This window comes from Pseudomonas sp. HLT2-19-2, from assembly GCF_054898005.1.
In genome coordinates this window covers 4,639,691-4,860,352 of sequence record NZ_CM142712.1, presented here as the reverse complement: position 1 = coordinate 4,860,352, position 220,662 = coordinate 4,639,691, and the positions used below count along the sequence as shown (strand labels likewise).

The window sequence follows — 220,662 nt, the reverse complement described above, 5'->3', positions numbered from 1 at the left end:
CGCCGAGACCCTTAATCAACTGACTCTCGCCGCTGCCACCCAGCAACAGGCCGAGCAGGACAAACACCTGGCCCTGGAGCAGCGTCTTTCGACCAGCGAACAAGGCTGCTCAGTGCCAGCCACCTCCAGCACCGGCGGCATGGTTCATGGAGCCGCGCGCGCCCGACTTGACCCGGCGCATGCTCAACGAATTATCGCCATCACCGACGCCGGCGACCGCGGATTGATTGCCTTGCAGGCCTGTCAGGCTTATATCAGAGCCTTCGCTCGCTAACATTTTGATCGATCCTGCGCCTTGCAAGCGCGTGACGCTCGTGTACGGTAGTTCTCATTCCGCTTGCTCAGGAGATGACCGTGAAAGAAATCACCCAACTGGCCGCTGAACTTGGCAGGCGTTTGCAGGTTCTCAATGCTCACGTCACTGCCGCCGAGTCCTGTACCGGCGGCGGGATCAGCGAGGCGATCACCCGGATTCCGGGGAGTTCGGCATGGTTTGAGGCCGGTTATGTCACTTACTCCAACCCCCAGAAAACCGAGCAATTGAATGTCCCGGTCGAGTTGTTTGCGACGGTGGGGGCGGTCAGTCGCGAGGTGGTCGAGGCCATGGTCCGAGGCGCGCAGGAAAAATGCCAGGCGCGTTTTGCCGTGGCGGTCAGCGGTGTGGCGGGGCCGGATGGCGGTTCGCCGAGCAAGCCGGTGGGCACCGTGTGGCTGGCCTGGGGCGTTGGCGAGCAGGTGTTCAGCGAGGTGCAGCACTTTCCCGGTAGTCGTGACGACGTCCGCCGACAAACGGTGAAGGCCGCGCTAGAGGGGCTGCTGCGCCATGCCGCTGGAGAAATCTCAAATCAGGGGTAGGCGATCCTGAAACGCTGTGGAATAATACTGGCTACTTATACAGGTGTTGGCCGTCAGGCCTTATTGATTACGTGAGGACTTTAATGGACGACAACAAGAAGAAAGCCTTGGCTGCGGCCCTGGGTCAGATCGAACGTCAATTCGGCAAGGGTGCCGTAATGCGTATGGGCGATCAGGACCGTCAGGCGATCCCGGCTATCTCCACTGGCTCTCTGGGTCTGGACATCGCGCTCGGCATTGGCGGTCTGCCAAAAGGCCGTATCGTTGAAATCTACGGTCCTGAATCCTCTGGTAAAACCACGCTGACACTGTCGGTGATCGCCCAGGCTCAAAAAGCTGGCGCGACCTGCGCATTCGTCGACGCCGAACACGCCCTCGACCCTGAATATGCCGGCAAACTGGGCGTCAATGTCGACGACCTGCTGGTTTCGCAGCCGGACACCGGCGAGCAAGCCCTGGAAATCACCGACATGCTGGTGCGTTCCAACGCGGTTGACGTGATCATTGTCGACTCCGTGGCCGCTCTGGTTCCAAAAGCTGAAATCGAAGGCGAAATGGGTGACATGCACGTGGGCCTGCAAGCCCGTCTGATGTCCCAGGCGCTGCGTAAAATCACCGGTAACATCAAGAACGCCAACTGCCTGGTTATCTTCATCAACCAGATCCGTATGAAAATCGGCGTGATGTTCGGCAGTCCGGAAACTACCACCGGTGGTAACGCGCTGAAGTTCTACGCTTCGGTTCGTCTGGACATCCGCCGTACTGGCGCGGTGAAAGAAGGTGATGAAGTCGTTGGTAGCGAAACCCGCGTCAAGGTTGTGAAGAACAAGGTGGCTTCGCCGTTCCGTCAGGCCGAGTTCCAGATTCTTTACGGCAAGGGTATCTACCTCAACGGCGAGATGATCGACCTCGGCGTGCTGCACGGTTTCGTTGAGAAGTCCGGTGCCTGGTATGCCTACGAAGGCACCAAGATCGGTCAGGGCAAGGCCAACTCGGCCAAGTTCCTGGCGGACAACCCGGAAATCGCCAAGAAACTTGAGAAGCAACTGCGCGACAAGTTGCTGACTCCAGCACCGGACGTCAAAGCATCGCCAGTCAAAGAGACTGCTGATGACCTGGCTGACGCTGATATCTGATTGATCCGATGACCGCCGTACTCGATACACCTGTCGCTGTGCGGCGAACCGCAATGGACCTGCTCGCGCGACGCGAGCACGGTCGAGTCGAGTTGACGCGTAAACTGCGTCAACGCGGCGCCCTCCCTGAAATGATCGACACGGCACTCGACCGTTTGACGGAAGAAGGTCTGCTGTCCGAGTCCCGTTATCTCGAAAGCTTTGTTTCTTACCGTGCCCGTTCCGGCTATGGCCCTTTGCGTATTCGTGAAGAGTTGAGTCAGCGCGGCCTGCAACGTACCGACATAGAACTCGCTTTGCGCGAGAGCGGTATCAACTGGCAGGAACAACTGGAAGACACCTGGCGGCGAAAGTTTTCCGGGCATTTACCGATAGACGTCCGGGAGCGTGCCAAACAGGGCAGGTTCCTGAGTTATCGGGGATATTCCATGGAAATGATCAGCCGCTTGTTCAGCGGCCGAGGGATGGACGATTGACTGAAACGGCTCGCTATTTCGATAGCGGGCCGTTTTTTTACCTACGTAACCTTGGACGGTTCCCGCGTGCGCTGTTGCTCCTGGGTTTTGGACTGCGCCCAGTTTTCCGACAGGTTGATGTAATCCACCAGTTCCCGCAGACGACCATGATCACGCGCATTGAAGGTGAAGGCTAGTCGCGCCAGGTGGCTGAACTGCGGTTCGTCGTGTTCCTCACCGCTGTAGGCATGCTGATGGAAATGATCGCTCAGACACAGGTCGGCAAATGCCTCCTGCATGTGTTCGAGTGCCTGGTCGCTTAGTTTGTGATTCATGCGAATCACGAACTGATGCTTGAGCCAGCGGCTGGAGTGGAAGTTGCTGTAAAACTGGTTGATCTGCTCCACAGCCTCTTCCGCGCTATAGACCAGACTCACGAGCTTCATATCGGTCGGCAGGATGTAGCGATTTTCCTCCAGTTGATGGTGAATGAAGTCCAATGCACCTTGCCAGAACTTGCCGCCAGGAGCGTCCAGCAGTATCACGGGCACCAGCGGGCTTTTACCCGTCTGGATCAGAGTCAGCACTTCCAGCGCTTCATCCAGGGTGCCGAAACCGCCAGGGCAGAGGACCAGCGCATCGGCTTCCTTGACGAAGAACAGCTTGCGGGTAAAGAAGAAGTGAAAAGGCAGCAGGTTGGTGGTGCCATTCACGGTGGGATTGGCATGCTGCTCGAAGGGCAGGGTGATATTGAATCCCAGGCTGTGTGCCAGGCCGGCACCTTCGTGAGCCGCCGCCATGATGCCGCCACCGGCACCGGTGATAACCATCAGGTCTGAGCGCGCCAGTGCGGCGCCAAGCTCCCGGGCCAGACCGTATAAAGGATGTTCTATCGGTGTTCGGGCCGAGCCAAAAACGGTGACCTTTCGGCGCCCCCTGAACTGTTCCAGCGCACGGAAGGCATGTTCCAGTTCGCGTAGGGCTTGCAAGGTGATCTTGGCATTCCAGCGGTTGTGATCTTCCTGGGCCATGCGTAGCACGGTCAGGATCATGTCGCGGTAGATCGGGATGTTCGGGCTGTTGGGTGAAACCAGGTTGAGTTGCTCTTCGACCTTGCTGATGAGGTCGTGGCCGCTTTCTTCAAAATGACGGCTCAGGAGGTCATTCGGTTGGTAAGGCATCAACTTCTCCTTCCGTACAGGCTCTGTTTTTCCCTTGGATGAAGGAAACATTCGCACAACAAGACGTGTAATGGGCGGCCCCCTTCCTGCCCTGAAAAGTGAACGTGAACACTATGAATCTAGACCCTCGCAGAGATTTTCGCTGACTTGATCATTGCGCGGTAAAGCCTTTCCTGGCAACCGCTTATTGGCGATTTGCAAGGTGCTTTCACCGCTCGTCTGAACGCAGTCCGCGTGTGCGATAGTCTGATTTACTAAATGACAGGCATGACACGATAACTTTGCGTCAAAGGCAGGGCGCACGGTACAAGCGGTTCAAGGATTTTATCGCTCAAGCAAGGGCGAGGTGCAAGGAGGCGAGAGCTATGGCCAGAGTCATTCTGGAGATCGATACGCAACTGTATCGATTACTGAAGTCATCGGCCGAGACCAATCATGTGAGTCTCGAAGAGGAGTGCTGCCGGCGTCTGGAGGGGGCCGACCGGCGTTCACGTTACTTGCAGGCGCTGGTGGCAGAACTGCGCGCCGAGGATGAACAGCGGCGCGCCAATTCCCATTGATTACTTCTTCTTGGCTGGAGCCGCTTTTGGGCAATCCGATTCCTGATAGCTGGCGGAGCCAACTGAGCGGTTGGTCTTCACCTCAGTGAAGTCGTAACGCATGACCGCGCCCTTGGCCATCAGCTTGCGGAACGATGGGTTGTTGCACACAGAGGCGCCCAGCTGGAAATACACGGCTTTCGGGTCGGCACGCATCTTGTTGGCGTGGCTGCTTTGTACACTCAGATGATTGATCAGCGTGTTGCCTTCGACGGTGTATCCCTGATCAAGAATGTCTTCGTTGATCGCCCGTGGAGTGCCAGCACTGCTTTGTGTGGCGACGTTTCGCAGCTCTCTGGTGAGATTCTGCTCACTCAAGGACGCAGCTTGAGCGCTGAAGGACGACGCCAGCAAAATGGCAGCGGTGGGAACGATAAGGCGCAGCATGAAACTCTCCTGGTTCAGTGACTGGTGGTTCGACCCATCACATGACTGTGCGTTCAGTGGCGGCGAATTATAGGGGACGAGACCTGGACGGTACAGGCTTGCGCCGACTGCTCTGATAAACTGCCGCCACTTTCTGCCCTGCCGAGTGTTTTTCGTGTCGATTTTCTTCCCCTGCCGGCGTCGCCTGCGATGAACCCTGCAACCCCACGCTTTGCTGCAAACGCAGTAGCCCGCTTGCGCGATGAGCGGGAGGAAGAAGGCGTCAAGCCGATTCAGGCCCGAGGCTGGAGGGCGCCGCGTTGCCGAGCCTGCCGCGTGATCGAGAGCCATTGCCTGTGCGCCTGGCGCCCGCAGGTCGATGCCCGCTCTGGCGTGTGCCTGATCATGACCAACAAGGAAGTGTTCAAGCCGAGCAACACCGGTTGGCTGATCGCCGATGTGGTGCGCGACAACCATGCATTTATCTGGTCACGCACGGAAACTGATCCGCAGTTGCTGGCGTTGCTGGCCGACCCGCAATGGCAACCGTATCTGGTGTTTCCGGGTGAGTACGTCGAACCCGAGCGTGTAACAAACAGCGTCGATGCCGATAGTTCGAAGCGTCCGCTGTTTATCCTGCTGGATGCCACCTGGACAGAAGCGCGGAAGATTTTCCGTAAAAGCCCGTATTTTGATGCGTTGCCGATCCTGAGTCTGTTGCCCGAGAAGCTGTCGCGGTACCGGTTGCGCAGGTCGACCCGCAGCGAGCATTTGTGCACGGCCGAGGTGGCGGCGCTGTGTCTCGATCTTGCGGGCGATACCGAGGCGGCATCGGCGCTGGACGCTTATTTCGACGTGTTCAGTCAACATTATCTCGACGCCAAACATCAGCTGGACATGAACGTTGCAACGCCAGCCCACGCCGAACTGATGCCTTTTGTGCAGAGCACGGCCCCGGTCATCTCCTGATTGTCGCCCATACTGCAAAGAACTGTACCGGCCATGCACCTTGACCACCCCGGTTTCGCTGGGCATGCTTGGCGCCGATTAGGGCGCGGCCGAAGTTTGATACGCCGTATTCTTTACGTGAATAGCCACGTTATTGGCGTTGAACGTGCCCTGTTGGTGCAGCTCCGTGGCTGCACCTCGAGTTGTTTGAAAAACAGGATCATTTGAAAAATGGCCACATACGAAATCCTGATTGCCGATGACCATCCTCTTTTTCGTAGCGCCCTGCATCAAGCGTTGACTCTGGGACTGGGCCCCGAAGTCCGTCTGGTGGAAGTAGCGAGCATTGCCGAGTTGGAAACCCGTCTGGACGAGAAGTCCGACTGGGATTTAGTACTGCTGGACCTGAACATGCCGGGGGCCTACGGTTTTTCTGGGTTGGTGCTGCTGCGCGGTCAGTATCCGCAGATTCCGGTGGTCATGGTATCGGCCCAGGAAGAGGCTTCAATCATGGTGAAGTCCCGTGAATTCGGCGCCAGTGGTTTCATTCCCAAGTCCAGCGACCTGAGCGTCATCCAGAAAGCCGTACGCGCGGTGCTCGATGGTGATGTGTTCTGGCCGCCCCAGGCGTTCGAGGCGGTCAGCGTTTCCGCCGAAGCCAAGGCCGCCAGCGAAGGCCTTGCGAGCCTCACGCCCCAGCAATTTCGTGTCCTGACCATGGTCTGTGAGGGTTTGCTGAATAAGCAGATTGCTTACGAGCTGAGTGTTTCCGAAGCGACGATCAAGGCCCACGTGACAGCGATTTTTCGCAAGCTGAATGTGCGGACACGGACTCAGGCGGCGTTGCTCCTGCAACAACTTGAGTCAATTTCGAGCCACTAAGGCGCTGCATGTTCACGCTTTTTTGACTTTGCTTGAATTAGCTTACCCACTTCCTTTTTAGGTCAGTTGCCTACTTTATGTCACCTTTCAAAGGCCAGACCGGCCTCAAACGCATCCTCAACGCCTCCGGTTATTCCCTGGACGGCCTGCGCGCAGCCTTCACCGGCGAAGCGGCTTTTCGGCAACTGGTGTTGCTCAACGTTATATTGATCCCGCTGTCGTTCTTCCTGAATGTCAGCCGCGTCGAACAGGCGTTGCTGATTGCAGTCTGCCTGTTGGCGTTGATCGTCGAATTGCTCAATTCGGCAGTGGAAGCGGCCATCGACCGCATTTCCCTCGAATTGCACCCGCTGTCCAAGAACGCCAAGGACATGGGCAGCGCCGCTCAGTTCGTGGCGTTGAGCATGATCGCGCTGGTGTGGGCGGTGATTCTGCTTTAAGCGATGGTGGGCAGCACAATCTCGTCGCTGCGCTGAACCCCGGCGGTGAAAGCGCGGCACAGGTCGAGGAATTCACGCATCGCTGATGTCTGATATTTCTGTTTGTGCCAGATGAAATAGAATTGCCGCGCCAGATCCAGATCCGGTGTCTCCACGGGCACCAGGCTGCCACGGCGGAATGCATCGCGCAGTGCCAGGCGAGAAATGCAACCAATCCCCAACCCGGACTCCACAGCACGCTTGATCGCTTCGGTGTGTTCGAGCTCCAGTCGAATATTCAACGAGCTGCGATGGTGACGCATGGCCTGGTCAAAGGTCAGTCGCGTGCCAGAACCCTGTTCACGCAGAATCCAGGCTTCGTGGGTCAGTTCTTCCATGGTCGCCGTGCCGCGCTTGGCTAGTGGATGCTGTGGCGCGCAGAACACCACCAGCTCATCCTCGACCCAGCTCTGTACTTCGATGTCCGGATGGCTGCAGTCGCCTTCGATTAGACCCAGATCAATTTCATAGTGGGCAACCTGCTGCACAATGTTGGCAGTGTTCTGCACGTGCAGCTTCACCTGGCTTTCTGGATGGCGCTGCATAAAGCTGCCGATCAGCAAGGTGGCCAGGTAATTGCCGATGGTCAGGGTTGCGCCGACCGCCAGAGAGCCAAATCCCGACTTGCCATTGAGCAAGTCTTCGATTTCTTTGGACTGATCGAGCAGCGCCACCGCTTGCGGTAGCAGCTGTTTGCCGAGGGCGTTGAGGCTCAGCCGTTTGCCGGCGCGGTCGAACAGCTGACAGCTGGACTGACGCTCTAGCTCGGTGATTGAGGTGCTCGCCGCCGACTGCGAGAGGTTGAGCAGACCCGCAGCACGGGACACGCTTTCCTGCTGGGCGACGGCGACGAATACTTGAAGTTGACGGAGAGTAAATCGCATATCTATATAACCGATAACCCTTATCTTAATAATCCAGTTAACAGATATTGTGGCTGCCATTAGAATGCGATGCAATTGTGCACAGCAGCTCATTTTTCGCAGAGCAGGCGCAGAGCAAGCGCAGACAAAATCCCCAGGAGTCCCACGTACATGAGCAACATGAACCACGAGCGTGTCCTCAGTGTTCATCACTGGAACGACACTCTGTTCAGCTTCAAGTGCACCCGCGATCCGGGCCTGCGCTTCGAGAACGGTCAGTTCGTGATGATCGGCCTGCAACAGCCCAGCGGCCGGCCGCTCATGCGCGCTTACTCGATTGCCAGCCCGAACTGGGAAGAGCATCTCGAATTCTTCAGCATCAAGGTGCCTGATGGTCCGTTGACTTCCCAGCTGCAGCATTTGAAGGAAGGCGACGAGATCATCATCAGCAAAAAGCCTACGGGCACGCTGGTGCTGGATGACTTGAAGCCTGGCAAACATTTGTACCTGCTCAGCACCGGTACCGGTCTGGCGCCATTCATGAGCGTCATCCAGGACCCGGAAACCTACGAGCGTTTCGAAAAAGTGATCCTGTGCCACGGCGTGCGTTACGTCAACGAAGTCGCTTACCGCGAATTCATCACCGAGCACCTGCCGCAGAATGAGTTCTTCGGCGAGGCCCTGCGTGACAAGTTGATCTACTACCCGACCGTGACCCGCGAGCCGTTCGAGAACGAAGGTCGCCTGACCGACCTGATGCGCAGCGGCAAGCTGTTCAGCGACATCGGTCTGCCACCGATCAACCCGCAGGACGACCGCGCCATGCTGTGCGGCAGCCCGAGCATGCTCGACGAGACCAGCGAAGTGTTGAACAGCTTCGGCCTGAAAGTTTCGCCGCGGATGCGCGAGCCGGGTGATTACCTGATCGAGCGTGCGTTTGTCGAGAAGTAAGCAAACCGTATCACCAAAAAGCCCCCATTACCTGTGCAGGCATGGGGGCTTTTTTTATGCCTGACGCAAACCTTGTAGGAGCTGTCGAGTGAAACGAGGCTGCGATCTTTTGATCTTGTTTTTAAAAGCAACATCAAAAGATCGCAGCCTCGTTTCACTCGACAGCTCCTACGGGTTGGAAGCGGGGATGACTTCAAGAACGCGGATCACCCCCGCCTCGGGGTAATGCCAACGCACATCCAGATCCCAGAACTGTGCGCCGTATTCCCGTTCGGGTGTAGGAATCTGATACGCCGGACGTGGGTCTTGTGCCAGGCATTGCTCGATCAACGCCACCAGCGGTTCTTCAAGGCGCTGAGCATGGCTGTGAGCCTGTTGCAGCGCTGAATCTGTCCACTGCACGGGAATCAGCTGCGGCGCAGCGCTGGCGATGCTGTTGGAGGCCGTGTCGATGATGTCGGCGTAAGGCACGTACGGTTTGATGTCGAGAATCGGCGTGCCGTCCAGCAGGTCGATACCGGATATCCACAGCCGATTGGCTTCAACCTTGTCCAGCTTGACCACTGACTGGCCGATGCCATTGGGTCGATGCGTCGCGCGGGTGGCGAACACGCCCATGGATTTGTTACCGCCGAGGCGAGGAGGGCGGACTTTCAGGCGTGGCTTTTCTTCCAGGGCCTGGTGAAACAGGAACAGCAGCCAGACATGGCTGACCTGCTCCAGACCTTGCACAGCGTCACCCTGATCGAACGGCGCCACCAGTTCCAGCACGCCGCGAGCGGCCGGGGCCAGTTGTGGCTGGCGCGGGATGGCAAACTTCTCCTTGAAGCAGGAGCGCACGAAGCCGATGGGGGAAACGCTGTAGGTCATGGTTTAGGGTCGAAGCGGGGTTAGGGCGGGCATGATAACCCACCCAAAGATCGTTCCCACGCTCTGCGCTCATCGTTCTACACAACTCTCGATGAGCGCGTGCTGGGCTTCCAGTGTGATAACAAATTCCCGTATTCGCTGCAGCCCGATCTATACAGCCTGGCCTTGAGCTACAGGTTTGCAGCTCAAGGCTGGCGGACGCTTACTGCGGGCGCACGCGCAGGGTCAGGCCCTTGAGGAAGTTGCGCAGCAACTGATCGCCGCACGGACGGTAGTTGGTGTGGCCGAATTTGCGGAACAGCGCGCTCAGCTCAGGCTTGGACACCGGGAACTCGGACGCCTTGAGAATCGTGTGCATGTCGTCTTCTTTCAGTTCGAAGGCCACGCGCAGCTTTTTCAGGATGATGTTGTTGGTCACCGGCACTTCGATCGGCTGTGGTGGACGGCTTTCGTCCTTGCCGCGCTTGAAGGTCACCAGGCCATCGAGGAAATGCGCCATGACTTCGTCCGGGCAGCGTACGAAGCCTTCCTCGTCTTCCTCTTTCTTGTCGAGGTACGTCACCAGGTCTTCCAGGGTCACGTCCATGCCGCCGAGCTTGATGATCTCGATGACTTTCTTGTCGCTGATGTCGAGCATGTAGCGCACGCTGCGCAGTACGTCGTTATGAATCATGGTGTGCAATCCTGATATTCAGCAGTGGGCGCCGCATACACAGCGGCGCCGAAAAGTGTGGCGGCGTGAAAAGTATTAGAACTTCTCTTTGCCGGACAGGTAGCGCCATTGCCCCAACGGCACTTTACCGATGGACACGCCGCCAATGCGGATGCGGCGGATGGCGACGACCTTCAGGCCTACGGCCTGGCAGAACAGGGCGATCACACCCGGTTGCGGGTTCTTCATCGCAAAGCGCAGACGGTTTTCGTTCTGCCAGCTGGCCTTGACCGGCGGCAGTTCCTTGCCCTTGTAAGTCAGTCCGTGGTTCAGGCGGTTAAGGCCGTGTGCCACCATGTCGCCCTCAACTTCGACCACATACTCTTGTTCGATCTTGGCGGAGTCGGCGGTGAGTTTGCGCAGAATCTTCCAATCCTGGGTGAACACCAGCAGACCGCTGGCATTGGCCTGCAAGTCGGTGCTGGCGGTCAGGCGCAGGAAGTGGCCCTTGAGCGGACGTTTGCTGAAGCGATGTTCTTCGCTCAAGGTCTCGGCGCTGATCGTCGCCATGGCCGTTTCCGCATCCATGCCCACGGGCACGTTCAGCAGGATGGTCACCGGCTCCGGCGCAGTGGCCTTGGCTTCTGGATCAAGCTCGACTTTTTGCGTGTCGACCTTGAACTGCGGCTCGTCGATGACTTCGCCGTCCACGGTGACCCAGCCGCCCTCGATGAACAGCTCAGCCTCCCGACGGGAACAGCCGACGAGTTCGATGAGGCGTTTGGAGAGACGAATCGGGTCAGTCATGACAGGGCCGTAACAAAAAAGGGGTGGGCATTGTACCTGCCTGGCGCCGGTTAATCGCGGGTCCATTTGCGCAGTAAAGCTTTTAGCCACGTTGAGCGCGCTGATTCGCCTGTTTCATGCGCATGTGCAGTAGCGGATAAGGCTGGCCCATGCCGTCATGCTCGGAGCGACCGATCACCTCGAAACCTTGTTTGAAGTAGAAACCCAGCGCTTGCGGGTTCTGTTCGTTGACGTCCAGTTCATCGGCATTCAGGTGTTCCATGGCATAGCGCAGCAACTGCTTGCCCAGGCCCTGGCCACGGTGAGCCGGGTCGATGAAGAGCATTTCGATCTTGCCCGCCGCCACCCCGGCAAACCCGGTGATGCGCTGGCGCGAGTCTTTGGTGCAGATCAGCATCACCGCGTCGAGGTAGCGGGTCAGCACCAGGTTCTTCAGCAGTTCGATATAACTGTCCGGCAGAAAGTCATGGGTGGCGCGTACGGAGGCTTCCCAGACCTGAGTGAGTTCTACGTAGTCGCTGTGTTTCGGCGTGTGGATGACCGAATGTTGGCGCATGGCCGGCTACTCCTTCTTTTTTCTCGCTGTTTCTGTGAATGTTGAGAATCCTTTCCTCACAAAACGATAGCCGTAAAAAAGCCCCGCATCTCGTCAAGAGAGCGGGGCTTTTCGTATTTTTTGCGTTTAGATCTGTTCAGCCCACAGGTCGTATTCGTCGGCGTCGGTCACTTTGCACCAGACTTTATCGCCTGGTTTCAGGTTGCTGCCGTTGTCGATGAACACGTTGCCGTCGATTTCCGGGGCATCGAAGAAACAGCGACCGACGGCGCCTTGCTCGTCGACTTCGTCCACCAGCACTTCGATTTCACGGCCCACGCGCAGTTGCAGGCGCGCCGAGCTGATGGCTTGTTGGTGCGCCATGAAGCGGTCCCAACGGTCTTGTTTGACGTCGTCCGGCACGATGGCCGCGTCCAGCAGGTTGGCTGGTGCGCCTTCGACCGGCGAGTACTGGAAGCAGCCGACGCGGTCGAGCTGCGCTTCAGTCAGCCAGTTCAACAGGTACTGGAAGTCTTCTTCGGTTTCGCCGGGGAAGCCGACGATGAAGGTCGAACGGATGATCAGGTCAGGGCAGATCTCGCGCCAGTTCTTGATGCGGGCCAGGGTCTTGTCTTCGAAGGCCGGGCGTTTCATGGCTTTCAGGACTTTCGGGCTGGCGTGCTGGAACGGGATGTCCAGGTACGGCAGGATTTTCCCGGCGGCCATCAGCGGGATCAGCTCGTCGACGTGTGGGTACGGGTAAACATAGTGCAGACGCACCCAGACACCGAGGGTGCTCAGGGCTTCGCAGAGTTCGGTCATGCGGGTTTTCACCGGCGCGCCGTTCCAGAAGCCAGTGCGGTATTTCACGTCGACGCCGTAGGCGCTGGTGTCCTGGGAGATCACCAACAGCTCTTTGACGCCGGCCTTGACCAGGCGCTGAGCTTCGTCGAGCACGTCACCGACCGGGCGGCTGACCAGTTTGCCGCGCATCGACGGGATGATGCAGAAGCTGCAGCTGTGGTTGCAGCCTTCGGAAATCTTCAGGTAGGCGTAGTGGCGCGGGGTCAGTTTGATCCCTTGCGGCGGCACCAGGTCGATCAGCGGGTTGTGATCCTGACGCGGCGGCACGGCGTCGTGCACGGCGTTGACCACTTGCTCGTACTGCTGCGGACCGGTCACGGCCAGCACGCTTGGGTGAATCTTGCGAATGTTGCCTTCTTCGACGCCCATGCAGCCGGTCACGATGACCTTGCCGTTTTCCTTGATGGCTTCTCCGATCACTTCCAGAGACTCAGCCTTGGCCGAGTCGATGAAACCGCAGGTGTTGACCACCACGACGTCGGCGTCCTGATAGGTGGACACAACGTCATAGCCTTCCATGCGCAGCTGGGTAAGGATGCGCTCGGAGTCGACCAGTGCTTTGGGGCAACCCAGGGATACGAAGCCAACCTTTGGATTGGCCGGCGCAGGAGTGGTGGACATGTCTAACCTCGGTGTTTTGTGACGCCTCCAGCCATGAACGGCAAGGCGACAGACGGGCACTCGGTGTGCCTCTGATCAAAAAGTGCGCAATTCTAGCGATGGGGAGCTCACTTGACCAGCTTTATGCAGGGAAATACGACGAGTGCTGCGCTATGCTTCGCGCCGTTACGCTTTACCGATTTTTTACAGTCAACAAAACGTCTGTAACGTGAAGTAAAACAGCGCATGCTGCACGGCAAAGCATAGTGCTTCTTCCAAAGAAGTCCGGTCTGAGTAGTAGGAGTAGTGGATGGGTCAGGCAAGTAGTCAGGCGGCGGGCGCCGAGCATTCGGCCGCGAAGCCGATCGGCATGCTGGTCGCGGCGGTCGGGGTGGTTTATGGCGATATTGGCACAAGCCCGCTGTACACCCTCAAAGAAGTGTTTTCCGGTCATTATGGTGTACCGGTCGACCATGACGGCGTGTTCGGGATTCTGGCGCTGATTTTCTGGTCGCTGATATGGGTTGTCTCAATCAAATATGTGCTGTTCGTGCTGCGTGCCGACAACCAGGGCGAAGGCGGGATCATGGCCTTGACCGCCCTGGCTCGGCGGGCTGCGGCCGGGCATCCGAAGTTGCGCACTTTGCTGGTGGTCTGCGGGCTGATTGGTGCGGCGTTGTTTTATGGTGACAGCATGATCACGCCGGCTATCTCTGTGCTCTCGGCGATTGAAGGCCTTAAGCTGGCTTTCGAGGGTATAGACCATTGGGTGGTGCCACTGTCGTTGGTTGTGCTGGTGGCGCTGTTCCTGATTCAGCGCCACGGCACTGCGCGGATCGGCATTCTGTTCGGTCCGATCATGGTCACCTGGTTTGTGGTGCTAGGTGCGCTCGGTGTCCACGGCATCCTGCAGCAACCGGAAGTGTTGCAAGCGATGAACCCGATCTGGGGCGTGCGCTTCTTCATCGTGCACCCGGGCATGGGCGTGGCGATCCTCGGCGCGGTGGTGCTGGCATTGACCGGCGCCGAAGCGTTGTACGCCGACATGGGCCACTTCGGTCGCAAGCCGATTGCCCGTGCGTGGTTCATCCTCGTGCTGCCGGCGCTGGTGTTGAACTACTTCGGTCAGGGCGCCTTGCTGCTCGGTGACCCGGAAGCCGCTCGCAACCCGTTCTACTTGCTAGCGCCAAGCTGGGCACTGATTCCGTTGGTGGGGTTGTCGACCATGGCCACGGTGATCGCTTCTCAGGCGGTGATTTCCGGTGCGTTCTCCTTGACCCGTCAGGCGATCCAGCTCGGCTATATTCCGCGCATGCACATTCAGCACACCTCCAGTGCCGAACAAGGCCAGATCTATATTGGCGCGGTGAACTGGGCGCTGATGGTCGGCGTAATCCTGTTGGTGCTGGGCTTCGAGTCCTCCGGTGCCCTGGCCTCGGCCTACGGCGTGGCCGTGACCGGGACCATGATGATGACCAGCATTCTGGTGTCGGCGGTGATATTGCTGCTGTGGAAATGGCCTCCGATCCTCGCGGTTCCGCTGTTGCTCGGTTTCCTGTTGGTGGACGGTCTGTACTTCGCTGCCAACGTGCCGAAAATCATTCAGGGCGGGGCGTTCCCGGTGATCGCCGGTATCGTGTTGTTCGTGCTGATGACCACCTGGAAGCGCGGCAAGCAACTGCTGGTCGACCGTCTGGACGAAGGTGGATTGCCGCTGCCGATCTTCATCGGCAGTATTCGCGTGCAACCGCCGCATCGCGTCCAGGGCACAGCCGTTTTCCTGACCGCGCGACCCGATGCCGTGCCTCATGCGCTGTTGCACAACCTGCTGCATAATCAGGTGCTGCACGAGCAAGTGGTGTTGCTGACGGTGGTGTACGAAGACATCCCGCGGGTGCCGCCGACCCGGCGCTTTGAGGTCGATTCCTACGGCGAAGGTTTCTTCCGGGTGATCCTGCACTTTGGCTTCGTCGACGAGCCGGATGTGCCGCAAGCGCTGAAGCTGTGTCATCTCGATGATCTAGACTTCAGCCCGATGCGCACCACCTACTTCCTCAGCCGCGAGACGGTCATCGCCTCCAAGCTCGAAGGCATGGCGCGCTGGCGTGAGACGCTGTTCGCCTTCATGTTGCAGAACGCCAATGGCAACCTGCGCTTCTTCAATCTGCCGCTGAACCGGGTGATTGAGTTGGGTACACAGGTCGAGATGTAACCCCATCGAAGAGCCCCCGTTGCCATTGCGGTAGCGGGGGCTTTTTTGTATCTGGTGTCTCGGTGCCTTTAATCGCGCTTAGGCAGCTATTTTTTAGATTCAGCCTTTGTCCGAGCAGGTGGCGGCGTCAGCACCTTCACTACATCATCAATCACTGCCTTACTCATTGCCGTCAGGTAATGCGCGGCCCAGATGTGCCGGTCGGTATCACGGTTGAAGGCAGCATCTCTGGTCAGCTCCTTGGCAAGGAACAGAAAATCAGAGGCCATGGCTAACGCATCACCGAGGGGAACGTCTCGACTGACACGGAACAGCGCCTGGTTTGAGCAGTAGATGAAGGGGGTGAGGCCGATGGTTTTCAGCTCTGAGGGTTCGGACGGATTTGTTTTTGTCATGGTTTTGCTCCAGGGTTCGAGGAGCTGCCACGTTCGTTTCCAAGCGAATGGGTGGCAGCTGTACGCAGGTTGGAAAACCGGGAACCAAGGAACCGGCACGCCCGAAGGCGTCCCACGCACAGCCGCCATTACTCAAGATCGCTGCCATGAAATCGGCTGCATTCGTGAAGGGTGCTGTAGCGTTGCGGTTCGACGGGTTTCCAAGCCCGATCGCTGAATGGTCAGCGAAGTCCGGAGAGTATCCCGTCGAAGAAAAGTGCAACAAGGCATCAAAGTGCCCAAAAAGCACGATTCGGAGTTTGCCTACAAGGTCTGCGGGCGTCATCCGATATTTCGACACCTTAAGTAAACGAATTTAAACGGGCATCAACTATACGAGTCGCTGGAGTTTTTGCGTTGTTGCAGCAGACGAATGAAACCGGTGTTGTCACTATCCCGCCTGTTGGCGAATTGGCGGACATTGACAGGTTTCCCAGTGAAACCTGATAAATATCGAAAGATCTTGACGGTTCGATATTTTCGATGAGACGAGTGTCCACGTTTTATGGAATGTGGACACTTGGAGTTTTTAGCTTCATGAAGAGTCAAGACATTTTGCTTTTGTTCAAGATGGCCAGCCTGCACGCCCAAGAAGAAAATCTTTATGGGAAGATGGAATCTGAGTCGAATTCGAACGCGGTTGAGGAATTGTTGAAGCCTCAGCAGATAAATCGAATGACGGCAGGGGGGCGAGTGGGGCAGCCGCGAGTCACCTACTCCGCTGATGGTGAAGAAACTGTATTCCACCGTCAGGAGTTCGACTCACCCTTGGGCGACGAGGATGGGTGGGAAGGGTGGTCGGAGCCAGTACCTTCTCCGCCGCTGGCTAGCTGGAGTGAAGGTTATTCGTTGCGTGCGCTGTCCGCGTCTCTTGGGCTAAGCAAAAGTGAGATTTCAAACTCCATAGCCAGATGTCGCGAGTCTGGAATACTTACCAGCGATTACGACACCGGGCTGCCGAAAGTTAATCGGCGAGAGCTGCTGAAAATCACCGAGCACGCTTTGAAATACTTCTTCCCCGTGAAACCGGGTGCAATGGTTCGCGGTATTCCAACGGGCTTTGCAGCGCCAGCACTGTCCCAAAGCATCAAGAGCGCTGGCGGGCTGATTCCGGTTTGGCCTGACGCCCTGGGAACTGAACGTGGTCAGGCAATAGAGCCGCTCTACAAGACCGTGCCGGAAGCGGTGAAGAAGGACAGAACCCTTTATCATTATCTTGCGCTTGCTGATGCGTCCCTCTTGGTGGCCCTAGAGAGTGTGGTGTGGCGGTTAACATTCTAAAGGCAGGGATGGGGCTGAAATAACATGTCATCAAACGCTGATGCGCATGTGGATGATTCGGCCTCTACCCGGATTAGCCTGCACCGAGCCCGAGCTTCCAATCACGTAGTCGATACTGAAGGACCAGGGCAACGCATGAGATACGACACCAGATCAGTAATGGGACGGACCAGGAAAGCCAATCATGACTGTGCTGGAGCTCTCTGCGACGACGACAGAGGGCTGTTCGTCATCACGGACGGTACGTCGAAGCCCGGCAGTGGCCAACTGGCTGAATGCTTCGTAAAAGGTGTTTTAGCGGCCTACCCGAAACATATAGATCAGGGGGGCGATATCACTGAGCACGGAGCAGTTGAGCAGGTACTTAGTTCAGTGCTGGCCGAGCTTCACCCCACTTTGTTTGCGGACTTTGTTTTTCACCCATTGTCTGTCGGTGCGCGACTGGTGTTCGTAACCGATGGCTTCTGGGCAGAATTGACGGAGTCGCAGCAAAGCAGCTTGCTGGCAGCACCGGATAGCGACTTTATCGCTGTTGAAGATGACGTAACGTGGATAGACGTTCATCTTTAGCCTTGGACGCACAGAACATCGACATAAAGTCCGGCTAGTGGGTAGCGCTTCATGTTTGTACATGTAAAAAAGCCCTCGCAACCCTAAGGCTGCGGGGGCTTTTCGTTTGGCGGGGCTCAGATCACTCTTGAGCCGCCGTCTCCTTCGCTTGACGCTTCTCGATCACATCCACCAACCGTTGCGCCAGTTTCGGGTAGTTTTCGTCGAAGTGGTGACCGCCAGGCAGTTTCATCGCTTCGCCCACCGCTGTCTTGTCGGTGCAGCCGCTCTCGTCGACTTCTTCTTCACCGTAGATGCACACCACTTTCTCCGGCGGCAGCTTGGCCATTTCCGGGCCGGTGGCGGCTTCTTTGCCGGCGTTGCCGAGCCAGCCTTCGACTTCGATTTCGAAGCTGCCGGTACGGGCGAAGGCCAGCAGGATGATCGCATCGACCCGTTGCTGTTCCGATGGCTCCAGACGGTTGTAGATCGCTGGCAGAACGTCGGCGCCGAACGAGTAGCCGGTCAGGATGAAGCGTTTGGTGCCCCATTTCTGACGGTAGTGCTGCATCAGTTCGGTCAGGTCCAGAGCGCTTTGCTCGGGGCTCTTGTGCTGCCAGTAGTAACGCAAGGTGTCGATGCCGACCACTGGATAGCCGATCTTCGCCATTTCGCCCGCGACGTCACGGTCCAGGTCGCGCCAGCCGCCATCACCGGAAAGGAACAGGGTGACAGTGTCCTTGGCCTGGCCGGCCGGTACTTCGATCACCGGGATCTGCAGACCGCCGGCGGCTTTATCGCCACCAACGAGGATCTTGCGCAGTTCGTTGTTCAGCACTTGCGGCAGGTTGATGTCGTAGTCGCTGATGCTGGTTTCGGCGTTGGGTTGATCTCGCACGAAGCCGGCGCTGGTGTCGTCAGGGTTGTCGTTCCACGCCACCAGCCAGTGACCGTGAGCGGCGCTTTTCGGCAGCAGGTGCGTGCAGCCGGGTTTTTCCAGGGCCAAATCCACCGAGACGGCTTGAGCCTTGACGTCCTTCTGCTCGGACAACCAGCGCCACGCCAGCACGGCGCCAGGGCCGATGCCGCTGACTAGGGTCGCCGGGCCTTTGAGCTCTCTGAGGGCCGATTGCAGGGCGCGACTTTGCAGCAGGCAGTCTTTGGGCAGGATCACCTGAACAATCTGCGCCGAACCGGTGCGGCTCAGGGTCATCAACTGTTTGTCGCTGAGCTTCTGGTCTTCATTGACCGCCACCAGCACCTGGGCGCGTGGCGTGTTACCGGGGATGACACGGGTCATCACGGTGCCATCGGCCGGCGTCAGCAGTTCGAGGGTCGGTTCGGGTGCCGGGCGTTTCAGGTACCAGTAACCGCCACCGAGAACCAGGGCCAGCACTACCAGTGTGGCCAATACGTACCGCAAGGAGCGTTGAATCATCAGCGTTTCACCAATCCAGTCAAGCCGCCCGCAATCAGGGCGGCAGTGTCAGCCAGGGCAACCAGCGGATCGAGTCCGGCGGGCACGGCCATATAACGGGGTTCCCAGTCAGGCTGGAATTTGTCTTTGAAGCGGCGCAAACCTTGGAAGTTGTAGAGCTGCTCACCACGGCGGAAAACCATAGAGCCCAGACGCTGGGTCAGTGGTGCACCACGACGGGGTTGCAACCCCGACAATGGCACCATGCCCAGGCTGAAGCGCGCGTATCCATGATTTTTATAATGTTGAATCAGGCCGACCATCATGAACTCCATGGTCAGCTTGGGGGCGTCCGGGTGTGCGCGCATCAGGTCGAGGCTGGCCAGGTCATGGCCGTAGGTCTCGAGCAGGTTGGCGAACGCCACCGGGCGCCCTTCGAAACGAATCACCGCGACGCGGAAATGCTTGAGGTAGTCATTGCTGAAGCGGCCGAGCGAGAAGCCTTTCTCGCGTACGTTTTTGCCGGTCAGCCAGGCATCGGAAATCACCTTGAGCTCATCCATCGGCGCTTGCCCCGGATCAAAGATCTCCAGCGACAGGCCGTCGCGAGTGCCACGGTTCCAGGTGTAGCGCAGGTCTTTCATCTCTTTGCCTTTGGCTTCGAGATCAAAGCGAAGCAGGTCGACGCGGGCTTCTTCGCCGAGCTTGATCGCGGTCAGGCCGATGTCCATGTAGTACGGCAGGTTCTCGGCGCGCACTTGGTAGAACACAGGACGGGCGTGGTGGATGTCGCAGAGGTCGCGGAACTGCCAGATCATTTCCGCCCGCTGCTGGGTCGGGCCGATCGGGTCATACAAGGCCACCAGGCTGCGACCACGGCGGGCGTACATCAGGAACGCCTCGTCGTTGGGGTGAAACAGCAGCGCCTTGTCACCGGTCAGGGCCAGGCCGCCATCCGGTTGTGCGGAGGCCATGAGGATCTTTATCGCGCGGTCCAGCTCATCGGGCGTCGGCTGATGGATCACCGGGCGCGCGGTGCGCAGCAGCCAGGTCAGGGACACCACCACCAGCAGGACTGCGGCACCGAGCAGCGAGCGTAAGCCGCGCGGGGCATCGGCGTCGAGGGTGAACTGCCACCAGAGTTGATGGCTGTACGGGACGTCCTGATAGGCGAACAGCAACAGCCAAATCGACGCACCGAGTACGCACAGGCTGGCCACCAGATACAGCGGCGAGAACGGAAGTTCGGTCAGACGACTGGGGCGATAGAACGAGCTGCGGAAAACCCCCAGCAGGCTCGCAGTCAGGGTCAGCAGGCAGGCTTCTTCCCAGTCGAAGCCTTTGAGCAGCGAGAGCAGGGCGCCGACCAGCAACAATATGGTGGTCAGCATCCAGGCGGCCGACAGTCGGCGGCGCAGCCCTTGAGCCAGCAGCAAGCACAGTACGCCAACCAGGCTGGCACCGAAGTGCGAGGCGTCGACCAGTCGATGCGGGATCAGAAAGCCGATGTGTTCCAGGCGTGTGTCGATTTCCGGGGTGACGCCGGAGAACAGCAGCACCACGCCGGACAGAAATACCAGCACCGCCAGAATCGGCGCGGCCAGGCCGGACGCCACCCTTAAAGACTGGCGCGATTGAAACAGGCGCTGACCTTCGTTGATCAGCAGGAATAAGCAGGCCACCAGCAACGGCAGCACCACATAGATCAGGCGATAGAGCAGCAGGGCGGCAGCGAGTGGCGCGGCGCCGAGTTTGTCGGAGAAGGCGGCCAGCAGAATTGCTTCGAACACCCCGACCCCGCCGGGAACGTGGCTGAGCACACCGGCGGCCAGGGCGAGCAGGTACACCAGGAGGAACGCGCCAAAGGGCGGCGCTTCAGGCAGCAGCAAATAGAGCACGGTTGCCGCGGCGGCGACGTCCAGTGCGGTGATGATCAATTGCAGGAACGTCAGGCGACGGCCCGGAAGGCGCAAGGTGCGGCGTCCAGCCTTGACCAGCAGGTTGTCGGGATAAGGCTGTTCTGGCAGGCGGCGGCGGTAGATGCCGATGGCCAGTATCGTGAACAGCAACAGCACGGCCACCGCAATCGCGCCGAGCAACGTCTCGGACAAACCCAGTGCGGCAGAGGCGGCAGGCAGGTTGCTGAGGGTGGCGAGGGCGGCCAGTGGCGGCAGGGCGCAGCCGAGCGAGAGGCTGGCGAACAGCGTCATGTGGGCGACTTCAGAAGCTCCCAGACCATGACGCGCATATAAACGGTAACGAACCGAGCCACCCGAGAGCATCGAAAGGCCGATGGCATTGCCGATGGCGAAGGCGGTGAACCCGCCCAGGGCCAGGATTCGCGGCGCCAGTGTCACGCCCGCGTAGCGGCTGGCCGACCATTCGTAGCCCAGCAGAATGATAAAGCCGACCACGGTTGCGCCCAGCGCGCCCAATAATGCCGGTTTCGGAACGTCGAGAATCGAGTCATGCAGAGCGTACAGATCGAGTTCGCTCAGCAGGTGGCGACAGGCAATCAGCGCGATAGCGAACAACAGCAAAGTAACTGCCAGGCCGATGGGCTGGCGGTATTTGCTGATTCGATCAAGCAAGCGCAGACGCTCGTTCTTGATCGGTTGTGTCGCTGTGACGGTGTCTTGTGAATCAGACAAGTTGGCGCGCATCAATCACCTCTTGGATTGTGCGCGACAGGATGGGGGTATCCAGCCAAGTTACCAATCCCTGTAGAAAAAAATAATCACAAATATTAACGATCACACCGGGTATCGGTGATGGTGCGTCATCAGGCATAGAGGTTTTGTCTGCGGTTCAGCTAAGTCTGGGCTCGCAGTATGGGTGATCCCGAACGGCTGACTACACAGTGGCAGGTCATTGTTGCGAAAGGACTTTTTCAACAGATACAAAAAAGGCCACTCTTTCGAGTAGCCTTTTTTGATGTTTGGTTGCGGGAGCCGGATTTGAACCGACGACCTTCGGGTTATGAGCCCGACGAGCTACCAGACTGCTCCATCCCGCGTCTGTGTGGCGGCATTCTATAGAGATACGCCTAGGTGTCAACCGTTAATCCTGAATAAGGTCAAATAAGCGTAAATGAGCGGCGAACGGTCGTGGGGGAGACTTAAGTTTCGGAATCAGAACAATTTCTCATTTCTGCGCCGTGTAGGCGTAGCCTTCATTTTTACAAAACAAGCACGCACAAAAAAGGCCACTCTTTCGAGTAGCCTTTTTTGATGTTTGGTTGCGGGAGCCGGATTTGAACCGACGACCTTCGGGTTATGAGCCCGACGAGCTACCAGACTGCTCCATCCCGCGTCTGTGTGTCGGCATTCTACAGAGGATCGGCGGGCTGTCAACCTTCAATCCAGAGAAAACCTCTTCCTGTTCAATCGCTTAGCTTGAAAAGAGAGGCGGGTGATTGGCTGTAAGGCTGGTATGGCAAGGCTTTCAGCTCTATCGGGTGGCGCTTTTCGATTGAAAAAATAAATTCATCAGACACTTTTCCTACGAGTGGAAAAGAACATTCTGAGTACTGGTGCTATATACAGGTGTCAGTGAGATACTGCCGATCTGACTCGCCAAGACTCCATTTCTTCACCATGAACACTGCTTTTATATGACGCAGCGAAAAATCATCCACGTCGATTGTGACTGCTTCTACGCCGCCATCGAGATGCGTGACGACCCGCGCCTGGCCGGTAAACCTCTGGCGGTGGGCGGTTCGGCGGATCGACGTGGTGTGATCGCCACCTGCAATTATGAAGCGCGGGCATATGGGGTGCGCTCGGCCATGTCTTCCGGCCATGCCTTGAAACTGTGCCCGAACCTGACCATCGTCAAGCCGCGCATGGATGCCTATAGAGAAGCCTCGAAGGAAATTCACACGATATTTCGCGATTACACCGACTTGATCGAGCCGCTTTCGCTGGATGAGGCCTACCTCGACGTGTCGGAGTGCGCGCATTTCGGCGGCAGCGCCACGCGGATCGCCCAAGACATTCGCCGTCGTGTCTCTAATCAGCTGCACATCACCGTTTCGGCTGGCGTAGCGCCGAACAAGTTTCTGGCCAAGATCGCCAGCGACTGGAAGAAGCCCAACGGCTTGTTCGTCATCACGCCGGATCAGGTCGAGGATTTTGTCAGTGGCTTGCCGGTGAGCAAGCTGCACGGCGTTGGCAAGGTGACCGCAGACAAACTGGGCAAGCTGGGCATCGTTGATTGCTCACATCTGCGCGAATGGGACAAATTGGCGCTTGTGCGGGAATTCGGCAGCTTTGGCGAGCGACTCTGGAGCCTGGCTCGAGGGATCGATGACCGAGTGGTGCACAACGACAGTCGCCGGCAGTCGATCAGTGTCGAAAACACCTACGACGTGGATCTGCCGGATCTGGTGAGCTGCCTTGATAAATTACCTGAGTTGCTGGAAACCCTCGCCGGCCGCATGGCGCGGATCGACAGCAGCTATCGGCCGGGCAAGCCGTTCGTCAAAGTGAAATTCCATGACTTCACCCAGACCACTCTGGAGCAAGCCGGGGCAGGGCGGGATTTGGGGAGCTATCAGTTGTTGCTGACCCAGGCGTTCAATCGCGGCGGCAAACCGGTGCGGTTGCTGGGGATTGGTGTGCGGCTGGAGGATTTGCGGGGCGGGTTTGAACAGCTGGAGTTGTTTGAGCGTTAATTCAGCGGTGGTTGTCAGGGTCGCATCGCGAGCAAGCTCGCGATGCTTTTAGGCTTTAATTCGGTCCCGGATCCGCTACCAGTCGCCCGGCATCCTTGGTCAACGACTTGAGGAATTCGGTCTGCAACTCAGGATCGTTGCGCGTCAGTTCGATCAGGCTCTGTTCCAGCTCGGTGGCTTCTTCTTCCAGACCCAGTTCCGACAGGCGTTTGACCCGGTGTACCCACTGGCTCACTTCGTCGTCTTCGAGGTCGTCGTAAATCAGCCCGTGAGCTTCGAGCAGCTTGCCACGCAAAGAGCTACTGACCGCCAGGGACGAGTCGGTGTGCACATCGTCCTGGGCATCTTCGACACTGATCAGCAGTCGGCTCAGATGATTGATGTCATGTTCAGCGAATGGGCTGTCCAGCAGGTTCACGCGCAAAACGCCGTTTTTGTCGGTATTCAGGTTGAACGTTTCCTTACCGGCCTTGACCTCAACCGGACGCTCGCTCCATGGCAGGCTTGAGTATTCGGTGCGCTTGTCGAGCTGGACCTCGTCGATTCCCGCCAGGTTCTGTTGCGCGCGACCATGAGACTGCGTGTTCATGAACGGGTTGAGCCCGGCGAAACCGTAGCTCAACCAATCTTTCGTCACGCTGTCCGGCAAGTTGCCGAGAGCGAACACGTTGGCTACGTTCGCACCGAGACCAGCCACCACGGCTACCGCACCCAGCGGGATCTCGTAAGCCTCCCGCCAGGGTTGGTAAGGCGTGTAGCGGTCGTAGTGGCGGGTGACTTCGAATTCGGTGACTTCGAAAGTCTTCTGCTCGTGGATCTTCACCCGACGTTGCGGCAGCTCAAGCACCTTTGGCTCGCCGACATCGATCTGCAGGCTGTGATCAAGCAATTTGCGCTCGACACGTTCCTCGTGCTCGCTGCGTTGCGACATGTGATTGGCACAGCCGCTGACCAGCAGGGTGCCGCACAGGGCGGCGCCACCGAGGCCTAAGGTGTTTCGCTTGAACATGACTTCTCTATCTGGTTTCAGCGGCGGATACGGGCCTGGAGGAAGGACAGCACGTCAGCGACCGGCAGCGCTTGCGCTTCGGGTTCGGTGCGGCTCTTGTATTCCAGATTGCCTTCGGCGAGGCCGCGGTCACTGACCACGATCCGGTGAGGAATGCCGATCAGCTCCATGTCCGCGAACTTGATGCCCGGGCTGGTTTTTTTGTCGCGGTCGTCCAGCAATACTTCGAAGCCGGCTGCAGTCAGTTCTGCATACAGCTTGTCGGTGGCTTCGCGAACCTGTTCGGTTTCGTAGCGCAGCGGCACCAGAGCGATCTGGAACGGGGCCAGCGTGTCGCTCCAGATGATCCCGTTGGCGTCGTTGCCCTGCTCGATGGCAGCCGCCACCACGCGGGAAACGCCGATGCCGTAGCAACCCATTTGCAGGGTGACTGGCTTGCCGTTGTCGCCTAGCACTTCGCACTTCATCGCTTTGCTGTACTTGTCGCCCAGCTGGAAGATGTGTCCGACTTCGATGCCGCGCTTGATTTCCAGGGTGCCCTTGCCATCTGGGCTCGGGTCGCCGGCGACGACGTTGCGCAGGTCAGCAACGGTCGGAACCGGCAGATCGCGCTCCCAGTTCACGCCGAAGTAGTGCTTGTCGTCGATGTTGGCACCGATGCCGAAGTCGCTCATCAACTCGACGGAACGGTCGATGATGATTGGCAGCGTCAGGTTCAACGGGCCGAGGGAGCCGGCACCGGCGCCAATGGCGTCGCGCAGTTCGGCTTCGGATGCCATGACCAGAGGGCTGGCAACGCCCGGCTGGTTGCCGGCCTTGATTTCGTTCAGCTCGTGGTCGCCACGGATGATCAGGGCAATCAGCTTGCCTTGCTCTTCAGCGTGAACCACCAGGGTCTTGATGGTTTTTTCGATCGGCAGATTGAAGCCTTCGACCAGTTGCGCAATGGTCTTGGCGTTCGGCGTGTCGACCAGGCGCAGCTCTTCGCTCGGTGCGGCGCGGGAAGTTTCGCGCGGCACGGCTTCGGCTTTTTCGATGTTAGCGGCGTAGTCGGAGCCGTTGCTGAAGGCGATATCGTCTTCGCCGGACTCGGCCAGCACGTGGAACTCGTGGGAGCCGGCACCGCCGATGGAGCCGTTGTCGGCTTCAACCGGACGGAACTTCAGGCCCAGACGGGTGAACACGTTGCAATACGCCTGGTGCATGCGGTCGTAGGTGACCTGCAGCGATGGCTGGTCAGCGTGGAAGGAGTAGGCGTCCTTCATGATGAATTCGCGACCGCGCATCAAACCGAAGCGTGGACGGATTTCGTCACGGAATTTGGTCTGGATCTGGTACAGGTTGATCGGCAGCTGTTTGTAGCTGCTCAACTCGTTGCGCATCAGGTCAGTGATCACTTCTTCGTGAGTCGGACCGGCGCAGAAGTCGCGACCGTGGCGATCCTTGAAGCGCAACAATTCAGGGCCGTATTCTTCCCAGCGACCGGATTCCTGCCACAGCTCAGCCGGTTGGGTGCTCGGCATCAACACTTCGAGAGAGCCAGCGGCGTTCATTTCTTCACGAACGACGGCTTCAACCTTGCGCATCACTCGCAAGCCCATCGGCAGCCAGGTGTACAGGCCCGAGGCGAGTTTGCGGATCATGCCGGCGCGCAGCATCAGCTGATGGCTGATTACGACCGCGTCGGAAGGCGTTTCTTTCTGTGTGGCGAGCAAAAATTGACTGGTGCGCATGGTTGGCCGTTGTCGGTTGCTGATGACGAGAAATGACGGAGCATTGTACGGGCGAGATCTGCTGGCGTACAGGCGTGCGGTCGGCGGTGTGGCAGGAGGGCGGGAATCGCCGCGCCCTCTGCGATGCTTCCTTTATTACGAGTCTACGATTCTTCCGCGACCTGGGTCGGAACCGGTTCTGGCGTTGGTGTCGGACCTGCACGACGGCTCTCCTGGAACCAGTGCAAGGCGATCAACAGCAAGGTCGGCACGCCCAACAGGGCGGTGATCAGAAAGAAGTTGTGATAGCCGAACTTCTCCACCATGACACCTGAGTAACCGCCGATCAGGCGTGGCAGCAAGAGCATGATCGAGCTGAGCAGGGCGTACTGGGTCGCGGAGAATTTGAGGTTGGTCAGGCTCGACAGGTAGGCGACGAACGCCGAAGTCGCCAGGCCCGAGCTGAAGTTGTCCAGGGAGATGGTGCCAATTAGCATATTCAGGTTGGCGCCCATGTCGGCAAGCATCAGGAACAGCAGGTTGGTGCTGGCCGACGTGATGCCGCCGATGAATAGAATCGGAAGGATGCCAAAGCGCACGATCAGCAGGCCGCCCATGCCGGCGCCCACCAAAGTCATAATCAGGCCAAAGATCTTGCTGACGCTGGCAATCTGATCCTTGGTGAAGCCCTGATCGATGTAGAACACGTTGGCCATCACGCCCATGACCGTATCGGACATCCGATAGGTGGCGATCAGGCCAAGCAGCAGCAAAGCCTGCCAGCGGTAACGCAGAATGAAATCGTTGACCGGCGTCAGCACTGGCGCCAGGCCGCGGCGGCCGATGGCCGACAGGCATATAGCCGTGAGCGTGGTATAGAGGATTGCTCGCAGTAACGCGCGGTCTTCAAGCAGCAGGTCGAGCACACTCGCGCCGTCGAACAGCACGCTGGCAAAATCGGTGTTGTAGAGCTGGGTGAACATGGCCGGTACGGAAACCAGCAGTACGATCAGTACGAACACCGACGCCAGTTGATGCACAAAGCTGTAGCGCCCGGCCTGCAGTTGCGTGCGCAGGGGCACCGGCGGTTCGCGCATGAAGAGGGAGGTCAGCAGCGCCGGAACCATCAAGGCGCCGAACAGGATGTAGGTGCCGGCCCATGCCGAATGTTTATAGTTGAAACCGGTGGAACCGAAGCCTTCCGCGAAGAACAGGGCGCCGGCGGTGGCCAGCAACGCTGCAATCCGATACCCGGCCATATAACTGGCGGCAAGGGCGGCCTGACGACTGTCGTCGGCGATTTCCAGGCGATAGGCGTCGACCGCGATGTCTTGCGTCGCCGAAGCGAAGGCGACAACCACGGCAATGGCGATCAGCCAGGACAAATGCTTTTGTGGGTCGCAGAAACCCATCCCGATCAGGCCGAGGATGACCAGCGCTTGGGAAAGCACCAGCCAGGAACGTCGTCGACCGAGCTTGCCGAGGAATGGCAGGCGCCATTGGTCGAGCAGCGGTGACCAGACCCACTTAAAGGCATAGGCCAGGCCGATCAGGCTTGCATAGCCGATGGTTTCGCGAGCCACGCCGGCTTCGCGCAGCCAGACCGAAAGTGTCGAAAACACCAGCATGTAGGGCAGGCCGGCGGCGAAACCAAGCAGCAACAGTACGAGCGTCGAGGGGCTGGCATAGGCGGCGAGCGCGGCGCGCCAGGTTTTACGGGGCATGGGCTGAAGTCTGCCTCAAGAAATACGGAAACAAAGCGCGCACTTTAACCGCTGTGCTCTACCGGGCGCCAGCCATGGCGCTGAATATCAACACGATTGTTCAGGATACTGATGCCCTCCATGCGCAAACGCGCGCGTTGTTCATCCCCCGAAGGGCTGCCCGCAGGCAGGCTGAGGCGCCCGCCGGCACCGAGTACGCGGTGCCAGGGTAATTTGCTGTCACTCGGCAGTTGGCTCAGTGTCCGCCCGACAAAGCGGGCGGCGCGACCCAATCCCGCCAGCTCGGCAAGTTGGCCGTAACTCACGACTTTGCCCTCGGGGACTTGGGCCAGCGTCAGGTAGAGCGCCGTGCGTCGGATTTGCGCCGGACTATCGGTTTCAGTGGTTGAGTCGGTCACGTCCGCAGTTCCTGGAAAAAAGTTTGCATTACCGTCTGTAGAGTAATTCCTGGATCACCCATTGAGAAATGAACTCAATAGAAATAGTCGGGTCAGTCCTTGCTAGGGTTTTATTCGTACGGATAATGCCGACTTTTTTTCGCAAACTTGAGCCTGTATTGCTTATGTTGTCCAGAACTCTGCTGTGCCTCGCTGTCGCCAGTGCTTCCACGCCCTTGCTCGCCGATACCGTCTGGTTGAAGAACGGTGACAAGCTGAGCGGCAAGATCACCGTTTTCGATGGCGGCAAGCTGTTGATCCAGACCGAATACGCCGGTGCCGTCCCTATCGACTGGAAGCAGGTTAAAACCCTGGAAAGTGATCAGCAGTTGCTGGTCAAGCAGGATACCTACACGGGCGAAAAGGCCAAGGCGCTGCATGCGGCAGATGACGGCAAGGTCACCTTGGCCAATGGCGACGGTCCCAAGACCGTCGAGCTGGCCAGTATCCAGCAGATCCTCAAGCCCAAACCGGTGGTTGAGGATTTGGTGTGGAAGGGGAATGTCGACATGGCGCTGGATTACCAGCGGGCGGAAAAAGACACTGATGACTATGACATCGGCTTCAAGACCAGCGCGCGCCATGGCAGATGGCGGCATACCGCGGAAGGCGAGTACAACCGCGAATTCCAGGATGACGTGGTCACCACGGACAACTGGCGGGGCGAGTACTCCCTCGACCGTTTCCTGACCGACAAATGGTTTTGGCAAGGTCGGGCGGTCTATAAACGCGACAAAGTTGAAGACCTTTCCCGCCAGCGCACGGTCGGTACAGGCCCTGGTTACCAGTTCTGGGACGACGAGTTGGGCGCATTCTCCCTGGGCTCGCTGGTCAACCGCACGGACTATGAGTTCGCCGACGGCGGCAAAGAAAACTTCTATTCCCTAGCGATGAAATGGGATTACAACCGCTACCTGATCGGCAAGAAGGTGGAGTTTTTCACGAATGGCGAAGTGGGTAAGCCGTTGTCGGGCGTTGCGGATTACGCGCTCGATGCCGAAATGGGCTTGCGCTACAAGGTGACCGAATGGGCGTCGCTTAACCTGAAGGCCGAGCGAGACATTATCAGCGGTACCGACGATGCCGATCTGGACAAGACTCGCTACACCGCAGGGTTTGGCGTGGCCTGGTAAGACGCAAAAAATCGCAGCCATGGGCTGCGATTTTTTTTGCCTGCAAAACAGACAGGCACAAAAAAGCCCCGCTTTTGAGGGCGGGGCTTTTTACTAAAGCAAGTACAAGTTAGATAACTTGAACTTCTTCAGCTTGCATGCCTTTCTGACCGCGGGTAGCGATGAAAGAAACCTGTTGGCCTTCTTTCAGGCTTTTGAAGCCGTCGGATTGGATAGCTTTGAAGTGAACGAACAGGTCGTCACCGGATTGTGGAGTGATGAAGCCGAAGCCTTTTTCATCGTTGAACCACTTAACGGTACCAGTTTGGCGATTAGACATGGTGTAACTCCTTGAACAAAGATAACTGCGACGCAGGAAGAACCCTGGCCGAGACTGAGTGCAAAGAGCAGGAAAAATTCTTGTAGATGGTTGGATCGAAATTCAACATATCGTGTAGAGATTCTCAGTGACACAAGCAGCACAGTGGCGCCACCTTAACCCTTTTTCCGGAACGTGCCAATGCTTCCTGCGAAGGTTTCTCTATTTTCATGACTGACGGTGCACCCGATTGCGGCGATGGGCCAGATTTCACGGGGGATTGGCGAGAATTGTGTGCCTCGGACTTTGAACCCGAAGCGCGCGCCCGGTAAGATGCCGGACAGATTTTCTCCACCTCGCTATTCAGGACACCCGCCATGAGCATCAAATCGGACAAGTGGATTCGCCGCATGGCGCAAGAGCACGGCATGATCGAGCCCTTCGTAGAGCGCCAGGTACGCGGCGAAGGCGCCGACCGAGTGATTTCCTACGGCGTGTCGAGCTATGGCTACGACGTACGTTGCGCCGATGAATTCAAAGTGTTCACCAACATCAACTCGGCGACCGTTGATCCGAAGAACTTCGACGAGAAGAGCTTCGTCGACGTCAAGAGCGATGTCTGCATCATCCCGCCGAACTCCTTTGCCTTGGCGCGCACCGTGGAATTCTTCCGTATTCCGCGCAATGTGCTGACTATCTGCCTGGGTAAAAGCACCTACGCTCGTTGCGGCATTATCGTCAACGTGACGCCGCTCGAGCCTGAGTGGGAAGGCCACGTGACCCTTGAATTCTCTAATACCACCACGTTGCCGGCAAAAATCTACGCCAACGAAGGTGTGGCTCAGATGCTGTTTTTCGAATCCGACGAAGAGTGCGAAGTGTCCTACAAGGACCGTGGCGGCAAGTATCAGGGGCAGCGCGGCGTCACCCTGCCACGCACCTGATCGGTTTGTCTGGCAAGTCGTGGGAATTCTTGAGCGGGTAGACACTCTATTGGGTGTACTGCCCGGTTCGCGCAATGCGCACGGGGCCATCGCTCAGGAGTGCTGTATGAAGATTGATCCGCGAATAAGTGCCGAACTGGCAAAGCTTGAGCCCAATCAGGTTGGCGTTTTGGCCTGGTCCTTGTTGGCACATCCACCCATCAGCATGGCAGGGGGCATCCCCGGTCAGCCTGATCCCGATACCCCCAACGAACAACCTACCGAGCCCGGTGAGCCCACCCTGCCGGATGAGCCGCCTCCCGCGCCTGTAGTCTGATCTGTTGCTGAAATGAATGGCCAGTCAGCTGATGTCCTTAAAGACTTCAGCTGACTGGCCATATTTCATTGGCGCCGATGACAAAAATCCTACAGCTATCGTCCCGTTCGACTTGATATCCGCCGGTGAATGCGCCGAAGGCCGGTAGCAGGCTAATTTCCATACCGAGCCTGAAACACGCCAGCCGCAGACTCTGCCGTCCCCGGCCGTTCAGCCGAAAAACCGGGTGCACATGGCCTGCGATTACGTGCCGGCCTGGGTGCGGGTCGGGTTCATGCTGCAAGGCAAACGGCCCCAGCAGCAACGGCTCGGGCACCACACGAATGTTTAACGAGGCCGGCGGATCGCCCGCCCGCCTGTCGTGGTTGCCGCGGATCAGTGTCATAGGCAAATCGCGGTGTCGGGCGCGCCATTCAGCCAGGGCGTTTAGTGTGGCCGTTGCGTGGGAACCGGGGCCGTGAAGAAAATCCCCTAGGAAAATCAGCTGATGGCAGGGCAGGGCGGCCAGTATCCCGTCCAGCACGGCAATGTTGCTGGCGGTGGTGCCATGAGGCACGGGTTGGCCGAGGCTTCGATAGGCCGCAGCCTTGCCGAAATGCACGTCGGCAATCAGCAGCGCTTGTTGGGCGGGCCAATAGATGGCTTTTTCTGGCAGCAGCCACAGTTCTTCGCCAGCCAATTGCACGGGATAGGGCGTGTTCATCTGGCTTTCCCGGTTCCGGCAGTTTTTTCAAGGTCTGTGACCATGCGCCTGATGCGATCCGCGAGTTTTTCCGAGCTCATGCTTTCCCGCATGCGCTCCACCAGCAGCGGAAACCCGAGCGGCGTAGGACGTTTAATGTGATGCAGGTCCAGTTTCAGTCGGTTGATCCGCTCCAGCGTCTGTTTCAGTCGATGAATATCCAATTCCTCCCGTAGGACTTCTTCCCCTGCCTGGGCCAGTAGCAGATTCCCGGCGTCGTATTGCTTGAACACTTCGAAGAATAACCCGCTCGAGGCCTGAACCTGGCGGGTGCTTTTCGGTGCGCCGGGGTAGCCGGCAAACACCAGCCCGGCAATTCGTGCGACTTCCCGAAAACGGCGAAGCGCGAGTTCACCGGCATTCAGACTGGCGAGCACGTCCCTGAGCAGATGCTCTGGACTTAATAGTCCGGTGGGCAGAGGGTCGGACCAATCCACGCAGGTAGCGCTGAGTAACTCCAGCCCGTAATCATTCACCGCAATAGAAAACGTCACCGCCTGCTGCTGACTGACCCGCCATGCCAACAAACTCGCCAACCCCAGATGGACCTGACGCCCGGCGAACGGGTAGAGAAAAAGGTGCCAGCCTTCGCGTGATTTTAGTGTTTCGGCCAGCAAAGTGTCCGAGGTCGGTAGCCCGGACCAGCGTTGTTGCACCGCTAGAAGTGGGCGCAGCGCCTGCATTTCCGGCCCAGCGAACTCGCCCTGCGCCGCCGCACTAAAGCGCGCGACCACCGCATTGGCCAACTCGCTGGACAATGGCATGCGCCCGCCATTCCAGCGCGGCACCGCAGCTTTTTTCGCGATACTGCGTTTTACATAGGCGGTCATGTTTTCCACCCGCACCAACTCCAGCAAGCGCCCCGCGAACAGAAAACCGTCACCGGGCTTGAGCCGTGCGATAAAACCTTCCTCGACGCTGCCCAATTGCTTGCCGCCGCCACTTTTGCTCCAGAATTTCAGCTGGATGCTTGCATCGCTGACGATCGTGCCGATGCTCATACGATGCCTTCGGGCCAATCGCGCATCGGGTACGCGCCAGACACCGAGTTCATCCGGTTCGACCCGGCGATAATTCGGATAAGCCGTCAGGGAAAGTCCGCCGTGGCGTACGAAAGCCAACGCCCACGTCCAGTCCGCCGGCGTAAGGTCGCGATAAGCCCAGGCGCCGCGGACTTCCTCGTACAACTCATCGGGCAGAAAACCACCCCCCAGCGCCATGCTGACCAGATGCTGAACGAGCACATCCAGCGGTTTATGGGGAGACTCGCGTGGTTCAATTCGCCGTTGTTCTACGGCGTCCCGTGCCGCAGCGGCCTCGATCAGTTCGAGGCTATGCGTCGGCACCAGCGTCACCCGCGAAACCCGCCCGGGTGCATGACCGGAACGACCCGCACGCTGCATCAGTCGCGCCACGCCTTTGGCCGAACCGATTTGCAGCACTCGCTCCACTGGCAGGAAGTCCACCCCCAAATCCAGACTGGACGTGCAGACAACGGCTTTGAGCTGACCTTCCTTGAGTGCCCGTTCGACCCAGTCGCGGGTGTCGCGTGACAGTGAACTGTGATGCAGGGCAATCAATCCAGCCCAATCGGGGCGCGCTTCCAATAGGGCTTGATACCAGATCTCCGATTGCGCACGGGTGTTGGTGAACACCAGGCTGCCGGGGCTGGAATCGATCTCGGCGATGACCTGTGGCAACATCTTCAGCCCGATGTGCCCGGCCCATGGAAATCGCTCGATGGCGGGCGGTAGCAGCGTGTCGACGCGTAGTTCTTTGTTGGTTTGGCCCTGGACGCTGATGCCAGCGCCCTGTGGGATTAATACCTGTTCGGCGTGGGCCTGATTACCCAGAGTCGCGGAAACGCCCCAGACAATCAGCTCAGGATGCCAGCGGCGCAAACGGGCAAGGGCCAGCTGCAGTTGCACGCCGCGCTTGTTGCCCAACAGTTCGTGCCATTCGTCGACCACCACCATACGCAGTGTCGACAGCGCCGTTTGTGCGTCCGCACGGGCGAGCATCAGGGTGAGACTTTCCGGGGTAGTGATTAGCGTGGTGGGCAATCGTCGACTCTGACGCGCACGTTCGCTGCTGCTGGTATCGCCGGTCCGCAGGCCGACGCTCCACGGAATCTGCAAGTCGTGTAGCGGGGTTTCCAGTGCGCGAGCGGTGTCGGCGGCCAAGGCGCGCATGGGCGTTATCCACAGCACCGTCAGCGGTTCGGCAACCGGTTTTCGTTTGCGAGGTTGTTCAACACAAGAGGCGTAGCGATTAAGCGCGCCAAACCAGACGGCATAGGTTTTACCGGCGCCGGTGCTGGCATGCAGCAACCCGGACTCACCGCGTTTAACTGCCGCCCACACGTGTTTCTGAAAGACGAAAGGCTTCCAGCCGCGAGCGGTGAACCATTGTTTTGCGAAGTCGGGGGAGGTTCCCATGCCGGCGGTGTGCGCTCTGAAAGTCCTCTTTCAGTGACCACGGCGGCACGGGATTAGTTTTACTTGAGATTACCGCTCAGGAACTGCTTTAGCCGCTCACTTTTCGGACTGCCCAACACGTCTTCCGGTGCGCCTTCTTCCTCCACCAACCCTTGGTGCAGGAACAACACCTGACTCGATACTTTGCGGGCGAAGCTCATTTCGTGGGTCACCATGATCATGGTCCGGCCTTCTTCGGCCAGGCCCTGGATCACTTTGAGCACTTCGCCCACCAGTTCCGGGTCGAGCGCCGAGGTCGGTTCGTCGAACAGCATGACTTCCGGTTCCATGGCCAATGCGCGGGCAATGGCGACCCGTTGCTGCTGACCGCCGGAGAGGAACGCCGGATACTGATCGGCCACCCGCGCTGCCAGCCCGACCTTGTCGAGGTAACGTCGGGCACGGTCTTCGGCCTCTTTCTTACTGCAACCCAGCACCCTTCGCGGGGCCATAGTGATGTTTTCCAGCACCGTCATGTGGCTCCACAAGTTGAAGTGCTGGAACACCATGGCCAGGCGGGTGCGGATCCGTTGCAGTTCATCGGCGTCAGCCACGTGCATGCCGTGGCGATCCTTGATCATGCGGATGTTCTGGCCGTCCAGGCTCATGGCGCCATCGTTGGGCTGTTCGAGAAAGTTGATGCAACGCAGGAAGGTACTTTTGCCCGAGCCGCTGGCGCCGATCAGGCTGATGACGTCGCCGGTGTTGGCCTTGAGTGAAACGCCTTTGAGCACATGATGATCGCCATAGCTTTTATGCAGGCCTTCGATGGTCAGTTTGTACATGGGGCATGCATCCTCAAGGCGAAAGTAGGTAGCCGCTGCGATAGGCCTCGGTGCCCGCGACGTGCGCGATCACCATGCCGGCAGTGGCCATGCGCCGTAGCGAGCGGGCGTACATCAGGCCGGCGGCGGTGCAATGAACGGGGGTGACGCGATCAGTGATCGGGTCGATGATTTCGGCGATCAGTTGCCCGGCTTCGAGGTATTCCCCTGGAAGCGCGGTGAACACCAGCAACCCGCCGACCGGTGTTGCCACCGGTTCAACGCCGGCCAGCGGTGTCGCCGGGTAGGGCAGCTCAGGCAGCGACGCGGGTTCGCCAGCAATGGCGCCGAAGTGCATCAGGTAATCGATCAGCGCCTGGCAATCGAGGCTGGCCATCGGGTGATTGACGTCGCCCTGACCGCGCAATTCAACGGTGACCGAAAAACTGCCCAACGGAATGTCGAAGTGTTCGCCGAAGCGCTCCTTCAACTGCCACCAGAGCAGGGTGAAGCATTCATCGAACGACCGACCGCCGGAATCGGTGGCCAGCAGACTGGCTTCAGCCCCGATGTACCGCGCCAGCGGCTCGACCTGCGGCCAGGCCTCGGGCGTGGTGTAAAGGTGGGCGACCGCTTCGAAATCGCAATGCAGGTCCAGCACCATGTCGGCATCGCAGGCCAGCCGTTGCAGGGCCAGGCGCAGGGATTGCAGTTGCGTGCTGGCAGTCTGCTGAGCGAGGGCATTGCGCAGGCAGCTTCGAATCAGTTGGAGGTTGAGCTGCGGATCGTCGCCGAGTTGGCCTTCGAGCTCGTTGCCGACGGCTTCGCTCAAATCGACGAACCAGCGATTGAAGTTCTGCCCGCTTTCGAACTCGTAACGGCCCAGCGGTACATCCATCAGCACTTGTTCGAGGCCGACCGGGTTGGCTATCGGCACCAGCACGATTTCGCTGCGCAGACGGCCGGCGGCTTCCAGCTCCGCCAGGCGTTGCTTGAGGTGCCAGGCCACCAGCATGCCGGGCATTTCATCGGCATGCAGTGACGACTGGATGTAGATCTTGCTTTTGGCCGACTCGGGGCCGAAGTGGAAACTGTGAATCTGTCGTGCGGTCCCCGGCAGTGGGGCCAGCAGGTCATGAATCTGGTGGCGCATGTTCGTCTCTTTATTCCTGAAAGCGGGTCCTAGTGGGTCGGCCCGAGGAAGGCCAGCCATCGGCGTTCGGCGAGGCGGAACAGGCCGACCAGCGCAAAGGTAACGGTCAGGTAGATCAGCGCGGCGGTGCCGAACGACTGGAAGGTCAGGAAGGTCGCCGAGTTGGCATCCCGCGCGACTTTCAATATGTCCGGGATGGTCGCGGTGAACGCCACGGTGGTCGAGTGCAGCATCAGAATCACTTCGTTGCTGTAATAAGGCAACGAACGACGCAGGGCCGAAGGCATGATCACGTAGGCATAAAGCTTCCAGCCTGTCAGACCGTAAGCCTTGGCCGCTTCGACTTCACCATGAGCCATGCTGCGAATTGCCCCGGCGAAAATCTCCGTGGTGTAGGCGCCGGTGTTCAGGGCGAAGGCCAGGATGGTGCAATTCATCGCATCGCGAAAGAACGCATCGAGTACTGGCTGGGCGCGCACGGCGGCCAGGCTGTAGATACCGGTGTAGCAAATCAGTAGCTGGATATAGAGCGGCGTACCCCGGAACAGGTAGGTGTAGAACTGAACTGGCCAGCGGATGTAGAAGTGCGGCGAAACCCGGGCGATGGAGAGCGGAATCGACACCAGAAAACCGATGAAGATCGACGCACTGAGCAGCCACAGGGTCATGGCCAGGCCGGTGATGTTATAGCCGTCGGTATAAAGGAAGGGTTTCCAGTATTCCTGCAAGAGTTCGATCATCGTACGGCCTCCCGGGAACCGGCGGCGTAACGGCGTTCGAGCCAGCGCAGGACAACGTTGGACGCGCTGGTGATCAGCAGGTAAATCAGCGCGGCAAGCACCAGGAAGTAAAACAGTTGATAGGTGCTTTTACCGGCATCCTGCGCAGCTTTGACCAAGTCGGCAAGGCCGATAATCGAAACCAGTGCGGTGGCCTTGAGCATCACCATCCAGTTGTTACCGATGCCCGGCAGGGCGAAACGCATCATCTGCGGGAACACCACGATACGAAAACGCTGGCCGCGTTTGAGGCCATAAGCGGTGGCGGCTTCGACCTGACCCCGAGGCACGGCGAGGATCGCCCCGCGGAAGGTTTCGGTGAAATACGCGCCATAAATGAAGCCCAGGGTGATGACCCCGGCGCTGAACGGGTTGATCTCGATGTATTCCCATTCCATGAAATCGGTAAACGACGTCAACCAGGTTTGCAGGCTGTAGAAAATCAACAGCATCAGTACCAGATCCGGTACACCGCGAATCAGCGTGGTGTAGAGCTGCGCCGGAACACGTACCAGTTTAACTTTTGACAGTTTGGCTGTGGCGCCAAGCAGGCCGAGCAATACGGCCACCAGCAGTGACAATGCCGATAATTTGATGGTCATCCAGGTGCCTTCCATCAGCAACGGACCGAAGCCCTTGAGGCTGAAGGCTGAGAGCCCCAGATTTTGTAAGAGGTTTTCGAACATAAATCAGCAACCTGATCGGATAAAAAAAGCGCCCATCGTGAGATGGGCGCCGCGCATTATTTGCCGCTGTACAGATTCAGATCGCCAAAGTGTTTCTTTTGAATGGTGGCGTAGGTGCCATCGTCGTGTAACGCTTTGATACCTTTATCCAAAAGTGCATTGAGGTCTTTGTTACCTTTAGAGATACCGATCGCTGTTTTGGCCGGCAGCAATTCGCTGTCAACCGGCTTGCTGACTTCGTAGCCCTCGCCCTTTGGCGACTTCAAAAACCCCAGTTCAGCTTGCAGCATGTCCTGGATCGCCGCGTCGAGACGGCCGGACATCAGGTCGGAATACACCTGATCCTGGTTCTGATAGGCCTGGGTTTTCACGCCTGCCTTGTCCAGAACAGCTTTGGCGTACGCTTCCTGAATGGTGCCTTGCTCGTAGCCGACGGTTTTGCCCTTCAGCGAAGCGACGTCTTCGGTCAGGCCAGATCCTTTCTTGAACACGTAGGCGGTTGGGCCTGAGAACAGCTCGCTGGAGAAGTCGATGACTTTTTCGCGGGCCGGGGTGACGGTCATCGAAGAGATCACACCGTCGAATTTATTGGCCTTCAGGCCCGGAATCATGCCGTCGAAATCGCTTTCGACCCATTTGCACTTGACCTTCAGCTCGGCGCAGATCGCGTTACCCAGATCGATGTCGAAGCCCACCAGGCTACCGTCAGCCGCTTTCGATTCAAACGGAGCGTAGGAAGGGTCAACGCCAAAACGCAATTCCTTGTATTCCTTCGCCAGCGCGGAGCCGGCAGCCATGCACAACGCCAGTGCAGAAAGGGTCAGCAATGCTTTTTTCATTATTCAATCCCTAAGAACCAATATGAGCGCTTGTGGCGCAGAATTATTGTTACTGGAAAGCGTAAGACCTACTGAAAGTAGCAATTTCCGAACCAGAGTCCCGAACAAGTGTTTTAAAAGGTGATTCAAGAAATGGCAAGAAGGGTTTTTTGCACGAAAACGGGTATTTAAAATTTGATGCGCTGGCGTGGGGCATATCCTGGTCAGCTGAGTAAATCCTGCAACGTCCCAAGATTGTCAGCCTCTTCAACCGACTTATCCCGCCGCCAGCGCAACATCCTCGGAAACCGCACCGCAATCCCGCTCTTGTGTCGTTTGGACAGGGCGATGCCCTCAAATCCCAGTTCAAACACCAGACTCGGCGTCACACTGCTTACCGGCCCGAATTTCTCTAAGGTGGTCTTGCGCACGATGCTGTCGACCTGACGCATTTCTTCGTCGGTCAGTCCTGAATAGGCCTTGGCGAACGGCACCAGTGTGCGTTCGCTCGCCTCAGGCGGCCCGTCCCACACCGCGAAGGTGTAATCGCTGTAGAGACTGGCCCGGCGACCATGGCCGCGTTGCGCGTAGATCAGCACCGCGTCAACGATGAATGGGTCGACTTTCCATTTCCACCACACCCCCATGTCCTTGGTCCGCCCGACGCCATACAGCGCATCCCGAGCTTTGAGCATCATGCCTTCGACACCGAGACTGCGGGAGGCTTCCCGTTGTCGGGCGAGGTCGAACCAGTCTTCGCCAGTGAGCACAGGCGAGGGCAGCAGCACCGGGTTAGCACAGGTTTTCACCACCTGTTCCAGCTGAGTGCGACGCGTGGCCTGAGGCTGGTTGCGCCAGTCTTCGCCCTGCCATTCCAGCAGGTCGTAGGCGAGGACTACCACCGGCACAGCTTCGAGAATTTTTTTGTCCAGGGTTTTACGGCCGATCCGCTGTTGCAGCAGAGCGAAAGGTTTTACCGCGGGTATGGCTGGGGAGGGTGGGTCGAAGGCGTCCTCGGTGGTGGGTTGTGCGGCTTTCCAAGCAACGATTTCACCGTCGATCACGGTGCCATCGGGCAAGCAGTGAACCAAACTATCGAGTTCGGGGAAGCGCTCGGTGACCAGCTCTTCACCTCGCGACCAGATCCACAGTCGCCCGTCGCGTTTGACGACCTGCGCGCGGATGCCGTCCCACTTCCATTCCACTTGCCAGTGGCTGGCGGGGCCAAGCAGGGCTTCGAATTGTTCAACGGGTTGTGATAGCGCGTGGGCGAGAAAAAACGGGTAGGGCTGTCCACCGCGTTGCGCATGTTCGTCAGATGATTCAGCGGCGATCAGCTTCAAATAACCGGGTGCGTTCGGGCGGTTGGACAGGTCGGTGTAACCCACCAGTCGCTGGGCCACTCGTTTGCTGTCGATCCCGGCCATGGCCGCCAAGGCACGGGTTACCAGCAACTTGGATACGCCGACGCGAAAACTCCCGGTGATCAGTTTGATGCAGAGCATCAGGCTCTGGCGGTCCAGTTGCGACCACAGGGCTGGCAGTCGCTCGGCGAGGATTTGCGGGGTTTCACCGCGCAGTGGCAGCAGTTTGTCTTCAATCCAAACCGCTAATCCATCGTTGGAGCGGTGAAGTGCTTCGGGCAATACCAGTGAGATGGTTTCCGCCAGATCGCCGACCGCTTGATAACTCTCTTCAAACAGCCACGGCGAGAGGCCGGAGGACGCCACCGCCAGCTCTCGCAGGATGCGCACCGGCACCAGTTGTCGAGGTCGCCCGCCGGACAAAAAGTAAACAGCCCATGCGGCATCTTCCGGCGCGGCTTTGGCGAAGTAGTTTTGCATCGCCGCGAGTTTGGCGTTGCTCGATGTTGTGGCGTCGAGTTCGGCGTATAACTCGGCGAAGGCCTTCATGGCAGCACCTCGACGTTCTCGGGTTCGACGGCGGCGTTTTCTTCCTCATCGTCGCCGTACTCGGTGCTGAAACTTTGAGCATCAAGACCCTGTTCGCGCAGATGGCGCACCAGTACACCCACCGAGCCATGGGTCACCATGACCCGTTCCGCCCCGGTCTGTTCGATGGCCCAGAGCAAGCCCGGCCAGTCGGCGTGGTCAGACAGTACGAAGCCACGATCCACGCCGCGCCGCCGCCGGGTGCCACGCAAGCGCATCCAGCCGCTGGCGAAGCCGTCGCTGTAGTCGCCGAATCGGCGCATCCAGGTACTGCCGCCAGCCGAAGGTGGGGCGATGACCAAGGCTTTGCGCATCATCGGATCGCTCTTTTTGACCTCGCCGGCATAGATCGTTGGCGGTAAGTAAATACCGCTCTCGCGATAAACCCGGTTCAGCGGCTCCACAGCGCCATGCACCAGAATGGGGCCGAGGCTGGCGTCGATGCCGTGGAGAATGCGCTGGGCCTTGCCGAAGGAATAGCAGAACAGGACGCTGGTTTTGTCGGCGGCGGCATTGGCCAGCCACCACTGATTGATCTCGGCAAAGACCTGCGACTGGGGTTGCCAGCGATAAATCGGCAGGCCGAAGGTCGATTCCGTGATGAAGGTATCGCAACGCACGGGTTCAAACGGTGCACAGGTACCGTCGGGCTCGATCTTGTAGTCGCCCGAGGCGACCCAGACTTCGCCGCCGTATTCCAGCCGCACTTGGGCTGAGCCAAGCACATGGCCTGCCGGGTGAAAACTCAGTTTTACGCCGTGATGAGTCAGAGGTTGACCGTAAGGCAGGGTCTGCAGGTTGATGTCTGCGCCCAGACGAGCGCGCAGGATGCCTTCGCCGGGCGCGGCTGCCAGATAATGCTGATGGCCGCCTCTGGCATGGTCGCCGTGGGCGTGAGTGATGACCGAACGCTCGACTGGCCGCCACGGGTCGATATAGAAATCCCCGGGTGGACAGTACAAACCTTCAGGACGCGCGATAACAAGGTCCATGTTGTTACCAAAAATGGAGGGACTTGTTAGCTATGAGGTTTGCGCGAGGCGAGAAGTTCTATTGGTTTCAGAACCGCTAACCGATCGTTCCCACGCGGAGTGGGAACGATCAGTCACATCAGTCGCGAAAGGGACTACTTGCCAGGTGTCAGCGTCAACCGCGTCTTCCCATACACCTTGTCAAAGTTCTGCGGCTGCATCGGCAAGCTCATGTATTGCCCCTTGAGCCAAGGATCGATGCTGTTGAGGTAGTTCGGGCTGGCCGGGTTACCGGACTGGCCGGTGCCGTTCTGGCCCATCAGCGGTTCGGCCTGGCCGAAGTCGACGATAAAGCGCATGGCCGGCGCCAAGGTGATGTTGAAGTCCTGACCCCAGGCGAACGCCGAGGTATTGAGCGTGGTGTGATCACCACCCGCCGCGAATGGACCGCGCACGGTCTGGCCACTGGCATTCTTCCATTCATAGCGGTGCAGTTTGCCCCACTGCCAGGCTTTGTGATCGCCGCCCAACTGACTGTCGCCAGCGCTGATCGCCGCCGCCAGACTGCGGGCGAGGATCACCGGTTTGTCTTCTTTGTGCGGTGTGCGAGTGTCATCCCAGAACGGACTGTCCTCACGCCCCAGCAGGTGGTCGGCCTGCGCCGTGTAGGACAACTTACCGTTGGCGATAAAGGCTTTCCACGCCGGGCTGCTTTCCGGACCCAGTTCATCGAGGAAAATCTGTTGGGTACTTTGCTGCAGGAACAGCTCATAAATCGCCGCATCGGCGGAGGTTGGGCTGAGTTTGCCGTCGAAGGCCATCAGGCGGGTATACGCCTCGCGAGCCTTGCCGCGATCCGCCTCAGGCAACGCTTCGATGGCCTGCTTGAGCGGCTGGGACATGCCCGGTGCTGCAAACATTTTCTTCAGTTTGGCGGCGAAGGTGGTGGTCTGATCGTATTGCATGGCGATCACGCTGCGCGTGTCGTGTTTGCCCACACTTGCCAGTTCGGCCAGGCGTTCGCCACGTTCCGGCGCTGACCAGGAGTTGGACAGTTGCATGCCGTAACCATGGGGAATGACCCGCTGGTTGGCGGTGCCGAGCCAGCCTTGGGCCGGATCCTGGTCATAGGGATGGAGCATCGGGTCGGCGTAACCGTCCCAATCGTAGCGACCTTCCCAGCCCGGCGACGGCATCAGGCCTTCACCTTCGCGTCGGTTGGGGTAGCGACCGGTGACTTGCCAGCCGATGTTGCTGGCGTCGGCAAATACCAGGTTCAGCGCAATGGCGCGGATTTCACGGCTGGCGTCCGAGGCTTTCTCGACGGTCTGGGCACGGGACAGGTCGAAAAACGCGTCCAGTGTCTTGTCGTCGGTGAAGTTTGGCGTCTGCAAGGCCAGGCCGAAACCGTTAGCCAGCGTCGTGCCTTGGGCACTGTTGAGCAGCGGGCCGTGACGGGTTTCGTACACCACTTCGCGAATCGGCCGCTGGCCTTTGACGAAGTAGGTTTCGTTACGCACGATCGCCGGCTGCCATTTGCCGCCCACCTCGTAGGAAAGTCCGTTGCCCTGGCGTTTGATTTTTTCCAGGAACAGGTCCTGGTTGTCGCCCATGACGGTGGTCATGCTCCACGCCACTTTGCCGTTGAAACCGCCGAGCACCATTGGCAAACCGGCAATTGTCACACCAGAAGCCTGGTACTTCGGCGCGCGAATCTGTACGTAACTGAACAACGACGGCACGCCCAGTGGTCCATGGCTGTCGCTGGCCAGCAAGCTTTTGCCGCTGCGGCTGCGTTGCGGGCCGATCGCCCAGTTGTTCGACGAGGTGGCGCCCAGCAGATTCAGATCGGACAGTTGGCTGGTGGCTTTGCTGATGTCGGCCAGGCCCGGGATTTGCCCGTTGAGCTTGATGCCCTGAAGTTTTTCAGCGTCGGCCAGCGGCAGTTTTTCATCGGGGGCAGACGGCGTCAGCCACGCGAGTTTGTCGGTGCTGATGGTCTGAGCCAGCAACAGTGAGGAAATTTCCTCGGGCAGGTTGGCTGATTGGCTGAAGTTCAGCAGGCAGAAAATCAGCGCTGAATCTTCCGGCTTCCAGTATTCAGGCTTGTAACCAGTGGCCGCGAGGTCTGCTGGCAACTTGTCGCGGTAGCGGAACAGGTAGGCGTTGACCCCGCGCGCATAGACTTCGAAGAAGCGTTTGAGGCGCGGCGATGACGCCTTGTACAGCTCGCCGGCGCTTTTCTTCAGGTTGACAGCGCGCATGTAGCGGTCAGCGTCCAGCAGGTCCGAACCGGACATCTCCGACAAACGGCCCTGAGCCAATAGGCGCAGGGTGACCATTTGCGTGATGCGGTCGCTGGCGTGGACGTAACCAAGGGCGAACAGCGCGTCGTGGAAGGTGTTGCTTTCGATCAACGGCATGCCCATGGCATTGCGGCGTACCGAAACGTTCTGCGCCAGGCCCTTGAGCGGCTGCACGCCGGTGGTCGACGGGAGGGTGTCCTGGGTGTTCCAGGTCTGACAACCGGTCAGGCTTAAAACACTGGCCACTGCTGCGGCAACGCCGAACCGGGGAAGGAAATGTGTAGGGGCTGGCGAGGCCATGGCAAAGCTCCTGCGGGGGTAGTGGTGCCCGGCCTCGAAAGTCGCTGTTTACTTTTGACGGCGTCTAATGTCGCCAGACTGCGTTGCCGCTCCTCGCCATAGCGGGCTATGACTCGTCGCGGCGCCTTGTCTGACAACATTAGCCACTCGTCAAAAGATGAACGGACTTCCGAGGCCGGGCACATTAAAGGCGCTACGTTAGTGAGCAGGAGGTAGCCGCGCAAGCGGCGGCGGGGTTATTTCTTCACCTGTGGCGAGGGGATTGCGTCGTTTTTCAGGATTCGTCCTGTTTGCGACGATCGCTTGCCTGTAAAAGCAGGTGATGCTGAAGTGCGTGAAAATCAATGACCCAGCATGAGACAAACCGGCATGGAGCTCAAAACGAACGCGGCGCTGATCATCATCGATCAACAAAAAGGCATCCTGCATCCCAAACTGGGTCGCCGAAATAACCCTCAGGCCGAGGAGCGAATCCTCGATTTGCTAACGCATTGGCGGCGAACCGGGCGACCGGTGATTCACGTGCAGCACCTGTCCCGGTCGCCGGAATCGGTGTTCTGGCCGGAGCAGTCCGGGGTGGAGTTTCAGGTGCGGTTCCAGCCACGAACCGGTGAGCAGCTCATACAAAAGCAGGTCCCGGATGCGTTTTGTTCGACCCGTTTGGAGGCGAGTTTGCGCAAGGCTGGGATTGATCAACTGGTGATTGTTGGCGTGGCGACTAACAACTCGGTGGAGTCCACGGCGCGAACGGCCGGGAATCTGGGGTTTGATGCGTGGGTGGCGGAGGATGCGTGCTTTACCTTCGACAAGGCTGACTTCTTTGGTAAAGCCCATACAGCCGAGGAAGTGCATGCGATGTCGCTGGGTAATTTGCAGTGCGAATACGCGACGGTCGTGAGCACCGTGCAGATCCTGAATTGAGGGTGCTCCCACATTAGACGTGTGAACGACACGAACCCTGTGGGAGCGAGCTTGCTCGCGATAGCAATTCAACAGGCGAAGAAGATCTCCACCCGAAGCATCAAGCGCCGTGGCACTTCTTGAATTTCTTGCCGTTGCCGCAGGGGCAAGGGTCGTTGCGACCGACGTCTTTCAGGGCGTTGCGCACCGGTTCCTGGTGGGCGTGGCCGCAGTTCGGACCGTGAACATGGCCGTGGTCGTGGTCGTGATCATGGTGGTCGTGATGGTCATGATCGTGGTTGCAGTCAGGGCCATGGACATGGGGTTGCTGGGTCATCGGTTTTGCTCCGGAATTAAATCGGCGGGGATTATCACGCCATTACGCGCCAGGTGCACGTAGTGGGCGATGAATAAACCGGTTTCCAATTCACCTTCCAGGCGATAGGGGATGGGCTGGTCGGGTTTTTTCAGCAGTTTCACCAGATCCCGGACCTTGGGCCACAGATTGGTGCGGATCGGCACCTTAAAGTAGGCACTGCGCTTGGGACCGACCGTGAACCAATGCTCGTGCTCGCCTTCGGTCAGCAGCATGTCGCCCAAGTGAATGCGGTACTCGATGCCTCGAACCGTCAGGTCACTGTCGTTGGGGTTGTCGATGCGAAAGTACAGGAGGAATCGTTGCTGCATCAGTTTGGCCTGGACCACTTCGACCTTGACCAGATGCACCTGCGGCTCCGGCAGATCGTCGCCGAACCAGGACGCGCAGCCGCCGAGCCCCAGAAACAGGAGCAAGGTGATGGTTTGAAAGACGCGCCGCTGACTAAGCATGGAGTGACTCCCTTTGATGCCCAGTCTAGTCTCTTGCGATTACCTCAACTGCTGAAATAACCCGCACAACACTTCTTGAATTTCTGTCCGCTGGCGCAAGGGCACGCGTCATTGCGTCCGGCCTTGAGTTGTACGGTGGGGTCGATGAAATACCAGTGGCCGGCGTTCTGCACGAACGACGAGCGCTCGCGGTGGCTGTGTTCACCGCTGCCATCGTGCCAGCGCGCGGTGAAGGTCACGAAGGCGTGTTCCGGCTGACCGCCGAAGACCTCCGAGCTTTCCACTTCAAGGCCCAGCCAGGTGCTTTGGGCGCTCCAGTCGCTGATGGATTGTCGATCGAGGCCGGCCTGTTGCGCGGGCAGGGTGGTTGTTACCAGGTAATCGATCAGCCCCAATACATAGGCGCTGTAGCGCGAACGCATCAAGGCTTCGGCACAAGGCGCCGGATGGCCGGCATGGTAATGACCGCAGCAGGCATCCAGCAGGGTGCCGCTGCCGCAGGGGCAAATGGACGTACTCATTGCGTTACCACCAGTATTTCCCGAAGTTTTCCGGATTGGCCCAGAACCGTGAGTTTAGCCAGTCAGGTACTTGTTTGTAGTCAAGCAGATCATAGGTGAACAGGGTCAGCACCTGATCGTCGCGCTGGAAGCGTTCGCTGGCCTGCAGGGCCAGGGAGAAAAAGTCGGTCTCCTGCCAGCCGCTGGCCGGCAAGTCTGCGAGCACCGCGATGCGACTGGCGTTGAGGTTACGGATCCCGCCAAGCAGGTTCAGGCCATCGCGCTTGGGCAAATGTTCGAGGCAATCGACCACCAGCGCCAGGTCAAACCGGCGCGCGGCCAATTCGTCAGGCAACGCCCCGGGTGCCGCGTGTGCAACACAGGTGTCCGGGTGCGCCAGCTTGAAGGCCTCAAGCGCGGGGAATTCGCTGGCGCCAATCAGCAACAGGCGCGCGGGGGCGTAACGATCAAGCAAAGCGGCCAACGCCTGCTGGGGCGTGCGCGAAGAAATACTTGCAATCATCGAAGTTCCTCAATCAGAGCTGCCAAGACTAGCCTGCTCAAGGGGCCGGGCCTAGAGGTGGATTCTCCAAAAAGCGTCGATCTCCCGTGAACACGGGACGAAACCGCAATGGCCTATTGCTGGCGGAGATTAAAACTCGGGTCTTTACTACCTGAATCGGTCCTAAGCCGATCCCCTCAGGAGAAAACTAGATGAGCATAGTACGCACAGCATTACCCTTGGTTCTGCTAACCAGTGTGTTGACTGGTTGCGCAGGTTTGCAGAAAACCGACTGGCCATCCTGTGCGGCGGTCGGTGGTGTCGTGGGTGCCGGTCTCGGCGCGACCGAGAGCTCGGCATGGGCGGGGTATGGCGCGCTGATCGTCGGCGGCACGGCTGCGGCCTATTGCTGGGTTCACGGTGATGGCGACGAAGACGGCGATGGCGTGCCGGATAGCCGCGACAAATGCCCGGGAACACCTAAAGGCGTGCAGGTCGATGCCGACGGCTGCCCTCCACCGGTGCCTGCGCCAGTGGTCGAAGAAGCGGCCGTGGTTAAAGAAGAAGTCATCGTCATTCGCGATGTTCACTTCCAGTTCGACAAAGCCACGCTTACCCCTTCCGATAAAGATGTACTCAACACCATCGCCACTCGCCTGAAGCAGGAATCGAGCACCGCGCAGTTGACCGTAACCGGGCACACCGACAGCGTGGGCAGTGACGCCTACAACCAGAAACTGTCGGATCGTCGTGCGCACTCGGTGGTCGAATACCTGATTTCCCAAGGGGTACCACGCAGCAGCTTCGTATCTGTCACCGGTGCCGGTGAAAGCCAACCGGTCGCCGATAACAAAACCGATGACGGCCGCTCGTCGAACCGTCGCACGGAAATCAAAATCAACCGCTAAACCCCTCGTAATCCGTGGCTTGTGCAGTCGCGGATGCGAGTCTTTACTCCTGTGTAACCGGCATTGGCCGGTAACACAGGAGCTTTCACCATGAGTGTTCTTACACGGACCGCGCCAGTAGCGTGGCGGCCTACCTGTTGAGTCAGGGCTTGGCGCCAAACAAAGTCACCAGCGAGGGCAAGGGCGAAACTCAGCCGGTGGCCGATAACGAAACGGATGAAGGACGGGAGAAAAACCGTCGGGTGGAGTTGCACATCAATCGCTGAGCCCCGTGATAGAGCCGTCGGATGACAATTGAGGTCGGTCCGGCGGCCATTCGGCGGCCTTCATGAAGAATTTTCCGTTGGCCTCTGGCTTCTCCCGCGTGGAAGCCGGTACTGTGCGCGCAAAGGATAATTCTCAACGGGGGAGCGTATGAACGTGTTTTGGGGGCTGGGGAAGTTGTTGACCCTGCTGTTCTGGCTGGTGGTGCTGGTCAATCTGCTCACGCCGCTTATCAATCCTCTGCATCTTTTGATCGATCTGGTTGGCAGCCTGTTGGCGCTGCTTCATTTTCTGGAGGCGGTGTTCTGCTACCGCAGTCTCAGAGGTCGCGCTCACCCTTGGCGTGATCGCCTGAAGATCCTCTTTTTCGGCGTTTTCCACCTGCAAACCATCCCGGCTCCCACCGTACCGAAGGCTTCCCATGCGTAAACTCTGTCTGCTCGCCGTACTCATCAGCCCATTGGCTTGCGCTCAGGTGGTGAGCGTCGAAAGCAACTCCTTGATGCGCTTGCCCAACACCGCCAGCACCTTGCAGCTGGAACGCCTGGAAGTGGCCGATTACGGCACGTTGTTGATTCCCTCGAATGTGACCGAGGTCACCGTCGGTGAGTTGCGTCTGGGTCGTGAAGCGCGGATCGCCATCGTACCCAGCGAACAGCCGCTTGAGCTGAAGGTCAGTCGTGCGCAGTTGTCCGAAGGTAGCCAGATCACTGCTCGCGGTGCGCCGGGTACTTACCTCAAGGCGGCCCGCTCCGGGCGTAACCTGAATGTGCAGATCAAGGCACTGAATGCGCCGCTATTGTGGGTGGACGCTCGCGGTGGCGCGGGCGCACCAGGTTTCGTCGGTCTCGATGGGGCCAACGGTCAGGCCCCGGGTTGTACCTGGGGTCAGGCCGGTCGCGGTGCTGATGGCAGTAATGGCAGCGACGGTCAGCCTGGAGCGCCGGGGGCGCTGGTAAGGTTGGAAGTGCCGCGCGATTACCCAGCAGAACAGATCAAGGTTCAGGTGGCCGGTGGTGCCGGTGGTGTGGCCGGGCCTGGCGGCAAGCCGGGAGCAGGTGGCAAGGCCAAGGGTTGCTTCGTCTACAAGGCCGATGGCGGAAAAATTGGTCGTCCTGGGGTTGATGGCCAGCCTGGGTCAGCGGGTGCGACGGGTTCGGTAACCGTGCAGCGGTTGTAACCTTTTAACTGATTGTTCCCACGCAGAGCGTGGGAACGATCACGGCCGCGCCGCAGCAATCGCCACCAGCCCCAACCCGACAATCAGATTAATCCCCACCAACTTGCGAATCCTCCCCAGCACCGAGGCCCCCGTCGGCCAATCCTGCGCCGCCACCGCCGTGCGCAACTCCGGCAACAACAACGCCTGAATCCGGATAAAAAGCGCCGTCATCACCACGTACAACCCCATCATCACCTGCACATACCGCGGCGCCGCTTCAAAACCGCTGTACTGCAAATGAATCATGCCCACACCGCTGATCGGCAAAAGCACCACCGCGACCCAGACCCAGCGGAAAAAACCTTGAAACACTTCTACCCACAGCTTTAAACGGGCAGGGCCTTCCAAAGCCTTCATCGCCGCCGGGCGCAGGACCATCCAGGCGAAAAACATGCCGCCGACCCACACCAGGGCGGACAGAACATGCAAGGTGTAAACGAGGCTAAAAGCGGTCATTAAGGTACTCCGTTCTGCGCGGGATTAATTAGCGCGGTATGATAGCCGCCGATCCGAACCACTGAAAATTTATCCAGCGTTTTTTGCGCCCGACAATCCATGATCAGCACCGAACTCAAAACCACGATCCAGGGCGCCTACTCGCGTTTTCTCGAAGCCAAGAGCCTCAAACCGCGCTACGGGCAACGCCTGATGATCGCCGAAATTGCCAAGGTCCTCGGTGACATCGACACCGACGACGAAGGGCGGCGCAGTGGCGACCCCGCGATTGTCGCGGTGGAAGCCGGCACCGGTACCGGTAAAACCGTGGCCTACAGCATGGCCGCAATCCCCACGGCGAAGGCCGCCGGCAAGCGTCTGGTGATTGCCACGGCCACCGTGGCCCTGCAAGAGCAGATCGTCTACAAGGATTTGCCTGACCTGATGCGCAACAGCGGGCTGAATTTCAGCTTTGCCCTGGCCAAGGGGCGCGGGCGCTACATGTGCCTGTCCAAGCTCGACATGTTGCTTCAGGAAGGTCACGCGCAAACTGCCACGGCTCAGCTGTTCGAAGAAGAAGGCTTCAAGATCGAGGTCGATGAGGCCAGCCAGAAGCTGTTCACCAGCATGATCGAGAAACTCGCCGGCAATAAGTGGGACGGCGACCGCGACAGTTGGTCGACCGCACTGGAAGATGCCGATTGGGCACGCCTGACCACCGATCACAGCCAGTGCACCAACCGTCATTGCCCGAACTTCGGCCAGTGCGCCTTCTACAAGGCCCGCGAAGGCATGGGCAAGGTCGACGTGATTGTCACCAACCACGACATGGTCCTGGCCGACCTGGCGCTGGGCGGCGGGGCGGTGCTGCCGGACCCGCGCGACACGATCTACGTGTTCGACGAAGGCCACCACCTGCCGGATAAAGCCATCGGCCATTTTGCCCATTACACACGTCTGCGTTCCACCGCCGACTGGCTCGAAACCACCGCCAAGAACCTCACCAAATTGCTGGCCCAGCATCCGCTGCCGGGCGACTTGGGCAAGTTGATCGAGCAGGTGCCGGAACTGGCGCGGGAGATCAAGACCCAGCAGCAATTCATGTTCACCGCCTGCGAGCAGGTCGCCGATTTCAAGCCCGGCGAAGACGTCGAAGGTCGCGAGCGGCCACGTCATCGCTTCGTCGGCGGGGTCGTACCCGAGCACATGCGCGAAATGGGCATCGAGCTGAAAAAGGGCTTTGCCCGTCTGACTGATGTCTTTACCCGACTGACCGAACTGCTCAAGGAAGGCATGGACGGCGAGGTCAACATCGGCATCGCCAGTAACCAGGCTGAAGAGTGGTATCCGCTGTTCGGTAGCCTGTTGTCGCGCTCTTCGGGCAACTGGGAATTGTGGGGCGCGTTCACCGCTGAAGACCCGGAAGACACCCCGCCCATGGCTCGCTGGCTGACCCTGGCCGAAAGTGGTTCGCTGTTCGACATCGAGGTGAATGCCAGCCCGATTCTCGCGGCGGAAATGCTCCGTCGCAATTTGTGGAACGTGGCCTACGGCGCTCTGGTGACCTCGGCGACCCTGACGGCACTCGGCACCTTCGACCGGTTCCGCATGCGTGCCGGGCTGCCGAAAAAAGCCGTAACCGCTGTAGTCCCGAGCCCGTTCCATCATGCCGACGCTGGCGTGCTGCGGGTGCCGGACCTGAAGGCCGATCCGCGTGATGCGCCGGCCCACACCGCGGCGATCATCCGCGACTTGCCAGCCTTGGTGGAAGGTTCGCGCGGCACCTTGGTGCTGTTCTCCTCGCGCAAACAGATGCAGGACGTGTTCGACGGCCTCGATCGCGACTGGCGAAAGCAAGTGTTCATTCAAGGCAACCTGTCGAAACAGGAAACCCTGAACAAGCACAAGGCACGGGTCGATGGCGGTGATTCCAGTGTGTTGTTCGGCTTGGCGAGTTTTGCCGAAGGGGTCGACTTGCCCGGTGCGTACTGCGAGCACGTGGTCATCGCGAAGATTCCGTTCTCGGTGCCCGACGATCCGGTCGAAGCGGCCCTGGCCGAGTGGATCGAGGCTCGGGGCGGCAATCCGTTCATGGAAATCTCCGTGCCGGATGCATCGTTAAAGCTGGTCCAGGCCTGCGGTCGCTTGCTGCGTACCGAAGAAGACCGCGGCACCATCACCTTGCTCGATCGACGTCTGGTCACCCAGCGTTACGGCAAGGCAATCCTCAATGCGTTGCCACCTTTTCGTCGTGAAATTTCCTGATACAGGGCTGGGTAATTTTGCCCAACCCGTTGTCTATCTCTCAGCCATCGCTTTTCCACTGGCCATTGTTGGTCGTTAGGGAGAACTTCGTTCTTATGATCCGCCGTTCGTTGCCCGTTGTTTTCGCTCTGATGTTCGCAGCCCCTTTGTTGGCAGCCCCTGCCGGCCAACAGACGCTGTTCAACTTCGTGCGCCCCGCCGACGTAGTCCAAGTGGCGACTCAGGACGCCAGCCTGCCGCAATCCAACGCCGAGCAAACGGCCGAGGGCGAAGTGCTGCGTCGGGTGACGTTCAACCCGGTGGCACAACCGACCTTGCGTCTGACCCCGCAGGCCGGCGCCTGGGACTGGTCGCAGTCGGGCTTCATGAGTTTGCGGATTCAGAGCGCAATGGACTGGGCCGTGACCCTGTACGTGAAAATCCAGAGCAACGACGGCAAGACGCTGATAAGCCGAGTCGACTTGCCGGCCGGCCCTGCGCAAACGTTATTGGTGCCGCTGCAGCCCTTTTCGCCATTGAGCCTTGGCCTGAAAGCCGGCCCGCCGATGCCGATGATGTTTGAGGGGCAACGCGTATTGCTGGCCAGCAGCGTCGGTGAGCTGGAGCGCAGCCAAGTGGTATCGGTGACCTTGTCGATGGATCAGCCGAAAGTCGCCCAGAGTATTCTGCTTGAGCGCTTTGGTGTGCAGGACGGCGATGCGCTCACCCAAGCGGCTTTTGGCGGCCTTGTAGACGCTTACGGCCAGTCAACCCGGGCCAAATGGCCGGAGAAAGTCGGTAGCGACGAGCAACTGAAAAGCGCCGCCGCCAAAGAACAGCAGCAACTGAAAACCTGGCTGGCCGAGCGCGAGAAGTCATCCCTGGACAAGTTCGGTGGCTGGACCAAAGGCCCGGCATTCAAGGCTAGCGGGTTTTTCCGCACTGAGAAGCGCGACGGTCGCTGGTATTTGGTGACCCCGGAAGGGCATCCGTTTTATTCGCTTGGGGTCAACACCGTCACCCCGGACGTCAACCAGACTTACATCGCCGGTCGCGAATGGATGTTCGAATCCCTGCCAAAACCCGACGAGCCGCTGGCCAGCCACTATGGCGAAGGCGACAACCGCGGTGGCAACGGTGTCGATCAGGGCCGTGGATATAACGCCGGTCGCTGGTACGACTTCTATGGGGCCAACCTGCAGCGCTTGTATGGTGAACCTTGCGCATTGGGCAGCGACACCAAGGCCGGTGTCGCCGAAGCCGCCAAGGCTGACGTCGCTGAGGCAACGGCCGATAAGGCCGCTGAGCAATCTGTCGTTCCTTCTACTACCGAATCCGGTGTCGCCGAAGCAGCCAGGACCGGCGCCGTCGACGCGACAGCCGAAAAAACGGCTGAGCAAACACCTGCCGAACCCTGCAAAGCGGTTGTTGATGAACAACGCTGGGCCAGCCACACCCTTGATCGCCTGCGAGCCTGGGGCTTCAACACCCTCGGCAACTGGAGCGACCCGGCGCTGGCCAACGCTGACCGCATGCCGTACACCTTACCGCTGTCGATCGTCGGCGATTACGCCAGTATCAGCACCGGCAGCGATTGGTGGGGCGGCATGCCCGACCCGTTTGACCCGCGTTTCGCCATGGCCACCGAACGTGCTGTGGCCATTGCCGCCCGCGACCATCGCGACGATCCATGGCTGATCGGTTACTTCGCCGACAACGAACTGGCTTGGGCCGGCCCCGGCGACGACCCGAAAGCCCGCTACGCCTTGGCGTACGGCACGTTGAAGATGACCACCGACGTCCCGGCCAAACGTGCGTTCCTCAAGCAACTGCGGGATAAATACCGCAATCAGGCGGGCCTTTCCAAAGCCTGGGGCATTGATTTGCCGGCCTGGGAACTGATGGAAGACCCGGGCTTCGTGCCGCCGCTGCCAAGCGCCGAACACCCGGAAATTGAAGCCGACTTCAAATACTTCCAGAAGGTCTTCGCCGACACGTACTTCAAGACTATTTCCGACTCGCTCAAGTGGCACGCGCCGAACCAGCTGTTGCTGGGCGGCCGATTTGCCATCAGCACCCCGGAAGCGGTTGAGTCCTGTGCCCAGTATTGCGACGTGCTGAGCTTCAACATGTACACCCTGCAACCGCAGGACGGTTACGACTTCGCCAAGCTGCGCAGCCTGGACAAACCGGTGCTGATCACCGAGTTCAACTTCGGCTCGGCGGATCGCGGCCCGTTCTGGGGCGGCGTGACGCAATTGGCAAAGGAAGAGGACCGTGGGCCGGCGTACGCCAATTTCCTCAAACAGGCGATGAGCGAACCGTCGATCGTCGGGGTGCACTGGTTCCAATACCTCGATCAACCGGTGACCGGTCGTCTGCTGGATGGCGAGAACGGGCACTTTGGTCTGGTGGGCATCACCGATCTGCCGTTCCAGGGGTTCGTCGACAGCGTACGCAAGAGCAACTTGCAGACCGTCGATCAGCTCGGTAAAGACGCCGAGAAGGCCAAGGCTGAGGCGGACAAAACCGGTCACGAAGCTGAGGGCGGCAGAAAAGGCGATGCTGGCAAAGGCGCAGGGCAGGGCGCTGGCCATGAGGGTGGGCATTCCGACAAAGGCCTCTGATTGCTGATAAGTACGTAAAATTTTCTGAGTGTTTCACCGGGCGGGAGGGCGACCGCCCGGCCCGGCCCTGTTCCCAAAACCTTCAATGGCTGGAACAATGTGGCACTTTGTAGAGCGTCTATCCAGGGGAGTTGCGGGTGCAGATTCAGGGTTTTTACGAGCTGAAGTTCGAAGCGGTACGTGAAGCGTTCGCGGCGTTGTTCGACGATCCTCAGGAACGTGGCGCAGCGCTGTGCATCCAGATCGGCGGTGAAACCGTGGTCGACCTTTGGGCCGGTAGTGCCGATAAGGACGGCGCTGAAGCCTGGCACAGCGACACCATCGCCAACCTGTTTTCCTGCACCAAGACCTTTACCGCTGTGACCGCCCTGCAACTGGTGGCCGAGGGCAAACTGCAGCTGGATGCCCCAGTTGCTCGCTACTGGCCGGAGTTCGCCGCCGCTGGCAAAGAGTCGATCACCTTGCGTCAACTGCTCTGCCATCAGGCCGGTCTTCCGGCGGTGCGTGAGCTGCTGGCCCCGGAAGCCCTTTACGACTGGCAAACCATGGTTGACGCCCTGGCGGCTGAAACGCCTTGGTGGACGCCCGGTCAAGGCCACGGTTATGCGGCGATCACCTACGGCTGGCTGGTCGGTGAGTTATTGCGTCGTGCCGACGGTCGTGGTCCGGGTGAGTCCATCGTGGCGCGGGTCGCGAAGCCTTTGGGGCTGGATTTCCACGTCGGCCTGGCGGATGAAGAGTTCCATCGCGTGGCGCACATCGCCCGTGGCAAGGGCAATGTCGGCGACGCCGCCGCACAGCGCTTGCTGCAAGTGACTATGCGCGAGCCGGCGGCCATGACCACGAGGGCGTTCACTAATCCGCCGTCGATCATGACCAGCACCAACAAACCCGAGTGGCGACGCATGCAGCAGCCGGCCGCCAATGGCCACGGCAATGCCCGCAGCCTGGCCGGGTTCTATGCCGGTCTGCTCGATGGCAGCTTGCTGGAAAGCGAAATGCTTGACGAACTGACGCGCGAACACAGCCTCGGCGAGGACAAGACTTTACTGACCCGGACCCGTTTCGGCCTGGGTTGCATGCTCGATCAACCGGACGTCCCCAACGCCACTTACGGCCTCGGCCCTCGTGCGTTCGGCCATCCGGGTGCCGGCGGTTCCATCGGCTTTGCTGACCCGGAACACGATGTGGCTTTCGGCTTTGTGACAAATACCTTAGGGCCTTACGTCTTGATGGATCCGCGCGCGCAAAAGCTTGTACGGGCACTGGCCACTTGTCTGTAAATCGCGCTCAGGGGTTCCAGGGCCGGAACCCCGAGGCCTTTATGGTTTCCAAGCGTCTGTTTATCCGGGTCAATCCGGCCTGATTTTTCATTACCTTCATTTTGTGGATGTCCAATGTCTTCCAATAAAACTTTCGCTTTGGCCCTGTGCTTCGCTATTACCGGTTGCGCACAAACTCCACAAAATGACTCGGATGGCAGCAGCTGGTGGCCGTTCGGTTCCTCCGACAAAGTCGCCGCTAAAGATCCGGCTCCGGCTAAGGCTCCCGCACCCCTGAAGCCCGCCGCGACTGCTCCGGTAGCCAAAACTGAAAGCTCCAGCCATTGGTACTGGCCGTTCGGCTCCGATGATGCCGCCGACAAGACCCCGGCCAAGCCAGAAGTAAAACCAGAGGTAAAACCTGAAGCTAAACCTGCCGCTGTGACCAAGGCTGAGGCCGATGCAGGTGGCAAATGGTGGTGGCCGTTCGGCGGTAAAGAGCAAAGCACTGCCAAAGTCGTGCCGATGCCTGATCCGAAAGTCACCCAGGCCTGGCTCGATGACTACGAACCGCGCCTGCGCGAAGCGATCAAGGGCAGCAATCTGCAACTCGAGCGCCGTGAAAACGTCTTGGTGGTGACCGCGCCGGTAGAAGGCTCGTTCAACCCTGACCGTCCGGCCATGCTGCTGCCGGTGACTCTCGGTCCGTTCACTCGCGTCGCGAAAATCCTTGAAGTCGACCCAAAGACTGCCGTGCTGGTGCTCGGCCACAGTGATACGTCGGGCGCTGCACCGGCCAACGTGAAGCTGAGCCAGGAGCGTGCCCAGGCCGTGGCGGCGATTTTCCGCCTCAGCGGTCTGCAGCGTGATCGCCTGATGCTGCGCGGTATGGGTGGCGAAGCCCCGCGTGCTGCCAACGACAGCAATGAAGGCCGTGCCTTGAACCGTCGAGTGGAACTGCTGGTGACCCCGCAAAACACCATGGTCGCGTTGCTGAGCAAGTACAACATGCCGGCCCCGGCGCCAGTGAAGATGGTTGCTGCCCCGGACATCAAGCCAGTGGTCAAGCCTGTTACTCCTGCACCGGCCGCCAAGAAAGCAGCTGTACCTGCCGCGAAAAAGGCCCCGGCCAAGAAAGCCGCCGCCAAGAAGACGCCTGCTAAAACCGCGACTCCGGCGAAAAAGACCGCGCCGGCCAAAGCTGCTGCCGACTCGAAAAAAGCCACCGCCGCTGCTGCAGACGGCGACGCCACAAAGAAGTGATTCGTTAACCAAAAGGAATGCGCCATGACCCAGGGCTTGGCTGATATGCGTCGCGACTACACCCGTGATGGCCTGACCGAAGCACAAGCCCCGGCCGAGCCATTCGGGCTGTTCCATCAGTGGTTCGCCGACGCGGTGAAAACCGAGCAACCGCCGGTGGAGGCCAATGCCATGACCTTGGCCACCGTCGATCAGGACGGTCGGCCGCATTGCCGCATTCTGCTGCTCAAGGGGCTGGACGCGCAGGGCTTCACTTTCTTCACCAACTACGACAGCGCCAAGGGCCAGCATCTGGCCGCGAACCCGTTCGCGGCCATGACCTTTTTCTGGCCGGCCCTTGAGCGCCAAGTGCGCATCGAAGGGCGAGTGGTGAAAGTCACGCCTGAAGAGTCCGATGCCTATTTTCAGGTTCGCCCACTGGGTAGCCGTCTCGGTGCCTGGGCTTCGCCGCAAAGCTGCGTGATCGCTGACCGAGGCGAGCTGGAAGCATTGCTCAAGAACACCGAGCAACGTTTCAGCGACACGCAACCTCATTGCCCTGAGCACTGGGGTGGTTACCGTTTGTTACCGGAGCGCATCGAGTTCTGGCAAGGCCGTCCGAGCCGCCTGCACGATCGCCTCAACTACCGATTGCAGGGCGCCAATTGGATTCTTGAACGTCTGGCACCCTAAGCAGTCTACCGATCAAGATAGCCTGCCGCAGCGGCTTCCAGCCACTGTGGCAGGTCTCGGCGCTTGATCTTCTGCGCTTGAGCGCTCGCCAGTTGCTGGAGCATGAAAGCCTTTTTATGCTCGTCTTTCCCAGCCAGTGCCAGCGCCAGATCGCGGTCCATCCAGCGTTTGATCCGCACGTACAACCACCAGTGGAAGTACAGACCGGCGACGGTGGTGACGACAATGATGAAGTAATCCATGAAAATCCTTGGTTCAGTGGCGCAGATTGCGGAATTTGCCGCTACTGTGTGTCATGTTCGTGGTAGCGCCCTGTACCGGGCCTGAATCAAACCAATTTTATCCGGGCAAGGCCGTGACAGGCGTCAAGCTGCGGAGTTTAATGAATACCTGTCCTTTGGAGTTGATGCTATGCGTAAGTCTGTTCTGCTGGTTGCTTCCTTTTCCACGATGGCGATGTTGCTCACTGGCTGCCAATCGAGCCTGACCGGTGACTCCTACTCCCGTGACGAAGCGCGTCGCGTGCAGACGGTTCGCATGGGCACCATCGAATCGCTGCGTCCGGTGAAAATCGAAGGCACCAAAACGCCTATCGGCGGCGCAGCTGGCGCAGTTGTCGGCGGTGTTGGCGGTAGCGCCATCGGCGGCGGTCGTGGCAGCATTGTTGCTGCCGTTATCGGTGCCGTCGCTGGCGGCCTGCTCGGTTCGGCCACCGAAGAAGGCCTGACCCGCGCCCAAGGCGTGGAAATCACTGTTCGCGAAGACGACGGCAGCATGCGCGCCTACGTGCAACAGGTTCAGGAGAATGAAGTGTTCCGTGTGGGTGAGCGGGTGCGGATTGCTACGGTTGATGGGACTAGCCGCGTTTCGCATTAAGCGGGAACGGGTAAAAGAAAACCCCGATCAGGTGACTGGTCGGGGTTTTTTGTTTGAAGTGAGAATTATACGGCGCTATTTCTAGACGTTGCAGGTGAGTTGAAAAAGAAATGCTGGATTATAAATTTTCTTTCCGAGTATTTCTTCCAAGGCATCGAGCTGCTCGGTCGTGAGGTTGTATCCCTCCCAGCCTTGTTGATCCGCTGTCCATCCCATAATTGCTTTCAGTTCTTTATCGTGGCCGTTCGGCAGCTCTTCTTCGAATGCGAGGAGTTCCGTTTTTTTATCAAATGCCTCTATGACGTAAATCATGGTTCTACTTTCCTAGTGTTATCCGCTGGTTTGGTCTGCTCGCCAGTAGTCGGATCATATTCCCCGAGATGACGGCCACGTTTGTCGTACATCTCGACAGCCCCATGCTGTGAGTCCCATTCAAAAATTTTTCCGTTTGGAGTTTTCCAGCGTTTTCTAAGGCCGCCGCCACCTTTGACCGGGGTCTTACGAGTTGCTCTCGTAGCATCGGGAAAAGCGGCCAGTCCATTTGGCGCCGGATAATATTTGTGGTTAGAAACACCGACCACAATATAAACCGGCGGCACCCCCGAACTCGCAGGGAATACCAGAATGAGATCCTTGTACGCTGGCGGGTAAACCGGATTCACGATGATACTGTCAGCCGCTTTCGTCGGCGGATAAACCCAAATGTGCGGCGCTTGCGGCGCTGCTTCCAGCGCGGGAATCCTGAGGATGTCGGAACCATCCACAGCCGGTGTCCAGATCAGCTCAACGCCATCCCCGAGATCCGCCACCTCCTGGCTGCCGCGCACACTGAACTGCACGACATCGACCATTTCCCAATCGCGGTTCTTGCCGGTGTAAAACCCATAGCCTTTGAGACTGCCGTCAGCTTGTTGCTCTACCTGTAGACGAACGCGGGTTCTTGCCCGTTTCAGGGCGCGCAACTGGTCTTCGGTATAGAGCGCGCTGTCGCCCAGGCTTGGCGTCCAGAACAGTGCGACCACCGTGGCCAATGCGGCGGTTCCAGCAGCACCGACTGCTGCGGCCGGAACGGCGAGAGCCGGCGCGCTGAGTGCAAGGCGGCCAATGCCGAGCGAGAGGGTGCTGCCGCTAATCGTTTCCAGGTTCAGCAGACCTGCATCGTCTACCTCGCGAGCGCCGAGCCAGGCGACTTCTCCGTAGGCCTTAAGGCTGTCGGTGGGCACCATTCCCGAAGGATTCGAGTAATCGATGATGGCGTCGGGAAGCTTGCAGGACTTGGCAAAGACGCATCCGGCGCGGTGAGTGACGTGATGACCGTCGCCTGACAGTGGGTTTTTAACCCTGGGGACTTCCTTGTTGCCAGCCACTGATCTTCCTTGCGTTCGTACGTCGACAGCCCTCAAAAAAGGGGCTGTGCGACGTTAACGAACGAGGCTAATCGTGGCTATAGGACGAATCCTGAATGTCGCTAAGAGTGTTCTCTATCTCTCAGGATTGCAGCGCAGTGCGCTTGCGACTCGCTGCCGCCGTCACCGCATAACCAATCAATGCCGCCAGAATCGATCCGGTCAAAATCCCCATCCGGTCCATCCCGGCGTATTCACTGGCGCCGGGGACGAAGGCCAGGGAGCCGACAAACAGGCTCATGGTGAAGCCGATGCCGCAGAGGATCGCAACGCCCAATACCTGGCCCCAATTGGCGCCTTGGGGCAGGGCGGCGATGCCGATTTTTACCGCCAGCCACGTCAGGCCGAAGACACCGAGGGTTTTGCCCAGCAGCAGGCCAACCGCGATGCCCATGGGCACGTGGTGGGTGAAGCTTTCCATCGTCACGCCACTCAGGGACAGGCCGGCGTTGGCGAAGGCGAACAGCGGCAGGATGCCGTAGGCCACCCACGGATGCAGCGCGTGTTCGAGGGTCAGCAGTGGCGAAGGTTCGGCGTTTTTCGTGCGCAACGGAATGCAGAACGCCAGGGTCACACCGGCCAGTGTCGCGTGGACACCACTCTTGAGCACGCAAACCCAGAGGATCAAACCGATGATCATGTACGGTCCGAGCTTGACCACGCCGAGCCGGTTCATCGCGATTAGCGCCACAATGCACGCCGCGGCAAGCGCCAGCGAGAGTGTCGACAGCGTGCCCGAATAGAAGATCGCGATGACAATGATGGCGCCGAGGTCGTCGATGATCGCCAGGGTCATCAGGAACAGTTTCAGCGAAACCGGCACGCGTTTACCGAGCAAGGCGAGTACGCCAAGGGCGAAGGCTATGTCGGTGGCCATCGGGATGGCCCAGCCACCCATGGCGGCCGGGTTGTCGCGGTTCAAAAACCAGTAGAACAGCGCCGGTACCACCATGCCGCCAATCGCCGCCGCGCCGGGCAGGACGATTTGCGACGGTTTCGACAGTTGACCGTCAAGGACTTCGCGCTTCACTTCCAGGCCGATCAGCAGGAAGAACATGGCCATCAGACCGTCGTTGATCCACAGCAACAAAGGTTTGGCGATCTTCAGCGCGCCGATCTGGGCGACCACGGGGGTGTCCAGCAGGCCGTTATAAAGCCACGACAGCGGGGAGTTGTTGATGATCAACGCCAGGGCTGCGGCTGCGATCAATAACAGACCGCTGGCAGCTTCCAACTGAAAGAAACGCGTGAACGTGCTACGCAGAGGCAAGGTCGCTCTCCATCGATAATTCAAAAGGTGGCATACCCTAACCCGTACCGTTAGTTGTTAAAACAAAAGTTATATTCTTTTTTGTTATATGCCGTTACAACGCGAACAGCCGTGAAGGACCTGAGCCTAGCAGTTGCCGAACGTATTGGACCTCAGCTGTACCTGTGCGTGATGTAGGTTTTTTCCTAAGCTTGAAGACTGAGCCTTGCGACAAGGCCGACTTTTGCCCGATTCGACGAGAAAACCACCATGAGCGACAACCGACAGTGGGCCCGCGAAGCCATCCGGATCATCGAAGCCGACTTCCAGCGCAGCGCCGACACCCACCTGATCCCCTTGCCGCTGCCGGGTTTCCCGGGCATCGAGTTGTATTTCAAGGATGAGTCCAGCCATCCCACCGGCAGCCTGAAACACCGCTTGGCCCGCTCGTTGTTCCTCTACGCCTTGTGTAACGGCTGGCTCAAACCCGGTGCGCCGGTGATTGAAGCGTCCAGTGGTTCAACGGCCATTTCCGAGGCGTATTTCGCCCGTATGCTAGGTTTGCCGTTCATTGCGGTGATGCCGGCGAGTACCTCCAAAGAGAAGATCGCGCAGATCGCCTTCTACGGCGGCAAAAGCCATCTGGTTAACGATCCGACACAGATTTACGCTGAATCCGAACGTCTGGCTCGTGAACACGACGGGCATTTCATCGACCAGTTCACCTACGCCGAACGCGCTACCGACTGGCGGGCGAACAACAACATCGCCGAGTCGATCTTCCAGCAAATGCGCTTCGAGCTGCACCCCGAGCCGAGCTGGCTGATTTCCAGCCCCGGCACGGGCGGCACCACCGCGACGCTGGGTCGTTACGTGCGTTATCGCCAGCATTGCACCCGCGTGCTGTGTGCCGACGCCGAGCGTTCGGTGTTCTTCGATTACTACCAGACTGGCGACGCTAGCCTGTGCCTGGACCATGGGTCGCGGATTGAAGGCATTGGCCGGCCGCGGGTGGAGGCGTCATTCCTGCCCAAGGTGATCGATGCGATGATCAAAGTGCCGGACGCCCTGTCACTGGCGGCCATGCATTACCTGGCGCAGCGTTTGGGTCGTCATGTTGGCGGGTCGAGCGGGACCAACCTGATCGGCGCCTTGATGGCGGCCCAGCAGATGGCGGCGGCGGGAGAGTCGGGGTCGATCGTGGCGATTCTGTGTGATGGCGGCGAACGCTATGCCACCACCTATTACGATCAGGATTGGCTCAAGGCCCAGGGGTATAAGTTGAGTGGTTTGATGGATGCGGTGGCGGCGAGTGTCGAGCGCGGTGAGCCGCTGCCGGCCACCGTGCTCCGTGCAAACATTTAAGTTGCTGACCTTGTAGGAGCGAGGCTTGCCCGCGAAGAACGATAATGCGGTCTTTCAGGAGAGACGGCGTCAACTTCTTCGCGGGCAAGCCTCGCTCTACAGGTTTTGTGTTGTCTGTGGGATTTGGATCAGGCCTCGAGGCCGAGGATGTCGCGAGCCACGGCTTCGGCAATCCGAATCCCATCGACACCCGCCGACAGAATCCCGCCCGCATAACCCGCGCCTTCACCCGCCGGGAACAGACCCTTCACGTTCAAACTTTGCATCGACTCGTTACGGGTAACCCGCAACGGCGACGACGTACGCGTCTCGATCCCGGTCAACACGGCGTCGTGCAGCGAGTAACCACGAATCTGCTTCTCGAACGCGGACAACGCTTCACGAATGGCTTCGATGGCGAACGGGGGCAATGCCAACGCCAAATCACCCAAGGCAACGCCCGGTTTGTAGGACGGTTCTACGCTGCCCAATGCGGTGGACGGCTTGCCGGCAATGAAGTCGCCGACCAGTTGCGCCGGCGCTTCATAGTTGCTGCCACCCAGCACAAAAGCGTGGGATTCCAGGCGTTCCTGCAACTCGATACCCGCCAGCGGGCCGCCCGGGTAATCGACTTCCGGGGTAATCCCGACGACGATCCCGGAGTTGGCGTTGCGCTCGTTACGCGAGTACTGGCTCATGCCGTTGGTGACCACACGGCCCGGCTCGGACGTCGCCGCCACTACGGTGCCCCCCGGGCACATGCAGAAGCTGTAGACCGAACGTCCGTTGCTGGCGTGGTGCACCAGTTTGTAGTCGGCAGCCCCGAGTTTCGGGTGGCCGGCGTACTTGCCCAGACGCGCGCGGTCGATCAGCGACTGCGGGTGTTCGATGCGGAAACCCACGGAAAACGGCTTGGCTTCCATGAAAACGCCACGGCCATGCAGCATGCGGAAGGTGTCCCGGGCGCTGTGACCGAGGGCCAGAATTACGTGTTTCGAATGAATCTGCTCGCCGCCATTGAGTTCTACGCCGACCATTTGACCGTCCTCGATCAACACGTCGGTGACCCGCTGCTGGAAGCGCACTTCGCCACCCAACGCGCGAATCTGCTCACGCATGTTCTCCACAACGCCGGTCAGACGGAACGTACCGATGTGCGGTTTGCTGACGTAGAGAATTTCTTCCGGCGCACCGGCCTTGACGAACTCATGCAGGACTTTGCGTCCGATGAACTTCGGATCCTTGATCTGGCTGTACAGCTTGCCGTCGGAGAATGTCCCCGCGCCGCCCTCGCCAAATTGCACGTTGGATTCCGGATTAAGCACGCTTTTACGCCACAGGCCCCAGGTGTCCTTGGTGCGCTGACGCACTTCGGTGCCGCGCTCGAGGATGATTGGCTTGAAGCCCATTTGCGCCAGCAGCAGCCCGGCGAAAATCCCGCACGGACCGAAACCCACGACGACAGGACGTTGCTCAAGATCAGTTGGCGCCTGGCCGACCACTTTGTAGCTGACATCCGGCGCCACGTTGACGTTACGGTCATCGGCGAACGTGTGCAGCACCGCCGCCTCATCGCGAACGTTAAGGTCGATGGTGTAAATGAAACACAGTTCGGAGGACTTTTTGCGCGCATCGTAGCTGCGCTTGAACAAGGTGAAATCGAGCAGGTCATCACTGGTGATGCCCAGGCGCTGCACGATGGCAGGGCGCAGGTCTTCATCGGGATGGTCGATCGGCAGCTTGAGTTCGGTGATTCGTAACATGGCAGGATCCGTTTCGCGGGGCGCACAACTGCGCCAAGGCGTTTGAAGCTCGCGATTATAAGCCTCAAAGAATGATTCCCGTGAGGCTAAAACGATCAGTCGTTACGCGATCCGCCGAAATACCCGCAGCCGCGCTGAACCTGGCCGTCGACGCGCAGTTCGGCGCTCATGTGCTGGACGCTGCCGGTGGTGCTGTCGACGCAACGTTGTGGCGCAACCCACAATTCGATGTGCTGGTTATTGGCTTCAGTGCTGAGATTGAAGCGGCCATCGCCCAGTTGCTCTTCAACGTAAGGTACGGCCAATGGCGGCTGACCGGCGCGGTCGATGACCATGCCTTTGCCGCTGACTTTCACGTTCCATTCCGGCCCATGGCCGGTGGCGCGCAGAATCAGCAGTTTGAAATTCGGATCGTTGCACACGGTGCCCGAGCGCTCGACGCGGTACAACTGCTCCAGATCGAGGCGGCTATCGGCGCCGTGTGCAACGATCTGGCCGCGTACGTCAGCAAACAACTTCCCTTGGGCATCGGCCAGGGTCGCGGCCTCTTGCAGGACACTGGTTCCGCCGGTGTCGTTGACCACGTAACTACGTTGCTCATTGCACGGCTGGAACAACAGCTTGCCATCGGCCGCCGTCAACTGGCCTTGCATGCGGGTCTGGCCCACGTGGGACGCACTTTCACGCGGGCCATCGAGCAACTGGCAAGCGGCGAATAGCGGAAGCAGGGCAACGAGGACTAAGTAACGGGCAACACGCATCTTTGAGTCTCCTGACAAGTGCCGCCACGTTACGCAGCCTGACCGTTCATCACAAGGGCTTAGCCCACGTGAAAGGTCTGACCTGTTTGCAAGCCTTCTACGCTTTTGGCGTAGGCCAATGCCACATCGACTGCCGGAACCGGTTTATAGCCGCGAAAGTACGGCGCGTATTTGCCCATGGCTTCGACCAGAACGTTCGGACTCACCGAATTGATGCGCAGACCACGAGGCAGTTCAATGGCGGCTGCGCGGACGAAGCTGTCCAGGGCGCCATTGACCAGCGCTGCCGAGGCGCCGCTGCGAATCGGGTCGTGGCTGAGGACGCCAGTGGTGAAGGTGAACGAGGCGCCGTCGTTGGCGTACTCGCGGCCGACCAGCAGCAGATTGACCTGGCCCATCAGCTTGTCTTTCAGGCCCAGCGCGAAGCTTTCTTCGGTCATTTCGCCCAAGGGCGCGAAGGTCACGTTGCCGGCGGCGCAGACCAGCGCATCGAACTTGCCGGTCTGTTCGAACAGTTTGCGAATCGAGGCGCTGTCGCTGATATCCACATGGAAATCACCGCTGTTGCGGCCGATGCGGATGATCTCGTGACGCTCGGACAGCTCCTTATCGACCGCCGAACCGATGGTGCCGCCTGCGCCTATCAAAAGAATTTTCATCATGCTGATCCTTGAGTGGTTTGAATGAGGTCTCAGTCTAGAGTGGTTTTTTCCATTGATAAGCGCGCTAATAGGCAACCTTTGGTTTTCAAATGGAAACAATCCATGAGCGAAATGGATGATCTGGCAGCGTTCGCCGTGTTGATCGAAGCCGGGAGTTTTACCTTGGCGGCCCAGCAATTGGGTTGCAGCAAGGGCCAGCTCTCCAAGCGTATCAGCTTGTTGGAGACGCGTTTCTCCGTGGTCTTACTGCAACGCACCACCCGCCGCTTGAGCTTGACGGCAGCGGGCGCGGCGCTGTTGCCGCAAGCGCAGGCGCTTGTAGTCCAGGTCGAGAGGGCGCGTCAGGCATTGGCGCGGTTGAAGGATGATATGGCTGGCCCGGTGCGTATGACGGTTCCGGTGTCGCTGGGGGAAACCTTCTTCGATGGGCTATTGCTGGAGTTTTCCGGCAAGTACCCCGAGGTGCAGATCGAGCTGGACCTGAGTAACAGCTATCGTGATTTGTCCCGCGACGGCTTTGACCTCGCGGTTCGCTCCGAGGTGGGCAATGACGAGCGCCTGGTCGCCCGACCGCTGCTGGCCTGGCATGAAATGACCTGCGCCAGTCCGGCCTACCTTAAGCAATATGGTGAACCGCTGACGCCGCAGGCACTCGCTGAACATCGCTGCCTGCTCAATAGCCATTACAGCGGTCGCGAAGAGTGGCTTTATCACCAGCAACACGAGTTGTCGCGGGTACGGGTTTCGGGGCCGTTCGCCAGCAATCATTACAGCCTGCTGAAGAAAGCGGCACTGGCCGGCGCCGGCATTGCGCGGTTGCCGTCGTACTTACTGCAAGCGGATTTGGCTGACGGCGGTTTGCGCTGGCTCCTGCGTGATTACCAGACTCGTCGCATGCCGATGTACCTGGTGCATCCGTATCAGGGTGGATTGCCGAAACGTACGCAAGTACTGGCAGATTATCTGATCGGCTGGTTCAAGCGCAGTGGCGAGGCACTGGATCGGCTGCGCTAGAAAATGATCGTTCCCATGCTCCCGCGTGAGAACGATCGGTTGCCTCAGGAACCCTGTTGGTCGATGGTGTCCAGCGCCCTATTCACCGCCAGTTCGCCAAGCATGATGCTTTGCTGAATGCCGAGCATCATGTTGCGATTCGAGCCTTCCAGGAATGCGGCGAAATTGCTGGCCATCACACTCGCCGAGGCCAGTGATTCACAGGCATGGCCCAGCAGGGTTTGCACATCGATACCGGGAGCGACGACAAACATCGGGCTAGGGTTGTGTGGGGGGGTGGGTGAGTTCTTGAACATTTACGGGTTCTCTCTCTATGAGGCTGCAACCCGCTCGCGACTAAACGAAAAGGTGGCGGCTGTGCACAGGTTAGTCGACCGATCGAGAACCCCGGATATCGGCGCGCCCGAGGGCGCCCTGCACACAGCCACCGTCAAGTGCAGGGATGGAAGACCTGACTTTTTGGCGCTTATGCGAACCGGGGGAACTACCGAGCGACTAAACCCGACCACTGATGGGCAGTGGCGGAGAAACGATAGAGGCTGGGCCAGAGGCGCACAAGTCGGCGGATTCTGGCGTAGCTGTAGGCAACGACGCAAGGCGTTGTAGCTTGCAGGAAGTAACACTGACACGGATTAAACACACTCTCCAAAACACAAAAAATTTCCGGTAGGAGCTGCCGAAGGCTGCGATCTTTTGATCTTGATCTTCGGTGGTCCTGGTGAAAATCAAGATCAAAAGATCGCAGCCTTCGGCAACTCCTACACGGGGTTTTCATCGTAGCTGAGTATGTGTAAGGCATAAAAAACGGCCCGAAGGCCGTTTTTTGTTTACCGCAAAGACTCAACCACCCAGGTACGCTTCACGCACTTTCGGATCAGTCAGCAGCGCTTCACCAGTCCCTGTCATCACCACCCGGCCGTTCTCCAGAACGTACGCGCGGTCAGCAATTTTCAGCGCCTGGTTGGCGTTTTGCTCAACCAAAAACACCGTCACGCCATCCTTGCGCAGCTGTTCGATGATGTCGAAGATCTGCTGGATGATGATCGGTGCCAGGCCCAACGAAGGTTCGTCGAGCAACAGCAGCTTAGGTTTGCTCATCAGTGCACGACCGATGGCGAGCATTTGCTGTTCGCCACCGGACATGGTGCCGCCGCGCTGGGCGAAGCGTTCTTTCAGGCGTGGGAAAAGTCCCAATACCTTGTCCATCTGTTCTTGATAATCGCCCTTGTTGGTGAAAAAACCACCCATGGAGAGGTTTTCTTCCACGGTCAGGCGGGCAAACACCCGACGACCTTCCGGGACCACGGCGATGCTCTTGCGCATGATCTGCGATGAGCTCTGACCGACCAGTTCCTCACCCATGTAGCGGATGCTGCCGCTGTGGGCCTGCGGCGAACCGCAGAGGGTCATCAGCAGGGTCGACTTGCCAGCACCGTTGGCGCCGATCAGGGTCACGATTTCGCCCTGACGGACTTCGACGTTGACGCTGTGCAGGGCCTGGATCTTGCCGTAGAAGGTGGAAACGTTTTCGAATTGCAGCATTTACGCTTCCCCCAGGTAGGCTTTGATCACTTCGGGATTGTCGCGGATCTGTTCCGGAGTGCCGTTGGCCAAGGGCGTGCCCTGGTTGATCACGACGATGTGGTCGGAAATGCTCATGACCAGTTTCATGTCGTGTTCGATCAGCAGCACGGTGACGTTGTGCTCTTCACGCAACATGCTGATCAGCGCCTTGAGGTCTTCGGTTTCCTTGGGGTTCAGACCGGCGGCCGGTTCGTCGAGCATGAGGATCCGCGGTCGGGTCATCATGCAACGGGCGATTTCCAGACGACGTTGCTGACCGTAGGCCAGGGTGCCGGCCGGACGGTTGGCAAACGCCGTGAGGTTGACCTTGTCCAGCCAGAACTCGGCGAATTCCATCGCCTCGCGCTCGCTCTTGCGAAACCCCGGGGTCTTGAACAGGCCCGCCAGGAAATTGGTGTTCAGGTGACGGTGCTGGGCGATCAAGAGGTTCTCGACCGCGGTCATGTCCTTGAACAACCGCACGTTCTGGAAGGTGCGCACCACGCCTTTGAGGGCGATCTTGTGGCCGGGCAGGCCTTCGATCGGCTCGCCGTCCAGCAGGATGCTGCCGCCGCTCGGCTTGTAGAAGCCGGTCAGGCAGTTGAACACGGTGGTCTTGCCGGCACCGTTGGGGCCGATCAGCGCCACGACCTGTTTTTCGTGCACGGTCAGGGCCACGCCGTTGACCGCCAGCAAGCCGCCGAAGCGCATGCTCAGATTTTCGACTTTAAGGATCTCGCGGCTCATTTGTGCAGCTCCATGTGAGGGCGTTGCATGGGCAGCAGACCTTGAGGACGCCAGATCATCATGAGCACCATCAAGGCGCCGAACATCAACATGCGGTATTCACTGAACTCACGCATCATTTCCGGCAACAGGATCATCACCACGGCGGCCAGGATCACGCCCAGTTGCGAGCCCATGCCACCCAACACCACGATGGCGAGAATGATCGCCGACTCGATGAAGGTGAAGGACTCCGGCGTCACCAGGCCCTGACGCGCAGCGAAGAAGCTGCCGGCAAAACCGGCGAAGCTGGCGCCCAGGGTGAAGGCCGAAAGCTTGATGACCGTAGGATTGAGACCCAGTGCACGGCAGGCGATTTCGTCTTCACGCAGCGCTTCCCACGCGCGGCCCAGAGGCATGCGCAGCAGGCGGTTGATGACGAACAGCGCAGCCAGTGCCAGGAACAACGCCACCAGGTAAAGGAAAATCACCTTGTTGATCGAGTTGTATGCCAGGCCGAAGTACTCGTGGAAGGTCTGCATGCCTTCGGCGGCTTTACGTTCGAAGGTCAGGCCGAAGAACGTTGGTTTTTCGATGTTGCTGATACCGTTCGGGCCACCGGTGAGGCCAGTCAGGTTACGCAGGAACAGACGGATGATTTCACCGAAACCCAGGGTTACGATCGCCAGGTAGTCACCGCGTAGACGCAGTACCGGGAAACCGAGCAGGAAGCCGAAGGTGGCCGCCATCAGACCGGCGATCGGCAGGCAGATCCAGAAGCTCAGGCCGTAGTAATGCGACAGCAGCGCGTAGCTGTAGGCGCCGACGGCATAGAAGCCGACGTAACCGAGGTCGAGCAGGCCAGCCAGACCGACCACGATGTTCAGGCCGAGGCCGAGCATCACGTAGATCAACACCAGTGTGGCGATATCCACCGCCCCGCGAGAGCCGAAGAACGGCCAGACCAGCGCGCCGGCGATCAACGCAATGATGATCCAGCGCTGGGTGGTCGGCAGGGTCAGGAAGTTACTGGCCTTGGCCGGAATCAGCGGCATGTTTGGCGAGGAGCGCCAGGCCGAGCTGATCTGCTGATCGAAGAGCACCCGCAGGAACATCAATACCGAGCACACGGCGATGGTGATCAGGGTGGCGTCGCTGGTGCCATGGACTTCGAGGTTGATGCCGACGATGGTCAATTTCAGACCGAGTACCGGGTAGGCTACGGCCCACACCAGCAAGGCGCTGAACAACGCCTGTTTAAGATTCCTAGTCATACTTTCTCAACCTCCGGACGGCCCAACAGGCCGGTTGGCCGGAACAACAACACCAGAACCAATAGACCGAACGCCACGACGTCCTTGTACTGGTCACCGAAGATATCGGCACCAAAGGCTTCCGCCACCCCAAGTACGATCCCGCCGAGCATGGCTCCAGGGATGCTGCCGATGCCGCCCAGTACCGCTGCGGTGAAGGCCTTGAGGCCGACGAGGAAACCGGCGTTCGGGTTGATCACGCCGTATTGCATGCTCAGCAGCACGGCCGCGATGGCCGCCAGTGCGGCACCGATGACAAAGGTCAGGGCGATGATGTTGTTGGTGTTGATACCCAAGAGGTTGGCCATCTTGATGTCTTCGGCACAGGCACGGCAGGCGCGACCCAGACGAGAGCGGGAGATGAACAGCGTCAGGCCGAGCATGGCGACCAGGGTCACCACGAACACCACGATTTGCATGTAGGAAATCAGCACTTCATGTGCGCCACCTGGCCCGAAGGTAAAGTTGCCCGGAATCAGGTTGGGGATGGATTTATCCTTGGAGTCTTGCGCCAGCAGAACCGTGTTCTGCAGGAAGATCGACATGCCGATGGCGGAAATCAGCGGGATCAGACGGTTGCTGCCGCGCAAGGGGCGGTAGGCGATCCGTTCGATGCTGTAACCGTAGGCACTGGTCACGACAATGGTCGCGAGAAAAGCGGCGGTCATCAACAGTGGAACACTGTCGAGTCCCATCATGGTCAGCCCGGCGATGGCGATGAACGCCACGTAAGAGCCAATCATGTACACCTCGCCGTGGGCGAAGTTGATCATTCCAATGATGCCGTAAACCATCGTATAGCCGATGGCGATCAGGGCATATGTGCTGCCAATGGTCAGACCATTAACCAGCTGTTGGAAGAAGTGATAGATGTCAGGCATTACAGCGCTCCTAAAAACCTGATACGCATTTCACTGGTGGAGTCATTTTCCCGCTCGAGCCCCGTGGATCTGCATCCACTTCGAACGCGAGGTTTGCCAGCGAACCGCTGATGACGGTTTTGAGATTTTCAGGTGGGGAGACTGGCGGATCACGCCAGCGCGGCCCTATACGTTCGTAAAACAAAGCCCACGGCACGCCGTGGGCTTTATTGGCAGTCAGTTTGGCCGCGCCTTACTGAGGTTTTGCTTCAGTTTTAGGTTTGCCGAAGTGCCACTCGTAAACCACAAATTTGAAGTCTTTCAGGTCGCCCTTGTCATCGAAGCTCAGGTCGCCGGTAGGCGTCTTGAAGGTGCCTGCGTGGATGGCAGCAGCCACTTTGGCAGTGTCTTCGGACTTGGCAGCCTTGATGCCGTCGGCAATCACGGTCACAGCCGAGTAGGCCGGGAACACGAATGGACCGCTCGGGTCTTCTTTCTTGGCTTTGAACGCATCAGCCAGGGCGATGTTGGCCGGATCCTGGTCGAAGGATTTCGGCAGGGTCACCAACAGACCTTCGGAAGCGTCTTTGGCGATCTGCGAAATCGAGTCGTTACCCACGCCTTCCGGCCCCATGAACTTGGCTTTCAGGCCTTTTTCCTGGGCTTGGCGCAGGATCAGACCCAGCTCCGGGTGGTAGCCGCCGTAGTAGACGAAGTCAACGTTGGCTTGCTTGAGCTTGGCGATCATCGAAGAGAAGTCTTTATCGCCGGCGTTGATGCCTTCGAACACGGCAACCTTGACGTTTTTGCCTTCCAGGGTTTTCTTCACGGCGGTGGCGATGCCTTCACCGTATTGCTGTTTGTCGTGCAGAACAGCAACGATCTTCGGTTTTACGAAGTCGGCAATGTAGTTGCCAGCGGCAGGGCCCTGGGCGCTGTCGAGACCGATGGTGCGGAACACCATTTTGTAACCACGAGCTGTGATGTCCGGGCTGGTGGCAGCCGGGGTGATCATGATCACGCCTTCGTCTTCGTAGATGTCCGAAGCCGGTTGAGTGGAGCTGGAGCACAGGTGACCGACCACGAATTTGACGCCGTCGTTGACGACTTTGTTCGCGACCGCTACCGCTTGTTTTGGATCACAGGCGTCATCGTATTCAACGGCTTCGAGTTTCTTGCCGTCTACGCCGCCTTTGGCGTTGATCTGTTCGATGGCCATTTTGGCGCCACTGAACTGCATGTCGCCGTATTGGGCTACAGGACCGGTTTTAGGGCCGGCGATGCCGATCTTGATGGTGTCAGCTGCGAACGAATGGCTGGCAACCCCGGCCAGAACCATAGCGGCAAACAGTTTGGAAATCTGCTTAGTAGCCTTAGTCATAGTGCTCCACTCTTACTGTTGTAGTTTTTATAGTCCTGGCGCCGTAGCAGCAGAACCGGGTCAGATATCTTCGATATCCTCCGGAAAATGCCCCCGGCAACTGTACCGGTACAGTGTAGAGCGCCAATTGTTAGCCTGGGAAGCTGGCGCCAGGGGGCAAAACCAGAAGGTGTCGCTTTATTGAAAGAAAAAGACAGAATCGCGGCGGGGGTTCAGGCTGAATGAACAGCAATCCTTGGCTTTCCTGCACTTTTCCATCGGTAACTCAATTGCATCCGGGTTTTTCTGCCAGACCACCGACGTTATGATTACGTCAATTTATTTTCTGGACAGGACCCATGACTCAAGAACCTAGCACCCTCTATGCCAAGCTGCTTGGTGAAACCGCATCTATTACCTGGAAGGAGTTGGAGCCGTTCTTTGCCAAGGGTGCCCTATTGTGGGTCGACCCCGGTCTGGATTTGATTGCCGCAGCGGAGGCGGTGGCAACGGATGACGGCGAGAAAGTCGCTGCCTGGCTGGCCGCCGACAACGTCGCCAAGCTGTCTGAAACGCGGGCGCTGGATCTGTTTGAGCGCGATCCGGCGCTCTGGGCAGTGGTTGTTTCTCCATGGATTCTAATCCAGGAAAGAGCGACGAAGTGAAGGCTTGCACAGTATTGGTGCGTCGATTTGGCGGCTAAAAGTGTGTAGGTGAGTAGCGTGATGGCATGTTGCCGTAGAGAAAGGCCACAGAAGGGTCTTGGCGAGGGTGACGTAAACGTAACGGGAACAGTTTTGTTAGCAGCCTGATGGCTGGTTAATTGTTTCTGAATGTGATCGTTCCCACGCGGAGCATGGGAACGATCGTGACCGAGTCTTAGAAGGTCTTGCCGGTGTGGTTGTTGAGGGAAATAACCTTGGTCTTGCCAATCCGGTGACGGTAGATCTCGCGCAGATACTTGATCGCCTTCTTCACGCAATCCCGGGACAAACGAATGTCGTTGATCGAGACGAACTTATCCTTGTCATTGATCAGCTCACGGTACTTTTTCTCGTACATCGGCTTGATCGCGTACCAGTTGGTGTCGAGGATCTTCGCCGGGTTCTCGAATTCATTAAGTAGTTCGTCGATCCGGTCCTCGTCGAAATCTTCATTAATGATGAAGTCCAGGATCGAGTTATCCAGGGTCTCGTCAAAGCGGTACGGGTTTTTCGCAAAACAACGCTTGATGAAGGCCACGATCAGCGTCAGGAAGTCGTCCGACAGGCACGGGCTCTTGGCGATCAGGGTGGTCAGCGACAGGTTGGCCGAGGCGCCGATCACCAGCGCATAACGCTTGAGCGTGGTGTTCGGAAACAGGCTGTTGAGGTGGGTCTTCAACCGGTTCAGGTCCATGTAGGACAGCTTGTAGTCCTTCGGCAGCGAAACAATCGAGACTACCGACGAGCAGTTCTTGAAGAAGTGCAGGTCGTGCAATGCGGCCGCGTCATAGCCCGAATTCTTGTACTGCTCCAGCGAGGCGCGATAGCGCTTGGACTCGATCGGCAACAGGCTGATGCCTTCGATCGCCTGGGTCACTTTGTTGAAGTGCGGCAAGTCGATGGAGCGGAAGAACAAGTCATCGATGTTCAGGCGCTGCGGCTCTTTCTCGAACACCTTGAATTTGTCGCTGCTCGGCGGCGGGGTTTCCGGCACCACGGACTCGGCGTAGGCAATCGCTACGGGGCCGGCCAGACTCATGAACAGGTCGTTGGCGTCGAGGCGAATGGTTTCGCCAATGTCGATGCCGGCCCGACGGAAATAGTTCTGGTCGTAGTCGGTGGTGACTGCCTGCGCCGTCAGAATGTTGAAGATCTGCTGTGAGATGTATTGGTTGGCGTGCTTTTCCATCGCGTTGACGTCGATGTTCTGAATGTTGCCGTCATCGCTTTCTTCGGCGTAACGCATGATGTCGTTGGAGATCAGCATCATCGCGTTCCATGGTCGGATCCGGCCCATGACACTGGCTTCGCTGCTGTCTTCATTGTCGAAGTTGTACGAGAAATCCCATTCTTCCGACAGGTATTTGCACAGCAGGCGACCGGCGTTGATGTGCAGCGCCTCGGACATTTCGCTGCGGTGATCGGAAATGTTGGGCAGCACGCAGATACCGCTGGTGAAGATCGGCTCGAAGACGAAAGCATGGCCGCTTTTGCTGTCGTGTTCGTCCATTGGTTTGGTATCGAACGTCTTGTTCATGTACGAGTGCTGCTGGGCCAGGCCGAATTCCGAGGCCATGCCCGAACCGGTACCGCCGCCGGCACTGAAGATCGAGAAATACAGGCGCGACTGGTTGGCCTTGATGCCGCAGCTGTCGATCAGGTACGAGTGAATCATCTTCCAGTCAGGGCTGGAGAAACGCTGGGTGTCCTTGTTCAGGATGATCTTGGCCAGGTATTGGCCGAGGATCGGCGCGTTACCGGCGCCACCGGCGTGGACTTCCGACAAGTCCATGATCTTCATTTTGCTGTAGTCGCGCAGGAAACCGCTTTTTTCGCCCTTGCGCGAGAAACGGATGCGACCGGCGATGTCTTTGTCCAGGTCGCCGAGCATGACCAGCGGTTCAACCAGGAACACCGGTTTTGGGGCCTTGTTCGGACCCAGACGCAGATTGTTGCGAATCCACTGTGCCGGGCTGTAGCCCTTTTCGGCGTAGCGCTTGTCCGGCGAAAGACGGTCTTCGTTATTGAATTCGTTGAGGTAGAACTTGCGGGCGTTGTATACCAGTTCGGCGACGTCCAGTGCGATGTTCGAACCGCAGCGGCCCAGGCCTATCAGGCATACCGACGGGAATTCCTGATCGCTGTGCTGTTCACTGTCGCCTTCCAGGTGCGGTGGGCGCGGGAACACCATGTCGCGCAGGCCGTCGAGGTTGTCGAGGATACGGTCGGTGTTGGTTTCGGTGAAGTACAGGTATTGCTGAGTCGCCAGCGAGCGCGATGGGGTCAATGGCTTCGAGGGGGCGGGGCTGTTCGCCGCAGGGCTCAGGGGCAGATCGGATATTGCAGTAGCCGGATTGTTTTTAGAAGTCATTGTGCGCCATGTACCTGGACTGGTTGGTTGGGCGACAGGCTGTCGTCAAACCATCACGGAATGGGAGCTCGCGTCTTTTTTCAGCGCGTATATTGGCCAAGCGTCAGGGTGTTGGCCTGAGCATCACTCGGGGGAATCCTTTCCTTAGTCACGATGAATCGGCCAATATTCGGTGATCTTTAATCAAAAGGAGGCTAAATGATGGCAACGTTACCTTCACTTGGGTTTGCCGGGATCGGCCTGATGGGTTTGCCGATGTGCCGGCACCTGCTAGCAGCGGGTTATCCACTGACCGTGTGGAACCGCAATCCGGCAAAGTGCGCGCCGCTGGTCGAGGCTGGTGCCCGGCAAGTCGCCACGCCTGCGCAACTGTGTCAGCACGCCGACGTGGTGATGTTGTGTCTGGCGGATACTTCGGTGGTTCGAGAGGTGATTTTTGGCTCGGCTGGCATTGCCGAGGGGGCGAAAAGGGGTCAAGTGCTGGTGGACTTTTCCAGTCTGGAACCTACGGCGACCCGGGAAATGGCCGAGGCGCTGATCAACACTACCGGCATGAGTTGGATGGATACGCCCGTGTCTGGCGGTGTGGCTGGTGCCGAGGCTGGCAGCCTGGCGATCATGGTGGGTGGCACAACGGCAGATCTTGAGCGTGTGCGCCCGGTGTTGTTGACCCTTGGCCAGCGCGTGACGCACATGGGGGCTGTCGGAGCAGGGCAGGTGACCAAGGTTTGCAATCAGATGATTGTCGCCTGCAATGCGCTGGTGATCGCCGAAGTGATGGCTTTGGCTGAACGTTCCCAGGTCAATGCCGGCATGATTGCCGAGGCACTGGCCGGCGGTTTCGCCGATTCAAAACCCTTGCAGATTCTCGCCCCGCAAATGGCCGACAGCCGTTTCGAGCCCGTGAAGTGGCACGTACGCACGCTGCTCAAGGATCTGGATGCTGCGGTGAAATTTTCCCGCGAACAGGGTTCGGCCACACCGATCAGTGGATTGGCCGCACAACTGATGCGACTGCATGGGGCCCAAGGTTTTTTGGAGAAAGATCCGTCAACGTTAGTGCAGTTATACCGCGAGCCAGGCTCAGGGAACTGACTGTGTGCGGGTGCTTGCGCTGGTTGATTTCGTTCAGTACCGGGCGTAATTCTTCCAGCGGTACCGGGCGGCTGAGCAGGTAACCCTGGACGAAATCGCTGCCCTGGCGTTCGAGAAAGTCATATTGCTCGAAGGTCTCGACGCCCTCGGTGACCACCTGCAAATGCAGGGTGTGCGCCATGACGATGATCGCCTGGACGATTTCCATGTCCTGAGTGGCCTTGGGAATGTCCTGAATGAATGAGCGATCGATCTTCAGTGTGTTCAGCGGCAGGCGCTTGAGGTAGGCCAAGGATGAGTAGCCAGTGCCAAAGTCGTCGATCGACAATGAAACCCCGAGGGCGCGGATCTGCCGCAGCAGCATCAGGGTGTTGGCGATGTTGCCCATCAGCGCGTTCTCCGTGACCTCCAGCTCCAGGCGCTCGGGCGCAACCCCGGCCACGCGCAGGGCGTATTCGATTTCGTCGGCCAGTTCCTCGCGCGCCAGGTTCAGCGGCGAGCAGTTCACCGCAATCTTCAGTTCTTCACAGCCGTGGCGGGACAACTCGCCCAGGTCTTCACAGGCCTTGCGCAGTACCCAGTTGTCCAGTTCGGCGATCAACCCGTTGGCCTCAGCGATGCCGATAAAGCGCTCCGGCGTGAGTAAGCCGTGAATCGGGTGTTGCCAGCGAATCAGCGCTTCCAGTTTGGTGACCTGGCCGCTTTTCAGGTCGTAGATCGGTTGGTAATGGATCATCAGCCCCGTGTCTTCGCGCAGGGCATGGCGCAGTTCTTCTTCCAGTTGCAGTTCCATCGTAGCCCGGGTTCTGAGGCTCGAACTGAAGAAATGCAGGCTGTTGCGGCCGCTGCCTTTGGACTGATACAGCGCCAGGTCGGCGTTTTTCAGCAGTTCTTCGCATGTCTTGCCGTCTTCGGGGAACAGGCTGATGCCGATGCTGGTGGTCATGACCATGCGCCGGCCGGACAGCTCGATGGGCTCCTTCATTTTCAGCATGATGCGCTGGGCCATGTGCCGGGCTTCTTCACGGTCGTGCAGGCCGATGAGAATGCAGAACTCGTCGCCACCGAAGCGCGCCACCACGTCGTCGTGGCTGCGTACCGAGCTTTTGATATGGCTGGCCAGGACCTTGAGCAATTCGTCGCCGGCGTCATGGCCGAGGCTGTCGTTGATGCGCTTGAAATGGTCGATGTCGAGGAACAGCACCGCCAGCATGCCTCCCTCGTTGGTTTTCTCGATCAGTTTCTCGGCAAAGATCTGATTGAAGCCGCGGCGGTTAATCAGGTTGGTCAGGGCGTCATAGTGCGCCACCTGTTGCAGCGACATGCGCGCCTGATCCAGTTGACTAAGCAGAGCATTGACCCGTCGCAGGTCGTGTTCCTTGTTTTGTAGTTTCTTGTCGGCCAGTGCCGCGCTGATGCAGCTACCGATGATCAACAGGGCCATGATCGCCACCGTCAGCCCCAGTTGCAGGTGGTTGTTTTCAGCGGGCAGCATCGGCAGGTTGCCGGTGGGCACCACCAAGGTCAGCGCGGCCATGCCAGTGAAATGCATGCTGACGATACCGGCCCCGAGCACGAGGCTGGCGGTTAATTTGACCAGTGGGTGATACAAACCGGTATCCCGCAGGTGACTGGAAATCAACAGGGCGGCGAGGCTGGCGCCAATCGCGATCACGATGGAGAGGACGAACAGGGCGGGGTTGTAATAGGCCGTTGCAACCGAACGCATGGCAGCCATGCCCACATAGTGCATGGTCGCGATGCCCATACCGATCCAGACCGCGGCCCGCAGGTACTGCCAGAAATTGAGGTCAGGATGACTGAGCGTGTGCATCGCCAGCCACGAAGCGGTCAACGCGAATAACAGCGAGAGCAGAGTGATGGGCAGTTGGTAATGAATTTCGACCGGCGCCTGGAAGGCCAGCATGCTGATGAAATGCATGGCCCAGATCCCGCCCGCCAGGCAACCGGCGCCGACCCAGCGCCAGAGCCGTTGCGAAGCGATTTTTTCGGCGTGACCCACCCGTTCGGCCATGTCCAGTGTGGCAAAGCTGCCGACACAGGCGACCAAATAAGCCAGTAACACCAGAAAAGGGTCATGTGCGCAATTGAGTATTACCTGCCCGCTTTTAGGAAGCTCGGTAATGAAAAGCAAACCAAGCCACTCCATAGCATGCCCCGTCTTTGTCATCCTGGCTGCGCCATGAACGCTGGCGAATGCTTTGGAGTATAGAGGGCGTATAAATAGTGCAAGCGATGGTGGCACATTGGCGGCAACCATTTTGGAATGAGCGATAGAGTGTTTGGAAATAAACTGTTGCACAGGCTGCGACATCTTCCATGGTCGGATATCAGCTTTACAAATAATGACAGACAGCTTTGGCGGGCCTGACTAAATTGCAGGTTCCGGGCTCGGATGCGCTGGCAGTGAAGCCCCAATAACAATAAAAGAGACGGACCCATGCAGAACTCGACCCAAGCGGCGAATGCCTGGCGCATTCTGTTCCTGCTGTTCCTCGCCAACCTGTTCAACTTCTTCGACCGCACCATTCCGGCCATCATCATCGAGCCGATCCGCATGGAATGGCACCTTAGCGACTTTCAGCTGGGGATCATCGGTACCGCCTTCACGATCGTCTATGCGATCGCCGGCCTGCCCTTGGGGCGGATGGCCGATACCGGTTCGCGCAGCAAATTGATGGGCTGGGGCCTGGCGGCCTGGAGCGGGCTGACAGCGGTCAACGGACTGGTGGGGAGTTTCTGGAGTTTCCTGGTCGTACGCATGGGCATCGGCATCGGTGAGGCCAGTTACGCACCGGCCGCCAACTCTCTGATCGGCGACCTGTTCCCGGCCCACCGCCGGGCGCGGGCCATGGGTATCTTCATGCTGGGGCTGCCGTTGGGCCTGCTGCTGGCGTTCTTCACCATCGGCTGGATGGTCAAGGTGTTCGACAGCTGGCGCGCACCATTTTTCATCGCGGCGGTGCCGGGGCTGATCCTGGCGATCTTCATGTTCTTCATCAAGGAACCGAAACGCGGCGCTGCGGAAAGCGTTCAAGTTTCGCAGGAACGCGTAGACCGGCCGATCCGTCGGGTGCTAGCGGTGCCGACTTTCTTGTGGTTGGTGATGGCGGGGCTGTGCTTCAACTTCGCCACGTATGCCTGCAACTCGTTTCTGGTGCCGATGTTGCAGCGGTACTTCCTGATGCCGTTACAGGAAGCGGCGGTAGCGACCGGGGTGATCGTCGGCGTGACCGGGTTGTTCGGCCTGACACTGGGCGGTTGGGTCGCTGACAAGATTCACCAGCGGGTGGCCAGTGGTCGTCTGTTGTTTGCGGCATTCAGCTTGATCATCTCGACGGTGTGTACCGCTTGGGCACTGCATTCCGGGCGGATCGAGATCGGGGTGTTTGTGGCGGTGTTCAGTGTGGGCTGGTTGTTTGCCTACAACTTCTACACCTGTGTTTACACCGCCATTCAGGACGTAGTCGAGCCGCGCTTGCGGGCCACGGCCATGGCGCTATTCTTTGCCGGGTTATATTTGCTGGGTGGCGGTTTGGGCCCAGTAGTGGTGGGCGGCTTGTCCGACCACTTCGCGCATACGGCGATGCTCTCGGCGGGTGCTGAACAGATGACTGAGGCGTTCAAGGCTGTCGGCTTGCATGACGCGATGTACCTGATCCCGGTGGCGCTGTTTTTCACCATGGTGTTTCTATTCCTGGCTTCTCGGTGTTTTGTGCGCGATGCCAAGCGGATGAAGGAAGGGTTGGTGGCGGTGGTTGAGCCAGGGGTTTCTGTAGCGACTGCGTGATCGCGAAGGGGCCATCAGCAACACCTCAACATTCCAGCAGACAAAAAAAGGCCCGCATCGCTGCGGGCCTTCTTTGTTTTAGCGGTGTAGAGGAGGGGTTATCCCGCCACCAGCACCCGAATCGCTTCCAGTCGCAACGCAGCCTTATCGAGCATGGCCAGGCCTTGCTCGCGTTGCTTGCGCAGGGCAACCAGTTCGCTGTCGCGCACCGTCGGATTGACCGCTTGCAAGGCGGTCAGGCGCGCCAGTTCTTCGTCGGTGTCGGCGGCCAGACGACGTTGCGCCTCAGCCACGCGCTCGGCGTGACGCGGGAAGATCTTCTCTTCGCCGGCGTTGATCCGTGGCGTCAGCTGATCGCGCTGAGCCTGGATGAACTTGTTGGCGCTGGCGCGCGGTACGCTTTCCAGTTGATCGTTCAGGGTTTCGAACGACACGCGACCCGACAGGTCGTTGCCATTAGCATCGAGCAGGCAGCGCAGGGCGGCCGGCGGCAGGTAACGGCCCAGTTGCAGCGAGCGCGGGGCAACCACTTCGCTGACGTAAAGCAGTTCCAGCAACACGGTGCCAGGTTTCAGCGCCTTGTTCTTGATCAGCGCCACGGCGGTGTTGCCCATGGAACCGGACAAGACCAGGTCCATGCCGCCCTGAACCATCGGGTGCTCCCAGGTGATGAACTGCATGTCTTCGCGAGACAGCGCCTGGTTGCGGTCGTAAGTGATGGTCACGCCTTCGTCGTCGCCCAGCGGGAAGCTGGCGTCGAGCATTTTTTCGCTCGGCTTGAGGATCAGTGCGTTTTCCGAGTGATCTTCGCTGTCGATGCCGAACGCGTCGAACAGGGTTTCCATGTAGATCGGCAGGGCGAACTGGTCGTCTTGCTCGAGGATGTCCTCGACCAGCGCGTCACCTTCGCCAGCGCCGCCGGAGTTGAGTTCCAGCAAGCGGTCTCGGCCGCTGTGCAACTCGCCTTCCAGTCGCTCGCGCTCGGCGCGGGCTTCGTCGATCAGCGCTTGCCACTCGCCGTCGTCGGCGTTTTCCAGCAACGGCAGCAGGCGCGGGCCGAACTGGTGCTGCAAGGCATTGCCGGTCGGGCAGGTGTTGAGGAATGCGTTCAATGCTTCGTGGTACCACTGGAACAGCCGCTCTTGCGGGCTGGTTTCCAGGTACGGCACGTGCACTTCGATGATGTGCTTCTGGCCGATCCGGTCCAGACGACCGATACGCTGCTCCAGCAGGTCCGGGTGCGACGGCAGATCGAACAGCACCAGGTGGTGCGAGAACTGGAAGTTGCGACCTTCACTGCCGATTTCCGAGCAGATCAGCACTTGCGCGCCAAACTCTTCGTCGGCGAAGTAGGCGGCGGCGCGGTCACGCTCGAGGATGTTCATGCCTTCGTGGAACACCGTGGCCGGGATGCCGGAACGCACGCGCAGGGCGTCTTCCAGGTCCATGGCGGTTTCGGCGTGGGCACAGATCACCAGCACTTTGGTGCGCTTGAGCATCTTCAGGGTGTCGATCAGCCACTCGACGCGGGGGTCGAATTTCCACCAGCGCTCTTCTTCATTGGCGTCCGGCTGGGCCTGGAAGCTGACTTCCGGGTACAGCTCGGCGTGATCGCCCAATGGCAGTTCGAGGTATTCGTCGGGGCACGGCAGCGGGTACGGGTGCAGTTTGCGCTCCGGGAAACCCTGCACGGCGGCGCGGGTGTTGCGGAACAGCACGCGGCCGGTGCCGTGGCGGTCGAGCAGTTCGCGGACCAGACGGGCGCTGGCTTCGATGTCGCCATCGTTGACGGCGGCCAGCAGGGCTTCGCCTTCGTTGCCGAGGAAACCGTGAATGGTCTTGTGCGCTTCAGGCGACAGACGCCCCTTGTCCAGCAGCTCCTGAACGGCTTCGGCCACCGGGCGATAGTTTTCACTCTCGGCGCGGAAGGCGTGCAGGTCATGGAAACGGTTCGGGTCGAGCAGGCGCAGCCGCGCGAAGTGGCTATCCTGGCCAAGTTGTTCCGGGGTCGCGGTCAGCAGCAGAACGCTCGGGATCGTTTCAGCAAGCTGCTCGACGAGGGTGTATTCGGGGCTGGCCTTTTCTTCGTGCCACACCAAGTGGTGCGCTTCGTCGACGACCATCATGTCCCAACCCGCCGCGAACAGCGCGTCTTGGGCCTTCTCGTCGTCCACCAGCCACTCGAGTGCAACCAGCGCGAGCTGGGTGTCTTCAAACGGGTTGGCAGCATCGCTTTCGATGAAGCGTTCTTCGTCGAACAGCGCGACTTGCAGGTTGAAGCGGCGGCGCATCTCGACCAGCCACTGGTGCTGAAGGTTCTCCGGAACCAGGATCAGCACACGGCTGGCGCGGCCCGAGAGCAGTTGGCGATGAATGATCAGGCCGGCTTCGATGGTTTTACCCAGGCCCACTTCGTCCGCCAGCAGAACCCGCGGCGCGATGCGGTCGGCGACCTCACGGGCGATGTGCAACTGGTGCGCGATCGGTTGCGCACGCACGCCACCCAGACCCCAAAGGGAGGACTGCAATTGGCGGCTGGTGTGTTCCAGGGTGTGGTAACGCAGGGAGAACCAGGCCAGCGGGTCAATTTGACCGGCGAACAAACGATCGCTGGCCAGACGGAACTGAATGAAGTTCGACAGTTGGGTTTCCGGCAGGGTGACCACTTCGTTCTGCCCGTTGAGGCCGTGGTAGACCAGCAGGCCGTCGACGTCGTCGACTTCTTGTACGGTCAGTTTCCAGCCTTCGAAGTGAGTGATCGAGTCACCCGGCGAAAACCGCACGCGGGTGAGGGGCGCATTCCGTAGCGCGTACTGGCGAGTTTCGCCAGTGGCCGGATAGAGCACGGTCAACAAGCGGCCGTCCTGTGCCAGAACGGTGCCTAAACCCAGCTCGGCTTCGCTGTCACTGATCCAGCGTTGCCCCGGTTGATACTGCTGCGCCATGCTGCCTGACTCCCACCTTGAAAAAGCGGGCTATCTTAACGGAATCGGGCCTGCAGACCAAAGGTTTACGTGCATAGGCGCTGCCGATGTCGGACGATCTTTCGATCTTCGGGAACGCTTGAGTTCTGCGTTGTCCGATGAAAGATCGCAGCGGGCGGCAGCACCTACAGTGCCAACCGGGTCACAATTTGCGACCGATGGCTCAAGTCACCATCCCCGCAGCCGACAGCTTGCTGACAGGAGACCAATAATTATGCTGCCACCGATGCTCCCCTTGAGTGCCGTGCCGATCACCTCACAGCAGGATCCGGTTCGCCAGCGGCCGGACATTCCACCCGTGGTGCCGGTGCAGGAAAGCTCCAGCGAAAGCACTATCGACCTGCAAAAACGCGACCCCGAAGAAGCCGCCTTGCAGCTACGCGAGGAGCAGCGCCGGCAGCAGGAGCGTGACCGACGTCGCCGTGAAGCCGATGAAGATCCCGAAGAGCACCTAGCGATTCCCGGGGACGAGCTCAATGCCGACAATACCGTGCCGGTGGCGCCATTGATGGACGATCAGCCTCGGCAAGGTTTGTGGGTCGATATCCAGATTTGAGGTGGTGGCTGGTCAGCGATGCGATCAGACCGCATTATTGACACATCCTTGCCTGCCGATACGGCAGCTGAATTTCACCACAAGCGATGCACTGAGCACCATGAGCCAAGACGACAAGCTGATCGACCTCAATTCTGAACGCGCCAAGCGGATTCATGACCTTAACGAAAAGCGCCTGAACGAAGTACGCCAGGCGTTCGAGCAAGCCCTGCCGTTGGGTAAAGCGAAGAAGAAGCCGAAGAACAAACCGAAAAAGCGTTGAAACACGCTGCATTGGTTGATGCAGGTCAGTTAATCCCCCTCCTTTACGCCCAGTCTCGGGCGACATTGATCCCGGTCAATTTTTTCTCCTGCCTGATTAGTTAATTTAGCCCTATCGCAACAAGGCAACCGCAGGAGGCCAGTCATGTTTTTCGACAACGTGGTGATCGCCGGAGTGCTGACTGTCGGCCTCATGGTTATGTTTTTTGCAGGGTTTGGATTTTTTATCTGGAAGGATTCGCATAAGCGCAAGCCGTAGGTCTTTCTGGAAGCAATGAGCACGCAAGGCATTTTGGGCAACTTCGGTTGCCCTTTTTTTTTGCGTGCGATTTGCCTGAAGCGTGGGAACGATCAACTTTCCAGCAGCCATAAAAAAGGCGCGAACCTTACGGAACGCGCCTTTTTTGTGCAGCTTGTATCAGTTGCTCAGTGCTTTCGATGCCAGCCAGAACAGGCCGGCTGACAAGGCCACTGTGGCTGGCAGGGTCAGGACCCAGGCCAGCAGGATGGTTCTGACGGTGCCGCCTTGCAGGCCGCTTTTGTTGGCAACCATGGTGCCAGCCACGCCTGATGACAGAACGTGGGTGGTGGACACCGGCAGGCTGAAGATGTTGGCCATGCCGATCAGGGTCGCGGTAGTGATCTGTGCCGACATGCCTTGGGAGTAAGTCATGCCCTGCTTGCCGATCTTCTCGCCGATGGTCAGAACCACGCGTTTCCAACCGACCATGGTGCCCAGGCCGAGTGCCAGTGCGACCGCCAGAATCACCCAGAACGGAGCGTATTCGGTGGTGGTGGTCAGGTCTTTGCGCAGCTTGTTCAGGTCAGCCTTTTCACGGGCCTCGAGGCCTGGCAGCTTGCCGACTTTCTTCGCCGTGTCGTCCAGGCAGAGCAGATAACGACGCACTTCGATGCGGCTTTCCGACGGTAGCGAGTGGTAGTCTGCTACACCTTTAAGGGTGCCGAGCAGGGCGGTGATGGTCGGTTCGGTCTGTTGCGGGTTGCAACGGAATTTCTCCGGCAGATCGCCTTCCACGCTTTTGCCCAGGGCCAGGTAGTCACCCAGTGTTGCGGCGTTGCGCTTATAGAACTGGCTCAGGTGCAAGGTCGCATCGCGTGTCCGCTCGATCTGGTAGGTGGTGCTGCCCAGGTCGAGTACGAACTGCGCCGGGACAATACCGATCAGCACCAGCATGATCAGGCCGATACCTTTCTGGCCATCGTTGGAGCCGTGCACAAAGCTCACGGCCATCGCCGAAATCACCAGCACCAGGCGGTTCCAGAACGGCGGGTGTTTCTTGTCATCGATCTTGCGGCGCTGTTCCGGCGTCTTGTGCATCTTCGACAGCGGACGCCACCATTTAAGGCCGATCAATATCAGGGCTGCGACCAGGAAGCCGGCCATCGGCGAGAACACCAGGGAGGCACCGATATCGATCGCTTTCTGCCAGTTCACACCATCGGCCAACGGAATATCGTTGATCAAGGCGTTGGCAAGGCCGACACCGAGGATCGACCCGATCAGCGTATGGGAGCTGGAAGCCGGGATACCGAAGTACCAGGTGCCCAGGTTCCAGGTGATGGCGGCGGCGAGCAGCGAGAACACCATGGCCAGCCCGTGACCGGTGTTCACATTGATCAGCAACTCTACCGGCAGCAGGTGGACGATGGCATACGCCACGCCGACACCGCCCAGCAGCACGCCAAGAAAGTTGAACACACCGGAAAAGAACACTGCCAGATGAGGCGGCATGGCTTTGGTGTAGATAACAGTGGCCACCGCGTTAGCGGTGTCATGAAAGCCGTTGATGAACTCGAAGGCAAGGACAAAGGCCAGGGCGAGCAAGAGGCTCACAAGCACCCAAGCATCCAGTCCGCTGAATAAATCGATCATGAAGGTTTTCTGACCCGGTCGTAAGGGGGCGCGATTATGCCAGAAAAGACTGCTAATCGATGCACTAGGTGCTCATCGGTAACATTCTTCAATGAATTAGTTTGTGACGACAGCCTAAGCCCCAGGTTTTTACGGGGTTTTGCAAGTCTTTGAATTCTTTGAAAAGGCCGCAGCCACAAGGGTTCCTCTCGTAGGGAGAAGAGGCTTGAAAGCTTGTGCGAAATATCTGAAAAGAGGGCCAGACACGAGCCATTTGCCTCATCCGACAGGTGAGGTGGCCGCTGCCCGCTCATAGCGGGCGCGAAAGGCATCATCGATACATCCCGCTTTTAGCGGGTGCAGACGCAGACCCTTGAAAGAATTCAGGCCAAGGCCGTTATGGCTCTTCGGCTTTGAGTTCCTTTTCCATTTTCTGCAATTCCTGAGTGAAAGCCTGATCCTGAACGGTGGCGCGTTTACGCCAGGGTTTGCGCTCTGGTTCGGGCTGAGCGGCGTAGGTGGTGACTTCCCCGCCGTAAACTTCCTTGTAACGTTGTTCCTGGCGCTCAAGTTCCGCGCGCAGTTCGTCTTTTGTCACAGTGCTACCTGATTGAGTTGAGATTAATTCTGGTGAAACGCGCTACATCAAACGTATTGACCACGCTCGCCGAAAGGACAAGGCCGGTGAAGGCATCGTTTTTACGGCATTGTGATCAATACTTCCATGTTGCAGGCGGCCACGGCACCAGAGATAAACAGCTGACGTAGCATCAGTTTCCTGTTTCAGCGAACGCTTTGGCGAAGCCTATAAATGAGCGTCAGGCGCTTGCTGCAAGCAGCGCCAGTGGAACATCGCGCTACCAGGTGGCGAATCGGCAATTAAAAACCGGTCGCCACTGATTTGCATTATAGCGGTCGATTCGAAGAACACTATCGCCAAAGAGTTAAAAGTGGGTCTTGATGTGTGATTGTTTGGGTACCCGCAACTTTTACGGCTAACTAGGTCGTTCCGCGTCGCCGACTTTACAGTGATGTCTTTCTGACGCCATTAAGTCGAATAAGTTACGGTAATTACATCGACCCTTTTAGTCTGCGTCCAAGCCAGTGTAAAGATAGGTAATAGGGGGTGCAAACCCGTTCAATAGTCGGTTGGACGCTTTCACAGTGCGCAGTCAGCAACGGATGGCTGGCCAAACTCAAACCGGTCAACGGTCCCGACAAAACAGTCACCGCCGGCAATGCTTGCGGTGTGAACGACGGTGCGGCGGCATTGATTCTGGCCTCTTGCCTCTGGCGATGCGGTGAAGAAACACGGTCTGACCGCCCGCGCAAAAGTGCTGGGCATGTCCAGCGCCGGTGTTGCACCACGGGTCATGGGCATCGGTCCGGTGCCTGCAGTGCGCAAATTGATCGAGCGCCTTGGTTTAAATGAAGTGCCCGCCGGACGGCGGCGTCACCGCGTCTTCGGTGCCGGCGACGACCAGTCCGGGGCTGCCGCGTCACACCCGCAGTCTGATCACCATCGCTATGCTGATCGGCATGAACCGCAATGAGGAACTCAAACTGCATCTGCGCGCCGCCGCCAACAACGGCGTGACCCGCGGCGAGATCAAGGAAGTGATCATGCAAAGCGCGATCTACTGCGGCATTCCGGCAGCGAATGCGACGTTTCATATCGCGGAGTCGGTGTGGGATGAGCTTGGGGTTGAGTCGCGAGAGTAGAGTAACGGCTTCAAAAAAAGCCGCCCGAACGCGGCCCGAACCTGCGGCAGCTCCAGGGGAATGCGTTCACTTGGAGCTGGCGAAGGCTGCGATCTTTTGATCTTTAAACCGTGGCGACAATGAATATCCGCTTGAATGGAAACAACGTGTGTCCGTCGCTCTCCGGCGGGTAATGCGCATGCACGCGCATCAGGTAGTGGTAGATGAACCTTGCCTGTTCATCGTCCTTCAGACCCTGCATCACCGGTCGCAGCGCCGAGACTTTGACCCAGTCATAGATCGGCGACTTGCCGTCGACAACCTGTAGCTGCTCAGTCTCCCAGATATCCAGTGTCTGGGTGATCGGTGAGAGCAACCGGTAGTAACTTGCCAAAGACAACAGCGGCCGTGCAGCCATGGCCTCGCGCAACTGCGGGGTACCGAGTGGTTTGCCACCGGGGCCAGCCTCTTCAAGGGTGTCGAGCATCAGTTGGTACCACAGCGCATCCCGCCAGTCGGGCATGTGCGCCGCCAGGCAACCACCCGGATTGAGCTGGCCGAGCAGTCGCGGCAATAACTGTTCGTGACCACTGACGAAGTGCAGTACGGCGGCGGCGAACAGCAGGTCCGCCGGTTGTTCGGGTTGCCAGTCGAGTAGATCGCACTGTTTCCACAACGCCTTGATCGGCAGACAACGGGCCTCGTCCAGCATTTGCTCGGAACTGTCGATGCCCTGCAACTGCGCTCGAGGCCAACGCTTGGCCAATAGTTGCGTGGCGATGCCGGTCCCGCATCCCAGGTCATAGATGCGCTTGGGCTGTTTGAGTTCGACACGGTCGAGCAATTCATTGACCGGTCGTTGCCTGAGGCGGGAAAACTGCTGGTACGCCTTGGCGTCCCAGTGGGTGCAGGCTTTCCCTGCCGATTCAAGTTTGACGCTCATGAGGTGATCCTCTCTGGCGGTTACAGTTGTCTTCCGATGACGTTCAGTGATTTCAGGACAACCGCCACGCCTTTGCGCGTGTCCGGGTCGTTCAGCAGTTTGATCAACGCATAGGCTCCCGGCGGCACGGGGGCAGCTGCGACCTCGGCCTTGGCCAGGCGCACGGCGTTACTGACTGTCCAGGTGGCCGCCGTAGCGGTTTCGAACAGACGCGCCAGTTTTTCCACCATCGCTGCGTCCAGCAGGTCGGTCATGTCCGAGACCAGCGATAGCACATCGACAATGTTGTCCAGCCGACCGCCTTCGATCAGCGGCTGAATTTTCGCCATTACAGCGGCGAGTCCTGGCGTCGCTGGCATGCCGGCAGCACTGGTCGCCAGCGTTTCATCTGATAGGTTCGTCACGATTTACTCCTCCCTGAGCAGATCAAAGCATTCCACGGGCAACCGCCCAGTACAGGCCACGATTGAAGCCATTTCTCAGCAGACCGCCGAGTCTGGTCGGCGGTGTCGGCAGGACGTCATGGACGTAGTCGTACCACAGCGGCATTCCGGCGTTGAGACCCATCTGTGCCACGGCCTGAACCCTTCCGTCGTAGACGCTGTTGGGCGCGCCAAGGCGAATCTCGGCGGCAATGTTGTTGGCGATGACCGGCGCCTGGTTATGGCAGGCACCACCGGCCTTACTCACCGGCAGATCGACTGTGTCGCCAATCACGTAGACGTGTTCCAGGCCATAGACCTGCAGGGTTTCGTGGTGGGTCGGCAGCCAACCTTCGTTGTTGGGCGCTTGTGACGCACCGGACTCCAGCACGGCATCGACGGCGCGGATCGGCGGTGTCGCCATCAGGATGTCGAAGGGTTGCTCTTCGCCTTCTTCGGAGTAGGCGATTTTTCGCTCGGGATCGACACGGCTGAGGGTGAAGCCGCGTTGGAAGCGGATATTCTTCTGCTCGAAAATGCCGGGCAGGATTTCCCCGGTGGGGCGTTGCAGAAACAGGCAGTTACGCAGTAACTGAGCCGTGGTCGGGTAGGTGTAGACGATTTCCACCTGGTCCCGCACGCCCCGACGACGCAGCAAGTCGTCGAGCATCAACGTCGTTTCTACCGGTGCAATGCCGCATTGGTGCGGCACGTTGGGTGTTTGCGGGAAAGACACCGTGATGAAGATCCGGCCTTTTTTGATCGTACTCAGCCGTTCTGCCAACTGCCGGGCGGGCTGATATTGGTAGAAGTGGTCGCCGGCTTCTTTCAAGCCCTCGATGCGCTCCGGCGCGGGCACGCAACCGGTGGCGATGACCAGAAAGTCGTAGCCATAGCGCTTGCCGCTACGGGTTTTAAGGCATTGTCCGGGGAAATCGAAACACGTGACCTCTTCGACATAAAAGCTGATTTCCGGGCGCAACAGTGAACGTTCCGGGCGCTTGAGTTCTTCTTCAAAGAACTGATTGAACGCCACGTACATGAACGCAGGTTTATAGAAGTGATCGGGGGAGTTGGACAGCAGTGCAATCGAGACTTCGCCGCGCAGGATTTCTGGATACAGCTTGCTGGCCAGTTGATTGGCCAACATGGTTCCACCTACGCCGCCACCGACGATAACTATTCGCTTGCTCATACCTGACCTCCGTGGTCATGGCAGCTTCGCGTACAGCATCCGGAGATAACGGAAGTAAAAGGGGGCTCCTACATCAGACTGGAGAATTAAACACGCTTCTTGACTGTATCTGCCCCTGTGCAAAGCGCCAGTTTGTACCGACAGGCGGTGAGAGGCAGGCGACCGTTTTCATCCTGTGGTCGCTGCCTGAGTTCCGCTATAGCAATCTGATTGGATAGATGATGATCAACCGGTTCTCATCGAACTCGTTGTTGCTGTAGTCGCGGCGGATTGTCGAGTTGCGCCATTTGACGGTCAGGTCTTTGAGCGCTCCGCTCTGCACGGTGTAGCCCACCAATCGGTGGGCTTCTTGTTTTACAGCGCTATCAGAACAACTTCAGCTTCGGCGCTTCTTCTTTCAACGGCTCGTTCTTCGCTGTCTGCTCGTTCCAGCCACCGCCCAGTGCCTTGTACAGATTTACCGCGCTGACCAGTTGCGCCAGACGGTCGGTGATCAGTACTTGTTGGGCACTGAACAGCTGGCGCTGGGCATCGAGGAAGGTCAGGTTGCTGTCGACACCAATGCGATAACGACGCTCGGCCAGGCGGTAGTAGTCCTGGTTGGCGGTGACGAAATCACGCTGGGCCTGTAACTGATCGGTGTAGGTCTGGCGGGCAGCCAGGCCGTCGGCGACTTCCTGGAAGGCCGTTTGAATGGACTTCTCGTAGTTCGCCACGCCGATGTCTTTCTGGATTTTTGAATAATCCAGGCTGGCGCGCAGGCTGCCGGCATTGAAGATCGGCAGGTTGATCTGCGGCTGGAACAGCCAGGTGCCCGAACCGCCCTTGAACAGGCCGGACAGGTCTGGGCTCAGGCTCCCGGCATTGGCGGTCAGGCTGATGCTCGGGAAGAAGGCAGCACGTGCAGCGCCGATGTTGGCGTTGGCGGCTTTCAGGTTGTATTCGGCCTGGAGAATGTCCGGACGACGTTGCAGCAAGTCTGACGGCAGGCCGGGCGGCACGTCGCTCAGCAGGTCGTCAGCCAACGGCTTGGGCGCTTGCAGATTGGCCGGGATTCCCGAGCCGAGCAGCAGCACCAGGCTGTTTTCATCCTGAGCGACTTGACGTGTGTATTTGGCGTGTTGCGCGCGGGCGTTTTCCACCGAGGTACGCGACTGTGCCAGGTCCAGGGCCGAGGCTACACCCACTTCGTTGCTGCGGGCGGTGAGCTTGTAGCTCTCGTCGAATGCACCCAGGGTGTCCTGGGTCAGTTTCAGCAGCTCCTTGTCGGCTTGCCAGGTCAGGTAGGCATTGGCCACGCTGGCCACCAGGCTGATCTGAGTGCTGCGGCGTGCTTCTTCAGTGGCGAAGTATTTCTGCAACGCTTCTTCACTCAGGCTGCGAACCCGACCGAACAGGTCGAGTTCATAGGCGCTGATGCCGACCGTGGCCGAGTAGGAACTGGTGATACCCGCTTCGCCGGTCTGCGAGGCGCGTGCCGGGACGCGCTGACGGCTACCAGTGCCGTTGGCCGACACCGCCGGGAACAAATCGGCACGCTGGATGCGGTATTGAGCCGCGAAGGCGTCGATATTCAGCGCCGCGACACGCAGATCACGGTTGTTTTCCAGGGCGACCTGGATCAGCTGTTGCAGTGCCGGGTCGTGGAAAAACTGCTTCCAGCCCTGTTCGGCGGCAGCTTGGGCAGGCGCCTGGGCCGACGAATACGCCGGACCTTGCGGGTACTGGCCCGCCACCGGTGCTTCAGGCTGCTGATAATCGGGTATCAGCGAGCAGCCGCTGAGCACGAAGGCGGCAACAGCCAGGGAGAGTAGCGACTTGCTCATTAGCCAGCCTCTTTAGAAGGTTCAATAGCGTCGTCCTGGTCAGCGGTTTTGCGCTGCCCCATGGCCGACACGGTGACGAAAAACAGTGGGACCCAGAAGATCGCCAGGATCGTGGCCGTGAGCATACCGCCAATTACCCCGGTACCGATCGCATGTTGGCTGCCTGAACCGGCGCCCGTGGAAATTGCCAATGGCACCACACCGAGGACGAAGGCGAGCGAGGTCATGATGATCGGTCGCAAACGCATCCGGCAGGCTTCAATCGCGGCATCGCGCAGGCTACGCCCTTGTTCATGCAGTTCCTTGGCAAATTCGACAATCAAAATGGCGTTTTTCGCCGCCAGACCGATGGTCGTCAACAAGCCCACCTGGAAGTACACGTCGTTGGACAGGCCGCGCAGGCTGGTCGCCATCAGCGCACCGATGATCCCCAGCGGCACCACCAACATCACCGCAATCGGGATCGACCAACTTTCGTACAGCGCTGCCAGACACAGGAACACCATCAGCAGCGACAGGGCGTACAGCGCTGGCGCTTGCGAACCGGACAGACGTTCTTCGTACGACAGGCCGGTCCAGGAAATACCGACACCGGCCGGCAGTTTCTTGGCCAGGGCTTCGACTTCGGCCATGGCTTCACCGGTGGAATAACCGGGCGCCGGGGCACCGAGGATTTCCATCGCTTCGACGCCGTTGTAACGCGACAGCTTCGGCGCACCGTAGATCCACTCTCCCTTGGCGAACGCCGAGAACGGAACCATGGTGCCGGCGCTGTTGCGCACGTACCATTTCTTGACGTCTTCAGGACTCATGCGCGCGCCCGGCTCACCTTGCACGTAAACCTTCTTCACCCGACCGCGGTCGATGAAGTCGTTGACGTAGCTACTGCCCAAGGCAATCGACAGGGTGTTGTTAATGTCGGTGAGCGTCACGCCGAGGGCGCTGGCCTTTTCGTCATCGATTTCCAGTTGGTATTGCGGTTCGTCGTTCAGGCCGTTGGGACGGACTTGCGACAGAATCTTGCTTTGCGCCGCCATGCCGAGGAACTGGTTGCGCGCTTCCATCAGCTTGTCGTGACCGATACCGGCGCGGTCCTGAAGGAACACGTCAAAACCGGTGGCGTTACCCAGTTCCAGGACCGCTGGCGGTGCGAAGGCAAACACCATGGCGTCACGGAAGGTGAAGAAGTGCTGTTGGGCACGGTCCGCCAGCTTGAACACGCTGTTATCGGCGTTACGTTCGCCCCACGGTTTGAGCATGATGAACGCCATACCCGAGCTCTGACCACGGCCGGCGAAATTGAAGCCGGTCACGGTAAACACTGAGGCTACCGCGTCGCCTTCACCGCCGTCCTTGGTCGGACGCAGCAGGAATTCACGCATTTCATCCACGACTACTTGGGTGCGCTGGGCACTGGAACCGGCCGGGGTTTGCACCTGGGCAAACAATACACCCTGGTCTTCTTCCGGCAGGAACGCCGTTGGAATGCGGGTGAACAGCCAGATCATGCCGACCAGGATAATGAGGTAGGCCAGCAGGTAGGGAGCCTTGTTCGAGAGCATGTTGCCCACGCCACGCTCGTAGCTTTTGACGCCACGGTCGAAATTGCGGTTGAACCAGCCGAAAAAGCCGCGTTTGGGCGTGCCGTGTTCGCCTTTCGGGATCGGCTTGAGCATGGTGGCGCAGAGTGCCGGGGTGAAGATCAGCGCAACCAGTACCGACAGGGCCATGGCCGAGACGATGGTGATCGAGAACTGCTTGTAGATCACACCGGTGGAACCGCCGAAGAATGCCATCGGCAGCAGTACCGCCGACAGCACCAGGGCGATACCGACCAGTGCACCCTGGATCTGCCCCATGGATTTCTTGGTGGCCTCCTTGGGTGACAGGCCTTCTTCGCTCATGACCCGTTCGACGTTTTCCACCACGACGATGGCGTCATCCACCAGCAAGCCGATGGCCAGCACCATACCGAACATGGTCAGGGTGTTGATGCTGAAACCGAACGCCGAGAGGATCCCGAAGGTACCCAGCAATACCACTGGTACGGTCATCGTGGTGATGACGGTGGCGCGGAAGTTTTGCAGGAACAGGAACATCACCAGGAACACCAATACGATCGCTTCGACCAGGGTTTCAACCACACCCTTGATCGACTCGGTCACCACCGGAGTCGTGTCGTACGGGAACACCACTTCCATCCCTTGCGGGAAGAACGGTTTGAGGCTCTCGATGGTCTTGCGCAGGGCTTTCGCGGTGTCGAGGGCGTTGGCGCCGTTGGCCAGTTTCACCGCCAGACCGGAGGCCGGGCTGCCGTTGAACTGGGCGCTGATCGAGTAGTTTTCACCGCCCAGACCGACATCCGCAACGTCGCCGACACGCACTTGCGAACCGTCTTTGTTAACCTTGAGCAGGATCGCCTTGAACTGCTCGGCAGTCTGCAGGCGGGTCTTGCCGATGATCGTCGCGTTCAGCTGTTGGCCTGCCACGGCAGGCAAACCGCCAAGTTGACCGGACGACACCTGAACGTTCTGAGCGGCGATGGCGGTTTTCACGTCCACCGGGGTCAGGTTGTAGTTGTTCAGCTTGGCCGGATCGAGCCAGATCCGCATCGCGTACTGGGCACCGAAGACCTGGAAGTCACCGACACCGGCGGTCCGCGAGACCGGATCCTGCATGTTCGACACGATGTAGTTGGCCAAGTCGTCCTTGGTCATGCTGCCGTCGCGCGAGACCACGCCGATCACCATCAGGAAGTTCTTCACTGCCTTGGTCACGCGGATCCCCTGTTGCTGCACTTCTTGCGGCAGCAGCGGGGTGGCCAGGTTCAGTTTGTTCTGGACCTGAACCTGCGCGGTATCGGAGTTGGTGCCCTGCTCGAAGGTTGCGGTAATGGTCATGCTGCCGTCGGAGTTACTTTCCGAGGAAACATAACGCAGGTTGTCGATACCGTTAAGTTGCTGCTCGATGACCTGCACCACGGTGTCCTGCACGGTTTGTGCGGACGCGCCCGGGTAGGTCACCTGGATCGCAATGGCCGGAGGCGCAATACTTGGGTATTGGTTGATCGGGAGTTTGAGGATCGATAGTGCCCCGACCAGCATGATCACCAGGGCAATTACCCAGGCGAAAATCGGACGGTCGATAAAAAATCTGGACATGGTTTACTCCCCTTTGCCGCTGGAAGCCTTGCTAGCTGCCTGTGCGGGGGCCGGGTTCTTTGCGCTAACGTTGGTCGCTTCACTGGCTTTTACTTCAATGCCAGGTTTGACGTATTGCAGCCCTTCGGTGATCAGGCGATCGCCTGCCTTCAGACCGTCTTCAATCAGCCATTGACTGCCGACAGTACGGCTGGCCTTGAGCTGACGCAGCTCGACCTTGTTGTCCGCACCGACGACCAGCGCGGTCGGGGTGCCTTTGAGGTCGCGGGTCACGCCTTGTTGCGGCGCGAGGATCGCCGCGCTGTTTACACCGGCCTGCAATTGGGCGTGTACAAACATGCCTGGCAGCAGGGTGTGATTAGGGTTGGGGAATACCGCACGCAAGGTCACGGAACCGGTGGTCTGGTCCACCGAGACTTCGGAGAACTCGAGCTTGCCGTCGAGCTTGTATTGGCTACCGTCTTCGAGGGTCAGTTTGACCGCTGCCGCCGTGTCGCCGGCCTTTTGCAGGCGACCGCTTTCCAGTTCGCGGCGCAATTCAAGCAGCTCCACAGAAGACTGGGTCACGTCGACGTAGATCGGGTCCAGTTGCTGGATCACCGCCATGGCGTCGGCTTGGCCGCTGGTAACCAGCGCGCCCTCGGTCACGTTCGAGCGGCCGATGCGACCGGAGATCGGTGCGTAGACCTTGGTGTAACGCACATTGATCTGCGCGGTCTGCAGGGTAGCTTCCGATTGCAACCGGTTGGCCAGGGCCGTGTCGTATTCCTGACGGCTCACAGCCTGTTCGCTGACCAGTTGCTTGTAGCGATCCGAAATCGATTTGGTCTGCTGCAAGTTGGCTTGGGCGCTTTTCAGCGTGGCTTCATAAACCGCCGGATCAATCTGATACAGCTGTTGGCCGGCCTTGACGTCGCCGCCTTCCTTGAACAGGCGCTTGAGAATGATGCCGTTCACCTGAGGGCGAACTTCGGCAATGCGGTACGCGCTGGTACGGCCTGGAAGCTCAGAGGTCAGGGTGAAGGCTTGAGGTTGCAGAGTAACGACGCCGACCTGAGGGGGTGGTGCGGCAGGTGCTGCCTCTTCCTTTTTGCATCCGCTGAGCAGCGATGCCAAGGCGAGGGCAGTGACCAGAGCGGTAACAGCTGGCTTGAATTGCATGAAAATCCTCGGGTCAGGCGCGCAAGTTGCGCACTCGAAAGGTGGAAAGGTAAAAATGTGCGCTGAGTGGATAAGTAGCTTGCTAAGCAATATACTTACGTTCATGGTTGTTTGTAAACACCCCGTCCGCGTATCCACACCGTTACAAAAGCCGTTCAAAGATCCGAATAGTAGGCCGGGGACGACGCCTAAGAGCGCTTGCCCCACTTTTGTTCAGCGAATAGTCAGAAATCGCTGAAGCATCCTGATTGAGGTTGTACTGCCATGGTTCGTCGTACCAAAGAGGAAGCTCAAGAAACCCGTAGCCAGATACTCGAAGCGGCAGAAAAAGCCTTTTTTGAGCGGGGCGTAGCGCGCACGACACTGGCGGATATCGCTACCCTGGCCGGGGTCACTCGCGGCGCCATCTACTGGCATTTCAGCAACAAAGCGGATCTGGTGCAGGCCATGCTTGATACCTTGCAAGAGCCGCTGGACGAAATGGCCAAGGCCAGTGAAAGCGAAGATGAACTCGACCCCTTGGGCTGCATGCGCAAGCTGCTGATTCATTTGTTTCATCAAGTTGCCCTGGACCCGAAAACCCGACGCATCAATGAGATTCTGTTTCATAAGTGTGAATTCACCGATGAAATGTGCGACCTGCGCCAGCAGCGTCGAGCGGTCAGTCTTGATTGCAACGTGCGAATCGCCCTGGCCCTGAGTAATGCGGTCAATCGGGGACAATTACCGGAAAGCCTCGATACGGCCCGCGCGGCCATCAGCCTGCATGCGTACATCGACGGCATCCTGTATCAGTGGCTGTTGGCGCCCGACAGCTTTGAACTGCACATCGATGCCGAGCGCTGGGTCGATACAGGGTTGGACATGCTGCGCTTGAGCCCCAGCCTGCGCAAATGAAACAATATACATAAATCGGTTGGTGTCACTAATCAAGTGAGCGTAGCAATGCTATCGCTCACACTCTGTGGCGCGACGGCCTTTATAAACCGATGCGGTCTGTGTTGATAGGCAAACAATTGTGAATTTTGTAGGGATTTTGTTGAGCGTTTGTGAAGGTATGTAAATGCCCGTCAAAACAACCACGGGGCAGCATTCTCAATCCAGTGTGATCTCTAGGCTAAAGCTGTAGGGGGCGTCATCTTCCGCACGAGTAATTCGGCTCGTGCATTGGATCGGGGTGGCGCCAATGGAGACAACCTTATTTGTACGAACAGGTGTCAGTGTCGGACTAAAAACACCAAAAGTAGTATTGACGCGCAACCCGAAGTCAAAGCGGAAGCCGAGACGCTGGTCGCCGAATAAAATAGAGTGCTTGAACATGTCCTTGCTGGGTGTTCCTAATTGCCTGGAGTAATCGAAGTCGCAATGGAATGCTTTAATTTCGCGGGGGAGTATTTTTATATAGTCTCGCTCATCAGCGGTCAGCGAAAGATTGTTTTCGCCAACGTCAAAAGCATGGGAGGTATTGTTTTTTAGTTTGACGATGAGGCGTGTCTGATTTGCCTTGATCCTCTGCCTCTCCCAAGCTTTAACTTCCTGGTTGACCTTTTCGTCAAGTTTCGAATGTTCTAGAAGAGTATCGAGAAGCTCCATGTTTTTAATGTCCAAAGCGTCATTGTCCATCGTGAATTCCTTTTCAATCATATTTGTTTATAAGGCGTTTATTGGCAGGTTGTTAAGCCTGCTGCCAAATATGAAGAGTTTGAAGGGTTCTTGAAAGCCTGGAAGTTGTACTGAATATTTAATGCTGACAATAAAAGCCCCGACTTTTTAAGTCAGAGCTTTATTGTTTTAGTTGTTACTTAGAGCGTGGGGTAATCGATGTAGCCAACCGGACCTTTGGCGTAGAACAATTCCGGACGCGCTTCATTCAACGGCGCATCGGCCTTCAGGCGTGCCGGCAAGTCCGGGTTGGCAATGAACGGCACACCGAAGGCGACCGCATCGGCCTTGCCACTCGCCAGCCAGGCGTTGGCGCTGTCTTTGGTGAAGCTTTCGTTGACGATGTACGGTCCGCCGAACGCTTCTTTCAATTGTGGACCGAGGCTGTCGCCGGCTTCTTTCTCGCGGGAGCAGATGAACGCGATGCCACGTTTGCCCAGTTCGCGAGCGACGTAGGTGAAGGTCTCGGACAGGTTGTCGTCGCCCATGTCATGGGAATCGGCGCGCGGTGACAGGTGCACACCGACGCGGCCGGCGCCCCAGATTTCGATCGCGGCATCGGTCACTTCCAGCAACAGGCGCGCACGGTTTTCCAGGGAGCCGCCGTAGTTGTCGGTGCGTTGGTTGGTGCTGCTTTGCAGGAACTGGTCGAGCAGGTAACCGTTGGCGCCATGGATTTCCACGCCGTCGAAACCGGCCGCCTTGGCGTTCTCGGCGCCGATGCGATAAGCGTCGACGATGTCGGCGATTTCAGCAGTTTCCAGAGCACGCGGTGTTGGGTAGTCGGCCAGTGGGCGAACCAGGCTGACGTGGCCTTTTGGCTGAATGGCGCTCGGTGCGACCGGTGCTTCACCGCCCAGGTACGACTCGTGGGAAACCCGGCCAACGTGCCACAGTTGCAGGAAAATCTTGCCGCCCGCGCCGTGGATCGCTTTGGTCACATTAGCCCAGCCACGCACCTGATCGTTGGACCAGATGCCCGGCGTGTCCGGGTAGCCGACGCCCATCGGCGTGACCGAAGTGGCCTCGCTGAGGATCAGGCCGGCCGAGGCGCGTTGTACGTAGTACTCGGCCATCAGCGCGTTTGGCACGCGGCCCTCGTCGGCGCGGCAGCGGGTCAGCGGCGCCATGATGATGCGGTTGGACAATTCGAGGTCGCCCAGTGTGATCGGATCGAAAATAGTCGTCATGAAATAGCTCTCTTGTAGAGATCAGTGGGTAGCAGGAGCCAGCTCGGGATCACCGCTCTGACGGAAAGTAATCAGGGTCACCAGCAGGGCGAGTACCGCCAGGGCTGCTGCCGCGAGAGGTACGCTGGTCAAGCCGAAGCCGTGAGCGATAACGCTGCCGCCGACCCAGGCACCCAGTGCGTTGCCGATGTTGAAGGCGCCGATATTCAGGGTCGACACCAGGTTCGGTGCCGCCTTGCCGTAGGTCACGACATTCACTTGCAGGGCGGGTACGGCGGCGAAGCACGCGGTGGCCCAGAGGAACAGGGTGATTTCGGTCGGAATCAGCGCGACGCTGGTCCAGGTCAGCACGGTAGAGATCACGGCCATCGAGATGAAGACGCCGATCAGCGTCGCGGCCATGCCTTTGTCAGCCAGCTTGCCGCCGATGATGTTGCCGACGGTCAGGCCCAGGCCGATGAGCATCAGGGTCCAGGTCACGCCTTTTGGCGAGACGCCGGTGACGTCGCCGAGCAGCGGGGCGACATAGGTGAACAGGGTGAATACGGAAGCCGCGAACAACGCAGTCATGCTCAGCGACAGCCAAATCCCGGCGCCTTTGAGGGCGCGCAGTTCGGCGCGCATGTCGAGTTTCTCTTCATCGCGCTTGGCCGGCAGGAAGCGGATCAGGCCGATCAATGCGATCACACCCATCACGGTCACCGCCCAGAAGGTCGAACGCCAGCCGGCTTGCTGACCGAGGGCGGTGCCCAGCGGGACGCCGAGCACGTTGGCCAGGGTCAGGCCGGTGAACATCAAAGCTACCGCCGAAGCGCGTTTGTTCGCCGGAACGAGACCTGCCGCCACCACCGAACCGATACCGAAGAACGCACCGTGGCAGAGAGCGGTGACCACACGCGCAAACATCAGCACGTTGTAGTCGGTCGCCATTGCACAGAGCAGGTTGCCAATGATGAAGATGCCCATCAACGCTACCAGTGCAGCCTTGCGCGGTAATTTGGCAGTGGCCAGTGCCATGAACGGCGCACCGATGGCCACGCCCAGGGCGTAACCGGTCACCAGCCAGCCGGCGCCAGGGATCGACACGCCGAGGTCAGCTGCCACGTCGGGCAACAAGCCCATGATGACGAACTCGGTGGTGCCGATGGCGAAGGCGCTCAAGGCCAGAATAAGTAGCGAGAGGGGCATTGTTTAATTCCTGGTCGGAGCGCTGAGCTCCTTGACGATGGCGTCGAGGAACGCCTGAATCACGTCCTCGTTGCGTTTGAAGAAGTGCCATTGACCGGCTTTCTGGCTGCTGATCAGCCCCGCACGTTGCAAGTTCGCCAAATGGGCGGACACGGTCGACTGCGACAGGCCGCAGCGTTGATCGATCTGTCCAGCGCAAATGCCGTACTCGTGGTTGTGGATCTGTTCCGGGAACTGGGCTTTGGGGTCTTTCAGCCAGGTGAGGATGTCTCGGCGTACTGGGTGTGCCAGGGCTTTTATTATTTCGTCGAGGTCGATGGTCATGGTTTGGGCTCGTGATGAGTAAAACGCTATATCGCGATGAGGCGAACTTTAAATCGGTACTTCACGATATACCAATATGATTTTGGTCTGACGACCGCCTAAATCGGTATATCGGGTTATAACGATATTTGATGCGCAGTGCTAAGCTGCGCGGCATGAACTATCTCGCACATCTGCACCTCGGTGGCCAGCGCCCCGGTCAATTGCTCGGCAGTCTGTATGGCGATTTCGTCAAAGGACGGCTGCGAGGGCAGTTCGATCCGGAGATCGAAGCGGCCATCCAGCTGCATCGAAGCATCGATGTCTTTACCGACCGCCATCCGTTGGTGGACGTTTCGTTGTCGCGGTTTTCCCTGACCCGCAGGCGCTACGCCGGGATCGTGCTCGATGTTTTTTTCGACCATTGCCTGGCGCGTGACTGGACGCTGTACGCAGACCGGCCGCTGGAGCAATTCACTTCGGACGTGTACCGGGTTTTGTCCGCCGAACCGCAATTGCCGGAACGTCTGGCGCAGATCGCGCCGCACATGATAGCCAATAACTGGTTGGGTTCTTACCGGGAGTTCGCGGTGCTGGAGCAGGTGCTGCAGGGGATTTCGCGGCGGTTGACGCGACCGGAGGAACTGGCCGCAGCGATGCAGGAATTGCGGGTTTTGTATGAGCCGTTGAGTGATGACTTTCGGTTGTTCTATCCGCAGCTCCTGGACTTCGCGCAGAACCATTCAACGACATAAAACCAATGTGGGAGCGAGCTTGCTCGCTCCCACAGGGTTCTTTGTTGCATCAGAGATCGTGTCAGGCCGCGATAGCGGGGCGCATTGGGACTTGCTGTGTTTCCGGAATCGCTCCAAACAACGCCTTCTGCACTGCCTGCTGTGCCTCGAACGCCAGCGCCGCACGCTCGCGACCTTCGCAAGCGATCGGCTTGAGCAGATGAATCTCCACCTCACCCCGATCATTGGCAAACAAGCGCATCAGGTGCGAGAGCAAATCGTCATCGCCAATGAACGGCGCCAGCGAATCGAGCTCACCGTCGCGCAGATAACGAATCGCCACTGGCTGCAACTTCACTTCGGAATCGATCGCCGCAGACAGCAAGCGGCCATGAAACGTACGCAATGTGCGGCCATCGGTGGTCGTGCCTTCCGGGAACATCAGCAGCGGATGATCCTGCTCCAGATGACGAGTCATCTGTTTGCGGATCAACTGACTGTCACCTGAACCGCGACGGATAAACAGGCTGCCGGCCTTGGCCGCCAACCAGCCCGCCACCGGCCAGGTGCGCACTTCGGCCTTGGACAGGAACGACAGTGGCGTGAGCATGCCCAGCAGTGGAATGTCGGTCCAGGACACGTGGTTGCTGACCCACAACATCGGTGCTTTCGGCAATTGACCGTGCACGGTTACGCGAAAGGGCAGGGCGTTGCTCAAGCGCGCCATGAAGAACCGCGACCAGCGTTGGCGGCGGACCATCGAATGAGCGATCCCCAAACGTTCGAACAGCCCGAATACACCGGCCATGCTCAACCCCAATGTCACCACCACCAACACTCGCGCAATCCGCGCGTACACTCGCAGACGGCTCATTACATGGCCGCCTTGAAGTGCTTGGCGTAACGCGGGCAGAGTTCGTCGCGCTTGAGCAGGATGAACACGTCGGCAACCTGGAAGTCTTCGTCCCAGCACGGCTCGCCGCAGATCTTCGCGCCAAGGCGCATGTAGGCCTTGAGCAGCGGTGGCATTTCGGCGATGACGTTGGATGGGATATCGAGACTCGGCAGCGGTTTTTTCGGTTCGGCCCGCAGGTGTTCTGTGCACAGGTAACGTTCGCGCAGGCGCTGCATGATCGCGTGGGCCTGAATGCCGCCGTCCTGCATCGGGATGCTCGCGCAACCCATCAAATAGCTGTAGCCACCCTGGTTCAGCACTTCGGCCAGTTCGCCCCACAGTACGGCAATGGTACCGCCGTTGCGGTAGGCGGGGTCGACGCAGGTACGGCCGATTTCCAGGATTGGGCCTTTCAAGTGGACCAGGCCGTGCAGGCTGAATTCTTCTTCGCTGTAGAACTTGCCCAGGCTGCTGGCGGCCGTGTGGTCGAGCAAACGGGTGGTCGCCACCAGACGCCCGGTATTCAAGTCACGCACGCCGATGTGGGCGCAGTGAACATCATAGTCATCCATGTCCAGACCCTGCTCGGCGCCTTTCAGCTTGGCGTTGAATTCGCCGCTGAACACGTTGAAGCGCAGGGCCTGGGCTTCCTGCAAGGCCTCGGCGCCCACCAGGCGTTCGGCTTGCAGGCGGCGTTCATTGCCGGTGTCGCTGATGCGGGCGATCTGAGTCATTGCGAATCTCCGTACGGGGCGGTCACCCGTCTTGGGTTGCAGCCGATCGACTTTCTTTATGCAGCCGTGTTGTGCAAAGTCAGGCTATGTAGCCCCGGTGTCATCGCCATGAAGCTTTGGTGATGCTTATATGACAGCCCACGAGGAGCCCCTTATGCCCTGGCAAAACCTGTTGAGCCGCCGCGATCGTCTGCCCGCCAACCCGGGCCTGGGCGAGGGGTTCGCGACCTTGTTGCACCCGTTGGGCAATGTCACACCGATCGAACTGGTATGGCGGCGGGTGCGCGGGGCAAGCGGTTGGCCAAGGCACTCGCTGGATCTTCGTTGAATTGACTGGCCTCATGGGGAACACAAATCCCGGAACTGTCATCAACCGCGACTAGGCTCAGCAGGTCCATCCCCCCGAGCGCCCACCATGTTCAAAGGCTTGTCCCTGATTTTCGGGCTGTTGTTCAGCCTCACGGCCCACGCCGAAAACTGGCCTGCCGAGCAATGGTCGACCGCCCCGACAGTCACCGGGCCGGCGCTTCAAGCCCTGGAGACTTACGCCTTCCCACCCCGTGATGAGGCCACCCGAAAAGGCATCCGCACCGACGCCTTGCTGGTGATCCGCGACGGTCAGTTAATCTACGAACGCTACGCCGCCCCAACCACCGCCGACACCCCGCACCTGACCTGGTCCATCAGCAAAAGCCTGATGGCTACGATCCTCGGCGTGGCTTATGGCGAGGGCCTGTTCAAGCTCTCGGACCCGGTGCTGAAGTTTTATCCACCGCTGGACAAGCACCCGACGATGACCATGGCCGATCTGCTGCACTGGGCCTCGGGCCTGGACTGGCAGGAAGACTATGAATACGCGCCGTTGAAATCCTCGGTGGTCGCGATGCTCTACACCCGTGGCCACCAGGACATGGCCGCGTTTACCGCTGATCACGCTGAATACGCCAAACCCGGTCAGGCATTCCGTTACTCCAGCGGCGACAGCAATCTGTTGTCCGCCGCGCTGAAAAACATCGTCGGCCCGAACCGCTATCCGGACTATCCATGGACTGCTCTGTTCGAGCCCTTGGGGATTCGTCACGCCGTCTGGGAAACCGATGCCACGGGGACGTTCGTCGCGTCATCCTATGCCTATCTCACCGCCAGGGATCTGGCCCGAGTCGGTCTGCTGATGGCGCGCGACGGCCGTTGGGGCGAGCGCCAATTGCTGCCCAAGGACTGGACCACTTTCAACCGCGAACCATTCGCCCGCTATCAAGCCAATCAGGAAGACGCCGTGCCTGGCGGCCATTGGTGGCTTAACCGCGTGGTGGATGGCGCGGTAAAGCCCTGGCTCGATGCCCCCGACGACACCTTCGCCGCGCTGGGCCATTGGGGCCAGGCGATGTACGTGATTCCCAGCGAAAACTTGGTGATCGTGCGCTACGGCGATGACCGCGACGGCAGCTACCGGCACAACGATTTTCTCAAACTCGCGCTCAAGGCATTTGCGGCGAAGGTGCAGCCATGAACCGCCGCAGCTTTGTTCGTCGCCGACCGTTCAGCACGCTGATGTTGATCCTGCTGATCGCCTTGCTCGGCTGGGTCCGGCAAGAACGCGTCGCGCTGTGGGCGTTCCCGGACATCATCAGCGCCTACACTGCCAAGGAATATTGCTCGTGCCGTTACGTGATGAACAACCCGGCCGAGTACTGCCACAGCTATGTGAATCAGTGGTTGCCGACCAGCGGCTTTACCGATGACGCCGCCAGTAGGCGCGTGACAGTCAGCGGCATGGGTCGCAGCAACAGCGCCGAGTGGGTCGGCGAGCGCCAAGGCTGCCGCCTGAATCCCTGAATGCTGCTACAAGTTTGCAATTGGCTCCCGGGCGGTTAAGGTTCGTGCAGGTTTATCTGCCCCACGAGTCTCTATGTTCAACCGCTCTGTCTCCAACACCCTCGCCTTCCTGCTGCTGGCCGGTACTGTCCTGTCGGCCCATGCCGATTGGTATCTGGACGGCGAGTCCTCGCGGCTGTCGTTCATCAGCACCAAAAACACCAACATCTCCGAAGTGCAGCGCTTTCTGGTGCTGCACGGCAAGGTTAGCCCCAAGGGCCTGGCCGAGGTCGAAGTCGAGCTGGACTCGGTCAACAGCGGCATTCCGCTGCGCGATGAACGCATGCGCAAGGACCTGTTTGAAATCCAGGCCTTCCCTGAAGCACTGATCACCGCGCAAATCGATCTGCGGCCGATCAACGATCTGGCGCCCGGTGCGCAACTTGAATTGCGCCTGCCGCTGACCGTCAACCTCCATGGCAAACAACACGAATACACCGCCGAACTGTTGGCAACCCGTCTCGATGACCGACGCTTCCAGGTGGTGACCCTCGAACCGCTGATCATCAACGCTGCGGATTTCGACTTGGCACCCGGCCTGGAAAACTTGCGCAAGGTTGCCGGTCTGTCGGCCATCAGTCTGTCGGTACCGGTGAGCGCGGTACTGATTTTTACGGCGCGCTGACATGGCCGGTGCAATATTTCCCTGGCGTGAAGGCAACAGTTTTGAACTGCTGATCGACGGTCCGCAGTTTTTCCCTCGGATGTTAGTCGCGATTGCCCGTGCCGAAGAACAGGTCGAGCTGGAGCTTTACCTGGTGGAGGCGGGTGCCTGTGCCGAGGCAATGGTTCAGGCATTGGTCCAGGCTGCCGAACGTGGCGTGCGCGTGCGCTGCCTGTTCGATGATTACGGCAGCCTCGCGTTCACCCTGACCTTGCGTAAGCGTTTGGCGGCGGCGGGTGTGGAGCTGCGTTTCTACAATCGCCTGAGCTGGCGGCGCTGGGTCGGCAACTTCTACCGCGATCACCGCAAGCTGTTGCTGGTGGATCAGAGCATGGCGGTGGTGGGCGGCACCGGGGTGACTGATGAGTTCTGGACGCCGGGTGAAGACACCAGCGAATGGCACGAAGTGATGGTGGAGATCACCGGCGCCTTGGTCATCGACTGGCAGTTGCTGTTCGACCGCCAATGGATCGCTAACCGGCATCGGCGTGCCTGGAAACCCGCTGCGCATTTTGGCTTGCCGCGTCTGCCGCGCGTGCCGTCCATGGGCGAGGGCATGGGCCGGGTCGCCTATGCCGACGCACGCCAGCACCGGGACATCCTGCAATCGCTGATTCGCGCGCTGAACAGCGGCCAGCGGCGGATCTGGCTGGCGACCCCGTATTTCCTGCCGACCTGGAAAGTCCGTCGTTCATTGCGCCGGGCGGCTGCGCGCGGTGTTGACGTGCGACTGCTGCTGACCGGGCCGCGCACCGATCACCCGTCGGTGCGTTATGCAGGGCATCGCTACTACCCGCGATTGCTCAGGGCCGGGGTGAAGATTTTCGAATACCAGCCGTGTTTCCTGCATCTGAAAATGGTCCTGATCGACGACTGGGTAAGCATCGGCTCGTGCAATTTCGATCACTGGAATTTGCGTTTCAACCTGGAAGCCAACCTTGAGGCGCTGGACCCTGGGCTGACGAAGGCGGTGGCGGCGAGTTTTGAGAAGGACTTTGCGCAGAGCCAGGAAGTCAGCCTGGAGGTATGGAAACGCCGACCGCTGTGGCGGCGGGTGAAGCAACGGGTGTGGGGATGGGTGGATCGGCTGGTGGTGAATCTGCTGGATCGACGGGGATAGTCGTCACACCAATTACCACTGTGGGAGCGAGCTCGCTCCCACAGGTTTTTGCAGTGTTTGTACGGTTACAGCAATTCAAAGCTCTGCTGCGTCACGTCCTGGGAATCCAGGCCGATCTGCACGTTGAACATGCCCGGTTCCGCAGCGTACTTGAGCTGGGCATTGAAGAACTTCAGGTCGTCCTCGGTGATGGTGAAGTGCACGACTTTCTGTTCGCCGGCCTTGAGCATGATTTTCTGGAAGTTCTTCAGTTCCTTGATCGGCCGGATCATCGAGCCGGTCACGTCCTGGATGTACAACTGCACCACGGTTTCGCCGTCGCGCTTGCCGGTGTTTTTCAGCATGACGCTGGCGTCAAGCTTGCCGGTTTTGTTCAGCGTGGTGGATGACAGGGCCATGTCGCTCAGACTGAAATCGGTATAGCTCAGACCGAAGCCGAACGAGAACAAGGGGCCGGTGGTGTCATCGAAATACTGTGAGGTGTAGTTGCCCGGTTTGCCTGGGGTGAACGGCCGGCCAATGCTCAGGTGGTTGTAGTAGGTCGGAATCTGACCCACCGAGCGCGGGAAGGTGATCGGCAATTTGCCCGACGGGTTGTAGTCGCCAAACAGCACGTCGGCGATGGCGTTGCCGCCTTCGGTACCGCTGAACCAGGTTTCCAGAATCGCGTCAGCCTGTTCTTTCTCTTCGAGAATCGACAGCGGACGGCCATTCATCAACACCAGCACCAACGGTTTGCCGGTGGCCTTCAGGGCCTTGATCAAATCGCGCTGGTTGGCCGGGATGTTCAGGTCGGTGCGGCTCGAGGATTCGTGGGACATGCCACGGGACTCGCCCACCGCCGCGACCACTACATCAGCGTCCTTGGCGGCCTTCACGGCTTCGTCGATCAGCTCTTGGGCCGAGCGCGGATCGTCCACCACTTCCGGTGCGTCGAAGTTGAGGAAGTTCAGGTAATCCAGCACCTTCTTGTCGCTGGTGATGTTGGCGCCACGGGCGTAGATCAGCGTCGATTGCGCGCCCAGTGCGTTGGTCATGCCATCAAACAGAGTTACCGATTGCTCGGGTTTACCGGCGGCGGCCCAGCTGCCCATCATGTCGATCGGTGCCTTGGCCAATGGACCGACCAGGACGATTTTCGCAGTTTTCTTCAGCGGCAAGGTTTCGCCCTGATTCTTCAGCAACACCATGCTGCGGCGCGCAACGTCGCGAGCCTCGGCACGGTGCAGGCGGCTGTCGGCGTTAGTGTCGGCCGGATCATCTTCAGCCTTGCCGATGCGCAGGTACGGGTCCTTGAACAGGCCCATGTCGTACTTGGCGTCGAGCACCGCACGCACGGCGTTGTCGATGTCGCTCTGCTGGATCTCGCCGGCCTTCAGCAGCCCTGGCAGTTCTTTGCCGTAGAGCGTGTCGTTCATGCTCATGTGGATGCCGGCCTTGATCGCCAGCTTCGCGGCTTCGCGTCCATCGCGAGCAACGCCGTGTTTGATCAGCTCGAAAATCGCCCCGTGGTCGCTGACGGCCAGGCCTTTGAAGCCCCATTGCTTGCGCAACAGGTCGTTCATCAGCCAGGTATTGGCGGTGGCTGGCACGCCGTTGATCGAGTTCAGAGCGACCATCACCCCGCCAGCACCGGCGTCGATTGCCGCACGGTACGGAGGCAGGTAGTCCTGAAACATCTTGACCGGGCTCATGTCGACTACGTTGTAGTCGCGACCGCCCTCGACCGCGCCGTACAGGGCAAAGTGCTTGACGCTGGCCATGATGCTGTCGGCCGCGTTCGCGCCTGTGCCCTGGAAAGCTTTGACCATGACGCCGGCGATGCGCGAAACCAGATACGTGTCTTCGCCGAAGCCTTCGGACGTCCGGCCCCAACGCGGGTCGCGGGAGACGTCGACCATTGGCGCGAAGGTGATGTCCAGGCTGTCAGCCGCGGCTTCCTTGGCGGCGATGCGCCCGGACAGGCCGATGGCGTCCATGTCCCAGCTCGAGGCCAGGGCTATCGGGATCGGGAAAATGGTCCGATGACCATGGATCACGTCATAGGCGAAGAACATCGGGATCTTCAACCGGCTGCGCATGGCCGCGTCCTGCATCGGACGGTTTTCCGGGCGGGTGATCGAGTTGAATGTGCCACCGATGTTGCCGGCAGCGATTTCCTTGCGGATCATCTCCCGAGGCATTTCCGGGCCGATGCTGATCAGGCGCAACTGGCCGATCTTTTCATCGAGGGTCATTTGCTTCATCAGGTTGCTGATGAACGCGTCCTTGTTTTCCAGAGGTGCGGGCGTCGTGGCGGCCAATACGGTATGACTGGCCAGACAGACGAACAGGCCCAGCAAACACAGCTTCTTCATGAATAGTTTTCTCAAAGGCTCAAACGGCAGTGAATACGCGCCGGTCAGCCAAAAATTGGGGAGCGACTATTGTTGTTCAGGTAAATGCATGCACACTTGCGCAGTGTTTTAGCGCTGGGGCATCTTTTAGCCCATTGGCTCAATGCAATCCAGTGGCGGTGCAGATTATGCCCGAAGAGCCGGGTTCAAAGTTCGAAGGTCGTTTTTCAACGGAATGTGCAAGGGAGCGTCAACCAGATGAATGTACGACACCACTATCGCTCGAGCCTGCAGGTTGCAGCCTTGATATTGCTGACCACACTGCTGGCAGGCTGCGGCATCAACACGATCCCGACCCTCGACGAACAGGCCAAGGCCGCCTGGGGCCAGGTGCAGAACCAGTACCAGCGCCGCGCCGACCTGATCCCCAATTTGGTGGAAACCGTCAAGGGCTACGCGCAGCATGAGCAGGAAACCTTGACTGCGGTGATCGAAGCCCGGGCCAAGGCCACTTCGATTCAGGTGGACGCCAGCACGCTCGACAATCCAGAAAAGCTCAAGCAGTTTCAGCAGGCCCAGGATCAACTGACCGGTGCCTTGAGCCGTTTGATGGTGGTGTCCGAGCGTTACCCGGACCTCAAGGCCAACCAGAATTTCCTGACCCTGCAATCGCAACTTGAAGGCACCGAGAACCGCATCGCCGTGGCGCGTCGCGACTTCATCCTCGCGGTGCAGAAGTACAACACGGAACTCCGTACCTTCCCCGGTCGCCTGTGGCACACGGTGATGTACAGCGAATTGCCGATCCGCGAAACCTTCGAGGCCACCAGCCCCGATGCGCAAAAAGCGCCAGAAGTGAAATTCAAGTAAATACCGGATGGGTTTGAAGCGTCACCACGGATGAGGTTGCCAATGCGCGTGTTGAAAGTTGGCCTGGTGCTGTTGCTGTGGGTGTTTGCCCTGACGGCCCAGGCCGAGTTGAAGTTCCCGGAACTGACCGGACGGGTGGTCGATAACGCCCAGATGATCGAGCCGTCGGTGCGCGAGCAGCTGACGCAACAGCTCCAGGCCCATGAAAAAGCCACCGGCGAGCAGCTGGTGGTGGTCACGTTGCCGGATTTGCAGGGCACCGACATTGCGGACTTCGGCTATCAGTTGGGGCGTTATTGGGGCATCGGCCAGAAGGACAAAAACACCGGCGCGCTGCTGATCGTTGCGCGTGACGATCGCAAGCTGCGGATTGAAGTCGGTTATGGCCTGGAAGATCGTCTGACCGATGCGCAGAGTTCTGTGATCATCAATCAGGTGATCACCCCGGCGTTCAAAACCGGCAACTTCAGCAAGGGCATCAGCGACGGGGTCGCGGCGATGCTCGTGGTGCTGGGCGGCAATCCGCTGGATGAGCCGTCCACTGTGTATGACTCCGGAGGCAATCAGGAAAGCGACTTCGTGTCGCGGCATCCGGGGGTATTCGTGTTTCTGGTGATGCTGTTCATCCTGACGATGTTTGTCGGCCAGATGTTCGGGATCCTGCCCAGCGGTGGTGGTGGCCGAGGCGGTTCCAGCGGCGGTTTCGGCGGTGGAGGTTTTGGTGGCGGCGGAGGCGGGGGCTTCAGCGGCGGCGGGGGCAGTTTCGGGGGCGGCGGTTCGTCAGGCGGCTGGTGATCACACTGCAGGTAACAACAATAGCGAGTGGGCATTCTTAAACATGGCATTACTGACTGAACACGAACAACGCAAAGTTGCCGAGGCAATTGCCCGGGTCGAGCGCGACACCGACGCCGAGCTGGTGACCGTGCTCGCGGCCCGCGCCGACGACTACGCGTACATCCCGCTGCTCTGGGCCAGCCTGGTGGCGCTAGTGGTACCGGGTATCGTGCATTACCTGACCGGCTGGCTGACCATGCACAGCTTGCTGCTGGTGCAATGGATCACGTTCATCGTGCTGTGCCTGGTGTTCCGGATTCCGAAAATCACCACGCACCTGATCCCGCGCTCGGTGCGTCACTGGCGCGCCTCGAACCTGGCGCGGCGGCAGTTTCTGGAGCAAAACCTGCACCACACGGTGGGCAGCACGGGCATGCTGATTTTCGTCTCCGAGGCTGAGCGCTATGTGGAGATTCTGGTGGATGAGGGGATCTCCACGCGCCTGGATAACAAGAATTGGGACGTGATAGTTGCCGCGTTTACTCAACAGGTGAAACAGGGGCAGACGTTGCAGGGATTTGTGTCCTGCGTAGAGGCGTGCGGCGAGTTGCTTAAGGTGCATGTGCCGGTGACGCATGTGAGGAATGAGTTGCCGAATCGGTTGGTGGTGTTGGGGTGAGGGGTGGTTTTCGAGACTGTCAGAAATTTTGTGTTCGGGCATAACATGTTGAAAAGGAGCATGTATGCCGACCAAAAAGAAACCGGCCTCGGAGGCCAAACCCCAGTTTCCTTCGATCCCGAAAGAGCTGATTGATCAGTTCGTTAAAGGCCCAATGAGCGCCGAGGCGATTCAGGATGCGTCGATGGCGTTCAAAAAGGCGCTTATCGAGCGAGCCCTTGGCGCGGAGCTGGGTCAACACCTTGGCTACCCTCAGGGCGCGGAGCGCCCTGAGGGGGCGAGTAATCAGCGCAACGGCTCGAGTGGCAAGACCATACTGACCGACGATGGCCCGCTTCGTCTGGACATTCCCAGGGATCGCGATGGCAGTTTCTCTCCAATCCTGATCCCCAAGCATGAGCGTCGTTTTACCGGCTTCGACGACAAGATCATTGCCATGTACGCCCGTGGCATGACCGTCCGCGAGATTCGGGCGTTCCTCTCGGAGCAGTACGGGACTGACGTTTCCCATGATTTCATCAGCTCGGTCACCGACGCGGTGCTGGAGGAAGTTGCTGCGTGGCAGCAACGCCCACTTGAGCCGATGTATCCGGTGATTTTCTTCGATGCTCTGCGGGTCAAAATCCGTGAGGAAGGACTGGTTCGCAACAAGGCAATCTACCTGGCTTTAGGTGTATTACCGGACGGCACCCGAGATATCTTAGGGATCTGGATCGAAAACACTGAGGGAGCCAAGTTCTGGATGAAGGTCTTCAACGACCTTAAAACCCGTGGCGTCGAGGATGTATTGATCGCTGTAACTGATGGCCTTAAAGGCATGCCAGAAGCCTTGAGCGCGGTGTTTCCGACGACGACCTTGCAAACCTGCATCGTGCCCCTGATCCGTAACAGCCTTGATTACGCCGCCTGGGACAAGCGTCGCGAGTTGGCCAAAGCCCTGAAACCGGTTTATCAGGCACTGAATGTCGAAGCGGCCGAGCAAGCTCTTAACGCATTTGAAGCTGGGCCTTGGGGCAAACAATACCCCACCGTCGTAGCCGCTTGGAGACGCGCCTGGGATCGAGTCATCCCGTTTTTCGTCTTCCCGCCAGCCATCCGAAAAGTGATCTACACCACCAATGCCATCGAGAGCATCAATTCTCAGTTGCGCAAGATCATCAAGACAAGAGGCCACTTCCCGACTGACGATGCAGCGACGAAGCTGATCTGGCTGGCACTGCAAAATATCACTGCCAATTGGGGCAGCGCGGCGCACGACTGGAAGACAGCAATGAATCAGTTTGCGATTCTTTATGGAGATCGATTTACCAGGTTGAACTGGTGAAAGAAGGGCTTGCCTTACGGCAGGCCGTTACCGGCCCGCACACAAAAAATCTGACACTCCCTGGTTTTCAAACCGTTCGGTAAATAACCGCGTGTCCCAAACCCCCATCCCCCCTAAAATACCCGCCATTCCCCGCCCGAGGCCGTTTTTCCCATGTCAGTTACCGCCACCCCCGCCAGCCTCGCGCCGGATCACCACGCCCAGTTTATCGACCTGCTGCAATCCAGCCTCGACGACAATGCCTTCATCAAACTGGTGCTGGCCAAGTACGTCGGCACTGAGGCGGACCTGCAGCGGCTGATCATCAAACAGCTGACGGTCAAGGATCAGCCCTGCCTGTCCTTCGTCTACCGTTACAAGACCCGCGACATCACCAAGAATCTGCCGATTGCCGAGGGCGTAGCGACTATCGCTGCGCTGCTGCCGGCGTCGTTCAAAAATGCGCATTTACTGTCGCTGACTGATGAAGCCCAGCTCGAATACAGCAAAAAGGGCAAGTCTTCGCTGTTCAAGAGTAAACCTCAGCAATTGCGCGAGGTGCCGTCCGCCGAGCATAACCGCGAGAAAAACCGCTTCCTCGACCTGAGCCGACCGTTTCTCGCCGACCTCGGCGTCACCAACAAGCAACATGAGCTGATCCCGGCGATGTCGCGCAAGTGGAAGCAGATCAACAAATTCATCGAGGTCTTCAGCCATGCACTGACCACCTCGCCCTTGGCGCTGGACAAGCCGGTGCAGGTGGCGGACTTCGGTTCGGGCAAGGGTTACCTGACGTTCGCGATCCACGACTATCTGCGCAACACCTTGAAGGCCGAAGGCGTGGTGACGGGTGTCGAGCTGCGCGAAGAAATGGTCAACCTGTGTAACGCCGCAGCCGCAAAACTCGAGCATCCAGGGCTGGTGTTCAAGTGCGGTGATGTGCGCAGCGTGGCGCCGAGCGAGCTGGACGTGATGATCGCGCTGCATGCCTGCGACATCGCCACCGACTATGCAATTCACACCGGTATCCGTTCCGGCGCATCGATCATCATGTGCTCGCCGTGCTGCCACAAGCAGATCCGCCTGCAAATCCAGAGCCCGGCGCTGCTCAAGCCGATGCTGCAATACGGTCTGCATTTGGGGCAGCAGGCGGAAATGGTCACCGACAGTTTGCGTGCGTTGTTCCTGGAAGCCTGCGGTTACGAGACCAAGGTGTTCGAGTTCATTTCACTGGACCACACCAACAAGAACAAGATGATCCTGGCGGTCAAACGCGCCGAGCCGGTAGACCCGACTCAGCTATTGGTGAAGATTCAGGAGCTGAAGGATTTCTACCACATCAGCGAACACTGCCTCGAAACCCTGCTCCGAGCCGACGGCTACCTCTGATCCTGTGGGAGCGGCGGTGCGGCGATCCGACTTGCTCGCGATATAGGTAGTCCGTTCCTTTCTCTTCCATACTGATATCGCTGGAAGTTGGTTGTCGGCGAGGAAGGAACATGCACCTGGTGGGCGTTTGGTTACGTCTCGATAAACCGGGGGCAATGCTCTGTTACAGCTAGGTGCAGAGTGATCCGTACAGTTGAAGGATGAGCGTAGTAGCTGGTTATTACCCGACCCTGCGGATAAGGACTACCTTGAAGACTCCTGCATGACCCCATATTTCCCAGAGGAGTCCTCCCCATGGCGGCTAAAAAAATTCTGATGCTGGTCGGCGATTACGTCGAAGACTACGAAGTGATGGTGCCGTTTCAGGCGCTGCTGATGGTCGGCCATACGGTGCATGCCGTTTGCCCGGACAAAACCGCCGGTCAGACCGTACGCACGGCAATCCACGACTTTGAAGGCGACCAGACCTACAGCGAAAAGCCCGGCCACCTGTTTGCCCTGAACTTCGATTTTGCCAAGGTCGATGCCGCGGACTACGACGCGCTGCTGGTACCGGGTGGTCGTGCGCCGGAGTACCTGCGCCTGAACGAAAAAGTCTTGGAACTGGTGCGAGCGTTCGACAAGGCCGGCAAACCGATTGCCGCCGTGTGTCACGGTGCACAATTGCTGGCGGCAGCGGGGATTCTCGAAGGTCGCGAGTGCAGCGCTTACCCGGCGTGTGCTCCGGAAGTGCGCCTGGCCGGTGGTACGTTCATCGATATCCCGGTGACGGAAGGTCACGTTCAAGGCAATCTGGCCACTGCTCCGGCCTGGCCGGCGCACCCGAGCTGGCTCGCCGGTTTCCTCGGGTTGCTGGGCACCAAAATCACGCTGTAACGAGGGACCTGTCCATGTGCGAGCTCTACGTCAAAGCCGATCCGATTCTCTACGAATCGCGCTCCCGCTCGCTGCGCATCTGTGGGGTGGTCACCACCCTGCGGCTGGAGAATCAGTTCTGGGACATCCTCAGTGAAATCGCCGAGGTCGACGGCATGACCACCAACCAGTTGATCGCCAAGCTGTATGAAGAGGTGATGGACTACCGCGGCGAGGTGGTGAATTTCGCCTCGTTTTTGCGGGTCAGCTGTACGCGGTACCTGAGTCAGCGGCGGGTGCAGGCGCCGGAATTATCGGTGGTTCGGGCGGTGGTGAAGTAGGGCAGGTTGGTCTTTACTCTGAAGCGCGAAACCTCTCAATTGCCAAGGAGAAAGAGCATGTCTGGATGGTATGAAGTGAGCAAAAGCAGCAATGGTCAGTTCAAGTTCCTACTGAAGGCCGCCAATGCGGAAACCATTCTGACCAGCGAGCTGTACACCACCCGCGCTGCCGCCGAAAAAGGCATCGTGTCGGTTCAGAGCAACAGCTTGCTGGATGAACGCTACGAGAAGAAAACCACCAAGGATGGCCACCCTTACTTCAATCTCAAGGCTGGTAACCACGAGATCATCGGCAGCAGCGAGGCTTATGCCTCCGCTGCCGCGATGGATAAAGGCATCGCCGGCGTGAAGGCCAACGGGCCGACCACGGTGATCAAGGACAAGACCTTGCCGGTGCTCTGACTGTTCGAGATCGTTCCCACGCTCCGCGTGGGATTGATTTTCAGGCTTCGACTGGAACTGTGAGCTTGGGGCTACCCAGCGCATGGGTCTTCGAATCAAAAAACCGCAGTTCCACACCCGTGCCCTCAAATACCTTCGCGTAATGCCGCTTCTGGTGCTGAATGAACGCCTTGCTGCGCGGATTAATCGAGATCGCCACCCCCTGCGGTTTCGCCTGGCGCAAGGCGTGGATGATGTGGCTGTCCTGCTCACCCAGGGCGTGACCGAAGAGGCACAACCCGTCGCCATGACCGAGTAGCTGGTCGTAACAGAACGACAGATAGTCCGAGCTGCGAATGGTTTTGAGCTTGTCCTGCGCCGGACCTTCATTGACGAATAGCGGCACATCGTCGAGGGTCTTGATCGTGTTGTTGATCGCGAAGCTGCCGAGCAACGTGCCCTCGGTCGACATCAGTTTGCGCGCCGTGCCGTCCTGATTGCGCACCAGATGCAGGCCGCCGTGCAGGTACAGCAGGCGGGTTTTATCGGTCGCCGTGGCGCTCAGATCGAAGCTCGGCTCTGCACCCTGGAACAGGTCGCTGATCGCGTCAGGCTGGTGCTGGATCGCCCAGTAGTTGAGCAGGTCGTAGTTGGTGGTGAACACCGTCCGGTAGCGGCCCAGTTCCTGATTGATCGCCGCCAGCGTCGAGGGCACCACCAGCCGCCACGGGATGTGCACCGCGTGCACGCTGTTGATCAGCGCTTCCTTGATCGCGTAGTAACGATTGCGCGGTGCGGCGGAACTCACGGCCAAGGCCTTGTTGACCCGGCTGGTGGTTTTCAGCGCGCTGAGCACCTGCTCGAAGCTGCGCGTCTGCAGGGCGTCGAACACGCTCAGCTCGGACTGGCTCAGGGGCTTTTCTTCGACGGTGCGGGCGTTTTCAAACAGCGAGTCGTAGCCGAAGTCGTCCCACACGGCGCGGCTGGCGCCGTTGCCCACCAGCAGGCCGCCGAACGAGGCGGTGGTGCGCAAGGCGTTCCAGTCTTCAAGTTGGGCATCAACATCCTGGAAATCGGTCATTGCGGTCAAAATCTCAATGCAAAGGGTCTGATGGGCGGCGACTTTATCACGACCAAGACTTGAGCTAGATCAAGTTACTGCGCGGCCGATAGGTCAATCCTGTGGGTACCCGCTGGATCGGCGCTGCCGATTCGGCCTCAGCCAGGAGACTCGCTCATGAGCAGCACGTTTTTCATCCCCGCCGTGAACATCATGGGCATTGGTTGCCTGGACGAAGCCATGGACGCCATTCGCAAGTACGGTTTTCGCAAGGCGCTGATCGTCACCGACGCCGGGCTGGCCAAGGCGGGTGTCGCGAAAATGATTGCCGATAAACTGGCGTTGCAGGACATTGATTCGGTGATTTTCGACGGCGCCAAACCTAACCCGAGCATCGCCAACGTCGAAAGCGGTCTGGGTCTGCTCAAGGAAACCCGCTGTGATTTCGTGGTGTCCCTGGGCGGCGGTTCACCCCATGACTGCGCCAAAGGCATCGCGTTGTGCGCGACCAACGGCGGGCAGATACGCGATTACGAAGGCGTCGATCAATCCACCCAACCGCAACTGCCGCTGATCGCCATCAACACCACCGCCGGCACCGCCAGCGAGATGACTCGTTTCTGCATCATCACCGACGAATCCCGTCACGTAAAAATGGCCATTGTCGATCGCAACGTCACGCCATTGCTGTCGGTCAACGACCCGGCGCTGATGGTCGCCATGCCCAAGGGTCTGACGGCTGCCACCGGCATGGACGCGTTGACTCACGCTATCGAGGCTTACGTTTCCACGGCGGCCAATCCGATCACCGATGCCTGCGCACTGAAGGCGATCACGTTGATCAGCAACAACCTGCGCCTGGCCGTCCGTGACGGTAGTGACATGGCCGCACGGGAAAACATGGCTTACGCGCAGTTCCTCGCCGGCATGGCGTTCAATAACGCATCCCTGGGTTATGTCCACGCCATGGCTCACCAGTTGGGCGGGTTCTACGACTTGCCCCATGGTGTGTGCAACGCGGTACTGCTGCCCCACGTACAAAGTTTTAACGCACTGGTTTGTGCCGATCGCCTCACTGATGTTGCCCTTGCAATGGGCGTCGATGTTCACGGCTTCACCCCGGAAGCGGGCGCACAGGCAGCCATCGCGGCAATCCGCAGCCTGTCCAAAGACGTGGAAATTCCCGCCGGTTTGCGTGAGCTCGGCGCCAAGCTCAACGACATCCCGATCCTCGCCACCAATGCCTTGAAAGATGCGTGTGGCGTGACCAATCCTCGAGCGGCGGATCAGCGCCAGATCGAGGAGATTTTCCGCAGCGCGTTTTAAGAAGTTTTGCGACCGGGCGCGAGCATCACGCAGAGCATTGCGCCCAACGCCAGCAAGGTACACAACAGCGACAACGGCCAGGCCTGCGGGCTTGCGATCAAACTGGCGATCCCGCCGATAACGGCGGCCATCAATTGATGAATGAAACCGCTCAACGCCATCGCATACGCACCCCCGACCGGCGAAACGTCATTGGCCAGGGACAGGCTGATCGGGTAGGTCAACGATTGGCCGAACACCGCAAAGCAATAGGGCAACCAAAACAGCAGGGCCACTGAAGTGCCCGCGACACTCCCCAGCAACATCACTGCGCTGCCGGCCAGCACCAGCCCTACGCCCGCCTTCATCAACCCGCGTTGACCGGTGTGAAGTACAAAGCTATTGACCCCCAAAGCCCCCAGAAAATACGCCGCGCTGATCGGCCAGCCTAACAACCCGTATTCCACGGCCGACCAGTTGAACGGTCCTTGCAGAATCAGCGGCGCTGCGGTGTTGAACGCGACAATCACTCCGTACCCGAGGCCGCCGGTGAGGGCCGGCAACAGAAAGGCTCGATGACGCAAGATGCGCCAGTAGCTCGGCCAGGCGGATGACGGGGCATTCTCCTCGGCCAGCACCGGGAACCTAACCCTGGCCACGATTAGCGCCATCATCAGACTCACACCACCCAACAGGTAGAACATCGCTGGCCAGCCCAGCGCCACCTGGATGATCGACCCCAAGTATTGGCCGATACCCAGCGCCACCACGAAGGAAATCGAAATCCAGGACAACGCCTTGGCAAGTAGGTCGCCGCGGAAACCGTCGCGGATCAGCACCCGCGCCATGACCGAAATGCCGCTGGCGCCAATGCCCTGAACCAGTCGAAACGCCAGGAACGATTCAAGCGTCTGGCTCAGGGGCAGCGCCAGATTTCCCAAGCCGTAGATGCCGAGTGCGGCGAGCAGCACCGGTTTGCGGCCGATGCGCTGGCCCAGGCTGCCCCAGAACAACATCGGCAGCGCCATGCCGATCAGATACACCGCCAGCCCCCAGGAAACCTGCGAGGCGTCGGCGGACAGATCCCGAGCAATGTCCGGCAGTGCCGGCAAGTAAATGCTCATGCCTAATTGAGCGAGAAAAACCGTGCTGCAGGTGACGAGGAGGGTGGTGCTGCTCTTCATTGAATCTTCCCTGGTTTCACTTCAAAAGCCGATTTCCCGGCCTCGAGTGCGTAAAAGCTCGGTGATGAGTTCACAAAAGTGTCGGATCAGCGTCGGCTCCATGTCGGCGCGCAGGGTAATTCTGATGGCTGCCTTGCCTTGTGCGACCACTGGGAAAAAGACTGCCGAGGTGAAGAAACCGTGATTGGCCAGTTCCATGGCGATGCTGTTCGCCAGTGCTGCTTCGCCGCAGTTGACCAGCCGAATGGCCATGTTGCTTTTGTGTTGATCGGTTCGTATGAGGCTGTCGAACAGCTGGATATTTGCCTGAAGTTTTTCCTGTAACGCGGCAAATTCCGGTGTGCGATGAAGCTGGATGGACGCTCTGCCCGCGCCAATGGCTGCACTGTTCAGACTTTGCGACCAATTGCTGGGGCCGCCGTAACGCGCAATGAGCCTCTTCTGCCGTTCATTGCCCAGCATCACCAGACCGCCGCTGGCGCCAAACGACTTGGCCAGCGAGGCGACGATCAGGCAGTCATCCTCCAGGGCATGCAACCTGGGGCGCACGAGGCCCGTGCCATATGTTCCGACGGCGGACAGCGCGTGGGAGTCGTCCAGATAGAGAAACAACCCGTAGCGGTCCTTCAGGTACAAAAGACTGTCCAGGTCCGCGACCCCGCCCATGCTGTACGCACCGTCGGCAACATACGCAACGGTGCGGTGTTGCTGACACTGCGTCTCAAGAAAATCCATGTCGTTATGAGGACAGGTCACGACCGTGGTTTCATCCGCGCAGGCGGCTTTCAGGTGATTCATCGAGTAGTGCGCCAACCGGTCAAAGACCATCACGGGAGGGCGGTTTTGCGTGAACACGCCGCTGGCCAGCAACGGCAGAATGGCGGCACTCGCCGCACTGCACGACAGGGTGCTCAGGCAACTGGCGCCGAACAGCTCGGAAAGTTCGGTTTCGTACTGTTCCAGAATCGCCAGCTTGCAGCGGTTCTTTGAATTGGCGACGCGAAGGGTGCCGGTTTCCCACAGTGTGTTCATGGCGCCGTCGAGAATATCGGGATGGTGATCCAGGCCCAGGTAAGACGTCGTACAGAAATGATGAAAAGCGCGCCCGTACTGATCGAGCATCCGGTTGGCACTTTTGATTTCGACGTTAAGCCCCGAAATTTTTCCGGCTTCAGCGCTCTCCCAATCGTGATCGGCCAACGCGATGACTTTGCGATAGTTGGTGTAGAGGTTTGCCGCGTGTGTTGTCTGGTCCATGTGAAGATGACTTCCTTGAGTGAAACGATCCATGAGTGTGTTGCAGTCCGTGTGTGTTTCCAGACTTTACAGAACGCGGCGGGGGCTTTGAATCGGCTGTTTCCGGTACGGCTGAGTGTTACAAGAGATTTATGTGTAGGGCGATGCCTCGTGATGTTGTGGGCTAAATGCTTGGAAGCAGGGCTATCCTGCCGACTCAGCCGAACCCAAGCATCGAGCCCCCTTTTCCGAGCGTCATCCTCAGGTCAAGACCGACCTCGAAGAACGCCCCCGCAGCGGAGTGATTCAGGGAGTGCTGGATGGCGTGGCCGACCTGGGAATCTGTTCCAGTGGCAGTGATGTCAAAGATCTGCAGGATGGTCCAGGCCAACATGGGCATCGGCCGCGAGCAAAGAAAAAGCTGCTGGCCAGCCGTATCGCGCACCATGAACCGTACAAGAGCGGCGGCTCGTTGCTCGCCGCGCTGCTGTTCCCGGGTTTCCTGACCCTCGGGCTGATCTACTTCCTGATTCAAGTGGCGTCCTACGGCTTGAATTTTCTGGGCCCCGCAGCGGGGACGCTGTATGTCATCGGCGTCGCTGCGCTGATCGTCGCTGCGCTGCTGATGTGGGGGTTGCCGCAGAAGCTGCGCACGCTCGACAAGTTTTAAAAGATCGCAGGCTGCGCCGGTCCCTGCATCGACCACGCATCCTTGCAGGGCTGGCGCAGGCTGCGATCGCAGGATCAGGATGTCGCGATCACCGCTTTGGCCGGCATATCACCGAACTGAATCAACACCACACCGGCAATCAACAACACCGCCCCAAACACCCGCGGCAACGTCATTTGCCGTTCCATCAAGCCAAACAATCCAAAGTGATCCAGCACCAGCGAAGCCACCACCTGTCCCGCCAGCGCCAAAGCAATAAACCCCGACGCCCCAAGCTTGGGCAGCAGCATCAGTGCCAACGAGATAAAACACACCCCGAACGCACCACCAGCCCACATCCACAGCGGCGCCCTGGTGATGAACGCCAGTGATGGCAGCGGCAATCGCATCGCCAACATAATCGGCAACACCACCACGATACTCACCAATAACGACGCGAGCGTCGCCCATAACGGATGACCCAACCCACGCGTGAGGTTGGCGTTGATCGCACTCTGAAAAGGCACCACCGCCCCGGCAATCACGGCCAGCAGCAACAGCCCGGCCCAATGCAACGTACTCATGATAATTCTCCAACAGGTTTTGCTGGACTCTAGAGTATTCGTCGCGCAGATTTAAATTCCAAATTGCTATCCAGAACATGCATCAGATGAATCTTCGGCGCATCGACCTCAACTTGCTGGTGATCCTCGACGCCTTGCTCAGCGAACAACACGTGACTCGTGCCGCCGAGCGCCTGCACCTGAGTCAGCCGGCCGTCAGTCATGCCTTGGCGCGACTACGTGATCTGCTCGGCGATCCTTTACTGGTGCGGGCGGGCGCCAGCCTTGTACCAACCCCACGAGCCCTGGAGTTGATGGCGCCTTTGGCCGAAGCCCTGGCTCAGGTGCAATCGCTGCTGGCACCGAATACTTTCGATCCGGCGACCGCCAAGCGCACCTTTCGCCTGGCGATGTCCGACTACGGCGCCGCCATCGTCCTGCCGAGTTTGATACGGACCTTGCGCCGGGAAGCACCGGGCATCGACCTGCAAGTCAGCCACGCCAGCCGCGAAGGCATGCTCGATGCTGTGCTCAACGGCGACATCGACATGGCGGCAGGCGTCTTTCCAGAGTTGCCGAACGAATTGCGCAGCACCCCGCTGTTCGAAGAGCACTACGCCTGTCTGGTAGACCGCAAAAGCCTGCCCGCCGATGGCGTACTCGACCTGCCAACTTACCTCGCCCGACCCCACGTCCTGCTGGAAATGCGCGGCAGTGGCACCCCGGAAATCGAACGGGCTCTGACTGCGCTGCGTGAACGCCGCCGAGTCGCGATCAGCCTGCCGCACTGGAGCGTTGCCCCGGAATTCATCAGCGGCACGGACCTGATCCTCACCGTCGCTTCCCGAGGGTTGCTCAATATCGATGAGCAGTCGTTGATCGTGGTCCCGCCGCCGTTTCATATTCCGTCGTTTACGTTTGTGTTGGTTTGGCACAAGCGGCGGGGCGGGGATCAGGCGTTGAATTGGTTGAATGGGCGGATCGAGGAGGGATCAGGCGGGATTGATCTTCAGGGAGGCGCACGCTGAAATCTACCAATTGGTGGGGGGAAGTCGCCGAGTATGGAAGACCCTAAGCACTTGTAAGCGACCTTGGCGAACTCGATAGGGAATCAGATACGGCCGGTCGGGCATAACCCATTCACGAGTCCCGGGCAAGCGACCTTCTCGGCCTGTCGCGGGAAATCGAGCAAGGTGATCAACGCTGGCGAGAATGGCTTGAACAAAATCAGCTGCAGCTTTTGGATTCTCTATTGCTATGTATGCGGCTTCGTCATCCAGATTCTTTAACGCAGCACGCAACCACTCAACGCGCATTGGCTGCCCACTTGTCGGCGATGGCATCCACTTCCTCTGGAGTTGCGAAGTCACCCGCATCGGCTTCTATAAGTGCTTTCTGAATTTCTTCGATTTGCCAGGCTTCACGGGCCAGATATTCACGCAATGCATCCACGGCAAGAAATGATTTGCTGCGGCCAGTGGCTTTGGAAAGATTGGCGAGGGAATCGGCGATTTCGTCTGGCAAGCGCAACGACATGACGGACATGGCGATCTCGATGTAGTGGTTTGTAATACAACATACTACAGCGTCATATGGCGGTAGAGGCCAGCCCCGTTCGTCTGCCGTAACAATTGATTGAATGGACTCACTGAGCCAAGGATAGTGCGCGCCTGAAATTGCCTCGCATTCGAAGTACATAAGGAAGATGAAATGACAGTGAAGTCCGGTTTGATTAGTTGTGTAGCCGTGTGCAATCTGATGATGGCCGCTCAGGTTCTCGCTGAATGTGCGAAGCCAGTATTGAGTGACAAATTCGGCTTTGCTGTCTGTAAGGACTGGCCTGCATCCCCTGACCTGACACTTACTGCGACTTCGGAACATGAACCGAATCCGGCTTTCGAAAGTTCGGGTTCTGACGGGATCTATGACCTCAGTCTTGCCGTGGTATCGAGCAGTGATTCGAAACCGCTTGCATCCTTCCATCAGGCGTCGGCGTTCGTGTCTGATGCCATTGCCATTGAAGATCTGCAACTCGACACCGCTCGCTACATGCTAACGCCTGACCTGCGAGCCTTTGGCGTGCGTACCACGTTCAAAGGTTCATCCCGCGTCAATCCATTAAACGAAACGTTGCTCTCGCTCTATGTGAAAGAGGGCGATGCGTTGCGGTCGGTCATGGATCGGCTCATCACTTATGAATTCAGCGGCGAATGGGATGGCAATTGCGCCGGGGAACGTTATGAAACCTTGCGAACTGTAGAAATGACCAAAACCAGTTCCCATGGTTATGCCGATTTGATCGTCAAATCGGTCACTACCGATCTGATCGGTGTTGGCGAGGCTGAAGCCTGCGAACTCAAATCGACCACCCATAAGCCAGTACTCACAACACTTCGATATGACGGCAACACTTACGTCCTTCCACAAGGACTCAAAGGCCTTTAAGTTCTGCCTACCAAACTCTCATAAGGACCGAACCCATGCTCACCGGCCTCAACCACCTGACCCTAGCAGTCACCGACTTGAACCGCAGCGTGGCGTTCTATCACGATCTGCTGCAATTGCGCCTCGAAGCCACGTGGGACACCGGCGCCTATCTCTCGCTGCCGGGCCTGTGGTTGTGCCTTTCCCTCGATCCACTGCGCAACTCCGAACTCGCCGCCGATTACACCCATTGCGCCTTCAGCATCAGCGCAACAGACTTCCCGCTCTTCGTCGAACGCCTGCAATCGGCCAACGTGCAGGAATGGCGCGACAACCTTAGCGAAGGCGCATCCTTCTATTTCCTCGACCCGGACGGGCACAAGCTCGAAGCCCATGTCGGCGATCTGTCATCCCGACTGGCAGCCTGTCGACAACGACCGTATGCAGGGATGAAGTTCTTCGAGGATCAGTCAGTCGATCCCGGAGACCTGAGATAGACTTGCGTGCATTCACCCCAGCTCAACAGGACTCCCCATGACCCCATCGCTGCTAATGGCCGTTCTCGCCTCGGGCTTTATCTACGGCATCACGCCGGGGCCGGGTGTGTTGGCGGTGTTCGGCATCGGTGCGGCGCGTGGTCGGAGGGCAGGGGCGGGGTTTCTCTGCGGGCATTTGCTGGGGGATGTGGTCTGGTGCAGCACGGCGCTGATCGCGATTGTCGGTGCGCGGGAAATCGGCAGTACCGCGTTCGATGTGCTGGGCGTGCTCAGCGGGCTGTATCTGTTCTGGCTCGGCCTGCGCGCGGTTCGCGCTCGTCGCAGCAGTGTCGAGGCGCCACAGGGGCCGGCGCGGCAGCCATTCTGGCACGGCATTCTGTTTGGCCTGACCAATCCGAAGGCTTACCCGGTGGCGGTGGCGACGTTTACCGCGCTGCTGTCCAGCCGTGCCGAATTGCTGCATTGGTCAATGCTGCCGTGGTTGATTGTCCTGAGCTTCGTCGGTGGCCTCATGGCCTACGCTATCCTCATTTGCATTGTCGGAGCGCGACAGGTGCGCAACGTGTACCAGCGCCATGAGCTGTTGATCACCCGGCTGTGTGGGGTGATGTTTATCGGTTTCGCCATCAACGCCCTGGCGCATGCATTGCCGGGACTGGTGACGAACAAGGCTTGAAACTGATCGCAGGGAAGCGTCAGTGGCAACGTCATCGCACGGGCGTATGACCGGTCAGGGAGGGTTTTTAATGCTGCATTGTTCGGACATGCGCCCTGCACCATGGCAACCAGAAATTCCGCGCCGTCGGCGAGTTACATTGATCTCTTGCTGGACGCTGTCTGTGCGGTCGACACACAAGGTCGCTTCGTATTTGTCAGCGCGGCCTGCGAGCGTATTTTCGGTTATACCCCCGAAGAGCTGATCGGCCAGCCGATGATCGACCTGGTGCATCCCGCCGATCGTCAGCGCACCCTCGACGCCGCGCAGGAGATCATGGGCGGCGAACCCAAGCTCAATTTCGAAAACCGCTACCTGCGCAAGGACGGCCGAGTGGTGCACATCCTCTGGTCGGCACGCTGGTCGGAGGTCGACCAATTGCGCATCGCCGTGGCGCGCGACATCACCGAGCGCAAGCAGGCCGAGTCCCGGCAAGCGGCGCTGTATGCGATTTCCGAAGCCGCCCACGCGGCGGAAGATTTGCTGGCGCTGTTCAAACGCGTCCATTTGATTATCGGTGAATGGCTGCCGGCACTGAATTTCTCCGTGGCGCTGTATGACGAACACTGCGCGCAGCTGAATTTCCCCTATCACGTCGATGACAATGAGCTGCAGCCTGAGCAGCCCGGGACTATCACTGGACGTCTTTGCGCCGAGGTGATTCGCAGTGGCCAGCCGATTCTGCTGACCCCGGATCAGGACAATTTGCCGGAAGAGTTTGAGGCGCTGGTCGCGAGCCAGCATTCGCCCTGCTGGCTGGGCGTGCCGTTGAGTTCACAAAACGGCACCATCGGTGCGCTGATCGTTAAAAGCGTGCCCGGTGGCGAGCGCTACACCGAACAGGACAAGGAGTTGCTGCAATACGTGTGCGCCCAAGTCGCGACCGCCATCGAACGCAAGCAATTGCATGCCCGACTGCAGCGCATGGCGCAATACGATCAACTGACCCAGCTGCCGAATCGAGAATTGCTCCGTGACCGGCTCAAAGCTTCGTTGACCCTGGCCCGGGCGGACAGCGGCCGAATGGCGTTGCTGTACGTCGACCTCGACCGCTTCAAAGAAGTTAACGACACCCATGGCCATGCGGTGGGCGACATGCTGCTGCAAGCGGTCGCCAATCGGCTCAAAGGCTGCGTGCGCGAAACTGACACCGTGGCGCGCATCGGCGGTGATGAGTTTGTGGTGTTGTTGCACAGCATCCATGCCTCGGAAGACGCCGACAGCGTGGCGAGAAAAATCCTTCACGTCCTTGCTCAACCCCTGCGGCTGGATGGCCACAGCCTGATCATCCAGACGAGCGTCGGCGTTGCGCGATACCCCGACCACGGCACCGAAGAAAAGCAGTTGTTCCGACACGCCGACGAGGCGATGTACACCGCCAAACGCCAGCATCACCTGCGCACCGAAGTCTGACTTTCGCCACCGTTCGTCGCGGCGATGCCAGGTTTTCTAAACCTTTTTGGACATTGAAATTCTGATCCTATGCGGGCTCCTGCTCGCCGCGATCATCACCAAGAGGTAGAGAATCATGCCTAATTCAAGAAACTCGAACTCGGGAAACCCCCCCAGCGATCGAACGAAGGCGTCTGAAGCCGGTCGCAAAGGTGGGAAAACTACCACCACGACTGTCGATAAAGAACCTGCGAAACCTGATATGGGCCGCAAAGGTGGTCAGAAGTCGAAGTAGCGGTGGAGGTAGTTTTGATTGAGAGGCGGGAGCGTAAGCTCCCGTTTGAATTTTTTACGAGGAGGGCGCGACCATGAGCCGGATGGCCACCCGATTACGCAATGCCAGTTTTGCCACGTTGTTGGGCCTGTGTGCCAGCAGTGCCTTTGCCCAGTCCCCCGCCGAATTCATTAACGATGCGTCGGCCAAAGGCATGGCCGATATCGAAGCCAGCCGCCTGGCGCACCAGAAAACCGAATCCAAAGAGGTCAAGGACTACACCATCGTCGTCATCAATGACCGCACCACCGCCAACCAGCATCTGGCGAAAATCGCCAAGCAGCTCGATTTGCCGGTGGCCCCGCGCGAAGAGGTCGTCGATAAAGCCAAAGCCTTGATGCCGCAAGTGAAGGACGGCGCGAGCTTCGACCAGGCCTACGCGGCCAGTCAGGTGAAAACCACCCAGGAAGCCATCGAACAGCTTCAACAGCAAGCGCAGACCACCGACGTGCCTGAAATCAAAGCCTTTGCCGAGGAAACCCTGCCCAAACTGCAGAACCACCTGCAAATGGCCAGAGCGTTGCAAGCTAGCCGATAGTTGTCCGGTGCGCGGGTGACCTGGTCACCCGCGAATACTGGATCAACATTCATTTAAATCCTGCTTCTTGGTGTCCTGGTCGACGATACCGTCCAGTGAAATCGTTTCGCCCTCGCCAAGTTGCCGATACTGCTTTCTCAGCGCTTCCAACTGCTTCAGGTCCAGCGCCTCAAGCCCCAGCATCGCGTTCTGCGCCTCCTTCGTCACCCGCAGCAACTCATCGACCTTCAAGTGCAAAATGTCCGTGTCGCGGTTCTGAGTGTTCTGGATCAGGAACACCATCAGGAACGTGATGATGGTGGTCGAAGTATTGATGATCAGTTGCCAAGTGTCGTTGAAATGAAAAACAGGCCCGCTCAGGCCCCACAGGAAAATCAGAACAATCGCCCCTATGAACGTCTTGGGGCTGCCCGCCCACAGGGCCAGTTTCTGAGCGACTTTTGCGAATTTCATTGCCGTGTTCCTTAAAGGGATGCGTCTGAATTTGTGACAGCGCGGGCATGATGAAAATTCTGCTTACATTTAATCATTCATCCTGATCGGCTTTTCTATCGGGGCCATGCACGCTCATCGCGCCGGGCGCAATCCGGCGCAACCAACTCACCAAGGCGTGGGTCACTACATTCAGACCCCTAGACTCCGGAGAACGACATGAACCTAGCCCGCACCCTTTGCCTTTGCTGCTGCCTGTTCGCGTTGCAAGGCTGCTTCGACAATTCTGATAACGAAACCAAGGACAACACTGATGGCACCAAGTCTTCGGTGCAGATGCAGGAGAAGGGAGATAAGTAGTGTCGTGAACGCGGATAGTTGAGTGGTCGGCGTCCCAATTTGCGAGGGGCGCTCGATCTGCCGTCTGCACTTCAATCGTTCACAGAAGTACCCAGTAAGGGTTATCGACTTTCTGGCAGCTCGGCACCGACGGATTGCTGGTGTTGGGGACGGCGACACAGGCGGTAGCCGAACATCAGCAAGAATCCTCCGTAGCCAACGCTGATCGACGTCAATCATGTGTACATGGTGAGTGAATGCCTGGCATCTTTACAGGCACAACAACGCTTGCTTGCCTTGCGCCGTTGCGAAAACACAGGGGTTGGGTCAACTGACATCTTTCGCCATAGTTCGGATAGAGCAGAGCACATCGGTCGGCGTATCGTAGCGAACCGTTATCTGCCCTGCCCATGACAACGCACCGACAGGAGAACGCAATGAGTTGGTCCGCCAAACAATACGTCGCTTTTGAAGATGAACGCACACGCCCCGCGCGTGACCTGCTGGCCGCAATCCCCGCTGTGGATGCGCGCTCGGCAATCGACATCGGTTGCGGCCCCGGCAATTCGACCGAGTTGCTGGTTGAGCGTTTCGCAAATGCCACGGTGCGTGGCTTGGACAGTTCAACCGATATGATCGACGCAGCCCGCAAGCGCTTGCCGCAGGTGCAATTCGATACGGCTGACATTGATACCTGGAGCGAACCGGGTCCGTTCGATGTGATCTTCGCCAACGCGGTGTTGCAGTGGGTGCCCGATCACGCGAAGTTACTGCCTTCGCTGGCCGCCCGACTGACCCAGGGCGGTAGCCTGGCCATTCAGATGCCCGACAATCTCAATGAGCCGTCACACCGCTTGATGCGCGAAGTCGCTGCCGATGGGCCGTGGGCCAGCAAGTTGGCGGACGCCGCCGGGCAACGCACGGAAATGGCGAGCGCCAGCGACTATTACTCGATGCTGCGCTCCCACTGCGCCCGGGTCGATATCTGGCGCACCACCTACCATCACCCGCTCGCGGGTGGCGCGTCGGGTGTGGTCGAGTGGTTCAAAGGCAGCGGATTGCGGCCGTTTCTCGAACCGCTGGATGAGGCGGAAAAAGCGCAATACCTCAACCAGTATCAAGCCGCGCTCGAGCAGGCGTATCCCGCCCTAAGCGATGGTTCGGTGCTGTTGCCATTCCCGCGGTTGTTTATCGTCGCGACCCGTTAGTGCAAAAAGGGACGGATCACGCTGAACGTTATCTGTCCCTTTGCTTGGCACTCAGCGCTGAACGCTGACCAGCATCATCATCGGGCGCTCCCGCTCTTCGGCCAGGGCCGGTTGCGCCGCCATTTCTGCATTGGTCGGCCCCCATTCGTTGACATGCTGGATCCTGAAACCTGCGCCAATCAGCGTATTGAGCAAGGTGCCGATGGTTCGGTGCTGCTTGATCACGCCTTCGGCCAACCAGTTGGTCACACGCTCTCCTTCCAGTTGATAACTGTCCACCGGCCAGCGCTTGTTACCTTCGCTATCAATCAGCCAGCCCGGATTGCGCGGGGCCATGAAGATCGGGTGTTCAATTGAAAATACGAAGCGTGAACCGGGTTTAAGTGCCGCGTGGATGTTGGCGAACAGTCCTGGGAGATCCTTTATGTAGTGCAGCGCCAGAGAGCTATAGGCGAGGTCGAAACTCGCTGCGGGTAAAGCGAGTTGTTCCAGATCGGCACGGGCGTATTGGATATTCGTCGCCGACGTAGTGTTGCGTGCCTGCTCCAGCATTTTTTCCGAGACGTCCAGGCCGAGCACGCTGTCGGCACCTTGATCACTGGCCCAGCGGCAGAACCAGCCGTAACCGCAGCCGAGGTCGACCACCTTCAGGCCTTTCATGGGTGGCAGCATTGCTTTGAGCGAAGGCCATTCCGGTGCTGCGTCGAGGCCGTCAATGGAGCGGGCCATCTGGCTGTAGCCCTGGAAAAATTCTGGGTTGTCGTAGATGTTTTGAGTCATGTTTTGGGGGGCTCTGTTGAGATCGTTCACGGGCAGCACTTGATGTGCGGCCGATTGGGTTCCCTCGGAGGTTTATGGCGCGTGTTCGCTGATAGCCGCGCAGGGGAGAGGGCGGTTGAAGATAGGGGAGATGCTAGCGGGTTGAGCGGGGAAGGGGAACGGCTTGAGCGTTGGGGATTTGTAAGCAGTGCTCATATCAAAGAGAGCCGGCCATTCAGGGGTATGACCGATCATTCGCCAGCGGCTACAAATTGAGGACACCCCGAAAGAGGCGTCCCGTATCACATCAGAACTATTGTGCATCCATACGTCGAGCAATGACGTCCAGCACATCGCAGCCATCGCGCAAGGGGATGCAGCAGAGCATTGCGAAGTCGCTGAGAATCACCGAATCGGTGGTGATGTCGCCGCGCATTGCGAGGTTTTCCAGGATCTGCGTAACCGCACCAATTCTGTAGCGGGCGGAGCTGAGCAGTGAATGAAGCGGTTGGGTGGTATTGACGTAGAACGTGGGGAGGTCGTCGGCGTTGCTGGTTAAAGCCATGTATTCATTCATGAGTGATCACCATATCGGAGGGAAGACCTACCACTCAATCGTCGCCAAACAATAGGGTGGTAGCTGTACGTGGGTTGGCGAACCGGGACATGGTAAAACCGGCAGACCCTAGGGTCTCCCACGCACAGCCACCAAAAAAAGGCAGCCAAGTGCGTTCAAAAGCGCTCCGAGAGATTCTCGGAGGCTTCTGTACCAGTCATCGAGTCGCCAAACCCGATACGCCATTTGGCGCGCTCGGACTATAGGTCTCATGACAAAGGCACAGCAATGCGCAAGTGTACGGACAATTCCCAGTGTCGTGTAGGACGTTGCCTTTTTGAAAATAGGCTTCGCTCGTGCGCCCGGAGAATGGGCAATCGGCACTCAATTGGCACACGGTGAATGGCTGATCACAGAGGAAGAATCAACATTTAACCAAATCCCGCCCACAAAAAAACCGGCCACTCGAGGTCGGTAGATACATCTCTGAAACAAGGTCATCAGCTCTGCTGCAATACCTTAAGTTCTGCCGAGGCCAGAAAACCCGAACGGCTTTTCTCTTCCGGGTGGTGCTGTGCGGCTCCTGACCACAGCGGCAGTCGGTGCCCTTGATCGGGTGTTTCGCCCGGGTTTTAAGTACAGCAAGGCCGAAGTACTGCTGCTGAACCTGTGCCAGCCAGGCGAATACACCGACGATTTGTTTGCTCCCTCCCAGCCGGCCGACGCCACCCGGGTGATGACGGTGCTGGACTAGATCAATGAACGCTGGGGCCGGGGAACGCTGCGCTCGGCCAGTGTGCCGGGCCATCCGGAGTGGGCCATGCGTCGCGAGCTGATGAGCCAAAGTTACACCACGCGCCTCGATCAGTTATGGACGGTGTGGCCTGTCGTTGAAGGGAGAGCTTGCGCGCCTTAGAATTCGACGGCAAAGCCCTTGAGTCCGAGGTGGACGGTGAACTTGCCAACGGCGGTCAGGCTGGCCCAAGTGCGGAAAAAATGTTGTGTCACAGGCAGCTAACGGCCCAGAGTGTGTAAAAACGCGCTGATGCACTGTCGGCGCGCAGCGCCGACGGTTGTTAGCTGAGTAATTGCTCGCAACAAGTCCTGCGGATCATTACTAGGGCCTGGGAGCCCCCAGCGCCGCTTCTACCTTGCTGGGTGGCCAAAATACAGACCTCTTCAGGCCGACAGCGCCTTCATTAAACCGCTGGTACCGAGAATTTTCATGACCCGCTTCAAGTTGTAGGCGAGGACGTTCAAGCTCATCTCCGCACTTACTCCGTTCAGCTTTCGTGTCAGGAAATGCGTGGCGCCCATCCATTGTTTGAGTGTCCCGAAGGGATGCTCGACCGTACGCTTGCGGATCCGCATCATGTCCGGCGCATTGCTCAGCCTGTTCTGCATTTCCTCCAGTACGGCTTCATGCTCCCAGCGTCGAACCCGCCGTTCCGTGCTCGGTGTGCACTGCGGTTTCATTGCGCAGCCCCGGCATTTCGAACTCCAGTAACGGTGCAACGTCAGGCCTTTTTCAATGTTGGTATAGCGCCAGATCAGCGCCTCTCCAGCCGGGCAAATGTATTCGTTTTTTGCCGCGTCATAGATGAAGGCATCATTATTGAAACGCCCGTCTGCTTTGGCTCCAGAGGTCATCGGCTTGGGCACATAGGCGGTGATGCCTGCATCGTGACAAGCCAGGATTTCTTCGCTTTTGAAGTAACCTCGGTCAGCCACTACCGAAAGCGTTTCTGACGCCATCGCTTCGCGGGCCTGCTTGGCCATCGAGCTGAGTTGATCGCGGTCGGAACCGACGTTGGTCACCTCATGTGCAACGATCAAATGGTGCTGGGTATCGACCGCTGTCTGCACGTTGTAACCGACGATTCCAGTGCCACGAGTCATCATGGAGCGGGCGTCTGGATCGGTCAGTGAGACCTGTTTATCCGGCGATTCGTTGAGCTGAGTTTCAATGACCTGTAACTCTTTCATCTGAGCTTTGAGCTTGTCGATTTTCTCTTGCAGACGAGTAGCCTTGGGCTGTGCGATCGAGGGTTCTTGCCGATCGGCTTCGTCGAGCGCAGTCAGGTACCGATTGATACTTGATTCAATTTCTTCCATTCGCCGCTTCAGTTTGGCGCTGGTGAAATTGCGGTCGCGGTTGTTGACCGCCTTGAATTTACTGCCGTCGATGGCAACCAGATTTTCTCCGAATAATCCCAGCTGCTGGCACAGCACCACGAACTGGCGGCAGACGCCTCGGATGGCCTTACTGTTGTCTTTTCGGAAGTTGGCAATGGTCTTGAAATCGGGCATCAAACGCCCGGTCAGCCACATCAGTTCGACGTTGCGTTGGGCTTCTCGTTCCAGGCGTCGGCTCGACTGAATGCGGTTGAGATAGCCGTAGATGTAGATCTTCAGCAGGACAGCGGGATGGTAAGCCGGCCGGCCAGTATCTGCCGGTATGGCGCCTTCAAAACCCAGTTTGACCAGGTCAAGTTCGTCGACAAAGACGTCGACTACGCGCACCGGATTGGTATCCGTGACGTAATCGTCGAGGCTCTCCGGAAGGAAGGTTCCTTGGCCTCGATGTTCACCTTGGATAAAGCGCTTCATGGGCGATCCCTGCGATGAAATCCTCAGAAATCATAGCAAGGGTTTGTGAAAGCGTTTTTACACACTCTGGGCCAGAAGCGGTCACTTCGTATCACTCGAAATGTCAGAGTCGTAGAGAATACGAGCATCGCGAAAACCTTCAGCATTCTCTGCCACCCACATCCACAATGGAATCATCCGCGCTAGCAGGCCCCGCCCCAGCTCGGATAATTCGTAGTCGACACGTGGCGGCACCTCATTGTAATCCCGGCGTAAAACCAAGCCGTCTCTTTCCAACTGGCGCAAGCTGCGGGTCAACATCCGCTGCGTCACGCCACTCATGCGCCTGGTTATCTCCGCATGCCGCAGCCGTCCCTCCACCCCTAGTGTGTGGACGATTCCCAGCGACCAGCGATTACCAGCATGAGTGAGAACTTCCCGCTTCAGACCATCATCTTCTGCGCTGAGCGCTTCGCACGCAGCTTGCGACTGCCTAATGATTTCTTCGTTATCCATTCGCCCCCCAGGATCATTCGTGTACCTACTTATGGGCAGGCTCCAATGGTGACAGGATAACTCTCACTCACCTTGATCAGCACATTGGAGAAAATTTATGCAAACGCCAAAACCAGTGGAAACCGACAACGTTCTGGTGCTGGGGGCCGGTGAACTCGGCATGTCCGTGCTGCGCGAGCTGGCTAGAACTACGCCAAACAAGAAGGATGCAGGCGTTCGTATTACCGTGCTTCTGCGTCCACCGGCGGCCGTGATTCAAGACGCTTCTAAAACGCACGCCATTGAAGAAATCCGTGGGCTAGGCATAGACATTTTGCAGGCTGACGTCATTAACGATTCAGTTGAGGAACTTGCCGAGCATTTCGCCCGATTCGACACGATCATCAGTTGCGTAGGTTTCATAGCCGGTGCCGGCACTCAGCTGAAACTCACCCGTGCAGTGATTCAGGCAAGCGTAAAACGCTACGTGCCGTGGCAATTTGGCGTGGACTACGACGTGATTGGCAAAGGCAGTGCGCAGGATTTGTTTGATGAGCAACTCGAAGTCCGTGAGCTACTGCGTGCGCAGCGCGCTACCGAATGGATCATCATCTCCACCGGGATGTTTACAAGCTTCTTGTTCGAGCCAGCGTTTGGCGTGGTTGATCTGGCAAAAAATACCGTTCATGCGCTAGGCAGCTGGGATACTCAGGTCACCGTTACTACGCCAGAAGATATAGGGATGCTGACGGCGAAGATTGTGTTCGCCAAGCCGCGCCTCGCCAATCAGGTGGTCTTCGTGGCCGGAGACACCCTGACCTACGCACAGTTGGCGGATGCGGTTGATGCAACACTCAACCGAACGGTATCTCGCATCGAATGGAGCATTCCCAAATTGAAGGACGATCTCAATGCTGCTCCGAATGACCAGCTAAGCAAGTACCGAGCCGTGTTCGCTGAAGGTAAAGGAGTCGCTTGGGATAAGAGCCAGACCTTCAACGCCGCACACGGTATTGATCTGACAACGACGGCCGGTTGGATTGAGCAGAACCTGAAGTGAATGGGGCGGTCTGCTCCGACAGCAAGGTCGTGATTGGGTAAGTCAGCCAAGGGCAGCTTTGGGTCGATAGCTGCCTACTGCGAAGGTCCGCAACCGACCCAAAGTGGACATCGCAAAAGCGCGTTGAGAGTCGTGCCTCGTTCGTCCCGGCTTCAAGCTATTGCGATACTTGCGATACTTGCGATACTTGCGACAACGCTAACCACATCGGCAACCATCTTTTCAGCACTGTCCATCCCGTCGATTCGCAACACAGGAGCCGATTGCTCTGAGATCCACGCCTCGTGCCACGCTCGGTTGCGTCCTGAAAAGTTTGGATCGTCGTACTGCGAGGCCCACTCCCGAAAAGCCACATGTATCCCATGCATGTCACCACCTGGGGCTATTCGATTGCCAAAGCGCTGCTTTTCACGTGCGGCCAGGCGTTCAAGACGAACGGGCGTTGGTGTCACAACGAACACAATCAGATCGACATGGGTTATCAGCGCATCTCCCCAACCCATACAAGAACCGGTCAGCAGCCCATCTTCGTCAGCGAATTTTTGCTGGATCAGTGACACGCGCTCACTGGGAGGTCGCTTGGTCGTGAAAGGAGGGTTCGTGGGCATCCAGTAATAATCATCGACATCGACATGTCGTACGCCGAGCACAGTGGCGACGTTTTGACCCAAAGTGGTCACACCCGCACACGAAGCACCTGTAATGTAGATCCGCAATTTTTCCTCCATGAATACCAGCCGGTTTTGAGGCCAGCAAGATATCCCATATTGGCCGGTTGCGGACCTTCGTAGCAGGCAGCTATTGGCCGATTGCTGCCAGTCAGCTTTTAATCAGGCGACATCAGCACCGCAAGCGTCAGCTTGATGAATTCTTCGTTCTTATCGATGGTTTCCAGAGCACCGCGTACGTTGTCCGCGACTTCGGAGGCGCCTCGCTGCTCGACCCAATTGGACAGTTCAAGGATGGCGGCCTCAAGGGCCAATTGGTTTTCATTCAATTTGAAGAGAAGGGGAGGGTAAGTCTGAATCAGGCATCGCGAATCCTCCGTGGAGAGTTCAGCGTAGCAGGTGCTGATGCGCATCGCTGGAATCAGTTTTAGGGCAAGTTCTGGACCGCCATAGGCCTATTGAAGCCATCATGTCTGGCTTCAAGCGCCTGATTTGGCAGCCTATAGCGGTCTGATGGACGACTAGTTCGGGTTCGAATCCCTATCTCAGAGGATCTACTGCGCCGGTTGAGAGTATTCTTCTGGAAGCTCCAATTGCTAGAAATGATGAAACTTCACCAGCTCCTTCCAAATGTAACCGTAGCTGTAGCGAAGCCAAGTAACTTTTAACAGGTCGAAGCTACGTCGTAGCCAACTGTTTTCTCGCGCTTTGAGTTCTTTGGCGATTTCATCTAGTAACCATTCATCCTGAAAACCACTCCAAACGGGAGGGACGGGCGTTTCAAGGTTGCTGAAACAAACAGGCGCGACCTCTGAGTACAAGATGTCTTCAACGACCTTTGGGTCATAGCTCCGGATTCGTTCTGCGATAGAGGCATAGTCGACAGTGCTGTCTACGAAGGCTTCTGCCAGCGCGATCTGGATACTTGCTCGTTCCGCAGGAGTTAGAATATGTCCCAATGGGCCAGCTCCTCGAACTCTGCGTCGAACGTATCAGCCGCAACCCCGCCTACAATGCCTCCGGCAATGCTTCCAATGACAACGACGGCTATGGCGCAGGCCGGAGCTCCAGGACCACAAATAGCGGATATGCCCAAACCCGCCAGAAATCCACCTGCCGCACCAACACCCAGGATCGTGGCTTGACGAGCCGTTTCCTTGGCCTTGTCATCTGCGTTCAGTATTTGGTAAGTGGCCAGCACCGCTGTCATGATGATGCCAACCTTGCCCATGACGGACATGATTTTGGTTCCAGCAGAGAACTTGGCATTGGCGCTGCCGGACCGCTCCAAAGCTTTGTACAAGACTTCTTTCTGTTGAGCCTTTGAGAGTTGTTCGTAATTCTTGTTGAACTGGGTTTGAGATTTTTCATTCAGGATTTCGCTGTGTGTTCGGCCTGTCTTCTTCTTTTTTTGCACGATGGCCAAGCCCTGTGCAGAGGTCAGCTTGCGGTGTTCGAACATGATTTTGTTGCGCATCTCGTTGCTAGACTTTGTCGCGTCCTAGAGGAGACCGGTCGAGCGTATGTTCGCTTTTGACAACATAACTTCCGGTTACCAAGTTTGGTTCCGTCACGAGAATATCCTTATCCCAAAATGTCGTTCAGCAGTCCGTCGATACCTGCGACTGTGCAGGTGTTCTCGTCTTGGGCAAATGCCAAGGTATGGCATGTCTTTCCGGTGGGGTTGGAGAATTTGACTGAGTTGTTTGCGTCAAAGACGCCGGGCATGGAGGATCCGTCGTCAAAGTGAGCCGTGCAGGAAAATCTTTCATAGCTTTCTTCTGCGGGAATCTTAAAGCCGATCCAGTTTCCATGGATGACCATGGGCGTGGGCGGAATAAAGGGGGCAGGGGTATGGGCGCTGCCGATGATGACTGTACCCGAACCGCCGATCACGACGTCGCCATGGGTGCCGACAGTACCGAGTAGTGCGGCATTTTTTCCGTTGATAAACACGGTGCCAGATACTTCCGAGGCTAGCGCGCTGCCGCAGGTACACGTGTCATCTTTGCGAGCGCTGCAAGACCGTCAAAGAACACATCAGGAGAGCCGGACGCGATAGCTTTGGGGCCGTGCCCAGGTACGGGACAACTGGTTGGGTCGGTGATACGTGCAGCTGGCTTCGCCATGCTTGACTCCCTGTCAAAGAATTTAACGGGAACAACTGTATCAGACCTGCTCTGAGAAATGGCTCGCGAAAATGTTCGCAAGGTCATGCCTAGGGCGTGCGATGGGAAATGATGGAGCCCAAGTGCTATTACCAAGCTTGATCAGCTGTGGGAGGTGGCGCGCAAGTGGGGGGTATCGGCTGACAGCATGCCGATGGGGAGAATTGATTTCGGAGCGTGACTTAGTGTTGGTGTCTGTTTCTGCTGGCAGGCGTTCGGTGAGAACTGGAAACAGACACCTTAACAGACACCTTGGTGGCGCGGGGTAGGCTGGAGGCCTTGAAAATAGTGGAGCGGGTGAAGGGAATCGAACCCTCGTTATCAGCTTGGGAAGCTGGAGTAATGCCATTATACGACACCCGCTCAGAGCGGCTGACTTTGTACCAGATGTGCGCGTGGAAATGAAGTTTTTCTTTGCGCGCGATGGCTTTAGCGCCGGGTGAAACACATGCAGTGACCGCGTGACGGTCATTCGCGGGCAAGCCTTGCTCCTACAGGGCGAAGCTTGCTCGCGATGACTCTGTTTCAGATGGCCAATGCATGCTGGTCCTGGACGTAGTGGTAACGCGGTCGGCTGACGTGTTGTGCCGGTTTCAGGAAACCTAACAGTGCGTTGCGGCTGTCTCGGCAAGCAGTTTTGTGCTCCATGTCGAGAAAGTGGCCGGTGGCCTGCAGGGTGGTGAAGGTGGCGTGTTGCACATGGTTGGCGAACAACTGAGCGCCGTCGGCAGCGGTGTACTCGTCCCATTCGCCGTTCATGAACAGCACGGGCACCTTGATTTTCTCCGCGGCTTTCAGAAAGCACTGGCGATCGCTGTTGAGCAGGTCGCTGATGTGGTAGTGCATCTGCCCGTATTCATGCTCGGCCAGGGAACTGACGTGCCGATAGTTGAAGCGCTTGAACAGTGTCGGCAGGTGTTTACCGATGGTGCTGTTTACCAGGTTGCCAACCCGGTCCCCGTCCCGGCTGCCGAGGTAATCGACACCGCGCTCGAGGTAATCAAGCATGTGCGCGTTGATCTCCGGGGAGAACGAGCTGATCACGGCTTTTTCGATTCGCCGTGGCTGGTGGGCCAGGGCGACCAGGGTTGCGGCGCCACCCCAGGAAAACGACAACACGTGTTCGGCGCCAAAGTGGTCGATCAGCTCCAGGAGGATCTGCCCTTCGACTTCCTTGGACAGCATTTTCTCATGCAGGTTGTGGGCTTTGGACTTGCCCGCATAGGGCTGGTCGTAGCAAACCACATTGAACTGCGGGTGAAGGTTTTTAACGGTTTGTGCAAACGACGCAGTCGTGGCCATCGAGCCGTTGACCAAAATAATGGTCTTCTCTGCGGCGTCTGCGCGATAGAACTCCGTGTAAACCCGATACTGACCCTGTATATCCAGCACAGCGATTTCTGGCCTCATGTCATAAGACTCCTGGCAAGCGGGTATGCGTGCAAATCAGATTGCACGAGCTTTGTGACAGGTAGGCATACGCCTGGAATTTGAGAGGCCCATGTCGATCCATTGCAGTCCGGTCGACGGGTATTATTATTGGCGGGCAGTCTGCCGGGGGAAAGGCGGAACCTGAGGGTTCTCTACCGGCAAAAAGTTTCTTAGAAGTATGTTGTGACTCGTCGGTCACATTTCGGCCGACGTGCTGATTCAAGCAGGGGGCACGTCATCGCGCAAGTATCGTTGGCAAATTGTTCGACAACTTCTGCTGAGCGGTCGCCTGCTTAGATCAATTGAATCTCTTCAATGCGTAATGCGCGGTACTCGCCCGGTTTCAACGCACTGTCGAGCACCAGCGGGCCCATGCTTTCGCGGTGCAAGCGCAGCACCTTGTTGTCGAAATGGCCGAACATCCGTTTCACCTGGTGATACCGACCTTCAACAATGCTCAGCCGCGCCGATTTTGCCCCGAGCAGCACCAACTCGGCTGGTTGCGTGGTGAGATCCTCAAAGGCGAAGTACAGCCCCTCGGTGAACGCGACTGCATATTCTGGGCCGATGTCCTGCTCGGTCTCGACGTAATAAACCTTGGGCAGTTTGGTCTGTGGTTGGGTCAGGCGTCGCGACCAGCTGCCGTCGTTGGTGATCAGGATCAGACCGGTGGTGTTGAAATCCAGCCGACCGGCGATGTGCAGCTCATCCTTGTCCGGCTCATGGATCAGGTCGAGTACGGTCGGGTGCTCCGGATCACGGGTGGCGCTGACGCAGCCGGCTGGCTTGTGCAACATGAAGTGACGCACCGGTTTGCCAACTTGCAGCACCTCGTCATCGACGTCGACACGGCTGAACTCGCGTACTTCGGCATGAGGGTCACTGACGATTGTTCCGTCGATCCTGACGCGTTTTTCCACCAGCAACAGACGTACCTGCTTACGGTTGAAGCGCGGCAGGTTGCTGAGGAAACGGTCAACACGCATGGCTAGAGGTCGGTGGGAAAAGGGCCGCGCATCTTACGTGATCGGCCAGGCGGAAGCTTGCAACTGCGCCTCGACCTGAGCGCAGCCGGGGCACAAACAGGATATGTCGCGCAGGCCGGCCGGCAGCGCTTCGAGCACTGCCGGGTCGATGCTGACGCCGTAGCACCAGCAGGCTCGATCGGCGGTTCGCGGGTCGGCCAGCGTACAGTCGTTGGAGGCGCCGCACGCCGGGCAGAGGTCAGGCTTGCTCATTTAGGGTTATGCATAATGGAGTGTGGCATTTCCACGCAGGTTCGGCAGACAATGTCGGAGTGTCGCAGACAGCTCTCCAGATCTCGAGCGAAACCAATCAGCACCTGATCGCCGGCAAGGTGGCCGTAGGTGTCGTTCAAGGCCTTGACGTGGTCCAGATCCAGCAGCAAAGCAGTCAGTGGTTTGGGCTCGCGCTGGGCTTTGTGCATGGCTTGCGCCGCCAGCAAGTCGACGCCGCGATGGTTCGGCAACTCGGTCAGGCTGTCGAGGATAGCCTGGGCCTGGATCTTGCCCTGATAGCGCTTGATCACCCGGTTGAGCAGGATCAGCACAATCAGCGTGACGATCAGGCAGATCAACAGGTTGAGGTACAGCGACTGGCGGATTTCACTGAGGGCGCCGTCTTCGCGTTTGTCGACGAACAAGTACCAGTTCAGCTCTGGAATCAAACGCACATTGAGGAAATGTCCCTGGCCCCGGACGGAATATTCGTAGCCGCCGCTGTGAGGTTTGGGCAGTTGGCTGACCATGCCCTTCATGCTGTCGAGCTCGCCGAGGCTCTGCCCGATCCGCGCGCCGGCCAAGGCATACAGTTGATTGTTCGGTGAGCTGAACGTTGTCTCGACTAACCGAGCCCCGCGCCGCTTCAACTGCCAGTTCAGCGCGAGCCCGTCCAGATGCGCGCCACACACCACCCATCGCGCCCGGTCATTACGCGCGGCAGCTGTCGGTGCGGGCGCGGCCGAACCTTGCTGGCGTTGCAAGGCATCCGCCACGCTCAACAAATATTGATCGGTTAATGCCCGGCCAAACAGCGTTACGCCCCAAGGCAAAGCATTACCCATTGGTTCGCAGTTGCTCCGTAATGGAGCGCAATTTGATTAAAAACCTTTATCGGCGAGTTGTTTCAACTTGTTGCGAGAGCGCACCAGATTTCTAATTCGATGTCTGATCCTTTGACAGTCACCGAATAATTGACTGCCGCCTACCAGCGTCGCTGGTGTGGCTCACTCGCGGTCCAGGAGGCCGCCATGCTCCGTCGAAAAAAGCTCCGCCCAATTCTTCTGATAGCTGTATTGGGATTGTCTCTTGGTGCGTGCGTGCCCTATTCCGATGGAGGAGCCACTTACTACCGTTCCGAGGTTTACACGTCCCCAGCGCCGTATTACTCCGGTGGCGGGTCTTATTACTCCAATGACGGTTATTACACGGCGCCGCGCAGGTATTACTCACCGCCTGCCCGGTATTACCAGCCAACACCGCGGTATTACCACCAGCCGCGGATTTATCAACCGGCTCCGCGCTACTACCAGCCGGCGCCACGAGCCGACTACAGGGCCCATCAGCATCGCGGTTGGGATGGTCATGGCCGTGGCGGTTGGGAGGGTCATAATCGTGGCGGTTGGGACAGTCGTAACCGTGGCGGTGGGTACAAGGACTACCGCGGCGGACGCAACAATCACGGCGGATGGGGCGACCACAACGGTCGCGGCGATGGCCGAGGCAGCCACCGCTAACTGTCCACAAAAGTCCTCCACAAAAAAAAGCGGCGCATGAAGCGCCGCTTTTTTTTGTGCCCGATTTTCAATACACCGATAGATCGGCCAGCGGATGCCGACCTTCCCAGGCCTTTTGGAAATGGGCTTGCACCACCGCATCCGGTACGTTGTTGATGTCCGGCCAATGCCAGCGAGGTTTCTGGTCCTTGTCGATCAACCGCGCACGCACGCCTTCGCTGAACTCCGGATGACGGCAGCAGTTGAGGCTTAGGGTGTATTCCATCTGAAAGACTTGCGCCAATGACAGGTGTCGGGCGCGAGTAATCTGTTCCCACACCAGATGAGCGGTCAGTGGCGAGCCTTCGCTCATGGTTTTCGCGGCACGGCTGAGGAGCAGATCCGTGTTGTCGCGCAGCTGGCTGATGGCCTTCCAGGCGCAGCGCACGTCACTGACATCCAGCAGCTCATCGATCTGCTGACGTCGTGGCAGCCACTGGGCTTCGGGCATTTGCGCGAGCGCTTCTTGCTGCAACGCCTTGAGCAGACTGTTCAGCTGCATCGGCGTCTGTTCCTGCCAGTTCAATTGCAGCAGGCCTTCGATCAGCTTTTCTTGCTGTTCATCGAGCAGGAAACGGTCGGCAAGGTCCAAATCGATCGCATCGCGACCGTTCATATGGGCGCCGGTCAGACCGAGGAATAATCCGAGCTTGCCGGGCAGGCGCGACAGAAACCAACTGGCCCCGACGTCCGGGTACAAACCGATACTGATCTCCGGCATCGCCAGTCGGCTGCTCGGCGTGACAATCCGGATGCTCGCCCCTTGCAGCAGCCCCATGCCGCCGCCGAGCACATAGCCATGCCCCCAGCAGATCAGCGGTTTAGGGTACGTATGCAAATTGAAGTCCAGGCGATATTCCGCCGCAAAGAAGTGCGCGGCCAACGGCGGCACTTCGCCTGGATGGGTGCGACAGGCTTCCACCAGGCTGCGGACTTCACCGCCGGCGCAAAAGGCCTTGGCGCCCTTGCCGCGCAACACTACGCAGACGATTTGCGGCTCTTTGGCCCAGACGTCCAGTTGATCGCGCAAGGCGTTGATCATTGGCAAGGACAGGGCATTGAGGGACGTTTCGGCATCCAGGCTGGCGATGCCGATGCGTGCGCCGTCGGTGCCGGTGAGTTCTTCGAAGTGCAGATTCATCGTGACCTCGATCGGGAATTTGAGCGTTCAGTATGATCGCTATGCAGGAAAGTGCCGGATCTGCGTCAGATCAATTGACAAGCGTGATGGGCTTTCCTAGGGTTCGCTCCATTGTTTTTGCCGGATGTAACCATGACTGCTGACGACCGTATCAAACTCGAACCGAGCTGGAAGGAAGCACTGCGTGCCGAATTCGACCAGCCCTACATGGCAGAGTTGCGCAACTTCCTGCAAGAAGAGCGCGCGGCAGGCAAGGAAATCTACCCGCCAGGACCGATGATTTTCAATGCGCTCAATTCGACGCCGCTGGATAAGGTCAAAGTCGTCATTCTCGGCCAGGACCCTTACCACGGTCCGGGACAGGCCCACGGCTTGTGCTTCTCGGTGCAACCGGGCGTACCGGCGCCGCCGTCATTGGTGAACATCTATAAAGAGTTGAAACGCGACCTGAATATCGACATTCCGGGCCACGGCTGCCTGCAAAGCTGGGCCGATCAGGGCGTGCTGATGATCAACACCACCATGACCGTGGAACGCGCCAACGCCAATGCACACAAGGACAAGGGCTGGCAGTTTTTCACGGATCGGATCATTGAAGTGGTCAGCCAACAGCAACCGCATCTGGTGTTCATGCTGTGGGGCGCCCATGCCCAGAGCAAGCAGAAACTGATCGACGCCACCAAGCACCTGGTGCTGACCTCAGTGCATCCATCACCGTTGTCCGCTTATCGCGGCTTCCTGGGCTGTGGGCACTTCAGCCGAACCAATAAGTATCTTGAGCAGAATGGCGAGACGCCGATCGAATGGCGGTTGCCGCCCGTTGCTTAAGAGAATCGTCACGAAGAACGTCTGGCGATGCGGGTAACCGTTCATCCGGTAACGCTGCATACCTGTTATTTCTGACAGTAGACGGGATCGATGACGACCTGTCCAATCAATCTCCGGCAGGCATCCAGGCCTTGCCCGGAAATCAAATTGGAACAGGAGTTCAGTATGAAAGAGTTAACTCTCAAGGAAATCAAAGCCTTGCCTAAAGGCACGGGCAACCTTTTTGCGAAAACAAAGCGCTGGGAGACTTCCGATCCGCGAAGCACTATCGACACTCAGGACGTACGTGTCAGCGATAATGGGGACGGCACTTTCGACGTAATAGCTGTGGTTGAAGAGGGTCATTATTTCACGTCAGTGATCTTCGAGATTCCGAAAAGTACCGCAAGCGGAGAACATGATCTCGGGCCTAAGGGGATTGGCGTCCGATACTTTGTTGCTGTAGGTGATGATGAGGAGAACTACAGGGCTATAAGTGGAAAAATTAATCTTGTCGTCGATTCTGCCGGCACTAAGTTTGAAGCCTCGGAGTTTCGCTTTATAGCCAGAATCGGGAGCTCCGGTAATACGGCAGAAGTCCACTTGGGAAGATTCAGCATATCTTCGTAAGAGCTCAAAACGTGCCCCAAGGCAATGCGTTACGTGAATTGGGGCGCATTTTTCCCTTCGCGTAAATCGCCATCTTTACTAGCGTTCCGGCATCCTATTCCAATACTTGAACAACGGCTCTGCCAGAAACAGCACAAACAACAGCCGCATCACCTGCATCGCCGTCACCAGCGGCACCGACAATTGCAGGGTCTCCGCCGTCAGGCTCATCTCCGCAATCCCGCCGGGCATCATGCCTAGCGTCAGGGAGCGCAAATCCAGGTGGGTCAGCGCACTTAACCCCAATGCCGCCAACGTAGCGATCAACATGGTCAACACCGTGCCGATCAAGGTCCGCCCCATGAACGATGGGGCGCGACGGAAAAACTGCCTATTGAAGTGACACCCCAACCCGCTGCCAATCAGCCATTGGCCGATCTGGCTGCCGCCGTTGGGCAAACCGATGTGCAGGTCCCAACCAATGCTCACCGCCGCACTCACCAACAACGGTCCGAACAACCATGGATTGGGTTGACGAAGACGTTCCCAGAGCCACGCCGCCAAGGCCCCCGCCGGGAAGAGAAGAGCGAGCCACCACCCGTTGACGGTGGACGGATGAAAAATCGGTGCGTCGCCGCCTAGCAAATACTTGAACGCCGCCGGCACACACAGCACCACCACCAACACCCGCAGACTTTGCCCCGCCGCAACACGACTGAGCACCGCGCCGTTACGCGCGCCGAGATTGACCATCTCCCCGGAACCGCCCGGCATGCTGGAAAAGAATGCGGTGGCGCGATCTTCACCGGTACGCCGCATCAACCAGACCCCGACCACGGCCGACAGGCTGGTGACCAACGCACCGAAGAAGATCAAACCGAAGTGGCTCAGGACCTGCTCCATCACCACCGGGGTGAAGTGCAGGCCGATGCCGATGCCGACAATCCACTGGCCGCACTTGCGGCCGCCAGGGATTTCCGCCAATTGCCAGGGTGTCAGGCAGCGTACCAGGATGATCGCCAGCAACGAGCCGACCATCCACGGCAGTGGCCAGCCAATCTGGCTGGCCAGGTAACCGCCCAACAGACCGACCAGCGGGGTTCCCCACCAGGCTTTGAAGGGTGTTCGATCAGACATCGGCGATAGCGCGCCGGGCTACCGAACGTTTGCGCCAAATTCGCAGGATCGGCACCAGCAGCATCACGGCGATCAACGCCCAGACACCCATGGTGATCCCGCTCGACCAGAGAATCTCCAGTGAACCGTTGGAGATCGACAAGGCTCGGCGCAGGTTCTGTTCCATCAAACCTCCGAGGATGAAGCCCAGCAGAACCGGCGATAACGGAAAGTCCAGCTTGCGCAGAATGTAGCCGAAGATGCCGATACCAATCATCAGGAACAGGTCGAAGGTGGTGGCATGCACCGCGAAAACGCCGATGGCGGTAATGATCGCGATCATCGGCACCAGCGCCCAGTTCGGCACGGCGAGGATGCGGGTGAAGATGCGGATCATTGGAATGTTGAGGATCACCAACATGATGTTGGCGACAAACAACGAAGCGATCAGGCCCCAGACGATGTCCGGTTGCTGTTGAAACAGCAGTGGGCCAGGGGTGATGTTGTACAGCGACAGGGCGCCGATCATCACCGCCGTCGTTCCCGAACCGGGAACACCCAGCGTCAGCATCGGCACCAGAGCGCCGCAGGCTTCAGCGCCGATGGCGGTTTCCGGAGCGGCGAGACCACGCTTGTCGCCTTGTCCGAATTTTCCACTTGGACCCGCGATACGTTTCTCGGTCATGTAAGCCACTGCGCTGGCCAGTGTTGCACCGGCACCGGGCAACACACCCATGAAGAACCCGAGCACACCGCAACGTATGTTCACCCAGAACACCGAAGCGGCCTCCTTGAAATTGAACATCATGCGCCCAGTGGCTTGGAACGCTTCCTGGCCACGGTGGGTTTTTTCCAGCAGCAAGAGGATTTCACTGATCGAGAACAGACCCAGCACCAGCACCACGAACTGGATGCCATCGGTGAGGTGGATGTTGTCGCCGGTGAAGCGGTAGACACCGCTGTTGGCATCAATGCCGACCGTCGACAGGAACAGGCCGATCAGCGCCGCAATAAACGTCTTGAGCGGTCGATCCCCAGCCATGCCGCCGAGGCAGACAATCGCGAACACCATCAGCACAAAGTATTCCGCCGGACCGAAGGCAATCGCCCATTTCGCCAGAATCGGTGCGAACACCACCATCCCGCAGGTCGCAATGAAGGCACCGATGAACGAACTCCACGCCGATAGCGACAGCGCAACGCCGGCCATCCCTTGACGGGCCATCGGGTAGCCGTCGAGGGTGGTCATAACGGTGGAGGCTTCGCCCGGAATGTTCAGCAGAATCGAACTGATCCGGCCGCCGTACTCGCAACCCAGATAAACCGCGGCCAGCAGGATCAACGCCGATTCCGGCGGCAGGCCGAGGGCGAAGGCGATCGGGATCAGCAATGCCACGCCGTTGATTGGGCCCAGGCCGGGGAGCAGGCCGACGACGGTGCCGATCAGCGTGCCGCTGAGTGCGGTCACCAGGTTGTAAGGGGTCAATGCGACGCCGAAGCCGTGACTCAAATAACCAAGCGTATCCATATCAGTTCTCCAGAACGTCGAGCAGGCCCAGAGGCAGTGGCACGTCCATGACTTTGTCGAACAGCAGGTACAGACCGATACTCATCAGGCTGATGATCACTGCGCTCGGCAACCAGCGTCCGCCGTAGAGGCGCGCCATCGGAATGCCAATCAGCATGCTGCTGAGGATGAAGCCCAGTGGTTCGAACAGCCCGGCGAAGAACAGCAACAACAGCACGCAAAGGCCAATCTTGTTCAGGGTTTCGCGATCCATGGGTGGATCTTCATCGGTGTGTTTGATCGGCGAAGGGCGATACACCATATAAACCAACCCCAGCCCCATCAGCCCCAGCATCAACAGGGGGAAGGCCCGTGGGCCGATCGGCTCGTAGGAAAAAGGCGCCTGATAGGGCCAGGCCATAAGAACCAGGCTGAGACAGGCCAGCAACAGCACCGAAGCGAAAATGCGTTGTAAGAGCATGGGGAACTCCTGTGCCGCGGCCCCGCAGAACGGGGGCCACAGCCGCTAGACAGAGGCGATCACTGAATCAGGCCGAACTCTTTGGCCAGCACTTTGTAGTCCGCAACCTGCTTCTTCACGTAGGTGTCCAGCTCCGGGCCGGTCATGGCGAACGGGAAGAGCTCACGTTGATCGCGCAGCTTGGCGAAATCGTCGGATGCCAGCAGTTTGTCGAAGGCGTCTTTCCACCAGGCGTAGTCTTCGTCGCTGACTTTTGGCCCGAGGTAGAAGCCGCGAACCACTGGCCAGACGATGTCGTAGCCTTGCTCTTTAGCGGTCGGAATATCTTTCATTTCCGGCTCGTCCAGACGCTTCTCGGAGAACACCGCCAGCAAGCGCATGTCCCCGCTCTGGATGTGCGGCATGGAGTCGGAGATGTCGGTGCTGCCCACCTGGATGTGGCCGCCGAGCAGGGCAGTGGCGATTTCACCGCCGCCTTCGAGGGCGACGTAACGCAGGTCGCGCGGGTTGATCCCGGCAGCCTTGGCGATCAGTGCGGTTTGCATCCAGTCCTGGCTGCCGACGGTGCCGCCGGAGCCGATCACCACTTTGCTCGGATCTTTCTTCAACGCCTGAACCAGATCGTCCAACGTCTTGTAAGGCGAATCGCTTTTCACCGCGATGGCGCCATAGCTGGTTCCAACCGCCGCCAGCCAGCGCACGGCGTTTTCATCGAAGCGACCGAACTTGCCTTGGGCCAGGTTCAGCAATGAACCGCTGGACCACGCCACCAGCGTGCCGGCGTCGCCAGGGCGCTGAGCGACCACCGCGTTATACGCCACCGCGCCGACACCGCCGGGCATGTAGGTCACGCGCATAGGTTTGGTCAGCAGCTTTTCGTTGATCAGCGCGCTTTGCGCCAGTTTGCAGGTCAGGTCGAAACCGCCGCCAGGGGATGCCGGGGCGATGCATTCGGGACGTTTGGGCTCGGCCATCAGTTGGCCGGCAAACAGCAAGCAGCTGGCGGCTAGAGCAATTTTACGCAGTGATAAATTCATTTGAGTCTCCACGAGAATTATTGTTATTGGACGTGATGTTTACCAAAGGGCAACGCTATAGCTCACCAGCAAACGCACTTCATCGGCGTCGCGGGCGGAGTAATTGGAGCGGTAAGTGGCATTGCGCAGGCGCACGGCGACGTCCTTGAGCGCACCGCTTTGTACGACATATTTGATCTCGGTGTTGCGTTCCCACTCTTTGCCTTCGTCACCGTTCTTGAGCTTGATGTTGTCGCCGCTCAGGTAACGGCTCATGAAACTCAAGCCGGGGAGGCCTAGTTTGGCGAAGTCATAGTCGTAGCGCGCTTGCCAGGAATGTTCTTCGGCTGCGGCAAAGTCGTTGATCTGTACGAAGTTGACCAGGTACGGGTCGGCGCCATCAACATAGGGGAACGCGCTGTCACCGGACATGTGCTGATAACCGGCGCTGAACTTATGCCCGCTCAAGGCGTAGCTCACCAGACCGCTCAGGGATTTGTTGTCGATCTTGCCGCCACGGGCCGCGCCTTGGTCATCACTGATGGCCAGTCGAAGGTCGGTGCCGAAAGTGCCAGGGCCGAACGGCTGCGAGGCGACGACGCCGAGGAAGTGTTGGTTATAGACTTCATCGAGTTGCGCGAAGTGGTAGCTGCCGGTGATTTTGTCGGTGAACTTGTAGTCCACGCCGCCAAAATCGAAGTGCTTGCCAGCGGCGGTGCCGGCAAAACGGCTGTTCTTGTTGTTGAGGGCAATGTCCTCGAAGTCGGTGCTGTTGCGGTCCTTGGCTTTCTCTAGACGGCCGCCGGTGAAGGTCAGGTTCTTGATCTCTTTGGAGGTCAGCAGGCCGCCTTCAAAGGTCTGCGGCAGGATGCGTCCGTCGTTGGGCTTGAGGATTGGCAGCTCCGGAATCAGGCTGCCGATTTTAAGTTCCGTCGCCGAGATTTTCACTTTGCCGGTCAGGCCCAGTTTGGAGTACTCATCAGCCGCGCGGCCATCATCGTGGGTTGGCAACAGGCCGGTGCCGGTACGGTCGGGACTCGAATCGAGTTTAACTCCGAGCATGCCCAGCGCATCGACACCAAACCCCACGGTGCCGTCGGTATAACCCGATTGCAGATTGAGCATGAAGCCTTGTGCCCACTCGTCACGCTTGGATTGCTGGGCGCTGGTACCGTCGCGAAAATCGCGGTTGAAATACATATTGCGGGTTTCGAGGGTTGCCGTACTGTTTTCGAAAAAAGCAGCCTGGCTCAACGGCGAAAAGCCGGCGAAGGCGGCGGCACTGGCGAGGGCGGTCTGGCTGAGGCGGGGGAAACGAGCAGGCGGGCGAGCCTGAAGCTGCATGGACAGCATCGTGTAGTACTCCGTTTATTGTTCTTATTGGCGAAAACGCTTCGTGGCGTTCTTCGTATCGCGACGGCAGTCGAAACTGTCCGTGGCCTGACTCTAACGGGCTAACCTTTCGCTAACCTTTCAGCTGACATACAGCGTTTTTGCGCTTCACAGCGGCAGATGCGGCTGTAAACTCCGCGCCAAAGAATGGCGTCGACCATCCCTGAATGAGGTAAAGATCCATGCGTGTTCTGCTCGTCGAAGACCATCTGCAGCTCGCCGAAAGTGTCGCCCAGGCGCTCAAGAGCACCGGGCTGACCGTGGATGTGCTGCACGACGGTGTGGCGGCCGACCTGGCGTTGAGCAGCGAGGAGTACGCCATGGCGATCCTCGACGTCGGCCTGCCGCGCATGGATGGTTTCGAAGTGCTGGCGCGCCTGCGGGCGCGGGGCAAGAACCTGCCGGTGTTGATGTTGACCGCCCGCAGCGACGTCAAGGATCGGGTCCACGGCCTGAACCTCGGCGCTGACGATTACCTGGCCAAACCTTTCGAACTGACCGAGCTCGAAGCCCGGGTCAAAGCCTTGCTGCGCCGCAGTGTGCTCGGCGGTGAACGCCAGCAGCGCTGCGGCGTGCTGGTCTATGACCTGGACACTCGGCGCTTCACCCTCGGCGAAGAACTGCTGACCCTGACCTCTCGCGAACAGGCCGTACTCGAAGCCCTGATCGCCCGTCCCGGTCGGGTGATGAGCAAGGAGCAACTGGCTGCGCAAGTGTTCGGCCTGGACGAAGAGGCCAGCCCCGACGCCATCGAGATCTATGTCCATCGCCTGCGCAAAAAGCTGGACGGTCAACCGGTTGTCATCGTGACCTTCCGCGGGCTCGGTTACTTGCTGGAAAGCCGTGATGCATAAGCCCAGCAGTCTGCGCTGGCGGTTGCTGTGGAATCTGGCGCTGTTGCTGGTGGTGTTGATGCTGGCCAGTGGTTTGAGCGCGTACTGGAACGGTCGCGAAGCCGCCGACACCGCCTATGACCGGACCTTGCTGGCGTCGGCGCGGACTATCGCCGCGGGTGTCTCGCAGCGCGACGGCACGCTGAGCGCTGACGTGCCGTATGTGGCCCTCGATACCTTCGCGTACGACAGCGCTGGTCGAATTTTTTACCTGGTCAACGACATCAATCAGAAACTGATCTCCGGTTACGAAAACCTTCCGCCGCCGCCGCCAGGGACGCCGCGCACCGATGACTATCCGGCACTGGCGCGCTTCTATAACGCCCAATATCAGGGACAGAACGTACGCGTAGTGAGCCTGCTTAAACCTGTGAGCGAGCCGAACATGAACGGCATGGCGGAAATCCGTGTTGCCGAGACCGATGAAGCGCGGGTCAGCATGGCTCGCAGTCTGGCAGCGGACACGCTGTTGCGTCTGGGCATGCTGTCGGTCGGCGCGTTGTTGATGGTTTGGTTTGCGGTCAGCGCCGCGCTGCGTCCGCTAGAGCGCTTGCGCACGGCGGTGGAGGAGCGGCAGTCGGACGATCTGCGGCCGTTGCCGCTGGTGGAGGTGCAGCACGAATTGTGGCCGCTGGTGCGCGCGCTCAATCACTTTACCGAGCGCCTGCGTGAGCAGTTCGAGCGTCAGGCGCAGTTCATCGCCGATGCCGCCCATGAATTGCGCACGCCCCTGGCGGCGCTCAAGGCGCGACTTGAACTGGGTCTGCGTTCGAGCGAAGCCAAAACCTGGCGCAGTACGCTGGAATCCGCCGCCCAAGGCACGGACCGCTTGACCCACCTTGCCAATCAATTGCTCTCACTGGCACGGGTCGAAAATGGCGCCCGGGCCATCGCCGAGGGCGGCGCGCAGTTGCTTGACCTCAGTCAGCTGGCTCGCGAACTCGGTATGGCCATGGCACCGCTGGCCCACGCACGCGGTGTGGCGCTGGCGCTGGAAGCGGACGAACCCGTCTGGTTGCGCGGCGAGCCGACGCTGTTGAACGAACTATTGAGCAATCTGGTGGATAACGCGCTGGCCCATACACCGCCCGGTGGCAATGTCATTCTTCGGGTCACGGCACCGGCCGTGTTGGAGGTCGAGGACGACGGCCCGGGGATTCCTCTTGAAGAGCGCGATCGGGTGTTCGAACGCTTTTACCGGCGCAACCAGCAGGTGGCCGGTTCGGGGTTGGGGCTGGCGATTGTCGGCGAGATCTGCCGCGCACACCTGGCGCAGATCAGCCTGCACGATGGCGAGCAGGCGGGGCTGAAAGTGCGGGTGAGTTTTATTGCGGGGTAGTTTTGTGGTGTCTGGACTGACCTCATCGCGGTCTCTCGATCAATAAAACATCGACCGCGACTCTTCCAGATCGCGGCACATCGCCTCGTTTTCCGGATCAATCCCCAGCTTCTTGAACGCCGGCACGCTGAATGCGTCGATACGGGCGAGGGGATGGTCGGTGTCCTTGTGGCAATACAGGCTGGCCACTTGCACCAGATCGACATAATCGACCCGCTCCGACTCTCGCTTGAAGTCCAAATAAAGCCCCGGCACCTGTACCAGCATTTCCGGAAACTCCCAGACCCTGAGCAATTTGTCGCCGATCCACGGATGAATCTGGTCGATCACATGGTTGAGGCTGACCGCGTCAGACAGCAGTTCATAGTGATCTTCGGCGTAAGTCAGGATCGGCAGTACACCGATTTGATGCACCAGTCCGCCAAGGGCTGCCTGATCGGGTTTTAGTTGGGTGTAGCGGCGGCACAGGGCGTAGCTGACTCCGGCGATTTCCAGGCTTTTGCGCCAGACTTCGCGCATTTTCTGTTCCACCACCTCGGAGCGGGCATGGAAAATCTGCTCCATGACCAGACCGATGGCCAGGTTACTGCTGTAATTGACACCCAGTCGAGTGATCGCCGTGTGCAGATCAGTGACTTCCTGAGTCGCGCGCAATAACGGGCTATTGACCACTTTGATCAGGCGCGCCGACAGTGCGGTGTCGCGGCCGATCACTTTGCTCAAAGTGCTGACACTGATTTCCGGGTCTTCTGCGGCCTTGCGAATCTGCAGGGCCACTTCCGGTAACGTTGGCAGAACCAGGTCATCGTTATCGATGGCCTCAACCAAATCCTGTTGGACCTTTTCCGCCAGCTCGCTCATTTCGTTTCTCTAGGTGTTGCGACAAGTGCTGCTGTTAACGCTGGATTTCGCGATCGCGATCCAGTAGGTACGGCAGGTCGAGCAGGTGCAGGGCTGGGCCATCGAGCGCGCCCAGATGGATATCGCCACCGTCTGCTGCTTCGGCTTGCAGCACGGCCAGGAGTTCAATGTTTTTCTCGGCGCGGGCGGCCAGCACCACTTCACCAATAGAACTGCCATGGGTGGGGGAGAACAGTGGTGTGCCCGGTTCAGGTAACTCGATGGCATCCAGTTTCAGGCGATACAAGCGGCGCTTGAGCTTGCCCAGGTACTGCATGCGCGCGACGATTTCCTGGCCGGTGTAGCAACCCTTTTTGAAACTCACGCCGCCGACGGCTTGCAGATTGAGCATCTGCGGGATGAACAGCTCGCGAGTGCTCGGCATGACCTGACCGATCCCTGCGCGGATCTGGCCCAGCAGCCATTGATTCAGATCGCCTTCAGCCAACAGGGCGGACAGCGTGCCCTTGATGAGGTCTGCCTGATCGGCGGCGACCCAGAGTTCGGCACGATCCGGCGAGACGCGAATGGCGATCAGACCTTCATTGCGCACGACGCTATCGGTTTCTGCCGGCAGCTCAAGTCCCAGGCTGATCAGTGCAGCCTCACCATGATCGACGCCGAGGCGGACCCAGGCAGCGCTTTCGTCGGTCAGTTTGGATTTGGAGAACACCGCGTACTTTTTCAGGTCCGCCAGTTGCGGCTCCAGCAACTCGGTGGCCATGGCCATCAGAACGCCGTCACCTTCCAGCAGGATGCGGAAGCTCGACTGCATCCGGCCTTTCTGTGTGCAGCGAGCGCCCAGGCTGGCCTGGGTTTCGCTCAGGTAATCGAGGTTGCAGGTCAATTGGCCTTGCAGGAATTTGCTGGCATCCGCGCCGCGTACTGCGAGAACGCCTTCATGAGACAGGGTGCAGAAAAAAGCAGAATCGGCCATGGGTCATCGCAGGGTAAAGAGTCTGGGGGACATCATAAGGGTGCGCTCTCGAAATGGGTAGTTCACAAAGGATCGTTGGTGGCCGACCAAAGCCGAGTGCCCGACTCCGCCTGGGGCTGTATACTTGCCGCCTATTTGAGGAGCGCTCCATGGTCGAAGATGTTGAACTGAATCGCCTCTACTGGCACAGCCGCCGCGGCATGCTTGAGCTTGACGTGTTGCTGGTGCCGTTCGTAAAAGAGGTCTATCCGCACCTCAATGATGTCGACCGCGATTGCTACCGCAAGCTGCTCGAGTGCGAAGATCAGGACATGTTCGGCTGGTTCATGGAGCGCGCCGAATCGGAAGATCCGGAGCTTCAACGCATGGTTCGCATGATCCTGGATCGTGTCCAGCCCAAGTAATGCGTTCGAATGCCGCTGGCATGCCTCACGGCAGTTGCTGGCGGCGTATCTTTTGGCCCAGCTGTTCGCGCTGGGTTCGCTGTTTCTTCTCTCAATTCCAGTCTGGGCCAGTCTGCTCGGCGTTGTCCTGTGCGTGGTTCATGGCTGGTGGGCATTGCCGAGGCAGATTCTGCTGACGCACCCTCAGGCATTTCGCGGCTTGCGTCGCGATGCCGATGGCTGGCAGTTGTGGAATCAGGCTGCAGGTTGGCAACCAGTGCAGTTGCGACCGGACAGCTTGGCATTGCCATTGATTGTGGTGCTGCGTTTTCGACTGCGAGACGAGTGGCGGGTCAGATCGATCTGCGTTCCCCGCGACTCGCAGGCGGCGGATCTGCACCGACGCCTGCGGGTTCGGCTCACGTTCAGTCGGCGTAGGTGGGCGGCACCAGAATAGTGTCCAGGGCGACCGGCAACATGTTCGGGTAGTCGAGGGTGTAATGCAGACCGCGACTTTCCTTGCGCTCCATGGCTGACTGGATCATCAGCTCGGCCACTTGGGCCAGGTTACGCAATTCGATCAAATCGCGACTGACCTTGTAGTTGCTGTAGAACTCATCGATTTCGTCCAGCAAAAGCCGCACGCGATGCTGCGCCCGTTGCAAGCGCTTGTTGGTGCGCACGATGCCGACATAGTCCCACATGAATCGCCGCAGTTCGTCCCAGTTGTGCGCAATGATCACGTCCTCATCGGAGTCGGTGACCTGGCTCGCATCCCAGACGGGTAGGGCGATCGGAATCGAAACCTGCGGCAGTTGCTCAAGAATGTCCGCCGCCGCCGAGCGCGCATAAACAAAACACTCCAGTAACGAGTTGCTGGCCATGCGGTTGGCGCCGTGCAGGCCGGTGAAGCTGGTTTCGCCAATGGCATATAACCCCGGCACGTCGGTGCGACCGTGCTGATCGACCATCACGCCGCCGCAGGTGTAATGCGCCGCTGGCACCACCGGAATCGGTTGCTTGGTGATGTCGATGGAGAATTCGAGGCAGCGTTCGTACACCGTCGGGAAGTGAGTCTTGATGAACGCTTCCGGCTTGTGGCTGATGTCAAGATAAACGCAGTCAACGCCCAAACGCTTCATTTCGTGGTCGATGGCTCGGGCGACGATGTCCCGTGGCGCCAGCTCGGCGCGTGGGTCGAAGCGCTGCATGAAGCGTTCGCCGTTGGGCAGCTTAAGATGTGCGCCTTCGCCGCGCAGGGCTTCGGTGACCAGGAAGCTTTTGGCTTGCGGGTGATACAGGCAGGTGGGGTGGAACTGGTTGAACTCCAGATTCGCCACCCGGCAGCCCGAACGCCAGGCCATGGCGATGCCATCACCGCAGGCGCCGTCGGGATTGCTGGTGTAGAGGTAGACCTTTGCAGCGCCACCCGAGGCGAGGATCACAAAGCGAGCGCCGTAGGTGTCGACTTCACCGGTCCCTCGATTGAGGACGTAGGCGCCGAGGCAGCGATTACCTTCAAGGCCAAGGCGCTTTTCGGTGATCAGATCGATCGCGACTCGTTGCTCCAGCAGTTCAATGTTCGGTCGTTGCCTGGCCTTGTCGAGCAAGGTTCTGAAAATTGCCGCACCCGTGGCATCGGCGGCATGGATGATGCGCCGATGACTGTGACCGCCTTCGCGGGTCAGGTGAAACTCGAATCCGCCATCTTCGGTACCGGACTGTTCATCGCGGGTGAAGGGCACACCTTGATCGATCAACCATTGAATCGCCTCTTTACTGTGCTCGACGGTAAAGCGCACGGCGTCTTCGTGGCACAGGCCGCCGCCGGCATTGAGGGTGTCATCGACATGAGATTCAACGGTGTCGGTATCATCCAGGACGGCGGCGACGCCACCCTGGGCCCAGAAAGTCGAGCCATTGGCGAGGTCGCCCTTGCTCAGTACGGCGATGCGCAAATGATCGGGTAAGGTCAGCGCAAGGCTCAAGCCGGCAGCACCGCTGCCAATGACCAGTACATCGTGTTGAAACTGTTGGCTCATTTCAGGATTCCGCTCAAAGCGACCCGGGTCGGGGTTGGCGCAAGACACCTGGATCGGCGAGTCAAGACAGCCACACAGCCCACTAGTATATAGAGGGGGGGAGCGGCACAATAGCCGAGCCCACATGGCATTGTGAAACTACTGTGACGGAAAAGACTGGACGCTTCGTCGGATGTTTTTTTCACCGGTTCGGCGACACGGAGACTGTATCGTGGATTTAACAGTCTTTTTCTATTCACGGTTGCACAATGTCGGTCTTGCGCAGCTATAAATATTTGGAACTTTTGCCAAAGGCCCAAGATCAATAGCCCGTTGCCTGATTTAAGGGACAGTGTCGGCTTCAACGCAGGATCTGTGTTTTGATCCTTGCCGGCGAATCCGATGACAAGATTATTCGCGCAGCCGGGTTAGCCCGAGCTGCGCTTTTCGTGCGTGCCAAATCAGAGCCCGCAGGAAACTTGCTTGGAGGGGGAGAACTTTTGCGAAAAGCCCGAGTCTATGTTTGCAAGTCTGGTTGTTTAGTTATGCAAGCCTCCTCCAAGCTTATCGAGGAGTGTTCATGCTAACCCAGGAAGAGGATCAGCAGCTGGTCGAACGCGTACAGCGCGGCGACAAGCGAGCTTTCGATCTGCTAGTGCTGAAATATCAGCACAAAATTCTCGGGTTGATCGTGCGTTTCGTGCACGACACCCATGAAGCCCAGGATGTGGCGCAGGAAGCCTTTATCAAGGCGTACCGTGCACTTGGAAATTTTCGCGGAGACAGCGCGTTTTATACGTGGCTTTACCGCATCGCCATCAACACGGCGAAAAACTATCTGGTTTCACGCGGCCGCCGGCCGCCGGATAGCGATGTAAGTTCCGAGGATGCAGAGTTCTACGATGGCGATCATGGCCTCAAGGATCTCGAGTCGCCAGAGCGTGCATTGCTGCGGGATGAGATCGAAGGCACCGTCCATCGAACCATTCAGCAACTGCCAGAAGATTTGCGTACGGCGTTAACTTTACGTGAATTCGATGGTCTGAGTTACGAGGACATTGCGGCTGTCATGCAATGTCCGGTGGGTACCGTGCGCTCCCGGATTTTCCGCGCTCGGGAAGCCATCGATAAAGCCCTGCAGCCGTTGTTGCAGGAAAACTGAGACAGCGGCGACAGCCAAGAGAGGAACGCCATGAGTCGTGAAGCCCTGCAGGAATCGCTGTCCGCAGTGATGGATAACGAAGCGGACGAATTGGAATTGCGTCGGGTATTGAATGCCTTTGACGATGTTGAAACCCGTGAAACCTGGGCTCGTTATCAGATCGCTCGGGCAGTTATGCACAAGGATTTGCTGCTTCCGCGTCTGGATATCGCTGCGGCAGTCTCTGCTGCGCTGGCTGACGAAGCCGTACCGGCAAAAGCCTCCCGTGGTCCATGGCGCAGCCTGGGTCGTCTGGCGGTCGCTGCATCGGTAACCGTCGCGGTACTGGCGGGTGTTCGTCTGTATAACCAGGACGAGATCGCTGGTGTCGAATTGGCTCAGCAATCCAGCCAACCGGGTCTGGCCGTTCCTCAAGTCAAGGGTCCAGCTGTTTTGGCAGGCTACAATGAGAGTTCGGAAGCCGCTGGTCCTATGGCCAACGGCGTATTGCAAGGTCAGCCAGGCTGGCACGATCAGCGTCTGCCAGGCTACTTGCGCCAACATGCTCAGCAGGCTGCATTGAAAGGTACTGAGAGCGCTCTGCCTTACGCTCGTGCAGCAAGTCTGGAAAACCGTTAAGGAGGATCATGCGCGCCATACCTCTACTTACGCTTCTGCTTGGTGGCTGGTTTGTTGTTCCAGCCAATGCTGATGAAGCCCAGAACTGGTTGACCCGACTGGGCCAAGCCGAGCAACAGCAAAGCTTTCACGGTACATTCGTCTACGAGCGTAACGGTAGTTTTTCTACCCACAACATCTGGCACCGTGTCCAGGATGGCAAGGTCCGCGAGCGTTTACTCCAGCTCGACGGCTCGGCACAGGAAGTCGTGCGCATTGATGGGCATACTCAATGCGTCAGCGGCACCCTGATAGCAGGGCTTGGGGATTCCCCCAACTCCGCTGCTCGTGCACTCGATCCACAAAAGTTAAAGAATTGGTACGATCTTGCCGTGATTGGCAAGTCGCGTGTGGCCGGGCGTGCGGCAGTGATCGTTTCACTGAGACCTCGCGATCAACACCGATACGGTTTTGAATTGCATCTGGATAAAGAAACCGGCTTGCCTCTCAAATCATTGCTTATGAATGACAAAGGGCAATTGCTGGAGCGATTCCAGTTCACCCAACTGAATACCGCCGATGCTCCATCCGAGAGCGACTTGCAGCCGGGTCCGGATTGCAAAGCCGTCACCTTCGATAGCGATAAGGCTTCGGTGGTCAAGGCCGCTCAGGTCTGGCATTCGGACTGGTTGCCTGCAGGCTTTGAGCTGACAAGCAGCACCTCGCGCAAGGATCCAGAGACCAAAACTCAGGTTAACAGCCTGATGTATGACGATGGTCTGGCCCGTTTCTCGGTTTTTCTGGAACCGTTGAATGGCGCAACAGTCACTGACACTCGCACCCAGTTGGGACCAACCGTTGCAGTCTCCCGACGCTTGACTACCCCGCAAGGTGAGATGATGGTGACCGTGGTCGGTGAGATTCCGATTGGCACCGCTGAGCGGATTGCGCTATCCATGCGCTCCGACGCCACTGCAACCAAGTAGTGAGCGGTATCGAAATGTTTGGTGAGCATTTCAACTTGCAAATATCTTCGAATTTTTCTATAGGTCAGAGCCCCTCGGCTCTGGCCTTGTTTGTTGTTCCCGGAACAAAAATACCGGCGTATCGTTCCCGGTGTTCCTTGCTCCATATCGCTTAACCATGCTCGTCGTAACGGGAGCCGTATGTCGATACCACGCTTGAAGTCTTATCTCTCTATTTTTGCCACCGTGCTGGTGCTTGGTCAGGCGGTCGCTGTTCAAGCGGCCGAGTTGCCTGACTTCACACAGTTGGTCGAGCAGGCCTCGCCCGCGGTGGTGAACATCAGTACCACGCAGAAATTGCCGGACCGCAAAGTGTCGAGCGAGCAGATGCCTGATCTTGAAGGCTTGCCGCCGATGCTGCGCGAGTTCTTCGAGCGTGGGATGCCACAGCCGCGTACGCCTCGCGGTGATCGTCAGCGTGAAGCCCAATCCTTGGGCTCGGGCTTCATCATCTCGCCTGATGGCTACATCCTGACGAACAACCATGTAATCGCCGATGCCGACGAAATCCTCGTTCGACTCGCAGACCGCAGCGAATTGAAGGCGAAGCTGGTCGGCACCGATCCACGTTCCGACGTGGCTCTGTTGAAAATCGAAGGCAAGGATCTGCCGGTCCTGAAACTTGGCAAATCGCAAGACCTGAAAGCCGGCCAATGGGTCGTGGCTATTGGCTCTCCATTCGGTTTCGACCATACCGTGACCCAAGGTATCGTCAGTGCCATTGGTCGCAGCCTGCCGAACGAAAACTATGTGCCGTTCATCCAGACCGATGTGCCGATCAATCCAGGTAACTCTGGTGGTCCGCTGTTCAACCTGGCCGGTGAAGTGGTTGGCATCAACTCGCAAATCTACACCCGTTCCGGCGGCTTCATGGGCGTATCGTTCGCGATCCCTATCGACGTAGCCATGGACGTTTCCAATCAGCTCAAAAGTGGCGGCAAAGTCAGCCGTGGCTGGTTGGGTGTGGTAATTCAGGAAGTGAACAAGGACCTGGCCGAGTCGTTCGGTCTGGAGAAACCGGCCGGTGCGTTGGTGGCTCAGATCCAGGATGACGGCCCGGCTGCCAAGGGTGGCCTGCAAGTGGGCGACGTGATTCTGAGCATGAATGGCCAACCAATCGTCATGTCCGCCGATCTTCCGCACTTGGTGGGCGCGCTGAAGGCCGGCTCAAAAGCTGATCTGGAAGTGATACGTGAAGGCAAGCGCAAGAATGTCGAGTTGATTGTTGGCGCTATCCCGGAAGAAGGCAAAGAGCTGAACGCCCTGCCAAAATCCAGCACCGAGCGCAGCAGCAACCGCCTGGGTGTTTCCGTGGCCGAGCTGACTGATGAACAGAAGAAAACCTACGATCTCAAAGGCGGCGTCGTCATCAAGGAAGTCCAGGACGGTCCTGCTTCTCTGATTGGCCTGCAGCCAGGCGATGTAATCACTCACCTGAATAATCAGGCGATCGGTTCCACCAAGGAGTTCACGGATATCGCCAAGGCGCTGCCGAAGAACCGTTCGGTGTCGATGCGGGTTCTGCGTCAAAATCGCGCCAGCTTCATCACCTTCAAACTGGCTGAATAAACCGGTTGTTGGCTGAATAAAAAACCGCCTCGAAAGAGGCGGTTTTTTTGTGTCTGCTGAAAAGAGTCAGCCCATCATGTCCTTGATCATGCGCTCTTGCTCCATCAGCTCACGTTGCCGTGCGTCGATCCGCGACGACAGCGGGAAGTTGGTGCCGGCCTTGCGCTTGGCGAAGTCCAGTTGCTGAATGGCCTGACGGTAATCCCCGACCAGGGCGAAATACTCGGCGCGGGCCTGATGCAGGCCGATGATGTTGCCTGACAGGCCGCGAGTCTCGGCCACCATGTACCAGACGTCGGGATCGTCGGGGCGACTCTTGAGTAAACTTTCCAGCGCTTTTTCCGCTTCGGGCGCGCGGTTCTGCTTGAGCAGCAGATCAACACGCACCGAATTCAGCGGATAGTTGCCGGGATACTGAGTAAGCATTCGGTCAACCCGGGACTGGGCATCCGGCAGGCGATTGTTGGTGATGTCCAGGTCGACCTGAGCCAGGTTATAGATGATTTCGTTCGGCGACTTGGCCAGCAGCAGCTTGAGGTTTTCCCGTGCTTCATTCAGCTGGCCACCCTTGATCTGGGCGATGACCAGGCCGTAGCGCGCGACATCGTTTTTCGGGTTTTCATCAAGCTGGGCGCGGAAGCGTTTGGCGCCCAGGCCAGGGGTTTCTTCATAGATCAACTGGACCCGTGCACGAATCAGCTGATACCGGATGGTGTCTTCGATACCGCCCGGTTTTGCCTGTTCGGCGCGGTTGCGGGTGTCGGCGATCCGCGATTCGGTAACCGGGTGAGTCAGCAGAAATTCGGGTGGCTTGGCGTCAAAGCGATATTGGCGCGCCAATCGCTCGAACATGGTCGGCATCGAGCGTGGGTCGTAACCGGCTTTTTCCAGATTGAGGATGCCGATGCGGTCGGCTTCCTGTTCGTTCTGGCGAGAGAAGCGCCGCTGTTCCTGAATGGCCGCCGCCTGCGTGCCCGCAATGGCCGCGATCCCGGCATCGCCGGCACCGGCTGCGGCAATCACGATCCCGGCCAGCAGCGCGGCCATCATCGGAACCTGCATGCGTTGCTGGGCTTCGACGCCGCGGGCGAAGTGGCGTTGCGACAAGTGAGCCAATTCGTGAGCGAGTACCGAGGCGTATTCGCCCTCGGTCTGGGCATTGAGAAACAAACCGCCATTGACCCCGACAATTCCGCCTGGTGCCGCGAAGGCGTTGAGTTGCGGGCTGTTGATCAGGATGAACTCCAAGCGCCGGTCATTGACCTGGCTGGTCTCCACTAGCCGGTAGACGCTGGATTCGACGTAGTCCTTGAGCTGCGGATCGTTGAGCTGGGAAACCTGACTACGTAACAGCGCCAGCCAGGCACGGCCCAATTGGTGTTCCTGTTGCGGCGAGACGATGGCAGAACTGGCGTCGCCGAGTGACGGCAGGTCGTCGGCGAAGCCTGGTGAGGCAAGCAGGCAAGCGAGCGTCAGCAGGGTAGGGCGCAAAAAAGTCATGCACAAAGCCTTAGTCGACAAAGACCTTACTGTAGCCGGACACTACGCTTCGGACCAGATATTCTAGCCGCTCAACCAACTGATCCCGGAGTGATGCAATGACCGACGCTGTAGCCCATGACGCCGAACTCGACGCCAGCGGCCTGAATTGCCCGTTGCCTTTACTGAAGGCCAAGCTGGAACTCAATCGACTGGCCAGCGGCGCAGTGCTCAAGGTGATCGCCACCGATGCGGGCTCACAGCGCGATTTTCGCACCTTTGCCCGATTGGCCGGTCATACGCTGCTTCGTGAAGAAGATGAAGCGGGCGTTTACCGCTACTGGTTGAAAAAAGCCTGAATTCTGCTGCGTTCGTTTGTAAGGGATTACTGATGTTCAAGGTGTTACGCGACTGGATTCAGCGTTATTTCTCCGATGAAGAAGCCGTGGTGCTGGCGGTCCTGCTGTTTCTGGCGTTTACCGCCGTGCTTACGCTGGGCGGCATGCTTGCGCCAGTGCTGGCCGGGATGGTGCTGGCGTATCTGATGCAAGGGTTGGTCGTCACTCTCGAACGCCTGCGCATGCCCGGTGGGGTAGCGGTGGGGCTGGTCTTCGCATTGTTCATGGGGGTTTTGCTGGTATTCATTATTGTCGTGGTGCCGTTGCTCTGGCATCAGCTGATCACCTTGTTCAACGAGTTACCCGGCATGCTCGCCAAGTGGCAGTCGCTGTTATTACTGCTGCCCGAGCGCTATCCGCATCTGGTATCCGACGAGCAGGTGCTGCAGGCCATCGAAGTGGCGCGGGGCGAGATCGGCAAGTTCGGTCAGTGGGCGCTGACGTTCTCGCTGTCGAGTCTGCCGCTGCTGGTGAACATCATGATCTACCTGGTGCTGGTGCCAATCCTGGTGTTTTTCTTCCTCAAGGACCGGGAAATGATCGGTCAGTGGGTGCGTGGCTACTTGCCCCGTGAGCGGGCGCTGATCACCCGCGTCGCGCAGGAAATGAACCGACAGATCGCCAATTATATTCGCGGCAAGGTCATCGAAATCTTCATTTGCGGTGGCGTGACGTACATCGCTTTCGTCGCCCTGGGGCTGAACTACGCGGCGCTGCTGGCGTTGCTAGTGGGTGTGTCGGTGGTGGTGCCCTATGTCGGGGCCGTGGTGGTGACCGTGCCGGTGCTGCTGATTGCGCTGTTCCAGTGGGGCTGGAGCGATCAGTTCATTTATTTGATGGCGGTTTACGGGATCATCCAGACACTGGACGGCAACGTGTTGGTGCCGCTGTTGTTCTCGGAAGCGGTCAACCTGCATCCGGTGGCGATCATCTGCGCGGTATTGCTGTTTGGCGGGCTGTGGGGTTTTTGGGGCGTGTTCTTTGCGATTCCCCTGGCGACGCTATTCAAGGCTGTGCTTGATGCGTGGCCGCGCAATGAGCCGGTGGTGGCGCCGCTGTTGTAAACAGTCTGTGGGAGCGGGCTCCCACAGCATTCAACGATCAGGCCTTGTTCAGCGCTTGAGCAGCGGCCAACACCGCATCTACATGCCCCGGTACCTTCACACCCCGCCATTCCTGACGCAGCACACCGTCCTTGTCGATCAGGAATGTGCTGCGATCAACGCCCATATACTCTTTGCCATAAAGCTTCTTCAGCTTGATCACGTCGAACAACTGGCAAAGTGCTTCTTCCTTGTCGCTGATCAGCTCGAAGGTGAACGCTTGCTTGGCCTTAAAGTTTTCGTGGGATTTGAGGCTGTCGCGGGACACGCCGAAGACTTCAGTGTTGGCGGCTTTAAAAGCGTCCAGCTGATCGCGAAAGCCCTGACCCTGGGTGGTGCAGCCCGGTGTGCTGTCCTTCGGATAAAAGTAAATCACCACCTGCTTGCTTTTGAGGCTCGCGAGGCTGACGGTCTGCCCGCTGGTGGCGGGTGCTTCGAAGTCGGCAACCGGTTGGTCGATGGCAACGGCCATGAATGCTTCCTTACATTGGGTTTTGTGGGCGCCACGGTTCGATCAGGGCATCCAGGTTCAGCGCGTCGGCGAAATCCAGGAATTGATCGCGCAGCCAGCTGATCTGCACACCGGCCGGCAAGGTCACGGTAAACGTGGCATTGAGCATGGTGCCGCCGGTTTGCGGAGCCTGATAGGTGTCGCAGGTCAGGTTTTCCAGCTCGACGTTGTGGTCCATGAAGAACTGGCACAGCTCGTTAATGATGTCCGAGCGGTAAGCCGAGCTGACATAGGCGACGTACGGCAGGGCCTGAGGTCGATTCTCCAGCGCCGCGCTGCGCACCACGTTGACCGTAAAGGCGTGCTTCTTGGCGAGGCTCGGCAGGCTGCCTTCGAGGCGCGCCAAGGCGTCCCAGCTGCCGGAGATCTCGAGGATCAGCGCACTGCACTCGCCATGACGCGTCAGGCGAGAGGTGACCACGGCGCAGCGGTTTTCATGGCTGGCGCGGCACAGGACGTTAGTCAGCTCCATGGGGTTGGCGCCGAGGGCACTGATGACAAGGAATTGTTCGCGAACTGTGGGGGTGGACATGCAGCATTCCTAAAGCGATGAGCGGTCGATACTTCTACAGGCTTTTTACCGGGAGCGAGCCTGCGGATGCGAATTCAGAAAACCCGAGCCGCAAGGTTGCAACGTGCTCCAGTGTGGCAAGAGCGAGGGGTGGCAACGCTGGATCGGGGCTTGTGATGCCGAAAAAGGAGGCTGGAACCCGGCGTACGAGCTTATCAGTACCGATCAAAGTCTGAAGGGTAGCGAAAAGCAGCGCCAAGGGGAATGGCAGCAGCGCAGTACTTTGCTTGTACAAGCATCTTGGCGCCAGTACCATTACCGCTCTCTTTTTCCGGCAGGAGCGGTTGCATGATTGCGGGCAGTATGGTGGCACTGGTCACACCCATGGATGCACAAGGTCGTCTCGACTGGGAGAGCCTGAGCAAACTGGTGGACTTTCACCTGCAAAACGGCACCCACGCCATCGTGGCGGTCGGCACCACAGGTGAATCGGCCACCCTTGACGTGAACGAGCACATCGAAGTGATTCGTTACGTGGTGAAGCAGGTTGCAGGGCGAATTCCGGTGATCGCCGGTACCGGCGCCAACTCGACTCGCGAAGCCATCGAGCTGACCACCAATGCGAAGACCGCCGGCGCCGATGCTTGCCTGTTGGTCACGCCGTACTACAACAAGCCGACCCAGGAAGGCTTGTACCAGCACTTCAAAGCCATCGCCGAAGCCGTCGACATCCCGCAGATTCTTTACAACGTGCCGGGCCGTACAGCCTGCGACATGCTGACCGAAACCGTGATCCGCCTGTCGACCGTGAAAAACATCATCGGCATCAAGGAAGCCACCGGCGACCTGACGCGTGCCAAAGCCATCATCGACGGCGTTCGCAAAGACTTCGTGGTGCTTTCCGGTGACGACGCCACCGCAGTCGAACTGATCCTGCTCGGCGGCAAAGGCAACATCTCGGTGACCGCCAACGTTGCACCGCGCGACATGAGCGACCTGTGCAACGCTGCTCTGAAAGGTGACGCCGTGACGGCCCGCGCGATTCACGAAAAGCTGATGCCGCTCAATAAAACCCTGTTTATCGAATCCAACCCAATCCCCGTGAAATGGGCACTGCATGAAATGGGCTTGATGCCGGACGGTATCCGTCTGCCGCTCACCTGGCTTAGCGCTGCCTGTCACGAACCGCTGCGGCAGGCCATGCGCCAGTCCGGCGTCCTGGTTTAATTGAGGAAGTACTACGCATGAAGCGAATGGCCGGACTTTCCGCACTTGCCTTGATCATCTCCAGCACCAGTGGCTGCGGATGGGTTTGGGGCCCGGAAGGTTATTTCCGTGACCGTGGTAGCGATTACCTGGAAGCGCAACAAACTGCACCCATGCAATTGCCGACGGATATCAGCACTGCCAAACGTCTGGATCCGCTATTGCCGATCCCGCGTAACGTGGCCGATGATACCGCTAAGGGCGAGTACATCGTTCCTCGTCCGCAACCGTTGTCGGCAGCGGCCGACGCCAGCGCCTACTCCCTGCAAAAGACCGGTGATTCGCGTTGGATCGTCGCCCAGAACCCGCCGGCCGAAGTCTGGCCAGTGGCCGTGCAGTTCTTCCAGGACAACGGTTTCCGTCTGGACGAACAGCGCCCGCAAACCGGCGAATTCACTACCACCTGGCAGCATTCCGAGGAACTGTCCGCCGCCATGGCCAAGCGCCTGAGCGCAGCCGGTGTCGGCGCTGACAGCGAAACCCGCGTGCGGGTCCGCATCGAGCCTGGCGTGCAGCGCAACACCAGTGAAGTCTATGTGGTCAGCGCCGAGCGTCCTGCCGGTAGCACTTCCGACGTGGCCTTTACCAACCGTTCGGTCAACACGGGCCTGGACGCGGCACTGGTCGACGACATGCTCGCGAGCATGAGCCGCACCTCGGAGAAGGGCGGTTCGGTTTCCATGCTGGCTTCACGTGATTCCGATACGCCAAGCCGTGTCAGCCTGAGCGAAGACGGCAGCGGCAACCCGGTTCTGAACGTCGGCAACGATCTGGATCGTGCCTGGTCGAGCGTCGGTCGTGCGCTGGAACAGGGCGAATGGCGCGTTGAAGACATCAACCGCAGCCTGGGCCTGTACTACATCAACCTGGCCGAAAAAGCCGAGAAGAAAGACGAGAAGCCTGGTTTCTTCAGTGGCCTGTTTGGCAGCGCGCCGAGCAAGGAAGAAGTTGAATCCCGTGCCGAGCGTTATCAGGTTCGCCTGAGCAAGGTTGGCGAGAACGTCCAGGTCACCGTCGAGAAAAACATCAATACCGTGGCGCCGGCAGATGTGGCGCGCAAAGTGTTGAGCGTGATTCAGGACAACCTGGGCTGATCACATGCGTTTTGCCGTTCTCGGCAGCGGTAGCCAAGGGAACGGCACGCTGATAGCCAGCGATGACACGTATGTACTGGTGGATTGTGGTTTCTCCCTGCGGGAAACCGAAAAACGCTTGCTGCGCCTGGGTGTAAGTCCTGCGCAACTGAGCGCGATACTCGTGACCCACGAACATGCCGACCACGTGCATGGCGTGGGTTTGCTGTCTCGGCGTTACAATCTGCCTGTCTACCTCAGTCGCGGCACCCTGCGCGGGATGCGCAAACCTATTGAACCGGCTGGCTTTCTGGCCGGCGGCGAGCAACTGCAGATTGGCGCACTGAGCATCGGCGTTATTGCCGTGGCACACGATGCACAGGAGCCAACGCAATACGTATTCAGTGACGGTGAGCGGCGTTTCGGCCTGTTGACCGACCTGGGCTCGTATTGCAACAAGGTGCTGGACGGCTATCGGGACCTCGATGCGTTGATGATCGAGTCCAACCATTGCCGTGACATGCTGGCTCGCGGTCACTACCCGTACTTTCTCAAGCAGCGGGTGGGCGGTGAATTGGGACATTTGAACAACCATCAGGCGGCATTCCTGGTGTCTGAGTTGGGCTGGCAAGGCCTGCAACATCTGGTCCTGGCCCATCTGAGCAGCAAGAACAACCTGCCGCAGCTGGCCCGGCAATGTTTTGTCGACACCCTCGGGTGCGACCCGGACTGGCTGCAACTGGCCGATCAAGATTCAGGGCTCGACTGGCGACACATCGCCTAGCCCACCTACTTAGCAAGCGGAGCCCATCATGGAAAAACGTGAAGAACTCTACCGCGGCAAAGCCAAATCGGTTTTCAAGACCGACGACGCTGACCGCTTGATCCTGCTGTTTCGCAACGACACCTCGGCGTTCGACGGCAAGCGCATCGAGCAGCTCGACCGCAAAGGCATGGTGAACAACAAGTTCAACGCCTTCATCATGCAGAAACTCGAAGCAGCCGGCGTGCCGACCCAATTCGACAAACTGCTGGGCGACAACGAATGCCTGGTGAAAAAACTCGACATGATCCCGGTCGAGTGCGTCGTGCGTAACTACGCCGCCGGCAGCCTGGTCAAACGCCTGGGCGTCGAAGAAGGCATGAAGCTCAACCCTTACACCTTCGAACTGTTCCTGAAGGACGACGCCAAGGGCGACCCGTTCATCAACGAATCCCACGTCGTGGCATTCGGTTGGGGCACCGCCGAGCAACTGGTTCGCATGAAAGAACTGTCGCTAAAGGTCAACGAAGTCCTGAACAAACTGTTCGACGACGCCGGCCTGCTGCTGGTCGACTTCAAACTCGAATTCGGCGTGTTCTCCGACGGCTCCATCGTTCTGGGCGACGAGTTCAGCCCGGACGGCTGCCGTCTGTGGGACAAGGCCACCGGCAAGAAAATGGACAAAGACCGCTTCCGTCAGGGCCTCGGTGACGTCATCGAAGCCTACGAAGAAGTCGCCAATCGTTTGGGCGTACCGCTTTAATCGACGCAAGCATCTGATAGCACGGAAAAATTTCGCTTAGGGGGTTCGCTTCCGGCAAAAGTGTTGTTATGATGCGCGCCGTTGGAGAGATGCCAGAGTGGCCGAATGGGACGGATTCGAAATCCGTTGTACCTTCACCGGTACCTAGGGTTCGAATCCCTATCTCTCCGCCATTACATAGAAAAAGCCCCGTAGCTGAATAAGCTACGGGGCTTTTTTGTTTCTGGTGCCTCGTTGAGCTTTGGTTCGGCGACAAGTGGTGAGGGCTGCGGAGAGGCTCCACTGCGGAACTCAGGAAACAAAGCGCATCCACGTCATTAGCTATCATGCATACAGAGCAATTAACCGGATGACGGGGAATAGCATGAACAGATGGCGACGGCTTTGGTTGTCTGTGAAGCTGATAGCAGCCGTTGCGGCCTGCCTGGCGGTTGCAGTTCAGGCTTTTCAATACATGTTGGAAAGCCCCGATGCAGTGCGAATCCACCCGTTGAGCATTGTGGTTGTCGGGCTGATTTTTGGCTTCATCACCTTTGGGCTGCTTTCATTGAGTGAAAGGATTGTCCGGGGTTTCTTTGCTTCTCCTGATCCGGTAGTCCTCCAGCCTCAAGCAGAACTTGAAAGTAATGTGGGGCTAGCAGTTGAACAGCCGCTAACCCTGCCACCTGACGACCCAACCCAGCAGAAAAATCTGTGAGCTGACGTGTGTCAGCTTTCGAAAAGAACTGCTTGGATGGACTCACGGAGAGAATTCTGAGCTGACACAATGAAGCGAATCTTCTTACTTCATACACAGATACGTCCGGGATTGATCGGGGGTATATTCGATTTTGCAGCGGTGACCTAAGTAATGTCTTCTCGGTCGCGCATGTAACTGAACGTGACACACCATCCCATGGTTTTTCGCTTAATCGATGATTTATCCCTCAAGGAAGAGGTAGCCATGTACTACGACTGTAAAGAAGGTTTTCAGAGTTGTTTTCAGATCGGGAATGTCCCGAGGCTAGCCAATGCTTAGGGGTTTTCATCTGGATACAGGGCGGTTAGCCAAAATTTTCAAAGAGCGAATAAAGAATACCGAATGCCCATTCTGTGAGCATGATGAGTGGGAATTGCCACTCCAAACTGGTGCAACAGGTGTAGCGTTGCCTTGGGCACGTGGCAAAGAGTATTTACGATCCGGCACGCCGGCGGTGATGCTTAACTGCAAATATTGTGGATTTGTACGCCTGCATTCTCTCAATGTACTGGCAGATATAATCGTCGAACAGGGAAGCAAAGCCGGTTGCCTGGAGGACAGCGATGAGAGAGCCTTTTGTGCTGGTAAACCTTGATGAGCATTACCCCGACCGCTTCCCGAGCAACAAAAGGAGTGTTGGTGACGATAATGGTCGAAGACCACCAGATCCCCCAGGAGACAACCCATTGGAACCGCGAGTATCCAAACTTGAGACGCATATCGAATACGTCCGACGTGACCTTGGTGAGCTTCGTGTGGATTTTCGAGAGCACCGCAAAGAAACCAGAACAGACTTTCGGCTTCTGTTCAGCGCATTGATCACTGCCGCGCTGGGTTTGGCGGCCATGATGGGAAAAGGATTTGGTTGGTTGTAAGCGAATAAAAAAACGGTCAGGCGCTGGTTTTTTTGTTCAGTTTACGGGGCACGTAAATTTTGCCCGTGATCACAATGTATCGAACACCCGACGCTCAAAACGATGGCGGCGTAATCACCCAAATCACCACCGCATCCACATCGCCAGGATTCCCATACCGATGCGGCTCCTGGCTCGAAAAACTAAAACTATCCCCTTCACCCAACTGAAAATACCGATCCCCCACCCACAACGCAAAACTCCCCGACAGCAAATACCCCGCCTCTTCCCCTTCATGGCTGTAACTTTGCTGACTGTAAGTCCCGGGCGGAAACCGGAGTGCAGCATCTCCAACTGCCGATTTGGCTGCGGCGTCAGCAGCTGATCCACATCCCGTCTTCGTAATACACGCTCATTCGGGTGCCGGCCAGTTGATTGTGCACGTACAGCGGCAGATGTTCCCCGCATGGGTACTGTTGACCGCCAGTCGCACTTGATGCCCGGCGCGCACCAGACGTTCGGCAATGCCGGGGCCGATCCAGTCGCAGCGCCAGTCGACGACCCTCACTGAACGGCCGATTTTGCACCTCATCGCGCAGTACTTGCCAGGCATCTACAATCTGAAATTCACCTCCGCGTTCGAACGCCGGCCAATACGGCTCGGCACCGGTGGCGACGATCACCATGTCCAGTCGCTCGCGTTCCACCAGTGCCCCGTCGACGCTGGCGTTGCGCACGACGCGCACACCTGTCGATCAGGCCAAGCGTTTTATTGCCTTCGCTAACCGGATGCTCAGGTCAGGTATGCAAGCAGATTCCTTATGACCCGACCAATACCAATGCCGCGGCCAGGCTGGATAGCAAACTTGCGCAATGGGTGCCCACGGCGCCGCAGAACCTCAAGGGCGCGCTGTCTATGGACGTGGCGTTCTGGGTCGATCACGGCGAAGAAATCGAAGAACGCTTCAACGCTGGGCTAGCAAGTAATCACAGTCGGCTGGACATCTCAAAGCGTCCAGCCCGTCCCGTCCATTTTTTCGTGACCCTCCTTTGCGTTGAGTTTTTGCGTCGGAACAGGCAGCGCTGCAGCGTAAGAAAAATATGCTTCTTCAGGGGAAAAGTTACTCAGCCCAGTCACTCTATTTACCACCCCCCGAATCTATTGGTTGTCCCGCAAATCAAGGCTGTATCTGCGAAACATCCCCTGACATTGAAAGGCCCTGCGGCAAAAAATCCTCATCTACTCTGGTTTCGCAGGTCACTGATCTGCCGTAACCAGCAATCGCAAGGAGCGAGCAATGTATTTTGAGATTTACAGGCAAACCCGTGGCATAGCCCAGACTGGCAAAGGTCAATGGCGGTGGCGTTTGAGGGCGGGAAATAATGAAACGATTGCCAGCGGGGAGGCTTACGTCAATAAGTCTGATTGTGTGCATGCCATCAGTTTGATCAAAGGGACCCACGATCAGACGCCGGTCAAGGAAATCTAGGCTTCAGGCGGTGAAGCTGCTCAGTCAGAGCAGCTTCGTTTTAATCGGACGGCCTTACGGTTGTGAGTGGCCCAATTTTCGTTTGATCAGATCGTAGACGTCTTTGTGGGTGGAGTTGTGCAGGGATTTATCCTTGCAGGCTGATGCGAGGAACGTTTTGACCTCTTCCTTTACGTGAGGGTAAAGGCCGGCGACGTAGTCGGCTTCATGAGCTTGAGTGCAGTTGAATTGTCTGTCGTCTTTCGCTTTATCTCTAGCCATTGGGAGGCTCCTTTGAGTTCAAATGGTTTTGGTGGTCAGGGCGGTTTTGCCCTAAACATTGTCGAGCTTAGAGACGCAATCGCTTCCCGCCAGATGAACGAAGAAATCAGGAAGAGGATGTAAGACGAAGCCGTTGTCTGAATTTGAATTAAACGCAAACTGCACGGGGCGCATAGACGCCGATTACGACACTTACCTAAACTGTCATCAGATTTGGGAGTGGGGGCAGTGGATGAATCGCAACGAACTACGCAAGGCCGACATCAACCTGATGGTGGTGTTTGAAACGCTGATGCTCGAGCGCAACGTCACCCGGGTGGCGGAGAAGTTGTTTCTTGGTCAGCCGACCATCAGTTCGGCGCTCAATCGCTTGCGCACGCTGTTCAACGATCCGCTGTTCATTCGCGTCGGCCATCGCATGGAGCCGACGGCGCGGGCCGAGGAGATCATTCTGCACCTGTCGCCGGCCCTGGATTCGTTGTCGGTGGCGTTGAGCCTGACCCATGATTTCGACCCCGCCAGCAGCACCATGACCTTTCGAATCGGGCTGTCGGACGACGTCGAGTTTGGCCTGTTGCCGCCGTTGCTGCGTGCCTTGCGCCAGGAAGCACCGAAGGTGGTGTTCGTGGTGCAGCATGTCGATTACTGGCGGATTCCCGACTTGCTGGCGTCAGGTGATATCACGGTTGGTATCAGCCAGACTCGTGGCTTGCCAGCCAACGCCAAGCGCAAGTTGTTGCGGCACATCCAGCCCAGCATTTTGCGCGCGGATGCATCGGACACACCGCTGACACTCGATGAATATTGCGCGCGACCGCACGTGCTGGTTTCCCACACCGCCAATGTCAGCGGCTACGCCGATGAGTGGCTGGCGGAGATTGGTCGTACGCGTCAGGTAGTCCTTTCCGTGCCGCAGTACAGCTCGCTGCCGGCCTTACTCGCCGGGACTGACCTGATCGCCAGTCTGCCGGATTACACCGCCGAGGCGATGGCCGCGTCCGGCCAGCTGTTTAAGGAGCCGTTCCCGTTCAAGACACCGACACTGGATCTGTCGATGGTCTGGCTCAGCCATGTCGATACCGACCCCGCCGAGCGCTGGTTGAGGTCGAGACTGGAGGCGTTCATGAGTGAACATCCTAAGTTGCGGATCTGAATTTTTGCCAGGCGGGGCAGGTGACGAGCGAGCCGAAACTCGCTCGGATCGAGAGGCAAGTGATCAAGCTGCCGGGATATGGGTTTCCTGTAACTGACACTTCTCTCCGATTTGCAGCTTTTTATCCTGGGTGTACGGCTGGCCCTGCCTATTGATCAGGAAGAACACTTCGAATAGATACTGTTTGCCGCCTTGGCTCGCACAACGAAATGAGGTGTTGGACGGAAACAGCGCTTTTAATTTTTCCAGATCCAGGGATTTACCCTGATATTCGTTGAACTCCGTACTGTAGTTGACGGCGCTGCGCAGCTTCACAAAATCCTCGAAGTATTCACGTTGGCTGGTTCCATAGCAGGTGCCGTGTTTTTGCCATTCGTGTTTCATCAGGTATTCAGGTGACTCGGTGACAATTTTAGAAAAGCGATTGTCGGCCTGGGCCTGTGCCTGGACAGTTGTTGAAAGTTCGCAAACGGCTTCAGTCTGATTACATCCTGCGGACTTGATGCAGGAAGAGGGGTGCCGATTGGCCGATTGGTCGGTGCTGTTGTAATACGGCCAGATACCGTGGGTGTAAAAGACGTTTTTCGGTTTGTTACATCCGGCTGTGGCGGGTTTCAACAGGCAAAATGTCGGCTGCCAAGTGACGGCATAAGCGAGATAGTCAAAGTTTGCGCTAGGAGCTCCTTCCCGGCTTTCTTCACCAGGGTCAAGAGCATGTGCGTAGTGAGAAATAACGGACAGGGCCATTGCGACGTAGAGACGATTCATGGTGTTCGATCCTTGATTCAGAATTTTTCGGGTTACCTCCTCACTGCTGGAGAGGACGCTTGCTGTTTCAGCGTCATGATCAATTAACGGCACACTTCTAATTTCAGACCTGATCTGGAAACGATAGTAGAGTACGGAGCATTTGGGGAAACAATTGAATGTGCGGCTATCGTCTTCATTCTTTTTTTTCGCACTGCCATTAATTTAGGAGCGCCGTCATGCCTCACCTGCACATGGAATACACCGCCAACCTGCCCGAGCTCAATGCCGACGTGGCGTTGATCCGGCTCAACAATACGTTGGTGGCGTCCGGTCAGTTTGCTGCCGAATACGACATCAAGAGCCGAGCGGTGAAGGTCGAGACGTTCAAGGTCGGCATGGCGTTAGGTGAACGGGCCTTCGTGCATGTGAAACTGGCACTGCTGAGCGGTCGCTCGGCGCAGATCAAGAAGCAGTTGTCCGAAAGTCTGCTGGCGGTGGTGCAGGATTTGTGTGAGTGGCCGAAGGACGTTGAAGTCCAGTTGGCCGTGGAAATCCTCGACATCGATCGAGAGTCCTACACCAAGATAGCCATCAGCAACTGAGTTTCAGGTCATTTCTTTCTTGGTGCAGGCTTTGACCACTTGTTCGCGCAGCCAGGTGTTGGCGCTGTCCTGATCGACATTCTGGTTCCACTGCATGTCGAGGCTGAAACCCGGCAAGCCGTCAGGCACTTCGCAGTGATTGAAGATTGCCTCGTTAGCCAGCAATTGCTGGATGCGCCGAGGCAGGGTCACGATGAAGTCGGTGCCGGTGATCATCTTCAGCGCCGCGCTGTAGCTGTTGGAGCGCGCGACGATCTGCCGTTTTTGCGCCTGCTGCGCCAGCCAGCCGTCGACCATGTTGGTGGTGGATGTCCAAGGTGTCGGGAACACGTGCCGGCGTTCGACAAAGGCTTGCAGGCTTAAACGCGGCTCCGGCGGTGTGGCACGTTTGTCGAAGACACAGACCAGGTCATCCTCCAGCAGCCTCCGGGATTTGAAATCGCCGTGACTGCGATGAAAGTTCGGGCCGAAGCAAATCACCAGGTCGAGGCTGCCGTCGCGCAGATCCTCGGCCGGGATGTCGGTTTCGAACTTGTGCATGTTGACCATCACCGGCAGGTCGGCGAAATCGAAGCTTTTCAACAGGCGCGGCAGGATCAACTGCTCGAAGTATTCAGGTGCGCAGATATTGAAGGTGACCGGTTGCAAGGTGGGGTCGAACGCCTGCGTACCGACGTGGCACAGGTTGATGCTTTCGAGGATCTTCAGCACGTGGGTGTACATGGTGCTGGCTTTGTAGGTGGGGCGCATACCCGCGCGGGTATTAATGAACAGCTCGTCTTCGAAACTGGTGCGCAGTTTTTTCAGGCAGTAGCTCACAGTGGACTGGCTAACGCAGAGTGCCTCGGATACACCGGTGACGCTGCTTTGCTCATACACAGCGATAAACACCATGAGGTCCTGCATATCGAGCTTTCTAAGCAAGTTACTGTTCAGCATCCGTTCCGTCTCGCTGTGCTCCTTGCGCTGACTGTGCGCAAACTTGTGCGAGTGATCCTAACGGAACGATGGTGCCAGGAGAATGATCTGTAGGAACTTTCATGGAAAGTTGTGGGGTAGTTCCAGAGGCCTTCAGTCCCTGAATGGCTGCAGGCGTTTCATGATGTGGGTTCCGGGTCAGTGAATGTGTTGGGCGTAATGTCGCGGATCGAGGCGCAAGACCATCAGGATCATCAGTGCCATGACGCCGGTCAGTGACCACCAGGCCCATTCGAAGCTGCCGAGCTGATCGCGGATAAACCCGGCAATAAGCGGCGAGAGACCGGCAATCAGATAGCCGATGCCTTGCACGAACGCGGTCAGGCCGCCGGCACGCTGGGGATTATCCAGATGATCCAGGGACACGATGAGGCTCATTGGGAACAGTCCGCCGATGCCGAGCCCCAACAGACATGGCCACAACAGGCTCAGGTGTTGCGGGCTGAGAATAAGCCCGCAGAAACCGGCCATGATTAGCGCCAGCAACACCATCAGCACCACGCGTCGGTCTCGGCTGCGGTTGGCGATGGCCGGTGTCAGCAGGCCGGACAACACTTCCATGGCGGTCAAGAAGCCCAGCAGCAACCCGGCGTTTTGTTCGCTCCAACCCTTTTCGACGTAGTACGGCGCCAGCCAGGCCAGCACACAGGTGTAGGACGCCGTGCCCAGCCCGAAGAAGATTGCGAGTAACCAGGCGCGGGAATTGCCGAAGAAGGACCCATTGCGTTGCGCCTGAGCAGGCTGCGCCGGCATCCTTTCGCGTTGCATCGACCAAAACAGCAACGCTACCAGCGCCAGCGCCGCCCAGATCGCCAAGCCCATGCGCCAGCTGCCGGTGCGGATCATCACCAGCGGTGCAAACGACGCCGCAATCGCTGCGCCGCCCATGATCGACGTGACGTAGAGCCCCATGCACACGGAAACGTTATCGCTGAAGCGGGATTTGATCAGCGCCGGCATCAACGCCTGGATCAGCGCGATACCGATGCCCGCCAGCACGGCGCTGAGGATCAGTTCGGCCGCCGAATCGAGGAACAATCGCGACACCGTAGCCACGCCGATGATCAGCAGGGAGAGCACCACGGTGCGTTGTTCGCCGATTCGTTGACTGACGCTCAGCCCAAAGAACATCGCCAGCCCCATCGCCATCACTGGCAGCATGGTCAGCAGCGAGGCCAGGCTGAAGCTCAGCGCAATGTCGCCACGAATCGCCGACAGCAAAGGACCCAGAGTGTGTAAAAACGTTTTTCAGCGAGATTGGCGCCCAAATCAGAGCTGAAAATCACGCATCTACGCAAAATCCAGGTCTGCCAACCAGCCGATAAATTTCAGATTTCACATAGAAGCGCAGACTTCAATTTTGACTAAGCGTTTTTACACACTCTGGACCGACAGCGGCCATGGAGGGTCGCAGGTTCAGGGCGACCAGGATGATGCTGAACATCAGCCAGAGGGCAGGGCGGGAGGTTGCGCGAACGTTTTCCATCTATCGGACCTTGAATGACAAGGAGCCGATTAGGCGCGCGAGGTCTGCAGGCCGCAAATCAGAAAGTCCGGAGCAGTATTTAGAAATTGAATACAGCGGTGTGAAGCTGAAAGGCGCGAACAATGTTTAGCGAGTCCGCAACCAAGGTTCTTCAAATCACGATTTAACGACTTAACCGCCCGTGTGACGCTGCTGGTCATCTGTTCTCTGTGGTTTTTTCTATGGACGGTTGTCCCGTCACACTTCCCTCCGAATTAGCCTTCTGGGCGCTGTGGCACTGCCGTCACGCGCGCCCACCGGATTCCTGCATTTCCCGTTGATTGTTCTTACAGGTCCCGCGCCGCGCGCCGGGATCAAAGTGGCGGCGCCTGTGCGTTTGCCTGACGCGGAAAGAAGAGAATTCCCATGAGTTTTGCCACGACATCCTTCGCCTCCAAGCAAGAAGCCCTGACCTTTCTTGAACAGAACCCGGATATCGAGATGTTTGAGTTGTTCATCCTCGACAACAACGGTGTGCCTCGGGGCAAGTTGCTGCATCGCGATGAATTGCTGGCGGTTTACGAAAGCGGACGGCCATTGCCGAGCACCATTCTTGGCCTGACCATCAACGGCGATGACGTGGAAAACTCCGGCCTGGTCTGGGACGTTGGCGATATCGACTGCCGGGCGTACCCGATCAGTGGCAGTTTGACGCGCATGCCGTGGCGGCTGATTCCTACGGCGGCGGTGCAGGTCAGCATGCACCCGAAGGAGGGGATGCCCGCGACGATTGCCGATCCACGGCATCTGCTGGCGAAAGTCATCGAAGGCTTGCAGGCCGACGGTTATTACCCGGTGATGGCGGCGGAGCTGGAGTTCTACCTGCTGGATCAGCAGCGCGACAGCAATGGTCGGCCGCAACCGGCGCGGGATGTCGATGGTGGAAGACCGCGGGGCACTCAGGTCTACGGCTTGCGTGAACTGGAACAGATCGAACCGTTTCTGGCCGATCTCTACAGCGCCTGCAAACTCCAGGGCATTCCGGCGCGCACGGCGATTTCCGAATACGCGCCGGGGCAAGTGGAAATCACCCTCGAACACCGCACCGACGCTTTGCAGGCGATGGACGAAGCGGTGCGCTACAAACGGCTGGTCAAGGGCGTGGCCCACAAGCACGGGATGACGGCGTGCTTCATGGCCAAACCGTTCGATGACTTGGCGGGCACTGGCATGCACATGCACGTCAGCCTGGCGGACAAGGAGGGCAACAACCTGTTCGCCAGCGAAGCCCCGGAAGGTACGCCGTTGCTCAAACAGGCGGTCGGCGGGATGCTCAGCACCTTGCTCGATTCGTTGCTGCTTTTCTGTCCGAACGCCAACTCTTACCGTCGCTTCCAGACCAACAGCTATGCGCCGCTGGCACCCACGTGGGGCGTGGACAATCGCACCGTGAGTTTGCGCGTGCCCGGCGGGCCGGCGTTTTCCCGGCATATCGAACATCGCATCTGTGGTGCCGATGCCAACCCGTACCTGGCGGCTGCGGCGATTCTGGCCGGGATTCATCGCGGTATTCGCGAACAACTCGACCCAGGCGCGCCGGTGGAGGGTAATGGATACGCCCAGGCCACGGAACTGTTGCCGACCGACTGGCTGACCACGTTGCGAGCGCTTGAGGGTTCGAGCTGGGCACGGGAAGCGTTCGGCGGTGAGTTCCTCGGCGTGTACTTGGCGGTGAAACGTGCCGAGTATCGACAGTTCATGGGCGAAGTCGGCGAGCAGGACTGGCGTTGGTATTTGAATCAAGCCTGAACAGAACCTGAACCATTCTCAAATAAGTTAAAAGATTTGGCCTAGTGCCACAAGCCAACTAATCGTTGGCTTCTTTTTCACAAAAAATTGATGGTTGGCTGCTTAAAGTTAGTGCTGTCGCGGTAAATGAAATTTTCACATTTACCGAAGGCACTTCTTTTCAGGAACAGCCAATCACCATGTTGAAGATTAAAGCCGTGCGCCCCGAGTGGGTGACACTGATTGCCAGCGCCTTTTTATTAACGGGTTTTAATTTTGTGCTCTGGCAACACCTGTTTGACATCACGGCGTCTGACGGTAAGGGCATCATCATGCGCGTGGCTTTCGGATTGATGATCCTGGCCGCTTTTAACATTGTGCTGACCCTGCTGGCTTTCCGGCCCGTGATGAAACCGATCCTGACGCTGATCTTCATGGTCAGTGCGGGCGTGGCGTACTTCATGAGCCAATATGGTGTTTTGATTGACACCGGCATGCTGCGTAACTTTGCGCAAACCAATGCGACGGAAGTGCGTGACTTGCTGTCATTGAAATTGCTTGTTTATATACTTTTTCTGGGCGTTTTGCCGTCGTTGTTGTTGTGGGGGATCCCGGTTAATTATCGCCGCTGGCACCGTGAGCTAATAAGTAAAACACTGGTAAGTGTCGCGTCGGTTGCCGTGATCGGAGGCGTTGCACTGGTTAACTATCAGGGCCTGTCTTCGTTGTTTCGCAATCACCATGAGTTGCGCCTGATGATAGTACCCAGCAACTACATCGGTGCCTCGGCTGGCTATCTGCGTGAGCAAGTCGCGTCGGCGCAACAGCCCTTCGTCACACTGGGCGAAGATGCCCAGCGAAATCCCGCCTGGCAAACCCATGGTCGCAAATCACTGACGGTGCTGGTGGTGGGCGAAAGTGCCCGAGCCGAGAACTTCGGCATTCTGGGGTATGACCGCGACACCACACCCAAACTGAATAAAGAAGCTGGCCTGATCGCTTTTACCAACGTGCATTCCTGCGGGACGGAAACAGCGGTGTCCGTGCCGTGCATGTTTTCCGACATGGGCCGCAAAGATTACAACGCCAGCAAGGCAAAGAATCAGGAAGGCCTGTTGGACGTGCTCAAACGCGCGGGTCTCGACGTGATCTGGCGCGATAACCAATCGGGTTGCAAAGGCACTTGCGATCGGGTCACCCACGACGACGTCAGTAACCTGAAAGACCCGGTGCTGTGCGCCAATAGCGAATGCCGCGATGAAATCCTGCTGCAGGGTTTGCAGCATTTCATCGATACCCTGGATAAAGACACGGTACTGGTGTTGCACCAGATGGGCAGTCACGGTCCTGAATACTTCAAGCGATACCCGAAAGAATATGAACGCTTCACTCCGGTGTGTGAAAGTAACGCCCTGAACAATTGCAGTCGCGAAAGTATCGTCAATGGCTACGACAACACCTTGGTGTATACCGACCACGTGCTGTCCACCCTGATCGATTTGTTGCGTAACAATCAGGACAAAGTCGACACCGCGATGCTTTATTTGTCGGACCATGGCGAATCCCTGGGCGAGTACAACTTGTTCCTCCATGGGACGCCTTACATGCTCGCGCCGGAACAACAAAAGCATGTCGCGATGCTGGCCTGGTTCTCCGACAGCTATCAAAAGTCGTTCTCCGTGGACACCCATTGCCTGCAACTGAGTCGCGAAAAGCCCTTGAGCCAGGACAACCTGTTCCATTCGATGCTCGGTTTGCTGGAGGTCAAGAGCAAGGTGTACAACCAGGATCTGGATATGTTTGCCGGATGTCGCGGTGCGGTGATTGACGGCGTGTTGGCCAAAGACTGAGTGCTTCAACCTTTTTTTCACGCACCGGCCGCTAACCTGCGGCCGGTCGAGTTTCCCCCCAAGAGCCATTGCACATGTCCGCCCAACCCCCATCCGCCATCGAGCTTGAGATCGCCCGGCGCTACGATCAGGAGCACGCCCGCGTCTGTCTTCAGCCGCGACCGCGTGGCCTGGCTGGACGGTTGACGCTCTGGCGTGATGAGCAACTGGTGCGCAACGCGCTCAAGGTTGCTGGCGAGCCGGGCCTGGTTCTCGATTTGGCCTGTGGTGTCGGGCGCTTCTGGCCGGTACTGGCCGAGCATGCCAACCGGGTGATCCTCGCGGCCGACCCGTCTCAGGACATACTCGATCATGCCCGAACCCATCATCCGCAGAACCTGCTGAAGCGGGTCAAGACCTTTCAGAGCTCAGCGTTCACCATCGGCTTGTCGGCGAACGCGGTTGACTGCATTTTTTGCATGCAGCTGTTTCAAGACATCGTCAGCCCCGAGCATCGCTTGGCCATGCTTAAGGAGTTCCATCGGGTCAGTCGCGATACGGTCATTGTGGCGGTAAAGGTCGATGCTCATTTCAAAGGCCGGCGCACGGATGCACAGGGCGCTCCGCCCCGACAGTTGGCCAGCAAGGTCGACGTGGAAGCCGAGTTCAAGCGCGCAGGTTTGCGTTTGCTCAGTCACCAAGACTTCCTGCCGGGTTGTGCGCGGATGCGTGTCTACGTACTGCGTAAGGCCAGCTAGGCTCCGCTTGTCAGACATTTCTTGCTGTCTGGCAGGCATTTTCGCTAAAGCTCTTGTTCAGTGGATGCGCGGAAATCGCCGGGGGCGATATATACTGCGCGCCATTCTTCAAGGGAGAGCCGTGTGGCCATCGATATTCACTGGATTCGCGACAACGATAGCCTCGGTCAGTTTTGTGCCGAGTGGCAGCAGCTGCCATTCGTTGCCCTCGACACCGAATTCATGCGGGTCGACACCTTTTATCCGATCGCAGGCCTGCTGCAGATCGGCGATGGCGTACGCGCTTACCTGATTGACCCCCTTACCATCGACAACTGGCAACCTCTGGCCGCGTTGCTGGAAAACCCGGCCGTGGTCAAAGTCGTCCACGCGTGCAGCGAAGACCTCGAAGTCTTGCTGCTCCTGACCGGCAGCCTGCCGGCGCCACTGTTCGACACCCAACTGGCCGCCGCTTATCTGAACCTGGGTTTCTCCATGGGCTATTCGCGGCTGGTGCAGGAAGTGCTTGGCATCGACCTGCCCAAGGGCGAGACCCGTTCCGACTGGCTGCAACGCCCACTATCGGACACCCAAATCAGCTACGCCGCCGAAGATGCTTTGCACCTTGCGGAGGTTTTCGTAGAGCTTCGTCCGAAGCTCTCTGACGACAAATACGCCTGGGTCCTGGAAGACGGCGCCGAATTGGTGGCCAACCTGCGCCGCGAGGTCGATCCGTACGAGGTCTATCGCGAAGCCAAGCTGGCCTGGAAGCTCTCCCGCGCCCAACTCGTGGTGTTGCGTGAACTGTGCGCCTGGCGCGAGCACGAAGCCCGTGCCCGTGATCTACCGCGCAACCGCATCGTTCGTGAGCATTCCCTGTGGCCGTTGGCGCGCACGCAACCGGACAACCTCGGCGCGTTGGCGAAAATCGAAGACATGCACCCGCGTACCGTGCGTCAGGACGGTGAATTTCTGCTTGATCTGATCAAGCGCTCTGGCAGTGTGTCGCCAGATCAATGGCCGCCAGCGGTGCCGGAGCCATTACCGGTGGACGCCGCTGCGCTGGTCAAGCAGCTTCGAGCGATCGGCCAGGCCGAAGCCGAGCGCCTGAACATCGCGCCGGAGCTGATGCTGCGCAAGAAAACCCTGGAAGCGCTGCTCAAGAGCGGCTACCCCAACGGTCCTTACCAATTACCTGATTCGCTGCGTGGCTGGCGCCGCGAATTGATGGGCCAGGCGCTGCTCGACAGCCTGGCCACCGCCGGAGAACAGCCTTGAAACGTATTTGCTCCATTTATCGAAGCCTGAAGAAAAACGAGATGTACCTCTATGTGCTCAAAAGCGATGCACTGGAGCGCGTCCCGGAAAGCCTGATGGCTGCCTTCGGCAAACCGCATCACGCCTTCGACCTGGTGCTGACCCCCGAGCGCAAACTGTCGCGCGAGGACATCACCGTGGTGCTGGAAAACCTTGAGAAGCAGGGTTATCACTTGCAAATGCCGCCGGCCGAAGACGAGTACATCGAACACCTGCCAGAAGAATTGCTGCGACGTAACGACCCGATGTGATCGGCAGACAGGCTCTGTTCAGAGCCTTTATTAAACACTGGAATGATTTTGGCGATGGCCAGGGCGATGGAGCGATACTCCGTCGGTGGCCGTCTGCACTGTTTTCGAAAGGTTTGAAACATGCGCGTTCTGATAGCTGAACACGACCACCCTGTGTACGCCCAGCTGTTGCGTCAAGCAGCGCCTGACCTGGAAGTGCTGACCAGCGGTGACTCCGCCGAACTGGCCAGCCAGGCCGCCGATTGTCCGATCTGGCTAGGTCAGCCGGACCTGCTGGCGACCCTGCTGCGTCAGGGCCACGAGCCACAATGGCTGCAATCGACCTGGGCGGGTATCACGCCGCTGCTGGCCGACGGCTTGCCTCGGCACTATCGCCTGACCCGGGCGGTGGGGATTTTCGGTCAGGTCATGGCCGAATACGTGCTGACGTACATGCTTGGCCACGAGCGCGAAGTGCTGCCGCGGCTGGTCAGCCAGGTCGAGCGCAAGTGGGACAGTCGCCAGGGCCAAAGCCTGGCCGGCCGCAAAGTGTTAATCGTCGGCACCGGTGACATCGGGCAGACCGTGGCGCAGTTCCTCGTGCCGTTCGGCGTCGAGTTGTACGGCATCGCCAGCGAAGCCCGTGAGCAGACGCCGTTTGTCGAAGTGGGGGCGTTGGCTGATTTGCCGCGTCTGGTGGGTGAAGTGGATTACGTGATCAATCTGCTGCCGAATACGCCGAACACCCACGACTTGTACGACGCGGCGCTGTTCAAGCAATTCAAGGCGACCGGTTTGTTCATCAACGTCGGACGCGGCGTGGCAGTGGTCGATGCGGACCTGGTGGAAGCCTTGAAAGAAGGGCATCTGGCCGGTGCCGTGATCGACGTCTGCCGTCAGGAGCCGTTGCCGCAGCGTCACCCGTTCTGGACGGCGTGGGGCTTGCTGCTGACCGGCCACAGCGCGGCGCCGACTTCGCCATCGATGATGGTGAATCTGTTTGTCGAAAACCTGCGGGCGTATCAGGCGGATGAGGCGTTGCGCGGGGAAGTGGATTTCAATCGCGGGTATTGAGTACACCGCAATGATCGTTCCCACAAGAGCGTGGGAACGATCGTACCGTCACGCTTAGAGGGTGAAGTCGCCTTCGGCGGCCAGTTCGTTCAGCGGACGACGCGGGCTCGGTTCTTCACGCGCTTGCAGGTAATCCGCCAGCGTTGCCTTATCGCCCAGTTTGCCCACCGCCACCGCAGCGTGCAGCGCATAACCCTCAGGAATGTTCAGCGCCTTGCGGGTCAGTTCCTGGTCGAAACCGGCCATGCCGTGAGTGTGCCAGCCGCTGATGCTCGCTTGCAGCGCCAGATGGCCCCAGGCCGAACCGGTGTCGAAGGTGTGCCACAGCGCCGGGGTTTCTTCGGTGGCGCCAGGCACTGCGAAGGTGGTTTTCGAGATTACGATCACCAGCGCCGAGGCGTGTTGCGCCCAGCTGCGGTTGAATTCGTTCAGCAGCCCCAGATAACGCTCCCAGTTTGGCGTGTCGCGACGCGCGTACAGAAACCGCCATGGCTGCGAGTTGTAAGCCGATGGCGCCCAGCGTGCGGCTTCAAAGAAGCTCAGCAGGGTCTCGATGGGAATGGTTTCGCCGGTGAAGGCGCGGGGCGACCAGCGATCGGTGAACTGAGGGTGGATGGCATAATCGGCAACGCGTGGATTAGCACTCATCAAGAGATTCCTTGCTACGTTTAAAAGTTGGGAGCGACGCAAAACCCTACTGGGCGGCGCAATAACTGACAAGTCCTGTTCTACCGGCAGTCGCCAATGCTTGGCCGACAACGGCCTTGGCACTAGACTGGCGGCCTTTTCACCACCTGATGTTGATGCTTGAGCCATGGCCGCCAAAGTCGAACCGTTCTGGATACGCAAAACCCTCGATCAACTTGATCAAGAGGAATGGGAATCGCTGTGCGATGGCTGTGGCCTGTGCTGCTTGCAAAAGCTCGAAGATGAAGACGACAACAGCGTTTACTACACGCGCATCGCCTGCAAACTGCTGGACCTGAAAACCTGTCAGTGCACCGATTACCCCAACCGCCGCGATTTCGTCCCGGACTGCATCCAGCTCACACCGGGCAAGGCCGATGAGTTCAAATGGTTGCCACCGACCTGCGGCTATCGACTGGTCAGCGAAGGGAAGGACCTGCCGCTCTGGCATCATCTGGTGTGCGGTGATCGCGATGCGGTGCACCACGAACGTATTTCCCAGTCCGGGCGCATGCTCGCTGAAGGCAGCGTGGCCGAAGAGGATTGGGAAGACCATCTGATATTCAGGGCGGGTTGAACGCCTAACGTTTCACGAAGGAGTGTGTATGGCTGTGGGATTGCGGCTGGCGTTGGCCTTTGGGCTTTTTGCCCTGAGTTCGCCCGTGTGGGCGGCGAAGAAGGTCGATCTGGATTACCACGTTCGCCTGTTGCCGCAAAGTGATCAGGCTGAAGTGCGACTGACCCTGGCCCAGGGTTCGGCGGTGCGCAGTCTGGATTTCGACCTGGGCGACGGCAGCCACTACAGCGACTTCAAGGCCGATGGTCAATGGCAGCTCACGCCGGGCAAACAGGCCCGTGGTGTCTGGCGTCCGGCCGCCGACAAGTCCAGCCTGACCTACCGCGTACGCATCAGCCACGGGCGCAAGAGCGGCAGCTTCGACACGCGCATGACGCCAACTTGGGCACTGATGCGCGGCGATGACCTAGTGCCGGCGGCCAGACTCGATCAGCAGGATGGCATCGAGTTGGTTTCGCGGCTTGAGTTCGAATTGCCCACCGGCTGGAAAAGCGTTGAAACCGCCTGGCCGCGGATCGGCAAGAACAAGTTCCGGGTCGATAACGTTTCTCGCTTGTTCGACCGGCCCACGGGCTGGATGCTCGCGGGCCACCTCGGCAGCCGTCGCACGCGATTGGGGGAAACCGAAGTCACCGTCGCCTCGCCTCAAGGCCAGGGCATGCGCCGCATGGATGTACTAACGCTGCTGACCTTTATCTGGCCGCAAGTGCAGGCGGTGTATCCCCGTCATCCCACCAAACTGCTGGTCGTCGGTGCCAACGACCCGATGTGGCGCGGCAGTCTGGGCGCGCGCGAATCGATCTATCTGAATACTCGTCTGCCGCTGGTCAGTGAAAGCGGCACCAGTGCGTTGGTGCGGGAATTGGCTCAGGTGTTCGGGCGGATCAACGACAAGCAGCGCAGTGACTGGATCAGCGAAGGATTTGCCGAGTATTACGCCATCGAACTGGTGCGCCGCGCCGGCGGCATGAGTGATGAGCGGTATGAGAGTTTGCAGAAAAAGTTGGCCAAGGACAGCCAGAAGGTCAGCACATTGCGCGGTGAGCAGGTCAGTGCGGCGCAGGTCTCGAAAGCGATCGTGTTATTGCAGGAACTGGATCGCGAGATTCGCTTGAAGACGCGCAACAAGCGGTCGCTGGATGATGTGTTGCAAGGGGCGATGCATCTCGACAGCGTGGATACCAAGGAATTTGTTCAGCTTGCGGAAAGCGTCATTGGCGAGTCTTCCAAAGTCCTCGATACCGAGTTGCTGCAGTGATCGTCCCCTCGAGCGTGGGAACGATCGTCGTCTGGATCAAACCCCGGTTTTTGGCGACGTCAAAGAATCATTGCCCGTCACGGTAGCGGTATTGGTCGCCGCTTCAGCATTTGCCTTCAACCGGTTCAGCTCTTCACCCGCCCGCTGAATCTTCACCCGCACGTTGTTCATGTCCTGACGGCTTTTCTCCAGCAGGCTTTTCACCGAACTGTGCCCGGTAATCCCACGCGCCAGGGCCACACCGCCGATCGCCACTTGAATCAACCCGAACACGCCACCGCGACGCAGGCCCTTGCCGACCATCACCACGCCGCCGGCCAGGGAAGCAACGCGTTCCCAACCCTCAACGTTCTGGTCAGTGTGAGTCTGGAACGGGGTGGATTCGATGCGTTCTACGCGTTTGAGCTCGCTCATGATCTGTCTCCTGGCGGGAATAGCTGCTTCAACAATAGATAATTAAGCTGACTGCCGAGGCGGGCGGCTTGTTCCATCGGATGTGTGGTGAATCAGCGAAATTTCGCCCCGGAACGAGTATTGAGTCCCTTGGACAGGCGATCATAGAGCACGACGTTGACGGTGGCCGCCAGGTTCATGCAACCGGTGGTCGGGATGTAGACCACGTCTTCGCACCAGTCACGAATGTCTTTATCCAGCGAGCCGTCTTCCGGGCCAAAAATGTACAGCGCGCGGTCCGGGTGGGTGTATTCCGGCAGCGAACGGGCGCCGTCCACCAGTTCCACAGCGACCGGAACGCAGCCCAGCGGCAGGATTTTTTTCAGGTCGTCGATGCCGATCAGCGGAATGTCGTAATGGACCCGTTTGGTGTCGGTGACGAAGTCAGCGGCACGTTCATAACGCTTGCCGGTGTAGAACACGGACGCGACGCCATAACAGCCAGCGGCGCGCATCACCGAACCGACGTTCTCCGGTGATTTGGGGTTATACAAACCAATGCAGCTGTACCGTTTGTCTGCCACGAGCGGGTGCCTTCGGGGAAAAAACGGCGATTATACGGGGATTGGGGGAGGGGTGTTCAGTGATCGTTCCCACGCTCTGGTGGGAACGATCATGCGGGGCTCAGTCTTCTTTCTTCATCAACCCCGCCAACGCCGCAAACGGGTTATGCGTCGCCTTGGCGATTTTCGGCGAGCTCAGCGAGCCTTCACCGAAATACTGTTGGTCGGTGTACCGCGAGTGTTCGTTGTCGTGGCAATACAGGCACAACAACTCCCAGTTCGAGCCGTCCTGAGGGTTGTTGTCGTGGTTGTGGTCGCGGTGGTGCACGGTCAGTTCGCTCAGGCGTTTGCCGGAAAACTCACGGGCGCAGCGACCGCATACGTGCGGGTACATTTTCAGGGCCTTGTCGCGGTAACCCATTTCCTTGTCGCGCTGGTTGTCAGCAAGGATGCGGTCCAGCTTCGACGTGTTGGACGGAGGCGTTGACGAACTCATGGGTTCACCTTTGTAAAAGACTAATGACGGTAATAAACGCAGTTTAGCTCAGCCCTTGAGCTTCTCGGCAATCCAGATGGTGTGACGGGTGCCTTTGTTGCCGTGGGCGAAGACCTGGACTTCCTCGGCCTTGAAGCCGGCCTTCTTCAGTTTGTCGGAAAACTGTCGGTCAGCGCTCGCGGACCATACGGCCAGCACACCTTTGGGCCGCAGCGCTTTGGCGCAGGCGCTCAGGCCGCCAGCGGAGTAGAGCCAGCTGTTGGCCTTCTGGGTCAGACCTTCCGGGCCGTTGTCGACGTCGAGCATGATCGCGTCGAAACCTTGTGGCTCGGCTTGCAGCACTTTGGCCACGTCTTCCATGCGAATGACCGTACGCGGGTCGAGCAGCGGGTTCCCGGCTTTCTCGCCCAGCGGTCCACGGTTCCACTCCACCACCCCCGGCACCAGTTCGGCGACGACTACTTCAGCAGTCTTGCCCAGGTGCTTGAGGGCCGAGGCGAGGGTGAAACCCATGCCCAGGCCGCCGATCAGCACGCGCGAATTCGGCCGGCCGGCCACTTTACGGCACGGGATCTCGGCCAGCGCATCTTCGGAGCCGTGCATGCGGGTGTTCATCAGTTGCCCGCCGTCGCCGCCCTGGATCTTGATGACAAAATCCTCGCCGTATTCGAACAGGCACAAGGCACCGCCATTTTCAGGAATTGGAGTGGTGTCGAGCAGAACGAAACGTTTCATGGGACTCACTTGAGGAGAAATTGGCATAAAGGGAGGAAGGCAAACACGCGCCGTTGGGAGTAGCCTGCAAAAAGACAACAAGGCCAACGGAGCCATTGATGAAGCGCACCATTCTAACGGTCATTGCCTTGGCCGCGCTCTCGATAACTGCAGTGCAGGCCCAGGTGCTGCAAACCATCCCCACCAGCCCCGCGCCGCTGCCCGGTTCGCCCGGCACTGCGACCCCGACACCGTACCCGCAAATCACTCCGACCAGCGTGCCCAAGGTTGGCCCTGGCAGTGGCGGTCCGCCGTTGGTGCCCATGGAAATGCCTAGCCCACCCTCCAAGGATCAGCCACTGCCGGGGCTGGAGCAAAACCCGTCAAAAGCCAAATCACCCGGCGGTTAAATCTGCTGCGAGAGCAGTTGCCCGTCGGCCATGCGCAGGCGTTTCGAGAGGGAAACGGCAAGCGCGCGGATGACTTTGGCGGCGATTTTAGGTGCATCGTTGAGCATCTTTTCCAGCGAGTCCTTGCCCAGATTGAGCAACTGGCAATTGCTCGCGGCCACGCAACTGGCTGAACGTCGTTCGCCGTCAAGTACGGCCATTTCTCCGAACGCCCGACCGCTGCGCAACGTTGCCATGGTCACCCGTTGCCCGTCGCTGTTGGTTTTCTGCACTGCCACCTGGCCGGTGTGGATGATGCACATGAAGCTGCCGGCATCGCCCTCATGAAAAATTTCTTCGCCTTGAGCAATGGTGCTGATGCTGAAATAACCCGAGGCAGCGGCAAAGTCCGCCGGCAGCAGTTGATCGAACAGGCCACAGTCCATCAGCCAGTCGCGAATTTCGTTGTTCAGTAAGGTCGGTTCTGACATGTCGTCATGGTCTTTTTCTTGTGTCTGGTTCTGGTTCGGGCCCGAATCCCTAGTAGGAGCGAGGCTTGCCCGCGAAGAGGCCGTAACATCCAACATCAATGTTGACTGTGAAAATGCCTTCGCGGGCAAGCCTCGCTCCTACACGGGGGCGGCGTCCGGTGTTCAGAGTTAAGACCGGCACGCCGAACGGAGTTCCTCAGGCGATGCCCAAAACCTTGAAAACAAATGCGTATTCGAGTGCTACGTCACGCAATCCCTGATAACGACCGCTCATCCCGCCATGCCCGGCACCCAATTCTGTCCTGAGCAGCAGGGGATGGGTGTCGGTTTTGGTCGCGCGTAATTTTGCCACCCACTTGGCCGCTTCCCAGTACTGCACGCGACTGTCGTTGTAGCCGGCGATCACCAGGGTCGCCGGATAGGCTTGCGCGGTGACATTTTCGTACGGGGCGTAGGCCTTGATTCGCTCATAGACGTCCGGCTCTTCAGGATTGCCCCACTCGTCGTACTCGGTGACGGTTAACGGCAGATCCGGGTCGAGCATGGTGTTCAGCACGTCGACGAACGGTACTTCGGCAATCGCTACGCCGAACAGCTCCGGCCGCTGATTGAGCACCGCGCCGATCAGCAGGCCGCCGGCACTGCCGCCGCTGATCGCCAATTGCTGTGGTGTGGTGAAGCCATCGGCGATCAGGTGTTCGGCGCAGGCGATGAAGTCGCTGAAGGTGTTGTGCTTGTGTTCCTGCTTGCCAGCGCGATACCAGGCTTCGCCCAGTTCACCGCCGCCCCGCACGTGAGCGATGGCGAATGCCACGCCACGATCCAGCAGACTCAAACGCGCGTGGGAGAACCACGGGTCGAGGCTTTCACCGTAGGCGCCATAGCCGTACAGATAAAGCGGCGTCGGCTGGCCAAGTGCTTCGCGTTTGACGACGAAGCTGATCGGCACTTTCGTACCGTCCGGTGCCGTCGCCCACAGACGCTGACTGACGTAAGCATCGGCGTCGAACGGCCCGAGCACCGGGGTTTCCTTGAGGACTTTCTGCTCGCCGCTGTCCAGCTCAAGCTGGCGGATTTGCGCCGGACGGTTCAACGCTTCGTAGCGCAGGCGGATCCTGTCGCTGACGAATTCCAGACTGTTTTGCACGTGAAGGCTGTAGGCCGCATCCGGTAGTTGCACACGATAGCTCGGCAAGTCTTGCGGATGAACTTCGATGATCGGTAAGCCGCCGACCCGCAGGCTCAGGGTCATGGCCCCGGCGTTGAGGCTCATGCCGTCGATCATCACCGTGTCGCTGTGCGGGATCAGGTTTTGCCAGTGGGCCTCGGTCGGCGCCACGCCGGTGTCGACGGCGTGGTACAGGGCAAAGTTGATGCCGTCGCGGTTGGTGCGAATGAACCAGGTCCATTGACCGTCGAGCGCGCCGTGGTCGACGTCGTACTCATGGTCTTCAACCCTCGGTGCGATACAGGTAAAAGCTTGCTGCGGCTGGAACGCGTCGAGCACCCAGACTTCGCTGGTGGTCTTGCTGCCCAGGGACAGCAGCAATTGCTGCTCGGAGCTCGAGCGGTAGCAATGCATAAAGAATCGGCCGTCCTGCTCATGGAACACTTCTTCAGCCGCCGTACCGTCCAGCCGATAGCGGAACAGTTTGTGCGGGCGATGGGTGTCGTCCAGCTCGCCGAAGAACAGCGTCAGGCTGTCGTTGGCCCAGGTCATGCTGCCGTCGCAGTCCTGGAATTCCAGTTCGCTGACACGGCCGTTGGACAATTCCTTCACGAACAGCGTGTAAATCTCGTCGCCCGTGGCGTCGATGCTGTAGGCCAGACGCTGGTGGTCCGGGCTGATACTGAACGCGCCCAAGGAAAAGAAGCCGCCTTTGGCCAGCGCATTCGGGTCCAACAACAGCTGTTCCTGGCTTTCGTCGAGCTGCAGGCTGTCATCGGCCGGGCGCGGGCAGCGGTAGTGACGGGCGTATTCGTCACCGGCCGTGGTGCGCGTGTAGTACAGGTACGGACCCCAAGGGGAGGGCAAGGACAGGTCGGTTTCGAGAATTCGGCCCTTGATCTCCTGGAACAGGGTTTCACGCAGCGCGGCCTGATCGGCGGTTTGCGCCTCTTGATAGCTGTTTTCCGCTTTCAGGTAGTCGAGCACAGCGTCGGTGTCGCGTTCCTGCAGCCAGGCATACGGGTCGTCGCCTTCGGCCTTGTGGGCAATGGGAGCGTCGCAAACGTTGACGGATAAGGGCATGAAGGACTCTCGAGCGGTTTACAAAAAGGGGTCTCGCAGACGGCGGGCAAGCCTGACGTGCGAAAAGTCGTTACTATAAGCGCCTCTTTGCCTGCCTTGCCATGGACACCATGACCGAGAACGACTATCTGATCGCTTGGGGCCTCTACGCCTTTGCCGCTTTGGGCTGCCTGTTGGTGTGGATGCGCTTGACCCGCTGGATGTGGCGCTGGCTGCGTGAACCGCTGCGGCTGCTGGTTGCCGTGTTGCTGTTCAGCCCCACCATCATCGACCCGGTGAAGGAAAAAGTCGCTCCGGCCATCGCCATTACTGCCCTTGATCTAATGTTCAAGGTCGGCAACAACGCCTGGCGGGCGGTTTCCGACCTGTTCATGTACGGCATGATCGCCTTCGGCATCTACCTGGTGTTCGTGGCGATCCGGTTCACTATCGAACGTGCGTCCAACGCTCGCAAGGAACAGGCTGCCGCTGCCAAGGCTGCGGCGCGGGCCGACGAACCAGAAGAAGATCATCCCTTCGGCGGTGCGGGCGATGATCGTTACGGTCGCCCACCGGTGCCGAGCAACCCTCAGCGTTTGCGGGTTGAACCACGTCTGTAACCTTGCCCCTGCCTTTCAGCGAGAATCCGAGCATGTGTGAGTTATTGGGCATGAGCGCCAATGTGCCGACCGATATCGTGTTCAGCTTCACCGGGCTGATGCAGCGCGGCGGCCGCACCGGTCCGCACCGTGACGGTTGGGGCATCGCCTTTTACGAGGGCCGTGGCCTGCGATTGTTCCAGGACCCGGCGGCGAGCTGCGAGTCCGAAGTCGCCAACCTGGTGCAGCGCTATCCGATCAAGAGCGAAGTCGTGATCGGGCACATCCGTCAGGCCAACGTCGGCAAGGTTTGCCTGTCCAACACCCATCCGTTCGTGCGTGAACTGTGGGGGCGCAACTGGTGTTTCGCCCACAACGGTCAGCTCGCGGACTTTCAACCGATCAAGAGTTTTTACCGCCCGGTCGGCGATACCGACAGCGAAGCGGCGTTCTGCGATTTGCTCAACCGTGTGCGCGCAGCGTTCCCGGAACCGGTAGAGGTCGAAGAACTGTTGCCAGACCTGGTAGCCGCCTGCGCCGAATACCGCAGCAAAGGCGTGTTCAACTGCCTGCTCAGCGACGGCGATTGGTTGTTCTGCTATTGCTCGACCAAACTGGCACAAATCACCCGCCGCGCGCCATTCGGCCCGGCGCGCTTGAAGGACGTCGATGTGATCGTCGATTTTCAGGCCGAAACCACGCCCAACGACGTGGTCACGGTGATCGCCACCGAACCCTTGACCGAAAACGAAACCTGGACCCGCTACGAACCGGGCCAATGGAGCCTCTGGCGACGCGGTGAATGCGTCAGCCAAGGCAAGACCGAATAAGGACTGCCCCTCATGTTGCTCAGTTATCTACGGTTGGTGTTGTTCGCGGCGGGCCTGTTGATCGGTGTCCAGGTGCCGGGGTTCATCAACGATTATGCCAAGCGGGTCGAGGCGCATCTGATTGAGGCGCAGACCGGCTTAGGCGGTTTTCAGGGTACTGCCAATCAGTTCTTCAAGGGTGACATGCAGGCGCTGGTGGCCCATTACCGCGCGAGCGAAGACCCGATCTTTCGCAGCGACGCCGACAGCCTGAACACCTTACTGACCCGTCAACTGGCCCTCGATAAACAGTTCCAGGCCATGCAGGGCCCGTGGTACATCCGCTTCCTGCAGGTTGCGCTGGCGGCCGACCCGGATATTCGCAAGGAAACCTGGAACGGCTACAGCTACCAGATTCTGCTGACGCCGGAAGCGATGATCTGGGGCATGAGCGGGGCGTTGCTGTTGTCGTTCGGCATTGAATGCCTGTTCCGGCTGATCGACTGGGTGGTGCTGGGTGGCAAGCGCCTGCGTCAGAGCCGACCGATCGAAGATCGGGATGTGCGGGGGTTGTAAGATTGATCGTTCCCACGCTGTGGGAACGATCAGTGCGCCAAAACGATGTAGTCCTCGCCCACCTTGCGCGCATACCCGTCCAGCACCTGCTGACACAACGCAACAATCTCCTCGACCCACTCCACGCCAACCCGCCACGACACTACCACCTGCAAATTCGGCGGCCGTTGCTCGATGGCCAGCAAGGTCAGTTCACCCCGTGCCAGTTCTTCGGCCACCAGCACCGGCGGCAACGCGCCAATGCCGAAGCCATCGCGCAGCAAACGGGTAATCGCCGATACCGAGTTCACGCAGTTGAGCCGTGGCGCCATGACGCCATTGGCCTGCATCAGACTCAGGATGTCCTGATGCGGGTGTGAGTTTTTCGAGTAAGTAATGATGCGCTCGCGTGCCAGATCGGCAACGCCTGAATACTCGCGGTTGTAGATCGAATTGCTGGCCACAATCCACCCCATCGGGTGGCTGGCCAGCTCAAGGCTGCGCACACTTTCCTGTCGCAACAGGTCGGTTTGCAGGATCAGATCGAGAAAGCCTTTTTGCAGCTGATCGCAGAGGTTGAGCGCGGTATCGGCCACTAACTCGATTTCCACCAGCGGATAGTGATCCATCATTTGCGCCACCAACGGGCTCAGCCAAGTATGGATGACCGTGTCCATCACGCCGATGCGAACCCGACCGACCTTGCTCGAACGGGTCTCGATCGACTGCTTGAGCGCCTGCATGGTGTCCATCATTTGCTCGGCGTATTCGAGCACTTTCAAGCCTTCGGGCGTCAGGCTCACGCCGCGTGAATCGCGCAGGAACAGCTTCACCCCGAGCTCGCCTTCGAGCACTGCAATGCGGCTGGATATCGACGCCTGGGTGGTGAAGAGTTTGTCTGCCGTCAGGCGAAAACTCTTGAGTCGGGCGACCCAGACAAAGGTCTCGAGAAACTTCAGGTTCATGGGATCTGCTCGGGGATAAAGAATTCTTATGTCTAGTGCGGGTTTTTATTAGTTGGACGTAGCAGGGCAAGGCGCCCAAAAATCAGGCCATCCGGTTCCCACGATAGGCGTCGTCGGGGCTCAGAACAATACCAATAAAATTAGCGCGGAGATTTGCCATGAGTGCGCCCGACACGCTCGACATCCCCAAAGCCACGGTTCGCCCGGGACCTTTCGACTGGTACCGCAACATCAATCAGCAGGAACGCCGCACCTTCTGGAGCTGCAAGATCGGCTATGGCCTCGACGGCATGGACACCCAGATGCTCAGCTTCGTGGTGCCGACCCTGATTGCGATGTGGGGCATCACCACCGGCGAGGCAGGGCTGATTCACACCAGCACCCTGATCGCCTCGGCCATCGGCGGTTGGGTGGCGGGGATTCTCTCCGACCGCATCGGTCGCGTACGTACCTTGCAACTGACTGTTCTGTGGTTTGCCTTCTTCACCTTCCTTTGCGGTTTCGCCCAGAACTACGAGCAACTACTGATCAGTCGCACCCTGATGGGCTTCGGTTTCGGTGGCGAATGGACCGCCGGCGCCGTGCTGATGGGTGAAGTGATTCGTGCCAAGGACCGCGGCAAGGCCGTGGGCATGGTGCAATCCGGCTGGGCGCTGGGATGGGGGATGACGGCGATTTTGTATGCGCTGCTGTTCTCGGTGCTGCCGCCGGAAGACGCTTGGCGCGCACTGTTCATCCTCGGCATCGTGCCGGCGATTTTTGTGATCTTCGTCCGCCGTTTGGTCAAAGACCCGGAAATCTACCGCGAGGCCAAGGCTAAGCAAGAGCCAAGCAATCCGGCAAAGTTCTATGAGATTTTCGCTCCCGGCATCCTCTTCACTACGATTCGTGCTTCGGTGCTGACCACAGGTGCCCTGGGCGGTTACTACGCAATCACTTCCTGGTTGCCGACATTTCTGAAGAATGAGCGCGGTTTGAGCGTACTCGGCACCGGTGGATATCTGGCGATGGTGATCGTCGGATCCTACGTCGGCTATGTCATTAGTGCGTACTTGACTGACATCCTCGGGCGTAAAAAGAACTTCATTCTGTTCGCGGTCGGCTCATTCACCATTGTTCTGCTCTACACCCAATTGCCGGTCAGCAATGGCGTGATGCTGTGGCTGGGCTTTCCTTTGGGCTTCTTTGCCTCGGGGATTTTCAGTGGTATGGGCGCGTTTTTGACCGAGCTGTTTCCAACGCGGATTCGCGGTTCGGGTCAGGGCTTTTGCTACAACATTGGCCGGGCGCTGGCGGCGTTGTTCCCGCTGTTGATTGGCTTGATGAGCCAGACGGTGCCATTGAGCGTAGGCATCGGTGCTTTTGCGGCGGTGTCCTACGGGGTGGTGATCCTTGCGGCCTTGAGCCTGCCGGAAACCCGTGGCAAGCAACTTGAAGCCCAATAACTAAATGCCAGTAGCTGATAATCTGCGGGCAAATGCCTACAGCTAAAAAGAATCAAACCTACAGGAGTGTTCACCGTGAACCGCCTGCTATTGAACTGCGACATCGGCGAGAGTTTCGGCAACTGGACCATGGGTCTGGACGCCGAGGTCATGCCCTTCATCGATTGCGCCAACATCGCCTGCGGCTTCCATGCCGGCGACCCGAGCATCATGCGCAAGACCGTCAGCCTGGCCCTGAGCAACGGCGTGCAGATTGGCGCGCATCCGGCGTATCAGGATCTGGTCGGCTTCGGCCGCCGCTCCATGGCCTACACCGCCCAGGAACTTCAGGACATTTTGCACTACCAGATCGGCGCCCTCGACGGCATCTGCCGGGCTCAGGGCGGGCGGGTGAGTTACGTCAAACCCCACGGTGCGATGTACAACGACATGATGGCCAACCCGGCGCAATTGCGCGCCGTTCTTCAGGCGGTAGCGTCCTATGATCGCCAGTTGCCGCTGATGTTGATGGCCACTCGCGACAACCGCGCCGCACAGCAATTGGGCGATGAATACGGCGTGACCCTGTGGTTCGAAGCCTTTGCCGATCGCGCTTACGACAGCGCGGGCATGCTGGTTTCGCGGCAATTGCCGGGCGCGGTGCATCACGATCCCGAGACCATCATCGAACAGGCGCTGGTCATTGCCCGTGGCGGCAACCTCACGGCCAGCGATGGCAGTGCCTTGCACTTGCAGGCAAACACCCTCTGCGTACACGGCGACAACGCCAGTTCAGTGGCCGCCGTGCGACGCATTCGCGAAGCCCTTGTTCAGCAGAGCGCACCATGAAACTTCGGGTGGAAGTGGTGGCGCTGGATTGCCTGATGGTGCGTCTCTTTGATGAGATCAGCGAGGCCAACATGCCGTGGATGCTCGCTGCCAGTGAAGGATTGCGTGCTGCGTTCGGCGGGCATCTGATCGATCTGGTGCCGTCCTATACGACGTTGATGGTGCATTACGATCTGACCGCGTTGAGTCCGGCTCAGGCTCGGGAGCTGATCGCCGAGGCCTTGATCGATCTGTCGCCCAACGCCTGCACTCGCGGCAAATTTCATGTGCTGCCGGTCTGGTATGACGTGAGCGTTGGCCCCGAATTGAGCCTGTTGTCCCAGCGCTGCGGGCTGGCGGTGGATGAAGTGATCCGCCGCCACAGCGAGCGTGAATATCAGGTGTTCGCCTTGGGTTTTGCGCCGGGTTTCGCCTTCATGGGGTTGGTGGAAGAAGCGCTGGCGGCGCCGCGTCTGAACACTCCACGTAAAAAGGTAGCCGCGGGCAGTGTCGGCATCGCCGAACGCCAAACGGCCGCTTACCCGGTGGTGTCCCCGGGTGGCTGGAATCTGATCGGTCGCACCCCGGCCAAACTGTTCGACCGCGAACGCGACGGCTACAGCCTGATGCAACCCGGCGACACGGTGCGCTTCGAAGCCGTCAGCCATGCCGAATTCATCAATCTGGGCGGTGACGACACGCCGTTGGAGGCGCAGGCATGAGTCGTTTATTAATAGAAGCGAGTATGCCGCTGTGCCTGTTACAGGACGCCGGGCGATTTGGCGTGCGGCATCTGGGCGTGACCCAGGGCGGGGCGGCGGATTGGCGATCGATGTTCTGGGCGAATTGGCTGCTGGGTAATGAGCTGGATGCACCGGTGATTGAAATCACCCTCGGCGGGTTCACTGTCGTTGCCGAAGAGGATTGCGTGCTGGCCTTGGCCGGGGCGGATCTGGGGGCGCTGGTGGATGGCGAGGCGTTGGCACCGTGGCGCAGTTTCAAGCTGAACAAAGGTCAGCAATTGCAATTCACTCAGCCACGGCTTGGCGCTCGGGCTTATTTGGCGGCGCCCGGCGGATTTGATGCGCCAACAGTGTTGGGCAGTAGCGCAACGGTGGTCCGTGAGGAACTCGGCGGGCTGGATGGCATGGGCCGGGCGTTGGCCACAGATGCGCAGTTGAGTTATTCGGGGTGCTCACGGCTCCTGCTGCGGGAGTTGGCGCGCGAACAGGCGCCGGATTTCAAACTCAACTCGCCGCTGGATCTGGTGCTCGGTGCACAGATTGGCGAGTTCAGTGGGCAGAGTTTGTTTGATGCGTTCAACAGCGTCTGGACCCTCGACAGCCGTGCCGACCGGATGGGCATCCGCTTGCTGGGAACGGCGTTGGAGTATCAGGGTAAGCCGATGATTTCCGAAGGCATCCCGCTGGGTGCGGTTCAGGTGCCGCCGGACGGGCAGCCGATTGTATTGCTCAATGATCGACAGACCATTGGTGGTTATCCGCGATTGGGCGCCTTGACGCCGTTGGCATTGGCACGGTTGGCACAGTGTCTGCCGGGGGCAACGGTGCGGTTGCGGCCGGTGGTGCAGGATGTTGCCCACCGGGAGCAGGTCGAATATCTGCGCTGCTTCATAAATCGCTAAAAGCTTCGCGGGCAAGCCTCGCTCCTACAGGGAAATGCATTCCGATTGTAGGAGCGAGGCTTGCCCGCGATATAGGTAGTCCAGACAACCCAATTATTTGGAGAGGAACCGCATCCCTTCCTCCAGCCCCCGCAATGTCAGCGGATACATCTGGTCGTTTATCAAGTCCCGCACGATATTGGTCGAAGACGTATAGCCCCACGTATCTTTCGGATATGGATTGATCCAGATGACCTTCTTGTACTTCTCCATGAACCGCTGCATCCACACATAACCCGCTTCTTCATTCCAGTGCTCGACGCTGCCGCCGGCCTGGGTGATTTCATACGGCGCCATGGCGGCGTCGCCGATGAAGATCACTTTGTAGTCCGCGCCATACTTGTGCAGCAGGTCCTGGGTCGAGGTGCGCTCGGAGGTACGGCGCATATTGTTCTTCCACACCGATTCATAAACGAAGTTGTGGAAGTAGAAGTACTCCAGGTGCTTGAACTCGGTCTTGCAGGCTGAAAACAGCTCCTCGCAGATCTTTACGTGGGCGTCCATCGAGCCGCCGATGTCGAACAGCAGCAACAGCTTGACGGTGTTGCGCCGCTCCGGACGCATCTGGATATTCAGCAGACCGGCATCACGCGCGGTGTGGTCGATGGTGCCATCGATGTCCAGCTCTTCCGCCGCGCCCTGACGTGCGAATTTGCGCAACCGGCGCAGGGCGACCTTGATGTTGCGCGTGCCCAACTCCACCGAATCATCGAGGTTCTTGTACTCACGCTGATCCCAGACCTTGACCGCTTTGCCCTGGCGCTTGCCGGCATCGCCGACCCGAATACCTTCCGGGTTGAAACCTCCCGAGCCGAATGGGCTCGTGCCGCCGGTGCCGATCCACTTGTTACCGCCGGCATGGCGTTCTTTCTGTTCTTCGAGACGCTTCTTGAACTCTTCGATCAGCTTGTCCAGGCCACCGAGGGACTGGATCGCGGCTCGCTCTTCGTCGGACAGGGAGCGCTCGAATTCCTTGCGCAGCCAGTCTTCCGGGATCAATGCCTGAAGGTGATCATCGAGTTTTTCCAGGCCATTGAAATAGGCACCGAACGCCCGGTCGAACTTGTCGAAATGCTTTTCGTCCTTCACCAGAATCGCCCGGGACAAGTAATAAAACTCGTCCATATCAGCGAAGGTCACGCGCTGTTTCAGCGCGTTGATCAGGTCCAGCAGCTCCCGTACCGAGACCGGCACTTTGGCTGCACGCATTTCATTGAACAGGTTAAGCAGCATGGCTATCGCCCTCTATCTTGTTAAACAGAGGGATCAGCGAGTGCCGCGACGGCTCATGAACGCCAGACGCTCAAGTAATTGCACGTCCTGTTCGTTCTTCACCAGGGCGCCTGCCAGCGGCGGAATGGCCTTGGTCGGATTGCGTTCGCGCAGTACCGCTTCGCCGATGTTGTCGGCCATCAGCAGCTTCAGCCAGTCCACCAGTTCGGAAGTCGATGGCTTTTTCTTCAGGCCAGGGACCTTGCGAACGTCGAAGAACACGTCCAGCGCTTCGCTGACCAGGTCCTTCTTGATGTTCGGGTAATGCACATCGACGATTTTCTGCAGCGTGACGCGATCGGGGAAAGCGATGTAGTGGAAGAAGCAGCGGCGCAGGAAGGCGTCCGGCAGCTCTTTCTCGTTGTTGGAGGTAATGATGATGATCGGACGCTTCTTGGCCTTGATGGTCTCGTCGATTTCGTAAACGTAGAACTCCATCTTGTCGAGTTCTTGCAGCAAGTCGTTCGGGAACTCGATGTCGGCCTTGTCGATTTCGTCGATCAGCAGGATCACCCGTTCTTCGGACTCGAAGGCTTCCCAGAGCTTGCCCTTTTTCAGGTAGTTGCGAACGTCGTGGACCTTTTCCGTGCCCAGCTGCGAGTCCCGCAGGCGGCTGACCGCGTCGTACTCGTACAAGCCCTGATGCGCCTTGGTGGTGGACTTGATGTGCCAAGTGATCAGCTTGGCGCCGAAGGATTCGGCCAGTTGCTCGGCGAGCATGGTTTTACCGGTGCCCGGCTCGCCCTTGACCAGCAGCGGACGCTCCAGGGTGATGGCGGCGTTGACCGCCAGTTTCAGGTCATCGGTGGCGACGTAGGCCGGGGTGCCTTCGAACTTCATCTGCTAATCCTCGAACGGTAACGCCGACCTGAACGAGGCAGGGCGGGGCGCAATAATTGTAGTACCCGACTATAACGCGGTGCCCGGTCGACTGTGAACGCAGACGGCTTATTCAGTCTCTGAATGGGGCGTCACATCTTGACTCAGTCTCGGCTGCTAGCCAGTATTGACCAGGACTGCAGCCATTGTTGACGGCTGGCGCTTTCGAAGGTGCAACCTTGGGCGATGATGGCTGGAGCGTCGAGTGGCCTGGGCTGGACATCCAGATCGGCGCCGACACTTTGTATCTTGATGCGCTCGCGCAAAACGCATCGGACGAAAACACCCGGATCTTCATCGACTGGCGCGCTCGAACTGGGTTGCCGTTGAATCAGGCGGCCGAAGCGCTGGGAGTCAGTGCCCGTAGCATCACTCGTTACAGCAGCGGTCGTGAAGCGGTACCCCGGTCATTGGCTCTAGCCTGCCTGGGTTGGGACTTCTTACAACAGCAATCGAACCCGGCGCGGGCGGCTGAAGAAACCGGTCGCTATACCATCACACGCAAGTCTTAATCGGCATCCGGCTTCGGCCGTTCATACCGGGCATTGAACGCCTGAATGAAGCCATTGCGTAAAATCTGCAAAAACGCCTGAAACGCGCTGATATCTTGTCGATGTACATTGCCACTCAGTTTGACGCGAGTTGCAAATTGGTTCTTGCCCTGGTTTTTCAGTACGGTTTCGGAGCCACCAACGATGGCCTCCCAGATGGAGCGGAACAGCCCTTTGTCCTTGTTCTCTACGTCCTGCTGCCAATTGAACACGTCAACATCCTTCAGCAGCGGTTTGATGTAACCCGTTAATTGAGCTTTTTTAGCCTGCGCTTCAATGACTACATCACCGTGACCTGCATTGAAGTCGAATTTGCCGTAGGCCGAGGCGAAGTCGTTCATGCGTTTGAGTTCGATGTTCCTGGCTCGCAGACGGAATTCGAAGTCTTCGAAATTGCTCAAAGGGTCGAAGGTGGCGGTGGTTTCCAGTGGCGCGTGCCCTAGCAGCAGCGCCTTGCCTTCGAAGCGAGCGTCGCGTTTGCCTTTGGTGTCGACCACGTTGGTCAGGTTGTAAAAGCTGGCGTTGACCTGAGTGGCGTTCATGTTCACGGGGGGCTTGGAATTGAAATTGCGAAAAGTGATCTTGCCATCGTTGATCCGCACTTCGTTCAAGGTGATCGGCGCCAGTTTGCTCAACTGCGCACGCCAGTCGGTGCCCTGACCGGTTTGAGAGTTTTTCTTGTTGGCGCCGCCGTCGACGAAGTTTACCTCGGGGTTGAAGAACTGCACCTCGGCCACGACGGCGTGGTCGGACCAGAGCGAGTGCCAACTGACGGAAAGGTCGATCAGCGGCGCGTTGACGAAAGGCACCGGGACCTTGCCGTCGACCTTGACGATTTTCAGCCCGTTGATTTTGTAGGCGCCGCGCCACAGGGCCAAGTCCACATCGGCGATCTGGCCACGGTAGTCGCCCATGTCCGCCAGTTTGTCATTCAGGTAGTCGCGCACTATGTAGGGCAGGGCGATGTGCAGGGCAACCAGCAGCACAACGAGGCCGGCGAGGGTCCACAGCAGCCAACTATATCTGCGTCTCATGATGGCAAATCTCTGGCGGTGTAAAACCATTGACTGCGGCGGTTACAGGACGTTCGACTGACTGGACGACCACGGGCAACAGGCATACCTTGGAGAGCTTATTTAACGCTGTACAAGGACCCAGCCATGAGCCGTATCTACGCTGACAACGCCCACTCCATCGGCAATACGCCGCTGGTGCAGATCAACCGTATCGCCCCGCGAGGGGTGACCATCCTGGCCAAGATCGAAGGGCGTAACCCCGGTTACTCGGTCAAGTGCCGGATCGGTGCGAACATGATCTGGGACGCCGAAAGCACCGGCAAATTAAAGCCTGGCATGACCATCGTCGAACCGACCTCGGGCAATACCGGTATTGGCCTCGCGTTCGTTGCTGCGGCTCGCGGATACAAGCTGATGCTGACCATGCCGGCATCCATGAGTATCGAGCGACGCAAAGTGCTTAAGGCACTGGGGGCCGAACTGGTGCTGACCGAACCGGCCAAGGGCATGAAAGGAGCGATTGAGAAAGCGACTGAAATCTTCGCCAGTGACCCGTCCAAGTACTTCATGCCCGCACAGTTCGACAACCCGGCCAACCCGGCCATCCACGAAAAAACGACGGGTCCGGAGATCTGGAACGACACCGACGGTGCAGTCGACGTATTGGTGGCAGGCGTGGGAACGGGTGGAACCATCACCGGGGTTTCGCGGTATATCAAGAATACCCAGGGCAAACCGATCATCTCGGTGGCGGTGGAGCCAGCGGTGTCGCCGGTCATCACTCAAGCAATGGCCGGTGAAGAGATCAAGCCCAGCCCTCACAAGATCCAGGGTATTGGTGCCGGTTTTGTGCCGAAGAATCTTGATCTGTCGATGGTCGATCGGGTGGAATTGGTCAGCGATGACGAATCCAAGGCCATGGCCCTGCGCTTGATGCAGGAAGAAGGGATTTTGAGCGGCATTTCCTGTGGCGCCGCCATGGCTGTGGCTGTCCGTCTGGCGGAAACCCCGGAAATGCAGGGCAAGACCATCGTGGTGATCTTGCCGGACTCCGGCGAGCGCTACCTGTCGAGCATGCTGTTCAGTGATCTGTTTACCGAACAGGAGAATCAGCAATAGGAGCTGCCGCAGGCTGCGATCTTTTGATCTTGTTTTTGATCTTGTGTAGGGGGGGATTCAGGTCAGCCCCTGTTCAGGCACCTTATGTTAAGAAGTGCTTTATTGCGTGATCCTTAAAACTGAATGTTGAGAGAGTCGGGTTGTTCCCGAGGCCGGTAATGTTGATCATGGCCGGCTGCCACGTCGGGTAAATGGCGTTGAGCAGAGTTGTCTACTATCAAGGAGTTGTTGATGACCGTTTCCCTTGCCGCGAAGGCGTCGCTGTTGCTGCTGTTCCTCGGCAGCACTCTCTATGTGCATTTACGCGGGAAGGCGCGTTTGCCGGTCCTGCGTCAGTTCGTCAACCATTCGGCTTTGTTCGCGCCCTATAACGCCTTGATGTACCTGTTCTCCAGCGTGCCATCCAAACCCTATCTGGACCGCAGCAAGTTCCCGGAGCTGGACGTGCTCAAGGACAACTGGGAAGTCATCCGCGACGAAGCGATGGAACTGATCGACGAGGGTTACATCCGCGCCGCCGAAAGGAACAACGACGCCGGATTTGGCTCGTTTTTCAAGAAAGGCTGGAAGCGCTTCTACCTCAAGTGGTACGACAAACCACTGCCATCGGCGCAAGCCCTGTGCCCGAAAACCGTGGCACTGGTCAGCAGCATTCCCAACGTCAAAGGCGCCATGTTCGCGTTATTGCCCGGTGGCAGTCACCTCAACCCGCACCGTGATCCGTTTGCCGGTTCCCTGCGTTATCACCTGGGGTTGTCGACACCGAATTCCGACGATTGCCGGATCTTCGTCGACGGTCAGGTCTACGCCTGGCGTGATGGCGAAGACGTGATGTTCGACGAAACCTACGTGCATTGGGTCAAGAACGAAACCGACAAGACTCGGGTCATCCTGTTCTGCGACATTGAACGACCGCTGAGTAACCGCCTCATGACCCGCATCAATCGCTGGATCAGCGGATTCCTGGGCCGCGCCACTGCGCCGCAGAACCTCGATGACGAACGTGTTGGCGGTGTTAACCAGGTTTACGCCTGGAGCAAGAACTCCAGTGATAGGTTCAGCGGTGTGATCAAACAGTGGAAGCGTCGTAATCCCAAGGCCTACCGTGTGCTGCGACCGGTGTTGGCGGTAGTGGTATTGACGTTGTTGGGGTATTGGTTGTTTGGGTAATTCCAGTCTTGGAAAAAACAACCGCTCCATTGAGCGGTTTTTTTTGCCCGTCAATTTCATCGGCGCCCGGCGAGCACGTTAGGTTCTTCGCCTTCGATGCCCGTCGCAATAATTTGTAGAATGCGTCGCTGACTGGCTGTGAGCACTAGAGCAATCTGTTTTCTTTCCAGTGCGGATGAGCGTTTTTTTGTAGGGGATTTCTTAATTGATTTACCCATTGTCCCTCCGCTATTGATCATTAATTGAGCAGTTTTTTCACGATACTAGGCTTTCCACTGCTTTGACAAGTCGGCGTTCAGCATCGTAATAAAAGCCAAGTTGTTGATAGGTTGGAATTGCACCTTTCAGCGGCTCCTGAACTTCGATGACTCCACTGCCGATAATTGTGGCGTACTGCTCAATGACCAATAGGGACAATGGAGCGATACGTTTTTTCAAAGGATGGACCTTTCCTGGCCGTCCCTCCAGTCGAACGATGCGAATTCGTTGCCGACTTTTGTTTGGATTTGCGAAGCAAAGTCCGCACAGTAGTTCATCGAACCAGATGGATAGATCCAGCGCCAAAGGTTCCTTCGCTTTCCATCCAACAACTTCATTCCATGAAAAATGTGGATCATCCCAGCGCTCGCAAGCATCCAATGCCTGTGCGTCGATCGGTTCAAATCGCACCTTCGATAAATCGAGAACGGTAGGGCCGAACTGTTCCTTTTCCTCTTGCAGCGCGGCAGTGCTGACGGTTGCAAGCTTCCTGGCTCTCGACCTATACAACTGATACCGAAGATGCGTCCGTTCCCTTGGCATTTGAACTCTTGCATTCCATGTCTCCCGCAGCGGACGATTCCACTTCTCCCAGAGTAAGCAGCAGTTCTTTTCCTGTCTTTACTGGCCCTTTGTCCAAGTCATTGCAATCCTTGTCAGTCGCTGGTTATAGTCGGTGCTCGGTGGTTTACTAACCCACCTTTCTACCCATCAAAAAAGATCAGCCCATGCCAGCCTCCCTCATCAACGCGGTAGTCGATTCAGCGGTCAACGCTGGCGTCGTGCCGTGCGGGAATCAGCAGCCTGCGCAGATCAGTCATTACCCCCCACCTGTCAGTAGCACGCCGGTGTGCGCAGTCGTATCACCGCCAGGCGTTGGCTTTTCGGGCTGATCAGCTTTTTTCTGCTGTTCCCATGCCCGTCTGAAAAAGCGTCCGCTTGAAAAAACTACTGAATTTCAGCTTCGGCTGAGTTGGCTTTTTGCCTGACTACAGGTGGTATTCATGTTTGTCCTTTCGAAAAAATCCGCGCTCGCGGCGGCGTCCACGAGCCTGTTCGTTCTGCTGTGGAGCAGCGGGGCGATCTTCTCCAAATGGGGCCTGGCCCACGCGGCACCTTTTGCCTTTTTGCTGTTTCGTTTCGCCATCGCGCTGTGCGGTCTGGTGCTACTGGTGCCGTTGCTCAAGCTCAAACTGCCCAAGGGCGGCAAGCCGATGGTGTATGCGATGGCCACGGGCGTGGTGTTGCTGGGGGCTTATCAGATTTTCTATCTGCTGGCCCTGGACCTGAAAGTCACGCCGGGGGTGATGGCGACGATCATGGGCGTGCAGCCGATTCTCACTGTGGTGTTGATGGAGCGGCAGCGTTCCTGGAGCCGGATGTTCGGCCTGGCACTGGGGCTGGCGGGGTTGATCATGGTGGTCTATCAGGGCATCGGTCTGGCCGGCATGTCGTTGGCCGGCATGCTCTTCGGTTTGCTGGCGCTGGCGAGCATGACGTTCGGTTCGATCATGCAGAAGCGCATCACCGAAAATCCCCTCGGCACACTGCCAGTGCAATACCTGGCGGGACTGTTGCTCTGCGGGATCTTCGTGCCTTTCCAACCCTTTCATTTCGAACACGGCGCCGGTTTCATCGTGCCGGTGTTGTGGATGGGATTGGTCGTGTCGGTGCTGGCGACCTTGCTGCTGTATCGCTTGATCGCCCGGGGCAACCTGGTCAATGTCACCAGTCTGTTTTACCTGGTGCCAGCGGTGACGGCGGTCATGGACTATCTGATTTTTGGTAATCGACTGGCGGCATTGAGCATGCTCGGCATGTTGCTGATCATCGTCGGTCTGGTGTTCGTTTTCCGTCAATCAGCCTGAACTGAGCCGACTACCTATATCGCGAGGCAGGCTCGCTCCCCCAGGTTATATGCGATCCCTGTGGGAGCGAGCCTGCTCGCGATGGCAATTTCAATAACGGCACATATTACCGGGCAACCACTTCACCCTTCTTCACCACCGCCGGCTTCAACACCAACCACAACGCCGCCGCGATCAACACCCCGCCATAAATGTGCGCCATCGACAACGGCTCATCCAGCAACAACGCCCCCCACAACACTCCGAACGGAGGGATCATGAAGGTCACGGTCATCGACTTTACCGGGCCAACCGAGCTGAGCAAACGGAAGTAAATAATGTACGCAAACGCGGTGCACACTAGCCCCAACCCGAGCAACGACAACCAGACATTCCAGCCGCCCCAGCTCGCCGGTGGCTGGCTGATCACGCTGTAGCCGAACAGCGGCAGCAAAAACAACGTCGCGCCGAGCATGCTGCCCAAGGCTGAGAGACGACTGTCGAGACCACCGGCCTGATCAAGCCAACGACGCGCGAGGAATCCGGCGAAACCGTAGCAGGTCGTGGCGAGCAGGCAGGCGAGGGCGCCCGTCAGCAGTTCCATGTCGAACGCCACCGGACCCGCACGCGTCAGGACTCCAACGCCAAACAGCCCGAGAAACACCCCGCCAAGCTTGGCGGCGGTGAGCCTTTCATGAAAGAACAGACCGCCGATCAGCACACCCATCAGCGGCGTGGTGGCGTTGAAGATGGCCGAGTAACCGGCCGGCAGCACTTGCGCGGCGACCGAATACAGGGTCGCCGGAATCCCTGAGTTGATCACCCCGAGCAGCATCACGGTTTTGAGCTTGCCTTTGAAATCCCAGCTGATGCGCATCAGCCCAAGGATCACCAACAGGCCGACAGCGGCAATCGATACGCGGAAAAACGCAGTGGGGATTGTGCCAATCACCGGGGCGATGATGCGCATGAACAGAAAACTCGCGCCCCAAATGGCGGCAAGCGACAGCAAACGCAGAGTATCGACGGGGTTCACAGCACATTCCTTCCTTGATTGGCGCGCAAGTGTCGCGCCAGTCAGGACGCAAGGCAATGGTTGCGTTGCGCAACAAAGGGCCACTAAGCTCAGGCCCTAACGATAAGATTCAGCCGCCGAGGTTTTACCTATGCCGCAGCAATGGCCAGCCGCCGACATCGCCCGAATGATCCTCGATGGCTTTGACGATTATCGCGAGCATTTCCGCCAGATCACCGACGGCGCCCGAGCCCGCTTCGAGCAGGCCAAGTGGCAGGAGACGCAATCGGCGTCGGCGGCGCGGATCAATCTGTACGAAGAAAAAGTCGGCGAAACAGTGGAACGGCTGCGCATCGCTTTCGATGCCGACACACTGGATGTCAGTTGCTGGCCGCTGGTCAAAAGCGCTTACATCACCTTGATCGACCTGCGCTTCGACGATGAACTGTCCGAGACCTGGTACAACTCGATCTTCTGCGGGCTATTCAGCCACGACCTGATCAGCGACGGCTGCATGTTCATCCACACCACCCGGCCGAGCCTGCGCCGGGCCCGCGCCGCACAAACCCGCATGTACAAGCCTCAGGGCCAGTTGTCCGGCATGTTGGCGAGCATTTTTGTCGACTACCGCTTCAGCGAAGATTACGCCAACCTGGCGGGCGACCTGAGTCGTCTTGAAGGGCAATTGCGCGAGAACCTGCCGGACTGGGTCTGCAAGGACCCGGAGTTGAGCGTCGAACTGTTTTCCTCGGTGCTTTACCGCAACAAGGGCGCGTACCTGGTGGGGCGCATCTACACCCAGGACGAACAATGGCCGCTGGTGATTCCGCTGCTGCACCGCGAAGGCCGAGGGATTCAGATCGATGCGCTGATCACCGATGAAGCGGACGTGTCGATCATCTTCTCGTTCACCCGTTCGTATTTCATGGTCGACGTGCCGGTACCGGCGGAGTTCATCGGTTTCCTCAAACGCATCCTGCCGGGCAAGCACATTGCCGAGCTGTACACCTCGATCGGTTTCTATAAGCACGGCAAGTCCGAATTCTACCGGGCGCTGATCAATCACCTGGCCAACACCGACGACCAGTTCATCATGGCCCCGGGCGTGCGTGGCATGGTGATGAGCGTGTTTACGCTGCCGGGTTTTAACACCGTATTCAAAATCATCAAGGACCGCTTCTCGCCGTCGAAGAACGTCGACCGCGCCACAGTGATCGAGAAGTACCGTTTGGTGAAGAGCGTCGACCGGGTCGGGCGCCTGGCCGACACCCAGGAATTTGCCGACTTCCGTTTCCCATTGAGCAAATTCGACCCGGCGTGCCTGGAAGAGCTGCTTGAGGTGGCCGCGTCCACGGTGTCGGTCGAGGACGACACCGTGCTGATCCGCCACTGCTGGACCGAACGGCGGATGACGCCGTTGAACCTTTATCTGGAGAACGCCAACGACGCTCAGGTCCGCGAGGCGCTGGAAGATTACGGTCTGGCGATCAAGCAACTGGCGGCAGCAAACATCTTTCCCGGCGACATGCTGCTGAAGAACTTTGGCGTCACTCGTCATGGGCGGGTGGTGTTTTATGACTATGACGAGATCTGCTTCCTGACTGAAGCCAACTTCCGTCACATCCCGCTACCGCGTACGCCGGAAGATGAGATGGCGTCCGAGCCGTGGTATTCGATTGGGCCGCTGGATGTGTTTCCTGAGGAGTTTCCGCCGTTCCTGTTTGCCGATTCGGGGCAGCGCAAGTTGTTTGATCAGTTGCATGGTGAGTTGTACAACGCTGATTACTGGAAGAGCCTGCAGGAGGCGATTCGGGCGGGGAAGGTGATTGATGTGTTTCCGTATCGGCGTAAAGGCCTGGACAACGAATAGTCGCAATTGCACGACTTCGTAGCAGCTGTCGAGCCCCGAACGCAGCCTCGCTGGGGCTCGACAGCTGCTACAAGGATCTCATTCGTTCTTTAAATCTGCGACAATCCGCCCCCTGCGCCACCAGACAACTTATTGCGTACCTGATGACTGACGAATCGCCTTCAATCGACAAGCTGCTGAAAAACCTCGATCACGCCATGCTCGCCGACCGCCACCGGCTGCGGCGGCAGTTGCTTGAACTGCGCGATAAACCTAATGAGGCCAAGCTGGCCCAGTGGGTGACGCGCATGCAGGCATCCTGTGATCAGGTGTTGGCGCGGCGTGCCAGCCTGCCGGTGATTCGATACGACGACAGCCTGCCGATCGCCGCCAAACGCGACGAAATCAAAGAAGCGCTGCTCAAGCATCAGGTGCTGATCATTGCCGGTGAAACCGGTTCGGGTAAAACCACCCAGTTGCCGAAGATCTGCCTGGAAATCGGTCGCGGTCAGCATGGTCTGATCGGCCACACCCAGCCCCGTCGAATCGCCGCCCGCAGCGTCGCGAGCCGGGTTGCCGAAGAACTGGCGACGCCGTTGGGCGCGCTGGTCGGTTATCAGGTGCGGTTCGAGGACCAGAGCGATTCCAACACCCTGATCAAACTGATGACCGACGGCATCCTGCTGGCGGAAACCCAGAACGACCGCTACCTCGAACGCTACGACACGATCATCGTCGACGAAGCTCACGAACGCAGCCTGAATATCGATTTCCTGCTGGGTTACCTGAAAACCCTGCTGCCGCGTCGTCCGGACCTGAAAGTCATCATCACCTCGGCGACCATCGACCTGGAGCGCTTCTCCAAGCACTTCGACGATGCGCCGATTGTCGAAGTCTCCGGCCGCACCTTCCCGGTGGACACCTGGTATCGCCCGCTGACCCTGGAGCAGGACGAAGAGGGCAACCGCGTCGAGGATGACTTGACGGTGGATCAGGCCATTCTCGCCACCCTCGACGAAATCGCCGCGTTCGAACGCAGCGAGCGCAAGAGCCCCGGCGATGTGCTGGTGTTCCTGCCCGGCGAGCGCGAAATTCGCGACGCCGCGGACATGCTGCGCAAGGCTCAGCTCAAGCACACTGAGATTCTGCCGTTGTACGCACGATTGTCGCCGGCCGAACAGCAGCGGATTTTCCAGTCGCATCCAGGCCGTCGCGTGGTCCTGGCGACCAACGTCGCGGAAACCTCGCTGACGGTGCCGGGCATTCGGTACGTGATCGACAGCGGCACCGCGCGCATCAGCCGCTACAGCTACCGCGCCAAGGTCCAGCGTCTGCCCATCGAAGCGATTTCCCAGGCCAGCGCCAACCAGCGTAAAGGTCGCTGCGGGCGGGTCGAACCGGGCATTTGCATCCGCCTGTATGGCGAGGAAGATTTCATCGGTCGCCCGGAGTTTACCGACCCGGAAATTCTGCGGACCAACCTCGCAGCGGTGATTTTGCAGATGCTGCATCTGCGCCTCGGCGAGATCACCGATTTCCCGTTTATCGAGCCGCCGGATGGCAAGGCCATCAGCGACGGTTTCAACCTGCTGCAAGAACTCTCGGCGGTCGACCGCAACAGCCAGCTGACCCCGCTGGGTCGGCAGTTGGCGCGGTTGCCGGTGGACCCGCGCATGGGCCGCATGCTGCTGGAAGCGGCGAAACTCGGCAGCTTGCAGGAAGTGCTGATCGTCGCCAGTGCCATGTCGATTCAAGACCCGCGCGAACGTCCGCCGGAGCGTCAGCAAGCGGCGGATCAGGCGCACGCGCAGTGGAAAGACGTGGACTCGGACTTCGCCGGGCTGGTCAATCTGTGGCGTGGTTTCGAAGAGCAGCGCCAGGCGCTGACCGCCAGTCCGCTGCGTAATTGGTGCCGTAAGAACTTCCTGAATTACCTGCGTCTGCGCGAATGGCGCGACTCTCACCGCCAGTTGAGCCTGATCTGCCGCGACATGCAGTTGAGCCTCAACAAAGAGCCGGCGGATTACCCGAAACTGCACAAAGCCGTGCTCTCGGGGCTGCTCAGCCAGATCGGTCAGAAAACCGAAGACGGCGACTACCTTGGCGCCCGTCAGCGGCGCTTCTGGATTCACCCGTCATCGGGTCTCGGTAAGAAGCGCCCGCAATGGCTGATGGCTGCCGAGCTGGTGGAAACCACCAAGCTTTACGCGCGGATGGTCGCCAAGATCGACGCCGACTGGATCGAGCCGTTGGCCGGGCACCTGATCAAGAAAAACCACTTCGAACCCCATTGGGAGAAGAAGCGCGGTCAGGTCGTGGCCTTCGAGCAAATCACCTTGTTCGGACTGATCGTGGTCGGTCGCCGGCCGGTGCATTACGGGCCGATCGACCCTGTGGTGTCTCGTGAGTTTTTCATTCGCGAAGGCCTGGTGCGCGGCGAGATTCAGTCCAAGGCCAAGTGCCTGACGGCCAATGCGCAGCTGCTGGAGCAACTCGACGAACTGGAGGCAAAGGCCCGTCGTCGCGACATTCTGGCCGACGAAGAAACGCTGTTCGCCTTCTACGACGCGCGACTGCCGGCAGAGATTCACCAGACCGCCACGTTCGACAGCTGGTACCGAGTCAACAGCCAGAAAGACCCGCAACTGCTGATCATGCGCGAAGAAGACGTACTGGCTCGCGAGGCCAGTGAAGTCACCGCCCTGCATTACCCGGACACCTTGCACATCGGTGATCTGGAGTTGGCGCTGAGTTACCACTTCGAACCGAATCACCCGCGCGATGGCGTGACCCTGCGTGTGCCAGCGCCGTTGTTGCCGATGCTGCCACCGGAGCGTCTGGAATGGCTGGTGCCGGGCGTCATCGAGGCCAAGTGCATCGCGCTGGTGCGCAACCTGCCCAAAGCCTTGCGCAAGAACTTCGTGCCGGTGCCGGACTTCGTTAAAGCCGCGTTGCAGCGCATGACCTTCGCCGAGGGCTCGTTGCCGCAGGCGTTGGGCCGTGAACTGCTGCGCATGACCGGTGCGCGGGTCAGCGATGAAGCCTGGGCGCAAGCGTCGCAACAGGTCGACAGTCATTTACGGATGAACCTGGAAATCGTCGACGGCCAGGGCAAGTTTCTCGGTGAAGGACGTGATCTGGCGGAATTGACTGCACGCTTTGCCGAAGCCAGTCAGGCCGCGCTCGCCGTACCGCAAACCGCAAAAAACCAGCATCCGGTCGAGCCGAAAGTCTTCGCCGCCGTCGCCGAGAAAACCCAGCAAAAGATCGCTGGGTTGTCGATGACGGTCTATCCGGCGCTAATGGAGGAAAGCGGCATGGTCAAGGAAGGGCGTTTCTCGACCCCGGCCGAGGCCGAGTTCCAGCATCGCCGTGCCTTGCAGCGCCTACTGATGCAGCAGCTGGCCGAGCCAGCGAAGTTCCTGCGCGGCAAGTTGCCGGGGATGACCGAGCTGGGTTTGATGTACCGCGAATTGGGGCGCATCGATGCCTTGGTGGAAGACATCCTTCTGGCCAGCCTCGACAGTTGTATTCTCGACGGTGAAGACCCGTTGCCGCGTGATGGCGCCGGGTTGGCGTCACTGGCCGAACGCAAGCGCGGCGGCTGGACTGAGCACGCCGAACGGTTGGCGAAGCTGACGCTGGAGATTCTCAAGCTCTGGCACGGCCTGCAAAAACGCTTCAAGGGCAAGATCGACCTGGCGCAAGCCGTGGCCTTGAACGACATCAAGCAGCAACTCAGTCATTTGGTGTATCCGGGTTTTGTACGGGAAACCCCGATGCAGTGGCTCAAGGAGCTGCCGCGCTATCTGAAAGCTGTCGAACAGCGCTTCGAGAAAATCGGCGCTCAGGTTCAGAGGGACCGAGTCTGGAGCGGCGAACTGTCCGGCCTGTGGACGCAATACCAGACTCGCGCGAAAAAACACGCCCAGGAAGGCAAACGCGATCCGCAACTGGAACTCTATCGCTGGTGGCTTGAGGAATACCGGGTTTCGCTGTTCGCCCAGCAATTGGGGACCAAGGTGCCAATTTCCGATAAGCGTTTGAACAAACAATGGACACAAGTCGAGCCGTAGCAGCGGACTGCTTTTTTGTAGGAGCCAGGCTTGCCGGCGAAGGCGTTCTTCAGGGCGCCTTCGCCGGCAAGCCTGGCTCCTACAGTTAGAGGAGCCCCGGCGGCAGGCGTTTGATCCAGCAAAAGGGGCCAAACCCCAGCGTTTATGGCAAACTTCGCGCCTATAAACGCGGCCCCGCAGTTTTGAGCCTTCACAGGCCAGGGCGGATCGAAATAAAGCGATGCCAGGTTTGCTTCCCGTGAGGGGAATAGACTCTTTGTGTATTGGTACGTCGGTGCCACTACTTTCTGCCTGACCAGATTAGAGAAACGACCATGCATAACGTCGTCATCAGCGGCACCGGCTTGTACACCCCGGCCAACAGCATCTCGAACGAAGAGCTGGTGCAGTCTTTCAATGCTTACGTCGCGCAATTCAACGCCGACAATGCCGACGCCATCGCGCGCGGCGAAATCGAAGCGTTGACCGAGTCCAGCGCGGCGTTTATCGAAAAAGCGTCTGGCATCAAAAGCCGCTTTGTCATGGACAAGGACGGCATTCTCGACCCGCAACGCATGGCGCCATGCCTGCCGGAGCGCTCGAATGACGAGTGGTCGGTGCTTTGCCAAATGGCCATCGGTGCCGCCGAGCAAGCCTTGCAGCGCGCCGGCAAGACCGCCGCGGACATCGACGGCGTGATCGTCGCCTGCTCCAACCTGCAGCGGGCCTATCCGGCCATCGCCATCGAAGTTCAAGAAGCCTTGGGCATTCAGGGGTTCGGTTTCGACATGAACGTCGCCTGCTCCTCGGCAACCTTTGGCATTCAGGCCGCTGCCAACAGCGTGCAACTGGGCCAGGCCCGGGCCATCCTGATGGTCAACCCGGAAGTCTGCACCGGTCACCTGAACTTCCGCGACCGCGACAGCCACTTCATCTTCGGCGACGCCGCGACTGCCGTGGTCATCGAACGCGCCGACCTGGCGACGTCCAAGCACCAGTTCGATGTCGTCAGCACCAAGCTGCTGACCAAGTTCTCCAACAACATCCGCAATAACTTCGGCTTCCTTAACCGCGCTGCGGAAGAGGGCATCGGTGCCAAGGACAAACTGTTCGTGCAGGAAGGTCGTAAGGTATTCCGCGATGTCTGCCCGATGGTCGCCGAGCTGATCGGTACGCACCTCGAAGAGAACGCGCTCGACATCAGCGACGTGAAACGCTTCTGGCTGCATCAGGCCAACCTCGGCATGAACCACCTGATCGTCAAGAAACTGCTGGGCCGTGAAGCCACTGAAGAAGAAGCTCCGGTGATTCTCGACACCTACGCCAACACCAGCTCCGCCGGTTCCGTGATTGCGTTTCACAAATATCAGGATGATTTGACCGCCGGATCGCTGGCAGTGCTCAGCTCGTTCGGCGCCGGTTACTCGATTGGTAGCGTGATTCTGCGCAAACGCTGAGTTCGTCAAAAAAAGATCGTCCGAGTTCGGACGATTTTTTTGCGCAGACAAAAAAACTCGCGTTGCTGTATCGGACGGATGATGGGGACCGATACAGCAACGCGAGTTTGGTAAAGCAGCTCAGGCTTCCTTGCCCGAGCCGTGTAGCGTGGATCAGAACTTGGCTTCAGCATCCAGTTGCAGGGTGTTGATTTTCGAATCCCGCAGGGTGGCGTTGGTGTAGTCGGAGTCAGCCATGAGGTACGTCGCGCCGAGGGCGAAGTTCTTGTCGATTTCGTAGCTCACTTTCAGCTTGCTGCCGCGCGAACCGGTGAAACCGTTGGCGAAGTCGGAGTCGGTGAAGGCGCCGACCACCGCGTTACGCTGTACGTCGCGGTAGTTGTAGTCAACTCCGAAGCCGTAGAACTTGGTCTTGACGCCCGCCAGCCAGCCCATGTCCTGATCGTTGCTGGCATCGTCGTTGGTGACGATTTGACCGTAAAGCGACAGCGGCATTGGCAGGCCGCCGATGTCAAGCTGACCAAAGCCTTCGTACAGTTTGAACTGTTCGTTCGCAGTGTTGCCGTTGACGGCCAGTCGGCATGTTGCCGCGGCACACGTATTGTTGATGTCGTTGTCGTTGTCGTAAGCGTAGAGACTGCCGCCCAGAGTCATTTTCAAGTTGTCGGTGATCGCGAAACGCGCGCCCAATTGGCCCGCGTACAGACGCAGGTCATGACGGAACTGCTTGCCGTCGCCGTCGACGTTGTCCTTGAGCGTGTAGTGACCGGCGCTACCGAACATCTCGACAGGGCCCAGCGCGTGCTTGTAGGTTGCTGCCAGACCTTCAGGGCTGATGTCGCTATCCCAGATGATGTCGCCGGTGCTCACCCACGGTTGCGCCATCTTGCCGCCGATCAAGTGCAGGTCCTTGATGGCCGTCGGGTGGTAATCAACGTAGCCCTGGTCCAGCCAGATATTCTTCTTGGTGAAGTTGTTGTCCAGGCTCTGGTTGGTGGAGCGCGAATCGTTGTCGCTGCCCGTGGCGATCCGGATACCGGTGTCGACTTGCGGGTTGATTTCGGTGTAGGCACCCAGGCGCACACGAATGCGTTGACGGTCCTGGTCGCCAGTGTTGGAAACACCATCGTTCTTGACTGTTTCCTGACGGAAACGAACATCGCCCTTGAATTGGGTCTTGGCAGCCCACGCCAGTTTCTGGTCGAAGGTGCTCAGTTCATTGGTTTTCTTCGCGGTCGCCGCGATCTGCTCGTTGCTCTCTCGCTGAGCCTGACGGGCGATGTGCTGGTCTTTCTGATCCCTGGCCAGCTCGGCTTGCAGTTCGGTGTACTGCGCAGGCGAAATCGAGCCGTTTGCCTTGAGCATGTCGAGCAGTTTGGCGTCGACTGCGGCGCTGGCCGGAACGCTCATGGCCAGCAACAGCCCGCCACACAGGGCTGCCGCAGTTTTCGTGGAAGCAAGACGCATATCAATCTCCGAAGATAAGAGAGGATGACTGAGCCATCCAGGACACAACCGACCGATGACGGGCGGAAAACAGTGGCCGGGCTAGAACCCGACGCTCTAAAAACAGGCGCCAGTATCGCGATGGTTTATGACAGAGCGGTGGCAATGTGATGGCATCTCGATGACGATATAAAGTCGTCTCGAACTATCGAGCTAGAGCACTGTCGTCGAATTGCTCGTGTGCAATGCAGAGCGATAAGCGATACTCGCGGTGCTTTCACGCCATTGAAGAGTGAGGATGGTGATGCCGTTGCATCGTCTGCAAAGCCTGTCGGAAATCGCCCCGCACATGTGGGATGCGTTGATCCCCGATACTCAGCCATTTTTGCGTCACGCTTTTCTGAGCGCGCTGGAAGACAGCGCCAGCATTAGCCCCCATTCCGGATGGCAGCCCGAGCATTTGCTGCACATCGAAGGCGATCGTCTGATCGCCGCGCTGCCCAGTTACCGCAAATGGCATTCCTACGGCGAGTACGTGTTCGATCATTCTTGGGCTGACGCGTGTGAGCGTGCCGGTATCGATTACTACCCCAAACTGTTGACTGCCGTACCGTTCAGTCCGGTCAGTGGCCCGCGTTTGCTGGCAGCTACTCTCGAGGACGGATTCGAACTGTTGAAAAGCCTGCCCGGCTACCTTGAGATCGAACAACTTTCCAGTGCCCACATCAACTTCACCGATCCTTTCACCGACGCAGCATTGGCCGAGCAGCCGGGCTGGTTGCAGCGAATCGGCTGTCAGTACCACTGGCAGAATCGCGGGTATCGGGATTTTCAAGACTTCCTCGACGTCCTCAGTTCGCGCAAACGCAAGCAGATGCGCAAGGAGCGCGAGCAAGTGGCGGGGCAGGGCATTGATTTCGAATGGCTCGAAGGTAGGCAACTCGATCAAGCGCAGTGGGATTTTGTGTATGCCTGCTACGCCAACACCTACGCAGTGCGTCGGCAAAGGCCTTATCTGACGCGGGAGTTTTTCAGCCTGTTGGCCGAGCGCATGCCGGAGTCGATTCGTGTGGTGTTGGCCAAACAAGGTTCACGCCCAGTGGCGATGGCTTTCAGTCTGGTGGGCGGAGACAGTTTTTACGGGCGTTACTGGGGGTGTCTGGCAGAGTTCGACCGCCTGCACTTTGAGACCTGTTTCTATCAAGGCATGGACTACGCGATTGCCAATGGTTTCCGGCGATTCGATGCCGGCGCCCAAGGCGAGCACAAGTTGATTCGCGGGTTTGAACCCGTGATCACTCATTCATGGCACTACTTGCGTCATCCTGGTCTGAAAGCCGCCGTCAAAGACTTCCTGCAGCAGGAACGCGTTGGCGTTCTGGCGTATGCCGAGGAAGCGAGGACGGCCTTGCCTTACCGGCAAGACTAATGGGAACGATCGGCCGGGAGGTTCAATCGATCCCGACAAAACCACCGGTTTGATGCTGCCACAACCGCGCATACAACCCGCCATGGGCCAGCAGTTCGGCGTGGCTGCCGGTTTCGGCGATCTTGCCGTTTTCCAGCACCACCAGTCGGTCCATCCGGGCGATGGTCGAGAGCCGGTGGGCGATGGCGATCACGGTTTTGCCCTGCATCAGGGTTTCGAGGCTTTCCTGGATCGCCGCTTCGACCTCCGAGTCCAGCGCAGAGGTCGCCTCGTCCATGATCAGGATCGGCGCGTCCTTGAGCAGCACGCGAGCAATCGCAATCCGCTGGCGCTGGCCGCCGGAGAGTTTCACGCCGCGTTCACCAACGTGGGCATCGAAACCGGTGCGGCCTTCGGCGTCCGACAACAACGGGATGAACGCGTCGGCTCGGGCTTTGTGTGCCGCTTCCCAGAGTTCGGCGTCGGTGGCGTCGGGTTTGCCGTAAAGCAAATTGTCGCGGATCGAGCGATGCAGCAAGGACGTGTCCTGGGTGATCATGCCGATGCGCTCGCGCAGGCTTTCCTGGCCGACTTCAGCAATGTTCTGCCCATCGATGAGGATGGCTCCGCCCTCCACGTCATAGAGGCGCAGCAGCAGGTTGACCAGGGTCGACTTGCCGGCACCGGACGGACCGATCAGGCCGATTTTCTCGCCGGGCTTGATGGTCAGATTGAGGTCGCCGATGATCCCGCTCTTCTTGCCATAGTGGAAATCCACGTACTCGAAACGCACTTCGCCACGGGTGACCGACAGCGGTTTGGCCTGTTCGCGATCGGTGACGCTGACTGGTTGAGAGATGGTCTGCAAACCGTCCTGGACCATGCCGATGTTTTCGAAAATGCCGGTGACCACCCACATGATCCAACCGGACATGTTGACGATGCGGATGACCAAACCGGTGGCCAAGGCAATGGCGCCTACGGTGATCAGCGACTGGGTCCACAGCCACAGGGCCAGGCCGGTGGTGCCGACGATCAGCAAGCCGTTCATGCTGGTAATGACCACGTCCATGCTGGTGACCACGCGGCCAGCCAGTTGGGCTTTTACGGTTTGTTCTTCGATCGCTTCCTTGGCGTACTGCTGCTCGAAATTGGTGTGGGCGAACAGCTTCAGGGTGGTGATGTTGGTGTAGCCATCGACGATCCGCCCCATGAGTTTGGAACGCGCGTCGGACGACACCACCGAACGTTCTTTGACCCGTGGTACGAAGTAGCAGAGGGCGCCGATATAAGCGGCGATCCACGTCAGTAGCGGGATCATCAGGCGCCAGTCGGCTTCGGCGAATAGCACCAGCGAACTGATCGCGTAGATCAGCACATGCCACAGCGCGTCCACTGCTTGCACGGCCGAATCGCGCAACGAGTTGCCGGTCTGCATGATGCGCTGGGCGATGCGCCCGGCGAAGTCGTTCTGGAAGAAATTCAGGCTCTGTTTGAGCACATAACTGTGGTTCTGCCAGCGGATCAGGCTGGTCATGCTGGGGCTCAGGGTCTGGTGCACCAGCAGGTCATGCAGGCCAACAAAAATCGGCCGAAAAACCAGGGCTACCACCGCCATCCAGGCCAGCTCGATGCCGTGTTCCTTGAAGAAATCGACGTTAGGCGTGCCTTGGGTCAGGTCGATGATGCGACTCAGGTAACTGAACAGCGCCACTTCGATCAGCGCACCGATCAGACCGACGAACAGCAGGACGGCGAAACTCGGCCAGACCTGCTTCAGGTAATAGGTATAGAAAGGCAGAACCCGATCCGGCGGAGCGGTCGTCGGGGCATCGCGGAAAATGTCGATCAGTTTCTCAAAACGGCGATAAAGCATCAGTTCTCCGCCCGCGCACGGGCTCTCCTTTGAACAGTGTGAGCGGCGCGCTCCGGCAGCCGCTCATGACTTGCTGTGCAGCTTAGTCGATGACTTTGGCCGACTTGATGAACACAGGGTCGGCTGGCACATCTTTCATGCCGCCACGGGTGGTGGTTTGCGAGTTGACGATGACGTCCACCACGTCCATGCCTTTCACGACTTTACCGAAGACCGCATAGCCGTCACCGCTGTCGAGGAAGTCGTTGTCTTTGACGTTCACGAAGAACTGGCTAGTGGCCGAATCAGGACTAGAGGTGCGGGCCATGGACAGCGTGCCACGGACGTTATGCAGACCGTTT

212 protein-coding genes, 4 tRNA genes and 22 pseudogenes (2 of these 238 only partly in view) are annotated in these 220,662 nt (G+C 58.5%); 114 read left to right on the top strand and 124 right to left on the bottom strand.

Annotated elements, in window-relative coordinates:
- From ACYZTU_RS22740 to recX, 4 genes and pseudogenes are all read left to right on the top strand, one after another.
- Positions 1-274 (top strand): annotated as a pseudogene (locus ACYZTU_RS22740) (lysis protein) (it extends 131 nt beyond the left edge of the window).
- Between the two features lie 80 nt (positions 275-354).
- Entirely contained in the window at positions 355-855 is a 501-nt protein-coding gene (locus ACYZTU_RS22735) for a CinA family protein (RefSeq protein WP_461965700.1), read from the top strand.
- Between the two features lie 83 nt (positions 856-938).
- A complete protein-coding gene (gene recA / locus ACYZTU_RS22730; protein WP_150709927.1) occupies positions 939-1,991 on the top strand; it encodes a recombinase RecA in 1,053 nt (350 codons plus the stop codon).
- A gap of 8 nt (positions 1,992-1,999) precedes the next feature.
- Positions 2,000-2,467: a recombination regulator RecX gene (gene recX, locus ACYZTU_RS22725; protein WP_461965698.1), complete on the top strand. Its 468-nt coding sequence runs from the start codon at positions 2,000-2,002 to the stop codon at positions 2,465-2,467.
- Positions 2,468-2,508: 41 nt separating this feature from the next.
- On the opposite strand, the gene ACYZTU_RS22720 is transcribed toward recX, so the two are convergent.
- On the bottom strand, positions 2,509-3,627 hold the full coding sequence (locus ACYZTU_RS22720; protein WP_461965696.1) for an LOG family protein: 1,119 nt from the start codon (positions 3,625-3,627) through the stop codon (positions 2,509-2,511).
- Between the two features lie 365 nt (positions 3,628-3,992).
- On the opposite strand from ACYZTU_RS22720, the gene ACYZTU_RS22715 reads away from it, so the two are divergent.
- Positions 3,993-4,187: a hypothetical protein gene (locus ACYZTU_RS22715; protein WP_449644957.1), complete on the top strand. Its 195-nt coding sequence runs from the start codon at positions 3,993-3,995 to the stop codon at positions 4,185-4,187.
- Here ACYZTU_RS22715 and ACYZTU_RS22710 read toward each other — a convergent pair whose 3' ends face one another.
- Complete coding sequence (locus ACYZTU_RS22710) at positions 4,188-4,613, bottom strand: PA3611 family quorum-sensing-regulated virulence factor (protein ID WP_282376918.1); 426 nt, start codon at positions 4,611-4,613, stop codon at positions 4,188-4,190. It lies immediately after the preceding gene.
- A gap of 189 nt (positions 4,614-4,802) precedes the next feature.
- On the opposite strand from ACYZTU_RS22710, the gene ACYZTU_RS22705 reads away from it, so the two are divergent.
- From ACYZTU_RS22705 to ACYZTU_RS22695, 3 genes are all read left to right on the top strand, one after another.
- A complete protein-coding gene (locus tag ACYZTU_RS22705) occupies positions 4,803-5,561 on the top strand; it encodes a tRNA-uridine aminocarboxypropyltransferase (RefSeq protein ID WP_461965694.1) in 759 nt (252 codons plus the stop codon).
- A 210-nt stretch (positions 5,562-5,771) separates the two neighbouring features.
- On the top strand, positions 5,772-6,422 hold the full coding sequence (gene erdR / locus ACYZTU_RS22700; RefSeq protein ID WP_045057556.1) for a response regulator transcription factor ErdR: 651 nt from the start codon (positions 5,772-5,774) through the stop codon (positions 6,420-6,422).
- A gap of 77 nt (positions 6,423-6,499) precedes the next feature.
- Positions 6,500-6,862, top strand: coding sequence for a diacylglycerol kinase (locus ACYZTU_RS22695; RefSeq protein WP_008010143.1), 363 nt, complete (start codon positions 6,500-6,502; stop codon positions 6,860-6,862).
- On the opposite strand, the gene ACYZTU_RS22690 is transcribed toward ACYZTU_RS22695, so the two are convergent.
- Complete coding sequence (locus tag ACYZTU_RS22690) at positions 6,859-7,785, bottom strand: LysR family transcriptional regulator (protein WP_008153977.1); 927 nt, start codon at positions 7,783-7,785, stop codon at positions 6,859-6,861. The genes ACYZTU_RS22695 and ACYZTU_RS22690 overlap by 4 nt on opposite strands.
- Before the next feature lie 150 nt (positions 7,786-7,935).
- On the opposite strand from ACYZTU_RS22690, the gene fpr reads away from it, so the two are divergent.
- Positions 7,936-8,715, top strand: coding sequence for a ferredoxin-NADP reductase (gene fpr / locus ACYZTU_RS22685; RefSeq protein ID WP_282376913.1), 780 nt, complete (start codon positions 7,936-7,938; stop codon positions 8,713-8,715).
- A 168-nt stretch (positions 8,716-8,883) separates the two neighbouring features.
- Here the strand turns inward: fpr and tsaA are convergent, their stop codons facing one another.
- The 5 genes from tsaA to rimO form a co-directional block, all read right to left on the bottom strand.
- Positions 8,884-9,585 carry a tRNA (N6-threonylcarbamoyladenosine(37)-N6)-methyltransferase TrmO gene (tsaA, locus tag ACYZTU_RS22680; RefSeq protein ID WP_461965693.1) on the bottom strand — a complete coding sequence of 234 codons (702 nt, stop codon included), beginning with the start codon at positions 9,583-9,585 and terminating at the stop codon, positions 8,884-8,886.
- Between the two features lie 202 nt (positions 9,586-9,787).
- A complete protein-coding gene (locus tag ACYZTU_RS22675) occupies positions 9,788-10,258 on the bottom strand; it encodes a YehS family protein (RefSeq protein ID WP_461965691.1) in 471 nt (156 codons plus the stop codon).
- A 75-nt stretch (positions 10,259-10,333) separates the two neighbouring features.
- Positions 10,334-11,044 carry an rRNA pseudouridine synthase gene (locus ACYZTU_RS22670; RefSeq protein ID WP_010462687.1) on the bottom strand — a complete coding sequence of 237 codons (711 nt, stop codon included), beginning with the start codon at positions 11,042-11,044 and terminating at the stop codon, positions 10,334-10,336.
- Positions 11,045-11,126: 82 nt separating this feature from the next.
- The gene (locus tag ACYZTU_RS22665) at positions 11,127-11,600 is read right to left on the bottom strand and encodes a GNAT family N-acetyltransferase (RefSeq protein WP_461965689.1); all 474 of its coding nucleotides are present in this window, start codon (positions 11,598-11,600) and stop codon (positions 11,127-11,129) included.
- 126 nt (positions 11,601-11,726) lie between these two features.
- Positions 11,727-13,064: a 30S ribosomal protein S12 methylthiotransferase RimO gene (gene rimO, locus ACYZTU_RS22660; RefSeq protein WP_461965687.1), complete on the bottom strand. Its 1,338-nt coding sequence runs from the start codon at positions 13,062-13,064 to the stop codon at positions 11,727-11,729.
- 289 nt (positions 13,065-13,353) lie between these two features.
- On the opposite strand from rimO, the gene ACYZTU_RS22655 reads away from it, so the two are divergent.
- Positions 13,354-15,255, top strand: a complete 1,902-nt coding sequence (locus tag ACYZTU_RS22655; protein WP_461965685.1) for a potassium transporter Kup — start codon at positions 13,354-13,356, stop codon at positions 15,253-15,255.
- An 86-nt stretch (positions 15,256-15,341) separates the two neighbouring features.
- On the opposite strand, the gene ACYZTU_RS22650 is transcribed toward ACYZTU_RS22655, so the two are convergent.
- Positions 15,342-15,650, bottom strand: coding sequence for a DUF3077 domain-containing protein (locus tag ACYZTU_RS22650; protein WP_461965683.1), 309 nt, complete (start codon positions 15,648-15,650; stop codon positions 15,342-15,344).
- Between the two features lie 549 nt (positions 15,651-16,199).
- Here ACYZTU_RS22650 and ACYZTU_RS22645 point away from each other — a divergent pair.
- A pseudogene (locus ACYZTU_RS22645) lies at positions 16,200-16,993 on the top strand (MarR family transcriptional regulator).
- A 112-nt stretch (positions 16,994-17,105) separates the two neighbouring features.
- Positions 17,106-17,540 (top strand): hypothetical protein, encoded by a 435-nt coding sequence (locus ACYZTU_RS22640; protein ID WP_461965682.1) that lies wholly within the window; start codon positions 17,106-17,108, stop codon positions 17,538-17,540.
- Between the two features lie 121 nt (positions 17,541-17,661).
- Here the strand turns inward: ACYZTU_RS22640 and ACYZTU_RS22635 are convergent, their stop codons facing one another.
- From ACYZTU_RS22635 to ACYZTU_RS22620, 4 genes are all read right to left on the bottom strand, one after another.
- Positions 17,662-18,957: a virulence factor family protein gene (locus ACYZTU_RS22635; RefSeq protein WP_461965680.1), complete on the bottom strand. Its 1,296-nt coding sequence runs from the start codon at positions 18,955-18,957 to the stop codon at positions 17,662-17,664.
- Positions 18,957-21,599 (bottom strand): bifunctional lysylphosphatidylglycerol flippase/synthetase MprF, encoded by a 2,643-nt coding sequence (gene mprF / locus ACYZTU_RS22630; protein ID WP_461965678.1) that lies wholly within the window; start codon positions 21,597-21,599, stop codon positions 18,957-18,959. The genes ACYZTU_RS22635 and mprF overlap by 1 nt, the downstream gene beginning before the upstream one ends.
- Before the next feature lie 276 nt (positions 21,600-21,875).
- Positions 21,876-21,952: transfer RNA gene (locus tag ACYZTU_RS22625), tRNA-Met, on the bottom strand.
- A 219-nt stretch (positions 21,953-22,171) separates the two neighbouring features.
- Positions 22,172-22,248, bottom strand: a tRNA-Met gene (locus ACYZTU_RS22620).
- A 301-nt stretch (positions 22,249-22,549) separates the two neighbouring features.
- On the opposite strand from ACYZTU_RS22620, the gene dinB reads away from it, so the two are divergent.
- A complete protein-coding gene (gene dinB, locus ACYZTU_RS22615) occupies positions 22,550-23,611 on the top strand; it encodes a DNA polymerase IV (protein WP_461965676.1) in 1,062 nt (353 codons plus the stop codon).
- 55 nt (positions 23,612-23,666) lie between these two features.
- Here the strand turns inward: dinB and ACYZTU_RS22610 are convergent, their stop codons facing one another.
- From ACYZTU_RS22610 to ACYZTU_RS22595, 4 genes are all read right to left on the bottom strand, one after another.
- Positions 23,667-24,620 carry a hypothetical protein gene (locus tag ACYZTU_RS22610; RefSeq protein WP_461965674.1) on the bottom strand — a complete coding sequence of 318 codons (954 nt, stop codon included), beginning with the start codon at positions 24,618-24,620 and terminating at the stop codon, positions 23,667-23,669.
- Positions 24,621-24,637: 17 nt separating this feature from the next.
- Positions 24,638-26,353 (bottom strand): proline--tRNA ligase, encoded by a 1,716-nt coding sequence (locus tag ACYZTU_RS22605; protein WP_461965673.1) that lies wholly within the window; start codon positions 26,351-26,353, stop codon positions 24,638-24,640.
- A gap of 143 nt (positions 26,354-26,496) precedes the next feature.
- Positions 26,497-28,056 (bottom strand): AmpG family muropeptide MFS transporter, encoded by a 1,560-nt coding sequence (locus ACYZTU_RS22600; protein WP_461965671.1) that lies wholly within the window; start codon positions 28,054-28,056, stop codon positions 26,497-26,499.
- 44 nt (positions 28,057-28,100) lie between these two features.
- Complete coding sequence (locus ACYZTU_RS22595; RefSeq protein ID WP_461965669.1) at positions 28,101-28,454, bottom strand: MGMT family protein; 354 nt, start codon at positions 28,452-28,454, stop codon at positions 28,101-28,103.
- A 164-nt stretch (positions 28,455-28,618) separates the two neighbouring features.
- On the opposite strand from ACYZTU_RS22595, the gene ACYZTU_RS22590 reads away from it, so the two are divergent.
- Positions 28,619-29,626, top strand: coding sequence for a DUF481 domain-containing protein (locus tag ACYZTU_RS22590; RefSeq protein WP_461965667.1), 1,008 nt, complete (start codon positions 28,619-28,621; stop codon positions 29,624-29,626).
- Positions 29,627-29,735: 109 nt separating this feature from the next.
- Here ACYZTU_RS22590 and ACYZTU_RS22585 read toward each other — a convergent pair whose 3' ends face one another.
- Positions 29,736-29,945 (bottom strand): cold-shock protein, encoded by a 210-nt coding sequence (locus ACYZTU_RS22585; protein WP_002554837.1) that lies wholly within the window; start codon positions 29,943-29,945, stop codon positions 29,736-29,738.
- A 356-nt stretch (positions 29,946-30,301) separates the two neighbouring features.
- Between ACYZTU_RS22585 and dcd the strand changes: the two genes are divergently transcribed.
- Positions 30,302-30,868 (top strand): dCTP deaminase, encoded by a 567-nt coding sequence (gene dcd, locus ACYZTU_RS22580; protein ID WP_282376893.1) that lies wholly within the window; start codon positions 30,302-30,304, stop codon positions 30,866-30,868.
- A 106-nt stretch (positions 30,869-30,974) separates the two neighbouring features.
- Positions 30,975-31,184 (top strand): hypothetical protein, encoded by a 210-nt coding sequence (locus tag ACYZTU_RS22575; RefSeq protein WP_461965665.1) that lies wholly within the window; start codon positions 30,975-30,977, stop codon positions 31,182-31,184.
- Positions 31,185-31,230: 46 nt separating this feature from the next.
- Here ACYZTU_RS22575 and pdeM read toward each other — a convergent pair whose 3' ends face one another.
- The 10 genes from pdeM to ACYZTU_RS22525 all read right to left on the bottom strand — a co-directional run bounded on the left by pdeM (position 31,231) and on the right by ACYZTU_RS22525 (position 44,132).
- The gene (gene pdeM / locus ACYZTU_RS22570; protein WP_461965664.1) at positions 31,231-31,887 is read right to left on the bottom strand and encodes a ligase-associated DNA damage response endonuclease PdeM; all 657 of its coding nucleotides are present in this window, start codon (positions 31,885-31,887) and stop codon (positions 31,231-31,233) included.
- Positions 31,884-34,364 (bottom strand): ligase-associated DNA damage response DEXH box helicase, encoded by a 2,481-nt coding sequence (locus ACYZTU_RS22565; RefSeq protein ID WP_461965662.1) that lies wholly within the window; start codon positions 34,362-34,364, stop codon positions 31,884-31,886. The genes pdeM and ACYZTU_RS22565 overlap by 4 nt, the downstream gene beginning before the upstream one ends.
- 59 nt (positions 34,365-34,423) lie before the next feature.
- Positions 34,424-35,188, bottom strand: coding sequence for an ABC transporter ATP-binding protein (locus ACYZTU_RS22560; RefSeq protein ID WP_461965660.1), 765 nt, complete (start codon positions 35,186-35,188; stop codon positions 34,424-34,426).
- Between the two features lie 13 nt (positions 35,189-35,201).
- Positions 35,202-36,320, bottom strand: a complete 1,119-nt coding sequence (locus tag ACYZTU_RS22555; protein ID WP_461965658.1) for a succinylglutamate desuccinylase/aspartoacylase family protein — start codon at positions 36,318-36,320, stop codon at positions 35,202-35,204.
- A 29-nt stretch (positions 36,321-36,349) separates the two neighbouring features.
- Positions 36,350-37,060 (bottom strand): ABC transporter permease, encoded by a 711-nt coding sequence (locus tag ACYZTU_RS22550; protein WP_461965656.1) that lies wholly within the window; start codon positions 37,058-37,060, stop codon positions 36,350-36,352.
- Positions 37,057-37,785: an ABC transporter permease gene (locus ACYZTU_RS22545; RefSeq protein ID WP_449642645.1), complete on the bottom strand. Its 729-nt coding sequence runs from the start codon at positions 37,783-37,785 to the stop codon at positions 37,057-37,059. Before ACYZTU_RS22545 ends, ACYZTU_RS22550 begins: the two co-directional genes overlap by 4 nt.
- Positions 37,786-37,841: 56 nt before the next feature.
- On the bottom strand, positions 37,842-38,624 hold the full coding sequence (locus tag ACYZTU_RS22540; protein WP_461965654.1) for a transporter substrate-binding domain-containing protein: 783 nt from the start codon (positions 38,622-38,624) through the stop codon (positions 37,842-37,844).
- 203 nt (positions 38,625-38,827) lie between these two features.
- Positions 38,828-40,516: an ATP-dependent DNA ligase gene (locus ACYZTU_RS22535; RefSeq protein WP_461965652.1), complete on the bottom strand. Its 1,689-nt coding sequence runs from the start codon at positions 40,514-40,516 to the stop codon at positions 38,828-38,830.
- The gene (locus tag ACYZTU_RS22530; protein WP_461965650.1) at positions 40,513-41,547 is read right to left on the bottom strand and encodes a ligase-associated DNA damage response exonuclease; all 1,035 of its coding nucleotides are present in this window, start codon (positions 41,545-41,547) and stop codon (positions 40,513-40,515) included. Before ACYZTU_RS22530 ends, ACYZTU_RS22535 begins: the two co-directional genes overlap by 4 nt.
- Before the next feature lie 134 nt (positions 41,548-41,681).
- Positions 41,682-44,132, bottom strand: coding sequence for a penicillin acylase family protein (locus ACYZTU_RS22525; RefSeq protein ID WP_461965648.1), 2,451 nt, complete (start codon positions 44,130-44,132; stop codon positions 41,682-41,684).
- A 369-nt stretch (positions 44,133-44,501) separates the two neighbouring features.
- Between ACYZTU_RS22525 and ACYZTU_RS22520 the strand changes: the two genes are divergently transcribed.
- Positions 44,502-45,053, top strand: coding sequence for a cysteine hydrolase family protein (locus tag ACYZTU_RS22520; RefSeq protein ID WP_461965646.1), 552 nt, complete (start codon positions 44,502-44,504; stop codon positions 45,051-45,053).
- Between the two features lie 100 nt (positions 45,054-45,153).
- Here the strand turns inward: ACYZTU_RS22520 and ACYZTU_RS22515 are convergent, their stop codons facing one another.
- Genes ACYZTU_RS22515 through ACYZTU_RS22500 form a run of 4 tightly spaced genes read right to left on the bottom strand, consistent with a single transcriptional unit; the run spans position 45,154 to position 46,883 of the window.
- On the bottom strand, positions 45,154-45,369 hold the full coding sequence (locus ACYZTU_RS22515) for an SEC-C metal-binding domain-containing protein (protein ID WP_461965644.1): 216 nt from the start codon (positions 45,367-45,369) through the stop codon (positions 45,154-45,156).
- Complete coding sequence (locus ACYZTU_RS22510; RefSeq protein ID WP_461965642.1) at positions 45,366-45,860, bottom strand: LEA/WHy family protein; 495 nt, start codon at positions 45,858-45,860, stop codon at positions 45,366-45,368. Before ACYZTU_RS22510 ends, ACYZTU_RS22515 begins: the two co-directional genes overlap by 4 nt.
- 44 nt (positions 45,861-45,904) lie before the next feature.
- On the bottom strand, positions 45,905-46,381 hold the full coding sequence (locus ACYZTU_RS22505; protein WP_461965640.1) for a YchJ family protein: 477 nt from the start codon (positions 46,379-46,381) through the stop codon (positions 45,905-45,907).
- Positions 46,382-46,385: 4 nt separating this feature from the next.
- Positions 46,386-46,883 carry a DUF6231 family protein gene (locus tag ACYZTU_RS22500; protein WP_461965638.1) on the bottom strand — a complete coding sequence of 166 codons (498 nt, stop codon included), beginning with the start codon at positions 46,881-46,883 and terminating at the stop codon, positions 46,386-46,388.
- Positions 46,884-47,074: 191 nt separating this feature from the next.
- On the opposite strand from ACYZTU_RS22500, the gene ACYZTU_RS22495 reads away from it, so the two are divergent.
- The 4 genes and pseudogenes from ACYZTU_RS22495 (at position 47,075) to ACYZTU_RS22480 (ending at position 49,214) form a co-directional block, all read left to right on the top strand.
- A complete protein-coding gene (locus ACYZTU_RS22495; protein WP_461965636.1) occupies positions 47,075-47,770 on the top strand; it encodes an OmpA family protein in 696 nt (231 codons plus the stop codon).
- A gap of 110 nt (positions 47,771-47,880) precedes the next feature.
- Positions 47,881-48,036: pseudogene (locus tag ACYZTU_RS22490) on the top strand (OmpA family protein); the annotation flags it as partial.
- 148 nt (positions 48,037-48,184) lie between these two features.
- Complete coding sequence (locus ACYZTU_RS22485) at positions 48,185-48,463, top strand: DUF1145 domain-containing protein (RefSeq protein WP_461965634.1); 279 nt, start codon at positions 48,185-48,187, stop codon at positions 48,461-48,463.
- Positions 48,456-49,214 carry a collagen-like triple helix repeat-containing protein gene (locus tag ACYZTU_RS22480; RefSeq protein WP_461965632.1) on the top strand — a complete coding sequence of 253 codons (759 nt, stop codon included), beginning with the start codon at positions 48,456-48,458 and terminating at the stop codon, positions 49,212-49,214. The genes ACYZTU_RS22485 and ACYZTU_RS22480 overlap by 8 nt, the downstream gene beginning before the upstream one ends.
- Positions 49,215-49,253: 39 nt before the next feature.
- Here the strand turns inward: ACYZTU_RS22480 and ACYZTU_RS22475 are convergent, their stop codons facing one another.
- Entirely contained in the window at positions 49,254-49,712 is a 459-nt protein-coding gene (locus ACYZTU_RS22475; RefSeq protein ID WP_461965630.1) for a CopD family protein, read from the bottom strand.
- Between the two features lie 99 nt (positions 49,713-49,811).
- Here ACYZTU_RS22475 and dinG point away from each other — a divergent pair, with 99 nt between their 5' ends.
- The 5 genes from dinG (at position 49,812) to pdxH (ending at position 57,759) form a co-directional block, all read left to right on the top strand.
- Positions 49,812-51,956, top strand: coding sequence for an ATP-dependent DNA helicase DinG (gene dinG, locus ACYZTU_RS22470; RefSeq protein WP_461965628.1), 2,145 nt, complete (start codon positions 49,812-49,814; stop codon positions 51,954-51,956).
- 95 nt (positions 51,957-52,051) lie between these two features.
- On the top strand, positions 52,052-54,562 hold the full coding sequence (locus ACYZTU_RS22465; RefSeq protein WP_461965626.1) for a beta-galactosidase: 2,511 nt from the start codon (positions 52,052-52,054) through the stop codon (positions 54,560-54,562).
- Between the two features lie 137 nt (positions 54,563-54,699).
- Positions 54,700-55,845 carry a serine hydrolase domain-containing protein gene (locus ACYZTU_RS22460; RefSeq protein ID WP_461965624.1) on the top strand — a complete coding sequence of 382 codons (1,146 nt, stop codon included), beginning with the start codon at positions 54,700-54,702 and terminating at the stop codon, positions 55,843-55,845.
- Positions 55,846-55,959: 114 nt separating this feature from the next.
- On the top strand, positions 55,960-57,087 hold the full coding sequence (locus tag ACYZTU_RS22455; RefSeq protein WP_461965622.1) for an OmpA family protein: 1,128 nt from the start codon (positions 55,960-55,962) through the stop codon (positions 57,085-57,087).
- 24 nt (positions 57,088-57,111) lie between these two features.
- Positions 57,112-57,759 carry a pyridoxamine 5'-phosphate oxidase gene (pdxH, locus tag ACYZTU_RS22450; protein WP_461965620.1) on the top strand — a complete coding sequence of 216 codons (648 nt, stop codon included), beginning with the start codon at positions 57,112-57,114 and terminating at the stop codon, positions 57,757-57,759.
- A gap of 5 nt (positions 57,760-57,764) precedes the next feature.
- Here the strand turns inward: pdxH and ACYZTU_RS22445 are convergent, their stop codons facing one another.
- The gene (locus ACYZTU_RS22445; protein WP_461965618.1) at positions 57,765-58,001 is read right to left on the bottom strand and encodes a hypothetical protein; all 237 of its coding nucleotides are present in this window, start codon (positions 57,999-58,001) and stop codon (positions 57,765-57,767) included.
- A gap of 169 nt (positions 58,002-58,170) precedes the next feature.
- On the opposite strand from ACYZTU_RS22445, the gene ACYZTU_RS22440 reads away from it, so the two are divergent.
- Positions 58,171-58,635, top strand: a complete 465-nt coding sequence (locus tag ACYZTU_RS22440; RefSeq protein WP_131059267.1) for an outer membrane lipoprotein — start codon at positions 58,171-58,173, stop codon at positions 58,633-58,635.
- A gap of 81 nt (positions 58,636-58,716) precedes the next feature.
- On the opposite strand, the gene ACYZTU_RS22435 is transcribed toward ACYZTU_RS22440, so the two are convergent.
- The 3 genes from ACYZTU_RS22435 to nhaA all read right to left on the bottom strand — a co-directional run bounded on the left by ACYZTU_RS22435 (position 58,717) and on the right by nhaA (position 61,311).
- Positions 58,717-58,947 carry a DUF7683 domain-containing protein gene (locus ACYZTU_RS22435; RefSeq protein ID WP_461965616.1) on the bottom strand — a complete coding sequence of 77 codons (231 nt, stop codon included), beginning with the start codon at positions 58,945-58,947 and terminating at the stop codon, positions 58,717-58,719.
- Entirely contained in the window at positions 58,944-60,002 is a 1,059-nt protein-coding gene (locus tag ACYZTU_RS22430; protein WP_461965615.1) for a colicin E3/pyocin S6 family cytotoxin, read from the bottom strand. Before ACYZTU_RS22430 ends, ACYZTU_RS22435 begins: the two co-directional genes overlap by 4 nt.
- Positions 60,003-60,123: 121 nt before the next feature.
- Positions 60,124-61,311 carry a Na+/H+ antiporter NhaA gene (gene nhaA / locus ACYZTU_RS22425; RefSeq protein ID WP_461965613.1) on the bottom strand — a complete coding sequence of 396 codons (1,188 nt, stop codon included), beginning with the start codon at positions 61,309-61,311 and terminating at the stop codon, positions 60,124-60,126.
- Between the two features lie 249 nt (positions 61,312-61,560).
- Between nhaA and ACYZTU_RS22420 the strand changes: the two genes are divergently transcribed.
- On the top strand, positions 61,561-62,655 hold the full coding sequence (locus ACYZTU_RS22420; RefSeq protein WP_461965611.1) for a PLP-dependent cysteine synthase family protein: 1,095 nt from the start codon (positions 61,561-61,563) through the stop codon (positions 62,653-62,655).
- 128 nt (positions 62,656-62,783) lie between these two features.
- Here the strand turns inward: ACYZTU_RS22420 and ACYZTU_RS22415 are convergent, their stop codons facing one another.
- The 3 genes from ACYZTU_RS22415 to ACYZTU_RS22405 all read right to left on the bottom strand — a co-directional run bounded on the left by ACYZTU_RS22415 (position 62,784) and on the right by ACYZTU_RS22405 (position 65,817).
- The gene (locus tag ACYZTU_RS22415) at positions 62,784-64,397 is read right to left on the bottom strand and encodes an NAD(P)/FAD-dependent oxidoreductase (RefSeq protein WP_461965609.1); all 1,614 of its coding nucleotides are present in this window, start codon (positions 64,395-64,397) and stop codon (positions 62,784-62,786) included.
- Positions 64,398-64,492: 95 nt separating this feature from the next.
- Positions 64,493-65,158: a COG3650 family protein gene (locus tag ACYZTU_RS22410; protein ID WP_461965607.1), complete on the bottom strand. Its 666-nt coding sequence runs from the start codon at positions 65,156-65,158 to the stop codon at positions 64,493-64,495.
- 59 nt (positions 65,159-65,217) lie between these two features.
- Positions 65,218-65,817: a short chain dehydrogenase gene (locus ACYZTU_RS22405; RefSeq protein WP_461971131.1), complete on the bottom strand. Its 600-nt coding sequence runs from the start codon at positions 65,815-65,817 to the stop codon at positions 65,218-65,220.
- A 105-nt stretch (positions 65,818-65,922) separates the two neighbouring features.
- On the opposite strand from ACYZTU_RS22405, the gene ACYZTU_RS22400 reads away from it, so the two are divergent.
- Positions 65,923-66,834 carry a LysR family transcriptional regulator gene (locus ACYZTU_RS22400; RefSeq protein ID WP_461965605.1) on the top strand — a complete coding sequence of 304 codons (912 nt, stop codon included), beginning with the start codon at positions 65,923-65,925 and terminating at the stop codon, positions 66,832-66,834.
- 44 nt (positions 66,835-66,878) lie between these two features.
- Here the strand turns inward: ACYZTU_RS22400 and ACYZTU_RS22395 are convergent, their stop codons facing one another.
- From ACYZTU_RS22395 to ACYZTU_RS22370, 6 genes are all read right to left on the bottom strand, one after another.
- Entirely contained in the window at positions 66,879-67,130 is a 252-nt protein-coding gene (locus ACYZTU_RS22395; RefSeq protein WP_461965603.1) for a DUF6124 family protein, read from the bottom strand.
- Between the two features lie 544 nt (positions 67,131-67,674).
- Positions 67,675-68,376 carry an ABC transporter ATP-binding protein gene (locus tag ACYZTU_RS22390; protein ID WP_461965601.1) on the bottom strand — a complete coding sequence of 234 codons (702 nt, stop codon included), beginning with the start codon at positions 68,374-68,376 and terminating at the stop codon, positions 67,675-67,677.
- Positions 68,377-69,144, bottom strand: a complete 768-nt coding sequence (gene livG / locus ACYZTU_RS22385; protein WP_449642623.1) for a high-affinity branched-chain amino acid ABC transporter ATP-binding protein LivG — start codon at positions 69,142-69,144, stop codon at positions 68,377-68,379.
- Positions 69,141-70,397, bottom strand: coding sequence for a high-affinity branched-chain amino acid ABC transporter permease LivM (locus ACYZTU_RS22380; RefSeq protein WP_461965599.1), 1,257 nt, complete (start codon positions 70,395-70,397; stop codon positions 69,141-69,143). Before ACYZTU_RS22380 ends, livG begins: the two co-directional genes overlap by 4 nt.
- Entirely contained in the window at positions 70,394-71,317 is a 924-nt protein-coding gene (livH, locus tag ACYZTU_RS22375) for a high-affinity branched-chain amino acid ABC transporter permease LivH (RefSeq protein WP_461965597.1), read from the bottom strand. The genes ACYZTU_RS22380 and livH overlap by 4 nt, the downstream gene beginning before the upstream one ends.
- Positions 71,318-71,549: 232 nt before the next feature.
- Positions 71,550-72,677 carry a branched-chain amino acid ABC transporter substrate-binding protein gene (locus ACYZTU_RS22370; protein WP_461965595.1) on the bottom strand — a complete coding sequence of 376 codons (1,128 nt, stop codon included), beginning with the start codon at positions 72,675-72,677 and terminating at the stop codon, positions 71,550-71,552.
- A gap of 338 nt (positions 72,678-73,015) precedes the next feature.
- Between ACYZTU_RS22370 and ACYZTU_RS22365 the strand changes: the two genes are divergently transcribed.
- Complete coding sequence (locus ACYZTU_RS22365; protein WP_461965593.1) at positions 73,016-73,321, top strand: DUF2288 domain-containing protein; 306 nt, start codon at positions 73,016-73,018, stop codon at positions 73,319-73,321.
- Between the two features lie 214 nt (positions 73,322-73,535).
- Here ACYZTU_RS22365 and ACYZTU_RS22360 read toward each other — a convergent pair whose 3' ends face one another.
- Complete coding sequence (locus ACYZTU_RS22360; protein WP_461965591.1) at positions 73,536-75,731, bottom strand: hypothetical protein; 2,196 nt, start codon at positions 75,729-75,731, stop codon at positions 73,536-73,538.
- A gap of 198 nt (positions 75,732-75,929) precedes the next feature.
- Here ACYZTU_RS22360 and ACYZTU_RS22355 point away from each other — a divergent pair, with 198 nt between their 5' ends.
- Positions 75,930-76,826 (top strand): NAD(P)-dependent oxidoreductase, encoded by an 897-nt coding sequence (locus ACYZTU_RS22355; RefSeq protein ID WP_461965590.1) that lies wholly within the window; start codon positions 75,930-75,932, stop codon positions 76,824-76,826.
- Here the strand turns inward: ACYZTU_RS22355 and ACYZTU_RS22350 are convergent.
- On the bottom strand, positions 76,717-78,996 hold the full coding sequence (locus ACYZTU_RS22350) for a putative bifunctional diguanylate cyclase/phosphodiesterase (protein WP_461965588.1): 2,280 nt from the start codon (positions 78,994-78,996) through the stop codon (positions 76,717-76,719). The genes ACYZTU_RS22355 and ACYZTU_RS22350 overlap by 110 nt on opposite strands.
- 291 nt (positions 78,997-79,287) lie before the next feature.
- Between ACYZTU_RS22350 and ACYZTU_RS22345 the strand changes: the two genes are divergently transcribed.
- Positions 79,288-80,637, top strand: coding sequence for a spinster family MFS transporter (locus tag ACYZTU_RS22345; protein ID WP_461965587.1), 1,350 nt, complete (start codon positions 79,288-79,290; stop codon positions 80,635-80,637).
- Between the two features lie 98 nt (positions 80,638-80,735).
- Here ACYZTU_RS22345 and rapA read toward each other — a convergent pair whose 3' ends face one another.
- The gene (gene rapA / locus ACYZTU_RS22340; protein ID WP_461965585.1) at positions 80,736-83,582 is read right to left on the bottom strand and encodes an RNA polymerase-associated protein RapA; all 2,847 of its coding nucleotides are present in this window, start codon (positions 83,580-83,582) and stop codon (positions 80,736-80,738) included.
- Positions 83,583-83,835: 253 nt separating this feature from the next.
- On the opposite strand from rapA, the gene ACYZTU_RS22335 reads away from it, so the two are divergent.
- From ACYZTU_RS22335 to ccoM, 3 genes are all read left to right on the top strand, one after another.
- The gene (locus ACYZTU_RS22335; protein WP_461965583.1) at positions 83,836-84,177 is read left to right on the top strand and encodes an aspartate-semialdehyde dehydrogenase; all 342 of its coding nucleotides are present in this window, start codon (positions 83,836-83,838) and stop codon (positions 84,175-84,177) included.
- 100 nt (positions 84,178-84,277) lie between these two features.
- The gene (locus tag ACYZTU_RS22330; protein ID WP_461965581.1) at positions 84,278-84,439 is read left to right on the top strand and encodes a hypothetical protein; all 162 of its coding nucleotides are present in this window, start codon (positions 84,278-84,280) and stop codon (positions 84,437-84,439) included.
- Positions 84,440-84,583: 144 nt separating this feature from the next.
- Positions 84,584-84,697, top strand: coding sequence for a cytochrome c oxidase subunit CcoM (ccoM, locus tag ACYZTU_RS22325; protein WP_282381713.1), 114 nt, complete (start codon positions 84,584-84,586; stop codon positions 84,695-84,697).
- 159 nt (positions 84,698-84,856) lie between these two features.
- On the opposite strand, the gene ACYZTU_RS22320 is transcribed toward ccoM, so the two are convergent.
- Entirely contained in the window at positions 84,857-86,332 is a 1,476-nt protein-coding gene (locus ACYZTU_RS22320; RefSeq protein ID WP_461965579.1) for an inorganic phosphate transporter, read from the bottom strand.
- A gap of 376 nt (positions 86,333-86,708) precedes the next feature.
- On the bottom strand, positions 86,709-86,909 hold the full coding sequence (locus tag ACYZTU_RS22315; RefSeq protein ID WP_007935837.1) for a hypothetical protein: 201 nt from the start codon (positions 86,907-86,909) through the stop codon (positions 86,709-86,711).
- 588 nt (positions 86,910-87,497) lie between these two features.
- On the opposite strand from ACYZTU_RS22315, the pseudogene ACYZTU_RS22310 reads away from it, so the two are divergent.
- Positions 87,498-87,738: pseudogene (locus tag ACYZTU_RS22310) on the top strand (thiolase family protein); the annotation flags it as partial.
- Between the two features lie 52 nt (positions 87,739-87,790).
- Positions 87,791-88,033: pseudogene (locus ACYZTU_RS22305) on the top strand (carboxymuconolactone decarboxylase family protein); the annotation flags it as partial.
- Positions 88,034-88,136: 103 nt separating this feature from the next.
- Here the strand turns inward: ACYZTU_RS22305 and ACYZTU_RS22300 are convergent.
- From ACYZTU_RS22300 to emhA, 7 genes and pseudogenes are all read right to left on the bottom strand, one after another.
- The gene (locus ACYZTU_RS22300) at positions 88,137-88,955 is read right to left on the bottom strand and encodes a methyltransferase domain-containing protein (protein ID WP_461965577.1); all 819 of its coding nucleotides are present in this window, start codon (positions 88,953-88,955) and stop codon (positions 88,137-88,139) included.
- Positions 88,956-88,975: 20 nt separating this feature from the next.
- Entirely contained in the window at positions 88,976-89,359 is a 384-nt protein-coding gene (locus tag ACYZTU_RS22295) for a DUF1641 domain-containing protein (RefSeq protein WP_461965575.1), read from the bottom strand.
- 22 nt (positions 89,360-89,381) lie between these two features.
- The gene (locus ACYZTU_RS22290) at positions 89,382-90,572 is read right to left on the bottom strand and encodes an NAD(P)/FAD-dependent oxidoreductase (RefSeq protein WP_461965573.1); all 1,191 of its coding nucleotides are present in this window, start codon (positions 90,570-90,572) and stop codon (positions 89,382-89,384) included.
- A 196-nt stretch (positions 90,573-90,768) separates the two neighbouring features.
- A pseudogene (locus ACYZTU_RS22285) lies at positions 90,769-90,915 on the bottom strand (OprD family outer membrane porin); the annotation flags it as partial.
- Between the two features lie 22 nt (positions 90,916-90,937).
- The gene (gene emhC / locus ACYZTU_RS22280) at positions 90,938-92,398 is read right to left on the bottom strand and encodes an efflux RND transporter outer membrane subunit EmhC (protein ID WP_461965571.1); all 1,461 of its coding nucleotides are present in this window, start codon (positions 92,396-92,398) and stop codon (positions 90,938-90,940) included.
- Positions 92,398-95,559: an efflux RND transporter permease subunit EmhB gene (gene emhB / locus ACYZTU_RS22275; protein ID WP_461965569.1), complete on the bottom strand. Its 3,162-nt coding sequence runs from the start codon at positions 95,557-95,559 to the stop codon at positions 92,398-92,400. Before emhB ends, emhC begins: the two co-directional genes overlap by 1 nt.
- Before the next feature lie 3 nt (positions 95,560-95,562).
- The gene (gene emhA / locus ACYZTU_RS22270) at positions 95,563-96,720 is read right to left on the bottom strand and encodes an efflux RND transporter periplasmic adaptor subunit EmhA (RefSeq protein ID WP_461965567.1); all 1,158 of its coding nucleotides are present in this window, start codon (positions 96,718-96,720) and stop codon (positions 95,563-95,565) included.
- A gap of 264 nt (positions 96,721-96,984) precedes the next feature.
- On the opposite strand from emhA, the gene emhR reads away from it, so the two are divergent.
- The gene (gene emhR, locus ACYZTU_RS22265; protein ID WP_461965565.1) at positions 96,985-97,617 is read left to right on the top strand and encodes an efflux system transcriptional repressor EmhR; all 633 of its coding nucleotides are present in this window, start codon (positions 96,985-96,987) and stop codon (positions 97,615-97,617) included.
- A gap of 198 nt (positions 97,618-97,815) precedes the next feature.
- On the opposite strand, the gene ACYZTU_RS22260 is transcribed toward emhR, so the two are convergent.
- From ACYZTU_RS22260 to ACYZTU_RS22245, 4 genes are all read right to left on the bottom strand, one after another.
- A complete protein-coding gene (locus ACYZTU_RS22260; protein ID WP_461965563.1) occupies positions 97,816-98,343 on the bottom strand; it encodes a hypothetical protein in 528 nt (175 codons plus the stop codon).
- A gap of 179 nt (positions 98,344-98,522) precedes the next feature.
- Positions 98,523-99,572, bottom strand: coding sequence for an alkene reductase (locus ACYZTU_RS22255; protein WP_461965561.1), 1,050 nt, complete (start codon positions 99,570-99,572; stop codon positions 98,523-98,525).
- A 21-nt stretch (positions 99,573-99,593) separates the two neighbouring features.
- Positions 99,594-100,760: an MFS transporter gene (locus ACYZTU_RS22250; protein ID WP_461965559.1), complete on the bottom strand. Its 1,167-nt coding sequence runs from the start codon at positions 100,758-100,760 to the stop codon at positions 99,594-99,596.
- A gap of 3 nt (positions 100,761-100,763) precedes the next feature.
- Positions 100,764-101,084 carry an ArsR/SmtB family transcription factor gene (locus tag ACYZTU_RS22245; protein WP_449642596.1) on the bottom strand — a complete coding sequence of 107 codons (321 nt, stop codon included), beginning with the start codon at positions 101,082-101,084 and terminating at the stop codon, positions 100,764-100,766.
- Between the two features lie 155 nt (positions 101,085-101,239).
- On the opposite strand from ACYZTU_RS22245, the gene ACYZTU_RS22240 reads away from it, so the two are divergent.
- Entirely contained in the window at positions 101,240-101,818 is a 579-nt protein-coding gene (locus ACYZTU_RS22240) for an acyl carrier protein phosphodiesterase (RefSeq protein WP_461971129.1), read from the top strand.
- A 61-nt stretch (positions 101,819-101,879) separates the two neighbouring features.
- On the opposite strand, the gene ACYZTU_RS22235 is transcribed toward ACYZTU_RS22240, so the two are convergent.
- On the bottom strand, positions 101,880-102,671 hold the full coding sequence (locus ACYZTU_RS22235) for a lysophospholipid acyltransferase family protein (protein ID WP_461965557.1): 792 nt from the start codon (positions 102,669-102,671) through the stop codon (positions 101,880-101,882).
- Positions 102,671-103,426, bottom strand: a complete 756-nt coding sequence (gene olsB / locus ACYZTU_RS22230; RefSeq protein ID WP_461965555.1) for an L-ornithine N(alpha)-acyltransferase — start codon at positions 103,424-103,426, stop codon at positions 102,671-102,673. Before olsB ends, ACYZTU_RS22235 begins: the two co-directional genes overlap by 1 nt.
- A gap of 154 nt (positions 103,427-103,580) precedes the next feature.
- Here olsB and ACYZTU_RS22225 point away from each other — a divergent pair.
- From ACYZTU_RS22225 to ACYZTU_RS22205, 5 genes and pseudogenes are all read left to right on the top strand, one after another.
- Positions 103,581-103,694: pseudogene (locus tag ACYZTU_RS22225) on the top strand (acyl-CoA dehydrogenase); the annotation flags it as partial.
- Positions 103,695-103,841: 147 nt separating this feature from the next.
- On the top strand, positions 103,842-104,936 hold the full coding sequence (locus ACYZTU_RS22220) for a serine hydrolase domain-containing protein (protein ID WP_461965553.1): 1,095 nt from the start codon (positions 103,842-103,844) through the stop codon (positions 104,934-104,936).
- Positions 104,933-105,262 (top strand): amidase, encoded by a 330-nt coding sequence (locus ACYZTU_RS22215; RefSeq protein ID WP_461965551.1) that lies wholly within the window; start codon positions 104,933-104,935, stop codon positions 105,260-105,262. The genes ACYZTU_RS22220 and ACYZTU_RS22215 overlap by 4 nt, the downstream gene beginning before the upstream one ends.
- 73 nt (positions 105,263-105,335) lie before the next feature.
- Positions 105,336-105,926 (top strand): YceI family protein, encoded by a 591-nt coding sequence (locus tag ACYZTU_RS22210; RefSeq protein WP_461965550.1) that lies wholly within the window; start codon positions 105,336-105,338, stop codon positions 105,924-105,926.
- 1 nt (position 105,927) lies between these two features.
- Positions 105,928-107,085 (top strand): phospholipase D-like domain-containing protein, encoded by a 1,158-nt coding sequence (locus ACYZTU_RS22205; protein ID WP_461965548.1) that lies wholly within the window; start codon positions 105,928-105,930, stop codon positions 107,083-107,085.
- Positions 107,086-107,150: 65 nt separating this feature from the next.
- Here ACYZTU_RS22205 and bglX read toward each other — a convergent pair whose 3' ends face one another.
- Positions 107,151-109,442 carry a beta-glucosidase BglX gene (gene bglX, locus ACYZTU_RS22200; RefSeq protein WP_461965546.1) on the bottom strand — a complete coding sequence of 764 codons (2,292 nt, stop codon included), beginning with the start codon at positions 109,440-109,442 and terminating at the stop codon, positions 107,151-107,153.
- Positions 109,443-109,679: 237 nt separating this feature from the next.
- Here bglX and ACYZTU_RS22195 point away from each other — a divergent pair, with 237 nt between their 5' ends.
- From ACYZTU_RS22195 to ACYZTU_RS22160, 8 genes are all read left to right on the top strand, one after another.
- Positions 109,680-110,291 carry a LemA family protein gene (locus ACYZTU_RS22195; protein WP_461965544.1) on the top strand — a complete coding sequence of 204 codons (612 nt, stop codon included), beginning with the start codon at positions 109,680-109,682 and terminating at the stop codon, positions 110,289-110,291.
- 42 nt (positions 110,292-110,333) lie between these two features.
- Positions 110,334-111,086: a TPM domain-containing protein gene (locus tag ACYZTU_RS22190; RefSeq protein ID WP_461965542.1), complete on the top strand. Its 753-nt coding sequence runs from the start codon at positions 110,334-110,336 to the stop codon at positions 111,084-111,086.
- Between the two features lie 43 nt (positions 111,087-111,129).
- Positions 111,130-111,747, top strand: a complete 618-nt coding sequence (locus tag ACYZTU_RS22185) for a TPM domain-containing protein (RefSeq protein ID WP_461965540.1) — start codon at positions 111,130-111,132, stop codon at positions 111,745-111,747.
- 64 nt (positions 111,748-111,811) lie between these two features.
- Entirely contained in the window at positions 111,812-113,071 is a 1,260-nt protein-coding gene (locus tag ACYZTU_RS22180; protein WP_461965538.1) for an IS256 family transposase, read from the top strand.
- Between the two features lie 153 nt (positions 113,072-113,224).
- Positions 113,225-114,439, top strand: coding sequence for a class I SAM-dependent methyltransferase (locus ACYZTU_RS22175; protein ID WP_449642584.1), 1,215 nt, complete (start codon positions 113,225-113,227; stop codon positions 114,437-114,439).
- A 294-nt stretch (positions 114,440-114,733) separates the two neighbouring features.
- Complete coding sequence (locus tag ACYZTU_RS22170; RefSeq protein ID WP_258620479.1) at positions 114,734-115,315, top strand: DJ-1/PfpI family protein; 582 nt, start codon at positions 114,734-114,736, stop codon at positions 115,313-115,315.
- 14 nt (positions 115,316-115,329) lie between these two features.
- Positions 115,330-115,635: a ribbon-helix-helix domain-containing protein gene (locus ACYZTU_RS22165; protein ID WP_008025707.1), complete on the top strand. Its 306-nt coding sequence runs from the start codon at positions 115,330-115,332 to the stop codon at positions 115,633-115,635.
- 57 nt (positions 115,636-115,692) lie between these two features.
- Positions 115,693-116,037 (top strand): YegP family protein, encoded by a 345-nt coding sequence (locus ACYZTU_RS22160; RefSeq protein ID WP_461965536.1) that lies wholly within the window; start codon positions 115,693-115,695, stop codon positions 116,035-116,037.
- 40 nt (positions 116,038-116,077) lie between these two features.
- Here ACYZTU_RS22160 and ACYZTU_RS22155 read toward each other — a convergent pair whose 3' ends face one another.
- Positions 116,078-117,097: a DUF4917 family protein gene (locus ACYZTU_RS22155; RefSeq protein WP_461965534.1), complete on the bottom strand. Its 1,020-nt coding sequence runs from the start codon at positions 117,095-117,097 to the stop codon at positions 116,078-116,080.
- Between the two features lie 156 nt (positions 117,098-117,253).
- On the opposite strand from ACYZTU_RS22155, the gene yiaY reads away from it, so the two are divergent.
- Positions 117,254-118,402 (top strand): L-threonine dehydrogenase, encoded by a 1,149-nt coding sequence (gene yiaY / locus ACYZTU_RS22150; RefSeq protein WP_461965532.1) that lies wholly within the window; start codon positions 117,254-117,256, stop codon positions 118,400-118,402.
- Here yiaY and ACYZTU_RS22145 read toward each other — a convergent pair.
- Both ACYZTU_RS22145 and ACYZTU_RS22140 read right to left on the bottom strand, forming a co-directional pair.
- Positions 118,399-119,565 carry an MFS transporter gene (locus ACYZTU_RS22145; protein WP_461965530.1) on the bottom strand — a complete coding sequence of 389 codons (1,167 nt, stop codon included), beginning with the start codon at positions 119,563-119,565 and terminating at the stop codon, positions 118,399-118,401. The two genes, yiaY and ACYZTU_RS22145, sit on opposite strands and share 4 nt — an antisense overlap.
- Positions 119,566-119,586: 21 nt before the next feature.
- The gene (locus ACYZTU_RS22140) at positions 119,587-120,822 is read right to left on the bottom strand and encodes an aminotransferase class I/II-fold pyridoxal phosphate-dependent enzyme (RefSeq protein WP_461965528.1); all 1,236 of its coding nucleotides are present in this window, start codon (positions 120,820-120,822) and stop codon (positions 119,587-119,589) included.
- A gap of 220 nt (positions 120,823-121,042) precedes the next feature.
- Between ACYZTU_RS22140 and ACYZTU_RS22135 the strand changes: the two are divergent.
- Positions 121,043-121,174, top strand: a pseudogene (locus ACYZTU_RS22135) (LysR family transcriptional regulator); the annotation flags it as partial.
- Between the two features lie 36 nt (positions 121,175-121,210).
- Positions 121,211-121,381, top strand: a pseudogene (locus ACYZTU_RS22130) (MFS transporter); the annotation flags it as partial.
- 164 nt (positions 121,382-121,545) lie between these two features.
- On the opposite strand, the gene ACYZTU_RS22125 reads toward ACYZTU_RS22130, so the two are convergent.
- Positions 121,546-122,034, bottom strand: a complete 489-nt coding sequence (locus tag ACYZTU_RS22125; RefSeq protein WP_282382918.1) for a DMT family transporter — start codon at positions 122,032-122,034, stop codon at positions 121,546-121,548.
- Positions 122,035-122,111: 77 nt separating this feature from the next.
- On the opposite strand from ACYZTU_RS22125, the gene ACYZTU_RS22120 reads away from it, so the two are divergent.
- A complete protein-coding gene (locus ACYZTU_RS22120) occupies positions 122,112-123,041 on the top strand; it encodes a LysR substrate-binding domain-containing protein (protein ID WP_461965526.1) in 930 nt (309 codons plus the stop codon).
- A 3-nt stretch (positions 123,042-123,044) separates the two neighbouring features.
- Here ACYZTU_RS22120 and ACYZTU_RS22115 read toward each other — a convergent pair whose 3' ends face one another.
- Positions 123,045-123,329, bottom strand: a complete 285-nt coding sequence (locus tag ACYZTU_RS22115; RefSeq protein WP_461965524.1) for a type II toxin-antitoxin system RelE/ParE family toxin — start codon at positions 123,327-123,329, stop codon at positions 123,045-123,047.
- On the bottom strand, positions 123,319-123,558 hold the full coding sequence (locus tag ACYZTU_RS22110) for a CopG family ribbon-helix-helix protein (RefSeq protein ID WP_449642570.1): 240 nt from the start codon (positions 123,556-123,558) through the stop codon (positions 123,319-123,321). Before ACYZTU_RS22110 ends, ACYZTU_RS22115 begins: the two co-directional genes overlap by 11 nt.
- Before the next feature lie 165 nt (positions 123,559-123,723).
- Here ACYZTU_RS22110 and ACYZTU_RS22105 point away from each other — a divergent pair, with 165 nt between their 5' ends.
- The 6 genes from ACYZTU_RS22105 to ACYZTU_RS22080 all read left to right on the top strand — a co-directional run bounded on the left by ACYZTU_RS22105 (position 123,724) and on the right by ACYZTU_RS22080 (position 127,913).
- Entirely contained in the window at positions 123,724-124,458 is a 735-nt protein-coding gene (locus ACYZTU_RS22105) for a PA3715 family protein (protein WP_461965522.1), read from the top strand.
- Between the two features lie 35 nt (positions 124,459-124,493).
- Complete coding sequence (gene fos / locus ACYZTU_RS22100) at positions 124,494-124,934, top strand: fosfomycin resistance glutathione transferase (protein WP_461965520.1); 441 nt, start codon at positions 124,494-124,496, stop codon at positions 124,932-124,934.
- Between the two features lie 37 nt (positions 124,935-124,971).
- Positions 124,972-125,610, top strand: a complete 639-nt coding sequence (locus ACYZTU_RS22095; RefSeq protein ID WP_461965518.1) for a LysE family translocator — start codon at positions 124,972-124,974, stop codon at positions 125,608-125,610.
- Between the two features lie 102 nt (positions 125,611-125,712).
- Positions 125,713-127,062 carry a diguanylate cyclase domain-containing protein gene (locus ACYZTU_RS22090; RefSeq protein ID WP_461965516.1) on the top strand — a complete coding sequence of 450 codons (1,350 nt, stop codon included), beginning with the start codon at positions 125,713-125,715 and terminating at the stop codon, positions 127,060-127,062.
- Positions 127,063-127,177: 115 nt separating this feature from the next.
- Complete coding sequence (locus tag ACYZTU_RS22085) at positions 127,178-127,336, top strand: stress protein (RefSeq protein WP_449642565.1); 159 nt, start codon at positions 127,178-127,180, stop codon at positions 127,334-127,336.
- 73 nt (positions 127,337-127,409) lie between these two features.
- On the top strand, positions 127,410-127,913 hold the full coding sequence (locus ACYZTU_RS22080; RefSeq protein ID WP_461965514.1) for a DUF4142 domain-containing protein: 504 nt from the start codon (positions 127,410-127,412) through the stop codon (positions 127,911-127,913).
- 42 nt (positions 127,914-127,955) lie between these two features.
- On the opposite strand, the gene ACYZTU_RS22075 is transcribed toward ACYZTU_RS22080, so the two are convergent.
- Positions 127,956-128,366 (bottom strand): low affinity iron permease family protein, encoded by a 411-nt coding sequence (locus tag ACYZTU_RS22075; protein WP_461965512.1) that lies wholly within the window; start codon positions 128,364-128,366, stop codon positions 127,956-127,958.
- A gap of 198 nt (positions 128,367-128,564) precedes the next feature.
- On the opposite strand from ACYZTU_RS22075, the gene ACYZTU_RS22070 reads away from it, so the two are divergent.
- Positions 128,565-128,705 (top strand): hypothetical protein, encoded by a 141-nt coding sequence (locus ACYZTU_RS22070; protein ID WP_461965510.1) that lies wholly within the window; start codon positions 128,565-128,567, stop codon positions 128,703-128,705.
- A gap of 91 nt (positions 128,706-128,796) precedes the next feature.
- Here ACYZTU_RS22070 and ACYZTU_RS22065 read toward each other — a convergent pair.
- Positions 128,797-128,874: pseudogene (locus ACYZTU_RS22065) on the bottom strand (inclusion body family protein); the annotation flags it as partial.
- 247 nt (positions 128,875-129,121) lie between these two features.
- Here ACYZTU_RS22065 and tam point away from each other — a divergent pair.
- Entirely contained in the window at positions 129,122-129,892 is a 771-nt protein-coding gene (tam, locus tag ACYZTU_RS22060; protein ID WP_461965508.1) for a trans-aconitate 2-methyltransferase, read from the top strand.
- Positions 129,893-129,943: 51 nt separating this feature from the next.
- On the opposite strand, the gene ACYZTU_RS22055 is transcribed toward tam, so the two are convergent.
- The 3 genes and pseudogenes from ACYZTU_RS22055 to ACYZTU_RS22045 all read right to left on the bottom strand — a co-directional run.
- Positions 129,944-130,672 (bottom strand): class I SAM-dependent methyltransferase, encoded by a 729-nt coding sequence (locus tag ACYZTU_RS22055; RefSeq protein ID WP_461965506.1) that lies wholly within the window; start codon positions 130,670-130,672, stop codon positions 129,944-129,946.
- Between the two features lie 292 nt (positions 130,673-130,964).
- Positions 130,965-131,228 (bottom strand): short-chain dehydrogenase, encoded by a 264-nt coding sequence (locus ACYZTU_RS22050; protein ID WP_461965504.1) that lies wholly within the window; start codon positions 131,226-131,228, stop codon positions 130,965-130,967.
- A 479-nt stretch (positions 131,229-131,707) separates the two neighbouring features.
- Positions 131,708-131,779, bottom strand: a pseudogene (locus tag ACYZTU_RS22045) (type II toxin-antitoxin system HicB family antitoxin); the annotation flags it as partial.
- On the opposite strand from ACYZTU_RS22045, the pseudogene ACYZTU_RS22040 reads away from it, so the two are divergent.
- A pseudogene (locus ACYZTU_RS22040) lies at positions 131,770-132,123 on the top strand (DUF4113 domain-containing protein); the annotation flags it as partial. The pseudogenes ACYZTU_RS22045 and ACYZTU_RS22040 overlap by 10 nt on opposite strands.
- A gap of 263 nt (positions 132,124-132,386) precedes the next feature.
- Here the strand turns inward: ACYZTU_RS22040 and ACYZTU_RS22035 are convergent.
- Together ACYZTU_RS22035 and ACYZTU_RS22030 are read right to left on the bottom strand one after the other, a co-directional pair.
- Complete coding sequence (locus ACYZTU_RS22035) at positions 132,387-133,817, bottom strand: IS1182 family transposase (RefSeq protein WP_461965502.1); 1,431 nt, start codon at positions 133,815-133,817, stop codon at positions 132,387-132,389.
- A gap of 81 nt (positions 133,818-133,898) precedes the next feature.
- The gene (locus tag ACYZTU_RS22030) at positions 133,899-134,312 is read right to left on the bottom strand and encodes a winged helix-turn-helix transcriptional regulator (RefSeq protein WP_461965500.1); all 414 of its coding nucleotides are present in this window, start codon (positions 134,310-134,312) and stop codon (positions 133,899-133,901) included.
- A 97-nt stretch (positions 134,313-134,409) separates the two neighbouring features.
- Between ACYZTU_RS22030 and ACYZTU_RS22025 the strand changes: the two genes are divergently transcribed.
- Positions 134,410-135,351 (top strand): aromatic alcohol reductase, encoded by a 942-nt coding sequence (locus ACYZTU_RS22025; protein ID WP_461965498.1) that lies wholly within the window; start codon positions 134,410-134,412, stop codon positions 135,349-135,351.
- 152 nt (positions 135,352-135,503) lie between these two features.
- Here the strand turns inward: ACYZTU_RS22025 and ACYZTU_RS22020 are convergent, their stop codons facing one another.
- The 11 genes and pseudogenes from ACYZTU_RS22020 to ACYZTU_RS21970 form a co-directional block, all read right to left on the bottom strand.
- Positions 135,504-136,079: an ATP-binding protein gene (locus ACYZTU_RS22020; protein ID WP_461965496.1), complete on the bottom strand. Its 576-nt coding sequence runs from the start codon at positions 136,077-136,079 to the stop codon at positions 135,504-135,506.
- 98 nt (positions 136,080-136,177) lie between these two features.
- A pseudogene (locus tag ACYZTU_RS22015) lies at positions 136,178-136,385 on the bottom strand (hypothetical protein).
- A gap of 230 nt (positions 136,386-136,615) precedes the next feature.
- Positions 136,616-136,978 carry a DUF7079 family protein gene (locus ACYZTU_RS22010; protein WP_461965494.1) on the bottom strand — a complete coding sequence of 121 codons (363 nt, stop codon included), beginning with the start codon at positions 136,976-136,978 and terminating at the stop codon, positions 136,616-136,618.
- Positions 136,963-137,593 (bottom strand): annotated as a pseudogene (locus ACYZTU_RS22005) (hypothetical protein). Before ACYZTU_RS22005 ends, ACYZTU_RS22010 begins: the two are co-directional and overlap by 16 nt.
- 10 nt (positions 137,594-137,603) lie before the next feature.
- Positions 137,604-138,148, bottom strand: a pseudogene (locus ACYZTU_RS22000) (PAAR domain-containing protein).
- 328 nt (positions 138,149-138,476) lie between these two features.
- A tRNA-Gly gene (locus tag ACYZTU_RS21995) sits at positions 138,477-138,550 on the bottom strand.
- Between the two features lie 162 nt (positions 138,551-138,712).
- On the bottom strand, positions 138,713-139,597 hold the full coding sequence (locus ACYZTU_RS21990) for an alpha/beta fold hydrolase (protein ID WP_461965492.1): 885 nt from the start codon (positions 139,595-139,597) through the stop codon (positions 138,713-138,715).
- Between the two features lie 314 nt (positions 139,598-139,911).
- Positions 139,912-140,604, bottom strand: a complete 693-nt coding sequence (locus ACYZTU_RS21985) for a pseudouridine synthase (RefSeq protein ID WP_461965490.1) — start codon at positions 140,602-140,604, stop codon at positions 139,912-139,914.
- Between the two features lie 33 nt (positions 140,605-140,637).
- Positions 140,638-140,856: a cysteine-rich CWC family protein gene (locus ACYZTU_RS21980; protein ID WP_461965489.1), complete on the bottom strand. Its 219-nt coding sequence runs from the start codon at positions 140,854-140,856 to the stop codon at positions 140,638-140,640.
- 41 nt (positions 140,857-140,897) lie between these two features.
- Positions 140,898-141,434: pseudogene (locus tag ACYZTU_RS21975) on the bottom strand (GGDEF domain-containing protein); the annotation flags it as partial.
- Positions 141,432-141,701 (bottom strand): annotated as a pseudogene (locus ACYZTU_RS21970) (allophanate hydrolase-related protein); the annotation flags it as partial. The pseudogenes ACYZTU_RS21975 and ACYZTU_RS21970, both read right to left, overlap by 3 nt.
- Positions 141,702-141,887: 186 nt before the next feature.
- Here ACYZTU_RS21970 and ACYZTU_RS21965 point away from each other — a divergent pair.
- Positions 141,888-142,373, top strand: coding sequence for a hypothetical protein (locus ACYZTU_RS21965; protein WP_461965487.1), 486 nt, complete (start codon positions 141,888-141,890; stop codon positions 142,371-142,373).
- Between the two features lie 67 nt (positions 142,374-142,440).
- Here ACYZTU_RS21965 and ACYZTU_RS21960 read toward each other — a convergent pair whose 3' ends face one another.
- Positions 142,441-143,553 (bottom strand): enoyl-CoA hydratase/isomerase family protein, encoded by a 1,113-nt coding sequence (locus ACYZTU_RS21960; RefSeq protein ID WP_461965485.1) that lies wholly within the window; start codon positions 143,551-143,553, stop codon positions 142,441-142,443.
- A gap of 132 nt (positions 143,554-143,685) precedes the next feature.
- Between ACYZTU_RS21960 and ung the strand changes: the two genes are divergently transcribed.
- Complete coding sequence (ung, locus tag ACYZTU_RS21955; RefSeq protein ID WP_461965483.1) at positions 143,686-144,381, top strand: uracil-DNA glycosylase; 696 nt, start codon at positions 143,686-143,688, stop codon at positions 144,379-144,381.
- 165 nt (positions 144,382-144,546) lie between these two features.
- Positions 144,547-144,990: a hypothetical protein gene (locus tag ACYZTU_RS21950; RefSeq protein WP_461965481.1), complete on the top strand. Its 444-nt coding sequence runs from the start codon at positions 144,547-144,549 to the stop codon at positions 144,988-144,990.
- Positions 144,991-145,068: 78 nt separating this feature from the next.
- Here ACYZTU_RS21950 and ACYZTU_RS21945 read toward each other — a convergent pair whose 3' ends face one another.
- Genes ACYZTU_RS21945 through ACYZTU_RS21925 form a run of 5 tightly spaced genes read right to left on the bottom strand, consistent with a single transcriptional unit; the run spans position 145,069 to position 150,442 of the window.
- Complete coding sequence (locus ACYZTU_RS21945) at positions 145,069-146,106, bottom strand: AbrB family transcriptional regulator (protein WP_461965479.1); 1,038 nt, start codon at positions 146,104-146,106, stop codon at positions 145,069-145,071.
- A complete protein-coding gene (locus ACYZTU_RS21940) occupies positions 146,099-147,613 on the bottom strand; it encodes a tripartite tricarboxylate transporter permease (RefSeq protein ID WP_461965477.1) in 1,515 nt (504 codons plus the stop codon). Before ACYZTU_RS21940 ends, ACYZTU_RS21945 begins: the two co-directional genes overlap by 8 nt.
- A 1-nt stretch (position 147,614) precedes the next feature.
- Positions 147,615-148,073 (bottom strand): tripartite tricarboxylate transporter TctB family protein, encoded by a 459-nt coding sequence (locus ACYZTU_RS21935; protein WP_461965475.1) that lies wholly within the window; start codon positions 148,071-148,073, stop codon positions 147,615-147,617.
- 59 nt (positions 148,074-148,132) lie between these two features.
- Complete coding sequence (locus tag ACYZTU_RS21930) at positions 148,133-149,110, bottom strand: Bug family tripartite tricarboxylate transporter substrate binding protein (RefSeq protein WP_461965473.1); 978 nt, start codon at positions 149,108-149,110, stop codon at positions 148,133-148,135.
- A gap of 39 nt (positions 149,111-149,149) precedes the next feature.
- The gene (locus ACYZTU_RS21925; RefSeq protein ID WP_461965471.1) at positions 149,150-150,442 is read right to left on the bottom strand and encodes an OprD family porin; all 1,293 of its coding nucleotides are present in this window, start codon (positions 150,440-150,442) and stop codon (positions 149,150-149,152) included.
- 221 nt (positions 150,443-150,663) lie between these two features.
- Here ACYZTU_RS21925 and ACYZTU_RS21920 point away from each other — a divergent pair, with 221 nt between their 5' ends.
- Positions 150,664-151,335, top strand: coding sequence for a response regulator (locus ACYZTU_RS21920; RefSeq protein WP_449642541.1), 672 nt, complete (start codon positions 150,664-150,666; stop codon positions 151,333-151,335).
- Complete coding sequence (locus tag ACYZTU_RS21915; protein ID WP_461965469.1) at positions 151,328-152,713, top strand: sensor histidine kinase; 1,386 nt, start codon at positions 151,328-151,330, stop codon at positions 152,711-152,713. Before ACYZTU_RS21920 ends, ACYZTU_RS21915 begins: the two co-directional genes overlap by 8 nt.
- 39 nt (positions 152,714-152,752) lie before the next feature.
- On the opposite strand, the gene ACYZTU_RS21910 is transcribed toward ACYZTU_RS21915, so the two are convergent.
- Both ACYZTU_RS21910 and ygfZ read right to left on the bottom strand, forming a co-directional pair.
- Entirely contained in the window at positions 152,753-153,574 is an 822-nt protein-coding gene (locus tag ACYZTU_RS21910; protein WP_282377222.1) for an HDOD domain-containing protein, read from the bottom strand.
- Positions 153,575-153,608: 34 nt separating this feature from the next.
- Complete coding sequence (ygfZ, locus tag ACYZTU_RS21905) at positions 153,609-154,550, bottom strand: CAF17-like 4Fe-4S cluster assembly/insertion protein YgfZ (protein ID WP_461965467.1); 942 nt, start codon at positions 154,548-154,550, stop codon at positions 153,609-153,611.
- 149 nt (positions 154,551-154,699) lie between these two features.
- Here ygfZ and ACYZTU_RS21900 point away from each other — a divergent pair, with 149 nt between their 5' ends.
- Together ACYZTU_RS21900 and ACYZTU_RS21895 are read left to right on the top strand one after the other, a co-directional pair.
- Positions 154,700-154,954 (top strand): FAD assembly factor SdhE, encoded by a 255-nt coding sequence (locus tag ACYZTU_RS21900; RefSeq protein WP_007944081.1) that lies wholly within the window; start codon positions 154,700-154,702, stop codon positions 154,952-154,954.
- Complete coding sequence (locus ACYZTU_RS21895; protein ID WP_461965465.1) at positions 154,938-155,390, top strand: protein YgfX; 453 nt, start codon at positions 154,938-154,940, stop codon at positions 155,388-155,390. Before ACYZTU_RS21900 ends, ACYZTU_RS21895 begins: the two co-directional genes overlap by 17 nt.
- Here ACYZTU_RS21895 and nadB read toward each other — a convergent pair.
- Positions 155,359-156,975, bottom strand: coding sequence for an L-aspartate oxidase (gene nadB, locus ACYZTU_RS21890; RefSeq protein WP_461965463.1), 1,617 nt, complete (start codon positions 156,973-156,975; stop codon positions 155,359-155,361). The genes ACYZTU_RS21895 and nadB overlap by 32 nt on opposite strands.
- Positions 156,976-157,534: 559 nt before the next feature.
- On the opposite strand from nadB, the gene rpoE reads away from it, so the two are divergent.
- The 4 genes from rpoE to ACYZTU_RS21870 all read left to right on the top strand — a co-directional run bounded on the left by rpoE (position 157,535) and on the right by ACYZTU_RS21870 (position 161,307).
- Entirely contained in the window at positions 157,535-158,116 is a 582-nt protein-coding gene (gene rpoE, locus ACYZTU_RS21885) for an RNA polymerase sigma factor RpoE (protein WP_007944079.1), read from the top strand.
- Between the two features lie 30 nt (positions 158,117-158,146).
- The gene (locus ACYZTU_RS21880) at positions 158,147-158,734 is read left to right on the top strand and encodes a sigma-E factor negative regulatory protein (RefSeq protein WP_449642534.1); all 588 of its coding nucleotides are present in this window, start codon (positions 158,147-158,149) and stop codon (positions 158,732-158,734) included.
- An 8-nt stretch (positions 158,735-158,742) separates the two neighbouring features.
- Positions 158,743-159,699, top strand: coding sequence for a MucB/RseB C-terminal domain-containing protein (locus ACYZTU_RS21875; RefSeq protein WP_461965461.1), 957 nt, complete (start codon positions 158,743-158,745; stop codon positions 159,697-159,699).
- A 180-nt stretch (positions 159,700-159,879) separates the two neighbouring features.
- Positions 159,880-161,307, top strand: a complete 1,428-nt coding sequence (locus ACYZTU_RS21870) for a DegQ family serine endoprotease (RefSeq protein ID WP_461965459.1) — start codon at positions 159,880-159,882, stop codon at positions 161,305-161,307.
- A 66-nt stretch (positions 161,308-161,373) separates the two neighbouring features.
- On the opposite strand, the gene ACYZTU_RS21865 is transcribed toward ACYZTU_RS21870, so the two are convergent.
- Positions 161,374-162,807: a M48 family metalloprotease gene (locus tag ACYZTU_RS21865; protein WP_461965457.1), complete on the bottom strand. Its 1,434-nt coding sequence runs from the start codon at positions 162,805-162,807 to the stop codon at positions 161,374-161,376.
- 98 nt (positions 162,808-162,905) lie between these two features.
- On the opposite strand from ACYZTU_RS21865, the gene ACYZTU_RS21860 reads away from it, so the two are divergent.
- Both ACYZTU_RS21860 and ACYZTU_RS21855 read left to right on the top strand, forming a co-directional pair.
- On the top strand, positions 162,906-163,145 hold the full coding sequence (locus tag ACYZTU_RS21860) for a sulfurtransferase TusA family protein (RefSeq protein WP_020300476.1): 240 nt from the start codon (positions 162,906-162,908) through the stop codon (positions 163,143-163,145).
- 32 nt (positions 163,146-163,177) lie between these two features.
- Positions 163,178-164,248, top strand: a complete 1,071-nt coding sequence (locus ACYZTU_RS21855) for an AI-2E family transporter (protein ID WP_461965455.1) — start codon at positions 163,178-163,180, stop codon at positions 164,246-164,248.
- Between the two features lie 37 nt (positions 164,249-164,285).
- On the opposite strand, the gene ACYZTU_RS21850 is transcribed toward ACYZTU_RS21855, so the two are convergent.
- Both ACYZTU_RS21850 and ACYZTU_RS21845 read right to left on the bottom strand, forming a co-directional pair.
- Positions 164,286-164,759 carry a peroxiredoxin gene (locus ACYZTU_RS21850; protein WP_461965453.1) on the bottom strand — a complete coding sequence of 158 codons (474 nt, stop codon included), beginning with the start codon at positions 164,757-164,759 and terminating at the stop codon, positions 164,286-164,288.
- Positions 164,760-164,769: 10 nt separating this feature from the next.
- Positions 164,770-165,330, bottom strand: a complete 561-nt coding sequence (locus ACYZTU_RS21845) for a glycine cleavage system transcriptional repressor (protein ID WP_008034925.1) — start codon at positions 165,328-165,330, stop codon at positions 164,770-164,772.
- A gap of 327 nt (positions 165,331-165,657) precedes the next feature.
- Here ACYZTU_RS21845 and dapA point away from each other — a divergent pair, with 327 nt between their 5' ends.
- The 7 genes from dapA to ACYZTU_RS21810 all read left to right on the top strand — a co-directional run bounded on the left by dapA (position 165,658) and on the right by ACYZTU_RS21810 (position 170,788).
- Positions 165,658-166,536 (top strand): 4-hydroxy-tetrahydrodipicolinate synthase, encoded by an 879-nt coding sequence (gene dapA / locus ACYZTU_RS21840; RefSeq protein ID WP_461965451.1) that lies wholly within the window; start codon positions 165,658-165,660, stop codon positions 166,534-166,536.
- 17 nt (positions 166,537-166,553) lie between these two features.
- Complete coding sequence (gene bamC / locus ACYZTU_RS21835) at positions 166,554-167,669, top strand: outer membrane protein assembly factor BamC (protein WP_461965449.1); 1,116 nt, start codon at positions 166,554-166,556, stop codon at positions 167,667-167,669.
- Positions 167,670-167,673: 4 nt separating this feature from the next.
- Positions 167,674-168,432 carry an MBL fold metallo-hydrolase gene (locus ACYZTU_RS21830; protein ID WP_461965447.1) on the top strand — a complete coding sequence of 253 codons (759 nt, stop codon included), beginning with the start codon at positions 167,674-167,676 and terminating at the stop codon, positions 168,430-168,432.
- 28 nt (positions 168,433-168,460) lie between these two features.
- On the top strand, positions 168,461-169,174 hold the full coding sequence (purC, locus tag ACYZTU_RS21825; protein ID WP_092271820.1) for a phosphoribosylaminoimidazolesuccinocarboxamide synthase: 714 nt from the start codon (positions 168,461-168,463) through the stop codon (positions 169,172-169,174).
- A gap of 83 nt (positions 169,175-169,257) precedes the next feature.
- Positions 169,258-169,347: transfer RNA gene (locus ACYZTU_RS21820), tRNA-Ser, on the top strand.
- A 191-nt stretch (positions 169,348-169,538) separates the two neighbouring features.
- Positions 169,539-169,871, top strand: coding sequence for a hypothetical protein (locus ACYZTU_RS21815; RefSeq protein ID WP_449642525.1), 333 nt, complete (start codon positions 169,539-169,541; stop codon positions 169,869-169,871).
- A 605-nt stretch (positions 169,872-170,476) separates the two neighbouring features.
- Positions 170,477-170,788 carry a hypothetical protein gene (locus ACYZTU_RS21810; protein WP_461965445.1) on the top strand — a complete coding sequence of 104 codons (312 nt, stop codon included), beginning with the start codon at positions 170,477-170,479 and terminating at the stop codon, positions 170,786-170,788.
- 94 nt (positions 170,789-170,882) lie between these two features.
- On the opposite strand, the pseudogene ACYZTU_RS21805 reads toward ACYZTU_RS21810, so the two are convergent.
- Together ACYZTU_RS21805 and ACYZTU_RS21800 are read right to left on the bottom strand one after the other, a co-directional pair.
- Positions 170,883-171,189: pseudogene (locus ACYZTU_RS21805) on the bottom strand (cupin domain-containing protein); the annotation flags it as partial.
- Positions 171,190-171,516, bottom strand: a pseudogene (locus ACYZTU_RS21800) (oxidoreductase); the annotation flags it as partial. It abuts the pseudogene before it with no gap.
- Position 171,517: 1 nt separating this feature from the next.
- On the opposite strand from ACYZTU_RS21800, the pseudogene ACYZTU_RS21795 reads away from it, so the two are divergent.
- Positions 171,518-171,740: pseudogene (locus tag ACYZTU_RS21795) on the top strand (ABC transporter substrate-binding protein); the annotation flags it as partial.
- 325 nt (positions 171,741-172,065) lie between these two features.
- Positions 172,066-172,257 carry a YegP family protein gene (locus ACYZTU_RS21790; RefSeq protein WP_449642522.1) on the top strand — a complete coding sequence of 64 codons (192 nt, stop codon included), beginning with the start codon at positions 172,066-172,068 and terminating at the stop codon, positions 172,255-172,257.
- A 54-nt stretch (positions 172,258-172,311) separates the two neighbouring features.
- Here ACYZTU_RS21790 and ACYZTU_RS21785 read toward each other — a convergent pair whose 3' ends face one another.
- Positions 172,312-172,518 carry a hypothetical protein gene (locus ACYZTU_RS21785; RefSeq protein ID WP_461965443.1) on the bottom strand — a complete coding sequence of 69 codons (207 nt, stop codon included), beginning with the start codon at positions 172,516-172,518 and terminating at the stop codon, positions 172,312-172,314.
- Positions 172,519-172,750: 232 nt separating this feature from the next.
- Between ACYZTU_RS21785 and ACYZTU_RS21780 the strand changes: the two genes are divergently transcribed.
- On the top strand, positions 172,751-173,671 hold the full coding sequence (locus ACYZTU_RS21780; RefSeq protein ID WP_461965441.1) for a LysR family transcriptional regulator: 921 nt from the start codon (positions 172,751-172,753) through the stop codon (positions 173,669-173,671).
- A gap of 63 nt (positions 173,672-173,734) precedes the next feature.
- On the opposite strand, the gene ACYZTU_RS21775 is transcribed toward ACYZTU_RS21780, so the two are convergent.
- Positions 173,735-174,439 (bottom strand): ribonuclease T2 family protein, encoded by a 705-nt coding sequence (locus ACYZTU_RS21775; protein WP_461965439.1) that lies wholly within the window; start codon positions 174,437-174,439, stop codon positions 173,735-173,737.
- A gap of 218 nt (positions 174,440-174,657) precedes the next feature.
- On the opposite strand from ACYZTU_RS21775, the gene ACYZTU_RS21770 reads away from it, so the two are divergent.
- Positions 174,658-175,023 carry a 5-carboxymethyl-2-hydroxymuconate Delta-isomerase gene (locus ACYZTU_RS21770; RefSeq protein ID WP_461965437.1) on the top strand — a complete coding sequence of 122 codons (366 nt, stop codon included), beginning with the start codon at positions 174,658-174,660 and terminating at the stop codon, positions 175,021-175,023.
- Positions 175,024-175,026: 3 nt separating this feature from the next.
- Here the strand turns inward: ACYZTU_RS21770 and ACYZTU_RS21765 are convergent, their stop codons facing one another.
- Both ACYZTU_RS21765 and ACYZTU_RS21760 read right to left on the bottom strand, forming a co-directional pair.
- Positions 175,027-175,962 (bottom strand): LysR family transcriptional regulator, encoded by a 936-nt coding sequence (locus ACYZTU_RS21765; RefSeq protein WP_461965435.1) that lies wholly within the window; start codon positions 175,960-175,962, stop codon positions 175,027-175,029.
- Positions 175,963-176,139: 177 nt separating this feature from the next.
- Positions 176,140-177,231: pseudogene (locus ACYZTU_RS21760) on the bottom strand (cyanate transporter); the annotation flags it as partial.
- Positions 177,232-177,892: 661 nt separating this feature from the next.
- Here ACYZTU_RS21760 and ACYZTU_RS21755 point away from each other — a divergent pair.
- From ACYZTU_RS21755 to ACYZTU_RS21730, 6 genes are all read left to right on the top strand, one after another.
- Positions 177,893-179,275 (top strand): glutamine synthetase family protein, encoded by a 1,383-nt coding sequence (locus tag ACYZTU_RS21755; protein WP_461965433.1) that lies wholly within the window; start codon positions 177,893-177,895, stop codon positions 179,273-179,275.
- Between the two features lie 179 nt (positions 179,276-179,454).
- Positions 179,455-181,104, top strand: coding sequence for a phosphoethanolamine transferase (locus tag ACYZTU_RS21750; RefSeq protein WP_461965431.1), 1,650 nt, complete (start codon positions 179,455-179,457; stop codon positions 181,102-181,104).
- Positions 181,105-181,178: 74 nt separating this feature from the next.
- Positions 181,179-181,841: a class I SAM-dependent methyltransferase gene (locus ACYZTU_RS21745; protein WP_461965429.1), complete on the top strand. Its 663-nt coding sequence runs from the start codon at positions 181,179-181,181 to the stop codon at positions 181,839-181,841.
- A gap of 123 nt (positions 181,842-181,964) precedes the next feature.
- Positions 181,965-183,098 (top strand): ribonuclease D, encoded by a 1,134-nt coding sequence (gene rnd / locus ACYZTU_RS21740; protein ID WP_461965427.1) that lies wholly within the window; start codon positions 181,965-181,967, stop codon positions 183,096-183,098.
- Positions 183,095-183,388: a YcgL domain-containing protein gene (locus ACYZTU_RS21735; RefSeq protein WP_007898694.1), complete on the top strand. Its 294-nt coding sequence runs from the start codon at positions 183,095-183,097 to the stop codon at positions 183,386-183,388. Before rnd ends, ACYZTU_RS21735 begins: the two co-directional genes overlap by 4 nt.
- Positions 183,389-183,508: 120 nt before the next feature.
- The gene (locus ACYZTU_RS21730) at positions 183,509-184,441 is read left to right on the top strand and encodes a D-2-hydroxyacid dehydrogenase (protein WP_461965425.1); all 933 of its coding nucleotides are present in this window, start codon (positions 183,509-183,511) and stop codon (positions 184,439-184,441) included.
- A 54-nt stretch (positions 184,442-184,495) separates the two neighbouring features.
- Here ACYZTU_RS21730 and ACYZTU_RS21725 read toward each other — a convergent pair whose 3' ends face one another.
- Complete coding sequence (locus ACYZTU_RS21725) at positions 184,496-185,089, bottom strand: nitroreductase family protein (protein ID WP_461965423.1); 594 nt, start codon at positions 185,087-185,089, stop codon at positions 184,496-184,498.
- Positions 185,090-185,255: 166 nt separating this feature from the next.
- On the opposite strand from ACYZTU_RS21725, the gene ACYZTU_RS21720 reads away from it, so the two are divergent.
- Positions 185,256-185,705: a YcgN family cysteine cluster protein gene (locus tag ACYZTU_RS21720; RefSeq protein WP_449642509.1), complete on the top strand. Its 450-nt coding sequence runs from the start codon at positions 185,256-185,258 to the stop codon at positions 185,703-185,705.
- Positions 185,706-185,733: 28 nt separating this feature from the next.
- Complete coding sequence (locus ACYZTU_RS21715) at positions 185,734-186,963, top strand: hypothetical protein (protein ID WP_461965421.1); 1,230 nt, start codon at positions 185,734-185,736, stop codon at positions 186,961-186,963.
- 36 nt (positions 186,964-186,999) lie between these two features.
- On the opposite strand, the gene ACYZTU_RS21710 is transcribed toward ACYZTU_RS21715, so the two are convergent.
- From ACYZTU_RS21710 to ACYZTU_RS21695, 4 genes are all read right to left on the bottom strand, one after another.
- Positions 187,000-187,377, bottom strand: coding sequence for a YgaP family membrane protein (locus ACYZTU_RS21710; RefSeq protein ID WP_461965419.1), 378 nt, complete (start codon positions 187,375-187,377; stop codon positions 187,000-187,002).
- A 92-nt stretch (positions 187,378-187,469) separates the two neighbouring features.
- Positions 187,470-187,940: an RNA methyltransferase gene (locus tag ACYZTU_RS21705; RefSeq protein WP_461965417.1), complete on the bottom strand. Its 471-nt coding sequence runs from the start codon at positions 187,938-187,940 to the stop codon at positions 187,470-187,472.
- A gap of 100 nt (positions 187,941-188,040) precedes the next feature.
- Entirely contained in the window at positions 188,041-188,415 is a 375-nt protein-coding gene (locus tag ACYZTU_RS21700) for a YajD family HNH nuclease (RefSeq protein ID WP_282377139.1), read from the bottom strand.
- A 48-nt stretch (positions 188,416-188,463) separates the two neighbouring features.
- Entirely contained in the window at positions 188,464-189,150 is a 687-nt protein-coding gene (locus ACYZTU_RS21695; protein ID WP_007898703.1) for a spermidine synthase, read from the bottom strand.
- Positions 189,151-189,248: 98 nt separating this feature from the next.
- Here ACYZTU_RS21695 and ACYZTU_RS21690 point away from each other — a divergent pair, with 98 nt between their 5' ends.
- Positions 189,249-189,539: a hypothetical protein gene (locus ACYZTU_RS21690; protein ID WP_461965415.1), complete on the top strand. Its 291-nt coding sequence runs from the start codon at positions 189,249-189,251 to the stop codon at positions 189,537-189,539.
- On the opposite strand, the gene ACYZTU_RS21685 is transcribed toward ACYZTU_RS21690, so the two are convergent.
- Together ACYZTU_RS21685 and ACYZTU_RS21680 are read right to left on the bottom strand one after the other, a co-directional pair.
- Positions 189,536-190,009, bottom strand: a complete 474-nt coding sequence (locus tag ACYZTU_RS21685; RefSeq protein WP_449642505.1) for a cyclic nucleotide-binding domain-containing protein — start codon at positions 190,007-190,009, stop codon at positions 189,536-189,538. The genes ACYZTU_RS21690 and ACYZTU_RS21685 overlap by 4 nt on opposite strands.
- A gap of 196 nt (positions 190,010-190,205) precedes the next feature.
- Positions 190,206-192,260, bottom strand: coding sequence for a S9 family peptidase (locus ACYZTU_RS21680; RefSeq protein WP_461965413.1), 2,055 nt, complete (start codon positions 192,258-192,260; stop codon positions 190,206-190,208).
- Between the two features lie 101 nt (positions 192,261-192,361).
- Here ACYZTU_RS21680 and ACYZTU_RS21675 point away from each other — a divergent pair, with 101 nt between their 5' ends.
- From ACYZTU_RS21675 to ACYZTU_RS21665, 3 genes are read left to right on the top strand one after another with little or no spacing between them, the layout of a single operon-like run.
- A complete protein-coding gene (locus tag ACYZTU_RS21675) occupies positions 192,362-192,859 on the top strand; it encodes an MFS transporter (RefSeq protein WP_461965411.1) in 498 nt (165 codons plus the stop codon).
- A gap of 32 nt (positions 192,860-192,891) precedes the next feature.
- Positions 192,892-193,668 carry a class II glutamine amidotransferase gene (locus ACYZTU_RS21670; protein ID WP_074874311.1) on the top strand — a complete coding sequence of 259 codons (777 nt, stop codon included), beginning with the start codon at positions 192,892-192,894 and terminating at the stop codon, positions 193,666-193,668.
- A 12-nt stretch (positions 193,669-193,680) separates the two neighbouring features.
- Positions 193,681-194,223: a DUF2937 family protein gene (locus ACYZTU_RS21665; RefSeq protein ID WP_461965409.1), complete on the top strand. Its 543-nt coding sequence runs from the start codon at positions 193,681-193,683 to the stop codon at positions 194,221-194,223.
- 29 nt (positions 194,224-194,252) lie between these two features.
- Here ACYZTU_RS21665 and ACYZTU_RS21660 read toward each other — a convergent pair whose 3' ends face one another.
- On the bottom strand, positions 194,253-195,167 hold the full coding sequence (locus tag ACYZTU_RS21660) for a LysR family transcriptional regulator (RefSeq protein WP_449642501.1): 915 nt from the start codon (positions 195,165-195,167) through the stop codon (positions 194,253-194,255).
- Between the two features lie 158 nt (positions 195,168-195,325).
- On the opposite strand from ACYZTU_RS21660, the gene ACYZTU_RS21655 reads away from it, so the two are divergent.
- The 4 genes from ACYZTU_RS21655 to ACYZTU_RS21640 all read left to right on the top strand — a co-directional run bounded on the left by ACYZTU_RS21655 (position 195,326) and on the right by ACYZTU_RS21640 (position 199,064).
- Positions 195,326-196,612 carry an MFS transporter gene (locus ACYZTU_RS21655; RefSeq protein WP_461965407.1) on the top strand — a complete coding sequence of 429 codons (1,287 nt, stop codon included), beginning with the start codon at positions 195,326-195,328 and terminating at the stop codon, positions 196,610-196,612.
- Between the two features lie 75 nt (positions 196,613-196,687).
- Positions 196,688-197,440: a 5-oxoprolinase subunit PxpA gene (locus ACYZTU_RS21650; RefSeq protein ID WP_461965405.1), complete on the top strand. Its 753-nt coding sequence runs from the start codon at positions 196,688-196,690 to the stop codon at positions 197,438-197,440.
- Entirely contained in the window at positions 197,437-198,141 is a 705-nt protein-coding gene (gene pxpB, locus ACYZTU_RS21645) for a 5-oxoprolinase subunit PxpB (protein WP_461965403.1), read from the top strand. The genes ACYZTU_RS21650 and pxpB overlap by 4 nt, the downstream gene beginning before the upstream one ends.
- Entirely contained in the window at positions 198,138-199,064 is a 927-nt protein-coding gene (locus ACYZTU_RS21640; RefSeq protein WP_461965401.1) for a 5-oxoprolinase subunit C family protein, read from the top strand. Before pxpB ends, ACYZTU_RS21640 begins: the two co-directional genes overlap by 4 nt.
- 93 nt (positions 199,065-199,157) lie before the next feature.
- On the opposite strand, the gene ACYZTU_RS21635 is transcribed toward ACYZTU_RS21640, so the two are convergent.
- Both ACYZTU_RS21635 and ACYZTU_RS21630 read right to left on the bottom strand, forming a co-directional pair.
- Positions 199,158-200,336 (bottom strand): vWA domain-containing protein, encoded by a 1,179-nt coding sequence (locus ACYZTU_RS21635; RefSeq protein WP_074874318.1) that lies wholly within the window; start codon positions 200,334-200,336, stop codon positions 199,158-199,160.
- 33 nt (positions 200,337-200,369) lie between these two features.
- Complete coding sequence (locus ACYZTU_RS21630; RefSeq protein WP_461965399.1) at positions 200,370-201,215, bottom strand: AAA family ATPase; 846 nt, start codon at positions 201,213-201,215, stop codon at positions 200,370-200,372.
- A gap of 170 nt (positions 201,216-201,385) precedes the next feature.
- Between ACYZTU_RS21630 and ACYZTU_RS21625 the strand changes: the two are divergent.
- Positions 201,386-201,766 (top strand): annotated as a pseudogene (locus tag ACYZTU_RS21625) (helix-turn-helix domain-containing protein); the annotation flags it as partial.
- Here ACYZTU_RS21625 and ACYZTU_RS21620 read toward each other — a convergent pair.
- Entirely contained in the window at positions 201,763-202,869 is a 1,107-nt protein-coding gene (locus ACYZTU_RS21620; RefSeq protein WP_461965397.1) for a DUF748 domain-containing protein, read from the bottom strand. The pseudogene ACYZTU_RS21625 and the gene ACYZTU_RS21620 overlap by 4 nt on opposite strands.
- Positions 202,870-202,965: 96 nt before the next feature.
- Between ACYZTU_RS21620 and cysK the strand changes: the two genes are divergently transcribed.
- Both cysK and ACYZTU_RS21610 read left to right on the top strand, forming a co-directional pair.
- Positions 202,966-203,940 (top strand): cysteine synthase A, encoded by a 975-nt coding sequence (gene cysK / locus ACYZTU_RS21615; protein WP_461965395.1) that lies wholly within the window; start codon positions 202,966-202,968, stop codon positions 203,938-203,940.
- A gap of 231 nt (positions 203,941-204,171) precedes the next feature.
- Positions 204,172-205,110: an aspartyl/asparaginyl beta-hydroxylase domain-containing protein gene (locus ACYZTU_RS21610; protein ID WP_461965393.1), complete on the top strand. Its 939-nt coding sequence runs from the start codon at positions 204,172-204,174 to the stop codon at positions 205,108-205,110.
- A gap of 56 nt (positions 205,111-205,166) precedes the next feature.
- Here ACYZTU_RS21610 and ACYZTU_RS21605 read toward each other — a convergent pair whose 3' ends face one another.
- Positions 205,167-205,328 carry a hypothetical protein gene (locus tag ACYZTU_RS21605; RefSeq protein WP_461965391.1) on the bottom strand — a complete coding sequence of 54 codons (162 nt, stop codon included), beginning with the start codon at positions 205,326-205,328 and terminating at the stop codon, positions 205,167-205,169.
- Between the two features lie 37 nt (positions 205,329-205,365).
- Positions 205,366-205,911, bottom strand: coding sequence for a hypothetical protein (locus tag ACYZTU_RS21600; RefSeq protein WP_461965389.1), 546 nt, complete (start codon positions 205,909-205,911; stop codon positions 205,366-205,368).
- A gap of 461 nt (positions 205,912-206,372) precedes the next feature.
- On the opposite strand from ACYZTU_RS21600, the gene ACYZTU_RS21595 reads away from it, so the two are divergent.
- On the top strand, positions 206,373-207,236 hold the full coding sequence (locus ACYZTU_RS21595; RefSeq protein ID WP_461965387.1) for a DMT family transporter: 864 nt from the start codon (positions 206,373-206,375) through the stop codon (positions 207,234-207,236).
- A gap of 106 nt (positions 207,237-207,342) precedes the next feature.
- Here the strand turns inward: ACYZTU_RS21595 and ACYZTU_RS21590 are convergent, their stop codons facing one another.
- The gene (locus ACYZTU_RS21590) at positions 207,343-208,251 is read right to left on the bottom strand and encodes a DMT family transporter (RefSeq protein ID WP_461965385.1); all 909 of its coding nucleotides are present in this window, start codon (positions 208,249-208,251) and stop codon (positions 207,343-207,345) included.
- A gap of 130 nt (positions 208,252-208,381) precedes the next feature.
- Here ACYZTU_RS21590 and aceK point away from each other — a divergent pair, with 130 nt between their 5' ends.
- The 3 genes from aceK (at position 208,382) to ACYZTU_RS21575 (ending at position 215,591) form a co-directional block, all read left to right on the top strand.
- Positions 208,382-210,100 carry a bifunctional isocitrate dehydrogenase kinase/phosphatase gene (gene aceK, locus ACYZTU_RS21585; RefSeq protein WP_461965383.1) on the top strand — a complete coding sequence of 573 codons (1,719 nt, stop codon included), beginning with the start codon at positions 208,382-208,384 and terminating at the stop codon, positions 210,098-210,100.
- Positions 210,101-210,243: 143 nt separating this feature from the next.
- On the top strand, positions 210,244-214,155 hold the full coding sequence (hrpA, locus tag ACYZTU_RS21580) for an ATP-dependent RNA helicase HrpA (RefSeq protein WP_461965381.1): 3,912 nt from the start codon (positions 210,244-210,246) through the stop codon (positions 214,153-214,155).
- A 314-nt stretch (positions 214,156-214,469) separates the two neighbouring features.
- On the top strand, positions 214,470-215,591 hold the full coding sequence (locus ACYZTU_RS21575) for a beta-ketoacyl-ACP synthase III (protein WP_461965379.1): 1,122 nt from the start codon (positions 214,470-214,472) through the stop codon (positions 215,589-215,591).
- A 153-nt stretch (positions 215,592-215,744) separates the two neighbouring features.
- On the opposite strand, the gene ACYZTU_RS21570 is transcribed toward ACYZTU_RS21575, so the two are convergent.
- Positions 215,745-217,058, bottom strand: coding sequence for a putative porin (locus tag ACYZTU_RS21570; protein WP_461965377.1), 1,314 nt, complete (start codon positions 217,056-217,058; stop codon positions 215,745-215,747).
- A 283-nt stretch (positions 217,059-217,341) separates the two neighbouring features.
- On the opposite strand from ACYZTU_RS21570, the gene ACYZTU_RS21565 reads away from it, so the two are divergent.
- On the top strand, positions 217,342-218,466 hold the full coding sequence (locus ACYZTU_RS21565) for a GNAT family N-acetyltransferase (protein WP_461965375.1): 1,125 nt from the start codon (positions 217,342-217,344) through the stop codon (positions 218,464-218,466).
- A gap of 22 nt (positions 218,467-218,488) precedes the next feature.
- Here ACYZTU_RS21565 and ACYZTU_RS21560 read toward each other — a convergent pair whose 3' ends face one another.
- Together ACYZTU_RS21560 and ACYZTU_RS21555 are read right to left on the bottom strand one after the other, a co-directional pair.
- Entirely contained in the window at positions 218,489-220,321 is a 1,833-nt protein-coding gene (locus ACYZTU_RS21560) for an ABC transporter ATP-binding protein (RefSeq protein WP_461965373.1), read from the bottom strand.
- Positions 220,322-220,403: 82 nt separating this feature from the next.
- Positions 220,404-220,662, bottom strand: partial view of a peptidylprolyl isomerase gene (locus tag ACYZTU_RS21555; protein WP_461965371.1) — the 3' portion only. The gene runs 299 nt beyond the window's last position; 259 of the gene's 558 nt are visible here — the last part of the coding sequence; the start codon falls outside the window, past its right edge; its stop codon occupies positions 220,404-220,406.

Excerpts from the sequence above, each read along its gene's own strand:
- ACYZTU_RS22435 (WP_461965616.1), bottom strand. The coding sequence starts at position 58,947 with ATGATTTACGTCATAGAGGCATTTGATAAAAAAACGGAACTCCTCGCA.
- tam (WP_461965508.1), top strand. The coding sequence starts at position 129,122 with ATGAGTTGGTCCGCCAAACAATACGTCGCTTTTGAAGATGAACGCACA.
- ACYZTU_RS21960 (WP_461965485.1), bottom strand. The coding sequence starts at position 143,553 with ATGAATCTGCACTTCGAAGAACTCACCGGCACCGACGGCGCACGCATC.
- ACYZTU_RS22550 (WP_461965656.1), bottom strand. The coding sequence starts at position 37,060 with ATGATCGAACTCTTGCAGGAATACTGGAAACCCTTCCTTTATACCGAC.
- emhC (WP_461965571.1), bottom strand. The coding sequence starts at position 92,398 with ATGAGCAAGTCGCTACTCTCCCTGGCTGTTGCCGCCTTCGTGCTCAGC.
- ACYZTU_RS22485 (WP_461965634.1), top strand. The coding sequence starts at position 48,185 with ATGAACGTGTTTTGGGGGCTGGGGAAGTTGTTGACCCTGCTGTTCTGG.
- ACYZTU_RS22540 (WP_461965654.1), bottom strand. The coding sequence starts at position 38,624 with ATGAAAAAAGCATTGCTGACCCTTTCTGCACTGGCGTTGTGCATGGCT.
- ACYZTU_RS22445 (WP_461965618.1), bottom strand. The coding sequence starts at position 58,001 with ATGGATTACTTCATCATTGTCGTCACCACCGTCGCCGGTCTGTACTTC.
- ACYZTU_RS21950 (WP_461965481.1), top strand. The coding sequence starts at position 144,547 with ATGAAAGAGTTAACTCTCAAGGAAATCAAAGCCTTGCCTAAAGGCACG.
- bamC (WP_461965449.1), top strand. The coding sequence starts at position 166,554 with ATGAAGCGAATGGCCGGACTTTCCGCACTTGCCTTGATCATCTCCAGC.
- ACYZTU_RS22030 (WP_461965500.1), bottom strand. The coding sequence starts at position 134,312 with ATGGATAACGAAGAAATCATTAGGCAGTCGCAAGCTGCGTGCGAAGCG.
- ACYZTU_RS22465 (WP_461965626.1), top strand. The coding sequence starts at position 52,052 with ATGATCCGCCGTTCGTTGCCCGTTGTTTTCGCTCTGATGTTCGCAGCC.
- ACYZTU_RS21940 (WP_461965477.1), bottom strand. The coding sequence starts at position 147,613 with ATGGATACGCTTGGTTATTTGAGTCACGGCTTCGGCGTCGCATTGACC.
- ACYZTU_RS21685 (WP_449642505.1), bottom strand. The coding sequence starts at position 190,009 with ATGTCAGAACCGACCTTACTGAACAACGAAATTCGCGACTGGCTGATG.
- ACYZTU_RS22635 (WP_461965680.1), bottom strand. The coding sequence starts at position 18,957 with ATGATTCAACGCTCCTTGCGGTACGTATTGGCCACACTGGTAGTGCTG.
- ACYZTU_RS22330 (WP_461965581.1), top strand. The coding sequence starts at position 84,278 with ATGAGCCAAGACGACAAGCTGATCGACCTCAATTCTGAACGCGCCAAG.
- ACYZTU_RS21695 (WP_007898703.1), bottom strand. The coding sequence starts at position 189,150 with ATGAAACGTTTCGTTCTGCTCGACACCACTCCAATTCCTGAAAATGGC.
- ACYZTU_RS21680 (WP_461965413.1), bottom strand. The coding sequence starts at position 192,260 with ATGCCCTTATCCGTCAACGTTTGCGACGCTCCCATTGCCCACAAGGCC.
- dinG (WP_461965628.1), top strand. The coding sequence starts at position 49,812 with ATGATCAGCACCGAACTCAAAACCACGATCCAGGGCGCCTACTCGCGT.
- ACYZTU_RS22705 (WP_461965694.1), top strand. The coding sequence starts at position 4,803 with ATGAACCCTGCAACCCCACGCTTTGCTGCAAACGCAGTAGCCCGCTTG.
- ACYZTU_RS21810 (WP_461965445.1), top strand. The coding sequence starts at position 170,477 with ATGAGAGAGCCTTTTGTGCTGGTAAACCTTGATGAGCATTACCCCGAC.
- emhR (WP_461965565.1), top strand. The coding sequence starts at position 96,985 with ATGGTTCGTCGTACCAAAGAGGAAGCTCAAGAAACCCGTAGCCAGATA.
- ACYZTU_RS22345 (WP_461965587.1), top strand. The coding sequence starts at position 79,288 with ATGCAGAACTCGACCCAAGCGGCGAATGCCTGGCGCATTCTGTTCCTG.
- ACYZTU_RS22510 (WP_461965642.1), bottom strand. The coding sequence starts at position 45,860 with ATGCTTAGTCAGCGGCGCGTCTTTCAAACCATCACCTTGCTCCTGTTT.
- ACYZTU_RS21725 (WP_461965423.1), bottom strand. The coding sequence starts at position 185,089 with ATGAGTGCTAATCCACGCGTTGCCGATTATGCCATCCACCCTCAGTTC.
- ACYZTU_RS21765 (WP_461965435.1), bottom strand. The coding sequence starts at position 175,962 with ATGCTGAACAGTAACTTGCTTAGAAAGCTCGATATGCAGGACCTCATG.
- ACYZTU_RS22695 (WP_008010143.1), top strand. The coding sequence starts at position 6,500 with ATGTCACCTTTCAAAGGCCAGACCGGCCTCAAACGCATCCTCAACGCC.
- ACYZTU_RS22380 (WP_461965599.1), bottom strand. The coding sequence starts at position 70,397 with ATGACTAGGAATCTTAAACAGGCGTTGTTCAGCGCCTTGCTGGTGTGG.
- ACYZTU_RS22070 (WP_461965510.1), top strand. The coding sequence starts at position 128,565 with ATGAACCTAGCCCGCACCCTTTGCCTTTGCTGCTGCCTGTTCGCGTTG.
- ccoM (WP_282381713.1), top strand. The coding sequence starts at position 84,584 with ATGTTTTTCGACAACGTGGTGATCGCCGGAGTGCTGACTGTCGGCCTC.
- dcd (WP_282376893.1), top strand. The coding sequence starts at position 30,302 with ATGAGCATCAAATCGGACAAGTGGATTCGCCGCATGGCGCAAGAGCAC.
- ACYZTU_RS22675 (WP_461965691.1), bottom strand. The coding sequence starts at position 10,258 with ATGATTCATAACGACGTACTGCGCAGCGTGCGCTACATGCTCGACATC.
- ACYZTU_RS22370 (WP_461965595.1), bottom strand. The coding sequence starts at position 72,677 with ATGACTAAGGCTACTAAGCAGATTTCCAAACTGTTTGCCGCTATGGTT.
- ACYZTU_RS22110 (WP_449642570.1), bottom strand. The coding sequence starts at position 123,558 with ATGTCCGTCATGTCGTTGCGCTTGCCAGACGAAATCGCCGATTCCCTC.
- pxpB (WP_461965403.1), top strand. The coding sequence starts at position 197,437 with ATGAAACTTCGGGTGGAAGTGGTGGCGCTGGATTGCCTGATGGTGCGT.
- bglX (WP_461965546.1), bottom strand. The coding sequence starts at position 109,442 with ATGAAGAAGCTGTGTTTGCTGGGCCTGTTCGTCTGTCTGGCCAGTCAT.
- ACYZTU_RS21745 (WP_461965429.1), top strand. The coding sequence starts at position 181,179 with ATGTCCGCCCAACCCCCATCCGCCATCGAGCTTGAGATCGCCCGGCGC.
- ACYZTU_RS21575 (WP_461965379.1), top strand. The coding sequence starts at position 214,470 with ATGCATAACGTCGTCATCAGCGGCACCGGCTTGTACACCCCGGCCAAC.
- ACYZTU_RS22415 (WP_461965609.1), bottom strand. The coding sequence starts at position 64,397 with ATGTTACGAATCACCGAACTCAAGCTGCCGATCGACCATCCCGATGAA.
- ACYZTU_RS22235 (WP_461965557.1), bottom strand. The coding sequence starts at position 102,671 with ATGAGCCGTCTGCGAGTGTACGCGCGGATTGCGCGAGTGTTGGTGGTG.
- ACYZTU_RS22360 (WP_461965591.1), bottom strand. The coding sequence starts at position 75,731 with ATGACTTCTAAAAACAATCCGGCTACTGCAATATCCGATCTGCCCCTG.
- ACYZTU_RS21980 (WP_461965489.1), bottom strand. The coding sequence starts at position 140,856 with ATGAGCAAGCCTGACCTCTGCCCGGCGTGCGGCGCCTCCAACGACTGT.
- ACYZTU_RS21670 (WP_074874311.1), top strand. The coding sequence starts at position 192,892 with ATGTGTGAGTTATTGGGCATGAGCGCCAATGTGCCGACCGATATCGTG.
- ACYZTU_RS21990 (WP_461965492.1), bottom strand. The coding sequence starts at position 139,597 with ATGAGGCCAGAAATCGCTGTGCTGGATATACAGGGTCAGTATCGGGTT.
- ACYZTU_RS22240 (WP_461971129.1), top strand. The coding sequence starts at position 101,240 with ATGAACTATCTCGCACATCTGCACCTCGGTGGCCAGCGCCCCGGTCAA.
- ACYZTU_RS22025 (WP_461965498.1), top strand. The coding sequence starts at position 134,410 with ATGCAAACGCCAAAACCAGTGGAAACCGACAACGTTCTGGTGCTGGGG.
- ACYZTU_RS21750 (WP_461965431.1), top strand. The coding sequence starts at position 179,455 with ATGTTGAAGATTAAAGCCGTGCGCCCCGAGTGGGTGACACTGATTGCC.
- ACYZTU_RS22365 (WP_461965593.1), top strand. The coding sequence starts at position 73,016 with ATGACTCAAGAACCTAGCACCCTCTATGCCAAGCTGCTTGGTGAAACC.
- ACYZTU_RS22215 (WP_461965551.1), top strand. The coding sequence starts at position 104,933 with ATGAACCGCCGCAGCTTTGTTCGTCGCCGACCGTTCAGCACGCTGATG.
- ACYZTU_RS21930 (WP_461965473.1), bottom strand. The coding sequence starts at position 149,110 with ATGAATTTATCACTGCGTAAAATTGCTCTAGCCGCCAGCTGCTTGCTG.
- ACYZTU_RS22655 (WP_461965685.1), top strand. The coding sequence starts at position 13,354 with ATGGGTCAGGCAAGTAGTCAGGCGGCGGGCGCCGAGCATTCGGCCGCG.
- ACYZTU_RS21935 (WP_461965475.1), bottom strand. The coding sequence starts at position 148,073 with ATGCTCTTACAACGCATTTTCGCTTCGGTGCTGTTGCTGGCCTGTCTC.
- ACYZTU_RS22690 (WP_008153977.1), bottom strand. The coding sequence starts at position 7,785 with ATGCGATTTACTCTCCGTCAACTTCAAGTATTCGTCGCCGTCGCCCAG.
- rpoE (WP_007944079.1), top strand. The coding sequence starts at position 157,535 with ATGCTAACCCAGGAAGAGGATCAGCAGCTGGTCGAACGCGTACAGCGC.
- rimO (WP_461965687.1), bottom strand. The coding sequence starts at position 13,064 with ATGTCCACCACTCCTGCGCCGGCCAATCCAAAGGTTGGCTTCGTATCC.
- ACYZTU_RS21700 (WP_282377139.1), bottom strand. The coding sequence starts at position 188,415 with ATGAGTTCGTCAACGCCTCCGTCCAACACGTCGAAGCTGGACCGCATC.
- purC (WP_092271820.1), top strand. The coding sequence starts at position 168,461 with ATGGAAAAACGTGAAGAACTCTACCGCGGCAAAGCCAAATCGGTTTTC.
- ACYZTU_RS21945 (WP_461965479.1), bottom strand. The coding sequence starts at position 146,106 with ATGTCTGATCGAACACCCTTCAAAGCCTGGTGGGGAACCCCGCTGGTC.
- ACYZTU_RS22390 (WP_461965601.1), bottom strand. The coding sequence starts at position 68,376 with ATGCTGCAATTCGAAAACGTTTCCACCTTCTACGGCAAGATCCAGGCC.
- ACYZTU_RS22410 (WP_461965607.1), bottom strand. The coding sequence starts at position 65,158 with ATGCGTGTTGCCCGTTACTTAGTCCTCGTTGCCCTGCTTCCGCTATTC.
- ygfZ (WP_461965467.1), bottom strand. The coding sequence starts at position 154,550 with ATGGCCGATTCTGCTTTTTTCTGCACCCTGTCTCATGAAGGCGTTCTC.
- ACYZTU_RS21630 (WP_461965399.1), bottom strand. The coding sequence starts at position 201,215 with ATGAAGTTCGAAGGCACCCCGGCCTACGTCGCCACCGATGACCTGAAA.
- ACYZTU_RS21560 (WP_461965373.1), bottom strand. The coding sequence starts at position 220,321 with ATGCTTTATCGCCGTTTTGAGAAACTGATCGACATTTTCCGCGATGCC.
- ACYZTU_RS21865 (WP_461965457.1), bottom strand. The coding sequence starts at position 162,807 with ATGACTTTTTTGCGCCCTACCCTGCTGACGCTCGCTTGCCTGCTTGCC.
- cysK (WP_461965395.1), top strand. The coding sequence starts at position 202,966 with ATGAGCCGTATCTACGCTGACAACGCCCACTCCATCGGCAATACGCCG.
- ACYZTU_RS22495 (WP_461965636.1), top strand. The coding sequence starts at position 47,075 with ATGAGCATAGTACGCACAGCATTACCCTTGGTTCTGCTAACCAGTGTG.
- ACYZTU_RS22205 (WP_461965548.1), top strand. The coding sequence starts at position 105,928 with ATGGCCGGTGCAATATTTCCCTGGCGTGAAGGCAACAGTTTTGAACTG.
- ACYZTU_RS22160 (WP_461965536.1), top strand. The coding sequence starts at position 115,693 with ATGTCTGGATGGTATGAAGTGAGCAAAAGCAGCAATGGTCAGTTCAAG.
- ACYZTU_RS21860 (WP_020300476.1), top strand. The coding sequence starts at position 162,906 with ATGACCGACGCTGTAGCCCATGACGCCGAACTCGACGCCAGCGGCCTG.
- ACYZTU_RS22480 (WP_461965632.1), top strand. The coding sequence starts at position 48,456 with ATGCGTAAACTCTGTCTGCTCGCCGTACTCATCAGCCCATTGGCTTGC.
- ACYZTU_RS22500 (WP_461965638.1), bottom strand. The coding sequence starts at position 46,883 with ATGATTGCAAGTATTTCTTCGCGCACGCCCCAGCAGGCGTTGGCCGCT.
- ACYZTU_RS22640 (WP_461965682.1), top strand. The coding sequence starts at position 17,106 with ATGAGATACGACACCAGATCAGTAATGGGACGGACCAGGAAAGCCAAT.
- ACYZTU_RS21610 (WP_461965393.1), top strand. The coding sequence starts at position 204,172 with ATGACCGTTTCCCTTGCCGCGAAGGCGTCGCTGTTGCTGCTGTTCCTC.
- ACYZTU_RS21640 (WP_461965401.1), top strand. The coding sequence starts at position 198,138 with ATGAGTCGTTTATTAATAGAAGCGAGTATGCCGCTGTGCCTGTTACAG.
- ACYZTU_RS22670 (WP_010462687.1), bottom strand. The coding sequence starts at position 11,044 with ATGACTGACCCGATTCGTCTCTCCAAACGCCTCATCGAACTCGTCGGC.
- ACYZTU_RS21710 (WP_461965419.1), bottom strand. The coding sequence starts at position 187,377 with ATGAGCGAGCTCAAACGCGTAGAACGCATCGAATCCACCCCGTTCCAG.
- hrpA (WP_461965381.1), top strand. The coding sequence starts at position 210,244 with ATGACTGACGAATCGCCTTCAATCGACAAGCTGCTGAAAAACCTCGAT.
- ACYZTU_RS21910 (WP_282377222.1), bottom strand. The coding sequence starts at position 153,574 with ATGAGCGAGCTGGCGGAAAAGGTCCAACAGGATTTGGTTGAGGCCATC.
- ACYZTU_RS22195 (WP_461965544.1), top strand. The coding sequence starts at position 109,680 with ATGAATGTACGACACCACTATCGCTCGAGCCTGCAGGTTGCAGCCTTG.
- ACYZTU_RS22210 (WP_461965550.1), top strand. The coding sequence starts at position 105,336 with ATGTTCAACCGCTCTGTCTCCAACACCCTCGCCTTCCTGCTGCTGGCC.
- ACYZTU_RS22710 (WP_282376918.1), bottom strand. The coding sequence starts at position 4,613 with ATGCTGCGCCTTATCGTTCCCACCGCTGCCATTTTGCTGGCGTCGTCC.
- ACYZTU_RS22255 (WP_461965561.1), bottom strand. The coding sequence starts at position 99,572 with ATGACGACTATTTTCGATCCGATCACACTGGGCGACCTCGAATTGTCC.
- ACYZTU_RS22515 (WP_461965644.1), bottom strand. The coding sequence starts at position 45,369 with ATGACCCAGCAACCCCATGTCCATGGCCCTGACTGCAACCACGATCAT.
- ACYZTU_RS22075 (WP_461965512.1), bottom strand. The coding sequence starts at position 128,366 with ATGAAATTCGCAAAAGTCGCTCAGAAACTGGCCCTGTGGGCGGGCAGC.
- mprF (WP_461965678.1), bottom strand. The coding sequence starts at position 21,599 with ATGCGCGCCAACTTGTCTGATTCACAAGACACCGTCACAGCGACACAA.
- ACYZTU_RS21660 (WP_449642501.1), bottom strand. The coding sequence starts at position 195,167 with ATGAACCTGAAGTTTCTCGAGACCTTTGTCTGGGTCGCCCGACTCAAG.
- recA (WP_150709927.1), top strand. The coding sequence starts at position 939 with ATGGACGACAACAAGAAGAAAGCCTTGGCTGCGGCCCTGGGTCAGATC.
- ACYZTU_RS22400 (WP_461965605.1), top strand. The coding sequence starts at position 65,923 with ATGAGCGAAATGGATGATCTGGCAGCGTTCGCCGTGTTGATCGAAGCC.
- ACYZTU_RS21855 (WP_461965455.1), top strand. The coding sequence starts at position 163,178 with ATGTTCAAGGTGTTACGCGACTGGATTCAGCGTTATTTCTCCGATGAA.
- ACYZTU_RS22455 (WP_461965622.1), top strand. The coding sequence starts at position 55,960 with ATGTCTTCCAATAAAACTTTCGCTTTGGCCCTGTGCTTCGCTATTACC.
- ACYZTU_RS22145 (WP_461965530.1), bottom strand. The coding sequence starts at position 119,565 with ATGAAGAGCAGCACCACCCTCCTCGTCACCTGCAGCACGGTTTTTCTC.
- ACYZTU_RS21665 (WP_461965409.1), top strand. The coding sequence starts at position 193,681 with ATGTTGCTCAGTTATCTACGGTTGGTGTTGTTCGCGGCGGGCCTGTTG.
- ACYZTU_RS21900 (WP_007944081.1), top strand. The coding sequence starts at position 154,700 with ATGGTCGAAGATGTTGAACTGAATCGCCTCTACTGGCACAGCCGCCGC.
- yiaY (WP_461965532.1), top strand. The coding sequence starts at position 117,254 with ATGAGCAGCACGTTTTTCATCCCCGCCGTGAACATCATGGGCATTGGT.
- ACYZTU_RS21675 (WP_461965411.1), top strand. The coding sequence starts at position 192,362 with ATGGACACCATGACCGAGAACGACTATCTGATCGCTTGGGGCCTCTAC.
- ACYZTU_RS22560 (WP_461965660.1), bottom strand. The coding sequence starts at position 35,188 with ATGTACAAACTGACCATCGAAGGCCTGCATAAAAGCTATGGCGATCAT.
- ACYZTU_RS22665 (WP_461965689.1), bottom strand. The coding sequence starts at position 11,600 with ATGCGCCAACATTCGGTCATCCACACGCCGAAACACAGCGACTACGTA.
- ACYZTU_RS22320 (WP_461965579.1), bottom strand. The coding sequence starts at position 86,332 with ATGATCGATTTATTCAGCGGACTGGATGCTTGGGTGCTTGTGAGCCTC.
- ACYZTU_RS22250 (WP_461965559.1), bottom strand. The coding sequence starts at position 100,760 with ATGCCCCTCTCGCTACTTATTCTGGCCTTGAGCGCCTTCGCCATCGGC.
- ACYZTU_RS22035 (WP_461965502.1), bottom strand. The coding sequence starts at position 133,817 with ATGAAGCGCTTTATCCAAGGTGAACATCGAGGCCAAGGAACCTTCCTT.
- ACYZTU_RS21815 (WP_449642525.1), top strand. The coding sequence starts at position 169,539 with ATGAACAGATGGCGACGGCTTTGGTTGTCTGTGAAGCTGATAGCAGCC.
- ACYZTU_RS22350 (WP_461965588.1), bottom strand. The coding sequence starts at position 78,996 with ATGGAGTGGCTTGGTTTGCTTTTCATTACCGAGCTTCCTAAAAGCGGG.
- ACYZTU_RS22715 (WP_449644957.1), top strand. The coding sequence starts at position 3,993 with ATGGCCAGAGTCATTCTGGAGATCGATACGCAACTGTATCGATTACTG.
- pdeM (WP_461965664.1), bottom strand. The coding sequence starts at position 31,887 with ATGAACACGCCCTATCCCGTGCAATTGGCTGGCGAAGAACTGTGGCTG.
- rapA (WP_461965585.1), bottom strand. The coding sequence starts at position 83,582 with ATGGCGCAGCAGTATCAACCGGGGCAACGCTGGATCAGTGACAGCGAA.
- ACYZTU_RS22335 (WP_461965583.1), top strand. The coding sequence starts at position 83,836 with ATGCTGCCACCGATGCTCCCCTTGAGTGCCGTGCCGATCACCTCACAG.
- ACYZTU_RS22475 (WP_461965630.1), bottom strand. The coding sequence starts at position 49,712 with ATGACCGCTTTTAGCCTCGTTTACACCTTGCATGTTCTGTCCGCCCTG.
- ACYZTU_RS21595 (WP_461965387.1), top strand. The coding sequence starts at position 206,373 with ATGTTTGTCCTTTCGAAAAAATCCGCGCTCGCGGCGGCGTCCACGAGC.
- ACYZTU_RS22605 (WP_461965673.1), bottom strand. The coding sequence starts at position 26,353 with ATGCGCACCAGTCAATTTTTGCTCGCCACACAGAAAGAAACGCCTTCC.
- ACYZTU_RS22055 (WP_461965506.1), bottom strand. The coding sequence starts at position 130,672 with ATGACTCAAAACATCTACGACAACCCAGAATTTTTCCAGGGCTACAGC.
- recX (WP_461965698.1), top strand. The coding sequence starts at position 2,000 with ATGACCGCCGTACTCGATACACCTGTCGCTGTGCGGCGAACCGCAATG.
- ACYZTU_RS22520 (WP_461965646.1), top strand. The coding sequence starts at position 44,502 with ATGGAGCTCAAAACGAACGCGGCGCTGATCATCATCGATCAACAAAAA.
- ACYZTU_RS21570 (WP_461965377.1), bottom strand. The coding sequence starts at position 217,058 with ATGCGTCTTGCTTCCACGAAAACTGCGGCAGCCCTGTGTGGCGGGCTG.
- ACYZTU_RS22090 (WP_461965516.1), top strand. The coding sequence starts at position 125,713 with ATGGCAACCAGAAATTCCGCGCCGTCGGCGAGTTACATTGATCTCTTG.
- ACYZTU_RS22650 (WP_461965683.1), bottom strand. The coding sequence starts at position 15,650 with ATGACAAAAACAAATCCGTCCGAACCCTCAGAGCTGAAAACCATCGGC.
- ACYZTU_RS21600 (WP_461965389.1), bottom strand. The coding sequence starts at position 205,911 with ATGCCAAGGGAACGGACGCATCTTCGGTATCAGTTGTATAGGTCGAGA.
- ACYZTU_RS21715 (WP_461965421.1), top strand. The coding sequence starts at position 185,734 with ATGGCTGTGGGATTGCGGCTGGCGTTGGCCTTTGGGCTTTTTGCCCTG.
- ACYZTU_RS22155 (WP_461965534.1), bottom strand. The coding sequence starts at position 117,097 with ATGACCGATTTCCAGGATGTTGATGCCCAACTTGAAGACTGGAACGCC.
- ACYZTU_RS21925 (WP_461965471.1), bottom strand. The coding sequence starts at position 150,442 with ATGCTGTCCATGCAGCTTCAGGCTCGCCCGCCTGCTCGTTTCCCCCGC.
- nadB (WP_461965463.1), bottom strand. The coding sequence starts at position 156,975 with ATGAGCCAACAGTTTCAACACGATGTACTGGTCATTGGCAGCGGTGCT.
- livG (WP_449642623.1), bottom strand. The coding sequence starts at position 69,144 with ATGAGCCGCGAGATCCTTAAAGTCGAAAATCTGAGCATGCGCTTCGGC.
- ACYZTU_RS22720 (WP_461965696.1), bottom strand. The coding sequence starts at position 3,627 with ATGCCTTACCAACCGAATGACCTCCTGAGCCGTCATTTTGAAGAAAGC.
- ACYZTU_RS21845 (WP_008034925.1), bottom strand. The coding sequence starts at position 165,330 with ATGTCCACCCCCACAGTTCGCGAACAATTCCTTGTCATCAGTGCCCTC.
- ACYZTU_RS22085 (WP_449642565.1), top strand. The coding sequence starts at position 127,178 with ATGCCTAATTCAAGAAACTCGAACTCGGGAAACCCCCCCAGCGATCGA.
- ACYZTU_RS21880 (WP_449642534.1), top strand. The coding sequence starts at position 158,147 with ATGAGTCGTGAAGCCCTGCAGGAATCGCTGTCCGCAGTGATGGATAAC.
- ACYZTU_RS21850 (WP_461965453.1), bottom strand. The coding sequence starts at position 164,759 with ATGGCCGTTGCCATCGACCAACCGGTTGCCGACTTCGAAGCACCCGCC.
- ACYZTU_RS21730 (WP_461965425.1), top strand. The coding sequence starts at position 183,509 with ATGCGCGTTCTGATAGCTGAACACGACCACCCTGTGTACGCCCAGCTG.
- ACYZTU_RS21565 (WP_461965375.1), top strand. The coding sequence starts at position 217,342 with ATGCCGTTGCATCGTCTGCAAAGCCTGTCGGAAATCGCCCCGCACATG.
- ACYZTU_RS22245 (WP_449642596.1), bottom strand. The coding sequence starts at position 101,084 with ATGACCATCGACCTCGACGAAATAATAAAAGCCCTGGCACACCCAGTA.
- ACYZTU_RS22405 (WP_461971131.1), bottom strand. The coding sequence starts at position 65,817 with ATGAAAATTCTTTTGATAGGCGCAGGCGGCACCATCGGTTCGGCGGTC.
- ACYZTU_RS22020 (WP_461965496.1), bottom strand. The coding sequence starts at position 136,079 with ATGGAGGAAAAATTGCGGATCTACATTACAGGTGCTTCGTGTGCGGGT.
- erdR (WP_045057556.1), top strand. The coding sequence starts at position 5,772 with ATGGCCACATACGAAATCCTGATTGCCGATGACCATCCTCTTTTTCGT.
- ACYZTU_RS22220 (WP_461965553.1), top strand. The coding sequence starts at position 103,842 with ATGTTCAAAGGCTTGTCCCTGATTTTCGGGCTGTTGTTCAGCCTCACG.
- olsB (WP_461965555.1), bottom strand. The coding sequence starts at position 103,426 with ATGACTCAGATCGCCCGCATCAGCGACACCGGCAATGAACGCCGCCTG.
- dinB (WP_461965676.1), top strand. The coding sequence starts at position 22,550 with ATGACGCAGCGAAAAATCATCCACGTCGATTGTGACTGCTTCTACGCC.
- ACYZTU_RS22525 (WP_461965648.1), bottom strand. The coding sequence starts at position 44,132 with ATGGCCTCGCCAGCCCCTACACATTTCCTTCCCCGGTTCGGCGTTGCC.
- ACYZTU_RS21655 (WP_461965407.1), top strand. The coding sequence starts at position 195,326 with ATGAGTGCGCCCGACACGCTCGACATCCCCAAAGCCACGGTTCGCCCG.
- ACYZTU_RS21690 (WP_461965415.1), top strand. The coding sequence starts at position 189,249 with ATGAAGCGCACCATTCTAACGGTCATTGCCTTGGCCGCGCTCTCGATA.
- dapA (WP_461965451.1), top strand. The coding sequence starts at position 165,658 with ATGATTGCGGGCAGTATGGTGGCACTGGTCACACCCATGGATGCACAA.
- ACYZTU_RS22585 (WP_002554837.1), bottom strand. The coding sequence starts at position 29,945 with ATGTCTAATCGCCAAACTGGTACCGTTAAGTGGTTCAACGATGAAAAA.
- ACYZTU_RS22395 (WP_461965603.1), bottom strand. The coding sequence starts at position 67,130 with ATGTTCAAGAACTCACCCACCCCCCCACACAACCCTAGCCCGATGTTT.
- ACYZTU_RS21635 (WP_074874318.1), bottom strand. The coding sequence starts at position 200,336 with ATGCTGCTTAACCTGTTCAATGAAATGCGTGCAGCCAAAGTGCCGGTC.
- pdxH (WP_461965620.1), top strand. The coding sequence starts at position 57,112 with ATGACCCAGGGCTTGGCTGATATGCGTCGCGACTACACCCGTGATGGC.
- livH (WP_461965597.1), bottom strand. The coding sequence starts at position 71,317 with ATGCCTGACATCTATCACTTCTTCCAACAGCTGGTTAATGGTCTGACC.
- ACYZTU_RS22505 (WP_461965640.1), bottom strand. The coding sequence starts at position 46,381 with ATGAGTACGTCCATTTGCCCCTGCGGCAGCGGCACCCTGCTGGATGCC.
- ACYZTU_RS22575 (WP_461965665.1), top strand. The coding sequence starts at position 30,975 with ATGAAGATTGATCCGCGAATAAGTGCCGAACTGGCAAAGCTTGAGCCC.
- ACYZTU_RS22555 (WP_461965658.1), bottom strand. The coding sequence starts at position 36,320 with ATGCGCCACCAGATTCATGACCTGCTGGCCCCACTGCCGGGGACCGCA.
- ACYZTU_RS22260 (WP_461965563.1), bottom strand. The coding sequence starts at position 98,343 with ATGGACAATGACGCTTTGGACATTAAAAACATGGAGCTTCTCGATACT.
- ACYZTU_RS22105 (WP_461965522.1), top strand. The coding sequence starts at position 123,724 with ATGACAGTGAAGTCCGGTTTGATTAGTTGTGTAGCCGTGTGCAATCTG.
- ACYZTU_RS22610 (WP_461965674.1), bottom strand. The coding sequence starts at position 24,620 with ATGTTCAAGCGAAACACCTTAGGCCTCGGTGGCGCCGCCCTGTGCGGC.
- tsaA (WP_461965693.1), bottom strand. The coding sequence starts at position 9,585 with ATGACCTACAGCGTTTCCCCCATCGGCTTCGTGCGCTCCTGCTTCAAG.
- ACYZTU_RS21720 (WP_449642509.1), top strand. The coding sequence starts at position 185,256 with ATGGCCGCCAAAGTCGAACCGTTCTGGATACGCAAAACCCTCGATCAA.
- ACYZTU_RS22600 (WP_461965671.1), bottom strand. The coding sequence starts at position 28,056 with ATGCCCCGTAAAACCTGGCGCGCCGCGCTCGCCGCCTATGCCAGCCCC.
- ACYZTU_RS21785 (WP_461965443.1), bottom strand. The coding sequence starts at position 172,518 with ATGGCTAGAGATAAAGCGAAAGACGACAGACAATTCAACTGCACTCAA.
- ACYZTU_RS21620 (WP_461965397.1), bottom strand. The coding sequence starts at position 202,869 with ATGGTTTTACACCGCCAGAGATTTGCCATCATGAGACGCAGATATAGT.
- fos (WP_461965520.1), top strand. The coding sequence starts at position 124,494 with ATGCTCACCGGCCTCAACCACCTGACCCTAGCAGTCACCGACTTGAAC.
- ACYZTU_RS22440 (WP_131059267.1), top strand. The coding sequence starts at position 58,171 with ATGCGTAAGTCTGTTCTGCTGGTTGCTTCCTTTTCCACGATGGCGATG.
- ACYZTU_RS22185 (WP_461965540.1), top strand. The coding sequence starts at position 111,130 with ATGGCATTACTGACTGAACACGAACAACGCAAAGTTGCCGAGGCAATT.
- ACYZTU_RS22120 (WP_461965526.1), top strand. The coding sequence starts at position 122,112 with ATGCATCAGATGAATCTTCGGCGCATCGACCTCAACTTGCTGGTGATC.
- ACYZTU_RS21920 (WP_449642541.1), top strand. The coding sequence starts at position 150,664 with ATGCGTGTTCTGCTCGTCGAAGACCATCTGCAGCTCGCCGAAAGTGTC.
- ACYZTU_RS22095 (WP_461965518.1), top strand. The coding sequence starts at position 124,972 with ATGACCCCATCGCTGCTAATGGCCGTTCTCGCCTCGGGCTTTATCTAC.
- ACYZTU_RS21870 (WP_461965459.1), top strand. The coding sequence starts at position 159,880 with ATGTCGATACCACGCTTGAAGTCTTATCTCTCTATTTTTGCCACCGTG.
- aceK (WP_461965383.1), top strand. The coding sequence starts at position 208,382 with ATGCCGCAGCAATGGCCAGCCGCCGACATCGCCCGAATGATCCTCGAT.
- ACYZTU_RS21770 (WP_461965437.1), top strand. The coding sequence starts at position 174,658 with ATGCCTCACCTGCACATGGAATACACCGCCAACCTGCCCGAGCTCAAT.
- ACYZTU_RS22290 (WP_461965573.1), bottom strand. The coding sequence starts at position 90,572 with ATGAGCAAGCGAATAGTTATCGTCGGTGGCGGCGTAGGTGGAACCATG.
- ACYZTU_RS22300 (WP_461965577.1), bottom strand. The coding sequence starts at position 88,955 with ATGAGCGTCAAACTTGAATCGGCAGGGAAAGCCTGCACCCACTGGGAC.
- ACYZTU_RS21790 (WP_449642522.1), top strand. The coding sequence starts at position 172,066 with ATGTATTTTGAGATTTACAGGCAAACCCGTGGCATAGCCCAGACTGGC.
- emhB (WP_461965569.1), bottom strand. The coding sequence starts at position 95,559 with ATGTCCAGATTTTTTATCGACCGTCCGATTTTCGCCTGGGTAATTGCC.
- ACYZTU_RS22545 (WP_449642645.1), bottom strand. The coding sequence starts at position 37,785 with ATGTTCGAAAACCTCTTACAAAATCTGGGGCTCTCAGCCTTCAGCCTC.
- ACYZTU_RS22080 (WP_461965514.1), top strand. The coding sequence starts at position 127,410 with ATGAGCCGGATGGCCACCCGATTACGCAATGCCAGTTTTGCCACGTTG.
- ACYZTU_RS22420 (WP_461965611.1), top strand. The coding sequence starts at position 61,561 with ATGAGCGACAACCGACAGTGGGCCCGCGAAGCCATCCGGATCATCGAA.
- ACYZTU_RS22590 (WP_461965667.1), top strand. The coding sequence starts at position 28,619 with ATGTTGTCCAGAACTCTGCTGTGCCTCGCTGTCGCCAGTGCTTCCACG.
- ACYZTU_RS22530 (WP_461965650.1), bottom strand. The coding sequence starts at position 41,547 with ATGGACCTTGTTATCGCGCGTCCTGAAGGTTTGTACTGTCCACCCGGG.
- ACYZTU_RS22190 (WP_461965542.1), top strand. The coding sequence starts at position 110,334 with ATGCGCGTGTTGAAAGTTGGCCTGGTGCTGTTGCTGTGGGTGTTTGCC.
- ACYZTU_RS21755 (WP_461965433.1), top strand. The coding sequence starts at position 177,893 with ATGAGTTTTGCCACGACATCCTTCGCCTCCAAGCAAGAAGCCCTGACC.
- ACYZTU_RS21985 (WP_461965490.1), bottom strand. The coding sequence starts at position 140,604 with ATGCGTGTTGACCGTTTCCTCAGCAACCTGCCGCGCTTCAACCGTAAG.
- ACYZTU_RS22125 (WP_282382918.1), bottom strand. The coding sequence starts at position 122,034 with ATGAGTACGTTGCATTGGGCCGGGCTGTTGCTGCTGGCCGTGATTGCC.
- fpr (WP_282376913.1), top strand. The coding sequence starts at position 7,936 with ATGAGCAACATGAACCACGAGCGTGTCCTCAGTGTTCATCACTGGAAC.
- ACYZTU_RS22180 (WP_461965538.1), top strand. The coding sequence starts at position 111,812 with ATGCCGACCAAAAAGAAACCGGCCTCGGAGGCCAAACCCCAGTTTCCT.
- ACYZTU_RS22115 (WP_461965524.1), bottom strand. The coding sequence starts at position 123,329 with ATGCGCGTTGAGTGGTTGCGTGCTGCGTTAAAGAATCTGGATGACGAA.
- ACYZTU_RS21965 (WP_461965487.1), top strand. The coding sequence starts at position 141,888 with ATGCTCCGTCGAAAAAAGCTCCGCCCAATTCTTCTGATAGCTGTATTG.
- ACYZTU_RS21780 (WP_461965441.1), top strand. The coding sequence starts at position 172,751 with ATGAATCGCAACGAACTACGCAAGGCCGACATCAACCTGATGGTGGTG.
- ung (WP_461965483.1), top strand. The coding sequence starts at position 143,686 with ATGACTGCTGACGACCGTATCAAACTCGAACCGAGCTGGAAGGAAGCA.
- ACYZTU_RS22170 (WP_258620479.1), top strand. The coding sequence starts at position 114,734 with ATGGCGGCTAAAAAAATTCTGATGCTGGTCGGCGATTACGTCGAAGAC.
- ACYZTU_RS22175 (WP_449642584.1), top strand. The coding sequence starts at position 113,225 with ATGTCAGTTACCGCCACCCCCGCCAGCCTCGCGCCGGATCACCACGCC.
- ACYZTU_RS21875 (WP_461965461.1), top strand. The coding sequence starts at position 158,743 with ATGCGCGCCATACCTCTACTTACGCTTCTGCTTGGTGGCTGGTTTGTT.
- ACYZTU_RS22140 (WP_461965528.1), bottom strand. The coding sequence starts at position 120,822 with ATGGACCAGACAACACACGCGGCAAACCTCTACACCAACTATCGCAAA.
- ACYZTU_RS22355 (WP_461965590.1), top strand. The coding sequence starts at position 75,930 with ATGATGGCAACGTTACCTTCACTTGGGTTTGCCGGGATCGGCCTGATG.
- ACYZTU_RS22165 (WP_008025707.1), top strand. The coding sequence starts at position 115,330 with ATGTGCGAGCTCTACGTCAAAGCCGATCCGATTCTCTACGAATCGCGC.
- ACYZTU_RS21915 (WP_461965469.1), top strand. The coding sequence starts at position 151,328 with ATGCATAAGCCCAGCAGTCTGCGCTGGCGGTTGCTGTGGAATCTGGCG.
- ACYZTU_RS21775 (WP_461965439.1), bottom strand. The coding sequence starts at position 174,439 with ATGAATCGTCTCTACGTCGCAATGGCCCTGTCCGTTATTTCTCACTAC.
- ACYZTU_RS22050 (WP_461965504.1), bottom strand. The coding sequence starts at position 131,228 with ATGAATGAATACATGGCTTTAACCAGCAACGCCGACGACCTCCCCACG.
- ACYZTU_RS22535 (WP_461965652.1), bottom strand. The coding sequence starts at position 40,516 with ATGAAGGCCTTCGCCGAGTTATACGCCGAACTCGACGCCACAACATCG.
- emhA (WP_461965567.1), bottom strand. The coding sequence starts at position 96,720 with ATGCAATTCAAGCCAGCTGTTACCGCTCTGGTCACTGCCCTCGCCTTG.
- ACYZTU_RS21605 (WP_461965391.1), bottom strand. The coding sequence starts at position 205,328 with ATGGGTAAATCAATTAAGAAATCCCCTACAAAAAAACGCTCATCCGCA.
- ACYZTU_RS21830 (WP_461965447.1), top strand. The coding sequence starts at position 167,674 with ATGCGTTTTGCCGTTCTCGGCAGCGGTAGCCAAGGGAACGGCACGCTG.
- ACYZTU_RS22565 (WP_461965662.1), bottom strand. The coding sequence starts at position 34,364 with ATGGGAACCTCCCCCGACTTCGCAAAACAATGGTTCACCGCTCGCGGC.